Source organism: uncultured Tenacibaculum sp. (assembly GCF_947502995.1).
Lineage (GTDB): Bacteria > Bacteroidota > Bacteroidia > Flavobacteriales > Flavobacteriaceae > Polaribacter.
On record NZ_CANNBW010000004.1, the window covers coordinates 1 to 222739 of the forward strand.

Below are 222739 nucleotides of genomic sequence, written 5' to 3' on the forward strand. Positions count from 1 at the left end.
ATAAAAAACCAGAGAAGCTAGCTTCTCTGGTTTAAATAATACTTTTTAAAACTGTCAACCTATTTTAGGACGACACACTTCTTCGTCATGAATTGGATTTCGAAACACTAAAGTTCCATCAAATTCATCTAGAAGTATAAGACTATCATTAGATATTTTTCCAGCTAAAATTTCTTTCGACAATAAGTTTAACACTTGTTTTTGGATGACTCTTTTTACAGGTCTTGCGCCGAACTCAGGTTGAAATCCTTTTTCGGCTAAATGCGTTATAGCTTGCTCTGTAGCGTCTAAAGTTATGCTCTGAGCAGAAATCATTTTTTTAATATGATTTAACTGTAATCGAACAATTGACTTTATATTGTCTTTCGAAAGTGGTGTAAACATGATAATATCATCAATACGATTTAAGAATTCTGGTCTAACACTTTGTTTTAAAAGCCCTAAAACTTCTTCTTTAGCTAAATCCATAGAAGCTTCAATAGCCCCATTCATAGTTTCATATTTCTCTTGAATGATATGGCTTCCCATATTAGATGTCATGATAATAATGGTATTCTTAAAATCAGCAACACGACCTTTATTATCGGTTAATCTACCTTCGTCTAATACTTGTAAAAGAATATTAAAAGTATCAGGATGTGCTTTTTCTATTTCATCTAATAAAACTACAGAATATGGCTTTCTACGAACAGCTTCAGTTAATTGACCACCTTCATCATAACCTACATAACCAGGAGGCGCTCCAACTAATCTACTTACTGAATGACGTTCTTGATATTCACTCATATCTATTCTTGTCATTGCATTTTCATCATCAAATAAATAGGAAGCTAAAGCTTTTGCTAATTCTGTTTTACCAACACCAGTTGTTCCTAAGAAAAGGAAAGAACCAATTGGTTTGTTCGGATTTTGTAATCCAGCTCTAGAACGTCGTACCGCATCGGAAACTGCTTCAATAGCTTCTTCTTGTCCAACAACACGTTTATGTAATTCATCTTCTAAACGAAGTAACTTTTCGCGTTCAGACTGTAACATTTTCGTAACAGGAATTCCAGTCCATTTGGCAACAACTTCAGCAATATCATCATAAGTAACCTCTTCTTTAATTAAAGCATTGTCACTTTCGTTAATTAAAGTTTCTTGTTGTTTTTCTAGTGCTTCTTGAGCTTCCTTTATTTTACCATATCGCAGTTCAGCAACACGACCATAATCTCCATTACGTTCGGCTTTTTCAGCTTCTAATTTATAATCTTCAATATCAGTTTTTAACTTCTGAATTGTATCTACTACACTTTTTTCAGATTGCCATTTCGCGTTAATGTCATTACGTTCTTCTTTTAAATTAGCAAGATCGGCATTTAATGATTTCAATTTTAAATCGTCATTTTCACGTTTTATAGCTTCAATTTCAATTTCTAATTGCATTATTTTACGATCTAAAACATCTAATTCTTCAGGTTTAGAATTGATTTCCATTCGAAGTTTAGCTGCTGCTTCATCCATTAAATCGATAGCTTTGTCTGGTAAAAATCGACTCGTAATATAACGTTGAGAAAGCTCTACAGCACCAATAATAGCTTCGTCTTTAATTCGAACTTTATGATGTGTTTCGTATTTTTCTTTTATTCCACGTAATATAGAAATTGCACTTTCTGTATCTGGTTCATCAACCATTACTTTTTGAAAACGACGTTCTAAAGCTTTATCTTTTTCGAAATATTTCTGATACTCATCTAAGGTTGTAGCACCAATTGCTCTTAATTCACCACGAGCTAATGCAGGCTTCAAAATATTTGCAGCATCCATTGCACCTTGTCCGCCACCAGCACCAACTAAAGTGTGAATTTCATCAATAAATAATACGATATCACCTTCAGAAGCTGTAACTTCTTTTACAACGGATTTTAATCGCTCTTCAAACTCACCTTTAAATTTAGCACCGGCAATTAAAGCACCCATATCTAAAGAATAAATTTGTTTGTCTTTTAAGTTTTCTGGAACATCTCCTTTAATAATTCGGTGTGCTAATCCTTCAGCAATAGCTGTTTTACCTGTACCCGGTTCACCAACTAAAATAGGATTGTTTTTAGTTCTTCTTGAAAGAATTTGAAGTAAACGTCTAATTTCTTCATCTCTACCAATAACCGGATCTAATTTTCCGTCCTGTGCTAATTGATTTAAATTTTTAGCATATTTACTTAGAGCGTTGTAAGATTCTTCTGCACTTTGAGAAGTAACTCTGTTTCCTTTACGAAGTTCTTCTATGGCAGCTTTTAAATTTTTCTCATTTACACCTTGATCCTTTAAAAACTGAGCGATTTGACTTTTTGAATTAAAAATAGCTAAAACTAAATGTTCTACAGATACATATTCATCATTCATCTTTTTAGCAACAATACTAGCTTCATTTAAGGTTTTATTAGCCTCTCTTGATAGCATAATATCAACTCCATTAACTTTAGAAAAACTTTGTAGTTGTTTTTCTAATACTTGAGAAACTAAATCTATATTTACATTCAGTTTCTTCAATATATAGGGTAACACATTTTTATCAACTTGTAATAAAGCTTTGAAAAAATGTTCATTCTCAATTAAGTTATGACTATACTCTTGCGTGATTTGTTGGGCAAGTTGAACAGTCTCTTGTGATTTTATTGTATAGTTATTAAAATTCATTTTCTCAACTTTTTTATTTCACACAGTAATAGTCAAAATACATTCCATTAAAAAAAAGATGTCAATTTGACTTTTTATTCATAATAATCCTGAAATTATGTCGTTCTTGTGTTGGTTTTTCAATATTAAACATGTTAATCCCCAAATAAATCCCATGAAAACTTCAATTAAACTCCTAATGTTTTTAGTAGCTACTTCCGTTTATGCACGAGATATTTACGTTGCTAAAAACGGAAAAGACACCAATACCGGCGATCAAAATTCTCCATATTTAACTGTTGCTAAAGCTTGTGAAGAAGCAATGCCTGGAGATATTGTATACATTAGAGCTGGTAAATATGAAGAAACGATCAGACCTGTTAGATCTGGAGTAGCAGGTAATCCTATTATTTTTAGATCTTTTCCAGGTGAGAATGTAGTTATATCTGCGATGGAATCTTTAAATGGTTGGACTTCTGATGGTGATGGTATATGGAAGACCACAGTGAGTTGGGATTTAGGACAGCGTAATTTTGTAATGAATGGAACTACAGTTTTAGATTTAGCCAGATGGCCAAATAATACAGATGGAGATCGTTTTACTTTAAATTCTCTTCGTAACGATGGAGGTAGTCAAGATAATGTTTCTATAAATGCTTTTTTAACTGATGCTGATATTCCAAATTGGAACTGGTCTAACGGAGGTTCTATTATGTTTTATGGAGATAGACCGGGTTCTGGTTGGACAACATGGAGAGCTTGGATTAAAAGTCAGTCTTCAGGTCGTGTAAATTTTGACGCAATAAAAAATCAAGACTGGATTATCAGTGCTCATCCTCCTGGAGATTTTGGAGATTATTATTTAGAAGGAATTAAAGAAGCTTTAGATTATCAAAATGAATGGTTTTTTGATGCTTCTATTCGAACACTTTTTGTGCAATTACCAGGAGGAGTTAAACCAAATGATGGAGATGTTCAAATGTCTAGAAGAGAAGTAACAGCTAATTTAGATGGACGCAATTATATTCATATAGAAAATATGGCTTTGTTTGGTGGAAATGTTTCTATAAAGGGAACTGGAAACAAATTAAATGGGGTTACACTTTTATATGGAAGTATGACTAGAGGAATTAATCCAAATTTCAATTCAGGAATTAATGCTGTTGATATTAAACACGGTTCAAATAATACAATAATAGAACATTGTGAAATAGGATATGGAGATGCAACAGGAGTTTGGGATGCAGGAACTGCTTCTATTATAAGAAATAATTACATACACGATTTCGATTTTTTAGGTTCTTATGATGCCCCAATAATGGCAAGAGGAGGAAAGGATACGAAAATTCTAAGGAATCATATTTCAAGAGGTGGAAGAGATGCAATTCAAATTGTAAATAAAAATTCTGAAGTTGCTTGGAATGATGTTTCTCAAAGTAATCTTATTGCTGACGATTGTGCTTTATTGTATACAATTAATAAAGGTTTGAATTTAGAAATTCATCATAATTGGTTTCATGATGCTGAAAGTAGAGGGAAATTAAAAAAGGCTGCTGGAATCTATTTAGATAATGATGCAGAAGATGTTCGAGTGTATAGAAATGTAGTTTGGAATGTAGAGTGGACCAACATTCAAATTAACTGGGATGGAAAAGATATCGATATTTTTAATAATACGTTAGTAAAAGCACAAGGAGGAACAATGGGAGCTTGGCATAAAGCAGGAACAATGTTTACTAATGTTAAGGTTTGGAATAATATTACAGATCGTAATGCTACAGATCAAGGCGGAAATCAGGAAACCGAAGGAACTTGGGAACCACAATCTGATAAACAAAATAACCTGGTAGATAAAACATCTTTTTTCGATCATACTAATAATGATTTTAAACTAAAAGATGGAAGTCTTGCTGTAGATTTTGGAAGGCAAATTACAGGAATAACAGATGGTTTTAAAGGAAGCTCTCCTGATGTTGGTGCTTATGAAGTAGGCGATAATTGGGTTCCTGGACCAGATTGGAAACTTTCTGAAGGAGCTAATGGAAGTTGTTATAATTTACCTGGAGAATCTTGTAGTTGTACTCCTATGGTTTGGTATAAAGATGCGGATGGTGATGGATTAGGAGATATTAATAATTCTATAGAAACCTGTGATAGACCAAATGGTTATGTTATTGATAATACAGATAATTGTGATTACGATGCAGATAATAGATGTGATATTTTACATCAGGTAGGAGTTAAAATTGAAGCTGAGAATTATAATAGTCAACAAGGAGTTCAAATAGAAAATAATAGCGGAACGTTAACAAACTTAGGTTTTATAGAGAACAACGATTTTGCAGTATATAAAGTTAATGTTAATAGAACTGGTACTTACACGTTAACTTTTAGAGTTGCAAGTGCTAGTCAGGGTGGAGAGATTCATATTTCTTCAGATAACAGTGCATCAAATAGTACAAAATTATCAGTAACTAATACAGGTGGTTGGCAAGATTGGAAAGAAATCTCAACAACTATGAAATTATCAAGTGGTATTCAAAATATAAAAACAAGATATGAAGGAACAAGTAGTTTCTTATTTAATATAGATTGGTTTAGAATTGATTCCTCAGTTTTATCTGTTGATGAAAATGAAATAGCAAGAGTTAAAGTATACCCTAATCCATCAAATACTATTATTGTAGTAGACGGACTAAATGAAGCTCATAAATTTAATTTAGTTGATTTGAATGGTAGAGCTATTCAAAAAGTAAAACTAAATGCTGTAAGTAATAGTTTTGACATTTCTCATCTATCAAAAGGAATATATTTCCTGAAATCTTTGAGTGTAGATTTTACTCATAAGATTATAAAGAATTAACTTTGTAAGTAAGTATAGAAAAATTAGACTATGCTTAAAAAGCAATTTATTTTAAAAGTAAGATTATGGGAGTTTTTGGAAATATGTTTAAAAAATCATCAGGACAAAAGAAAGAAGAAGTAAAACAAAATAATATCAATTGGATTCCTTTAAAAACTGTAGATCAAATTAAGGCAGTAACTAAAAGATCGCATAACAAACCTGTAGGTATTTTTAAGCATTCAACACGTTGTGCCATTAGTAAAACTGTTATTAAAAACTTCGATCAAGGTTTTCCTAAAGAGTTAAATGATAAAATTGATATCTTTTATATAGATCTTTTAAATTATAGAGATGTTTCTAATGAAGTAGGGTACGAATATCAAGTATTACATCAATCTCCTCAGTTTCTTTTAATTAATAAAGGAGAGGCTGTTTTACATGCTTCGCATTACGATATTACACAAATAGATTTAGAAAAAATCTTAAAATAATATGTAGGTTTTACAAATAGGTTGTATTTTTGAGCTTTCAAAAAAATTAACCTTTTGAGCGCCACAGATTCAAAAAATAAAGTAGGAAAGAGCCTATATAACTATCAAAAAGAAGCATTATTCAACATCTTTAAAAGTTTTGAAAATGCTCCTGAAAATTATCATTTGTTATACCAGCTTCCAACAGGAGGTGGTAAAACTGTGATTTTCTCTGAGATTACTCGTCAGTATTTAAAACATTATCAAAAGAAAGTTTTAATAATGACACACCGAATCGAATTATGTAAGCAAACAGCAAGAATGCTTGGTGAATTCGGTGTAGAAAATAAAATTATTGATAGTAAGGCAGAGTTAGATGATCAAGGTGATTACGATTGTTTCGTAGCAATGGTAGAAACCTTAAATAACCGTTTGAATGATGATATTTTAGATATCTCAGATGTAGGTTTAGTTATTATAGATGAGGCTCACTACAATTCGTTTACAAAATTATTTAAGTTCTTTAACAAATCTTTCATTTTAGGTGTTACAGCAACTCCTTTGAGTTCGAATATAAAAATGCCGATGAAAGATAATTATGATCACTTAATTGTAGGAGAAAGTATTGCTGCACTGATTGAAAATGAATATCTAGCAAAAGCAAATGTTTATTCATATAATGTAGGTTTAACTTCTTTAGAAGTAGGAGCAAACGGAGATTATACAGTTAAATCTTCTGAAGATTTATATACAAATACAAACATGTTATCTAAGCTTTTACAAGCTTATGAAGAAAGAGCAAAAGGAACAAAAACACTAATCTTTAATAATGGTATTAACACATCTTTGTATGTGTATGATACATTTAAAAGAGCAGGATATCCTATAGCACATTTAGATAACACAAATACTAAAAAGGAGAGAGATGCTATTTTAAAATGGTTTAATCAAACTCCTAATGCCATTATCACTTCTGTAAGTATTTTAACTACAGGTTTTGATGAACCTTCTGTTCAATCTATCATTTTAAATAGAGCTACAAAATCATTAACGTTATATTATCAGATGATTGGTCGTGGTTCACGTATCATTCCTGGGAAATCACATTTTAATGTAATTGATTTAGGAAATAACTTCCATAGGTTCGGACCATGGGGTGCTGATCTAGATTGGCAAAAAATGTTTAGAGCTCCAAATTTCTATCTTGACAATTTATTAACTGATGAGGATATAGAAAGTACATTTAAGTACGAACTACCTGAAGATGTTAAGAAAGAGTTTGCAAATACTAAGGAAGAAGATTTATATTTTGATGTAAAACGGGTTTACATTGATACAATACAATCTGGACAAAGTTCAAAGAAAGTATTAGAAAAATCAATTATACATCATACAAGAATGTGTGTTGAGAATAGTGAAGATGTTTTTGATGCTTTAATTTTAGCTAAGAAATTAGGAGGTGATATTGATGATAGAATTCACAGATACTCGAAATGTATTTGTAAATCAACACATAATTTCATCGATTGGTTACAAGATGACTATAGAAAAAAATTAAACTCACATATTAGAGCTAATTTTGATGATGTATATGAAGAAATTCATGGTCATCCACCACCAGAAGAATAAAGAATATTACGCATAATAAAAAAACCATTTCTAAACAGAAATGGTTTTTTCTTTTTAAAAGAAAATAGAACTTATTTTTTGAAAGGTTTTGCTGGTAATATTTTACCAGTACATTCACCAAAACCAATTCTTATTTCGTCGTTTTTAGCATATCCTCTCATAATTACTGTATCATGATCGTTAATGAACTTACGCTCGCTACCGTCATTCATTTTGATAGGATTTTGTCCTCTCCATGTTAACTCTAACATCGAACCAAAACTATCTTGTGTTGGTCCAGATATAGTTCCACTTCCCATCATGTCACCAGCTTCAACAGGACAACCATTTACTGTATGGTGTGCTAATTGCTGAGCCATTGTCCAGTACATATACTTAAAGTTAGAGTTACAAACTACAGTTTCTTTCTCATTTTCTGGCTGAATTGCCATTTGTAAGTTAATATCAAAACTGTGTTTTCCTTCGTGCTGTAAATAAGGTAAAGGCTGTGGTTCTTGTTTAGGGTTGTCAACTCTAAAAGGTTCTAAAGCATCTAAAGTAACAATCCATGGAGAAATAGTAGAGGCAAAGTTTTTCCCTAAGAACGGTCCTAAAGGTTGGTATTCCCAAGCTTGAATATCTCTTGCAGACCAGTCATTAAATAAAACTAATCCAAAAATATAATCTTCAGCTTCTTCTACAGAAATACGATCTCCTAAATCATTAGACACAGTAGTAATAAAAGCCATTTCTAATTCAAAATCTAATAATTTTGAAGGTCCAAAACCAGGTGCTCCACCTTCTTCAGTTGGTCTAGATTGTCCAATAGGTCTGTGAATTGGTGTTCCAGAAGGAATAATAGAAGAACTTCTACCGTGATATCCAATAGGAATGTGAAGCCAGTTTGGTAATAAAGCATTTTTAGGATCTCTAAATAAACTACCTACATTAGTAGCATGCTCTTTACTAGCGTAAAAGTCAGTATAATCACCAACTTGAACAGGTAAAAGCATTTCAATTTCATCCATTCTAAAAATGATCTTGTCTTTGTGATCTGCGTTATCACGAAGTTTCCCATTCTTAACATCAAATATATCAGCAATTCTGTTTCTAACTAATCGCCAAGTTTTTCTACCATCGGCAATAAAGTCATTTAAAGTATCTTGTAAAAATATATCGTCAGTCAATGGAATACCTTCGAAATACCCTAATTGGTGCAATGCACCTAAATCAATGGCAAAATCACCAATCCTTGTTCCAATAGTGATAATATCGTCACGAGTTAAGAAAACACCAAAAGGTATATTTTGAATTGGGAAATCTGAAGTTTCTTCAACTTTCAACCACGATTTCCTGTTCGGGTTATTAGCTGTTATTTCCATTTCGTTTTTTAGTTAATTGTTTCATCAAACGTACATATTTTTTCAATTCACAACAAACTTTAATCACGAAAAAAAGCAGATATTTTTCCTGTAAATAAGTTAAAAATAAATATGTTCTTCATTATTAGCGCAATTCAATGTGAAACACTACTTTTGCGGCAAATTAATGTAGCACTATGCAATCCATAAGAAATATAGCAATTATAGCCCACGTAGATCATGGAAAAACTACCTTAGTAGATAAGATCATAGATCAGGCTAAAATATTAGATGAGCGTAAAGAACGTACAGATTTATTATTAGATAATAATGATTTAGAGAGAGAACGCGGGATTACAATTTTATCTAAAAACGTTTCTGTAAACTATAAAGGAGTTAAAATTAATGTAATTGATACTCCTGGTCACGCCGATTTCGGAGGAGAAGTAGAGCGTGTATTAAAAATGGCAGATGGTGTTTTATTATTAGTTGACGCTTTTGAAGGACCAATGCCACAAACTCGTTTTGTATTAGGGAAAGCATTAGAATTAGGATTAACCCCAATCGTGGTAGTAAATAAGGTAGACAAAGAAAATTGTACACCAGATTTAGTTCACGAAAAAGTATTCGATTTAATGTTTGCTTTAGAAGCTACGGAAGAACAATTAGATTTTACTACAATTTATGGTTCTGCTAAAAATGGTTGGATGAGTACCGATTGGCAGAATGAAACAGATAATATTATTCCTTTATTAGATGCTGTTTTAGAAACTATTCCAGAAGCACCATACAGAGAAGGAACTCCACAAATGCAAATCACATCATTAGATTATTCTTCATTTAAAGGAAGAATTGCTATTGGTAGAGTATATAGAGGAGATTTAGAAAAGAACAAAGATTACATGTTATGTAAAGCTGATGGAACAAACAAAAAAGTTCGTATCAAAGAATTACATGTTTTCGAAGGAATGGGGAAAGCTGAAACTGATAAAGTTCGTAGTGGTGATATTTGTGCAGTTACAGGAATTGATGATTTTGAAATCGGAGATACAATTGCAGATTTAGAAAACCCAGAAGCTTTAGATCGTATTGAAGTAGATAAGCCTACAATGAGTATGTTATTTACAATTAATAATTCTCCTTTCTATGGTAAAGAAGGTAAATATGTAACATCTCGTCACTTACGTGATCGTTTATATAAAGAAACAGAGAAAAATTTAGCTTTACGTATTGAAGATACAGATACAGAAGATAAGTTTAATGTATTCGGACGTGGTATTCTTCACTTATCTGTTTTAATTGAAACAATGCGTAGAGAAGGATACGAATTACAAGTTGGTCGTCCACAAGTAATTTTAAAAGATATTGATGGTACGAAATGTGAACCATATGAAACATTAGTAATTGATGTTCCTGAAGAGTTAGCAAGTAAAGCAATTAACTTGGTAACAATGCGTAAAGGAGATTTATTAGTAATGGAACCAAAAGGAGATTTACAACACTTAGAGTTTGATATTCCTTCAAGAGGTTTAATTGGTTTACGTAATAAATTACTTACAGCAACACAAGGTGAGGCAATTATAAACCACCGTTTAAGAGGTTATGATGCTTACAAAGGAGAGTTCTCTGATTTAGTAAATGGAGCAATCGTTTCTTCTGAAAGTGGAAAAGCTACAGCTTATGCTATTGATAGATTACAAGATAGAGGGAAATTCTTTATCGATCCTAACCAAGAAATTTATAAAGGTCAGGTCGTAGGTGAAAATGCTAAACAAGATGATTTAGCCGTAAACTTAATCAAAGGGAAGAAGTTAACCAACGTTCGTGCTTCTGGATCTGATGATGGAGTTAAAATTGCACCTAAAATCGATATGTCTTTAGAAGAATGTATGGAGTATATTAAAGATGATGAATATTTAGAAGTTACTCCAGAAAGTTTAAGAATCAGAAAGATAAACTTTAGATAGAAATCTTAATATATTGTTAAAAACACCCAGTTTTGGGTGTTTTTTTATGTTTTTTAGCTGTTTGTTTATGTTTAAACAATAAAACTTAAACAAAATTGTTATATTTGAGTATCACTTAGAAATAAACAGGTGATTTTTTTTGGCCAAAAAACTTTTTGTTTATTAAAATTAAGTAAAAGTTAAACAATTAAATTAACCCTAAAAAACAAACTGATAATGTTATTAAAAACAATTAAAAAGGCAGCAGTCTTAAGCTTATTATTAAGTTTCGGACTATTTATTTCTTGTGATGATGACGATGATAAGAACGTGGGAGGAAATGATAACGATATTGTACAAATCGCTTCATCTAATACTAATTTATCTATTTTAGTACAAGCTTTACAAAAAGCTGATTTAGTTTCTGCTTTACAAACAGACGGACCTTTTACCGTATTTGCACCAAATAACGATGCTTTTCAAGCACTTTTAGATTCTAAAGCTTCTTGGAATTCATTAGACGATGTTCCTGTTGATGTTCTTAAAAGCGTTTTACAGTACCATGTTGTACAAACAAAAGCTTTATCGACAGATTTAATGAACGGACAAACATTAACAACTCTAAGTCAAGGTACTTTAACTGTAGATACTACTTCTGGAGTAAAAATAAATACAGGAGCAGATCAATCTGTTTCAGTAATTACACCAAATGTAGAAGCTTCTAACGGAGTTGTACATATTGTAGACCAAGTATTTTTACCAAGTAAAATTCAAGATATAGTTGACTTAGCAGTTAATACTTCTGATTTAAGTTCTTTAGTTTCAGCCTTACAAAAAGCTGATTTGGTTTCTGCGTTACAAGCAGACGGACCATTCACAGTGTTTGCACCAACAAATGCTGCTTTCCAGGCTTTATTAGATTCTAATATGAGCTGGAATACATTAGATGATATTCCTGTAGATGTTTTAAAGAATGTGTTATTATTCCACGTTATCAGCGGAAAAGTTGAATCTGGAGATTTATCAGATACCTATGTAAATACATTAGCTGTTGGTCCTAATGACGAAGCACTTTCTTTACAAGTTGAAGTTACTGGAGGAATTGAATTCAATGGAGATTCAAAACCAGTAATGAACTTAATTAATATTCCAGCTACAAACGGAGTTGTACATGTAATTGATAAAGTAATGTTACCACCAAATGTTGTAACATTAGCTTTAAATAATGCAGGATTTACGTCTTTAGTTGCAGCTTTAACAGATTCTAGACATACAACTGATTTCGTTTCTGTACTTTCAGGAGATGGACCATTCACAATTTTTGCACCAACTAATGCTGCTTTCCAAGCGTTATTAGATTCAGATCCAACTTGGACTACTTTAGCAGATATTCCAATTGCAACTTTAGATGCAGTTTTAAAGTATCACGTTGTTAGCGGATCAAATGTTCAAGCAGATCAATTAATGAACGGAGATGTAACTACTTTAGGAGGAACAATTACTATTGATTTAACTTCAGGAGCACAAATTAAAACATCTAGTATGCAAACCGTTGATATTCTTGTAGGAGCGGCTACAAATGATGTACAAGGTACTAACGGAGTTATTCACGGGGTTAATAAGGTGTTGTTACCTTAACCTGATATATATATTTACACTTGTTAATAGTAAGAGCTACTTTTTAAGTAGCTCTTCTTTTTTGTTAAATTATAGTAAAGATATTTTTCGTCGTATTTTTCAGACACTAGTGGTATGTTTTTTGATAAACTTGGGCAAAACCAATGATCTGAAAAATTATGAAAAAAAACAACTACTTATTACTGTGTCTATTATTATGTGTATTATTACAAAGCTGCTACGGTTATGTAACTTCTGTGGACTATACTGCTATCAAAAATGAGAACTGCAATGAAAAACCTAAATTGATGTATTTATTTTTTGAAGGAGAAGAACTTCCTTTTAATTATGAAAAGCTAGGTGTTTTAGAAGTAGAAGGTGAACGGTATGCTTCTAATTCTGAAGTTTTAGAAGAGTTAAAGCGTGAAGCCTGGGGTAAATGTGCAAATGGCTTAATAAAAATAAATAGTGGATATAAAGAAAGAGAACAAGGTGTAGTATTTGTTTCTGAAACTGAAGAAACTTATAGGGCTAAATTTTATACAGCTATTGCAGTAAAAATCTCGTTAAATGAAGATTTTATAGCGAAATATGGAGAAGGTTTACCTGTAACATTTAAAGAAAAATAACTTTTTAAAAACAGGGTTTTAATATCTTTGCCGAATGAATGAATTCGGACAACTTTTTCAGGCTTTAAAAGAAGCAATTTCAAACGATAATTTTGTAAAGTTAACATTGAGTAAACCTATAAGCAAAAGCTTTAATTTACCTAATGTTTATGTGCGATTAGTGAATATCAAAAATCAAAAACAATTACAGTTTACGTATCGATATAACACCAATGATCAAACAAAAAATTATAGTGTAGAAGAAGCTTGTGAAGAGTTAGAAACATTGTTATTAGAAAAATTCAAAGCAGCTACTTTATTTACTTTGGAATCTGACTTGTTAGTTATGATTTCTAAAAAGAAAAAAGTAAGTTACAGAACCACTGCACCAAGTTTTAAAAATAAACTTCCCGAAATTCACGATAAACCTAAAGAAAAGAGAATAAATCTTTCAAGTAGCTATTTACAATTTCTAGGAATTACAGATAAGAACAATAAAGTAATTCCTAAAATGGCTGATAAATACCGCCAGATTAATAAATATTTAGAAGTAATTGAAAGTTTAATTGCTTCTTTAGATATGAACAAAAAGCTACAAATTGTAGATATGGGTTCTGGTAAAGGCTATTTAACTTTTGCTTTATACGATTACCTAGTCAATTTAAAAGGGTATAATGTTTCAATAACTGGAATAGAACTAAGAGAATATCTGGTAGATTATTGTAACGATATTGCTAAAAAAAGTGGTTTCGATCAGTTAAATTTTATTGCGCAGCGTATACAAGAATACGACAACGATAAAATTGACATCTTAATTGCTTTACATGCGTGTGATACTGCTACAGATGACGCTATTTACAAAGGTTTAATGGCAAAATCTGAATTAATTATTTGTGCGCCGTGTTGCCATAAACAAGTGCGTCAACAAGTAAAAGGAAGAGAGCAGGAGAGTCCATTGTTAAAATACGGAATCTTTAAAGAGCGTCAATTCGAAATGATTACCGATACCATTCGTGCATTAATTTTAGAAAAGTTCAACTATAATACTAAAGTTTTTGAATTTATTAGCAGTGAACATACACATAAAAATGTAATGTTGATTGGTAGTAAGTCTAGCAAAAAGAAAGACATTGAAAGTATCGATAAAAAGATAGAAAGCTTAAAAGAGTTATATCATATCGACCATCATTATTTAGAAACGTTGTTGTAAGCTATTTGTGATCCATTTTCAGATCGAGCCCTCAAATAAAAATTTTAAGAAACTCTTGTTATTAAAAAATGACCTATTGATAAGAATTTGCAAAAAACAAGGTAGCAGCGTTGGCAGAGAAGATGAAAAGCTGTTTGAGCTTTAGCGAGTTCTTTTCATCTGTGGCTGGAGATACCGTAGTATTTTAAATTCTTAACATTCCAGTCTTGATTTTTGCTCCTTTGCATCAAGGCAAAGGAGAAGAAATATAGTATATTTAGAATTTTAGTATAAATAATTTTATAATATCACTATTGCTCAGCAGAACTATCGAGAAGTTCTAGTTACACAAACTGTTCTCGATATATTTTTACTACATTAATGCCTTATAAAAAAACTCGGACTGACATATATTTGTAAATTAATATTGTATTATAGAGATTTATGGAAAAGAAAACTTTAACAAAAGAGCAGTTATCCAAACGTTTTTTTAGACGATTAAAAGACTATAGAAATAGTCGAAAATTGATCTTTTTTAATGAAGTTGATTTTAAACAGGCAAATCTTCAGATCCAAATCAATGAAGATGACGTTCCTATTGTATTACTGAAACTTAAGAATTCAGAACAAATCCTAATCACTATTCGAGCTTTATATCACATTAAAAAATCTGTAGTAACTAAAATAGATGCTAAAGACCTAGAAGAATGTAAATATCTACCTCATGAAAATGCTTTTGAACTTCGACAAAAATCGCTATACCATAAATTAAAAAACAAGTTTGAACTTACTTTTTTAATTGGAAAAGTTCAAATACAAACCAAAAACAATACTTATATTGATTTGTATATGACCAGAGCCAAATATTTATTTGTTTTAACAGATATGATTAAAACGCTTAGAATGTATATTAGTTAGGATTGGTTTAATAGTTCTGTACATTAAAAGTAAGTGACTTCTATGCTTTAAACATTTGATTAATAATAAATTTGACAGGAGTTATAAGCCTTAAGTGTGTGCTAATATTTAGCCTGTTTTTATATACATTACTATGTATAGCTTCTTTTTTTAGTTAAGAGATTTTATTACTTTATTTTTACCAAGTTTGATTAGGTGATATGAATCCATTTCTAAATCTTTAATTATTTCATCTAAATCTATCTTTTCTTTCTTATCATTATTTAATGGTTTATCAATTGAAGTAAAAATAATTGTTTGCTTATTTTTTTCTTTAGAAACTTTATCAAAAAGTGCTTTTAAGCTACTTAATTTTGTTCTATGCTGACCTGGTTCATCAAACATAATTAATCCGGGATGGTTTTTACCATTATTACGTAAAGCTAATGTATAAGCCCAAATGTTTCGTACAAAATCTGATGCAGAAGAATTTATCCTTATAGATTGAGGATTCGTATCTTTTCTACCTCTTTTATATACGGGGAAATATTTAAATGGCTCTTTTCTATTAATAGAAATTTGGTACATTTCATTACTATCATATTCAAACGAACTAAGTAAATCTTTATAATTAGACTCAAAAGCAATTAATTTTTCTTCGTCATCAGATTGTTCAAGACCTTTTAATTTTATAATTATATTGTGATGTTTATTAGCTAAACTAATAAGTTCTTCTTTGAGTTCATCTAATAGTAACTTAAATTGATTTAGATTTTCTACTTCTTGTTGTAATTGAATTTTTTGCACAACCTCAGACTCAGATAAAACTCTATCATCAGCAATTAAATCTTTTGAAAGTGATTTTAATAGGATCTCTTTATTTCTTAAACTATTTTTAAAATATAATAACAAACTATTTTTCTCTTCAATTGTATTGGTTAGACTCTTAAGGGTTGAATCTATTATTAATTTTTGACTTTGTAAAAAACTTTTGTTTTCCTCTAGGGATAATTGAGGAATAGTAATTTCATTATTTGAAATAATATCCTCTGTAATAACTTGTGTACAAGTCGGGCACTTACTTTCTTTTTTATTATTAAATAAATTATTATTAAATACTTTAATTAGATTTGTGTGTTCCTTAATTTCTTTTTTAATATCAATTAGTTGATGGTTAATATTTTTAATTTGTAATTTTTCAATATTTAAATTGTTTTCAAATTCTTCAATATATTTATTTAATTCTATGTACTGAGTTTTAGTTTCTTCGTATTTATTAAGCACTTCTTCTTTTTTACTTTCGATTGTAGCAAATGGTTTTTTTTCTAAAAAAGAAATTGATTTTTTTATTTTTTCCAAATACTCATCATATCCAACAACTTCATCTTCACTTATCTGAAAATTAGATGATATTAAATCTATTTCTCTTTTTTCAGTAGTAATAGTTTCAGGAAGTGAAATTATAGTTGAATTATTTTGTTTCTCTAAATAAGAAAACTCTTTAATGGTTTTATTCCAACCATCTACAATGTTATTTTTTTCTTTATTGTAAGTATCTCTTTTAGTAGAAATATTAATTTCATCTAAATTTAAAAGAAATTCAACAATCTTTTCTTTAGGTTTTGTAACTCCAAAATAGGGCATTGTTGCGAAAAAATCTGACCAGCCTTTAGTTTGTTCAATAAATATTGATGAAAATATCATTTGTAAGTATAACGGACTATAGTCAGACTTTGCATTATTATTACTTACATCTGGAACAGTTAATTCTATAAAATCTTTAAACCACTCGTAAAAACCATTGGGGTCATCATTATTTCCTCTTCCATTAACAAAAAATATTCCTTTTAGACTGTCTTCATCAATTTCATCAAGTTTAGATTTATAAATTGTTATATTCGATTGCTTTTCATTTTTATCAGAAGCCAACATAATACGTTCTAAGCATACAATTTGATTTTTATCATTTTCTATTTCTAAAAAAACTTTAGATCTAATAACAATATAGTTTTTACCTGTTTCTTCCACACCTTCTTCAATACCTTCCGTTTTTATAACAAAAGTATCTTTTAAGGCCTTGTCAAGTGCTTTGTTATTATGTCCGCCCAATAACTCCTCCATACCCAGAGCATAAAATATACAAGAATTTATAGTTGTTTTACCTCTTGAATTCTCACCAGCAATTATGTTTAGACCATTCTTAAAAGGAAATTCAAAACCATATAAATCATCTATGGTTTCACTTTTATCAGTTAAGATTTCAACTCTTAATTTATTTATTTTAAACATATTGATTTATATTAATTTCCAATTCTTATTTGCTCTATTTAATTTAGTCTTAGGTATGCTACCTATTTTTTTTATTTTATCTATTTCCTCTTGAAATAATTCATATTCAGTAATCGAACTTAGTACATCAATACCTTTTTCTGTGATTTCAATCTCTAAAGTATTACTCACTATTTTCTTTTGAATGTATTCCTCGATATAACCTAAAGCTAAAACTTTTTCAATTCCAAATTCAAATGACCAAGGAATTAATGAATTTCTAATTCCTTTTTTTAAATCATATAAAACTTGGTAGTTCTTATCATTACGTAAACTCCAAAAGACTAAATGAATTAATTGTAAACTAGCCTTGTTACTTTTGCCACAATCGTTGATAATTGAAAGTAACATTACAAGCTTGTAATAAGCATTATACTTTATAGATACAGATGTTTTTTTTTCGTCTAATATTATGTTAATCATTTTTTGTAAAGTTTAAAGTACACATACCTAACCATTCTATTATTTGAAAATCAGCAAAATCTATATCCATTTTTTGGGGTAAAAAATCTAATTCATCTTTAAGTCTATTTTGTAAAGTTTGTTTTAAATCTAAAGCTTCATTATTATTATTTACCGACCTTGTATAGTCTTCTTCTACTAAATTCACATATTTAGTAACAATACCTTTAAACTTAATATATAAATTTGGAGCTTCATTTTCTAATAATCTAATGTTTTGAAGCATTGATAAATATCTTTTTATTTGTCTAGTGGTATTAGAATTTGCTTTTTCAATGTCTGAATATATAACTTTGTTTTTTCTACTTAGTTTTTCAAAAAAATCACTTTTACTTTTTTCAAAAGCTACTATTTCTTGTTCTATATATGTTTTCTCTAAATTTTTTGTCCAACTTCTTAATTCACTCAAATCAGATAAATCTATGTAAGAACTGAAGTAATTTTGAATGTGACTTACAGAACAGCAGCTAATATCATCATTCCAAGCTTTATCTGTAACAACGGAATTTAATATACCTATCAAAAATGGAGTGTTATATCTTATAGTAAAAACACCACTGCCAGATAATCCTCTTGCTAATAAATGACCATCTTCTCCTCCTTGTTGAAAAGTTTCACCTTCGGTTAATTTAATTTTAAAACATTGATTTGAGTCGCTTATTGTTATTATTTTACTTGGAAATGGTCTGTATTCATTATTGTTTACTCCTTGGTAACCACAAAATCTTACATCTGTTTGTGTAATAAATTTATGAGCTAAATTGTATTGATATAACAATTTATCGTCTCCTTTAAAATCTATTTCAATTAGAGCAAAATCTTTGTCATAATCAAACTCTCTAACTGTAACTACTTTAATGTTTTCAAATTCGGATTTATAATCGTTTTGTTTTTCAATTAAAATATTTTCAACTCTTGGTTCTATTTCTCCTAAACAATGAGCTGCTGTAAATACATAAAAGGTAGTTTCTCCAGCTATTAAAACACCGCTTCCAATATTACCATTACATTTAACACGTACACAATATTTTTCAGGTTCGTTATTTGTCATTTTTTGTAAAAGTGTTTTTATATTCAATATTCCAATTACCTTCCTCTAAATCAGTTTCATTGACAAATTCGCCAATTCTGTTTTTTATGTCTGTAATTTTATAATTTGTGTAAACATTTAATAATTCATCATCTCTGTTTGCTTTATATACAATCCTTGCTATAGTTTCTCTTGATGGGTGTTTATGCTTTGATGTTCCCCCATTAGTTGATATTAAATAATTACTTGATTTTATTAAGGATAATAACTCTTGTGATGTATTGTTTAAACTTCCGTGATGTGAGATTTTTACAAAATCTACTTCCAATAAATTTTCTATATCATATCCTAATTCTTTTAAGCGTTGAGTAATTATTTCAGCTCTAGTATCTGCTAGTAATAGAAATTTAACATCTGGACATTTTAATACAAAAGCAATAGATGAAGAGTTATAAATATCCGAATCAATTGATGAATGAGGTTTAAAGTCTATTTTACTTAACTCTTTTAATGATTGTGAATAATTTGCTGTACTTGAAGATATATTCGTTTTTAAGTTTTCTTCCTTTAATAATGACTTTTCTTTTTTCCAGACCTTATAAAACTTATCTTTTATTTCAACAGTTGGAGAGAGTATAGTGAATTCAAGTCCCTTTATATTTATTACATTATCAGCAATAGTAATTTCACGAATATTAGAATGTGGCTTTTTTTTCTTAATCAAGACCTTAAAATTTTCAGCTTGACGAACACTTATTTGAGCTTCTATATTTGATGTTTGATTAAATTCAGTTTCAGGTTGATTTATCCAAACTTCATCAATTTCAATTTCATCGATTAAACTGTTTTTGAAAAATTTAATTAAACCTCCAATGTGATCAGAATCTATATGAGTTAAAACTAGCAGGTTGATTTTACTAATTTCATTTAGATTTTTTTTGAGAGAATAATCAAATGTTGATGGAGTTCCGCCATCAATCAGAATTATAAATTCTTGTTTATTCTTATCAAATGTTTTTATAAGAATAGAATCACCATTATACGCAGGAAGAATAGTAAGTTCAGTTTGAGTTCTTGACATTTTTTTTATTACAAACAATCATTTAAGGAGTATATACTTACTTTTTATTAAAAACTAAATCAGAAAAATAAAGGAATAGGAGGGTTTGTCTATTACTTTTTCATTTTCTAATTGCCAAATAAAAAGAAAGTCTAGAACAAAAACAAAAGGATATCCGTAAAGAAATGAGAAAGGGGAAAAACACCCTTTTTTGTTTTTGTAGAAAAATAAACTAGAAGATTACTTCACTTCACCCATTCGAAATTACTCTGGGTTCGTTCGTAATGACGTTAGGTTAGAAATACTTTTCTTCATCGTCATTGCGAGTGAAATTTATTGTAGAGAAGCAATCTGTATATAGATTTCAAAGAAATCTTATTTATTGTCAATTTGTTCAATCATTTCTAAAGCTTCTTTCCTTGGAGGATATAGTTTTGAAACAAGAAGACCTACAAGCATAGACACTAAGAAAGATGGAAATAACACATCAACAGCAACAAAATATGCACCTATAGTTTCAATTTCTTTGAATACAAAATTAAATAACATTACGGCTACAAATCCAGAAATCATTGAAGCAATGGCTCCTTTTTCCGAATATCCTTTCCAAAAAAGAGTAAGAATAATTACAGGACAAAAAGTGGCTGCGATTCCAGACCAACCAAATATGATAACCCAGAATATTTGTCGATCAGGAGAAACGTAGTTCATAATTAATGCAATAACTAAAGCCGAAAAAGCCATAATTATTGTTGATGCCCTAGAGAATTTAGTGAGGTTTTCATCTTTAATATCAGGTCTAAATATTTTTTGATAAAAATCGCGAGTAATGGCACTTGAAGCTAATATTAATAAAGAATCAATGGTAGACATAATCGCTGATAAAACAATAGCAATAAAAAGAGCAACTAAAATTGTTGGTAAAAACGATTCTGTAATCATACTTAAAACATCTTCTCCATTATTTCCTAAAACAGCCTCTGGATCTTGTCCATTCGTTGTAAAATAAATACGCGCCAAAATTCCTATAGTTACAGCAGCGGTATCTGTTAACAAAGTAAAAATACAAGCAACCCATTTTCCTTTATCAATTTCTTTTTTGTTTTTAATCGACATGAATCGTACATAAACTTGAGGTGAACCTAAGAAACCAAGACCAATCATAGAAAATCCAAGAATAGTAAAAAGGTTCATCCAACCGTCAGAACTTCTACCCATAATATTGGTCAAGGTAGGATCTATAGCATTCAGTCCAGCGGTAATTCCAGCACCATGATCCATAGAAAACCAAACAACGATAGGAAGTAATACTAAACCAAAGAACATCAACAATCCTTGAAAAAAGTCTGACCAAACTGCAGCTACAAATCCGCCAAAAAAGATATAAGCAAGCACAATGAAAAAACCAATTAAAGCTCCTAGTTTATAATTAATGCCAAGCATAGATTCAAAAGCTACACCTGTTACATCTATTTGAGAAGCTACATAAATAACAATAAAGACAACCAAAACAGAAGCTGCAATTATTCTCAAGGTATGTGTAGATGTTTTAAAATGACTTTGCAAATAATCTGGAATTGTAATGGCACCAAAAGCATCTGATCTTTTTTTGAAACGTTTTGCCATAAATTGCCAAGAAATAAAAACTCCCAACAATTCTCCTAGTACAACCCAATAAGCAGAATATCCAGCTATAGCTCCCATTCCTGTTAATCCAATTAATAACCAACCAGATTCACCTGTGGCTCTAGCCGAAAAAGCAACCGCCCAAAATCCCATTTTTTTTCCACCAACATAGTAATCACTCATTCCTTTTATTTTGCGAGAAGCTAAAATTCCAATTAGAAACAGAATCCCAACATAAACAGCCAACACAGCTATTTTAATTACTAAATTTTGGTCTACCATAATGAATTTGTTTTTTTGATTTTAGGTTGATGAGTTTCTAAAAAAGAAGAAAATACGATTTTTTAACGATCTTCAAAATAGATAAAATTTAATGAATTTTTAAGTGTTTTTAATGTTTTAACTAAAAAAAGACTTTAAAAATGCTCAATTTTATTATTTTTATGCGAATCTTGATTTGCGACACTTATCAATATAAATAGGGCAAGGAAACGTTCTTGGATTTGCAAGTCAACCCTAAAAAAACAAAAGATTTGAATCAAAATCAAAAACCTTCTCAGAAGGAACTTCAAACTTTAGATGATTTAGTAACAGCTCTTTCAGAGGAAGAGAGGACGACTATAAATCACATAATACGCTCAATTAATATTAACCCCAAGGACATAGAAAAATATACTTCATGGTCTGAGGATTGCTACACGAGAAATTGCATAATAAACAATGAAAAGTTTGAATTAATCTTAATTTGCTGGTGTAAAGGTCATAAAACGCCTATTCACGATCATGGTGGTCAAGAATGTTGGGTGAAAGTTATAGAGGGTGAATTGGAAGAAGTAATTTATAAAAAGAATGAGAATGATGAGTTGATAGCAATAAGGTCATCAAAATCAAAAGCGAATCAAGTTACTTATATGAAAGACTTTATGGGATTTCATAGTTTAGAAAATATATCCCCAAACAGAAGCATAACCCTTCATTTATATGCAAAACCTATACGAAAATGCAATATTTTTAATGAAGATTTAAAGAAGTTTGTAAGTAAGGAGATGAATTACGACACAGTTGCAAATTATATAAAAAAATAAAATAGTATATGTCTACAATAAAAAATGATTTAAAGTTATTCAATGAACTTGCAGAAGTTTTATTGAATGAAGAACAGCAGAATCCTGTTGCGGAAAGAATAGAAGCAAATCAATTATATGAGACTATTGATTTATCTTTACGTGATACTGCAATGGTTGATGATGATTTTAAATCGTTATTACAAGATGTTTTAGTTTCCACACCAAAAACTGCAACTAGTTTATTTTTCAATCAACTTTTTGGAGGAAGACAACCCAAAGCTGTTTTGGGAGATTTATTGGCTGTTTTATTAAATAACAGCATGTATACATATAAAGTTGCAGGTCCTCAGGTAGGTATAGAACAAGAAATTATTAGAAAATCTTGTAATTTAATTGGTTATGGTTCGAATAGTAACGGAACTTTCCCAACAGGAGGATCTATGAGTAATTATATGGCCTTAGTTATGGGGCGTGATGCAAAAGATCCTTCATGTCGTTTTGATGGAATGAGAAAACCGTTAATTATTTACACATCTATTGAATCTCATTACTCTAATGCTAAAAATGCAAGTTTTGCAGGAATTGGTAGAAATAATATTCGATATATAGAAGTTGATAGCGAAGGAAAAATGATTCCTGAAAAGCTAGAAGAACAAATTAAAGAAGATATTAAAAATGGCGGTATTCCAACATACGTAAATGCAACTGCAGGTACTACAGTTTTAGGTGCTTTTGATCCTATTGATAAAATTGCAGATATTACTGAGAAATACGATATCTGGTTACATGTAGATGGAGCTTATTGTGGAAGTGTTATGTTTAGTGAAAAATATAAGCACCTAATTAAAGGAGCAGAAAGATCTAATTCTTTTAGTTATAATGCTCATAAAATGTTAGGAACACCTTTAACTTGTTCTATTCTTTTAGTAAATGATAAAAAGCATTTACATAATTCTTTTAGTAATGATGCGAGTTATTTGTATCAAACAGATGGTGATGATTTTAACTTAGGGAAAACTTCTTTTCAATGTGGAAGAAGAAATGATGCTTTAAAGTTTTGGACACTTTGGAAATCTATTGGAACAAATGGATTAGAACAAATTGTAAATAAACAATTAGAATTGGCTAAAGTAGCAATTGATTATATTAAAAATAATCCTGATTACACGTTGTATAGTTATGATGATTCTATTTCTGTTTGTTTTAATTACAAGGATGTAGATCCCGTTGCTTTATGTACTGCCTTATATGAAAATCAAGAAACTGTTGTTGGTTTTGGCTCGTTTAATGAAGATACTTTTGTAAGATTTGTAACGATTAATGCAACTAATAGTAAAAATGATATTTTAAATTTTTTCAAAGTTCTAGAAAACTTCGTAGCTAATACATCAGTATTAAAAACTACATCAGCACTAAATACATAAAACAGGCTTCAACCAGTTAAAGACTCTTTTTTTGAAATAAAGGAACATCTGTAAAGATGTATTTATATTGTCTGATGGTAGTTTAGCTTATAAAAATAACAGAAAAGAGATTGATTTTTATAAATCAATCTCTTTTAATGCTTTAATATTATTACGCTCTAAGAAAGCGTCTATAGTTTCAAAATGCTCAATTACACGTTGATCTTTAAATTCAAAAACTTTTTGAGATAAACCTTGTAGGAAATCACGATCGTGAGAAACCAAAATTAAAGTCCCATCGTAATCTAATAAAGCTTCTTTAATCACATCTTTCGACTTTAAATCTAAGTGATTTGTAGGCTCATCTAAAATTAATAAGTTCACTGGCTCCAATAATAATTTAACCATTGCCAAACGCGTTCTTTCACCACCAGAAAGTACTTTTACTTTCTTTTCTAAATCGTCTCCGCTAAACATAAAACGACCTAAAATATTTTTAATCTGCGTACGAATATCACCTTCAGCAACTTCATCAACTGTTTGGAAAATCGTTAATTCAGGATCTAATAACGAAGCTTGATTCTGAGCAAAATATCCCACTTTGGCATTATGACCTAATCCACCTTCACCTTCAAAATCAATCTCGCCCATAATAGCTTTAATCATGGTCGATTTTCCTTCACCATTTCTACCCACAAACGATACTTTTTCACCACGAGCAATGGCAAAACTAGCTTCTTTGAATACCACATGATCTCCATAAGCTTTTGTCAACTCACTAACTTTAACCGGATAATCACCAGATCTTGGAGAAGGAGGAAAGCGTAATTTTAAAGCAGAAGTATCTACTTCATCAATCTCTACAGGAACTAATTTTTCTAACATTCGCTCACGAGAAGCCACTTGATTGGTTTTAGAATAGGTTCCTTTAAATCGCTCAATAAACGCTTTGGTTTCTGCAATAAACTTTTGTTGTTCTTCGTAAGCTTTTAATTGATGTGCTCTACGTTCTTTTCTTAACTCTAAATAATGTGAATAATTCGCTTTATAATCGTGAATTGTTCCCATCGTAACTTCTATGGTACGATTGGTAATATTGTCGATAAACGCTTTGTCGTGAGAAATTACAACAACAGCTTTTGCTTTGTTTAATAAGAAGTTTTCTAACCAAATTACAGATTCAATATCAACGTGGTTTGTAGGCTCATCTAATAGAATTAAATCTGGTTTTTGTAATAAGATTTTAGCCAATTCAATACGCATACGCCAACCACCACTAAATTCAGAAGTTGCTCTATCGAAATCTTCAGCTTTAAAACCTAAACCTTTTAAAGCTTTTTCAACTTCAGCTTCATAATTAATATCTTCTAAAGCATAGTATTTCTCACCTAAATCGGAAACACGTTCTATGATTTTCATATACGCTTCAGATTCGTAATCGGTACGCGTTTCTAATTGCTTGTTTAAATCATCCATTTCAGCTTTCATATCAAAAACTGATTTAAATGCTTTTGAAGCTTCTTCTTTTACAGTACAATTATCTTCAATCAGTAAATGCTGAGGAAGGTAAGCAATCACTGTATCTTTAGAACAACGAACTCCACCTTTTGTAGGAGAAGTTAATCCTGCAATAATTTTCATCATTGTAGATTTTCCTGCTCCATTTTTTCCCATTAAAGCGATTTTATCATTTTCATTAATCACAAAAGAAACATCGCTAAATAAGGCACTTCCGTTAAACTCAACCGTTAATTGATCTACTGATATCATACTGTTATTTTATAATGTCGCGAAAATAATTATTTTAGAATAATTTAAGGGTACTAAATATTTAGCTTATTGAGTAGATTGTAAAGAATAAACATTATAATTGTTTTTCAATTTCTACAGAATAAAAATACTATGAACAATAATAAAATTTAACAATGGACTTTTTTAGAGAAAATTTTATTCAAGTTTTTCTCTTCTTATTTTCTGCTTTTTATCTTAGGAATTAATAACAATACTTTTCCTTTATATTCAGATTATATTGAACCTTTTTTCCATAAAATATTAGGTAAAGTAATTCCCTACATTGGAAAAAATATCTTTGGCTTACCAGATTTTTATTTAGGTTTCGATAGCGAATACACTTACATTTTTTTACTAGTAATTTCTTTGCTTTTCGTTTTAATAACAGTTTTTTGGACTCTTTTTGAACATGAAAGTACAGATTATAGAAAGTTTTACTATTGGTTTTCTGCAATAATTCGTTTCTATGTAGCCTTAACTTTAATTGATTATGGTTTAATGAAAATGTTTAATCTTCAGTTTTCTACACCTTTTTATTTAACCAAGATGATGCAAAATTTAGGTGATTATTATCCTATGGAATTGGCATGGACTTTTTTAGGATTATCAGACGGATATAACTTGTTCATTGGTTTAGCAGAAATCTGTGGTGTTTTTTTATTTTTTAGACGAACTTTAACCTTAGGAGTACTAATTTTGTTAGTAGTAGTAAGCAATGTAGTAGCGATAAATTTCTTTTATTATGTACCTGTAAAAGTACTATCGTCTCATCTTTTATTAATGTTATTGTTTTTAATTACACCAAATTTGAAAGATTTGTGGTGTTTCTTTGTTAAAAATAAAGCAGTAAAGTTAAGACAAGTTTATAAACCTAAGCTGAATAAAAATATAATTAAAAGTTTAATTTTAATAAAGTTACTATTAATTATTAATGAGTTAGGTTATGGAACTTACGAAACCATAAAAAGAAAAGAAGAATGGGTTGGTAGTAAAAATTATAGTAATTTAAGAGGGTTGTATGAAGTAGAAAGTTTTATCATTTCTAAAAAAGATAGTAGTAAATTAGTCAACATTCCAAATTGGAAATATCTTATGATAGATACCAAAACACGTGCTACAATAAAAACAACAGACTTTAAAGATACAAGATATGATATAGAAGTAGATTCTATAAAGAAAACTATAATTTTAAAACAACAATTTGATACTTTAAAATATTTTAATCTTAAGTATCAAAAAATAGATGGTTTATTATTCTTATTTAAAGGAAAAACATATTTAAATGATAGTGTTTATATTAAAACAAGTAGAATAAAATACTATAAAGAAAAGTTTGAATTAACAAACAAAGGTTTTGATTGGGTAAATAAAGGTCCTTCAAACAGATATTAATTAAAACAATTTTAAGGAAATTGTTTAATAAAAAACATTATGAACTTTTTTTTGGTTGATTTAAAAAATATCTCATACATTTGCATCCGTAAAATTATTACAATGACATTTATTCAATTACATCATCATCATCATCATATTTGCACTCAGGCGAATTGATAATGATATGTATGTAATTAACAATCATAAAATTTAAAATCCGTTTGAGTAAGTCAAGCGGATTTTTTAGTTTTATAAACTATTTAAAATCTAAAGATTTACTCAAACAACAACACAAACTTAAAAAATGAGTAAATTAAGATTAGCAGTTCAAAAATCAGGTAGATTAAACGAAGAATCCCTTAAACTTTTAAAAGCAATTGGTATTTCTATTGATAATGGAAAAGATCAATTAAAAGCTTCAGCTAGAAATTTTCCTTTAGAGGTTTTCTTTTTACGTAATGGTGATATTCCACAGTACTTAAGAGATGGCGTTGTAGATATTGCTATTATTGGAGAAAACTTAATCGTTGAAAAAGGAGAAAGTATCGAAGTAGTAGAAAAACTAGGTTTTTCAAAATGTAAAGTTTCTATCGCTGTTCCAAAAACATCAAGCATTTCAAGTTTAAAAGAATTAGCAGGAAAACGTATTGCTACTTCATATCCAAAAACTGTAGAGAAGTTCCTAGAAAAAGAAGGAATTACAGCTAATTTACACATTATTAACGGATCTGTTGAAATTGCACCAAATATTGGTTTAGCAGATGCAATTTGTGATATTGTATCGAGTGGAAGTACATTATTCAAAAACAATTTAAAAGAGATTGAAGTTTTATTAAAATCGGAAGCTGTTTTAGTAAAGTCGCCAAAACTTTCTGAAGAAAATGAAGCAATTTTAAAGAAAATTCAGTTCAGATTACAATCAGTTTTAAAAGGTAGAGAGAATAAGTACGTATTATTAAATGCACCGAACGATAAGTTAGAAACTATTACTAAGATTTTACCAGGAATGCGCAGTCCTACTATTTTACCATTAGCACAAGAAGGATGGAGTTCTGTACACTCAGTAATTAATAAGAACGATTTCTGGGATGTAATTGATGAATTACGTGAAGCAGGAGCTGAAGGAATTCTAGTTTGTCCGATCGAAAATATGGTACAATAAAAATATTAATAACAAAAAAAGTAGATGTCAGTTCGAGTGTTTTTTATGAAGAGTTATCGTAATAAAAAATGTATCGAGAACAACTCGGTTAACAAAAACTTCTCGATAAAAAATTATTTTCCATTTGATTACAAATAATTTCACTCGAAGTGACATTTAGAGTAGATATATAATTATAATTTAACAAATTGTAATATCATGAAAGAATACAACAATCCAGATCAGAAAGAATGGTTAGACTTGTGTAAAAGAGCACAGTTTGATAAATCTACATTAGATGAAGCCGTTACTAATATTCTGGAAGATGTAAAAGAAAATAAAGACACAGCTTTATTCAAATATGCTGAACGTTTTGATGGAGTAAAGTTAACTTCTTTAACTGTAACTCAAGAAGAAATTGAAGCTGCAGCAAATGAAGTATCTGAAGATTTAAAACAAGCAATTGTTTTAGCGAAAAACAATATTGAAAAGTTTCACGAATCTCAGAAAGAAGCTCCACAAAAAATTGAAACTACTAAAGGCGTAGAATGTTGGAGAAAATCTGTAGGAATTGAAAAAGTTGGTTTATATATTCCTGGAGGAACAGCACCTTTATTCTCAACAATTTTAATGCTAGCAATTCCTGCTAAGGTTGCGGGTTGTAAAGAAATTGTGTTATGTACACCACCGAACAAAGAAGGAAAGGTAAATCCAGCTATTTTATACACAGCAAATCTAGTTGGTGTAACTCAAATTTTTAAAGTTGGAGGAGCGCAAGCAGTTGGAGCAATGACTTACGGAACAGAAACTATTCCGCAAGTATATAAAATTTTCGGACCAGGAAATCAATATGTAACTAAAGCGAAAGAATTAGCACAACAATCTGGAGTTGCTATTGATATGCCAGCCGGACCGAGTGAAGTGTTAGTAATAGCAGACGAAACTTGTAATCCTAGTTTTGTTGCAGCAGATTTATTATCGCAAGCAGAACATGGAGTAGATAGTCAAGTGATTTTATTATCAGACAGTGAGACTGTAATTTCAAAAGTGAACAAAGAAGTAGAAAAGCAATTAGCAGCATTACCAAGAAATGAGATTGCTCAAAAAGCTTTAGAAAATAGTAGGTCATTGTATTTTTCTGATATGAATACTTGTATCGAGTTTAGCAATGAATATGCACCAGAGCACTTAATTATTGCTTCAGAAAAAGCAGATGATTTTATTGATAAAATAACTAACGCTGGTTCTGTGTTCTTAGGGAACTATAGTTGTGAAAGTGCTGGAGATTATGCTTCAGGAACAAATCACACATTACCAACTTACGGTTATGCAAAGAATTACAGTGGAGTTTCTTTAGACAGTTTTGTAAAGAAAATTACGTTTCAAAAGTTATCTAAAGAAGGAATAAATAATATTGGTAATGCGATTGAATTAATGGCTGAGGCAGAAGGTTTACAAGCGCACAAAAATGCAGTAACGTTACGATTAAAAGCTATTAATAATTAAGTTAAGAAGATAATTATACGTCATTCCGAATTTATTTCGGAATCTCATCTGACTGTAAAATGATAATTATGATGAGAACCTGAAACAAGTTCAGGTTGACAAACCAAATTAAAGATATAAAGCCGAACTTGTTCAGCATCTCGTAAATAGAAATGAAAACAATCAATTTAAAAAATATAGTTAGAGAAAACATTTTAAATCTAACACCATATTCATCAGCAAGAGACGAATTTAAAGGAGCTGCAGATGTATTTTTAGATGCGAATGAAAATCCTTACGGAACATTAAATCGTTATCCAGATCCACACCAAAGAGAAATCAAGCAAAAGTTAGCGAAAATCAAAAACGTTGAACCGAGTCAAGTTTTCATAGGAAACGGAAGCGATGAAATTATCGATTTAGCTTACAGAATCTTTTGTAAACCTGGAGTTGATAAAGCATTAACATTCTCACCAACTTACGGAATGTACGATGTTTCTGCAGGAATCAATAATGTAGAATTAATTAAACAACCGTTGATTAATGATTATCAGATCAATTTAAATCAATTACAACCGTATTTAGATGATCCGAAAGTAAAAATCATTTTTGTGTGTTCACCGAACAATCCTACAGGAAATTCTTTCAATATAGGAGATGTAGAATACATCCTAGATAATTTTGATGGTATTGTTATTATAGATGAAGCGTATATCGATTTTAGTGAACAAACATCTTTTGTTAGTAAAATTAACGATTATGAGAATTTAATTGTTAGTCAGACATTCAGTAAAGCTTGGGGATTAGCAGGAGTACGTGTTGGAGCGGCTTATATGAATGAAAAACTAATGGATTTATACAAGCGTGTAAAACCACCATATAACGTAAGTGTTTTAAATCAAGAAGCTGTTTTAGAATCGTTAAACGCATATGAGTTAGTTCAAGCAAATATTAAAGCAATTTTACAAGAACGAGATAATTTGAGAGAGAAATTAGCGGGATTAAAAATTGTAAATAAGATTTATCCTACAGATGCTAACTTTTTATTAGTGAATGTAGATAATGCAGATAAAACGTATGATTATTTAATAGAAGAAAAGGTAATCATTAGAAACCGTAATAAAGTAGTTAATAACTGTATTAGAATCACGGTAGGAACACCTGAGGAGAATAAGAAGTTGATAGAGGCTTTAAAACAATTGTAGAACTTTATATGAGAATGTCATTTTGATAGCGATCCAAAAATTACTCCGTAAAAAACGTTAAAAATGAAAAGCTGTTTGAGCAAAGCGAGTTCTTTTCATTTAGTTTTGAGGAATATAATTTTTGTGAGATGAAATCATAAGACTAGATTTTTTTGATTCTTTTTTCATCAATGGAAAAAAGAATAATATAAAATAATTAAAACAAAAAATTATCCTGAATCAAGTTCAGGATTGATTAACAAGTTAATCATGAAAAAAGTATTATTTATAGATAGAGACGGAACTTTAGTAATAGAACCACCAATCGATTATCAATTAGATAGTTTAGAAAAATTAGAGTTTTATCCAAAAGTATTTCGTTACATGGCTAAAATAGCTGAAGAGTTAGATTACGAATTGGTAATGGTAACCAATCAAGATGGATTAGGAACAGATTCTTTTCCTGAAGATACATTCTGGCCTGCACAAAATAAAGTGATTACAGCTTTTGAAAGAGAAGGAGTTGTATTTTCTGAAGTAGTAATTGATAAAACTTTTGCTCATGAAAATGCACCCACTCGTAAGCCAAGAACCGGATTATTAACACATTACTTTTCTGAAGGATATGATTTAGAAAATTCTTTCGTGTTAGGTGATCGTATTACAGATATGGAATTAGCGAAAAATTTAGGAGCAAAGGGAATTTACTTATCTGAGAATCCAGAATTAGGAGCAGATGAAATCGAGGCGTCTAAACAAGAAATTGTTGATTGTATTGCTTTAACAAGTACAGATTGGAAAGAGATTTATGAATTTTTAAAGTTAGAAGATCGTGTTGCAGAGATTACAAGAAACACGAACGAAACTAAAATTTATATTAAATTGAATTTAGATGGTTCTGGTAAAAATGATATTGATACAGGATTAAAGTTTTTCGATCATATGTTAGATCAAATTGGTCGTCATGGAGCAATGGATTTAACCATAAAAGTAGACGGAGATTTAGAAGTAGATGAACATCATACTATCGAAGATACCATGATTGCTTTCGGAGAATTATTCAATAAAGCTTTAGGAAATAAATTAGGTATAGAGCGTTACGGTTTCTGCTTACCAATGGATGATTGTTTAGCGCAAGTTGCTGTTGACTTTGGAGGAAGAAACTGGTTAGAATGGGATGCTGAGTTTAAACGTGAGAAAATTGGTGATATGCCAACAGAAATGTTTTTCCACTTGTTTAAGTCATTTACAGACGGAGCGAAATGTAATTTAAATATTAAAGCTGAAGGTATAAACGAACATCACAAAATAGAAGGGATTTTTAAAGCTTTTGCTAAGGCAATGAAAATGGCTGTTAAGCGAGATGCGAATAAAATGTTTTTACCAAGTACTAAAGGGCTACTTTAGTGGCTAGTATTAAGTTTTGAGTACAAAGTTTGCTATTTTGAAAACTTAATACTTAATACTAACTACTCAATACTAAAAAAGAATGAAATTAGTAATAATAGATTACGGAGCAGGAAATATAAAAAGTATTCAATTTGCTTTTAAACGTTTGGGTGTCGATGCTGTGTTAACCAATAATGTAGCAGAAATTAAGAATGCAGACAAAGTGATTTTCCCAGGTGTAGGAGAAGCAAGTTCTGCAATGCAAAAACTAAGAGAAAGCGGATTAGATAAAGTGATTCCAACTTTAAAACAACCTGTTTTAGGAATTTGTTTAGGAATGCAGTTAATGTGTAATTCTTCAGAAGAAGGAAATACAAAAGGTCTAGGTATTTTCGATGTCGATATAAAACGTTTTTCTAACGAAGTTAAAGTTCCACAAATGGGATGGAACACGGTAACAGATTTAAAATCTGAATTATTCAAAGGCATAAAAGAAGACGAATATATGTATTTGGTACATAGTTTCTACGCTGAAGATTGTGAATACGCTATTGCGTCTACAGAATACGGAGTGAAATATGCCACAGCTTTGCTTAAAGATAATTTCTACGGAACTCAATTTCACCCAGAGAAAAGTGGAGTAGAAGGAGAAAAGATTTTAAAGAACTTTTTAGCGTTATAATTTAAAATAAAATGGAAAGTAGAACGAATTATAAAAAGTGGGCTTTTAGATTATTAATTTATTTATTAATAGTTGAGGCTGTTTCCTTTTATACAGTAGTAAATTTCTTTAATGATATTGAAAATTCTGACACATTTCATTTAAGAGTGAATATTTTATGGAACTTATCGAGAGTGCTTTTCCTTTTAGGATCAGTTTTAACAATTTTAATGTTAACTAAAAAAGAAAATAAAAATTATCAATATTATATTTCATTGATTGGATATCCTCTTTTTCTTATTTTTTCAGTTGTATTACCATTCTTATAATAATTTCGTATGACACAAGAAGAAAAGAAAATCATATTAGAAACATATAAATGGATTAAAGTGAAAAAGTATGAAGATGACGAATCTTTATCTTGGGAAGAACGCTATAAAAGATTAGAAAAACATCATTTAGAAGAGACCTATTTTTTAATTGATAAAATTAGAGAAGTGATAAAGGAGTTGTAATAACTGATTTACTTCGTTTATCTTTTAATATTATTCAGAGAACACACGTAATTATAAAAATAAAAGCTTGTAGCTAATTGCAAAAAGCAAAAATCTAAAAACCAAAGAACAACTAACAAAATGAGAATCATACCAGCCATAGATATTATAGACGGAAAATGTGTCCGTTTAACAAAAGGCGATTACGATACAAAAAAAATATATAATGAAAGTCCTGTTGAAGTTGCTAAGGAATTTCAAGATGCAGGAATCGAATATTTACACGTAGTAGATTTAGATGGAGCTAAAGCTAGTAGAATAATCAACTACAAAGTTTTAGAGCAGATTGCGACTAAAACTTCTTTAAAAATTGATTTTGGAGGCGGATTAAAATCTGATGAGGATTTAAATATTGCTTTCGAATCAGGAGCAAATCAAATTACAGGAGGAAGTATTGCCGTAAAGAAACCAGAAGTTTTTGAAAGTTGGATTCAAAAATACGGATCAGATAAAATCATTTTGGGGGCCGATTTTTATCCAGATGATACAGGTGGAAAAATTGCAATAAGTGGTTGGCAAGAAGAAAGTAATTTAGCTTTATTACCTTTCATTCAAGGATATCAAGAAAAAGGAATTAGTTATGTGATTTGTACAGATATTTCTAAAGATGGAATGTTACAAGGTCCAAGTTTTGGAACTTATAAAGAGATTTTGTCAGATCGAGCGGAGTCGAGAGCTAAACTAAATCTTATTGCTTCTGGAGGAATTTCTAATTTCGATGAATTACCAAAATTAGCTGAGTTAGGTTGTGAAGGTGTTATCATTGGTAAAGCCATTTACGAGAATAGAATTAGTTTAGCAGCACTAGAAAAATTTATAGTTTCAAATAATTAATGTTATGAATGAAGAATTACTTAATGAATTCAAAGAGCAAATCATTTTTAGACTTGACGAAAGTTCAAGAATGAATATGAAATCTCTGGCTTTAATTTCCGAAGAAGATGTGTGGAAACGTTTTAACCAATCATCAAATAGTATTGGTAATTTGATTTTACACCTTTGCGGAAATATAACTCAGTATGCTATTGCTTCTCTGGGGAATAAAGAAGATCAAAGAAATAGAGATTTAGAGTTTTCTACAGAAGAAGGATATACAAAAGCAGAATTATTAAATAAACTTTCAGGAACAGTACAAGAAGCAAAACGTATCATTTTAGAAACTTCTCAAGAAGAATATTTAAGAAAAAGAGAAGTGCAAGGTTTTAATTTTTCAGGAATAGGAATAGCAATACATGTAACAGAACATTATTCTTATCATACTGGTCAAATTGCATTTTGGGTTAAGCAATTAAAAAATAAAGATCTTGGATTTTACGATGGTATGGATTTAACAGTAAAAAATAAATAGTAACATGTTAACAAAGAGAATTATTCCTTGTTTAGATATAAAAAACGGAAGAACTGTAAAAGGTGTCAATTTTGTTAATTTAGTAGACGCTGGTGATCCAGTTGTATTAGCTAAACAGTATGCAGAAATAGGAGCAGACGAATTGGTGTTTTTAGATATTGCAGCTACACTAGAAAATAGAGGAACTACTTTAGATATGGTAGAAAAAGTTGCTGCACAAGTAAATATTCCATTTACAGTTGGTGGAGGAATTTCTTCTGTAGAACATGTAGATGCATTATTAAAATGCGGCGCAGATAAAGTTTCTATTAATTCATCAGCAGTAAAAAGACCAGAATTGGTAAATGAATTATCTCAAAAATTCGGAAGTCAATGTGTAGTTGTAGCCATAGATGCTAAACAGATTGATGGAGAATGGAAAGTACATTTAGCAGGAGGAACGATTCCTACAGAATTAAATCTTTTCGATTGGGCTAAAGAAGTAGAAGAAAAAGGTGCGGGAGAAATCCTATTTACTTCTATGGATAACGACGGAACTAAAGCAGGTTTTGCTAATAAAGCCTTAGCGAAATTATCAGAAGAGTTAAATATTCCAATTATCGCTTCTGGAGGTGCAGGTTCAGTTCAACACTTTGTAGATACGTTTATAGAAGGAAAATCAGATGCAGCATTAGCAGCTAGTGTTTTTCACTTCGGAGAAATTCCAATTCCAGAGTTAAAACAAGAATTACAAAATCAGAATATTCCAGTTCGAATTTAAAATTAAAAGAAGGTTAAATCAGATTTTTTTAATTGATGATAGATTTTGATTCAAATATTATAATAAAAGATGTTGCTACTTGGATGGATGGTGGTTCTGTTACTTTAACATGCAAAAATGATAAAGAACAAAATTTTACACTCCACTTTGTTCAAAATATGATTTTTGAAATACCAGAGGATTTTGAAGAATTACCAGGTAGATTATACTTCAATAATGAATTAATAGAACAACGATCAGATTTAGAAAAAGATATTATCAATTCTTTAGAAAAGAAAATAGTTTCTGGTTTAGGAAAGTTAGAAAAAGCTTTATTGAAAGAAAAGTTAGATTATATTAAGTCCGAAGAATACTTAAAAGCCAAAGAAAAATTGAAAGTATACAAGAGGAACACAAAATGAAAAAGAAAAAATTATTTCTAGATGATATTAGAACCATAGCCATGGTTTACGATGTGTCAGAAGAAAGAGACTATGATATTGTAAGAACTTACGAAGCCTTTGTTACTTACATAAAAGAAAACGGATTACCTGATTTTATCAGTTTTGATAATGATCTTGGATTAGATAAAAATGGTGAGGTTGCTCTAGATGGATACGCAGCTGCAAAGTGGTTAGTATATGAATCTGGATTAGATTTATCAGAATTAAAATATAAAGTACATTCTGCAAATCCAGTAGCAGCAGAACAAATAAGAGGATTATTAAATAATTATATCGAGTTTTTAAATAAAAAATAAATGTCAACTCGAGCGCAGTCGAGAGGTATTTAAATAAATATATCAGTAGGTCTCGACTGCGCTCGACCTGACAACAAAAACATAAAAATGAAAATAGATTTTACTAAAAGCAATGATGGGTTAGTACCTGTTGTGGTTCAAAACAATAATACTTTACAAGTTTTAATGTTAGGATACATGAACCAAGAAGCATTTGAAAAAACTGAAAAAGAACAAGTAGTTACCTTTTTTAGTAGAAGTAAAAACAGATTATGGACCAAAGGTGAATCGAGTGGAAATTTTTTACACGTAAAAGATATTCAAATCGATTGTGATAATGATACAGTATTAATCAAAGCAGATCCCAAAGGACCAACTTGTCATAAAGGCGATACTTCTTGTTTTGCTGAAGAAACTCCTAAAGGTTTCTTATATGAGTTAGAACAAATCATTCACGATAGAATTGATAACAATGTTGAATCTTCTTATACAAACAAGTTATATAAAAGAGGAATTAATAAAGTGGCTCAAAAAGTAGGTGAAGAAGCAGTAGAATTGGTTATTGAAGCTAAAGACGATAACGATGAGTTATTTACGAATGAAGCTGCAGATTTAATGTATCACTACATTATTTTATTAAAAGCAAAAGGATTTACTTTAAAAGACATCGAAGCTGTTTTAAAAAGTAGACATTAAACTTCTTGACTTGATTTCTATATTAAGTCAAAGAAAAAACTAAGATAATTTCTAAAGGCAAATGCAATTACAAGGAAGATAAAAATAACTATGTATTTGTGTATGCCTTTATTTGTTTTCACATTAAATATCTTACTGTAAATAGTTCGAATTAGAATAAATACTATTGTGATGGATATACTTGTTAAAAATAAAAGCGTAAGAGTTAACATAAAACAATTTTTAATACTTAACAAAGATATCTCTTAAATGGATTTTTAACATTCTAATTTTAGAAATAAAAAATAATTATTTCTTTATATTTCATATTCTTCTCAAGTTTCTAAAAAGCAAAAAACATCAATTATCTTTAGATTAATAAAATGTAATCACCTTAATGTTAAGATAAACATTACTTATTTTAAGAGAAATTGTAGTAATGTTTTACTAATATAATCATGGTTTCATCTATTTAGTTTAGCGGACATATTAACCTAAAATCTAAATAAAATGAAACAAAAATTATGCGTATTACTACTACTTGTATTAACACAGATTACAGTTCAAAGTCAAGATTTCTTAATCAGCGCGCATAGAGGAAATTCAAGTGAAGCTCCAGAAAATACATTAATAGCAAATGAACGAGCAATAGATGCAAAAGCTGATTTCATCGAATGTGATGTAAGAAGAACAAGAGATGGAGTTTTGGTTTTAATGCACGATAGTACATTAGACAGAACTACAAATACCAGAGGAAGATTAAGAAACTTCAATTATAGTCAATTGGCAAATGTAAGTGCAGGGTACTCAAGAAGATTTGGGAATCAATTCTCAAATGAAAGAATACCAACATTAAGAGAAGCTTTAGTCCAAGCCAAAGGAAGAGTTAAAGTTGAGATAGAGATTAAAGAAAGCGGATTAGCAGATGCAGTTGTGGCTCTAGTAAAAGAACTGAAGATGGAAAATGATGTAATTATTATTTCATTCACTTTTTCAGAATTACAAAGAGTAAAACAGATTTCTAATATTCCAATTAAATATTTAGTAAGTATTTTCTGGGGAAGTAGCACGTTAAGAAGAGTTCAGAGTATTGGTGGAGAATATTTCGGACCAAGAGGTGTTGTATCTACTTCTAGAATAAGAGAAGCAAGAGCTATGGGAATTGAAATCATTTCTTACACGATAGATTCTGAAAGAGACATTAGAAGAGCAATTCAAAATGGACAAAGAGGTATTGCTACAAATTATCCAAGAAGAGCTTATAGAATTAGACAAGAGTTACAAGGCAAGTCAGTAACCACAACTGAAGATATTTTACCTGTAATTGATGAATTAGATTCAGATGAGGTAATAGTGTATCCAAATCCAACTATAAATTCTTTTCAAATAAAGACGAATAGTATTTCAGGAAATGTAAAAATTGTAAATACTTTAGGTCAAATTGTAGCTAATTTTGGAAATATTGAAAATGTATCGAATTACAACTTTACTATTCCTAGTTTACAAAGTGGTAGATATACTCTGTTTATTGAAACAGAAACATCAATAGAAAAATTACCGTTGCTAATTAAATAGAAGCATAGTTATATTAATTCTTAAACTCCATCTTTTATAAAAACAAGATGGAGTTTTTGTTTACTTTTATCTCAAAAATAATTTGTGTGAATTAAGAGTATGAAAGTAAAACTTTGGACGATTCAAAATGAAAAAGGTTGGAATGAACTTCAAACAAAAGGAGTTTTAATTCCAGAAGAAAAATATATTATTCCAGAATGGAAAGAAGGTTATTCTTGGTTAAAATCTCAAATGATTCAAAGAATTGGTACACCCAAACAAAAAGATCAATTTCCAATTTGGGCTTGGTTTCAACATTACGATGAAAACAAAAGAAAGCCAGATTTACGAAAATCAGGACATTTAACTTCAGGAGAAATAGGGTATCGTATAGAAATAGAAAAAGAAGAAAGTGAAATTTTATTATCAGATTTTGTGTTGTGGCATTGGCCTTTATGCTATAAAGATTATATAGCGAATTCAGAAGAAGAAGCAATTAAAGTTGATAATGAAGAAATAGTTTATAAAGAAGAAGAGATTCAGAAAAGTTGGGAGAAAATTTTCGATATGAATTTTGATGTAGAATATTATACATTACCATTTGCAGAAAAAAAAATCCAAGCAACTTTCTGGGATTTAAAAATTGAAGATGTTATTAAAGTAGATAAATTTATAGCAAGATAAATATCTAACCTTAATAACATCTTTATATATTATTTTCTAGTCAGTTTAAACTTAAAAATTAAGAAAAGATAATTAAAGAATACAGACCAAGCACTTAGTTTTAAATTTGGTTTTTTACCTAATCCTAAACGTTTTATTTGCGCTTCGTACCAAATAATATTCATCATTCCATCAATACCTTTCACACCAGTTTTATTGATGTTTACTCCAAAGTTAGGTCTACTTTCTTCTAAAATCTCATTTCCGATATTAGGAAACAAAGTAAAAGGACGCGCTAATCCAACTACGTCTAGTTCTTCAGATGCTATCGCTTCTTGCATTACAGAAACAGTTCTAAAACCTCCTGTTAACATTAATGGAGTTTTAGTTATAGCTCTTGCTTTTTCAATATAATCAATAAAATAAGCTTCTCTTTCTTTAGTACTTTGCTTACGATTTCCCATCATCATTGCAGGAGCTTCATAGGTTCCACCAGAAATTTCAATTAAATCAATTCCTGCTTCAGAAAGTAGTTCAATTACTTTCATAGAATCTTCTTCACTAAATCCACCTTTTTGAAAATCAGCAGAGTTTAACTTAATTCCAATTGGAAAATCTGCACCTACTTGTTTTCTAATTTCTTTATAAACATCCAATACAAATCGTGCTCTTTTTTCTAAACTTCCTCCCCAATCATCTTCACGAACATTAGTGTAAGGTGATAAAAACTGACTTACCAAATATCCATGAGCTCCATGAATTTGAACTCCTCCAAAACCAGCTTCTTTTAAAATCAAAGCTGTAGTTCCGAAACGTTTAATAATATCTTCAATTTCTTCATGCGTTAAAGCTTCAGGAATTTTAGTTGTCGCTTTTTTTCTTCCTTTAGATTTTAAAGGAATTGCAGACGGAGCTTTTAAAACACTATTAATTTGATCCATCGCTTGTCGCCCAGGATGATTAATTTGTACCCAAAGTTGTGTATTCGTTCCTTGCACAGAATTTGCCCATTCTTGTAATTTTTCGAAGTGACGTTTGTCTTCTACAACTACATTCATAGGTTCACCAAGAGCTTTGCTATCAATCATTACATTACCCGTAATTAATAATCCAGAACCGCTTTTTGCCCATTTTTTATAAGCATTTATTAAAACTGGTGTTGGTTCGTGAGTTTTATTAGATAAGTTTTCACTCATTGCAGATTTAGCGATTCTATTAGCTAATACGGTTCCATTAGGAAGTGTAAGTTGATCTTGTAGTGTAGTCATTGGGTCGATTAAAATAGTATGTAATTTACTTAGTTCTTAAAAATACTTAATACATCTAAATTACTTAGATATAAAATGAAAAAGTTTTGAGAATAGTTTTTATGAATACCTATTTTTGCAGTTCATTTTTTAGTGAATGATTTATGAAGTTTAGTGAACACATTGTATCTAACTATAAACCAAAAAATCTTGCTGTAAAACTTTCTAGCAAAGGAGAGCAGCATGTGATAAAAAAGCATCCTTGGGTATTTTCAAACAGTATTGAAAAGATTAGCAATGAACCTAAAACTGGAGATTTAGCTATTATTTTTAGTAAGAAAAGAAATAAGGTTGTTGGCATTGGTTTGTATGATGCAAATTCGCCAATTCGAATAAAAGTTATTCATAATGAAAATGAAAAAGCTACTATAAATGCTGAGTTTTTTCAGACTAAAATTGAAACAGCTTACAACAAACGCCAAAAATTATTAGAAACGAATACCAATAGTTATCGACTCATTTTTGGTGAAAATGATGGTTTTCCATCTTTAATTGCTGATGTATATGCTAGTGTTTTGGTAGTGAAATTGTATTCTGAAATTTGGTTACCTTTTTTACAAGATATATTACAAAGTTTACAGCAAGTTTCTAAAGCGGAAACTGTGGTGATTCGTTTAAGTAGAAATGTAGAGAAATCTACCAATCATAATTTGAAAGATGGAGAAGTAGTTTACGGAGTTTTAGAAGATGAGGTGGTACAATTTGTAGAACATGATGTGAATTTTTCTGCAAATGTGATTAAAGGACACAAAACGGGATATTTTTTAGATCACAGAGCAAATAGAAAACGAGTAGGAGAGTTGAGTAAAGGAAAACGTGTTTTAGATGTGTTTTCTTATGCTGGCGGATTTTCGGTTCACGCATTATGCAATCAAGCAAAAGAAGTAACGAGTTTAGATATTAGTAAACAAGCTTTACAAATTGCCGTTGAAAACGGAAAATTGAATAATTATTCAGGAGTACATAAAACTATTGCTGGTGATGCTTTTGAAGAATTACGAAAGTTGATTCAACAGAAAGTAAAGTTTGATGTTGTTGTTATTGATCCACCAAGTTTTGCGAAACAAGCTTCAGAAATTGATCTTGCAGAGAAAAAGTATAAGCAACTAGCGAAATTAGGTGTACAACTTACAGCTAAAAACGGATTACTAGTTTTGGCTTCTTGTTCATCTAGAGTTGTTGCTGAGACTTTTTTTAGTATTAATGAAGAAACATTAAAAGTATCAAAAAGAAGATTTAAAATAGATGCTAAAACTTATCACGATATTGATCATCCAATAGGTTTTCCAGAAGGTGCATATTTAAAATGTGGCTATTATCAATTTTTAGATTAATTTATTCAATTTGATATTAGAATAAGCATTACCTTAGACCAATGAACAGACAACAACTACTTATTCTATTATCTTTTTTTTCAATTTATTTTATCTGGGGTTCCACCTATTTATTAAATAAAATTGCAGTAGCAGAATTACCACCTTTATTTTTAGCGTCTATTCGTTTTGGAGTAGCAGGAATATTGATTTTAATTATAGCTAAACTTTTAAAAAAGTCATTAAAAGTTACTAAGAGACAATTATTAAACTTAACAATAGCCGGATTTTTATTTCTAGTATACGGAAACGGTGTTTTTGTTTGGGCGTTAAAGTATGTAGATAGTGGTTTTGCGGCATTATTAGCTTCTACACAACCATTATTTGTTTTATTCTTACTTCGTTTAATTGATGGACAAAAAATGCAGCGAAAATCTATTATTGGTGTTTGTTTAGGTATTGTAGGAATGTATCTTTTAGTTAGTCAGAAAACAATTGCTACTTCAGAAGGTATGATTTTAGGGATTTTTATGATTCTTTCTTGTGTATTAAGTTGGAGTTACGGGAGTGTATTTGTTTCTAAAGCAGATCTTCCTAAGAACTTTTTTGTTAGTACTGGTTATCAAATGACAATAGGAAGTATTTTATTAATTTTTTGGAGTCAGATTTTTGGAGAAGATATCAATACAATTTATTCAATAAGTAATAAAGTGCAATGGTCGATAGTAATGTTAATCGTTTTTGGAAGTATCATAGCGTTTACTTCATTTAATTATTTATTGAAAGTTGTATCACCAGAGAAAGTATCTACTTCAGCATATGTTAATCCAGTCATTGCTTTGTTATTAGGTTGGTATTTTTTAGGAGAAAAACTTACGAATCAGTCAATAATAGCTTCTTGTGTTTTATTAACAGGAGTATATTTTATTACTTCAAGAAAAAGAATTACCAAACAAAAAGTGCGTCCATCTCAAAAAACATAACAAAAAACTTTTCGATTTAAGTTAAAATATTTCGTGTGAGGTAGGGATTTTTAAAAGTGAGTTGTAGTATATATATAATCCACTAAATTTTTTTATTGATATGAACACGAAAAAAGTTTTGAATTATGCAATGTATACTGCAATTACGGTTACAGTATTATGGGGAACATTTTTTTTAATGGTGAAACACTTTAAAGATTTACCAATTATATAAAAGTATATATTCCAATTGCTTTGTAGGTGGGGTTACCACCAGACTATGAAAACTTTGTATAGCTCGCCATTATTTTTTTTCAACCAGGATAATGGAGAGCTTTTTTTATTTAAAAATAGTGCTAATTTTTCTTTAAAATCTTTAAAAGATAACCAATCTACATTGTAGTGTGGTTTTACTAACCAATTGTGTTTTGTTGGGATAAAAAACTTACAATCATCAAATAAATTTAATTCTTTTTCATAAATATAAAATCCTTCAATACATTCGTTATTAATAACAGGAAAATCTTTTTCTAAATCATTTATATGAGGAAATAATTGAGCTTTAAAAAGTACTTTCTGATGAATGTCTTTTACATTTAAATTATATTTCTTTAAGGCTTCAATAGTTTTTTCATGATACAATAATGGAAGTTGTTTATGAATTAATTTTTCATATTTCTGATAAAAGCTATCATTTCTGTTGGGGCCAATCCAATGTTCAATTTCAGAATTTCCCACAGAAGAATCATATAAATAAAACTTGTAAATGATTTCTAAATGATGAGGTATATTGTTTTGTAAAAGTATACAATCAAGTTCTCCTACAGTTATTTTATCATTTTGTATTTGTAGATTTTCAGTAATAATACTAACAGTTTCATTTTCATTAAGTTCATTAAAAACAAATTGTTCAACTAATTTTCCTAGCCTAGGATTATTATCAATCTTAAGTTTAAATAAACTAGTGTAATTATACTGATAGTCATTAAATTGAGTTATTTTATTTAAAGTATTAATCCATAGAGTGTTAGTTTGTAAATAACCTTGATATTGTAATTGTATTTCTTTGTTTTTAAAGTGCATTAATGTTAAAATAATTCTAAATAATAATACTTATGATTTTCAAACTTGGTGTAAAAATACAAATAGCCGTATTTTTATAGTATGATTAATCAGTTTAAAAAAGGACTGCGTTTTGAAAAATTTCAAGAAAAGCAGATTCCGCCATTCGACAAACTTTTTGATATTTTCAAAGAATTGATCACATACACTTCTGGTGATTTCGATGAAGCTTTCGAATGGTTGAAACAATTAGACAAAGAATATAAATTAACCACGCCTGAATATACTTTAGATGATTTCCTTGAAGACTTAAAGAATAAAGGTTATATCCGAGAAGAGTTTGATGATCCAAAAGATGGAACAGGAAATGGTGATGGGAAATTAAAAATCACTTCTAAAACAGAACAAGCTATTCGTCAGAATGCGTTAGATCAAATTTTTGGTAAACTAAAAAAAAGTCGTCTAGGAAACCATAAAACGAAAACCACTGGACAAGGTGATGAGCACACAGGAGAACTCAGAAACTTTCATTTTGGTGATGCTTTAGATCGAATTTCTATGACAGAGAGCATTAAAAATGCTCAAATTAATAACGGAATAGGTAATTTTTCACTAACTGAACAAGATTTAGTTGTAGAAGAAACCAATTTTAAAGCTCAAATGAGTACGGTTTTAATGATAGATATCAGTCATAGTATGATCTTATACGGTGAAGATAGAATAACACCGGCTAAAAAGGTAGCAATGGCTTTAACAGAGTTAATAAAAACACGTTATCCGAAAGATACTATCGATATTTTAGTCTTTGGAAACGATGCTTGGCCAATCTCTGTAAAAGAACTTCCGTATTTAAAAGTAGGTCCATATCACACAAACACTGTAGCAGGTTTACAATTGGCTATGGATATTTTACGAAGAAAGCGTAATACCAATAAACAAATTTTTATGATTACCGATGGTAAACCTAGTTGTTTACGTTTACCAGACGGAACATATTATAAAAATAGTAATGGTTTAGATAAATACATTGTAGAGAAATGTTATAACATGGCTTCACAGGCAAGAAAGTTACACATTCCAATTACCACATTTATGATTGCTCAAGATCCATATTTGATGCAATTTATCCGTCATTTTACACAAGCAAATCAAGGAAAAGCATTTTACACAGGACTTAAAGGTTTAGGAGAAATGATTTTTGAAGATTATGAACAAAACAGAAAAAAAAGAATACGAGGAATATAAATTATGAAGTATACCGAAATAAAAACATTAGGCGCTTTAAAAGAAGCAGGTTATAAATCGATTTCTATTAAAGATGAGTTAAGAAATAATTTAATTAAAAAACTAAAAAATCAAGAAACTGTTTTTGAAGGTGTTTGGGGTTACGAAAACTCAGTAATTCCAGAGCTAGAAACAGCTATTTTGTCTAAACATAATATCAATCTCTTAGGATTAAGAGGGCAAGCTAAAACCAGATTAGCTCGTTTAATGGTTACTTTATTGGACGAATACGTTCCTGTTGTTGGAGGTTCAGAAATTAATGACGATCCTTTCAATCCTTTATCTCGTTTTGCAAAAGAGTTAATTGCAGAGCGTGGAGATGATACACCTATTACATGGTTACATAGAGATGAACGTTTCTTTGAAAAATTAGCAACTCCAGATGTAACTGTAGCAGATTTAATTGGAGATATTGATCCGATCAAAGCCATGAACTTAAAATTGAATTATGCCGATGACCGTGTAATTCACTTCGGAATGATTCCAAGAGCAAATCGTTGTATTTTTGTAATTAACGAAATTCCCGATTTACAGGCTCGAATTCAAGTTTCTCTATTCAATATACTTCAAGAGGGAGATATTCAAATACGAGGCTTTAAATTGCGTTTACCGCTAGATATTCAGTTTGTTTTTACTGCAAACCCAGAAGACTATACAAATAGAGGTAGTATTGTTACACCTTTAAAAGATAGAATTGGATCACAGATTTTAACACATTATCCGAAATCAGTAGATATTGCAGAGAAAATTACAGAACAAGAAGCTAAAATTTTACAAGGACAAAAAGACACTGTTTACGTACCTAAATTAGCTAAAAGATTAGTTGAACAAATTAGTTTTGAAGCCAGAGAAAGTGAATATGTTGATGTAAAAAGTGGCGTAAGTGCTCGTATGAGTATTTCGATATTTGAAAATTTATTGAGTACAGCTGAACGCAGAAGTTTGTTAACTGAAGATGATAAAACATCAATTCGATTATTAGATTTCTTTGGTACAATTCCTGCAATTACAGGAAAAATAGAATTGGTATACGAAGGTGAACAAGAAGGAGCAGATGTTGTAGCGCAATCTTTAATTAGCAATGCTGTAAAAACAATTTTTGTTGAACTTTTCCCAGAAATCAAAAAGCTAAAGAGAGAAGATGAGGAAACTCCTTATGATGGAATTTCTCAATGGTTCTATTCAAAAGATGCAATTGAATTGTTAGACGATATGGACGATGCTTATTTCAAAGAACAGTTAGATAGTATAACGCCTCTAGATGTTTTAATAAGTAAATATCAACCAGAATTTCCTAAAGAAGATTTATATTTCTTAAAAGAATTTATTCTTTGGGCTTTGTCTGAATATAAAATTTTAAATAAAGAGCGTTTTACAACTGGTTTTCAGTTTAATGATCCTTTAGCAAATTATATCAGAGGAATATAAACTCAAACACATAAAATTTTAAATAGCTCGGTATTGTATCGAGCTATTTTCTTTTAAATTTGACTATGAAATTATTTAAACTTCTTTTGATTTTATTACTTATTGTTTCGTGTAAAGAGACAAAAAAACAGAATATAGAAGCGAATGTGCTTAAAAATGAGTTTCAAAAAGATAGTTTAGTGGTATCTATTCAGAAAATATTAGATAGAGAAAAGTTGAAAGGTTCAATTCTTGTTTATGATACTCAGAAGAAAACTTATTATTCCAATGATTTTGATTGGGCTAAAACAGGGAAATTACCTGCATCAACTTATAAAATTCCAAATTCAATAATTGCTTTAGAATTAGGAATTGTAAACAATGATAGTACGCTTTTAAAGTGGAACGGTGACTCGAGAAGATTAAAATTATGGGAACAAGATTTAACCTTTAAAAAAGCATTTCACTATTCATGCGTACCATGTTATCAAGAGATTGCTAGGAAAATAGGAGTACAACGAATGCAAGATTATGTGGCTAAGCTAGGTTATGGTAGCATAGAATTAGATTCAACTACAGTCGATAATTTTTGGCTTCAAGGAAACTCAAAAATTACACAATTTCAACAAATTGATTTCTTACGTCGTTTCTACAATGTTCAATTACCAATAAATAAGAGAACTAATATTATTATGAAAAGAATGATGATTATAAATGATAATGAAGTTTATAAATTAAGTGGTAAAACAGGTTGGTCTATCGTAGGTGAAAAGAGTAATGGATGGTTTGTAGGTTTTGTAGAACAGAATGATAATGTGATTTATTTTGCTACAAATGTTGAACCTTTAGCAGAATTTGATATGAGTTTATTTCCAAAAGCAAGAAAACAAATAACTATAGAAGCTTTGAAGAGTTTACACTATTTAAAATAAAATAAAATAAAAACTCACCAAAATCATAGCGCTTTGGTGAGTTTTATACAATCCCTAAACAAACTTAAAATTACATCTTCCTTTTCTAGCAATTTTTTTGATTTCTAATTCATTTTTTTTAATCAACTAATTATTTTCTTTCTCGATTCAAATGTAGTTTACAGGTATAGTTTTTACAATCTATATTGAGTGAAAAGAGCTTTTTATTGAGTAAATGATATTGAATAATTAGTGTAAAATAACTCTATTGGTATAAAAGGAACTATGAGTATTATTGAATTACAACGCTTAGTGATTTTTGTTCTTTTGTATTTTTCCTTAGTTCTTTTAAAATTTTCCTGTATTCATTAGGAAGTCATTTCTCAAACTTTATGATCCAAGTAGTTTTGAAGTGTAATTAATAAAAACTAAACACAATGAGAAATACAAATAAAGAACTAATCTTTTTAAGAACATTTGCAATTACAATAGCTTTAGGAATTATAACATTTGCTTCGTTAGCTTTTAAACAGTTCGGTATCAATAAAAAATTTGGTACTATAGATGTTGAACGAATTAATATTGTAGAAAATGATGGAACAGTAAAAATGGTTATTACCAACGCAAATCATTTTCCGAGTAAAGGAGATGAAGTGAATGGAATAGTTTATCATAAACGTACAAAAAGAGCAGGAATGTTATTTTATACAGAAGATGGTAAAGAATGTGGTGGATTCATTTATGATGGAAATAAAACAAAAAAAGGCCATAGTTCTGGACTTTCTTTAACTTACGATCAGTATGATGGAGATCAAGTAATGCAGTTAATGACTACAGATAATAAAGTAGGAGATAAGCGTTTTAAATCTGGATCATTAGTTTTTAATGATCGGGGAGATTATGAAACTCATGCAAATACCAACAAAATCAATGAGGAGTTAGAGGCAATTAAAGACCCAAAAGAACGTAGGAAAAAATTTAAAGAATATTGGAAAAAAGGAATGATAGGCTCAGTTAAAAGAGTAGCTTTAGGACAAACTCCAGGGAGACAAAATGGATTATTTTTATATGACGATAAAGGAAGACCAAAAGCAAAGTTTGCAATAGATGAAACAAATAATGTTAAGTTAGAAGTTTATAACGACAAAGGTGAAGTAGTAAACTCTTGGCCAAAATAAATCAGTTTAATATTTGGGGGTTTTGCAAACAGGGAAATAAATTCTTGTTTGCAAATTCCTATATTTACCAAGCATGAAAACATTGTATTTTTTTAAAGAAAATAAAGGATTTCTTCTTTTTTTATTTTTTTTCTGTTGGGTGTTTGTTCTAAAAAATAGTATTGGTAACGCAAATTCATGGGAGGATTTTGTTTTTCATTTAGATGCACCTATTTGGATATTTATTCAAGGAGTACTTATTTTTTTATTGACAAACTTTATTAAGCGAAAATTTTACGATTATAAACTAAATAAAGCTTCTTCTGTAAAGAAATATTTTCAATTCTTTTTAATAAGTTTTGTTCTTTATATGATTGCAAAAAACTTATTTGGTCTCTTAATTTCGTTTGCTTTCGATACGTTTTCAAGAAATTTCGGAAATTCTTTTATGATAACATATAAGCTTTTTAATCAGGCTATAGATTTTATCATTTTTGGAGGTATTTCTTTGGCGTATTTATATTCTAAAGAAAATAATGAGTACAGGAAACGATTAAATGCATATGAAATAGCCAATTCTAAAAGTAAAATTCAACAACTTAAATCACAACTTAATCCACATTTTCTTTTTAATAACCTTAATGTTTTAGACCAATTAATAGAAGAAGATCAAGACAAAGCTTCCGATTTCTTAAGGAGTTTTTCTGAACTTTATCGTTATGCGTTAAATAGTGCTGAAAATGAATTAATTTCTATTGATGATGAATTAAGGTTTACTCAAAATTACTTTGAGTTAATGAATCAAAAATATGAAGGATATTATAAGCTGAATATAACTGATAAAATCAAAAAATCGAATATTGTTGTTCCTCCTTTTTGTTTACAAGTATTAATTGAAAATGCAATTCTACATAATTTAGGAACTGCAAGTAACCCTGTTAATATTCATGTTGATTTAGTAGAAGATGGAGTTGAAGTAAGCAACAATAAAATTGAATTGAAACATAAGAGAAAGGGAAATGGAGTTGCTTTAAAAAACTTAAATAAACAATTTGAACTTTTAACAAATACAACTATTAGTATTATTGAAAGAGAAAGTGATTTTACAGTTATTTTACCACTTATTAAAATAAATAGCCATGATTAAAGTAGTAATTATTGAAGATGAAGCTCCAGCTAGAAAAAAGTTGAAAAGATATTTAGAAAAGTTAGATGAAGTTGTAGATGTTGTTAAAGAGATTGAAACTGTTTATGAAACAGAAATATTTTTAAAAACTTCACCAGATATTGATGTAATTTTTTCTGACATTGAGTTAAGAGATGGAAATGTTTTTGATGTTTACAATCAAATTAATGTAGATTTTCCTATCATTTTTGCTACTGCTTACGATCAGTTTTGGATGAATGCTTTTGAAACTAGTGGAATAGAATATCTATTAAAACCTTATTCATATTCGCGTTTTGAAAAAGCATGGAAAAAATATCTTGCTCTCATCAATAAAAAAGAAGTTGATCATAATGATATATTTAAGAGGTTAGACGCTTACTATCAGGCTAAAGTAAATATAAAACCAGCATATAAAGACTATATATCGGTTAAATCTAATAATAACGAAATATACTTTTTAAAGGTAGCTGATATCATGTTTTTACAATCAGATTATGGTGTTGTATTTGCTGTCGATGAAAGAAATAAAAAACATTTATTAAATCAGGGAACTTTAAAGGAACTAGAAGAACTGTTAAATCCTACTGAATTTTTTAAGATTAATAGAAGTGAAATAATTAATAGAGTTTTTGTTGAAAAAATAAGTAGATACACTAAAAATACTATAGCTATTCATATAAAATCACATGTGTTAAAAACTAGTCAAAGTAATACTTCTGCTTTTAATTCTTGGATGGGACTGTAGTGTAATTTTAAAAATAAAATAAACCCCATCAAATCATAGCTTTTTGATGGGGTTTATAAGTTTTAAAGAAACAGAAATTACATTTTCATTTTTCTAATTTTTTGTTTTTAGATTCATTTTTCTTTAGCAAATTTCTTCCTTTTCTAGCAATTTTTTTTGTTTTCAATTCATTTCAATTTTACTTTTCTTTTTCAAAAGATTAAGTTGTTTTTCTTTCTCAATTCAAATGTATAACGATTGTTTCTTTACTACAACCGGTATTGAGTGAAATGGATTTTATATTGAGTGAAATCGACAATATAATAAGTGAGTGAAAGTAGAAAACTATTTTTCTAAGTAAATATCTAAGTCTGTAGCCTTAGTATTAATTTTATATGTAGGTGATTTTTGCCAAATAGTCCAACCAGTTTCTTTCCAAACTTTCGGAATAATAGGAGATTTAATACTAATGTAATCAGCGACCCATAACGGATATTTAGCAAATGTTTTATCTGTCAAGTGTCTGTTGGCAAAAAAATAGCTACAATAGATCATTGGTGTTCGACCAGATAAATTTTCAATAGTATTCAAAAAAATAAGTAATTCAGATTCTATATTCTTTAAGTTTGCATTTATGTTAGAAGTTTCAATATCTACAATAGGTGGGAAGTCTTCGCGATTAACATCTTGTATTTGTTTCCAAAAGTGAATGGCTTGTTTTTTAGGATTATCTTCAATTACATAATAATGATAAGCTCCTCTTTTAAATTTTTTATTTTTAGATTCTATCCAATTTATATGAAACTTCGGATCAATATAAGTTAAACCTTCTGTTGCTTTAGAAATCACAAAATGAATGCTATCAGGAAGTTTGTTTTCTAAGATATTACCATTCCATTTAGAAATATCTATTCCAAATTTCCTTTTTACACGATGAGTTTTAGTTTTTTTATTGGTATTTAAAACTGGGGTTTGATTTATTTTTCGGTGAATCTTTTGAATAGAATTTTGGATTTCTTTATTTGATTTATTTACATCTGTATGTAACCATAAAAATGCTATAAATACCACTAGAAGGGTACAAATAACTTCAAAGATTCTTTTTTTATAAAAAGGCTTTTTCTCTTTTTCAGGATTAATATCGTTGATAATATTTAAAATCTTATCTGAAATAACAACATTACCCATTACATTTTTTATGACAAAGTGACTATCGTTAAATTGAATTCCTTTATAAATAATTTCATCTTTAACATTTTTTATTTCTTCAGGTTTATCTGTGTAATCACCATTGTCGTTTAAGATGATTTTTTTGCTTTCTATTTTAATGTCATTAAAATCATTATTTAAAACAAATATTGGGTTTTTAACAAAATGCTGTTTTCTAAATATTGAAATAATTCCATTAGAATTAAGGTACTCTAACAAAGCTAATAACTGACTAAATTCAACTATTGCTTTTTTTTGATTAATGGGGTTGTTATAAATTTTATTAGTAAGAAAATAAATAGCATATTGTTCTCTTAATTGAACAATTAAAGTTTTCCCTTTTTCTTTAGAAAAGAATATTTTCTCAAGTAATTCTTTCAAATTAACAATACCATCTCTACGAAAAGAACTGATTTCGTGTAATAGTTGTACTTCAAAGTCATTAAAACTTTTCATAGAAGAGTAGTTGTAATTTGTTTGGTTATATTTTCTTGATTTTAAAACAGTATTCAAGAAATTGAATCTTGAATACTGTTTATGGTATTAATAGTGTAGTGTTTAATTAAGAATCTGATTTTCCATCATTACCAGAAGTATTATCTGTAGCAGCATTATTTTTAGTAGATGCTTTTTTAGAAGAACCAGTATCATCTGCGCTTCCTGCTTCATTATATCTATTAGGATAATATTTAGCTAACCAAGCTCTTGCAATTTCCGATTGTGTGATTTGCTTTAAATAATAATTAATTGGAACTCCTAAATTTTCACCTCCAGCAATACATTTATCTACATAATCTTCCATTGCAGTCATCATGGAGTTTGTATCAATCACTTTATTTTGTCCATCATCAATTTCTGCTACACCACTTAAAGTAGCTTTAATTGTCGCATTTTTTAAAGTGATCATTTGCTGTCCAGTTCTGGCAGCAGCAGCACCTTCGGCGATTGTATTATTAGCACTTGCTGTAGCTCCTTGTAATGTAGCTAACTCTTCCATTGTTTTAGCAGGATCAAAATCAGAGAAACTTTGTACTGCCATTTTTACTTGATTTGACTTTATAGATGGAATAATTCCCATAGTAATTAAAGTCGCATGTGAAGTTACATTTTGTGTGCTTAATAAGTTTTTTGCACTATCAGAGAATGTAGAACTAACACCAAAAGAACCTGTACCAGAAGCAAACCAACCTCCAATATCAAATGTTTCTTGCATAGAAGCAGCAATTGATTCCATTCTTTGACTTGATTCTGATTGTGTAGTATTTAAAATATGAACCATTCCTACAAATGAAGAACCATAAGTTGCCCCTGAAAGTATTGAAAAAGAAGGGTTATTTTTCATATCTGATTTTGCTTCTATTGCAGCAATTGAAGCGGCATTATTTGTATTTATCTTATTACTTGGATACATAGCATTCCAAGATCTAACAGCTTTATCTACATCTAAAACATAAGGCGCAAAAACTTGAGCGTTTTTGTGAGTACATGTAATTGTAATAACTAATGTACCAGCAATACTATGTCTTGAAAATTGACTATTTACTTGTTCTTGAGCAGTTGCGCTAGCTTGTGATGACTGCCCTTCACCGAAAATACTTAGTGATTCTTCTACGAAAGAAGCAACTGTTGCGGCATGACTCGCTGAAGTTTGAGAATTTTGATCGTAAGAAAAATATTGACTATTCATCTGTAAAGAATCACTAGAAATTGGCATTTGTTTTAATTGACTTTTGTTGTAGTCAATAGGGCTTTCTACAGATTCGTTAACAGCATTCATTTTAGCTTTTAAAGGTTGAATTGCCTTTTCTGATTTAATTTTTGCTAAACCATAAGCTATTGCAGCTTGTTGAACTTGTTTACCTATTTGTTCAGATTCTTTAATTAATTCATCTGTGTTAATTCCCATACCCATTGTTTCTTGTATGGTCATATCAACACTTCTTTTTAAAGAAATAAATGAATTTAATTCACTTTCAGCAGCATCTGCTGGTGCTTGAAGTTTTGAAATTTGAACTATATTTTCTAGTTTTTCTTTTGAAACGATGTTTCCTAAAACAAGAGACGGATCGTAAGGAATGGTTGATGGCATAACTTGTAATTTTAAGTTTAGATATACTATAAAATTACTTCTCAATTCATAAAAATATAGGTTGAAATAACTTAAAGGACTTTATTTAAGGAACGAGTGTCGTATTTAAAATCATCAGCGTAGTTAAGTGAATTAAACCATATTTTCATTGATGATATTAATGATTTTTTGCTGATCATCTTTAAAATCAAACCAAATAGTTTCTGTATCTCTTTTAAACCAAGTTAATTGTCTTTTTGCAAATCGTCTTGTATTCTTTTTAATTTCAGAAATTGCAAAATCTAAATCCCAGTTTCCATCAAAATATTCAAAAAGTTCACGATATCCAACAGTTTGTAAAGCATTTAAATCTTTATGAGGATATAAAGCTTTAGCTTCTTCTAATAAACCGTTTTCTATCATAATATCTACTCTTTGATTTATTCGATCGTAAATAATTTCACGATCAGCAATTAATCCAACTTTAATAGATTTAAAATTTCTAGGTTCTTTTTCTTTATTGATGAAATAGGAGTAAGGTTTGTCGGTACCAATACATATTTCTAAGGCACGAATAAGTCTATGCGGATTATCAATTGCTATTTTTTCGTAAGATTTAGAATCCAATTCTTTTAACTTTTCTTGTAAAGTTTCAATGCCATTTTCTTCAAGCTCTTTAGATAAATTTTTTCTGATTTTTGAATCTACATCAGGAAAATAGTCTAAACCTTTTAAAACAGCATCAACATATAAACCACTTCCTCCAACCATAATTTGAGTTGGATTTTCAGTGAATAATTGATTAAGTTTTTTAATGGCATCTTTTTCAAAACTACCAACATTATAATCTTCAAAAACACTTCTATTTTGAATAAAATGATGTTGAGCAGCTTCTAATTCAAAAGGTTCAGGAACAGCAGTTCCTATAGCCATTTCTTTATAAAACTGTCTAGAATCACATGATAAAATATCACAATTAAAGTGTTTTGCTAATTTTATACTTAGTGCAGTTTTACCAATTGCTGTTGGTCCTACGATAGTGACTAATGTATTCATTATTCGTGTAGCTTATTTCCACAATGATAACAGTAAATAGCATCATCATCATGGCCTTCTGTGGCGCAATGAGGGCAAGATTGTGTATTTAAATCTAATTCAGTTTTCTTTACGATTTCTGAAGAGACAATTCCTGTAGGAATAGCAATTATAGCATAACCCAAAATCATAATTGCACTAGCTATAAATTGTCCTAAAGGAGTTCCAGGAGCAATATCACCATAACCAACAGTTGTAAGTGTTACTATGGCCCAATATACACTTCTAGGTATACTTGTAAAACCATTTTCAGCTCCTTCAATTAAATACATTAATGAACCTAAAATGATACAGATAATTAATACAAAAAATAAAAAAACTGAAATTCTAGCTAAACTAGCTTTTATTGCTTTTGCTAAATGATTAGATTCTCCTATAAATCGTGCTAATTTTAAAATTCTAAATACACGTAATAGTCGCAATGCTCTTAAAGCAACTAAAGTATTCGTACCTACAAAAATTACGGAAAGATATTTAGGAATGGTAGATAAAAGATCGATGATACCATAAAAACTAAAAATATATTTTGAAGGTTTTTTAATAGAAATAATTCTCAAGATGTATTCTATAGTAAAGAGTATTGTTATTACCCATTCTGATATATTTAGAACATAACTGTATTTATTATTAATGGTACTTACACTTTCTAACATAACAATAGTTATACTAAAAAGGATAGCTATTAAAAGAATTACATCAAAAAGTTTTCCTTCAGGTGTATCTGCTTCATAAATAATTTCATGAAGTTTTTGTTTCCAGTTTCTTTTTGTTTTTTGAGTACTCAAAGCAGTTATTATTTGAGCAATATTACAAATTATTTTCTAGTTCGTATCGTACAATTTTATCAGCATTATTAGTGGTTAAATAATTTTTGATAATTGTTTTAGCTAACATTTTATTTTTAACTGGAGTTAGAATATTTTTAAGTATTTCAATTTTATTTGTTTGATAAGACAAATTGGTGTAAGCATGACCAATAACTTCATTATTTTCAATTAAAATTACAGCATTTTCTTCAGGAATTCGTCCTTTGGAAATGATAATAAAATGATCATGACCAAAATTTTTCTCAGTCATTTTTCTTTTACGAATAATGTTATATTTAGGTTTTAAAGTATCTAGTTGTAAATAATACTTTAAACGTGTAAACAATTCATTTCCTGTGTTTTCATAGGTGATAGAATCTACTTTGTCTTTTATTTTTAAGGCACGTTTTGATTGCTTTAAGAATAACTTATTGGCTTCAAAACGAATATTTTTTCCTCTACCAATAAAAATTACATTTCCTTCTTCATTATGTACATAATAAATACCTTCTTCTTCTGGTAAATCATCTAAGATGCTTTTTATCTTTAATTTATGATTTCTATTATCTACATATTTTATAGTGTGTTGTAGTATTTTTTTCTCTTTATCTTTTTCTAAAAGAAGCTGAAATAATTTTACAGTAGCTAAAGCATCACCATTTGCTCTATGCCTATCTGTAACAGGAATTCCTAAATTTCTACATAATTTTCCTAAACTGTATGACGGTTGTTCTGGAATTAATTTTTTACTTAATGAAACTGTGCATAATGTATTTCTGAAGTAATCATATCCTAAACGGTTAAATTCAGTTTTTAACATTCTGTAATCGAAGGCAGCATTATGAGCAACTATGATACAGTTTTCTGTTATTTCTACAATACGTTTGGCTATTTCATGGAATTTGGGTGCGTTACGAAGCATCTTATTGTTGATTCCTGTTAAACTAACAACAAACTCTTGTATTTCCTTTTCAGGATTTACTAAAGTTATAAATTGATCAACTATTGAATGACCATCGAACTTATATACCGCTATTTCGGTAATTCCTTCTTCGTTAAATTTTCCACCAGTGGTTTCAATATCTAAAATTACATACATGCAAACATCTCTCCCGTTAAAAGTTTAGTAATATTAAGGAATTATTAAAGGCAAATATAAGAAAACCAGTTTAGTATTTTAAATAGAGGTTAAATGTTGTAATTTCTAGCTCCAAAAATAGAGCTACCAATACGAACCATTGTACTACCGCATTCTATGGCTAACTTATAGTCGCCGCTCATTCCCATCGATAAAATAGAAAAATTAGGATTTTTTTCTTTTAATTCACTATACAATTCGTGTAATGACGAAAATTCTTCTGTTAATTGATCTTGATTATCGGTAAAAGTAGCCATTCCCATCAGACCAACAACTTTTACGCTGTTTAAGTTACTAAATTCTTTTGAATTAAGAATATTTTTGATTTCATCGAACGGTAATCCGAACTTAGTTTCCTCTTTTGCTATACGAGCTTGTAGCAAACAATTAATAACTCTATTGTGCTTTTTAGCTTGTTTATCTATCTCTAAAAGTGTCTTAAAACTATCTACTCCATGAATCAAATCTACAAAATGAGCCATATATTTCACTTTGTTTCTTTGCAAATGACCAATCATGTGCCATTGAATATCTTTTGGTAGTTCATCGTATTTTGCTACCATTTCTTGAATCTTATTTTCACCAAAAATTCGCTGACCAGCTTCATAAGCTTCTACAATATCTGAAGATGGTTTGGTTTTAGATACTGCAACTAATGTAACTTCTTTTGGAAGTTTACTTTTTATTTGATTAAGGTTATCTTTTATCATTACAAGATTTCATAAATTGTTAAAGCACTTCTTAGTTTTGGTTCTATATAAGTCGTTTTAGGCGGCATTACTAAACCTTTGTCTACTATGGTTTTTATTTCTCCAATAGAAGTTGGCATCATCCCAAAAGAAACTACAAATTGTCCGTTATCTACTTTTGTTTTAAGTTCTAAACTATCTGATTTATCTTGAGAATAAATAATTTTAGAATCGTCTCTAATATCTTCAATTCCAAGAATAGGTTTTAAAACTGTTCGAAACAAAATCTCAGCATCTAATTCACTTAACTCATCAGTAAATTCATGAGCCGATTTACGTAAGTACAGCGCATAAAATTCACCTTTTAAATACATACTGAAGTGATGCTTTTCTTTTGGTTTGTATAGTTCCTGACCTCTTTTTTCTATTCTGAAATAGGTGTCTAACTCAATTAGAAATTCATCTGGTGTTAAACCGTTTAAATCTTTAATGAATCTATTGAATTCATATATACTGAGTTGACTTTCAGGTAGTAAATAACTCATGAAAAAGTTGTAATCTTCTTCACCTGTGTGATTAGGATTTTCTTTTGCTAAGTTCTTAGCTAAAATACAAGATGATGTTGTGCGATGATGTCCGTCAGCAATATAAAGAGTTTCTATGTTTTTAAAAGCTTCAGTTAAACTTTCAATATCTGATGGAGAATTTATTAGCCACAATAAGTGAAGATCTTTATCAGACGTCGTAAATTCGTATTCTGCTCTTTCCTTTTGATATTTTTTTATAATTGCTTCTATTTGATCATTGTCAGGATAGGTGAGGAGCACTGGCTCTGCATTAAATCCTGTGTTTTTTAAATAATTTTCAAATAGTAATTCTCTTTTTCTTAACGTTCGTTCATGAATTTTGATCACATTATTGTGATAATCTTCAGTAGATGTGGCAGCGATTATTCCACTAAATGATTTTCCTGAAGATATTTTTTGATATACGTATAAAGATGGCGTTTCGTCTTGAGTAAAAACGTGAGCTTCTTTAAATTCTAAATATCTATTATGAACTAATTTAAAGCGTTTTTCACCAGTAACATCTTGTATATGATATTTATATCCAGGATTTACAACATGTAAAAAAGTAAATGGATTGAATGCTAGTTTTGCATTCAATTCACTTTCCGGATAAGTTTCATAAGATTTAGATGAAACCAATGCAACTTTATCTCGAGTTGGTCTTACCGCTTTAAATGGTTTTATTTTAGCCATATATTATGATAGTAAATTAGCAATTTGATTTGCCAATTCGATACTAATTTTTTCTTGTGCTTCGTTTGTAGCTTTAGCAATATTAGGTGATAATGATAAATTTGGATTCATTAACAATTGAATCTCAGGATTTGGCTGATTTTCAAAAACATCTAAAGCTGCATAGCGAACAGGACCTTTATCAATTGATTCAATTAAAGCTATTTCATCAACTAATCCACCTTTCACACAATTAATAATAATTGCACCTTCTTTTACTTTTTTAAATTCAGCTTCTCCAAGTTTAAAGTTGTCAGAATTTAAGTGTACAGTGATAAAATCAGATTCTTCTATTAACTCATCAAAAGGAATACTATTGAATTCAAAATTAATAGTTTGTCCATCAAAAAACTCTAATTCAAGGCTAGTTTCCACAATTTCAGGATCAGAGAAAACAACTTTCATTCCATAACCTAAAGCTATTTTAGCAGTAGCTAAACTAGAATTGTTAATTCCAATTAAACCTAAAGTTTTACCGTTTAATTCAACTCCTTGATATAGTTTATGTAATCCTTTAAAGTTCATATCACCTTCTAAAGGCATTTCTCTATTTGCTTGATGTAAGTTTCTTGCTAAACCAGATAAATGAGCAAAAATTAATTCGGCTGTAGCATTAGCACTTCCTTCTTTACTATCAACTACTTGTAATCCTTGATCGATAGCATATTGTACATCGATGTTATCCATTGAACCACCTGAAGCGATTAACTTTAAACTCGGACAACCATCAATTATTTCTTGTTGAATTTGTGTGTTGTTTTTAACTAAAATTGCATCAATAGCATTATCATTGATATAATTTTCTAGTTGTTCTTGAGCAACTTTAGTAATAATTACTTCAAATCCTTTGCTTTCTAAAATATCAACTCCTCCTTGAGTAATTCCTTCGTTTACTAATATTTTCATTTTATAATTTAATTCGTTTTCTACGTCAAATTGAAATTATTTCAGTTTCTCTAAATCATAAGATTCTGAAACTAGTTCAATATGATATATTTTTATGCTTTTCTTTCTAGTTCTTTCATCACATCTACTAATGCTTGTACACTATATAAAGGCAAGGCATTATACATGCTAGCTCTATATCCGCCTACAGAACGATGACCATTTATACCATTTATTCTAGCTTCTTTCCACATAGCATCAAAGCGAGATTGTAAATCTTCATTAGCTATAGTAAATGTAGCGTTCATAACACTACGATCTTCTTTAGCTACGATTCCATTAAACAGAGGATTCCTGTCTATTTCATCATATAAAAGTTTCGCTTTTTTATTGTTTACTTCTTCAATAAAATTAATACCACCCAAATCTTTTAACCATTCTAATGTTAATATAGAAACATAAACTGGAAAAACAGATGGTGTATTAAACATACTATCTTTTTCTACGTGAGTTTTATAGTTTAACATAGATGGTACTTCTCTACAAATACGATTTAATAGCTCTTCTTTAATTACAACTAAAGTTGTACCAGCTGGCCCCATGTTTTTTTGAGCTCCAGCATAAATTAAGTCAAATTTTGAAAAATCTAGTTGGCGAGAAAAAATATCTGAACTCATGTCACAAATTAAAGGAACATCAGTTTCAGGAAATACATTCATTTGTGTACCATAAATAGTATTATTACTTGTGCAGTGAAAATAATCTACATCGTTAGGTATACTATATTCCTTAGGAATGTAGGTGAAGTTTTTATCTTGTGAAGAAGCTACTTCAACTAAATCTCCGAAAAGTTTTGCTTCTTTAATCGCTTTGCTGCTCCAAGTTCCTGTGTTTAAATACGCTGCTTTTGTATTTAAAAAATTATAAGCTGTCATTAAAAATTGAGTACTAGCACCACCTTGTAAAAATAAAGCTTGATAACCTTTGTCAAGTAAATTAAGATGCTCTAAAGCTAGTTTTCTTCCTTTTTCTATAACCTCAACAAAAGGTGCGCTTCTATGGGAAATTTCTATTAATGATAAATCATCATTATTAAAATTTACAACAGCTTCAGAAGCTTTTTTTAATACTTCTTCTGGTAAAATGCATGGTCCAGCGCTAAAATTGTGCTTTTTCATTTAAATTAAATTTAGAGGTTTGATAGAAAGTTTAATGTATTTACACCATCGGCATAATCCCATAAATTAGGATGTTGTGTTTGTCCGAAAGAAATTTCATTTTCAATAAAATCTTTAGCAACAACACATTGTATTTTTTCTCGATCTTCGTACAGTTTGATTTTTAAATCATCTGAGTTTTCATAATATTCATAAAAAACAGAAGCAATAGGAGAAGCGTAACTTTCATCTTCTTTAATCATTAAGAATCCATTTTCAAGAATATCAAATTCACTCATTAAATATACTGCTTTATTGTAATCGTAGTTGTTAGCATACTTAGCATTATTGATAATATCTTGTTTATTGTACATTCCTTTAAAGAATTGGTCGAAATCATATCCTTTAGGAATAAATAATTTAGAAACAGAACGACAACCCAATCCGAAATAACGAAAAACATCTTCACTTAAATTTGTATAATCTTCTTCATTTTCATGACCAGATATTACAGCTACAGAGTTTCTATTTTTACGAATAATATTAGGCTTGTCTTTAAAATAGTATTCAAAATATCTAGCAGTATTATTACTTCCAGTAGCAATAACAGCATCAAAATTTTCTAGTTTTTCACTAGTAAATGTAATTTTGCCTTTGAATTCATCATTACAAAACTCAAGATATTTAGCTATGAAGGGTAATAAATGTTTATCGTTAGTTGAAAGTTTAGCTAAAACAGCATGACCAGAAATTAACACAGAAAGGAAATCATGAAAACCAACCAATGGAATATTACCCGCCATAATTATAGCAACAGTCTTACTAGAATCATTATGTAACGATTCGTTTTTTATCCATTGCTCGATATTCTTTTCAGTTAAAGCGTTTGTCCAACTTTCACAGGTAAATAATAGGTTTTCTTTAGTAAACCAGTTGTTATTTTCTTCTGCCAATTTTAATTGATGTTTAAATCCATCAAAGAAAATATCATTGAATTCAACTGTATCATTTTTTTGAATTTCATTTCTAGAAAATTGACTTAAGAAGTTTCCTAATTTTATAAAGGCTTCAACACGATTTCTGATTTTGTCCATTTAAATTGTTTCTAAATTAAATTGGCTTTATTTTTGCGTCAGCAAAGTTACAAAACTGAAATAGATTAGCTATGGCGATTATTATAACAGATGAATGTATAAATTGTGGTGCTTGTGAACCTGAGTGCCCAAATACAGCAATATACGAAGGAGCAGAGGAGTGGAAGTATGCAGACGGTACAGATTTAGAAGGAAATATAGTTTTACCTAATGGAAATAATGCAAATGCAGATGAAGATCAGGAGCCAATTTCTGATGAAATTTACTATATAGTTGCAGATAAATGTACAGAATGTAAAGGTTTTCACGAAGAACCTCAATGTGCTGCTGTTTGTCCTGTTGATTGTTGTGTTCCAGATGAAGACAATGTAGAAACAGAGGAAGAGTTGTTAGGTAAACAACGATTTATGCACAACGACTAAATTCTAAATTTTAAGAATTTTAAAACCCAAGCACTTAGTTTGGGTTTTTTATTGTTTTTGCGCAACTATTACATACGTATCAAATGCGTAACTTTTTCTATCTATTATTTCTAAAATTTCAAAATTATTCAATTCTAAAAATAATTGCCATTCATTTATTGTAAATGCACGGACTTCAGATTGATCATCGGTAAGTAAAATGTGACTTTGATCCTTTATTTCATAATATTTAGCATCCCATTGAAACATAAAATTCTCTTTGGTGATCTTTGGTTTCATAAAACTAGTTCTGGAGTACTTTTTATTTTTGGTTTCAGCATTATGAGTAATTGTTTTACCGTCTTTTATTAGTTTAAAAAAACGATTTGCATCTATAAAATCGAAGCAAAATATTCCTTTTTTATCTAGATGGTTATAAATGTTTTTAATAGCTTTTTGTACTGAAACATTATTCAATAAATAGCTAGTAGTTCTAGCTGTAATTAGTATACTTTTAAAAGTTTTATTTAAATAGAAATTGGTCATATCACCTTTAAGAAATGTACCTGTTGGATTTCTTTTTTGCGAAAGTAGAACCATATCATTACTCAAATCCATCCCGTTATAACCAATTGAAGAATGGATAAAATGCTTAGCTAAATGACCAGAACCACAACCAATTTCTAAGACATTTTCTTTATGATATTTTTTTATGATTTCTGAGTAGAATTGAAATTCTTCTTCATAATTGATAAAGGTTTGATACATTTCGTCATAAATGTTTTCAAAACCGTTTGAATATAAACTTTGCATAATCAGTTTTAAAAAATAAAAAAATGCTACTTCATAAAAGTAGCATTTTTAAGTTAGAGGGATTATTACTAGAACCTATAATTAACTGATAAATTAAATAAAGTTCCTAATTGACTAAAATGGTAACCATCATAAGTCATTTGTGAATAACGCTGATTAAACGTGATTAAGTTAGATTCGTTTTGAATTTGAGTTAAACCTGTTGAAGTAATTGCTGTACTATTAATAATATCTTGACCTGCTTGGTTTTCTGCAACAAATTCCCATTCTGGTAATACATTAAAAATGTTGTTGATGTTAGCAGCGATTGTAATATTCTTAGTTGCATTATAGCTAATTCCTAAATCTGTTACGATTTTAGGAATAAATTCAGTTCTTAAATTAGAATCTAAACCAGCTTGATGAAATGTAGTTTTACCGAAGTACGTATTTCCTAAGTTAAAATCGAATTTTTTAATTGTGTAGTTAGCGCCTAAAATCCATTTTGTTTGCGGACGAGAAGTAAATAACAAAGATTCTTGAGTTTGATCTACTAAAAGACTTCCATTATTATCAGTTCTTTCATTATCAATTGTATAGTTTCCTGATAAGTTTAAACCAAGTTTTCCTCCGCCTAATTCAATACCTTTATACCCCACAACTACATCTATTCCAGATGTTCTTGTATCTATTGCATTAGAGAAGAAACTTAATGTTCCTAAACCTAATCCTAAACCACTATAATCGATCTCGTTACCTAACACAATTCTATCATCGATTTGAATATTATAATAATCAATAGTGAAGCTTAGGTTTTTGATTGGTTTAGCACCAAAACCAACAGTAAAGTTTGTAGATTCTTCTGCCTTTAATTTAGGAACTCCTAATTGACGAGCTTGAGGAGAAACGTTGTTTACTAAACCAACAACTTGAATTCCTTGTCCAGCTACAAAAGAGAATTGAGATTTTTGCGTATAAATTTGATGTAAAGTTGGAGCTCTAAATCCAGTAGAAACAGAAGCTCTTAATGTATATTTATCATCTAAGAATTTATAACGTGAACTTGCTTTCCAAACGAATGTTGTACCAAAGTCACTATAATTTTCAGCTCTTACAGTTCCTTCAAACAATAAATCTTTAGTTGCATCAAAAGAAGCACTCACATATCCACCAATATTATAACGACTAAATTCTCCTGAATTTTCTGGTCTGTTACCAGCAAAAGAATCAGCACCAATTCCTTCATAAGAAGCTAATTGTCCTTCAAGAATATCAAAAAACTCTCCTCTTACCTCTGTACCAATTGCAAAAGATAATTTATCGTTAATGATTTTTGAAATATCAATATTTCCTACAATATGATTAAAAGCTGTTCCACCAGGTTGAAAACTAATAGGACTATTTTGTCTGTATACATAAGCTCCGTTATCATCTAAGATTTCAGCTCTGTTGTGTGAGTTGTTTACTAAATACGTTTGTCTGTTTCCACCAACAGTAATACTTGCATCAGTATTCCATCCGTTTATTTTTCCTTTTAAACCTAAAGTAGCGTTATAATCACTTAAATCACCTTCAAAAGTAGGTAAGTAACCATCATAACCATTTCCATTAAAAGATGTTCCTAAAGCATCTGTGTAACTACCAGTAGTAGCAGGATTACTTCCAGGGAAGAATAAACCTAAGTAAGGAAAATCTTGAATATCTCTCCAGTAAGGTGTTCTGTAATTCGCAAAACTGTTTACTTTTTTATAGATATAAGCAGCATTAAAATATAAGTCTTTGTCTTTAGAAGTTTTAAAACTACCATTAATTAAGAATTTTGCAGCACTTGTTTCAGGAGAACCATTTATATTTCCAGCATCAGGTCTTCTAGATAAGAATTCACGAACATCAGTTAAAGTCTCACCTGGTCTAGTACCACCAAAATCTGCAAATTCACCTTCAGCACTTACAGTTCCAGGTCTATTAGCTAAGGCAGTTTTAGAAACATCTATAGTATAATTAATAAAACCTTTATCATCACCTATTTCATCACCGCCGTTAATACTAACACCTATCATTTCTCCATCACCTTCACCAGTAATACCAGCTCTAAAAGTTGCAGAAGAAGCAGCGTAATCATCTTTTAAAATAACGTTCATTACACCAGCAATTGCATCAGAACCATATTGAGCAGATGCTCCATCTCTTAAAACTTGAATTGTTTTAATAGCATCGATTGGAATTCCTGAAATATCCGCACCTGTTTCACCACGACCTGGAGAAGTTTGAGTATACAATAAAGAACTTAAGTTTTTACGTTTTCCGTTAATCAGAATTAAAGTTCTACTAGGTCCCATGTTTCTAATTTCATAAGGATCTAATAAAGATGTTGCATCATTAACTGGAGTTTGAACAGTGTTAAATGATGGTATTTTATATTGTAATGTTTTGTCAAAAGTTGTTTGCCCTGTAGATTGTAATTCTTTAATTCCTACGATATCAATAGGAAGTGGACTAGCAATATTACTTCTAACTGGAGTTCTAGATCCTGTAATTACAACTTCATCTAATTGTACACCATCTTTTAAAACAATTGTAAGATTTGTTTTTCCGTTTACAGCTACTTCAGTAGTTTTAAAACCAGTAAAGCTAACAACTAGTGTAGCATTATCAGCAACTGTAAGTTCGAATAGTCCGTCAAAATTTGTAGAAGTACCATTGCTGGTTCCTTTTTCTACTACGCTTGCTCCAGGTAAAGGTCCATTGGTTGAATCTACAACTTTACCGGAAATTTTTGTTTGTGCATACATTACTCCACAAATAAGAGTAAGTAAAAAACATAATTTTGTTTTCAGCATAATTAAATGAATTAGTTTATTTTAAGTTTTTATTTGTTAATTATTTGGTTAATTAACAGTTCTGTTATACTATGCTTAAGTAATTCTATGTTTTTTTATACTCTAAATTTTAAGAAAAATTTAAAACTTAGCTAAAATTTTACTGTAATAAAAGGCTCCGTTCGTTCCCATTTGAACAGCGTCCCATAAACCTCCACTATCAGTATTTTCGCCTTGTACAGTAGGATAGGTGTTGAATAAGTTATTCGCCCCAATTTGGAAAGAAAAATTTTTATTGAAATTGTAAGATAAATGTGAATCTAAGGTAAGTTTTGCGTCATAATTATCTATGGCAGCTTTAAATCGCTCTTCTGAAGAGTTATTATATTCACTAATAGGATTATTAATTTGCCAATCGATGAGTTGTAAGCTACTAAATTGAGTTAATGTATTACTAATTGAAAACTTCCCTGTTGTAAAAATTGAATTTAAAATGATTTTGTAATCAGGAGCAGAAGCTTTTAAAAAAAACTGTTCTCTAATACCGAAGAATGTTTCAGGATTTAAGTTCTCATAATTAATTCGGGTAATTTTCATATCATTCACATTACCACTTAAGTTGAAGCTTAACCTTGAATTCCCCCACTTTTTTAACCAATTTAATTTAAAGTCGATTCCAAAAGTATTTGTACTAACTCCATTCGCAAAAAATTGAACGTTTTCTGCATCTGTGTTTAATAAAGAAGCATCAAAATTTCCACTTAAAATAATTCGATCTTTAATAAAAATATGATATGCATCTACTGAAAAACTCAAATTATTTGAAAACCTATGATGATATCCTAAACTATAATTTTGAGCTTTTTCTTCTTTTAATTTTTGTATTCCAAATTGTCGAGTGATGGGATTATTATTGGCTATTAAAAATGATTCTGTAGGAACATTATCAATATAATTAGTGAATTTTAAATTGTAATAAATTTGAGCTAAAGATGGAGCTCTAAATCCTGTACTGAAGGAAAATCTAAGATTTGATTTAGGAGTTATTTTGAGGTTAGAAGCAATTTTAGTATTAAAAGAATTACCGAAATCACTATAATTTTCATAACGAATTGCTGTAGCTAATATCCATTTTTTGGTAATATCAATTTCGCCATCTACATAAAAACTAAAACTAGTTCTAGTTCTATCAACTTCGTTAATTGGAGCATAACCTGGAAATCCTTGAGAACCACCAGGTCGTATAATTCCATTAAATGTAGGAATTAAGTTTGTTGGTGTATTGTTAGTGATTATATTTCCATTGAGATCATAAGATTCATATGAAAAAGGTTCACCAGCAAAAATTTTATAGTTTTCAATTTTATTCTCCAAACCTAAGGCGATATGTAAACCTTCTAAAACACCAGAAAACTGCCTAGTTAAATCGATATTTGTTGTATTTTGATTTAAACTATGTCCACCAGCATCAAATTCATTCGGAGAGCTTTCTAATAACGTTGCATTTAGCGTTTCTTTGATAAAATAATGAAAATAATTGTTTCCATAGCTATTGCTAAAATCTACATTCCATCCATTTATTTTTCCCTTAAATCCAAGAGTAAAAGATTTATCAGAAATATTAGTAGTAATTAAAGGATTAAATCCATCTGGAAAAATAGCTTGAACATTCCTTTCGCTATCAAAAGGTCTAGTAAAAGCATATGCGTCTGTGTTTTTAAAATTGTAACCACCATTTGTATACGCCTTTATTGAATTGGATACAGGAATTTCAGCATTAAAAAAAATACTACTACTTGTTACTGCTGCATCACCATAATTTTCTCTAATAACAGTTCCTTGTCTAAATGTATGTCCTTTGGTTAAAAATTCTGCAGATAAGTTTACAAAACCATTCTTTTTAATTGGCGCTCCATAATTTACTTCAGTTTTAAAAGTTAAACCATCAACACCTTTTTTAGTTGTATTTTTATTATTATTTGCATTATAAAAACCGAAAGTGGAGTTAATATTGGTTTCATTAGGATTATCATTTAATACAATATTAATAACTCCTGCAATTGCATCTGAACCGTACTGAGCAGAAGCTCCATCTTTTAAAACTTCTATTCTTTTAATAGCAGAAGTAGGAATTGTATTTAAATCAGTTCCAGAATTTCCTCGACCTCGTGTTCCATATAAATTAATTAATGAAGTTTGATGTCTTCTTTTTCCGTTGATAAGAACTAGAGTTTGATCTGGACCTAATCCTCTGTATGTAGCTGGAATTATGTGATCTGCTCCGTCTGAACCTGATTGTTTGGTTGCATTAAAAGAGGGAATTTCAGTTTGAATAAGCTGATTCACTTCTAAAAGTTCACTTTTCTTAATTATAGATTTTACATCTATAACTTCTGTAGAAACAGGAGAATCTATTTTTTGTCGTTTCGAATTTCTTGATCCAACAATAAAAACTTCATCCAATTGCACACCAGATTTTAAAACAACTTGAATATAATTTTGATTCGGAAAAATCATTTCATTAACAAAACCTATATGGGAAATATTTAAAGGATTATTTTTTAAGAGTTTTAATTCAAAACTCCCATCACGTCTTGTGATAGTTCCGTTTTTAGTGTTGCTTTCGATTACATTAGCTTTGTGTATGGGATTGTAATATTCATCTAAAACAATTCCTCTAACAATTGTTCTTTTTTTTAAACTGATTCGTTTTATGCTATCGATATTTTTCTCTGAATCATCTTTAAATCTAGTTGTAGAATCTTTATAAGCATAATTTTTATCTGGTTTAAAAATCACGTAATATTTATTTCCTAAATACTCAATTTTATATGAAGTAACTTTTTTTAATAAAGCAATAGATTGTTTTAAGGAAAGATTTTGAAAAGGAGTAACATCAACTTTATCCGTTTTAATAATCAAAGGATTGTAAGTGAAATATACGTCATGCTTGTCACTAATATTTTCTAAAGCATCTGCTAAAGGAATATAGTTAGGTTCTTGACTAAAGAGGTGTAATATATTAATGAAAAGAAACACCAATACATGAGAAAATTGGCGATAAGTGTTTCTGTATAGCATTAAAAATAGTTTGATTAATTTTTATAAACTACTAGTATACTATTTTCTTTTTGAATTTTAATGTTTGTAGACTTTTTTATCGCATTCAAGCAAATTTCAAGATCTGTTGTAGGCACTTTACCGGTGATTAAAATATCTTTTGTTTCGGTTTTATTGTATTTAAATTCAATGCCATAGTTTTCAGATACTTTAGCCAAAGCTTCTTCTAGAGTTGCATTATCGAAAATAAGATTTCCATTCTTCCATGAAATATGGTCATCTATTGTATTATTGTTTTCATTAACAACAATTTTCTGGGCTAAGGAAGAATACTCGATATAATTTCCAGGAATCATTTTTTGAGCTTTTCCATTATTCAAGTTTAGTAAAACGCTTCCTTCTTCTAAAAACACATTAGTTTTATCTTCTGAAGTTTTTACATTGAATTGTGTACCATAAACTTCAACAATTAAGTCTTTTGTAGTAACTTTAAACTTAGCTTGTTTAGCTAGGTCTTTTTCAACTTTAAAATAAGCTTCCCCAGATAGCTTTATATTTCTTGGATCATTCTTTTTGTAACTTATAGATGAATTTGAGTTTAATGTAACTATAGATCCATCTTTTAAAGAAACATCTAACATTTCTCCGTAAGCTGTTTTATGTGTAACAGTAGAAAAATTAGTATATACAAATACGCTTAAAGAAATAAATAATAGAAGTGAAGCAGCAGCAGAAAAATAATTCAACTTAAAAGTTCTCTTATTTTTTGTTGAATTTTTCTTATTCTGAAGTTTAGCTTCTAATTTTTCCCATTCAGTATCTATTTTTTCTTTAGAAACTGTTTCCTGTTTAAAATTAATTCCTACAATGATATCTTTAGCTTCTGCAGCCAAACTCATATGTGTAGAATTTTCTTTTACCCATACATCCCAAAAAGAGTCTTTAGTATCAGTAGTGTCTAAAGCCCAACTATTAAAGGATTTGTCCTCTAATAAATCTTGAATTGTATGGTATTTCTTATCTCTCATTAAATTAATAGTGTAAAGTACACTGCGTATTTTACTATTAAAAGCATATAAATTATTAAATATACTCTTTTAAGTATGCAAATTTATGAATTTAATAATTTAACAATGCTTTCTTCTTCTCTAAGATTTTTTATGGCCTTGTGTAAAGTATTAATAACACTTTGATAATTTATTCCCATAGTCTCAGCAATTTCAGTAGGTTTAAAGTTACAGTTGAACTTTAAATAAATAACTTCTTTTTGCCTTTTAGGGAGTTGATTAATCAATTTTGCTAAATTTTTATTCCTAAATGTTAGGGATTCTTGTTTGGTTATAAATTCTTCGGGAGTGAAACTTATGTCTACAATATTAGTATCGATGTTTCTAATAATTGTATACTTTTTTGTTTTGCTAATTTTCTTAATAATAAATCTTCTGAAGGAGGAAAATAAGTATGGAGCGATAGATTGAAGATCACTTAAGTTTTCTTTGTGCTCATATATGTACACAAAAAAGTCCTGTAAGGCATCTTCTGTTAAAGCTTCATCTCTAGAAATTTTTAAACCATAACTATGTAATGAAGGGTAGAACTTTTTAAAAAGTACAGAGAACGATTTAAGATCTCCTTCTTTTAAAGATTTCCACAAAATTTCATCAGATAATTCGTTCATTAAATAACAGGTTAAGCGTCTAAATTAAAAAAATGCTTTAATTTAAAAAAGAAACCATCTAGGTTTTTAAGTATAAAGGTCTTAAAAAGTAAAGTATTGTGCTATATTTGCAAACGCAAAAAAATATCAATTTATACTAAATGAAAGCTGGAATTGTAGGATTACCTAATGTTGGAAAATCAACTTTATTTAATTGTTTATCAAACGCTAAAGCGCAAAGTGCAAACTTTCCATTCTGTACAATAGAACCAAATTTAGGAGTTGTAAATGTACCTGATTATAGATTAGAAAAGTTAGAAGAATTAGTAAATCCTGAAAAAGTTATTCCTGCTACTGTAGAAATCGTTGATATTGCTGGATTAGTAAGAGGAGCAAGTAAAGGAGAAGGTTTAGGAAATCAGTTCTTAGCAAATATTAGAGAAACGGACGCGATCTTACACGTATTAAGATGTTTTGATAACGATAATATTGTACACGTAGATGGTTCTGTAGATCCAATCCGTGATAAAGAAACTATCGATATCGAATTACAACTTAAAGATTTAGAAGCAGTTGAAAAGAGATTAGAAAAAGTTAAAAGAGCTGCGAAAACAGGAAATAAAGAAGCACAAACAGAACTAGCTTTATTAGAAAAAATTCAAGAAGTTTTATTAGCTGGAAAATCTGTTCGTACAATAGAGTTCACAGAAAAAGAAGAAGAGTTAGTAAAAACTATGCAGTTTATTACTGCAAAACCTGTTTTATATGTATGTAATGTAGATGAATCTTCTGCTAAAGATGGAAATGCATATGTAGATAAGGTGAGAGAAGAAGTAAAAGATGAAGAAGCAGAAATTATTGTTTTAGCAGTTGCTACCGAAGCAGATATTGCTGAATTAGAAGATTATGAAGAGCGTCAAATGTTTTTAACGGATATCGGATTAGAAGAGCCAGGTGTTTCTCGTTTAATTCGTTCTGCATACAAATTATTAGACTTACAAACATATTTCACAGCTGGAGAAAAAGAAGTTAGAGCTTGGACAATTCCTGTAGGTGCTACTGCACCACAAGCAGCTGGTGTAATTCACACAGATTTTGAAAAAGGATTTATCCGTGCAGAAACTATTAGCTATAGCGATTATGAAGAATATGGAAGTGAAGCTAAAGTGAAAGAAGCTGGTAAAGTTAGAGTAGAAGGTAAGGAGTATGTTGTTGCTGATGGTGATGTAATGCACTTCAGATTTAACGTGTAAAAAATCTTTCTAAATAATATAAAAAATGCTGTGTAGAAACACAGCATTTTTATTTTAAAGATGATAAAAGTTTTATTTAATATACGTCTAAATCGCTAAAACCATTATCACTACATTGATAACCATGACAAGTATAACGACTTAAGTGTGGGTAAACACGAAGCCATTCAGCTTTACTACCAGTACAACAATAGTTATGTTCTGTTGGAGCTGGTAAATTATTTCCTCCAGTAATTGATTTTAGGTGAATTATATTTAATTTTTTTCCTAAGTTTAAGATTGATTTTTTCATAATATTGAATTTTAATATTTGAGTTTAATTTTCTATCATTTAAAGACTTTCATAATCTTTTATTCCCTTATTTCAAATAACTAAGCTCACTATTAATCATTATCCCAATGACCATTAACAGATCCGGGACCAGAACTAAAAGTCGCTACATTAGAAATATCTTCTCTCCAATGACTATTAGAAGTATTTGATTTTCCTCCAGTGATACCTAAAGTTTTTTCTTTTTCTATTTTAAAAGTTTTAAACTGTGTGAAATTAGATTTCATTTTAAATATTTTTAAATGTTTACTTATTAAAATTAAAGATATTAAAGGATGAGATATAATAAAAAACTTGATTTTTTTGATCTAAAAATTATGAAGACTTTATTTTAAAAAATCGCCTAAAAAAGGAGCCTTTAGGCGATTTCTTTTATTTAGCTACAGTTTTGATTTAATACTTTTCTAGCCCATTTTCTATCTCCTTGAAAACCGCCACCGAAGATAAGGTCTTCTAATGTTTTACAATATTCTTCTCTAGGTACTCCGCCTAGTACTTTTCTTTGTTCACTTATACTCATTACACTACCTAAGTTTAAAATTGAATTTTTCATAATAATATTGATTTAAAAATAAATGTATTCCTTGATCATTTATCGACATTCAAGGTGTATGTCCGTTTCGCGAAAGTGTTTTTAAATATCGTTCGGCAAGTATATTTTTCTTAAACCTCCTTGTTGACCAAATTCAGAAACATAAAGAATTCTATTCTTTACGTCTACAGTTATTCCATTAGGTCCATTAAATGAAGCTTCTGTAAAGTTTCCATCTTTAGTTACAGCATTACCTGTTCCTATTAATTCAGTTATAGCACCAGTTTTAAGAGAAACTGAGAAAATTTTATTTACAGCAACTCCAGTCGCAAAAACTGTATCATTTAAAACGGTAATATAACCTATGCCAAATCCGCTAATAACAATGTTTGGAATTGTAGTAATTGAAGAAACAATTCCTTCTTCTGTAATAGATAAGATTTCTGCGGTAGCAAAATTGGCAACAATTAAATTTCCTTTACTATCAAAATCAATTCCTACGCATCCTGTTAATCTAGGATCTGAAGCAAAAATTGAAACATTTCCTTTAGGAGTAATTTTATGAATATTAGGCTCGATAAAGTTTGTTGTGTAGATGTTATCGCCTTTATCTAAAGTTAAACCAGATGGCCAACCAGAAATTGTAGCTAATATGTTGTGATTACCATTTGGAGATATTTTTAAAAGTTGTCCGTTAGCAGTATTATTAGCATCGTTTATGTAAATATTTCCTTTGGAATCAATTCCATTGCCAAGAGGACCAGATAAATTTGTAATACTATCAGTAACTATTCCAGTATTTGTAATTTTAAATAATTTAGTTCCTGTTCCACCAGTATTCAAAAACCTACCATATTCAGAAACAATAATATTTCCGTTATTATCAATAGCTATAGCATCATTTCCTGAGAAGTTTGGGATAATGGTTTCAACTAAAGGCTCTCTCTCTTCAGTATCTTTTATACATTGAGAAAAAGCAAAAGTTATAATAATTATTGGTATAATTTTAATTGAAAAATTGAAGTAATTCTTTTGGAATTTTATCATCATGTTTAGATTTATGTTTGAATCAAAACTAGATGGATAAAGCTTCTTAATCGACTGAAATTATACAGTCGCACTTAAAAACTAAGTTTATACGTACGAGTTTATACAGAAATACTTAAATTTTTTATGTATTCTGTTGGTGTTTGTTGCATTATAGTTTTAAATGCTTTATTGAATGTAGATTTAGAGTTAAAACCAGAGTCTAATGATAAAGCTAATAGAGTATGATTTAAATGTTCTCCTTTCCTAATTTTTTGAATAAAATCTTCAATGCGATAGGTGTTTATATAATCGTAAAAGTTAGATTTATGTACATTATTCAATAACCAAGATAAATTATTAGTAGAAGTTTTAAGTTCTTTAGCCAATTGTGATAATGTGAGTTTATGATTTAGGTAAATTTTATTATTAATCATCAGATTATCCAATTCATTTGTTAATCTTTCTATTTCTTGATCATTTACTCGCTCTTTTTTAACTGTATATTTTTTATTCTGAAGTTGAACTCTAAAAATTTCTGGTTGCTTTAAACTATAAAACCCTACGATATAAATAAAAACAGTTAGGCTTATCCAAATTGAACTATAGCTTATATAATTTAAAATTTCAAATTTTAAAAAGTAGTTAGAAAAACTAATAATCCAGAAAAGAATAGATGCACTAATTCCAAAAATTATAAATGATAAATACTGATATACATTTTGTGTATATGAAAGCTCATTCTTTTCTTTCATTTTATATTTTTTAATCATCAGATATGTTAATGAAAAATAAAATATATTAGAAAGTAGCGCTAAAAATTCAGTAGTAAAATAAATAAAGTCAAATCGACCTGCTCTAATCATTGCTATTAAGTCTGTGTAATTAATAAAAAGTAATCCTAAACTATAAATCAAATGTATAATAGCTGGAACGTAATGATAAAAAGCAAGATTTTTTTTATGATTTGTAAGTAATTTGTTAGTGTAAGCATATAGTAATGGACCGAAAATAAAAATTACGGTTTCAAATATCATAGCCAACCGATATAATAAAGGTGTATAATATTTGAACAGGAAAATTCGACCTATTAGCATTAAAGTAGCCGAAAATAATAATAGAGAAAGTATTTTATTCGCTTTTCTATTGTTTTTGCAAACAAATAAGATTGTAAAACCTAAGAAAATCCCTTGACTTACTCCCAATAATAATATTAAATCGATAAAGTTAAATTTCATATCATTTTTTTAGCAAATCTAATTTACTTTGAGACGAAAATAGACCGTTTGTATACAAAACTACGCTTTTTTAAAAGCTTAATTCAATACTTTTAATCATTATGACTTTTAAAAAAGATATTAAATAAACTTTTCTATACATTTTTACAGGCAATAAAATTTATATTCTTAGTTTTAAATAATTAATTGAAATTACTATCACATGAATAATAATTTAGCAGTACTTATAGATGGAGACAATATATCTTCAAGCTATGTTGAAGAAATGATGGAAGAAATAGCTAAATATGGTAATCCTACAATTAAAAGAATTTATGGAGATTGGACAAAGCCTGGGCTAACGAAATGGAAAAATTTACTTTTAGAAAATGCGATAATACCAATTCAGCAATATGGATATACTCGAGGTAAGAATGCTACAGATTCTGCAATGATTATCGATGCTATGGATATTTTGTATAGTGGTAAAGTAGATGGTTTTTGTTTGGTTTCTAGTGATAGTGATTTTACACGATTAGCTACAAGATTACGTGAAGCTGGAATGACAGTGATTGGAATAGGAGAGAAGAAGACACCAAATCCTTTTATAGTTGCTTGTGATAGGTTTATTTACATAGAAATACTAAAAAAACAAACAGAAGAGAAAGTAGAATCTAAAGCACCAACGGTTGATAAAATCACAAAAAAAGAAATAGGTTTAATATCTTCAACTATCAATGATTTATCTGATGATGATGGCTGGGCTTTTCTTGGTGATGTTGGTAGTTTAATTCAAAAAAAGAGACCTAATTTTGATTCTAGAAATTATGGATTTGAAAAATTAACACCTCTAATTAAATCAATAGGTAAATACGATATTGAACGTAGAGAGAATCAGAAAAATAAACATCAATTAATATTTGTTAGGATTAAATCTAAAACTACAACTCGAACAAAGAAAAATTAACACACATAAATTTTAAAGTTGAATAATCCTTTTTTTATCTCTAACAAAGGGCTACCTTTGAGAAATATATTTAAATTGTAAATTAAATTACAAACGGATTCTTTAGTTTAACTTTCTTTCACTAAGACAATCAGACAACTTATCCCTATTGCGCTTTAATTCTTTTCTATTTATATGAAACTCAATTATACTACCTGAATAAGGTTTTTTTAGTTGAAAATGAAAAACTTGTATTAATATTTAAGTTTTTTATTACGCTAATTCAAATTTGATGAGTTTACTAAACTAATGACATTTAATTTAAGAAGTTAAGCGTATGAGACAACTCAAAATTATTAAACAAGTTACCAACAGAGAATCAAAGTCTCTTGATAAATATTTACATGATATTGGTAAGATAAGTTTGATAACAGCTAATGAGGAAGTCGAATTAAGTAAAAAAATACGTGAAGGAGATCAAAAAGCATTAGAAATTTTAGTAGGTGCAAATTTACGTTTTGTAGTTTCTGTAGCAAAACAATACCAAAATCATGGGTTAAAGTTGATAGATTTAATAAATGAAGGAAATATAGGTTTAGTAAAAGCGGCTCAACGTTTTGATGAAACAAGGGGATTTAAATTTATATCATATGCAGTTTGGTGGATTAGACAGTCTATATTACAAGCTTTAGCAGAACAATCTAGAATTGTAAGATTACCTCTAAATAGAATAGGAGACATTAATAAAATTAATAAAGCTGTTGTACGTTTAGAACAAGACAATGAAAGAGCTCCTTCAGTCAATGAAATAGCTAAGTTTCTAGATATGTCTGTTACTAATGTTAAGGAATCCATGAAGAATTCTAGTAGACATTTATCTATGGATGCTCCTTTGATAGATGGTGAAAATTCTAATCTATACGATGTATATAGTTCAGGAGAATTGTCTAATGCAGAAAAAGAGTTAAATACTCAATCTTTGCGTATTGAGATTGAAAGAGTCTTAAAAACATTATCTCCAAGAGAATCAGATGTGATAAGATTATTTTATGGCTTGGGAGAAGAAAACTCAATGACATTAGAAGAAATAGGAGAAATTTATGATTTAACAAGAGAAAGAGTTCGACAGATAAAAGAAAAGGCTTTAAGACGATTAAGACATGTATCTAAATCAAAATCTTTAATAGCCTATTTAGGATAAAAATAATTAATAAATAATAATAACAAATATGTTAATAATAAAAGTAAAGGACGGTGAGAATATCGATAGAGCATTAAAACGATATAGAAAAAAATTTAAAGACACAAAGCTTTTACGTGAACTTAGAGGTAGAAGAGAATACGTAAAGGAATCTGTTAGAAGAAGAGAAGAAGTGAAAAAAGCAGAATATAAACAACAAGTATTATTAAAAGATAATTAATATTATTTTGTTTTATTAAAAAATAAAGAACTACATTTGCAGTGTTCAAAATAGAACGCCTTTTCAAATTAGGGTAGTACAATAAGTTTTTTTGAGTTTTCTCTTTCCTTCTTTATTCCAATTACTTTATTTTTTCAAGTGTTTTTTTTAGACTTAAATGTAAGTTAATACTATTCATTTACGTGTTCTAATTTGAATAAAAAAGAATATTAAAATATAAATTAAGTAAAATGCAAGAAGGTACAGTAAAGTTTTTTAACACTACAAAAGGATTTGGATTCATAACAGATAATTCAGGACAAGATATTTTTGTTCATAATTCTGGTTTGATAGATGAAATTAGAGATGGTGATAAAGTACAATTCGAAACTGAACGAGGAAAAAAAGGAATGAACGCAGTTAATGTAGAAGTTCTTGACTAAAATGTATTAAAATATCTCCAAAGACGTTTGGAGATTCTTTTTCATAGCAATTTTCCCACTCAATCTTTGAGTGGGTTTTTTTATGATAAAACTGATAATTATTTTTTGGAGTTTACCTTTTGATAATCATTCTGTTATGTGTTTTTTATTGTTTTGACAGTTGTAATTGTAGTTTTTGTTAAAGAATAAAGACTAAAACAAGCTGTATTTTTACTTCATGAAAATTAGAAATAAGCAATTATTAGGTTTTATTATCGGAATTTTAGGGATCGTTTTGTTTTCTTCAAAAGCAGTTTTGGTAAAGTTATTATACAAACACGATGTTCCGATGATCACTGCTTTATTTTTAAGAATGATTTTCTCTTTTCCATTTTATGTTTTTATTTTAATATCTTCTTCAAAAAAGAATACAAATAGTAAAATTTCTACAAAGAACTTTATTTGGATTTTATTTTTTGGTTTTGTAGGATATTACTTGGCAAGTCTTTTCGATTTTATTGGTTTAACTTACATTAAAGCAAGTTTAGAAAGGGTTATTTTATTTGTATATCCCACAATTGTTCTCTTATTTAATTTCCTGTTTTTAAAAGAAAAAATTAGCAAACAACAACTTGTAGCGACATTAGTTACTTACATAGGAATAGCAATCGCTTTTGGTGCCGAAGTTTCTGTTTCAGGATCTAATGTAGTTTTAGGAGGTTTCTTTGTATCATTATCGGCAATTACTTACGCATCATATTTGGTTGGAACAGGTTGGTTAATTCCTAAAATAGGAGTGGTTCGATTTACATCTTACGTTATGTTGGTATCTTGTATTTGTGTATTTATTCATTACGCTATCATTTCAGAAACATCTATTTTTAGTTATTCCTCAGAAGTATATGTATTAGGTTTTTTAATTGCCATTTTTGCAACAGTAATACCTTCCTTTTTAGTTTCTTGGTCTATTAAATTAATATCTTCTTCAAATTTTGCCATTTTAGCATCATTAGGACCAGTTTCTACTATAATTTTAGCAGTAATTTTTTTAGATGAATATCTTTCATTATTACAATTATTAGGAACATTAGTCGTAATCATTGGAGTGTTGTTAATTTCCAGAAATAAGAAGTAAAGTAGCTTGCTAAAATGTAGTATCTTTATTCTAAAATAAATCTTAATGAAACTTAGCACAGATACTTTTCAATTTTTAAATAAACTTGCTGAAAATAACACGAGAGAATGGTTTGCTGATAATAAACCTGAATTCGATACCATTCAAAAAGATGTAAAACAATTTTACAAAGCGATTCAAGAAAAACTTGAGGTTCATGATGAAATTGAAAAGCATAAGTTTTTTAGAATTTATAGAGATGTGCGTTTTTCAAAAGATAAAACACCTTATAAAACACATTTTGCAGGATCTTTCTCAAGAAATGGTGCACATTTAAGAGGTGGATATTATTTGCGATTAAAACCCGGAGAAAGCTTTTTAGCAGGAGGCTTTTGGGAACCTAATAAAGAAGATTTATTTAGAATTCGAAAAGAAATAGAAATAGATGCTTCAGAATTTAGAGATATTTTAGCTGATACTGAATTTCAAAAGTATTTTGGAGATAAATTTGAAGGAGATGAATTAAAAACTGCTCCTAAAGGATTTGACAAAACGCATCCAGATATTGATTTAATTCGTAAAAAAGGATACATAGCAATTCGAAATTTTACTGACAAAGAAGTACTTTCTTCTAACTTTATAAATGAAATTGATGTCTCATACAAAGCATTACGTCCATTTTTTGATTTAATGAGTTCTGTGTTAACCACAAACTTAAACGGAGAATCAATACTTTAAGTAAAAAGAATTTGATTTTTTCGAAAAGACATATTCAAAGTCTGACTTTTCTGCATTGCAATCAATCTACGGAGTCATGGATAAAACCGAAAAAGCAAAAACAGGTTGATCTTTCTTTTTAGTAACCACGATCTTGATTGGAATAATCTGTCTCACATAAAAACATATTGCTACAAAACAACTTAAAATTAAGAAAAGGATGAAAAAGGATGAAAGTATAATTGAATTAATAACTGAAATAAATAAAGAAATTGGTGAAAGTAAATATTTTTTGAAAGATTTTTGGGAAGGAGATTTATGTGCAATTGGGTTTTCAGATTTAAATGAAGAAATATTAATTTATGTATCGACTTTCGAAAGAGAAAAAGGTAATTATTATATTGAAATAGAGAAATCAAATAAAGAATTTCCCGATAAATATGATATGTTAGATAGAAAAGAAAAAGTAAACTTTAAAGAATTGAAATCGATATTACAGAATTATCTTTAATCGCAGAGTGATATTCAAGGGTATGATTTCTAGGTGCTTGTATCGAAAGTTGTTAAATTTTCGATTAGATACCTCTTATACTTGCATCGGTGTAGCTTATTTAAAAAAATCAATACTTTAAATGTAGTAAACACTTAAAGTATTGATTAAAAACATATAATTAAATTTGGCTTAAACCACCATCAACTTCTAATTCAACTCCGTTAATAAAAGAAGCATCATCAGAAGCTAAAAATAAAGCTGTGCTAGCAATTTCTTCAGATTTTCCAAATCTACCTAGTGGTACAGTTTGAGCAAAGCTTTTCCCCATTTCTTCAACTACTTCTCCAGGTAAATTCATTTTGCCATAAATAGGAGTTTCAATTGGTCCAGGAGCAATTGAATTTACACGAATTCCTCTATCTTTTAATTCAGAAGTTAATACTCTAGAATAAGCTCTTAAAGCTCCTTTACTTGCAGAATAAACACCGAAACCATCAAATCCTTTTTGGTGTACAATTGAGTTTGTAAATAAGATAGATCCACCATCGTTAATATGTGGAATTGCTTCTTTTGTAGCTAAAATTGGTCCCTTTACATTAATATCGAAAACTTCGGTGTAATGCTCATCTGTTATCTCATTTGTTGGAGCAACTGGCGCAACACCAGCATTTAAAAATAACACATCAATTTTTCCGTAGGCATTTACAGTTTCTTCAATTAATTTTTTGTTATCAGATTCTTTGGAAACATCTGCAACTACGGTAATAAATTCACCATTTAAATCCTTTATAGCTTCTACCAAAGCAGTTTCTCTTCTTCCAGATAAAACAACTTTTGCTCCTTCTTCTAAAAATAATTTTGCTGTTGCTAATCCTATTCCACTATTAGCGCCTGTTATTACGGCTACTTTGTCTTTTAATTTACTCATGATAATTAATTTTTATTTGAAACAATCGTTTCAAATAAGGTTAAAAAAAAAATTTTATTCTAATACAGAAAGAATTGTTTTTACAATACTTTGAGTATCTTTTTTGTTGTCCATTAAAATAGTTGAAAGATTAAATCCTTTTAAAGCAGTTAATAGATAAATAGCATATTCATATGCATTTTTCTTGTTGTTAATTGATCCTGTCTTTTGACCTTTTTCTACAATATCTTTAAAAAGATCTATCATGCCATTATCGTTATTCTTTAGAAAAGTATTAATACTATCTTTCTGATTGGCCATTTCAGAAACGCAGTTAGTAATTAAACATCCGTTTTTACATTCTGCATTTGAATAGAAAATACGTTCTAAAGTATTAATATGACAGTCATTTGATGAAATGATTTCGTGAATATGATTTCTTGATTTAGATTGGTAATCTTTTAAACACATCATATATAAATCTAGTTTACTACCAAAAGAGTTGTAAATACTAGATCTGTTCAAACCCGTTGCATCAACAAGATCTTGCATAGAAGTTAAAGTATAACTTTTTGAATGAAATACTTCTGTAACCTGCTGAATGACTAAATCTTTATCAAATGTTTCTGTCTTTGGCATATATTTGAAATGAACGTTTCAAAATTAATCGTTTTTTAGAAACTAAAAATAAATTAAATGTTAATTTTTTAATAAAGCGATTTCTTTACGTACAAAAAAGTAGGTAACAATAGTAGCTAGCAAGTCTGAAATAGGGAAGGAGAACCATATTCCGTCTAATCCATAAAAAATAGGAAGAATCAAAATAAACGGAATCAAAAAGATAGATTGACGCAATAATGTTAATATTAAAGCAGGTTTTGCTTTTCCCACTGCTTGAAAATATGATGCTCCTACTAATTGAAATGCTATAAATGGAGTAGCTAATAAAGTAGTTAAAATAGCATTTGGTGTTTGTTTTAATAATTGCTCATCGTTAGTAAACACAGTTGTCATTTCATAATTAAAGAAATATACAGCAGCAAAAATAAAAATGCACAGAATTGTACCGTACTTGTTTGCTGTGTTTAAAACTTCTTTTACACGATCGTATAAATTGGCTCCATAATTATAACCTGCAATAGGTAAAAAACCTTGTACTATTCCAAAAACTGGGAAAAATATGAACATCATTAAGCGATTAATGATCCCAAAAACAGCTAATGAAGATTCATTTCCATATTTGTATAAAGAATAGTTCAATATAATTGTTAAAACACTAATTGTACCTTGTCTAACAAGTGTTATACTTCCCAAAGAACTAATTTCTGAAACTATAGCTTTATTTAATTTTAACTGATTGAAACGTATTTGTAAACTACTTTTTTTAGAAAGTAAAAAACCAAGAATAAATAATCCGCAAACGGCATAAGCAATAGAGGTTGCTAAACCAGCACCAAACATTCCCCAACCAAATACTTTTATGAATACGATATCTAAAATAATATTTGCTATAGCTGGCAAAATTAAAGCGATCATTGCATAAGTTGGTTTTCCTAAAGCTCTAATAATTGGATTTCCCATCATTGCGTAAGCTAAAAATGGTACACCAATGATTATAATTCTAAAATAAGGAATTGCAGGTTCTAAAATATTTCCATTAGCTCCAAATAGTTTTAAAACAGCTTCTTCAAAAATTAAACATATAGCTACTAAAACAACTGAAGTTAGTGTTGTTAAACTGATTTGATTTCCAAATACTTTTTTAGCTTTTTCAACATTATCTGCTCCTAAAGCCAAAGAAATAACTGAACTTCCTCCAATACCAATAGCCATTCCAATAGAAGAAATTAAAAAACCGATTGGTAATACAACAGTAATAGCAGCAATAGCTAAAACACCAATCCATTGTCCAACAAAAATGGTGTCTACAATCATGTTAATAGACATGACTAAAATACCAATTGCAGCAGGTACAGATTGTTTTAATAATAACTTACTTACTTTTTCTGTGGAAAGTTCACTGGCAACTTGATTCATGATAGTAGAAATTAGGCTACAAATTAACGAAATAATAAGCTTTCTTATGTAAGTTTGTAGTTATGAATTTAAGTAAAGTTTTCACAACAACTAGAGTAGTAGTTTCTGAAGAAATTGACAATCTAAATCATGTTAATAATGTAGTTTATGTACAATGGGTACAAGACATTGCAACACTACATTGGCAACATCTAGTGAAGGATATAAATGCGGATCATTTAATTTGGGTTCTTGTGAAACATGAAATTGATTATATAGGACAAGCAATTTTAAATGATGAAATCACATTAAAAACTTGGGTTGGTGAAACTAAAGGTGTAAAATCTGTTCGTCATGTTGAAATTTTTAAAGAAAACAAACTATTAGCAAAATCGAAAACAACTTGGTGTTTGTTGGATAGTAAAACATTACGACCAACCAGAATTACAGAAGAAATATTTAATTTATTATCTCCATCCGAATAAGACTATCTTTGCGGTCTAAAATATATATATGTCAACTTTTTCAGATTTAGGTGTTCGAAAAGATTTTATTAAAGGATTAAACGAGTTGGGAATTAAAAAACCAACTGAAATTCAAGAAAAAACAATTCCTTTTTTATTAGAAGAAAGAACTGATTTTATTGGTTTAGCACAAACAGGAACAGGAAAAACTGCAGCTTTTGGATTACCAATTTTACATCAGATAAAACCTAATTCAGATACAATTCAAGCCTTAATTTTATCTCCAACAAGAGAATTAGTACAACAAATTAAAAAACAACTTTTTAAGTTTACGAAGTACGTAGATCATAAAATATTTGTAGAAGCTGTATATGGTGGTGAGAAAATAGATAGGCAAATCAAAAATTTACAAAGAACTACGCATATTGTTGTGGCTACTCCTGGTAGACTTATTGATTTAATTGAAAGAGGTGAGATAGACTTAAAAAACATAAAGACTTTAGTTTTAGATGAAGCAGATGAAATGCTGAGCATGGGATTTAAGTTAGAAATCAACAGGATTTTAAAATATACTTCTGGAGAAAGAAATACGTGGTTATTCTCTGCTACAATGCCTGATGAAATAAAAAGGATTGTAAAAAATTACATGAATATCAACGCAAAACGAGTTGAAATTAATCCTGCTTCTGTAGTGAATGAAAATATTACGCATTATTATACTCTAGTAACTTCTGCAAATAAAACAGATGCAGTGATTTCGTTTTTGGAAGGTAGACAAGATGAACGCGGAATTATCTTTGCTAGAACAAAAGCTGGCGCAAGAAAGCTAACAGGAGAATTATTAGAAGAAGGTTTTACTGTTGGTGTTTTAGAAGGAGATATGAAGCAAATAGAAAGAGATAAAGTAATGCGTGCTTTTAAAAATCAATCATTACAATATTTAATTGCTACAGATGTTGCTGCAAGAGGTATTGATGTGCAGAATTTAAATTTTGTAATTCATCATAAACTTCCAGAAAAACTAGAATATTATACGCATAGAAGTGGAAGAACTGCAAGAGCTGGAAATAGAGGAATTTCGCAAGCTTTTATTTCTTCTAGTGAAATAGAAACAATACATCAAATACAAAAAAGATTAAATATTAAGTTCATTAAAAAGTAATATTCAGTTTGTATTATGGATATAATTTACATCATAGACATCTTAGGAACTTTCGCTTTTGCTTTGAGTGGAGCTTTAGTTGCTTCAAAAAAAGAATTCGATCTTTTTGGTGTAATCATCTTAGCTTTTGTAACTGCTGTAGGAGGAGGAATGCTTAGAGATATTCTTATAAATGCACATCCAATTAACTGGATAGGTGATTTAAATTACATTAAAACTATAGCAATAGCAGTGGTTTGTACATTTTTATTTAAAAGTAAAATAGAACCGCTCAGAAAAACTTTCTTTTTATTTGATACCATAGGGATTAGTGTTTTTACTTTATTAGGATTACAAAAAGGTTTAAGTTATAATCTACCTTCTGTAGTTGCTATAATTATGGGAATGGTCTCTGCTGTTTTTGGTGGAGTAATACGCGATGTTTTAACTAGAGAAGTTCCTTTAATATTTAAAAAAGAGATTTATGCTTCTGCCTGTTTAGCTGGAGGTTTAGTATACTTAGTTTTAAAGAATTTTGAAGTGAATGAAAACTTTAGTTTTATATTTTCAGCTTCGGTTATCATTTTAATTAGAACTCTTTCAGTAATTTATAAGTTAGAATTACCAAAAATTAAAGATGATTTATTTAAGAATTAAAGAATAGTTTTTAAATTGCTGTAAATTAATTTTTACATGAATAAAATAGTTGTTTTAGTTTCACTTTTTTTATCAATAGTATCATTTTCGCAAGAAAAAGAATTACCTGAAGGTTGGGATAAAATTTTGTTAGAAGGTAAAATTGCTTACATGAATTTAATTACTGGTGATGTATCTACCAAATTTCCGCAAAAAAAAGCTGTGAAACTTAAAAAAGTAGTAGAATACGATCCAACGATTACTCATACTGTACAAAAAGGAGAAACATTAAGTACAATAGCTAGAAAATATAAAATGCCACTAGCACAATTATATAGATTGAATAGTTTGGTTGATTTTGATACCATTGAAATTGGTGATAAAATTGTTATTGGGTATGAAGAAGATCAAACTAAAAAGAATAAATCAAAAACTATAAATAAGGAACCAATTGCAGATCACTCTGATGAATCTAATTATCATACAGTGACACCAGGTGAAACTTTGTATAGTATTTCTAAACTCTACAATATTACTGTATCATTCCTAAAAAAGAAAAATAAACTTTCTTCAAATACTATTTACAAAGGTCAGAAATTAGTAATTAAATAATTTTTTTATTAAAAAATTGTAAATAAATTACTTTTAAGTGGTTTTTGTTTTGTGATTCCTAAAACTATTCATCGGTACTTTTTAGTCTTTCATCGAAACTTATGTGTTAAAATAGTATGTTAACATGTTGATATAGTATAAGTTTTCTAAATTAGTTGCATGTAAATTTTCAATCCCTCGTATTATGAATAGTAAGTTTTTATACGCAGTAGCTTTTTTTGCTTTCTCGCAAGCATTTTCACAATCTAATAAAACATGTGATACTCCAAATGATGAGCCAGCTCTTGATTTGAACAGTATTACTAAATGTTCTATTAAAGACTCAGATGATAAGAAAACTAAAAAGGTATCTGTTCAAGTTTCTTCGAGAAGAAGAGTAGTAAGAAAAAGAGATGCAGCTTCAGGTGTAATGACAAATGATTATACACACAAGTTAGCTAACATGAAGAAAAAGACAGATATTATAAATAATATAAGCTTCAATAATGCTGGAGGATTAAAAATTATTCCTTTTAATTATGTGGATGAAATTCCTCTTTTTAAAGAGTGTGAAAGCTCTCCAATATACAAGCAAGAAAAATGTTTCAAACAAGCTATTTCTAAGCACATTCAAAAAAATATCAAATACCCAGAGAATTCTTATGATAGAGGAATACAAGGTAGAGTATTAGTTCAATTTACGATTCAAAAAGATGGTAGCATAGGACAAATGAATATAGTTTCACCATATAAAGGAGAAGAATTAGGTAAAGAAGCAGAAAGAATTATAAAAAAATTACCAAAGTTTACACCTGGTAAGCATGCGGGTAAAGAAGTTATAGTAAAATATGGGTTGCCAATTACTTTTAGAATTCCTGGAGTAAAGCCAACAAACTTAAGAAAAGCACCTAAAAAGGCTGTAGTTAAAGATCAAATTTATCAGTTTGCAGATGTAGAAAAGATTCCACAGTTCAAATCTTGTGATGATGCAAATTTAGACTGTTTCAATAAAAGATTAGTACAACATATTCAAGATCATTTTGCTTATCCAGAACAAGCTATTGATAATAATATCCAAGGAAAAGTTAATATCAGTTTTGTAATTAATAAAGATGGAGAAGTTGTAAATGTTTCAGCTAAAGGTCCAGCTAATGGAAAGATTTTAGAATCTTCAGCAAAGAAATTAGTAGAAAAATTACCTGAATTTAAAGCAGCTGTTAAAAACGGAAAAAAGGTAAATACAAAATATACGTTCCCAATTGAATATAAATTGGATGAATAAGATTTAAGAAATAAAGTATCATAATACAGAAAAACCATCCTATTGGATGGTTTTTTTATTATCTACTTCTTGATTATTTAGCATTTGAAATAATGACGCTTTAGATTTTAAAAATTTATTTTTAGTATCTATAAGCTTTAATCTAGTTTCTATAAGTTTTACTTCTCTATAATTAATTCTGAATAAAGAACCTTCACCTAAAATAAACATGCGTTCTTCTGCTTTTACTAATTTTTGATAATCTTTAACTAAGTTTACTAACAAGTCACTTTGTTTATTGGTAGAAAATATTTCATTTTCGATAGCTTTCATTTTATTGTTTAGTTCCACTTTACTAGCAGAAATAACAAAATCCATGTCTTGTAACTTTAGTTTTGCAAGTTTAAATTCTGCCCTTTCTTTTCTTAAAAATAAAGGCACATAAACATTTAAACCTCCTTTGTAATTATTAGTGTCAAAATCAGTTAATCCGTTAATTTTCGGGCTCAAAAAGTTATATTCTAAATCTACTCTTGGTAATAAATTATTCAATTTTAATCTTTTATTTACCAGAAGACCTTGTCTCTTATAATCTAAAGATTTAATCTTTAAATGATTGTTCACATCAATGTCTTGTAACATATTCTGATTAATATCTAGAGCAGTGTCAATTATCGTTGTAGTTTCAGTATCAGGTATAATACGATCTTCTAATTCCAAAGGTAAATTTCCTTCTAGCCAAAGGAAATTAGAAAGCTTTAATTTCGATTTGATGTATTTTAAATTTGATTTTTCAAGATCAAGTTTTCTGTTTTTAAGATTAATATTGGCCTCTAAGGTATCTATTGCAGGTTTATCTCCGGCATTAAAACTTTTCTTTACAATATTGAACCTATTTTCTGCATTATTTAAAAAATCATTGTATATATTTTGTGTTTCATAATTTTTTAACCACTCGAAATAAGTAACAATAGCATCATATAAAATCGAATTCACTAACAAAGTTTGTTTAGCTCTAGCTTGCTGAGTGTATAATTTAGCTTGTTTTAATGTTGCCATTCTCTTATTCATCAGTAAACCTCTTGCTAGAGAAACTGAAACTCCAGCTCCGTATAAACCTTCATTAGGAACATTAGATTCAGGATTTAAAAATATCCCAGAGTTTTGTTCATAATTAGCCTTAAACTCAATTCCATACCAAGTTGGTATTTTGAAAGTGGTATTTAGTTTATCAAAATATTCTGATTTTTTAAACTTTTTACGATCATAATCAACAGAAATTTTAGGATCAAAAGCACCTCGAGCTTTAAGAAGTTTAATTTCTCCTTCAGAACTAACAAGTTGAGCTTGTTTAACAATGGGGTGAAATTCTTTTACGTATCCAATGTATTCAGATAATGATAAAACTTCATTATTTTGACTAAACCCACCAAGTGAAGCTATAACAGAAAAAAAGATTAATAGTTTTTTCATTACTACTATTTTAATTTTTTTAATTTACTCTTCTCAACTTTTTTTGAATCCTGTGGTTGGTAAAAGTTAGGAGGGAAGCTATTAAGTTGTCTCCATAATTCAAACCATATAGGAACATTATCTAAAAGTGCAATAGTTTTTGCTCCAGAACCAACACGAATTGCTGTTGGCCAAGGTTCAGCATCTTTATTTGGAGCTAATAAAACACGATACATACCGTTATCACTAATAAAGTTTTCTATGGCTACAACTTTTGCTCCATAAGTACCATAAGAAACATTAGGCCATCCGCTAAAAACAATTGCCGGCCAGCCATCAAACTGTACACGAACATCTTCGCCAATATGAACCAAAGGTAAATCTATAGGTCTTACATACATTTCTACAGCTAGTTCGTAGTTTGCAGGCATTATTCCAACCAATTGTTCACCTTCTTTAAAAGTTTCTCCAATACCAGATTTTATAGCTTTATTTATAAAACCATCTTGCGGGGCTGTAATGTAAAGTAAACTGCTTCTTTTAGTGTAATTTGCAACGCTTGTTTCTAATTTAGAAACTTGAACTTCAGTGTCTAAAGTTGCAGATTTAGCTGTGAATAAACTACTTCTGGCTTTAGCTAATTTATCTTGATATGTAGCATTAAGGGTTGAAATAGCTAGTTTAGCATTAATAACATTATTTTGAGAAGTTAAATACTTGTTTTCTTGTGAAATTAATTTTGCATTTGCTTCTTGAAACTTAGCACGTTTTTCTTCAACATCTTTAACAGCTTTTAAACCTTCTTTTTGTAAGTTAACTACACGTTCTAATTGAATTTCTGCAATACTTTGTTTAGTTTTTATAGCTTCTAAATCAATACTATCACTTTTAACTTTTAAATGAGCTTGAGTTAATTTATTTTTAGCTTGTTCCAATTTTAAAACTCTTTCATTTTGTAAAGCTTTAATCTGATTTTCAAGAGCTATAACTTTGTTTCTATATGCATCAATAGATTGTGTCTTTATGTTTAACTGATCTTGAGTTCTACGTGCAAGTTGATTATCAAAGTATTCACTTTTAACTTCAGAAATTCTAAGTATCGTATCTCCTTCTTTTACAAAATCTCCTTCTTGAACGTACCATTGTTCTATTCTACCAGGAATTTGGGATTGTAAGGTTTGTGGTCTTTGATTCGGACGTAATGTGGTTACATTTCCTTTACTAGAAATATTTTGTGTCCACGGCAAAAACAAAATGATTAGAATAATTACTGAAAATACCAATAGAAATTGTTTAAATCGTTTATGATACTCTTTAGTAAAAATTTCTTTTCCTGATTTAAAAGTCGTTAAATCGACATTTGTTATTTTATTGTTAGAAATGTTTAGCATCTTTTTTATTTTTTAATTTGCCCTTTTTCTAAGACAATATGTTTATTACATTTATCTTTCCAACAAGCATTACTACTTACTACTATTAAACTCCAAGGTCTTTCAGGAGAAGCCAAGAAGTTGATAATTCCTTTAGTTTCTTCTATTTGACATTGGTCTAACGGATCTTCTAAGATTAAAAGCTTAGGTTTAATTGTAATGGCTCTTGCTAGAATAATCTTTTTAGCAATGGTGAAAGCAACTTGTTTTCCTTCAGGTTTTATAACTGTATTTAGTCCTTTAGGTAATTGCTTAACAAATTCCGTTAACCCAACAACTTCCAAAACTTTATATATTTCTTCATCTGTAATACTAGTATTACCAAATGTTATATTTTCTCGAATTGTACCTTCAAAAGGAGTTTCTTCGGATAATGATAGTCCTAAAAGTGATCTATAATTATTAATGTGTAATCCTTGGATAGAAAGGTTATTTACATGTAAAAATCCTGATGTCGGTTCTATAACACCTGCTATTAATTGTAGTAAACTTGATTTACCAGAGCCACTTTCACCTTGTACTAATACACGGTCATTTTTGTTAATGGTGAATGATATATCACTTAAGATAGGTGTAGTTTTATTGGCTACTTTATATGAAGCATTTTGTAATTCAATAGTAAGATCACCTTCAACAATTTCACCATTTTGACTTTCGATTGGCTTATCTACTACCTGACCTAGTTTTTCTATTGAAGTTAAAACATCATAAAAAGACTCTAATCCAAGTATTAATTTTTCTACAGAGCTAATTACTAGTAAGACAATGATTTCTGCTGCAACGAACTGACCGATATTCATTTTTTGATTCAATACTAAAAATCCACCGATTAATAATAAACCAGCTGTTACCAGTACTTTAAAATTGATCATTAATATAAATTGGATTATTAGAATTTTGAAATGACTTTCTCTAGAATTTAAATACTTATTTACCAAAGCGTCATTTTTTTCTAAAGCCAAACTTGTTTTTCCAGAAAGCTTAAAGCTAACTACAGATCTTGCAACTTCTTGAAGCCAGTGTACAACCTTATATTTATTCTTAGATTCATCTAAACTTGTTTCGATACCTCTTTGAGCTGTTAGTTTAAATAATATATAAATAAGGATTAATAATAACAGTCCGAATATGATAAAGAACGGATGATAAAATGATAATAATAACAACGCAAACATAATTTGCAGAAAAGCAGATGGTACGTCAATTAATATTTTAGATAATCCTTTTTGTATCGTAAGAGTATCAAAAAACCTATTAGCTAATTCTGGTAAGTAATAGTTTCGTAATTCCTTCATTTTAATTTTTGGGAAGCGATAACTTAATTCAAAAGAAGCTCTGGTAAAAATTCGTTGTTGAATAGTTTCAATAATACGCAGTTGCATAAGTTTTAAAACTCCAGAAAAAATCACTCCCATGGTAACTAAGACTACAAGAACAATCCACGAAGCAGAAACTTGTGCTCCTTGAATTAAGTTAATAATAGCTTGAATCCCTAATGGAAGAGATAAGGATACTAGTCCTTCAAATATGGCGTAATAAGAAATTTGGAAAATATCTTTGCGCTCTAGTTTTACTAAACCAAGGAAACGTCTCCAAGGTGTTAAAGATTTAGTTGTCATTTGTTAAGGTTTTTATTACTAAGTGTGAATAAAAATGTGTGGGTGTAACAGATTCGTTACAATTAGTAATAGATGTGAAATGTTGAGTCATAAACTGTTGATGTAATGCTCCTTCTGTAACAGAGCTAGCTAAACTTAAAGGAAATTCATAGCTACTATTGTACTCAGAGATCATATCAGCTAATCTTCTTACTACTCTTTTGTAAGGTAAAAAGTATCCTTGTTTATTTTCTGAATCAACACTTTTGGTTAAATAAGATTTAGAATTTTCGTTGATAATAATTTTGTTAAGTAAAACTTCATTAATATGAGAGAAGTTTTGATCTTCTTTAGTTGTTCGTGTAACAATCTCTACAGCTTTTATCAGTTTTTCTTTGATGTCTTTAATGCTAAATGTCTCAATTACTAATTGATATTCTAACCATCTCCAGTACCAACAACTTAAATAAATTAATAGTTTGTGTTTACTTTCAAAATACCTGTATATAGAGCTTTCATTAGAGCCGATTAACGATCCTAATTTTTTGAAATTAAAACTTTCAAAACCAATTTCATCGATCAAGATGATACTGTTTTGAACTATTTTTTTACCTAATTCAGAGGATTCTGGATTCTTCAAATAAATCCCTTCAGGCACCTCAACTTTAATGTTTGAAAGTAATTTATCCATTTTTAATTGTTTTGAATGCAAATATAATAGTATTACTATTAAAATAAAGTTAAAAATATATTATTGTTTAATTATTTTATTTTTAAGTTAAACAAAATATAAGTATCTTTGAATAGGTAAAATTCAATCGTACAATTTCATGGCTAAAAAGAAAAATATAACTCAGTTAGATATTATTTCAATGTATATGGATTATGTGTTAGAGCATAATGAAGAACCTAAATCTGTATATAAATTCGCAAAAGAGAATAATTTTGAAGAACAATTGTTTTATAACAGTTTTGCTTCGTTTGAAGCAATTAAAAAATCAATATTCACAGTTTTCTTTGAAAATACACTAGCACTATTACACAAAAGTGAAGAGTTTGAAACTTTTGATGCGAGAAATCAATTATTAAGTTTTTACTTCACTTTTTTCGAAAATTTAACTGCTAATAGAAGCTATGTGGTTTATGCTTTATCAGGACAAAGTAACAAGTTAAAAACTTTAAGTATACTTAACGGATTAAGAACTCATTTTAAAAAGTTTATCGATACACTCAATATTGAAAAACTAGAGTTAAAACAAGAACGTTTAGAAAAGTTTCAAGATAAAGCGATAAGTGAAAGTGCATGGATTCAGTTAATAATGACAATGCAGTTTTGGTTAAATGATACATCGTCTTCTTTCGAGAAAACAGATGTGTTTATAGAGAAATCAGTTAATGCCAGTTTCGATGTGTTAAATATCGCTCCGGTAAAAAGTGTAATTGATTTCGGTAAATTTTTATTTAAAGAAAAGATGATGAAGTAATTTATGAAGACAATAGATAATATCCCCACTTCCAAAATTCAAAGAGCTTCTAAATTAGTGCAAACTGGTGCTAAAGTAGGAGTAAACTATTTAAAGTATTACGGAAGTAAATTGGTTAACGGAGAAGAAGAAGCTAAACAACAGTTAAATAAAGATAATGCTGAAGATATTTACAATGGATTAAAGCAGTTAAAAGGAAGTGCTTTAAAAGTTGCACAAATGTTAAGTATGGAAAAAGGAATTTTACCACAAGCTTATGTTGAGCAATTTTCTTTATCACAATTTTCAGTTCCGCCATTATCAGCACCTTTGGTTAAAAAGACATTTAAAAATTATTTTGGAAAGTATCCAAGCGAACTTTTCGATAAATTTAATTTAAATGCTGTAAGTGGAGCAAGTATTGGTCAGGTTCATCTGGCTGAAAAAGATGGAAATAAATACGCAGTTAAAATTCAATATCCAGGAGTTGCAGAGAGTATTTCTACTGATTTAGCTTTAGTGAAGCCTATTGCAATTAAAATGTTCAATATCCGTGGAAAGGATAGCGATAAATATTTTAAAGAGGTTGAAAATAAGTTAGTCGAAGAAACGAATTACATTTTAGAAGTAGAGCAAAGTCAGGCTATCGTAGATGCTTGTAAGCATATCAAAAATTTAAAATTTCCAAATTATTATAAAGAGTTTTCTTCAGATCGAATTATTACGATGGATTGGATGGATGGTGTTCATCTTTCTGAATTTACAAGTACTAATACAGATCAAGAGAAAGCGAATGAATTAGGTCAGGCTTTATGGGATTTTTATATGTATCAAATGCATATCATTAAAAAGGTTCATGCCGATCCACATCCTGGAAACTTCTTAGTTTCAAAAGATAATAATTTAATTGTGCTTGATTTTGGTTGTATGAAACAAGTTCCAGAGGAGTTTTACAAACCATATTTTGAGTTAGCAAAAAAGGAAAGTATTTCAGATCCTGTATTTTTTGAGAAAAAGCTTTATGAATTAGAGATTCTTAGAGAAGATGATAGTCCAGAAGAGTTAGCTTTCTTTAAAGAAATGTTCCATGAAATGTTGAGTTTATTCACACAGCCATTCAATACAAAAGAATTTGATTTCTCTGATGAAACTTTCTTCGGAAAAATCACTGATCTAGGAACAAAGTATGCTAAGAATACTGAGCTTAGAAATATGAATGGAAATAGAGGTTCTAAGCATTTTATTTACATCAACAGAACATTCTTCGGACTTTATAATCTAATGCACGATTTAAAAGCTAAGAATATTAAGATTAACAATTTCGAACAGTATAAAGATGTTTTTTAAAAAAGAGGATATAAGTGGATTTGATCATATTTATAAGATCAACTTAATGAATAGTTTATCAGGCTATAAATCTGCAAACTTAATAGGAAGTATTTCTCCTAATGGTGAAGAAAATGTAGCTGTATTCAGTTCGATAGTTCACTTAGGGTCTAATCCACCGTTATTAGGATTTATTTTACGTCCTACAACTGTTCCGAGAAATACGTATGAAAATATTAAAGAAACTGGTTTTTATACGGTAAATCATATTACAAAAAGAATCACAGAAGATGCGCATCATACATCTGCTAAATATGATAAAGGTGTTTCGGAATTTGAGATGACAAACTTAACACCAGAATATAAGAACAATTTTATAGCTCCTTTTGTACAAGAATCACCAGTACAAATAGGAATGAAATATGTTGAGGAGTATTACATCAAAGCAAATGATACAATTATGTTAGTTGGTGAAATTCAATTTTTTGATGTTGAAGATCATATGTTGCAAGAAGATGGATTTTTGAATTTATCTAAAGGGAATGTGGCAACAATAAACGGACTTGATGGATATGCAATTCCGAATTTATTTACAAGATACGAATATCAGCGTCCAAAAAAGATAGTAGAAAAATTATAGAATGAAGATTTTAATCACAGGTACAACAGGTTACATCGCAAAAAGATTAGTATTAAGGCTATTAGAAGATGGTCATCAACTAGTTTGTTGTGTCCGTGATTTAAATCGAATTCCAGACGAAATTGAATATAAAGACGGAATAGAATTTATAAAAGTAGATTTCTTAGAAGATAATTTAGAAGCTTTTCCTGAAGATATCAACGCTGCTTATTATTTAATTCATTCCATGTCTACGACAGCTACGAATTTTGAGGATTTAGAAAAAAAATGTGCTCAGAGTTTCAAATCGTTGATAGAAAAAACGAATTGTAAGCAGGTAGTTTATTTAAGCGGAATTGTAAATGATGATTCTTTATCTAAACATTTAAAATCTAGATTAGAAGTTGAAAAATCTTTGAAATCTAATCAATATGCTTTAACAACATTTCGAGCTGGAATTATAGTAGGAAGTGGAAGTGCTTCTTTTGAAATTATAAGAGACATTGTAGAGAAATTACCTTTAATGGTAACACCAAAATGGTTGAATACTCGAACACAACCTATAGCAATTAGAGATGTGTTAAGTTTTCTTGTGAATGGTTTAGATAATAAAGAAGTCTACAACAAGTCATTTGATATTTGTGGACCAGAAATTCTTACTTATAAAGAAATGCTATTGCAATTTGCTAAAGTAAGAGGTTTAAAAAGATACATTTTTACTCTACCAGTTTTATCACCTAGAATGTCTTCGTATTGGCTGTATTTCGTGACTTCTACGTCATTTAATTTGGCAAAAGCATTAGTTGATAGTATGAAAGTTGAAGTGGTTGCAAAACCTAATAATATCAATGAAATATTAAAAGTGCAACCAATCCAATATAGACAAGCGGTTAGTTTAGCTTTTCAAAAAATTAAGCAAAATGCAGTGGTGTCAAGTTGGAAAGATGCCATTAGTAGCGGCGTATTTAATGATCAATTAAACGATCATATTAATATTCCGCATTTTGGTTGTTTCAGAGATATAAGATCAAGAAAAATTGTAGATGAAAACTTTACAATAGATAAAATTTGGTCTATTGGAGGAGAAAACGGTTGGTACAGTTACAATTGGCTATGGCGTATTCGAGGTTATGTAGATAAGATTTTTGGAGGAGTAGGTTTACGAAGAGGAAGAACGCATAACACATACTTAGAACCAGGAGATCCGTTAGATTTTTGGAGAGTTTTATTAGCTGATAAAGAACAGAAACGTTTACTATTATTCGCTGAAATGAAACTTCCAGGTGAAGCTTGGTTAGAGTTTAAAATTGTAAAAAATCAACTATTTCAAAGAGCAGTATTTCGACCAAAAGGATTATTAGGAAGATTGTATTGGTATTCCGTTTTACCATTTCATGCTTTTGTTTTTAAAGGAATGATCAATGCCTTGGTATATCAGAAATGAGAGGAGTAAAAAAACAACATTTACCCACTAAAATTTGTCCGGTTTGTGAACGACCATTTACATGGAGAAAAAAATGGGAAAAGAACTGGGAAAATGTAAAATATTGTAGTAAAAAATGCAGCAAGATAAAACAGCAATAGTTTGGTTTACAAATACGCTAAGAACGCGTGATAATAAAGCTTTATATGAAGCAATTTCTAAATATAACAAAGTTATTGCTGTGTACTGTTTCGACAAATCTATGTTTCAAACTAAGCAATTTGGTTTTAAAAAAACAGAGAAATACAGAGCAAAATTTTTGATAGAATCAGTTACCGATTTATCAAACCAATTAAAAGAATTAAACGTACCTATTTATATACATCATGAGCATCCGCATGTAATTTTACCATTGTTTTGTCTGACTCACAACGCGGGTGCTCTCCTTTATCAAAAAGAATTTACTCAAGAAGAAACATCAGAAATTAATCGTGTGGTAAAAAAACTTGGTGATACGATTCATGTTGAAAGTTTTTACGATCAATTTTTATATCATCCAGAAGATATTCCATTAGAAATAAAATCTATTCCAGAGGTTTTTACTTTTTTCAGAAAAAAAGTAGAGAAATATGCTACAATTCGAGAAGAACTGATTCCAGTAGCAATGCCAAAAGAGAATTATCAGACAAACGACACAAAAGTTCCAACTTTACAAGATTTAGGTTATAGCGATTTTGAAGTTCCAGTTAAAACTGCTTTTCCTTTTAAAGGAGGAGAAACTGCTGCTTTTGAGCGTTTAAATTCATATTTCTTTTCATCGAAAAAGTTATCGTATTACAAGAAAACTAGAAATGGTTTAATTGGAGTTGATTACAGTTCAAAATTCTCTTCTTGGTTGGCTCATGGTTGTATTTCAGCAAAGTCAATTTATTGGGAAGTAAAAAAATATGAAAAACAGTTCGGAAGTAATCAATCTACTTATTGGTTGATTTTTGAATTGATTTGGCGAGATTATTTTAAATATTTATCGCTGAAGCATGAAAATAATTTATTCAAGTTAGAAGGAATAAAGGAACTATCATATTCATGGAAAAATAATGAAAGATTAATTCAAAATTGGATTAATGGCGAAACCAATGAACCTTTCGTAAATGCCAATATGATAGAGTTAAAAGAAACAGGTTGGATGAGCAATAGAGGCCGACAAAATGTGGCTTCATATTTTGCAAAAGAACTGTTGTTAGATTGGAGAATTGGTGCGGCATATTTCGAAAGTATGCTAATAGATTACGATGTTCATAGCAATTATGGAAATTGGCAGTATGTATCTGGCGTTGGAAATGATCCAAGAGATAGAAAGTTTAATGTACAACTACAAGCAGAACGATATGATGCGAACGGCAAATATCAGCAAATGTGGTTACAACCAACCTTGTTCTAATGAAAGCAGTAAGTATTATTTTTCCGCATCAGTTATTTAAAAGTACAACGCATATTCCAAAAGAAAATGACGTGTATTTAATTGAAGAATATTTATTCTTCAAACAATATAAATTTCATAAGCAAAAACTAGCTTTTCATAGAGCTACAATGCAATTTTATAAAGACTTTTTAAACGAAAAAGGATATCAAGTTTCATATGTAGAAAGTACAACTGAAATTTCAGATATTAGGAAGTTATTACCACAATTAATTGTAAATGGATACAAACAACTTCATTTTATAAATCCTACTGATAATTGGCTAGAAAAGAGAATAAATGAATTTGAAAATGAGATAGAATTAATTGAAATAGACAATTCATTATTTATTAATACCAAAGATGAATTAGCTTCTTTTTTTAAAGCTTCTAAAAAGAAATTTTTTCAAACTTCTTTCTATAAAAAGGAACGTTTAGGCAGAAATATTTTAATCACAAATGAACAACCAGTAGGAGGAAAGTGGACCTTTGATACGGATAATAGAAAGAAATATCCAAAAGGTAAAACTCCGCCACAAATTACATTTACTGAAGCTAACACATATTATCTAGAAGCTAGGAAATATATTGAAGAAAATTTTTCAGACGCTTTAGGAGAAATTGATGAGCAACAATTGTATCCATCTACTTTTGAAGATTCAGAAAATTGGTTAGAACAATTTTTTGAAGTTCGTTTTCATGAATTCGGAATTTATGAAGATGCTATTGTGAAAGACAAACATTTCTTGAATCATAGTGTTTTATCACCATTAATTAATGTAGGATTGTTATCTCCTCTGGAAGTAATTAAAAAGGCAATTGATTATGCTGCTAAACATGAAATTCCGATTAATTCCTTAGAAGGATTTGTACGTCAAATACTAGGCTGGCGCGAATTTATCCGTGGAATTTATGAAGTAAAAGGAACCGAAGAACGAACAAAGAATTTCTGGAATCATTCTAGAAAAATACCAGTATCTTTTTATGATGGAACTACAGGAATTTTACCAATTGATACCACAATAAAAAAGATCTTAAAAACAGGATATGCACATCATATTGAACGCTTAATGATTTTAGGAAATTTTATGTTGTTATGTGAGTTCGATCCAGATGAAGTGTATCGTTGGTTTATGGAATTGTTTATCGATGCTTACGACTGGGTAATGGTACCGAATGTTTACGGAATGAGCTTATTTGCTGATGGAGGATTAATGTCCACTAAGCCATATATAAGTAGTAGTAATTACATTAAAAAAATGAGTGATTATCCGAATGGTAAATGGCAAAAGATTTGGGACGGATTGTTTTGGAGGTTTATGCATACAAACCGAGAATTTTTATCAAAAAATCCACGTTTAAATATGCTAATTCGAAATTTAGATAAAATGGGAATTGAGAAAAGAGAAGAGCATTTTTCTAATGCTGAACATTTTCTTGATAACCTAGATAATAAAAAAGAATTTCAACTGAACTTATTATAGTAAGTAAATATGATAATAATGGTTTTTAATAAAATTAATAACGTCAATCTGAACTTGTTTCAGATTCGCATTATGAGATTCCGAAATAAATTAGGAATGACGTTAGCTTTGTGTGAGCCATTATATTCAAATATTCAGAAAACGAAAATTTGAAATTATGAAGAAAAGAGAAGATATAGCAGTAGTTTGGTTAAAGAGAGATTTGAGATTGCATGACAATGAAGCGATAACAAATGCGCTAAACTCAGGAAAAAGAATATTGCTATTATTTGTTTTTGAAAACCTATTGATAAACGACGATCATTATAGTCAACGTCATTGGGATTTTATAAAACAATCATTAGTTGATATCAATACAGAATTGAAAGAATATAAGACTAAAGTTTTAGCTGTTAATGGTGAAATTTTTGCAGTTTTTAATCAGTTATTGAATCATTATAATATTACAGATGTTTTTTCACATCAAGAAACAGGGTTATTAGTTACTTTCAATAGGGATAAAGAATTTTCGCGTTATTGTAGAAACAATTCCATTGAATGGAAAGAGAATATAAATAACGGAGTTTTAAGAGGTTTATTAAATCGAGAAGATTGGTTTGATAAATGGGAAAGTTATATGTATCAAGATATTTTACCTTTTGATGTAGATAAAGAAGATTTTATAAGTACTTCGGAAATTAATAGAATCTCAGATTACTTTCATACTACTGATTTAGTTACTGGAGACACATCTAATTTTCAGCAAGGCGGAAGAAGTATAGCATGGAAATATGCAAATACGTTTTTTGAAAAGCGTCATGAAAATTACATGTATCACATTTCAAAACCAGAAGCGTCACGAAGTAGTTGTAGTAGACTTTCTCCATATATAGCTTGGGGAAATGTATCGATTCGAGAAGTTTTCCAAAAAGCAAAAGCTGTTAAAGACGAATCTGAACATAAGCGTCATTTAGGAGCGTTTATTTCTCGTTTACGTTGGCAAGCACATTTCATTCAAAAGTTTGAAATGGAATGTACGATGGAAAATGCCAGTATTAATAAAGGTTTTCACAAGCTAAAAAAATCAATTTCTGAATCGTATAAAACGGCTTGGGAAGAAGGAAATACAGGTTTTCCTTTAGTAGATGCCTCTATGCGTTGTTTAAATGAAACAGGATTTATTAATTTCAGAATGCGAGCTATGTTGGTTTCTTTCTTTACACATATTTTATGGCAGCCTTGGCAAGAAGCAACACATCATTTATCTCGTCAGTTTTTAGATTTTGAACCTGGAATTCATTTTCCTCAATTGCAAATGCAAGCAGGTGAAACAGGAATTAATAATTTGAGAATTTATAACCCCGTGAAAAATAGTCACGATCACGATCCAGATGCTGTTTTTATTAAGAAATGGGTTCCAGAATTAGCACATTTACCAACTCCATTTATTCATGAACCATATTTAATGACACATTTAGATCAACAATTTAATAACTGTGTTTTAGGTAAAGATTATCCAAATCCAATAGTTGATATCAAAGAAAATAGAAAGAAAGCTAGCGATATTTTATGGAACATGTTAAAAGATAGTGAAGTAAAAAGAGAAAGCTTACGAATTTTGCGTAAGCATACGATTACAAATAGAAGTAGAATGTTAAGAGATGAATAATGATATTTAATACCACATATACGAATCAAGATTTCTTAGTGCATAGTAAAGAATTACTAGGAAAACCATTCTCTTTATTAAATAAGATAAGACTGAATGGAATAGGTTCTGGTCGTTTTATGATTGCAGAAGTAAGTCAGAAATTAAAATCAGATAAAGTTCAGTTTTCAGAATTGAATTACGGAAATATAGAAATGCGTCCGAAAGGAATTTTAGTTCATTTTACGAACAGATTAGAACGTTTTTCTTGGTGCATTCCTTATTACAAATTAGTAATATATAATTCTTCATTTTTCAGTATTCATGCCGAAGGAAGTTTTATAAAGTTTTTAAAAAACAAGAACTATTCAGAAAATAAGAAATTCATTTCAAAAATGATTGATTATAAAAATGAATATCTAAATCTAGATTATTATGACGGTTAGACAAATCGATAGAATTATAGAAATGGCTTGGGAAGATCGTACAACTTTCGATGCTATTCAATTTCAATTCGGATTAAAAGAACAAGAAGTTATCGAGTTGATGCGTAAGGAAATGAAACCATCAAGTTTCAGAATGTGGAGAAAAAGAGTACAAGGAAGAGCTACAAAACACCAAGCAAAAAGATCTTTTGATAAAGGAAGGTTTAAATGTACAAGACAAAGAAATATATCAAATAATAAAGTATCAAAAAGATAATAATGAACTCAGTTCATTGCATAAAAAATAATAGAAATGAAAACAGTTTTAGTTGTAGGTGGAAGTAAAGGAATTGGTAATGCAATTGTAACTTCTTTACAAGAAACGCATAAAGTAATTAATTTTAGTAGGAGCGAAGTAGCAAGTCATACAAACGTAACACACTACTCAATCGATGTTTTAGAAGATGAATTACCAGAGCTTTCTGAGAACATAAATGGTTTGGTTTTCTGTCCTGGAAGTATTAACTTAAAACCGATAGGAAGACTAAAATTAGATGATTTTAGAAGTGATTTTGAAATTAATGTAATTGGAGCAGTTAAAGTGATTCAAAAGTATATTAATTCACTTAAAAATAATAACGGAAGTGTAGTTTTATTCAGTACAGTAGCTACTAAATTAGGAATGCCTTTTCATGCAAGTGTTGCAGCTAGTAAATCTGCTGTTGAAGGTTTAACGAAATCTTTAGCGGGTGAATTTGCCACTAAAGTTAGGTTTAATTGTATTGCTCCAACTGTAACAGATACATCTTTAGCAGAAAAGTTATTACGTAACGATAAGCAACGCGAAAACATGGAAATGAGACATCCGCTAAAGAAATATTTAAAAGTAGAAGAAGTAGCAAGCTTAGCAAATTATTTGTTGTCAGATCACGCTTCTGCGATTTCTGGTCAAGTTTTTCCTATTGATGCAGGAATAGTCAGTTTAAAATTATAATATGAAATATTTAGCCTTTATCATTATGTTGTTTGCTTTTCAAGATACTATAACCGTTGTTGACTTTTCTCAATCTTCTGATATTAGCAGTTGGAAAACAACTAATGATGATGTTATGGGAGGAATTTCAACTTCTTCCATAGCGTTAAATGAAAATGGTAAAGGCGTATTTTCTGGTCATGTTTCTACAGAAAATAATGGAGGTTTTGCTATGGTTAAAAGTTCGGTAGCTGTAGCATTACAGGAAAATTCAAAAAAAATTGTTCTTCGTTTAAAAGGAGATGGAAAAGCATATCAATTCAGAGTAAAATCAAATCCAACAGATCGACATTGGTATACTCAAAACTTTACAACTTCTGGTGATTGGGAAACTATAGAAATTGATCTAAATAATTTATATCCAATCTTTAGAGGAAATAGATTACGTAGACAAAATTTTAATCATACAGAAATTAAAGAAATTGCTTTTTTAATAGGAAATAAACAAGATGAAAACTTCAAATTAATAATCGATTCGATTAAAATCAACTAAATCAATGCAAAAATCTTATATCAGGTTCATTATTTTTTTAATAGCTAACTTTTTAGCACTTTATGTAGGTGTTTTATTAATGAACGATGGTCCACGAACAGATTGGTATCAAAACTTAAATAAAGCTCCATGGACTCCTGCGAATTGGGTTTTCGGAGCAGCTTGGACAACCATAATGTTGTTATTCGCTTTTTACATGACCAAACTAAGTTATCAATACAAACAATCAGTTAAAAAACTGATAACATTGTATAGCGCACAATGGTTTTTAAACGTAATATGGAATTTACTTTTTTTCAATAAACATTACACTGTATTAGGTTTAATAAGTATCACTTTGCTGTGGCTTTTGATTGGTTACATTACTTTTAAGCATATAAAACAATTAAAATATTATACGATTTTAATTGTACCGTATTTAGTTTGGATGACCATTGCTACAAGTTTAAATGCTTACGTGGTTTTTAATAATTAATGATCTGAATTAATGGATTTGTAATTATTGTAAGCGCGTCCTAATTGTTTACTGATTTTGTCTCTTAATTTTTCTGGTTTTAGTACTTTGATAGAATCTCCATATCCAAGAATAACACGTTCTAATTCAAAGTTAATTTGAACTAAAATATTAAATATGAAACCATCTTCAGTTTCTTTGATTAACCGTTGAGTATGGTGAAAAGGTTTGGTAATTACGTAAGGAGCCAAGCGTTTTTCAATCCAAAATTCAATGCGTTTTGGTCTAGAATTAGAAACAGTAACTCCAATTACGTTTTTAAAGTATTCATCACCATTAACAGCTTTATCTATGTATTCAAGTTCATCTTTCTCTTCAATTTTTATAATACGATCAAGAGCTAAATTCATAAAATCAGTTTTATGATACACTATTAAAAACCATCGGTTATTAAACTCTTTTAAAAGCTGCGGATGTACAGTTAGTATATTTTCTTGTCTAGCTTTAAATGACTTATATGTAATTTCTAAAACTTTCTTCTTTTGAATTGCACTGTATAATGGATCTATAAGTTGCAAACCTTTTAATTGTTCATTTTTATCTAAATGAATAATAGCACGATTATTTTCTTGTGAAGAGTATACAGAATCTTCTAAACGTTGTAAAACTCCATCCATTTCTTTAAATAGCGAAAAGTCTTTAAACTGACGTAAAACCTGAATCGCATTATTCATTACTTTTACATCATTTTCAGTGACAGGAATATTCATAATAGAATAACCTTCTTCTGCATATCGATAATATTTTCGTTGATAAACTTCTATTGGCGCATTGTAACCCAACTTATCACTACGCATCATTTGAATATCGAGCTGAACAGTTCGTTTGCTTACATATACATCTTTTCCTTCATACTCATATAAAGCATCAGAACAAGCATCAATCAGATCATTTAAAGTCCATTTACGCATGGTATTTCGTAAACATTGATCTATGGTTTTATATCGAATAAGAGCATTTTTATTTGATGCCATATTATAATGTGTTTAATTCTGTTTTTAAATTGAATTTCGCCTGTTTTTCATAACAATCAATAAAAGTATTGGTCTTGTAAATGAATGGCTTATCTATAAAATGACGTAATACTTTTTTTCTTCCATTTTTATATAAAATATCTGGAACGAGTTTATATTCTTTTCGAATAAGTTTAGCATATTCATGGTATATTTCTGAAGATTGACCTAAAATAGCTAAATCAAAATCGATTAAAAAGCGAGTATCATTATCTGAACCTTCATGAGTTTTAGTGGCTATAATTTGATTAAAAATGATGTTTAAATCATCTTTCGAAAGTAGTTTTCGAAGTCGATCTACAGCAAAATCAGCACTTTTTTCTTCATTATCTTTTTTCCAAATATTATAAATTACATCATGATAAAAGATAGAAAAAGAAACCAAATTCGAATCTTTTAATTCATCTTTATAATGATCAAAATAAGAGAAGATTTCCTCTAAATGATTTAAATTATGATAGGTACGATGCTTTTCTTTGTAGTGTTTTTCAAGCTCATTCCATAATGAAGAAATGAGTTCATTATCTTGAGAATAAAGTGATAACAATTGGGTAAAACGTTCTTTTAAAGTCAATTTTTTCAATTAAATAGTTTGTATTACAAAAATATAAACTAATTTTACATTGACTTTAAACGGTTAAAGTTATTCGTTCTTTACTTTTCGTTCAGCAATAGTCTTTGAATTAATGTTTAATTTAAATACAAATAATTATGAATTGGAAAATTCAAAAGCTATTGAATGGAGAAACAATTATCTCTAAAGAACCAGGAAACTCGATGTTGCCAATTTTAAAATCAAGACAACCTGTTGTTTTAAAGCCAGTACAATGGCAAGATTGTGAAGAAGGCGATATAGTTTTCTGTAAAGTACGAGGAAATTGTTTTACGCATTTAGTAAAAGGTAAAAATGAAAAACGAGGATTACTCATAGGTAATAATCGTGGACATCTTAACGGATGGACGAAAAATGTGTATGGTATAGTAACAGAAATCTTACCATCTAAGTAGTGCTAATAAGCACTTTTTTTGTTTATAGACTTTTCGAATTCAATATAAATTTCAATTTTTTTATAATTATTTTTTATTACGCAAAAAGATTGCGTAACATAAACTGATCTTTGTACCGTAATTAAAATGAAATGGAAACAAATATTTTAAATATTGAAAAATTAAAGGAAGCTATTCATAACGGATATATTCATAAGAATAAACATCCAGAAGCTGATTTATGGATTTATAATTATACGCAATCTGCACAATATGAAAGCTATTGGACAAAAGAAACTTTACGATGTAGAGGATTGATTTTAGATGCTAATTATAATATCATTGCGAATCCTATTTCTAAATTTTTTAATGTAGAAGAGATCGGATATGAAAAATTACCGAATCTTCCTTTTAAGATATTTGATAAAATGGATGGATCACTTGGAGTTTTATATTGGCTAAACAACCAGCCATATATTGCAACTAGAGGCTCATTTAATAGCAAACAATCAATTAAAGCAAACGAATTACTAAATAGTAAGTATAAACATTGTATTCAGAATTTAGATTTGAATAAGACGTATGTATTTGAAATCATTTATCCTGAAAATAGAGTTATTGTAGATTATGGTCAAGATGAAAAGTTAATATTATTAGCCATTATAGATACAAAAACAGGTATTGAAGAAGAACTAGTAGATATTGGTTTTCCGTTACCAAAACAATATCACTATAATAGTATTGAAGAGCTTAAAAGTTTAAATTGGAATAATAAAGAAGGATTTGTAATTAAATATGAAAATGGTTTTAGAGTTAAAATAAAATTTGAACAATATATAGAATTACACAAAATCGTAACTCAAATTTCTTCTTTAACTATTTGGGAAACTTTAAAAGAGGAGGGAAGTTTAACAAAATGGATTGAAGATGTACCAGATGAATTTTTTAAATGGGTAAAACAAACAGAGTCAGATTTAAAATTAAAATTTAAAAATATAGAAGAAATAGCAAAGTTAGAATATAAAGAGTTTGCTACAGACAGAGAAACAGCAGCTTATTTTCAAAGTTGCACATATCCAGCTGTATTATTTTCAATGAAAAATAAGAAAAACTACGATCAAATTATTTGGAAGATGATTCGTCCAGTATTTGAAAAGGCATATTCTAACGAACATAATTAAAATAAAGATTTAAATATTATAACATTCTTAACGATTGCTATTTTACGTCATTCCGAATTTATTTCGGAATCTCAAGATACTCACATTTTAAGTTCTTAATGAGAACCTGAAACAAGTTCAGGTTGACGTAATTAATTTCAAAATAGATTAAGAATTACAATTAAAAATTAAGAAAATGAAAAGAATAATCATATTAAAAGGAATACCAGCATCAGGAAAATCAACATACGCTAAAAAGTTAGTTTCAGAAAACCCAGGAATGTATAAGCGTATTAATAGAGATAGTTTACGTGAAATGTTAGATGCAAATCACTTTAGTAAAGGAAACGAAAAGTTTATTGTGAAAACAAGAGATTTTTTAATCAAAGAAGCGCTTTTAGCAGGTAAACATGTTATTGTTGATGATACAAATCTTTACGACAAAAATCAGGAAAGAATTGCAGAAATAGCTAGTGAATACACCAATGAAACAGGTCACGCTGTAAAAGTTGAAGTGAAGTTAATGGAAATAGATGTAGAAGAAGCAATTCGTAGAGATGCTGCTAGAGAAAAATCTGTTGGAAGGGAGGTTATTCTAAGAATGGATAAACAACTGAAAACAAAAGAAAAGCTAAAAAACGAATATGTAAAGCAAAATGAAAATTTACCAAAAGCTATTATTTGTGATTTAGACGGAACCTTATCTTTAATTACAAACAGAAGTCCGTTTGATGGTAGCAAATGTGAACAAGATTTGCCGAATGTACCAATCGTCAATCTGGTAAAGAATTATCAGAAGCTAGGATACAAAATCTTATTACTTTCTGGTAGAGATGGTCAATACAAACCAGAAACAGAATCTTGGCTTCAAAAACATGAAGTAAATTACGATGCACTTTGGATGCGTAATCCTAAAGACAAAAGAAAAGATTCTATTATAAAAGAAGAATTATATAGAAACGAAATTGAAAATAAGTTTTATGTAGAATTTATTCTAGATGATAGAAATCAGGTTGTTGATTTGTGGAGGAAGAAATTACAATTACCTTGTTTACAGGTGTTTTATGGTGATTTTTAAAGTAAAAACAAAAACTTGTCATTAATAATAATTTTAATTTATACGTCATTCCGAACTTGTTTCGGAATCTCATTATAGCTTAAATAAGATATATAATGAGAACCTGAAACAAGTTCAGGTTGACGTACATAGATTATCATAAATAAAATGATGGAAAATCCATATCAAATTTTCGGTTCTAAAAGTTCTGTTGACTTAGATGTATGTTTTTTTGTTGATGAGTTAAATTCGATACAAGAAAATCATGAAACTATAAAAACATACATCGAAAAGTCAAATATCGATACAAATAAAGTCATAAATGCTAATCTAGCAATTATTGAAAAAGGTATTGTCATAGCTTGTTTTAAAGGAGAAGAAGATGAATTAAATAATGCCTTGTATGAAACTTATAAAATTCATAAACAGCAATTTGAAAAAAGAATAATAAGGAAAGTAAACAGAAATGTTGAAGCTAGAATTGAACGATGTTTACGGTCTTTAGTTTCATATTTTACAAGAACTGAATTTAGAGTAAAAGTCAAAGAAGCTCTAAGAGGAAGTATAAAAGACAAAGTTGTTTTTTTAGAGGGTATACAACTTGATCAGATTAAAGATTTTGGAAAAAATGGTTCTCAAATAGAAGTGTATAAAACCATAGCTTTTCAATTAGGAATTACGTTAGCCTTATTAGAATCAGTTGAATTGTATACTAAAGAAGGTATCATTGAATACTATCCAAATCTTGAAAATTATTTACTAAGAAAAGAAAGTAATGTAAATGCATTACAAGAGTATTTAGATGAGTTTATAAAAAAAATGAATGAAAGTTGATAGAAACCTCACGGGTTTTAAAACCCTTAAGGTTTAGGAAGTTATGAAAGATGAAAACGTATAGAATAAAGCATAAAATTTATCAAGTACTAAATGATAAGTTATCAGAGAAAGATTTTGAAAAAGATATATACTTCATGGTTGAAGTGAATAGTCTTAAATTGAATTCTTTTTTATTTGATTTAGTTGAAGTCAATTATAATTTAAATACTTTTAAAAACCAGTTATTGAATGTTTTTAATAAGCATTCTACAGCTGATGAGTATCTAGCAATTTCAATTTTTGAATTAAGTAAATTAATATTAGATTATAACAATATTAATGAAGTTTTCGAAGTAATTAAAGTTATAAGAGATAAATGTCTAGAAGAGGATTTTGGCTATCAAATATTAACCGATTATTATATATGCTACGAAAATTATAGTTATCAAGAAGTAATAGATCATGGCTTATCTACTTTTGAATTAATGAACGAAGCTAAAGATATTGCTAGAAAAGTTTTTGATAGATATACTAAAGTAAAAGAGTTTGAAGATTGGTTATTCATACTAAAAGGCACAGTAAGTTATACCTCAAATAATGAAGAAGAACTGTCTTATCAAGTTAAAAATTATATAATAGAACAAAGTTTAGATTTTAGATCAGAAAAAGATATAAGAAATGATTTTAAAAGTTTAGGATTTAGTGATTATGAAATCAATGAAAGTTTCTTAAAATCGGAAGAAGAATTAATAAAAAGAGCAAAAGAAAAAGCATTACCGTTATTGGTTCTAGGTATAGTTTGCACTTTTGTTAGTGTCGCATATATCTATCAAAAGGATAAGGTTTTTTATTGGCCTATTTTAATTCATGTATTATTAGGACCAGGATTAATTTATTCTGCAATTTTATTGCATGTAAAATCATTAAAGAAGAAGTCAAAATTTGAAAAAGAGAAATTATGAAACCAGCTTTAAAAAAGATAGATAATTTTCCATTTCGATATTATCAATATGGATCAACAAGTTCTACTGATTTAGATGTGATTATTGAAATCAAAAAGGAAGAAATGCCATTAACTCAAGAAGAACGTAAAATCAAGTTAAAACAATTGATGTTAGATTTCAATTTGAATTGGAATGCTATTTTTGTAGTAATTGAAGATGGAGTTTTGATTGATACTATATATACTAAATCTTGGATTGATTCTTTGAATAATGCATTCTATTATACCTATAAAAATCATAAACAATTTTTTGATTTACCAGTTAAACGACTGTTAAAAAGAAATAAAACATTAGCTATTTACAAAGCAGTAAGAACGGTATTAACAATGTTAACTAGAACAGATTTAAGAGTAAAAATTAAACCTATTCTTAAAGGAATTCATCCTTTTTCAAAGAAAATAGATGTTTTAAAAACACTTGATTTTACAAGTTTTAATTCTTTTAATCAAAAGAATACAATAGCTGAAGATATTTGGAAAATTTTAGCTTTTTACATAGCTCAGAATATTTTATTACTTTCAAAAAATCAAGAAGTATATTCAAAAGAAGAAATATTGAGTTATTATCCTCAACTTTTTAATTTTATAAATAGAAAAGTAATTTCAGTATCCGATAAACAAGTACTAAATATTCTTAAAGATATTTGGATCAAAGAAATTTCTAATTATGGGAATTTTACTTCAGATCATAATATTCTAAAGTGTAATGAAGAAGTAATTGATATGGTAAAAGAAATTAGTATTTAGTAAATAATAACAATATGCAAATAAAAAAAGGAGCACTGTATTAGGTTTTAATTAAAAACGTAATACAAATGAAAAAGTTTAGTCGATTCAAAAACGCTTTCGGTTTAAACAAATATGGATTAATAGATTTTCCAAGAAAAATTTCTGGAATTCAAATTTCTAGAATAAAAGTAGGCAAGGAGCAAGGTTGTGAATGGTGTTTTCCACACGGATATGAAACTATAAATGTAACTATACCTGAAAGAAATTGGAAAAGTCAAAGAAAAACACAATGGAAAAAAGAATTTTAGAACATTTAGTAGCATTAGAAAAAGAAAAGAATATTGAAATTCTATTTGCAGTAGAATCGGGAAGTAGAGCTTGGGGTTTTGCTTCTCCAGATTCTGATTATGATATTCGATTTGTATACAAGCATTCCAAAGATTGGTATTTAAATCTTTGGGAAACAAAAGATACGATCGAATTTATGACAGAAGATGATTTAGACGGATCTGGTTGGGATATCAGAAAAGCACTTCGTTTATTGGCAAAGTCAAATGCTTCGTTTACAGGTTGGTTATTTTCACCAGTAATTTATAGAGCAAATACCGCTTTTTTAGAAGAATTAAAAAAATTGGCAAACGAAAACTTTAATCCAATTGCTGGATTTCACCATTTTCATGCTATGAATAAAGGTTTTGAGGAAACCTTAGGAACTGATAAAATGACATTAAAGAGTTTCTTTTATACTATCAGAACTGCTTTATGTGCCAATTGGATTGCCAAAAAGCATACGATTCCACCAGTATATTTTAGAGAATTGTATGAATTAATTGATACATCTTTCCATGCTAAAATTGATGCTGTAATTCAGCTAAAAAGTGAACGAATAGAAAAAAGTAACGATCCTGTTTCAGATGAACTAATTCGTTTAGTTAGAGACATTATTAATGAAAATAACGAGTTAAAAAATAGTTTACCAAGCGGAAAAGCAAATCAAGAAGCGTTTAATACGTTCTTTTTGAAACATATTTAATGTTTTGGCTAGTTCTAAAAGGTATTATGATTTGTCAGTTCGAGCGGTGTCGAGAACGAAATAACACGAGAGATTTCGACTGCTCAACCTGACATTTATTTAAAAATATAAAGCAATGACACTAGAAGAACTAAAAAAATCAAACTCGATCATTTTTGAAAGTATTAGTGGAAGTAGGGCGTACGGATTACAAACACCTACTTCAGATACTGATATTCGCGGTGTTTTTATTTTACCAAAAGATAAATTCTATTCGTTGGATTATATCGGACAAATCAATAATGAAACGAATGATATTGTGTATTATGAATTAAGAAAGTTTATAGAATTATGCTTAAAGAATAATCCGAATATTTTAGAATTATTAAATATGCCAGCTGAGTGTATTCAAATTAAACACCCTATTTATGATAAAATTACATCGGAATTATTTTTATCAAAATTATGCAAGAATACATTTGCTAATTATGCTTTTACTCAGATTAAAAAGGCGAGAGGTTTAAATAAGAAAATTGTAAATCCGGTTGAAAAAGAACGAAAAGAAATCATTGATTTTTGTACAGTTCTTCAAGGAAAAAAGTCATTACAATTAAAAGAATATTTAACAGAAAATGATTTAGGTATTAATAATTGTGGATTGGCTAAAATTCCAAATATGAAGAATTGTTTCAATTTGTTTTATAGTGATTCATTAGGGTATCAAGGAATTGCAAGAGAAAACGCGAATGAGGTTTGTACAAGCTCAATTCCGAAAGAAGAAAAGCCAATTGCTGTTCTATACAGTAATTTAGAAGGTTATTCATCGTATTGTAAAAAGTACAAAGAATATTGGGATTGGGTTGATAAAAGAAACGATGAACGTTATAAAAGTAATATCTCTCACGATAAAAATTATGATGCGAAGAACATGATGCACACATTTCGTTTATTGCATATGGCTGAAGAAATTGCTAAAAACAAAGTAGTAAATGTTAGAGTTAGTGAATCTGAAAGAAAATATTTATTTAGAATCAAAAATGCTGAATTTGAATACGATGATTTAGTTAATGAAGCAGAAACTATTAAAAAAGAATTAGAACAGCTTTATGAAACTTCTGATTTACCAGAAAAACCAGATAAAGTTTTGGCCAATGAGTTATTGAATAGTATAAGAACTGAATTTTATAATCAGAACGAATATTAGTAGTGTATGATCATAAACTTACGTCAACCTGAACTTGTTTCAGGTTCTCATTAAAAATTGTTGTTTACAAAAGTTTTGAGATTCCGAAATAAATTCGGAATGACGTCAAAACAGTATTTACAACTAAAAATTATTCAATAAACCAAAAACAAAGAATTACTATAAATATTCTTAACTCTAAAAAACTTATAATGCCAAAAAATAGAGGAAAAGAAGGTTCAGATGATCGATTATTTGGACAAGAATTTATGCTACGTAAGATAAAAGAAGCAGTTTACGATATGTCGTTTCTATTAGAACGTGGCTATGGAGAAGCTTCTTCTTGTGAATTAGCTGGAAATCGTTACAAGTTAAATAAGCGTCAGCAACAAGCTATAAAAGGAATGTCTGCAGCAGCATCAGCTGTAAAAAACAGAAAGGAAAAGCAAATTTGGAAAGAGAACTTGATCGGTAAAGAAATCATAATTGATGGTTTTAATCAAATTATATTATTAGAAAGTATTCTTTCCAATGCGTATGTTTTTGAAGGAAAAGATGGAGCTTATCGTGATTTGTCTTCTTTACATTGAACTTATAAAAGTGTAAATCAAACTGAAGAAGCAATACGTTTAATTGGTGATTTCTTTCAAAAATATAAGGTAAAAAAAGTAGTTTGGATTTTCGATCAACCAGTTTCTAATAGTGGTAGAATGAAAACTAAATTATTAACTATTGCAGAAAAATATCATTATAATTGGGAGGTAATCTTAGAAAACAATCCAGATAAAGTAATTGCAAATAGTGAATCTGTAGCTATAACTTCAGACGCTTGGATACTAGATCGCGCATCTATTTGGTTTAATTTAATAGCTGAATTACTTCCAAAAAATTATAAAACATTAGTTTCTTGTTAAATTACAATTCTTAAATTCTAAAAAATATTGCATATTTGCATCAGAAATGAAACAAGAATCACTACATAACACAATTCAAATATCGAGAAAAGATGCTGGTGTTTATCTAAATTGGATGAACGCAGGAAGGACGTTATGTAATTATTTCAGAAGAAAATAGAGATTAAAAACAAATAATAATTCATAGTAAAAGCGTCCAATTTTTAAGTTGGACGCTTTTTTTGTAAAAAATGATAAAAAATCTTAGAAAGTTAAAAAGCAAACACATAGTCGATGCTAAATCAACAAATAACTAGTAATCAAAATAGTAACAAGTTTGTTGTGTATCCGTAAAACTACGGACAGGAAATCTATTGAATCAATTTACTTTAAATGCTTGATTTTAAATTATTTATTATTTGTGTGTTTGAAATATTTGACACATATTTGCACCACGAAAAAATTAATTCATAGGAAATGCTAAAAATGAATAACATACAAGATTGGAATACTAATAAAAGTGCACAAATAAATAGTGCTAGTATTGTTATGGAGTTATTTCAAATGAAAATTAGGAGGTATAGAGAGTAAAAAGTTTAGTATATAAATTTTAGAAAGCACCTCCGAAACGAGGTGCTTTTTTATTGTCAGTATTAAAGAAAAAGTATTTTAAAGAGTTAATGAAAAATGTAGAAGTATAAAGGAATGTTTAATAGCAATGAGTTCGAATCTCATCTTCTACACAAGCGCGCGAAAAGAGAATTAGTAATTATTAAAAAATTAAGATCATGTTTAAGAAATATAACAGTATTGAAAACACATATCGTGAAAAACAAATTGAGCAAGTTTATCTTCATGGATATGATAAAGAAAAATATGTAGTTCAGGAAAAAGTACACGGATCTAACTTTTCTTTCATTACAGGTGGAGAAGTAATTCAAGTCGCAAAACGTAGTGGGTTAATTGCTGAAGACGAAAAATTTAACAACTACAAATACGTACTAGAAAAGTATAGAACAGCTATTGAAAAACTATACGTACTTGTAAAAGAAAAATATCCAACCATAACTGAAGTTACGGTCTATGGTGAAATCTTTGGAGGTAGTTACGAACATCCAGAAGTATCAAAATCAAAAGGAATGTCAAGAATTCAAAAAGGAGTTTTTTACGCACCTGATAACGATTTTTATGCTTTTGATATTCGTATCGATCACGATGTGTATCTAAATGTAGATGAGGCAAATGAACTTTTTGAAACCGTTGGACTATTTTATGCAAAATCACTTTTTGAAGGTTCATTTAAAGATTGTCTAGCATATTCAAACGAGTTTGATTCAAAAATTCCAGGTTGGCTTGGTCTTCCAGAGATTAAAGATAACACTTGTGAAGGTGTTGTAATTAAACCCGTAGCAAGTAAAATTTTTAAAAATGGAACACGAGTAATCTTTAAAAACAAAAACGAAAAATGGTCTGAACGTTCACATGCAACAACACGAATTAGAAAAACTACTGTGGTATCATTTTCAGATAAAGAAAAGAAAACACTAGAAAAACTAATGAGTTATATTAACGAAAACAGACTAATGAACGTACAAAGTAAACTTGGTGATTTTGAACCAAAACAAACTGGTAAAACTATTGGTTTACTATCACAAGATGCTTTTGTAGATTTTAAGAAAGATTACGAAGATGAGTGGAATACTATTGAAAAAGAACGTCAAAAACTATTTACTAAAGCACTTAACAAAGAAGCTGTTAGTTTAGTTAAAGAAGTACTTTTATTCAAGTAAAGTAACGTCAACTTGAACTTGTTTCAGGTTCTCATTAAGTAGATTTAATAATTTAAAAATAATTTCGAATTAAATTCGGAAACTATTAAAATTAGAAATGTAGTTTAAAAGACAAAACATTGGAAAATACCCAAAGATGCAAGTAAAAATCTTTCCATTTCTAATTTTTTAAATTGCTACGCAAAATGAATACGTAGTAATAAATTAAGTTTGCTGTGTTATTCAATAAAAGATGAAAAAAGAAGAATTACATATTACACTATTTGCTTTACAAAAAGAGCTAAATGAAAAAGAAGAAAAACATTATTTAACGTATTGTAAAGAAGAGCATTTGAGGTCTTTCATATCTAATTTACATAGTTATTATTCAGATGCTAATTTTTTAAAGACGTTTACTTTACCATATTTCGAAGAAGAAATTCAAAGAGATAGAAAAGCTGCCTATGAACAGTTTCTATTTTTGTTTGAGATAAATGAAGTTGATGAATTAATTCAAAGATTTCAACATACAGATATCACTGATTTTCTTTTGGTTTTAGGGCAACGTTTAACATCAGCAACAGATAACACGATAAACGCACTTCCGCCTTTAAATGATGATGTTTTTAAAGCAAGTTTTGAGCAATATAATTTACACGTTACTAAAGCAGTTAGAGCTTTTGAAAAACATTCAGAGCGAACAATAAATAACTTTTGGGGTAGTGTAGAAGGAAATCCGAAACAGAAAGAGGAAAAGGTAAAAGAACTGATACAATATTTACTACATCAAAAAACATGGTGGAATGTATTTTATCATTTTAAACACGAGTTGATTTACGAAGTTCGTATTGCTTCTGGTCACGGAGCCAGATGGAAAAAAAGTAATTTAGAATTTATTGGTTTTGTAGAGCCTTTCTTGAATTCAGAAAATGAAAAATAATAGTATTTTAGCCTAAAAGAAAAAGTATTTTGTTATATATCATTAGTACTCTTATTATCCTTTTTTTAGTATATAAATTAATCACTAAAGAAAAAATTGAACCTAAAATTAATACTGTTGAAATTCAGGAACATTGGTATACAATATTAGAAGAAAATGTACTGTTTTATAAACAATTAAATACAGAAGATCGTTTACATTTTAAGAAACGAATTCAGACTTTTTTAAATCATGTAGAAATTGTTGCGGTTGATTTTGAACTTCAAGATTTAGATATTTTATTAGTGGCAGCAAGTGCTATTATACCTGTTTTTGGTTTCAACAATTTTATGTATCCGAATTTAAAAACTGTGATTATTTATCCCGATTATTTTAATGAAGATTTAGAATTCGCAGCAAAGTCAAAAAACAAAATTATTGGTGGATTAGTTGGAAACGGACGCTTTGAAAATAAAATGATTCTATCGAGAAGAGCTTTACACCATGGTTTTACCAACAAAACTGACAAAGGAAATACCGGAATCCATGAATTTATTCATTTATTAGATAAACTAGACGGAAATATTGATGGTATTCCTAAAGCATTATTAGACAATAAGAATTTGTTAGTTTGGCTAGATTTAGTTCATGATAAAATGGAAGATATTAATAACGATGATTCTGATATTAGGAATTACGGAGGAACATCAAAAGAAGAATTTTTTGCAGTTGCTTGCGAATATTTTTTCGAAAGACCAATGTTATTAAAAAGGAAACACCCGAAGTTATATCAAATGTTAGATGATTGCTTTACTGTAGATTAAAAAAATTAATGGGATAGTAGTTTAAATGGAGAAAAACTAGGTGTCCGGCTAGACCCAGATGCGAGTTCGAGTCTCGTCTATTCCACAAAGAAAATCATATGGAAACATATCAATTTACTCAAGAAGAATGGGATAATTGCATTAAAGTACTACAAACTTTAAAAGATAATCCTTTTCATAATCCAGATAATCAATTGTTTTCTGGTTTAATTACTAAGATTCATAAAAAAGCGAAAAAGCAAAAGAGTTATGAGTCAACTCAAGAAAGATTAAAACAAGATTTAAATGTTTTAAAAGAATCTACTATTTTCAAAAATGCAATTCGTAATGAAACGTTATATGCTGAAGGTGAATTGAACACTACTAAAGAATTTAAATTGATAAATAAACCTAAGAATTGTTATGTCTGTAATGTACAGTTCAATAAGGTTCATTTTTTTTACAATAGAATGTGTCCGAATTGCGCTGAAGAAAATTATGAAAACAGATTTAAAAATATTGATTTAGAAGGAAGAAACGTAATTATTACTGGAGGAAGAGTAAAAATTGGTTATGCAACAGCTTTAAAAATATTAAGAGCAAATGCAAATGTTGTAGTTACAAGTAGATTTCCAGCTTCAGCTTTAGATCAGTTTAAAAAAGAAGAAGATTATAATGATTGGAAAGATAATTTAATAGTTTACGGTTTAGATTTAAGAAACTTAACAGCAGTAAAAGAGTTTATTGAATTCTATAAGTCTACTTACAATACTTTAGATATTTTAATAAATAACGCAGCACAAACTATTAAATATAACGATACTTATTACACACCATTAGTTCAACAAGAGCAGAAGTTACTTTTAAATTCTGATGAAAATTTTTGTATTGCTAATACAACATCAGTTTTGCAAGAAATTAATTTATTAGTAAATTCTGAAGAATATCAGGATTTTGAAATGAATAGATTTGGACAGCCTATCGATACTAGAGAGAAAACAAGTTGGAACTCAACTCTAGAAGAAGTGTCTATGTATGAGTTGCTAGAAGTTAATTTGATTAATCAGATATCTCCTTATTTTTTGATTAAAGAATTAATTCCTTTATTCTCTCAATCTAAGTTTGATAAACGATTCATTATTAATGTAACTTCTTCTGAAGGACAATTTAGTTACAATAATAAAACGATTTTTCATCCACATACAAATATGACAAAAGCAGCATTAAATATGATGACACGAACTTCTGGTAAACAGTTTGAAAAAGATCATAATATTTTGATGTATGCCGTTGATGTAGGTTGGATTTCTACAGGAGCAAAAGAAGTTTTACGAGAAAAACAGTTTAAAAGAGGATATATTCCTCCTTTAGATTCTGTAGACGGGGCAGCTAGAATTTTACATCCAATTTTAGAAGGAATCCAAGAAAAACCTATATTAGCTGGAACATTGCTGAAAAATTACAAAATAGAAAATTGGTAATATGAAGATAGTAGTTCAATGGAAGAATATATGCCAATCTCGCATAAGGTTGCTGGTTCGACTCCAGCCTATCTTCACTTTTTAAAATATAAGAAAGAGGTAAGCTAATTGGAAAGCAGCGGAATGCCAATCCGATGATGTTGGTTCGATTCCAACCCTCTTTCTTTTTAAAAACTTAAGACTATGAAACATTTCTTAGAAAAAACAACAAATACACATGTTTTAGAAGCTAGTAAAATTAAGGTTGTAAAAACTTTAAATAGCACAGAAGTTATCCAAATCGAAGGAGATGGCTTTGTAACTCATGGTGAGCATGGATGCATAAAAATAGAAAGTGAATATGTAATAAAGTATGTTCAACAAGAATATAATCCTATTACACGTATTGTAGAAAATGCTTATGATTAATGATGGATTTACCAATTATAAAAATCGTTAAAGAAGAAGATTTAGAATTTCTACAATTATATGAAGAATTTCATTTAGAAATATATTTACATGCTTGTACAATACAACTAGATCATCTTAAAGGGAATTTAATTGTAAGAGCTACACATTGTTTATTTCCAAACTTAAAAATAGTAGATGGGTTATTGTCTGTTGATGGTAAAGAAAATGTATTTCCAGAATTACATTTAATTAAAGGAAATTTAAATATTCATGAAATAAATACAAGGTTACCTAAATTAGAAAAGGTTCTAGGAAAATTTAAAAAGTACGAAGAAGTATTACTTCCTAAACTAAAAGTTATAAGTGGTGTAGAAAAAGAAAATGAATGGATAGAGATTAGTAACAATTCACAATTACAGAAAGTTAAAGACAATCAGTACTGTAATCTTAGAATTTATGATGCAAGTTATCCATTGGTTTTTCCTATGGAAGAACATTTTGGCTCTATAGAAATTATAAATAGTTCTTGTAGTTTTTCTAACCTTAAAAAGATTTGGGGAGATTTACTTATCAAGAACAATGATAAAAGAGAAGTACATACACCTAAATTGAAAGTAATTTTAGGAAGATGTGAAATCAACTCTTCAAATCAAAGAATTCGAGTTGATGAAATAGGTAAAAAATTAATCATTCAAAAAGGAATGAATAATACATTTCCATCTTTATATAAAGTAGGTAGTATTACTTTAACCAAAGAAGGGACAGAACTTATTGCTCCACAGTTAAGAATAATTCAAAAACAATCACTTTTAGATGGTCGTTTTAAAGCTCATTTATTAGAAATAATAAATATAGATTACAGTTATGATTTTGAGCATTATTTACCAAATTTAAGAGTAATTAATGGTAGTGTAATAACTCCAGAATCAACTAAAAGCATACATTATTTAAATAACTTAACAATAGTAAAAGGGAATTATTTTGCTAATGATTACTTAGAAACACCAGAGCTCACTAAAGTTTTTGGTACTTTAAAATTAGTAGATAATACAACCAAAAAGTTTAAGAATTTAAAAACAATTTCTGTCTTAGAAGGTAGTAAAGAAGCCAAAGAAAACTTTGTAAAAATTAATACTACTATTACTAACATTAATAAATCAGAATATTTTGAAACTGATAAACCAGAAATAGTTAAAGAGTTTTATCATCAGATAAGAGAAAATCAGCTATTGTCTAAAAATTATTTTTATTTAGGTTCCCGTTGGAGAAATCAAAAGTTACCAATTTCCTTCAACATGTATGTGCAAATATTGAAAATGAAACACAGTTCTTATCAAAACTTTTATACACGTGAAGTTTTAAGAGAATGGACATGTGAAATGAATCCACACTTAATTACTGTTTTAAAAAAGATAGAACGAGTATGGCAAGAAGTTGAAGCTTTAAGTTTTCAGAAATTATTTAAAATTGAGAACTTAAATATTAGAAGATTCTCATTTAATTACGTTGGTGTTGCAGAAGTAATGAAAGCTTTAAACGCAAGTAGAATTAAATCTGAAGGAATTTTAGTAAAGCATTATGAATATGATTTAGAAGGAAATAAAACAATTGTAGAAAAGCATAATATCTTTGAAACCTATGAAGTTAATTTTAATCAAATTAGTGATTTAAGAGTTTGGAATCGAAATTTACAAAAAGGTTATGCCGTAAAATGTTGGTGTACATCAACAAATAACGAACATTGGTTATGGATAGAAAATAAATATAAAGACAATCCATTAGAAGCAATTGCATCTACTTTTAGAATTCATGAAAATATAATTCCTCATATCAAATATTTAAAAAGACAAGGTGATATATTACTTTGTGAAATGAAAAGAAAAATAATACCTGAAGGTGAAATTAGACCTTTAACCAAGGAAGAGTATTTTAAATTATTAATCGCAGAATCATAAAAAGCAAATGCAGTAAGCATTTATATGAAAAACTCTAACGAATAAAGGTTCAAGTTTTCAGAAAAGAGAAATAAAACCTAGTTTTACAGAGAGATAACTTATTAAAAAATTAAATTGTTATGGAAGATAAGTTGACAAAACAAGAAATACTTATTCAACAAGCCACAGAATATTACAATCAAGGAGATTATTCCTTAGGTTATCGAATGTTACTTGATGCAACTTTAAATACAGATAAAATTGAAGCGTTTAAAGCTGCATTAACATTTGTTGAAACTTATGAAAAAGAAGAAGATAAATCCAATGTTTTAAATGATTTTATAAAGTGTAAGGAAATTATAAATGGTTTTAAAATTGAAGATCAAAATGCAATTGGCCAACCAATACTTAAGGGGAATTCTATAGAAAAAGTATATAGAAGAGGAAAATTTAAACTGGGTCCAATCAATATTGAGTTAAATAAAGGAGATATTTTCGGATTAGTAGGTGAGAATGGTAACGGTAAAACAACTTTGCTTACAATTTTGGCTTCTTTAATTGAAAAAACCTCAGGTAATTTGTCATATTCATTTCTTAATAAAACAGATGATATTTATGATTTAAAATCAAAGTTGGTGTATATTCCTCAAAGAACTTCAAAATGGTATGGAAGCGTAATTGATAACTTAAAGTTTGCATTGGTTCATCATGGAGTTACAGGTGAGAAAAATCATTTGTTAGTACATATGATGATTGCAAGATTTGGATTATGGAAATACAAAGATTTAAAATGGAGTGAATTATCTTCTGGATATAAAATGCGTTTTGAGTTAGCGAGAACAATGCTTAGAAAACCTGAAATTGTTCTGTTAGACGAGCCTTTGGCTAATTTAGATATTCTTGCGCAACAAGTAATTTTAGAGGATTTAAAAATGCTGGCCAAATCTCATGTAAATCCTATTGCTATGATTTTTTCATCTCAACAATTATATGAAGTTGAAAAGGTTTCAGATGAAGTAATTTATTTAAGAAATGGTAAACCTACAGATCTTTTAGGTTTAAAAACTGAAGAAGAAAATTCTTTAATTATAGAATTAGATACTACTAATTCAAGAGAAGATATAGAAAAAGTGTTTGAAGAATATGAATTAGAACAAATCGAGTATAATGGAGGAGTGTATATCATATATTTTAAAGATAACACGATTACTTTTAATACTGTTTTGTCAATTATAGCGTCAAACAATTTTACAATTCAATACATCAGAGATATTTCTAAATCAACCAGAAGATTTTTTGTGTACTAATACTTGCTTATGAAAACGATTAAAAAAATAAATAAATACTTAGTAGAACATTATCCATTAATTTGGAATACGAAACTAGTTTGGATGTTAGCTTTTGCTATCATTGTACATTTTACATTTTTTATAGCTGGTTTTTTATCTGTAAATACTCAAAGAGATGTTTCTAGTCATTATAATTTAGAGGGATTTTATTACGATTCTCCAGCATTTTTAATAGGAGTTTTAACTTCTATTATATCATTATTAATCTGGATTATTTTCTACTTGAAAAATAACGCTTTCAAGAATTTTTACCCATTAAAAAAAGGAACTTTATTCATACAGTTTTGTATTCTGTTTTTAATATTTTTTACCAATATCACTCATTATTATTCATATAAGAAAGGAGTTACTAGCAAAATAAAAACCTTATATAATTGGAATGAAATAGATACAGATATTAAAAAGTTTAATAATGCTGCGATCTTTTTTTTAAAAAATCGAACTAATTATGAAATTGAAGAAAAAGATTATCCTGATCCTTTTCCTTTAGAAGTTGTGTCTGCCAAAAGAGAAGATTATTTAGGAATCACAATAGATACAACACGAGCATTTATAAAACATAACGACGAGTATTATCAATTTTTCAAAATCAATCATGAATTGATAGCTGAAGATGTTAAAAATAATGTTTTTGCTGATGAAGGAATTTATGATGAGGATTCATATGTTGAAAATAGTCAACCTTTTAAATATAGAATTGTTTATGATATTTCTTCTTACAAGGAACTAATTACTCCAAATTTATATAACTTTTCTAGAGAGTTTATTAGTTATGGGCAAGATTCTACTGATCGAAAGGATAGATTAATTTATTATCAAAAACTATTAGATAAGAAAGACGAAAATGTTCTTCGTAACAAATTAGACGAGTTTTATAATTTAGCAAAACAGTACAATGTAAAGCATAACATTAAGAAGGAAGATTGGTTGTATCTTTTAAATTTTAAAAATGATTATCAGTATATTATTAACATAAAAGATCGAAAAGCTTTAAATTATGATCTAGATAAGCTTAAACTAAATTACTACAGAACTAAAAAGAGAATAGATACTGTTTTAATTCCAAATACTTCACATAAAAAAGATCAAATTTATTACAGTCAGTTTCCTAAAACTTCTGATGGTAAAAGTGTTTTAATAGAAAAAGAATATCATGAATATTTTGGTTATGTACCTTATTGTGATTTTAGTGGTTTAAATACTTTCTTTAAAAATGTTTATTATACATTTCATCCAACTTTCGATTCTGTTAGTTTATATGTATTTATCGTTTTATCTATTGTATTCTCATTATTAATTTTCTTATTTAAAACTACAGATATAAGAAATATATTATTAAGTGTTGTAGCTGCTGGTGTAGTATTGATTTTTGGAATATTATTGATTTTTATAGCAGATAGATATTTAGGATTTAATAGTAAAATAGGAATCTTAATTGCTCTAATTTTAAATATTCTAATCGTAATTCTTTCTGTTTTAGCTTTATTAAATAAATGGCGTAAAGGCTTAGTATCGATTTTATTTTCTTTAGCACAATTTGCTATTCCGTTAATCATATTACTCGCAGTTATATACTATAAAGAATTGTTAGGTTATCCACATAGAAATAATGATCCATTTTTAATGTGGTATGATTTATATGGATTTTGGTTTACTATTATTATTTGGATTATTAGTATTTACTTTTATTGTAAAGCTATCCGAAAATGGAGAGCTTGGACTGAATAAGTTTAATAAAGTTGAATTCTAATGAATAAAAGAATTTCTAAAATACCTAATAATGTTCAAGATAGAACATCAATTGCTTGGAGAAAGTTATGCGAGTATATAGATCAACTTGCAGAAAGCAACGCAGAAGAGTTTTCACCGAGGGATTTTCTTGGTAACGAGTTGTTTTCTCAAATTTATACTTTGCCAGAATCTATAGCTAAGCTTAAAAACGTAAAAAAAAATCACTTATATGGTAGTAATTTAAAGCGAATTCCACCAGAAATAGGAGAGATGGAATCACTTGAATTCTTTGATCCTTATGCATCTTATGATTTACATTGGTTTCCATTTGAAATATTAAATGTAAAAACCTAAAAGACAGTCGTATTAGTACAAGAGTGCTTTATGGGAATTACAAAAACCGTATGGGATTTCCTCGATTAAATCATAATCCTATTCGATATCATGGTGATACTTTAAAATGTAGTATTTGTAGTAAACAAATGAGCTATGAAGAAACAAATCAGATGTGGATAACTACCAGAGTAGGAACAGATATCATTCCAATGTTAGCTAACTTATGTTCAAAAGAATGTGAAGAACAACTTCCAAAACCAACAAAATATTATGTGCAATTTCCACACAAAGGAGGAGCAGATTTAGTACAACCAGATATGAGCGAATTTGAATATATTGAAGCTGTATATGAAACGGTTACTATGGAAAAAGTCCAAATAAAGAATGAGGAGTCAAAAGACAATAGATCTAAATTTTTAAAATTTTTAAGTAAACTATTTTCGTGAGAGTATTAGTCCGTTTGTTATACGATTTTAAAGATGAAACTATTGATGTTTCATGTAAAGAAGATATTATTTCTAGTATTGAAAAAGTAAAACACGTAAGAGTATTTCATGTTTTTGTATATATTTTAAGTTATGTAGATCAACGTAAATCTATTGTTTTAAAAAAGAAAAATGATAAAGTTCTTGTAGAGTATTTAGATAATAATAAAGTTACTTTTTCTGAATTCGAAATTTCAAGTATAGAATCTTTTTATGGTTATTTAGATAATTTTCTGGAGAAAAATTTAAATGATACAGATGAGTTTTTTGAAAATAATAAAGCAAAAAAAGAAACTTTAAGTAAAGAAAATTATCAAAAATGGAAATTAAAGTATAATCTAGAACAAAAAAATGAACGAAAGAAAAAGTGGAAAAATGCCTTAATAGTAATTGCTCTATCACCTTTATTTATTTACATAATAAACCTTATTTATACTGGAGAGTATAAGTTTATTGGGCAAAAAACTCAAATTGTAAAAGCACATATTTACAAAATAAATTGGGCCCATGCCGGACCTGGGAGATATTATCAACGACTATATTATAAATATAGTTGCAATAACAAGTCTTATAATGATATAACAACTATTAATAAGTTTGTAGGTGAACGAAAAGTAGGAGATTCGATAGTGCTAAAAATTTCAGAATCTAATCCAATGCGTTATGTAATCAAGGATTATATTACTACTAAATAAGTGTAAAATTTTAATTTAAAATCAATCTAAGCCTGTAAATCAAATAAAATTGTCATATTTGCTGACATAATTATTAACGCAAAAACAAAAATATAACCTATGCTAATGCAATTTAATCACATATCGGACGCTCAAAAGCGGTTTTTATGGAGTTACAAATAGGTTATTGTAGTATAAAATCACTCAAAAGCGTCCAAGTTGTAAAATTTGGACGCTTTTTTTATGAAAAAAATGTAGCCCTTTGAAAAAAGAGTCAATAGTACTACATAACTCAATTACAATAGATTAATTATCTGAAGAAATTCGGACAGGATTTTTATTTTCTTTAATTGATTTAAGTATTTGATTTACAGTAAAATAAATTCATTTTTTTCTTGCGTAATAAAAAAAAGCCTCACATCTTTGCATCGCAATTAAAGCAAAAACAAAATATCGTTTTAATAACTTTATTATAATAGTTAGGGGAGTCTAACTAATATAAAATAAAAAAAGGAGTTAAAACTTAACACATAAAAAACGAAGTAAAATGTTCAATTTAAGAAAAGACATCGGTGTAACAAGAGAACTAGGTTCTTATGCACAACAGCTTCGTGACTTCATTCATAAATAGTATACAATATGTTTAAAGTCCGAAGCCCAAAACAAAGTTTCGGATTTTTAATACTACACAATTCCGTTTAGTTTATTACCATTTCCGAAACAAACAAAGCAACGTTTAATAGGAAAATAATTGAAACCAGAACATAAAAAGTCGAAAAGACTTAAAGAGGTTCGTGGTATCTGGAAAAGACAACGTCAAATTTGGAAACAAAAACAAAGTTTAGGTTATATAAAACTTGAAAAACCAATTCGACATGGTTGGTTTAAAGAGATCGTTATAACTCAAAATGTAGATCGATATAAAAACAAGAAAGAGATTCTTGAATTATACGATGTAATAGAGAAGAAATTTTGGGGTAGAACCAAAGAAGAAGCAGATCAACAATGGTTTGATCAAATTTCAAAATATCTGATCTATAAAAATTTTCCAACCATCAGTAAACGTCAATTCAACAGATTAAGTTATAAAGCACAAAAGATGTGCACTGTGTATTCGTACAGAACAGAAGATAAAAAGCTTAGAAAAAGATTTTATGTACGAATTCCTAAAAGCGCCTATCGTATAAAATACACGAGAGCTTATATAACGCATTCTAAAAAAATTGATCCAGAGTTAGAAAGTGAAGATACTTTACTTGATAACAAGTTGTTAAGAAACGGATACTACAAAGCAAACGCAAAATTTTGTGGTTGGAATCGAAAAGATTATTGGACAACCCAAGATTTTACAAAGGATAAACTTAAAGCTAAAAAACAATTAAAAGCTTTACAAAACTATCCAATAGCAGCAATTTTAAATGGGAAAGTAACATGGGAAAGAGATTAAAAGGAAAAGACCTAATCAATTTAGGATTTCCACAAAATAATAGTATAAACATCGCCTTAGGGCAAATTAACCGATACAGAAAAAAGGAAAAGAAAGAGCGCATTTTAGAAGAAGCAAAAGACGTATTGCTTCATCCAGAAAAATATCAGGGAAATGCGATTTGGGGGAAAGTTGCAGAAGGTTTAACAAAACCAGTAGAAGTTAGAATGCATCAATTACGAAATACAAGAGCTCCATTTTCAATTTATGGAGAAAACGAAATTGATGATCAAGCAAAGTATCAATTATACGATGCTTTAAAATTACCAATAGCAGTGCAAGGAGCATTAATGCCAGATGCACATTCGGGGTACGGTTTGCCCATTGGCGGAGTTTTAGCTACAGAGAATGCAGTAATTCCATATGGTGTGGGATTAGACATCGGTTGTAGAATGGCTTTAAGTATTTATCCAATGAAAGCTTCTTACATCAAAGGAAAGCAACATCAAATGGAGAATATTTTAAAAGAGCATACAAAGTTTGGAATGTATGAAACTCATGATAAAAAAAAAGATCATGAAATATTTGAACGTAGTGAGTTTCGAGATATTCCATTAGTAAGGCGCTTAAAAACAAAGGCATTTAGACAATTAGGAACTTCAGGAAGTGGAAATCACTTTGTAGAGTTCGGAATTGTAACGATAACTGATGAAAAGAACGAGTTTAATTTACCAGTTGGTGAATATGTGGGATTATTATCTCACAGTGGATCAAGAGCTTTAGGGGCTAATATAGCAAAACATTATACCTATTTAGCGAGTAAGCAATGTCCGTTACCAAAGAATGTACAGCATTTAGCTTGGTTAGATTTAAATACACATGACGGACAAGAATATTGGTTAGCTATGAATTTAGCAGGTGATTATGCAAAAGCTTGTCATGATAATATTCACAAACGTGTAGCAAAACTGTTAGGAGTAAAGCCACTAGCAATGGTTGAAAATCATCACAATTTTGCTTGGAAAGAACAAGTAAACGGAGTAGAACGAATTGTACATAGAAAAGGAGCAACTCCAGCGAGCAAAGGAGAATTAGGAGTAATTCCAGGATCTATGACAACACCAGGATACATTGTTCGAGGTTTGGGTAATGAAGAAAGTTTACAGTCTGCATCACATGGAGCAGGAAGAAAGCATTCTAGAAGAAAATGTAAAGAGAAGTTTACCAAAAGTGACATTAAGCATCAACTGAATATGAATCAAGTGAGTTTAATTGGAGGTGGAATTGATGAAGCGCCAATGGCATATAAAAACATAAAAAAAGTCATGGCAAATCAACAAGAACTGGTAGAAGTCGTCGGAACTTTTACCCCGAAAATTGTAAGAATGGATAAGTAGTTCAGTGAAAAATGATCATTTTTTAATGATGAATTACGAATTGTCACTTCGAGTGAAATTATTTGAAATGGTATGGAGAATAATTTTATATCGAGAAGTAATCGAATTGTTCTCGATACAATTTTACTTCATTTTCATTCATAAAATAACTCGAACTGACATTAGTATAACTAAGAATGTTTAATAAAATATTTCAAAAAAACAAACAGCTAAAAACAAAGAGCCAATGGCGAATAGCTAATAGTATAAAAAATAAAACTATGGGAGCACAACATAACACAAAAAGATACGGAGAATTATGGCCTGATTACCGTATAGAATTAGGCTTAAAAATATTAGAAAAATTAAAACAATGGATTGTTATTTCTGGAGGTTGGGCCTGGCATTTTATGTCAGAAATGAATCATAAGGAATACAAACATGCACATGATCATAAGGATATAGACATTTTTGTGAATCCTAAAAATGTAGGAATTGTAATGCAAATTTTATTGGATGAAGGATTTGAAAAAGTTTGGACTCGTTACGATCATATGCCTAGCCAAGAGAATTTTAGAAGATACGAAAAAATAGAATGGTTACCAACAGGAAGAGAAGTTAGAATTACAATCGATTTCTTCGAATCTAAAACCATAGCAACAACAGAAGTTAATGGTTGGCATGTAGTTCAGCCAGAAACGTTATTAAGTTTTTATTCAAACATTCATTCAAGTGATAAATGTTGGGCAGTAAAAACCGCAGTAAAATTAGTATCAGAAGGAAAAAATCCAATTGGCAATCCATTGTTATCAAAAATGCCTTAAAGGCACTTTATCACTTCGAGTGAAAGTATTCAAAATGAAATAAAGAATGCTTTTGTATCGAGAAGAGTTTGGTAGGTTCTCGATAAAATTTGAACCTCATTTCATTCGATTAAAATCACTCGAACTGACAATAATAAAATAACATGGAAACAAAAACAATTCAATTTACCGCAGGTCGTGGACCTGCAGAATGTACTTTGGTAGTTGCTAAAATATTAAAAACGTTCCTGAAAAAATTAGAAGAAAATAAGTATGATTATACGATTCTTCAAAAAGAAAATGGGAATGAAAATGGAACTGTTCAATCGGTTACAATCCAAATTGTAGGTAAAAGCTTGACTTCATTTTTAAAAGAATGGTTAGGCACTATTCAATGGGTTGGTACATCAACATTCAGAAAACATCACAAACGTAAAAACTGGTTTATCGGTTGTTTTGAATTAAAAATTAATAACAAAATTACTGTAGATGAAAAGCAAATAGCATTTCAAGCCATAAGAAGTTCTGGTCCTGGAGGACAACATGTAAATAAAGTAAGTTCTGCGATTAGAGCAAAACATATTCCAACAGGAATTCAAGTATTGGTATCAGAAAGTAGATCACAGCATCAAAATAAAAAGATAGCAATACAACGATTAAAAGAACGAGTGGTAGCAAGTAATATTGAACAATTACAGCAATCGGTACAACAAGAATGGGAAAATCATTTGAATATAGAAAGAGGAAATCCTGTACAGATTTTTAATGGAACAGATTTTAAAATTCAAAAACAGAAAAAGAAAAACTATAAATTAAAACGTAATCAATTAAAAAATGATTTGCGTAGAGAATTGAATTAAACATAATGAATGTTCTCGAAATAATATTGAAACAAAATGAAAACACTAACGAATAATTACATATTTAAAGCATTAGATGCATATCCATATGATTTAGAAGAAGCTATGGAAGCTTTAACTTATGCTTTAGCCTATGATGAAAAAAACACTATGGTGTTAGGCTTGCTTGGACGCATTTATGCTGAGAGTTTATATGATTATGAAAAGGCGAAAAGTTATTTTGCTGAAGCTTTAGCTGAGGATATTAATGCATTTCATATTTACCCGCATTATGTTAATGTTCTATTATGGAATGAAGATTTAGATGAAGCTGAAAAATTAATAGATTTTGCTTTAAAAATTAAAGGTTCAGACAAAGCGGTTTTATATGTAAGTAAAGCAAGACTTTATGAACAAAAAAGATCTTATCAAAAGGCATTAGGTTTCTTAAAAGAGGCAAAAATTCATACGTATAATGATAGTTTTATGTATACAATTGATCAGCATAAAGATAGGATTAAAGACAAAGTTCCACGGAAAAAGAAAAAGACTAAAAAGAAAGAAAAGAAAAAAGAAGCTAAAGCAAAGAAAAACAAGAAAAAGAAATAATTGAGTTTAATCATTAAAAATAAAAAAATGAGAAGAGAAGTTTTAAAAAGGTTTTTACAAGGCACAGATAATTCAGGAAGATTTATTGTTCAGTCTAAAGTAACAGGAATCACATATTATGTAGAGCCTATAGATCAAGGAAAACCTGATAAATTATGGGGAGATATAGATCCGGCTACTAAAAAACTCACTGGCGATTATGGAAATGTTAGGAGAGGAGCTGTAAAACCTTCTGAATCCTTAATTACTGAGGCGAATGGCTTTGTAAATATTGATACATTTAAAGGAAGTCCGCTTGCTGAAATCGATCGTAGAGATAAAATTTATGAAAATAAATAACATTATTTTTTATTACGCAAAAACAATGCGCAATACACTTCAATATTTGCAGTGTAATTATGAAAAAGAAATAGAAAATCTATGAAATTGAAAAGAAGAGGGGGAAGATTGAAAAAGAAAAAAGCCTCATCATAACGAGGAGTATGATGAGGCAAAATTAAAAGTTCATTAACATCATAATATAGTTCGGTAGCTCAGCGGTAGAGCAACAGAAAAATACTATTCGCTATGAAAAAGCAACAATAGTTCCTATGAAAAGATCCAAAATGTGTGTCGCAGGTTCGATTCCTGCCCGAACTACAAATACTGACTAAGAAAGTTCCTATTTAACATTAGCTGTCACCTAAATATTACTTTCCGTTAGTATTACCAGACTCAGTAGCTCAATTGGATAGAGCACTAGATTTGTTATACTGTTCGCTATTAAAAAAGCATAAATAGTTCCTAGAAACTTTGGTTCTAGAGGTTACAGGTTCGAGTCCTGTCTGAGTCACAAATCGACAAAAGAAGTTCCTATAAATTATCCTTAAAAGAAAAATACTTCTCGTTGATTATTAAAGACAAAAAGAGTTCCTATTCATGGTTCGATTCCATACACGATTGGTTTTTTACTCTTCGTCTTTTTTAAAATAAAATAGGTAAAAGGTGTTCCTATATATTCCATTAAATACACCTCACTTATAAATGATATGAAAAATGAAAACATTAAAATTGTTTAATGCTGTAATAGCAAAAGAATTAGAAACTAATAAAACTCCTTACATATCTAATAAAGGATTTATTATTGAAAAAAATGCACTTTGGGCAAAAAATAAAATTGAAGGATTTTATGCTCGTGAACGATTAAATGGTAATGATTTAAATAAAACATTCCACAAATCTTGGGATAAAATTAAGTCGAGTACACGATTTGAATTATTTGTTGAGCAAATACAACATTATATTTCTACCTATGGAAGTAATTTTTCTAGTGAGATTTATATTCCTTCAGAAGTTTTAGATGTTCCAGATTTAAAATTAATTTATAAAGTAATTAAGGCATATACAGTTGAAGAAATGACAGAAAAATGTTTGTCGTTATTACAATCGGGTATTGCTTTAAAAGAAGAAACTATAGATGATATTTTATCAATTTTAGCTGAAGAATTAAATTATAATTTTACAGGTAAAGATCAAATTAAAAATAAAGAAGCAATTGTAAAAATTGCAGACTTATATCAAGTTTACCCAGATAATGTTGTCGAGTTTTTTAGATATATTATTTATAGAACTACTAATACAACTTTACTAATTAAAAATGATGAATTAATCGAAGCTATTAAAAACAGTACTTACGATCCTACAATGGCGTTTAATAGATTTGGATTGGAAAGATTAGCTGAAATTTTCAATAGATTTAAACCTTTGTTTTTAGCTTTTAAAAATAGAGCACCAAAAACAATTAATAAGATTAGTAAATTATCTAAACAATATCACAAACCATTAGTATCAAATCCATTAAACGAAGTAACACATTCTTTGTTAGCAGATAAAGATATTCACTGGTTAAACAGTGCAACTCCATTTGCTTTATTTAAAGCTTTAAATGCTTGTTATATCAGAAAAAATGGACAAAACACTTTTTTGTATCGTGTTAGAAATGGAAAATCTTGGGTAAAATCTGGTGCTCCAACTCATGTTATGGAAAATGACTACGGAGCTTTATTAACTTCTCTAAAATATAAGTTTGGTTTTACGAAAAAACAAAAGGAAATTACTTCAATTTCTGAAGTTTATTCAGGAGATACAACTTATATAAGTAGTAAAAATTATGATTTCTTATTAAATTACTTAAAGAGTAGATTTAATTTATCTGATCAAAAAGTTTATGTCCCAAATGAGGTTTCTTATGCTTTACCAACTTCAGAAAAAATGTATGTAGGTAATATTCCAACAGGAACAAAATTTTATGGAGAAAAGTTAGCTATTGGTGTGTATTGGGAAAATCAATGGGGAGCTCATGATTTAGATTTATCTGGTATTAACATTTGAGGTAAAGTAGGGTGGAATGCTAGTTATAAACAAGGTGAAGGAAGTTTAATGTATTCAGGAGATATAACGGATGCACCAAATGGTGCAGTTGAATATTTGTATGCTAATAAAGGATTAAATGCACCAACTTTAGTGAACAATAATGTATACTCTGGTCGACAAGATTGTATTTATAAAATAGTTATAGGTAAAGGAGATGACGTAAAGTATGATTATATGATGAATCCAAATAAAGTTTTTGCTGATATAAAATGTAGTTCTGTGCAAAAACAAACTATTTTAGGTATGATTTTACCTGAAGAAAATAGACAATCTTTTGTTTTATTAAACTTTGGAGCTGGTCATGCAAGAGTTTCTGGTAATTCTGAGATTTCTGATTTGGCTACTAAAGCTTTATACCAACAATGGAACAATCCACTAACTTTTGAAACTATTGTTGATTTATTAGGTGGAGCAGTAGTTACAGATAAGGAAGAAGCAACTTACGATTTTTCTTTAGATGTACTAGAAAAAGATAGTTTTATCAAAATATTTAATGAAAATGAAATTAAAAAGAAATAAAATAATAGTAATAGATATAGAAGCTACTTGTTGGAATGGTAAAATACCACCAGGGAAAACAAGTGAAATTATTGAATTCGGTATTTGTGAATTAGATACTGAAACAGGTGAAATATCTAGAAATAAAGGAATTTTAGTAAAGCCAGAACGATCTGAAGTTAGTCCGTTTTGCACGGAATTAACTACAATTACTCAAGGTTTATTGGATAAAGAAGGTATTTCATTTGAAGAAGCTTGCCAAGAAATTAGAGAGAAATATAATTCTAAAGAATATGTTTGGGCAAGTTATGGAGCATATGATTTAAAAATGATTCAAAGTCAGTGTGAAAAACGAGGTGTTGAATATCCTTTATCACAAGAACATATTAACGTAAAAGTACTTTTTTCAGAAGTGAAAGATTTAAGACGAAAAGTTGGTATGAAAGGAGCTTTACATATTTTGGATATTCCTTTGGAAGGAACGCATCATAGAGGTGTAGATGATGCAAAGAACATTGCAAAAATTTTGCATTGGTGTTTAAGAAACAAATAGTTTCAATTAGTTTAAAATCTTTAAGTATTTATTTACTTAAAGATTTTTTTTGTTTAAAAAGTATACCTAAATCCAAACGTTGGAGTATCATCTAACATACCAGATGTTATTTGTATTTGTGCATTTTTATCATACGGTTTAGTAAATAAATAACTAAAACCATAACCAATTGCAGCTCCAGCCAAAACATCCCAGCCATCATGTTTTTTAGCTTCAATTCTAGAAAAGCCTACATAACTAGCAAAAATATATGCAGGAATACCATATTTCCAACCATATCTTTTTTGAATAAAAGTAGCACTAGCAAATGATATAGATGTATGCCCTGAAGGAAAACTATTTAAGCTTTCTCCGTTAGGACGTTCTTTATCTATGATTAGTTTTAATAATGAAGTAACTGCTACAGTACTTACGAATGATTTTGTAAACTGTAAAGTTCCTTTTTGTTCATCTTGCCAAATAAATGTAGAAGTTAAAGCAATTGCAGGTAATAACCCAACCAGAACGTCTCCACTAGTTTTATGAAATTGTTGAGAAGAATTTAATGGAGCTTGTGATTGAATAGTACTATTTCCAGATAGAAATACTAAAATTAGACTCAATTTAAAGAATACTTTTCTAGTCATACAGGGTTTTCGGGGTTTTATTAAGTAAAAATAAGCACCTTAAAATACAATTTTAAATATTAAAAGATATGTTTATTTGATTAATAACTTAAAAAACAGCTTTGTATTATATCTTTTTAAAGTAAAATATGAGGTGAAATCAATAAAAAAATGATGAAATCTTTAGTCATTTTCAAAAAATGAACTAATATTGCACTACAAATGAAAACAATAAGTATACATATCATGAATCAATTATTAGGACTTTGTTCTTATGATTTTCGTCCAGAAGCAGGCGAAAAAGGATGCTATGTATATAAATTTCAAGAGTCAATTTGAATGAAATAGATTAAAATAAATACAAATACTAGCGTCCAATGAAAATTGGGCGCTTTTTTTATGAAAAAAATTAAAAGAAAATGTTTAAATAAATAAGATTAAAATAAAAGTATAAAAAACTGAAAACAATTGAGAGACAGACTTTTGTAAACAAGTAAAGTATCCGTTGAAAAACGGACAGGATTTTTATTGTCTAGGGTTAGGGTTAAGTAATTGATAATCAATAAAATAAATTCAATTTTTTCTTGTGTGGTTAAAAAAAGTGTTCCATATTTGCAGTGTCAAAAACAACAAGACAAAACAAAATATAAAAAGAATAAATAATAAAAATGTATCAAACTGAACAACATATAATTTCAATAAAGAACAACTATACATTAGTTCAGTATAATACAATTAATAGAAATAACATGAAACAATATCCACAACATAACACAGCCAATCATTTAGGATTCCGTTTACCGGAATGTAGCTCACTGTTTAGTGGATCGGATTTAGATTTTAGTTATAAAAAGGAGATAGATTATGAAAGTATATTGTGATATACATTCATTTAAAAAGATTAAAAGCATCTCCTTATCAAAGTGAGATGCTTTTTTTATGCTATGAAAATTTGGAAGAGCAAGCCAATTTGGTGGTGGCCACGGTCTTGAAAACCGTTCGGAGTTAACGACTCGTGTGGGTTCGAATCCCACCTCTTCCGCAAAAAAACTCTGTTCGTATAACGGCAAGTACGCCTGACTTTCTATCAGGAAATAAGGGTTCGATTCCCTTACAGAGTACAAAAGGAGAATAGGTAAATATTGGTTTGTTACGCTTAACTGCTAATTAAGTCCATGATAATGGTGAAGGTTCGATTCCTTTGTTCTCCGCAAAAAGTGTTGTGGCGCAATGGCTAGCGCATCCGACTGTCTCTCGGAAAGTTGCGGGTTCGAATCCCGTCAGCACTGCTAAAACTAGAGATATAACAATTGGCAGTTTACCCGCTTTGGATGCGGGAGGTTGTAGGTTCGAGTCCTGCTCTCTAGACTAAATATGACAAGGTGGCTGAATGGTTTAAGGCGACAGACTGCAACTCTGTTTTTTGTGAGTTCGAATCTCATCCTTGTCTCGATGATTGAAATAACTTCAAACTGGTTTGAAAGTTATGAAGATCCAAAGCAAGACTAAATGAGATAGCAAAGCAATCTCATCCTTGTCTCGATTGAAGATCATTGAAATATTGAAAAGGAAGTATTGAGCAATTGGTTGGCTCGCCAGACTGTAAATCTGGTCTCTTCGGAGCTTGTAGGTTCGAGTCCTACTACTTCCACAAATCAGTGAACAATAGTCAATAAGCATTTAATAATAAAAAATGATAATTGATAACTGTCTACTGATAATTGAAAATGCATCTGTAGTGTAATTGGTAACATAGTAGACTTCCAATCTTCAGTTTTGAGTTCGAGTCTCGACAGATGCTCAAAAATACGTTTATAGTGTAATGGTAGCATCTGAGTCTCCAAAACTCAGGGTTAAGGTTCGAATCCTTATGAACGTGCGAACAAGCATCTATGGTGTAAAGGATAGCACAAGAGATTACGAATCTCTAAGTCTAAGTTCGAGTCTTAGTAGATGTACAATTTGTTCCACTGGCCAAAATGGTAAAGATTAATGAGCAAAACGTGTTTTGAGAAATTAAGAACGTAGTTCACGTTTAAGCCGTGTGAATTCTTGGTTCGAATCCAAGGTGGAGTACAATGTTCAGTGAACAGCGAACAATGATTAATAAAGAAATTGATCATTGTTAATTGATAATTAATCACTGAAAAAAAGGTTCATTGTGGTTAATGGCTAACCTTCCCGACTGTCTCTCGGGAGATACGAGTTCGATTCTCGTATGAACCGCTAAAACTAGAGGTATAACAATTGGTAGTTTACCTGCTTTGGATGCAGGAGGTTGTAGGTTCGAATCCTGCTCTCTAGACTAAACCTAGAAAGAAGGTGTGTGTATGGTGACTTAGCGTTAAAGAAATTAATTGGCTGTTAAAGATTAACATTAAAGTCACCAAAATTGAGGTATAACTCAGCTGGTAGAGTATCGTGCTGTTAACACGGAAGTCTTGGGTTCGAATCCCAATGCCTCAGCAAAACAATAATAAGTAAACAGTAATCAATAAGAAAAAAAATGATAATTGTTTACAGATAACTAATCATTGAAAAAGCAGGAATGGCGGAACTGGTATACGCGTCAGATTTAGAATCTGAATTTTGAGAGTTCGAATCTCTTTTCCTGTACAAATTAAACCTGTGATGTAATGGTTAGCATACAAGACTTTGACTCTTGTTGTATAGGTTCAAATCCTGTCAGGTTTACAAATGGTGGTTTTAGTTTATGTGGTAAAATATCTCACTGTGAATGAGAAGAACAGGGTTCGAAATGTTCAACATTCACGAATACATATATAAAAATAAAAAAGATAATGAGCTAATCCCGAGATCACCCCAAAATTCAATGAACAATTAATAGTTATCAGTGATCAATAAGTAAAATGATAATTGCTACTGATAACAGATAATTGAAAAAGGAACAATAGCAAAGTTGGTCAATGCGTCGGACTGAAAATCCGAAGATACAGGTTCGAATCCTGTTTGTTCCACTAAATAAAATGCAAAATGAATGAAAAATGAAAACTGTAAAACAAAAATGGAGAAATTTCAGTGGTAAAGAGTTTGATGAGTCTATCACTACAATTATTGAAAAAGCTATTGTAAGAGAACAAAAAGAAGGTTACAATTTAAAAATTTGTGTAGGATCAGATTCACAAGCATACAAGTCACATATTGAATATGCTACTGCTATTGTAGTGTTAAGAGAAGGAAAAGGTGGATTTATGTTTATGAGAAACCTAAAAGGAACTAAACAGATTAGTATTAAAGAAAGAATGCTTAAAGAAGTTACGATGTCTGTTGAAACAGCCTATGCAATTTGTAATATTTTAGATAAATACAATGTTGCTTTAGAGGTTCATGCGGATATTAATACGGATCCTAAATTTCAATCTAATGTTGCATTAAAAGATGCTATGGGATATATTTTAGGTATGGGGTTTGAATTTAAAGCAAAACCTTACGCATTTGCAAGTTCATCTTGTGCAGATAAAGTTGTGTAAAATATAGTTCATTTCATATTTAAAAATTTTTATGAATTATAAGTTGCTGAAATAAATTAGGCAGATTAGAGTTGAAAAAGTCAAAAAAAAAGACAATTAATTTAATTGCGCAAAAACAATGCGCAATATGCTGTAATATTTGCAGTGTAATTATGAAAAAGAAACCGGTAAGAGGGGGGAAATATTGAAAAGGAAAAGTAAAGCCTCACTATAACAAGGAGTATGGTGAGGCCTAATTGAAAAGAAAGTTCATTGAAAATAAATATTAATAATTGTAGTTTCCTTTGAGAGCTTCAGGGAACAAATTATAATAATATAAAAATATCAAGCGAGTCTTGTTGGGTGTTTCAGTATAGCACTATTGTATACATTCTTGCAGTTTTGTATGAGTAATGTATGTGCAACTTGACTTGAAGGTTTTGATTATTAGCCAAAAAATAATCTCATTCTATAGGTCGCGGGTTCGATTCCCGCCATAAACTTAGGGTTTATGTAGTTTAGTTAGGTTAGAACGATAGAGTTAATTAGTGTGGGTTCGAATCCCACTATTTCCACAAAAGGGAATATGGCGAAATAGGTAGACGCGCTAGACTGAAAATCTAGTTAAAATGGAAAGCCAGGAGGCAAGTCGGTTCGAGTCCGACATCAAACTCGAGATTACGACTCTCGCTGTTTTTTTGCACAGGTTCGAATCCTGTTAGAACTCACGCAGTTCTATAGCTCAGTTGGCTAGAGCACTACACTGTTAATGTAGGTTAAAGCTCATCATCTTTTAAAACTGATGAAAAACTGAAGTATTGGTAATGAGTTGTTCAGTCAACACTCATGAGATATACTTGTTATCTGTTTTGAATTTAAACGGAAGTATAAACTTTTTTAAAGTCAGTTGATTATTAATGAGATAATTGATCCACTTTAAAAAACGATATACAGATATTTAAATAGATTCAAATAGCCGTGTATTAAAGAGCATTAGCAATACTTCTTTTATAAAAGTTAAGCATAATCATTCCGAAGGAAAATGATAAAAGAAATCTTTAAATAGCATAATAGATTATTTCATTTTGTTCGTAATGACTCATAATTAAATAAAAAAAGGAAAATGAAAAGAGTAAGAATTCACTTAGGAAAAGTTGGCTTAGTTTTCAAAAATGGAAACTACCAAAAAGTAATTACCGAAGGAATACACTGGTTAGGATTTAATCAAAATGTAATGATTTACGATTTATCGCATCAATTTCGTACTACTGTAGCTACAGAAATCTTACTGAAAGATGAAGCTTTAGTAGATTTACTAGATGTAGTTGAAGTTAAAGATAATGAGTTAGTATTAGTGTATGAAAATGAAAACTTTAAATCTGTACTTTCTGCAGGTAGATATTTATATTGGAAAGGTTTTATTAACAGAAAATTTCAGAAAGTAGACACAAGTAAAATTTATATTACAGAACACATAGACAAATCATTATTTTCAAATTATGAACTAGCAAAGTATATAAGAGCTTTTGAAGTTTTTTCTTATGAAAAAGCTGTTTTACTTGTAGATGATGTGTACACAAAAACACTAACAGGTGGAACTTATAGATTCTGGAGAAATAATACTTCAGTAAAGATAAGCAAAGTAGATATGCGTCAGTTACAACTTGAAATTGCTGGTCAGGAATTATTAACTAAAGATAAAGCAAATATTAGAATCAACTTTTACACGAATTATAGAGTTACTGATATTGAAAAAGCTTTATTGGAAAATAAAGACTATGAAAAGCAATTGTATGTTGCAATGCAATTAACATTAAGAAAATATGTTGGACAATATTCTTTAGATGAATTATTAGAAAACAAAGAAGACGTTTCTAAAGTTGTTTTAGAAGCTTCTGTTGAAGTAGCTAAAAAGCTTGGTGTGAAAATCTTAGACTGTGGAATTAGAGATATTATTTTACCTGGTGATATGAAAGAAATTATGAATCAGGTTTTAGTTGCACAAAAGAAAGCACAAGCTAATATCATTACTCGTAGAGAAGAAACAGCTTCTACAAGAAGTTTACTGAATACAGCTAAATTAATGGAAGAAAATGAAATGCTGTATAAATTGAAAGAAATGGAATATGTAGAAAAAATTGCTGATAAAATTGGTGAGATTTCTGTTTCTGGAAATGGAAATATGGTGAAACAGTTAAAAGAAATATTTGCTGTAAATAAATAAGAGAAACCGTTCTGAAAAGAACGGTTTTTTTATGTTTTTAATTTTAAGTGTTAAAAGAATATTATTATAGTTTTTTCTTATTTAAAATTCTATTTTTGTTATAGTTGCTTGGGCTTATATTTAAAAATTGCAAAATTCATATACCTTAAAACTTCTTTATTAGTGCTAAGTACTAATTTTAGATTAAAAATTACTTAAATAAAAAGAAATGAGAAATATCTTAATAATATTAGTTGTTGCCTTGATAACTTCATGTAGTAATCAAACAAAAAATAAAAACTATTTAATAGAAGGCGATTTAGTTCATCTTGAAGCTGGTTGTAAAATCAGTATGAATCCAAATACTAAAAGTGATCAAAAAATAACTGTAATTTCTTCTAAAGAGAAATTTGTTTTTGAACTAAATAATAGTATTGATAAAGGAGAATATACTTTAGAAATATTTAACCCTAAGGATTCAACAAAACAAAATTTATATTTCTGGTACAATAAACAAGATTTACTTTTTAAAGGAGATTTTAATCAGTTTAAGCAAATAAAAGTCAAGAATGACGAAACTAATAATATTGCTCATAAATATTATCAAGTTATTGATAATTATGATCGTAAAATGTCAAAATTATTAGCGACTGTTAAAGATCCTGATAAATTAAATGTTTTGGTTACTAAATACTTTGATTCCATTCAAAACGATCAAAAAGCACTTATTTTCAAACAAAGTAATAATCCATTTTCATTACATAAAATTGTATTTCTAAAGAATAAATTTTCTTCTGATAGTTTATCAATAGTATATAATAAGTTAAGTGATAATCTTAAGAAATCTACAAATGGAAAATTGCTTCGTAATTATCTTTCTTCTAAAAGAGTAGAAATAGGTAAAAACTTCATTGATTTTAAAGCAGAAACGATTAAAGGAAACAATGTTAAATTATCAGATTATAACGGCAAAATAATTCTACTTGATTTTTGGGCAAACTGGTGTACTTGGTGTCATGTTCAAAACAAAAAAGAATTTACGCCTTTACAAACTAAATATAAAGATGACTTAGTTATTATAAGTTACTCATTAGATGAAACAAAAGAAGACTGGCAAGAAGCTATTAGAAAAGACAGCTATAAATGGGAGAATTTATCGAATTTGAAAGGTCTGAATGATCCTGTCAGTTATATGTATAAAGTAAATTTACTACCTCATAGTTTTTTAATTGATAAGCAAGGAAAAGTTGTTAAAGAGTTTATTGGATATGAAGGGGAAAATAAAATTGAAGCAGAAATTCAAAAATTATTAAACTAATTAAGAAATAAAAAAACCGTTCAGAAAAGAACGGTTTTAAAATGTTTAATGGAACTTTTATTTGACTAGCAATTTATAAGAAAACAAATTATTGTTGTTTTTCCCTTTAATAAAATACAATCCTTGTGATAATTGTTGTAAAGAGAAAGTATGATTCTTATTGTATTTTCCTTTAAAGTATAAGACTTGTTTTCCAGAAATATCATAAATTTTTACATCTGAAACTTCTTTGTTAATAGAAATAAAGTCTCTTGATGGATTTGGAAATACACGTAAAACGTCTTCATTATTTTCAATATCTTCATTAGATAATGTTACAGCAGAACTACCAAAAATTCTAAATTCTCCTGGTTGTAAAGCCAAAGTTGCAGTAGTATTAGTTATGTTTAAAGTTTTAGTTTCATCTAATAAATCGTACCAAGTTCCTGCTTGTTGAAATGAAGGATTAATTGCCTGAGCTGTGATCCCAAAGTTTCCAATAATTGTAACGTATCTCAAATCGTCAGAAGTATTATCATTCGTTAATTGAATTTTCTTTAAACCATTAGAGTTATTTACATCTAAAGTAAAATCAGAAGTTCTAAAAATATCTTCTTGCTTTTTTAAAGCAATTAGTTTTGCCCAAACATCGTAAATAGCTTTTCTATTCGCTTCGTCTGCATATTCCCAACGAATTGGTTTATTTCCTGTTCTACCATTAAAATCGATATCTACATCGTAACCTAATTCACCAAATTGCCAAATCATTTTTGGTCCCGGAACAGTAAAATAAAATGCTCCTGCACTTGTAATTCTATTTAAAGCAGTTGCTAAATCCTTTACATTGTAAGTGCTATTAGAATTTCCAAATTGTAAATTTTTATACATTAATCGTTGCTCATCATGGCTTTCCATATAGGCAATATTAGCAGGCACAGACCAACCTCTATTTCTATAATCAATCCATGAAAAGTCAGATTTTCCACTTGTATGAAATCCTAAAGTTGTTTCGTTATAATTAGAATTTAAATTGCTCCACATCATAATTCCTTTTCCTTCAGATAAACGATAATTTACCCATTCTGATTCTTCTTGGTTGGTTCCTAAATGTTCAAAAATTACATAAAAATCAGGATCGATGTCCCATTGATAATCTGCATATTCTTTTAAAACAGCAACTCTGTCTGCTTGCATTGCATTTGTACAAGCATCATCAGATCCAGAACAATTCTGTGTAAAACCTTTGGTTAAATCCCACCTGAAACCATCAATATTATATTCTTCAATCCAAAATTGAGCAGTACGTTTTACATAATCTTTAGTAGCTTGCTTACTGTGATTAAAATCATTAAAAACATTAAATGAATGTTTAGCTGTAGCATTAAAGAAAGGACTATCAGCAGAAGCTTGCCCACCATAATTTCCATTATCAGTATTCCACATTCTGTAGAAAGGATTCTGACCCGTTGCATGATTATATACAACATCTAAAATTACAGCAATACCTCTTTTATGGCATTCGTCAACTAATTGTTTAAAAGCATTTTGAGTTCCATAATATTTATCTAAGGCCATATGAAATGAAGGATTGTATCCCCAAGATTCATTTCCATCGAATTCACTAATAGGCATTAATTCAATAGCATTTACACCTAAACCTTCAATATAATCTAATCTAGCTTTTAAAGCATCGAAACTATGTAATTGATCAAAATCACGTAATAAAACCTCATATATTACCAAATCAGTTTTAGCAGGACGATTAAAATTGGTTACTTCCCAAGCATATGGTGTATCTCCAGTTCTTAATAAAGTAACAGCATGATTCGTTTTTCCTGTTGGATAAGCAGGTAAATCAGGATAAGTAGTAGTATTTATAAACTGATCGTTACTTTCAGTTAAAACAACAGTAGAGTAAGGATCTGCTACACGTAAAGCCCCATCAATTAAAAACTGATACATATGATTGGTTTGTGGAGTTAAACCTGTTAATTCAATCCAAAAACGATCATTAGCTGTATCTTTTTTTAATAAATAAGAATCATTTAATGTCCAATTATTAAAATCTCCAATAACATGAACAAACTCTTTTCCAGGAGCATATAAAACTAAAGTAGCTTTTGTATTATCTGTTGGGTTTAAAGTTAATCCATCTTTTATTCCAGTAGGAAGACTTTCTTCAACGACTGTAGGTTTTACAATGATTTGAAAGTTAGCTGTTTTTGTATCACCACCGTTTACAGCTTCTAACTCAAAATTTGTTGTAGCTGTTACAGTTGTAGTAAAGCTGTAATTAGTACTATTATTTTGAGTATTTATAGAGGTACCATTAGCTTTTAAATTAAAGTTTGCATTTAAACTAGTTGTAGCTGATATTGTTACGTTATCTCCAGAATTAACAATAGTAGGAGAAGAGCTAGGAGAAGTTAATGTTAACTGAAACTTTCCAACTTCAAATACTTGATCTTGAGATTTTTTATCTCCACTACCATCTTTAGCTTTTACAAGCATTCCAATTCTTCCAATTCCTGTTCTATTGTAAAAAGAAGTAGGAGTGAAGCTTATAGAATAACTTCCATCACCGTTATTGGTTAATTTTTGAGCTTCATTAGAATTCGTCCAAGTTCCGTTTGTTGGAGAATCCATGATATTTTCATCATTAGTGTCGAAAGACCAAGCCCATAAATAAATATCTGTTACTCCCCACGTAGCAGGATTTACATTAGTAACAGTAATTGTAATCTCTTCATCTTCATTAAAAGTAGTGGGGGAAACAGAAAATGAAACATTCTGCTGTTGTGCAAATAATGAAACATGAATACAAAGGATTAAAAAAAGTACTATTTTCTTCATAAGGTATAATTAAAAAGCAAAAACCATCCATCAACTATAAAAGTTTATGGATAGTTTTTGTATTACATATGTCTTAAATTATTAAGGTTGAATCGTATATGTTGGATTTGCAGCATCAGAAAAATCTAATGTAATAGTATAAGTTCCTGCTGTAGCAGTTAAGTTATCACCATTTACTTCTAATGTACCATCTCCTCCAGTATCACCATAATTAATGTCCCAAGCATTATTAGCTCTGAATTTAAATTCTCCATCTAATAACTCTACGTCTCTTAAGATCCAAACATCATCGAATGGTCTAGACCAATCTCTTGTGAACTGAGCATCTGGAGTAGCTCCCCAATTATTGAAGGCCGAACCTACAAGTCCCCATACATTTGTTATTTGTTCTAAAGAATAACTATTATCGTTTAAATCTACAGTAACGATATAAATACCTGCAGTTACAGTGATATTATCACCATTTAATTCAATAGAACCATCTGCACCAGTATCTCCATAATTTACAGCCCAATCATTATTCATTCTTAACTTCATGTCACCATCTAATAAAGTAACTATTCCTCTAAAAACATCAGAATATTGGTCGTATTCTAGCATAAAATCTGGAGTAGCTCCCCAATCATTGTATGCAGAGCCTACAATTCCTAAAGAGAAAGCTTCGATAGCATATGTGTTGTCATTAAAGTTTAAAGTAATTTTATAAGAACCTGCAGTAACATCTATATTATCACCGTTTAATTCAATAGAACCATCTGCACCAGTATCTCCATAATTTACAGCCCAATCATTATTCTCTCTAAATTTGATTTGACCATCAATTAATGTAACGTAAGCTGCTAAGACACCGTCTACATCAGTTTTAAAGAAAGGTAAATCTGGAGTTGCTCCCCAATTGTTAGCTGCTGAACCAACAATTCCCCAAGTAGTAGATAAATCTAATACCGTTAAATAAGTACTTACAGTAACTGTTATTGGAGTACCAATTCTTTCTAATGTATCACCTGTACCGTTAGTAATTACAGAACGTAAACGAATTTCTATATCACCAGTTGTATCAGGAGCTATTCCTAAAGCTTGAGCAACAGCATTTAATTTAGCATGAGTTACATTAATGTTAGCACTATCTGTACTAGTTCCTAATTCTTCAACAGTTGCAAAATCTGTACCTACCACAGCAGCTTCTAAAAAGTAATCAACAGTAACTCCTAAGTTAGCATCTAAAATAGGATCATTAATTACTAGTGCAAATGCATTTTGATCATTCATATCTAATGATAAAGTGAATGAATCTCCATCAGCAAGTCCACTTTCTAAAGTTGGAGCATTTACCGGGTAAGTTGTCACTAAAAATAGTACACTATTACTTACTTGTTCTCCTGCTTTAACTCTCATAAATACAGGAATATCATTAAATTCAGTTATCCCTGCATTATTAATAGCCTGATTTAATTCAGTTACAGTCATTGAAAATGATTTCTCTGAAGTAGTACCTAATGCCACAGGAGTAGCAAAAGTATCTTCAGTTGCCATTTCAATATTGTATGAAGTAGCTGAAGTTACTCCATCATTCCAAGTAATTGTAAATGCTGGATTATCAGGTAAAGAATAATTTAAAAACACATTTGAGATCCCAGGTATATCTAATTCAAAAGTAGGATCAGGTGTTGTAATATTTATATTGTCTTCTGATTCACATGAAGTTAACAAAAGCATAGCTGATGCAACTACTGTGAAGAATATTTTATTTATTATTGATTTCATTGTAATACTTCTATTAATTATAAATTCAATGGAACAAGAATATACTCACCAGTTAAATCGTTAAACCAGATATCGTAATCATCTTCTACTATTACAGGAATGTTAGCACCTCCATTAGTTGCAATTCCTGAAAAAGAAGTATCGCTTCCCCAAGCATCAGTACCATTTGCTAAAAATTGTAAATCTCCTGGCTTTAATCTTACTGCAGATGCATTCCAAATATGACCATCAAAAGTTAATGGAGTTAATGCAACAGGAGCATCTAAAGAAGATCCCTGAACAGCTAATGAACCAGGACTATCAATTCCACTAGCATCAAAAGCTTCAAAAGTGTATTTTAAAGTTGTAAAATTAATAGTAAACGTATAAAAGCCAGGAGTAATATTTGCAGCTCCAGAAGTTGGAAATCTCTCAGGTTCATCATCTCCATCATTTACTCTTATTGCTCCAGCTGCAATACCTGTAGCAGCATCTAATGTTCCAACATCAGTTCCCCATTGTGGTCGCCAAGCACCTTTACTTTCTAATATCTTAAATTGACCATCACCAAAGCGACCAGTATAAGTGAATAAATTTTCATCATTAGGATTTCTAAATAATGCAGGGTTATTATTATTGTTATCCCAACCAGGCGCTGTTCCATCTCCAACTAGATAATAATCATCAAAAATATAATTGAAAAACGGAAAAACTCTTAAAGATAAAGAATTTGAGTTTGCTTTATTAGCACGCTGTTTACCTAAAGAAGATACTACTCTTACATATACATTAGCCCACTCAAAAGGATTTAATCCTGCATTACCTGCGGCTGTATTTAATTCTCCCATAGAAAATGTAACGGTATTCTCACCTGTAACAGATGCACCTATCACTGGATTTGTAAAATCTTGATCTGTAGAAAATTCGACATCATAAACAACAGCAGTTTGTTGACCATAATCAGCACTAGACCAATTAAAAGTGACTGCTGGATTGTTCACATTAACTTGATCAATTTCTATTTCACTTATTGCTACAGCAGCTAAATCTGGTGCTTTTGCATCAGAAACTGTAAAAGTTTCTGCATTATCTTCACAACCTATACCAATAAAAATTAATAAGACTAATGAAGATAGTTTATATATAAATTTATTTTTCATCTTGATATTGTAATTGTTTAATAACCTGAGTTTTGTGTTAGATTCGGATTGGAAGCTAAACTACTTGCTGGTATCGGAAATAAATCTAAATGATTTGCTATTGAAATTCCATTAGTAGCATTTCCTTTCCATGCCCAATTATAATTTCCTCCAGTAAAACGTCCGAAACGAATTAAATCTTGTCTTCTATGAGCTTCCCAATGTAATTCTCTAGATCTTTCATCTAAAATGAAGCCTAAAGTAAGATCAGTAACTGTAATTGCTTGTGGATTATTAGCTCTAGTTCTTAATTGATTAACTAATGTAACTGCCTCACCTATAGAACCACCTGTTCCACCTCTTAACACGGCTTCAGCATACATTAAATTCACATCAGCTAATCTAAATAAAGGAAAATCTGTATCTACAAAAGTTTGATTTCCTCCTGCAACTCCTCCAGAACTAACATTAGAGTATTTAGCTATAATATAACCAGTATCACGGTCTGCAATATCAGTAATTGTAACTGGTCTTCCAGCTGTAATTAAAGTATTTCTGGTATCTGTAATAAATGCTCCACCATTAAATAAATCTGCAAATTGTTTTCTAACACGTAAAGCACCACCCCAACCTTCAGTTGTTACACCAAGATCAACACCATTTTTTTCGATACTTCCAACAGCACCATTAATCATAACTGTAGTAGGACCAAAGTTTTGAACAAATGATCCGTCAGAAACAAAAGCAAAAATAATTTCGTTTCTAGCAGCGCCTTGGTCGTTGTCAGCTTTAAATAAATCTAAATAGTTAGGAGCTAAAACATAACCACTATTTAAAATTTTATTACAGTATTCGATACAATCAGAATAGCGATCGTTACCAATGTAAACTTCAGCATTTAAATAAATTTTAGCTAAAACCATCCAAGCTACAGCTTTATCTGCTCTTCCATACTCATTTTGTCTAGGATCTTTTAAATCTGCTTCAATAGCTTTTAATTCACTTTCAATAAATGTAAATAATTCACTTCTTGAAGCTTCTAGAGGGGCAGTATTCACTACTGAATTTTCATCAGTAAAAGGAGCTTTTCCATATAAATCCATTAAATGATAATATGCTAGTGCTCTTACTAATCTAGCTTCAGCTCTGAAAGTAGTTATTTCCTGACGTGTATCATCAGAAACATTTCTAGAATCTAATTTTTCAGGAGTAGTTTCGTTTAAAAAATTATTAACAAAACCAACTGAAGCTCTTGCTCTTTCAAACATTCCTAAGACAATAGGGTTTTGAGCATTCCAAGTATTACGTTGAATTTCAGCAACTCCTTGATCTGTTTCATAAGACCAAATCATTTGATCTGCTGTTAAGGTTTGTAGATATAATAAAGTACGTCCATATTGACTTGTACCTGGATCGATACCATCTAAATTAGATGTAGTGGCTCCGTCAGTACCTGTTAAAGAAAAGTTTGCATAAATACCTGCTAAAACCTCTTTATAAGCACTTTCATTTTCAAACAACTCTTCACTTAAAGTTGTTTGATCATCATTTGGTATAATATTTAAATCTTCTGTACATGATGACATAAATAATGTAATCACTGCAAAAAATAATACCGTTTTAATATTGTTTTTGATATTCATTTTTTCTTTTTAGAATTTAATATTGGCTCCGAATAAGATATTTCTTGATCTTGGATAAATAATATTATCTATTCCATCAAACACTTCAGGATCTAAACCTGAATAATTTGTCCATGTAAATACATTTTGCATACCAGTCCATATTCTAATACTATTTTTAGAAAACTTCTTAATAGGTCTGTTAAAAGTATAACCTATAGTAATATTATCCATTCTTAAGAAAGACGCGTTTTCAACAAAATAGTCAGATAAAAGTACATCTGCAGTATTTACAAAATTAGTATTTAATACGGAAGTAGGAATATTACCTAAAACAGCATTATCTCTTAATAAATTTAATTGAGCTCTAGAAGAATTTACGTTGTTGTAAGCATAGTTACCTATGTTTGCTCTTAAATTAAAAGAAAGATCGAAATTTTTGTAGTTTAAGTTACTTTGGAAACCTAAAATTACATCTGGATCTGGACTTTCTCTTAAATATCTATCACTACTATTAATAATTCCATCTCCATTAATATCTAAATAAGCATCTTCAATTGGATTACCATTACTGTCAGTTAATTGTTTTAAAACATAAAAAGCTCTTGGAGCTTCACCAACTCTGTTGATTTGAATATCTGATCCAGTACCTCCTGAAATTCCTCCAGTTTGAAATTCGAAACCAGAAACTAAGTCTTTAATTTCTCTATCGAATAATGTACCGTTGAAATTGAAATCTAAACTAAAGTCTGTATTATCTATAACGTTTGAGTTTATAGAAAATTCTAAACCTCTAATTTGTAATTCACCAACGTTTTGAATAATTCTGTTTGTAAAGTTAAATGGAGTAGGGGCATCAAAAAGTAAATCTGTTGAATTCTTTTGGAATGCACTAATAGATCCAGTTACTCTATCATTAAATAAACCATAGTCGATACCAAATTCGATAGTAGCAGTTTCTTCCCACTTAATATCTTCGTTGATTGCTGAAGGAATATTTGTAGAAATTGGAACTCCTCCAAATAAATATTGAGAATTTTCGTTACCAGATCTGTATCGGTTTAAGAAAATATCTTTTTCACTAATTTCTTGCTGACCAGTAACACCGTAACTAGCTCTTAATTTTAAACTAGAAACAAATTTAGAATCTTTTAAAAAGTCTTCTTCACTAATTTTCCAAGCTAAAGCAGCTCCAGGAAAGTTACCCCATCTGTTTTTAGAAGCAAAACGAGAAGTACCATCACGTCTATAGTTTAAAGTTAATAAGTATTTATCTAAGAAGTTAAAGTTTGCTCTACCAAAGAAACCAATTAAAACTACATCTGGATCCGCAAACGTTTGAGGGTTAGAGTCAGGATCTCTTCTGTTACCAGTATCACTACCTCTAAATTCAAATTTTTGATAAGAATAACCTGCTGTAAAATCCCCAGATATTTGATCACTAAATTTAGTGTTGTAATTTAAGTAACCATCTAATAATTTATTGATTCTTAATTGTTCAGATTCAAAATCGTTACCAATAACTGTAGCATTAGAAGCTCTTGGTACACTTAAAGATGTAAAATCTTTTCTACTTGCTTTAATTCTATCGTAACCTAAGTTAACAACAGCTCTTAATTCTGGTAAAAAATGTAGTTTATAATCGAACTGTAAATTACCGTATTCTCTGAAAGATTTACCAACATTTGTTCTTTGTAATAAAGAAGCAACTGGATTTGTTGTTCCATTAGCAACACCTGATCCAGCTAAGTGTTGGTAAAAACCACCAAAAGGAGAGTTTCTATCAAAAACTGGTTGTGTAGGATCATAACGTAAAGCAGCACCTATTTGTCCCGAATCCGCAAACCTACTGTTTTCAAAAGCTCTACTATAGTTTAAATTAATTTTGAAATGATCATTAAATAAAGAAGGGCTTAAAGCCGTAGAAACATTTCTTCTTGTAAAATCTGAAGTTAATAATGCTCCTTCTTGATCATTAAATCCAACAGATAAACGAATTGGAATTAAATCATAGATCGTTCCTCTAGCTGTTAAGTTATGAATTGTAGAAACGGTGTTTCTAAAAATTTCATTTTGCCAATCTGTATTTGCTGTTCCTAATAAACTAGTATCTAAAGTAGTTCCAGGAATTGGTTGAGAATTTACTAAGTTTCTAAATTCATTTGCAGAAAATACATTGATTCTATCATTAATTTTACCAGTAGTAACTTGAGTATCAAAATCTAAAGACCAAGTTGATTTACCTTTCTTAGTAGTAATTATAATTACACCGTTTGAAGCTCGTGAACCATAAATTGCAGTTGCAGAAGCATCTTTTAATACAGAGAAAGACTCAATGTCATTAGGGTTAATATTAGCTAAAACACCACGAGATCCATCAACACCATCATTAGAAATTGGTAATCCATCAATAATAATTAAAGGATCATTGGAAGCGTTAATAGAAGACCCCCCACGAATTCTAATTTGAGAACCAGAACCAGGTGCTCCACTAGTATTAATACTTACCCCAGAAACTCGACCGTTAAGTAAATTTTCAGGAGTTACAATGTTACCTTTAGTAAATTGTTTTTCTGTGATGGCTTCAACAGAACCTGTTGCGTCTTTTACAGTAGTAGTACCATATCCCACAACAATAATCTCGTCTAAAACTTGACCATCTTCTTCTAATTGTACATTAATAGAAGTTTGATTACCTACTTTAATTTCGGTAGTTTTCATACCAATAAATGAGAAAACTAAGATATCTGAAGCTTTAACACCTTTGATCTCATAGTTACCATTAAAATCTGTTTCAGTACCTCTTACTTCTCCTTTTACTAAGATAGAAACACCAGGTAAAGGTTCACCAGTTCCTTGTTCGGTAACTGTACCTTTTACTGTTTGCTGTGCATAACTTAATAAGGAAAAACATAACAGAAATAAACTGAAAAATAGTTTCATTTTTTTCATGTAAAAAATCTTAAGTAAATACGTAAATTTGAATTAGTTTGTTATCAATAATCTTTGTTCCGCGTTGTGAATATAGGTATTAAAACAACGCTCTGTTAATGATTATTCCTACGAAACCGTTTTCGTGTTGATAACTTTTTAACTTTAACTTAACACATTAATAATATAACTCAATTTTTTTATGAGTTTTGTAAAAAATTACAAATAAAATTGTAATTAAAACAACTAAAAATCATTTTAATAATAAACCCCTATACGTATCATTATATATTCAAAATATGAAGCCAAAAATTACCATTAAGATAATTGCTAAAGAATTAGGTGTTTCAACTTCTACTGTTTCAAAAGCTTTAAGAGATAGTCATGAGATTAGTCAAGAAACAAAAGATAGAATTAAAGCATATGCGAACTATTATAATTACCGACCAAATAATTTAGCCCTACAATTACGAAATCAAAAGACCAAAGTAATTGGTATTGTTTTACCTAAAATTGTTCACCATTTTTTCTCTACTGTTATTAGCGGAATTGAAAAGGTAGCTAACGAGAGAGGGTATAATATTATGGTTTGTTTCTCTAATGAAAATCAAGAAAAAGAGATCGAAACTATAAATGTATTAACCAACGGAAGTGTAGATGGATTAATTGTTTCCATAGCTAAAGAAACATTAAGAAATAAAGCTTTAGATCATTTTTATCGTTTAATAGAAAATGAAATGCCAATTGTTTTATTTGATAGAGTTCACGATTCTATTGAGTGTGATAAAGTGATTGTTGATGATGTTGGAGCAGGTTATAAAGCAACAAAATATTTAACTGATATTGGTTGTAGAAAAATTGGAATTGTAACAACTCCTGAACACGTTACAGTTGGTTTAGATCGTTATCAAGGTTACGAAAGAGCTTTAAAAGAACAAGGGATATCAGTGAATAAAGATTTAATTATAAATGTAGATGAAGAGCAAGATATATATGAGCAGATTAAAGTACTTTTTAATCAAGAGTTAGATGCTGTTTTTGCTGTAAATGAAATTTATGCTGCTACTGCAATTAAAATTGCAAAAGAAAAGAAATTATATATACCAAATGACTTGTCGGTCATTGGTTTTACAGACGGTTTAATATCTAAATATTCATCTCCTTCGATAACTACAGTTGTACAGCACGGATATACTATGGGAGAGCAAGCGGCTGAATTATTAATAGATAGAATAGAAAATAAAGATAATGCTAGATTTCCTCAAACGAAGGTGATATCTAGTAACTTAAAGTTAAGAGAATCGAGTAAAACTTGATTTATTTCTTTTCTGTGTAAATAAAATTTATATATTTACCGCATATTAAGACTTATCAATAATCTTACTTCCGCAAAAAAAGAATGATAAGTCTAGCGCTTATCGTAGTATATAACTAACAATACTTTACGATAATGAAAAAGCGTAAATTAAGTTTTCTAGAAATCTGGAACATGAGTTTCGGTTTTCTTGGAATTCAAATGGGTTTTGCCCTTCAAAATGCAAATGCAAGTAGAATTTTACAGATTTTTGGAGCTGATGTCCACGAACTTTCTTGGTTTTGGCTGATAGCGCCATTTATGGGATTACTTGTTCAACCAATAATTGGACATTATAGTGACAATACTTGGACTAGATTTGGTCGAAGAAAACCTTTCTTTTTATTAGGTGCTATTTTGGCTTCTGTAGGAATGATTCTTATTCCACAAGCTAATTTCATGATTGCAATACTTCCGGCACTTTGGGTCGGAGCAGGTATGCTAATGATCATGGATGCATCTTTCAATATAGCAATGGAACCATTTAGAGCTTTAGTTGCTGATAATCTTTCTGATGAACAAGCTACACAAGGATTTAGTATTCAGACTGCACTTATTGGTATTGGAGCTGTAGTTGGATCATGGCTGCCTTGGGTTTTAACCGAATGGTTTGGTGTACCAAAAACTGCTGAAGAAGGTGCTGTACCAGGAAATTTATTATGGTCATTTATTATTGGAGCAGTAGTTTTAATAGGATCTATTTTGGTTACTCTATTTACTACAAAAGAATATTCTCCAGAAGAATTAGCTCAATTTGAATCTAGTGAACCATCTTCATCAGATGAAGTTCATCAAGCTAAATTGACTGATATTTTCGAAGATTTCAGAAAAATGCCTGAAACTATGCGTCAATTAAGCTGGGTTCAGTTCTTTTCTTGGTTTGGTTTATTTGGAATGTGGGTTTTCTCTGTTCCAGCAATCGCACAACATATATATGGGTTACCTTATGATGATTCAAGTAGTGAAACTTATCAAGAAGCAGGAAATTGGATTGGAATTTTATTCGGAATTTACAATGGAGTTTCTGCAATTTTTGCCTTTTTATTACCAACAATTGCAAAAAAAATAAGTAGAAAGAAAACTCATGCCTATTCTCTTTTTATTGGAGGTATTGGACTCATATTAATTTATTTCATGCCAAGTCCTAATTCTCTAATATTACCTATGGTATTAATAGGTATAGCTTGGGCAAGTATTTTATCTATGCCTTATGCAATGTTGTCTGGTTCTATTTCACCAAAGAAAATGGGAGTTTATATGGGGATTTTTAATTTCTTCATCGTAATTCCTCAAATTATTAATGGAATAATAGGAGGTCCATTAGTAAAATATGCTTACGGAAACCAAGCTGTATTTGCTTTAGTTGTAAGCGGTATAGCATTCATTATAGCAGGATTTCTATCATTTAAAATTAACGATAAAACAGATGTTTCTCATCTATAATTATGAATAAAAAAGGATTCATATTTGATTTAGACGGTGTTATTGTAGACACCGCTAAATATCATTTTTTAGCTTGGAAAAAATTAGCTAACGATTTAGGTATCGATTTTACAGAAGATCAAAACGAGCAATTAAAAGGAGTAAGTAGAGTAAAATCACTTGAAAAGATTTTACATTGGGGAGGAGTTTCTATATCTGAAGAAGAGTTTCTTCAATTAATGGACAAGAAAAATACTGATTATTTGTCTTATATAGAAACAATGACTGAAGATGAAATTTTAGTCGATGTTCCAAAAGTTTTAAATCTTTTAAAAGTAGAAAATCAAGGATTAGCTTTAGGTTCTGCTAGTAAAAATGCAAGAACGATTTTAAAGAAAGTTGAACTATTTGACAAATTTGACTCTATAGTAGATGGAACAAATGTTTCTAAAGCAAAACCAGACCCCGAAGTTTTTATTATAGCCGCAGAAAATTTAGAAATAGCTCCAGAAAAATGTATCGTTTTTGAAGATTCTATTGCTGGTATTCAAGCTGCAAATGCTGCTAATATGATATCTATAGGTATCGGTGAAAAAGACGTATTGTCTGAGGCAGATTATGTATTCAAAGATTTTTCTGAGATATCAGAAGAATTTATATCTCAACTTATAAACAAACACTAACCCCCGTACAATAATTAAAAACTAGAAATGAATCAAGATTATATCATACCGAACGAATGGTCTATTATTGAAGAAGGATTTAATGAAGATAGAGTAAAATCATCTGAAAGTTTATTCAGTATCGGTAATGGAGCCATGGGGCAACGCGCTAATTTTGAAGAAAAATATACAGGTGAAACTTTTCAAGGTAGTTATATCGCCGGAGTTTATTATCCTGATAAAACTAGAGTAGGATGGTGGAAAAATGGATATCCAGAGTATTTTGCTAAAGTTTTAAATGCACCAAATTGGATAGGAATTAATGTATGTATCAATGGAGAAGAACTTGATATAAATACATGTAAGAAAATATCTAATTTTAGAAGAGAATTAAATATGAAAGAAGGTTGGTTGTCACGTAGTTTCAATGCTACATTAATCAACGGACTTGAAGTAAAAGTAGAAACAAAACGTTTCTTGAGTATTGATTTAGATGAAGTAGGGGCAATTTCATATAATGTAACACCTATTTCTGCTGATGCTACAGTTATTTTTGAGCCTTATTTAGATAGTGGTATTCAAAATGAAGATAGTAACTGGGATGATCAATTTTGGAATACAATTAATGTTTCAACAGAAAATGATCAAGCATTTATAGAAGCACATACAATGAAAACTAATTTTCATACTTGTACTTTTATGCAATCTGAAGTTTTTGTAAATACTAAAAAGCAAGAGCTAAATCCAGAAGTTGAAAAATCAGCAACTAAAGTTTCTTTCAAATATATAACTCAAGTAAAAACAAATGAAACTGCTAGTATTCATAAGTTTGGAGGTTATGTAGTAGATCGAAACCACGATAAAAATCAATTGATTACAGCTGCTAAAAACACCTTAAAATTAGCAACAGATTTAGGATTTTCAACATTATTATCTCAGCAAAAAGAAGCTTGGGCTAATATTTGGGAAATGGCAGATATTACTATCGAAGGAGATGTAAAAGCTCAACAAGGTATTCGATTTAATATCATGCAATTAAATCACACATATTTAGGTAAAGATGCTCGATTAAATATTGGTCCGAAAGGATTTACAGGTGAAAAATATGGAGGTAGTACATATTGGGATACTGAAGCATATTGTTTACCATTTTATATGGCTACTAAAAATCAAGAAGTTGCCAAGAGTTTACTAACGTATCGATATCATCAGTTAGATAAAGCTATTGAAAATGCTGAGAAAAACTTAGGTTTTAAAAACGGAGCAGCTTTATATCCTATGGTAACTATGAATGGTGAAGAATGCCATAATGAATGGGAAATTACTTTCGAAGAAATTCATAGAAATGGAGCAATATCTTTTGCTATTTTCAATTATCATAGGTACACAAATGATTACAGTTATATTCCAGAAATGGGACTAGAAGTTCTTATTGGAATTGCACGTTTTTGGCACCAAAGAGTTAACTTTTCAGAGGATAAACAAAAATATGTAATGTTAGGTGTAACTGGTCCTAACGAGTATGAGAACAATATCAACAATAATTGGTACACAAACTACATTGCAAAATGGTGTATTGATTATGCTTTGGAAAATATAGAGATTGTTAAATCTGATTTTTCTGCTGATTATGATAGAATTGCAGCTAAAACAAACATTACAACTGAAGAGTTAGCCGATTGGAAGAAAGTTGCAGACAATATGTATTTCCCATATTCTGAAAAGCATCAAGTTTACTTACAACAAGATGGATTTTTAGACAAAGAGTTAATTACCGTTGCAGATCTAGATCAATCACAACGCCCAATTAATCAAAAGTGGAGTTGGGATCGTATTTTACGTTCACCTTACATCAAGCAAGCAGATACGTTACAAGGATTTTATTTCTTTGAAGATCATTTTACAACAGAAGAATTAGAAAGACATTTCGATTTTTATGAACCTTTTACAGTTCATGAAAGTTCTCTTTCTCCTTGTGTTCATAGTATTCAGGCTGCTAAACTAGGAAGAATGGATCAAGCCTACACATTTTATTTAAGAACTTCTCGTTTAGATTTAGATGATTATAATAAAGAAGTAGAAGAAGGCTTACATATCACTTCTATGGCAGGTACATGGATGAGTATTGTTGAAGGTTTTGGTGGAATGCGTATTAAAGACGGATTATTAAGTTTTACGCCACAAATTCCTAAACAATGGGATGCATTTTCTTTTAAGATAAATTTCAGAAATCAAATATTAAAAGTAAATGTTTCTAAGAAAGGAACAGAATTCGAACTAGAAGGAAATAAAGAATTAGAACTTCTGGTAAATAATAATAAAATACTGGTAAAACCTAACAGTTTAGTAACAGTATAATAATTAAGTTCGTTAAATTTAAGTATGAAAAATGTTCTACACCTTATAGTTTTGTTTATAGTGTTGAGTTGTAATACTCAAGTTAAAAGTAATGCTCAAAAGAATGAGAATTTTGTAATTAACAAACAAACAATTATTACTTTATTTGAAGGGACTTTAGAACGTTTAGAACATTTTTCTTCTAAATTTATTAAAGAAAGACCCGTCGATGTTTGGTTACCAAAAGATTATTCTAATAAAAAGAAGTATAATGTTTTGTACATGCACGATGGTCAAATGCTTTTTGATAGTACTCAAACTTGGAATAAACAAGAATGGAAAGTTGATGAATGGTCATCAAAATTAGCTAAAGAAGAAAAAATTAAAGACTTTATTGTTGTAGGAATACATAATATTCCAAAGATTCGATGGCAAGATTTATTTCCTCAAAAAGCTTATAATTTTATAGATGAAGAATCTAAAAAACTATTAAAAAGTATCTCCGGATCAAGTGATTTTACTTTAAATGGTGATAATTATTTAAATTTCATAGTAAAAGAATTAAAACCTTTTATTGATAGTAATTATTCTGTTTATACAGATAAAGATCATACGTTTGTTATGGGTTCAAGTATGGGGGGATTAATGTCTATGTATGCAGTCAGTGAATATCCAAAAGTATTTGGAGGAGCAGCTTGTTTGTCTACACATTGGGTAGGCGCAATGCCAATGGATGAAAATCCTTTTCCAGATGCAATATTTAAATATATGACTCAGAATTTACCAGGTTCTGGAACACATAAAATTTACTTCGATTACGGAAATAAAACTTTAGATCAGCATTATCCTCAATATGCTCCTAAAGTAGACGAAATTTTAAAGCAGAAAGGATATACAGTTAATGCTAAGAATTTATTTTTTGAAGGAACAGATCATTCAGAAATATCTTGGGCTAAACGATTAGATACTCCTCTTTTATTTTTATTAAAGAAATAATGAAAAAACTTTTCTTCATTTTATTTTGTATACAAACGTTTGTATACGCGCAAAATAGTAGCAGAATTTTTAAAGAAGCTTCTGTACAGAATGGTGATATTTTAACTGTTAAAGTTAATGATGGTACCTACAAAATTCGTTTTTATTCTAATCAAATAATAGAAACTAATTTTATTCCAAAAGAAGAGACTTTTTCTACAACATCTCATGCTGTAATCAAACAACCTGATAATGTGGATATCTATTTAAATGATTCTGGTGAAAAAGTTATTTTTAAAACGAAAACAACTACTGTAGAAATTATTAAATCTCCTTTTCAGATAAAATATTACTACAACGGAAACTTAATAACTTCAGAAAAAAAAGGTTTTCATAAAAAAGAAAATAACGATGCTATAGAACTGAATTTAACTTCAGAAGAAGTTTTATACGGAACAGGTGCTAGAGCATTAGGAATGAACAGAAGAGGAAATAAATTGCAATTATACAACAGGGCTCATTATGGTTACGAAACTCGATCAGAGCTAATGAATTTTACCATGCCAGTGATAGTTTCTTCAAAGAAATATATGATTCACTTCGATAATGCTCCAATTGGATATTTAGATTTAGATAGTGAAAAGAATAATTCGTTGACCTATGAAACGATTTCTGGTAGAAAAACATATCAGATTATCGTTGGTGATACTTGGTATGATTTATTAGACACTTATACAGATTTAACGGGGAAGCAACCAATGATTCCACGTTGGAGTTTAGGGAATTTTTCTAGTAGATTTGGGTATCATTCAGAAAAAGAAACTAGAAATACAATACAAGCTTTTAAAAATGAGAAGATTCCAGTAGATGCTGTTATTCTAGATTTATATTGGTTCGGAAAAGATATAAAAGGTACTATGGGAAATTTAGAAATCTTTAAAGATTCTTTTCCTAATATGAAGAAAATGGTCAGTGATTTCAAGAAAGAAGGTGTAAAAACTGTTTTAATTACTGAACCGTTTATTTTAACTACATCTAAAAAATGGGATGAAGCTAAATCTAAAGGAATTTTAGGTAAAGATGAAGCTGGAAATCCTTTTACCTACGATTTCTATTTTGGAAATACAGGCTTAATTGATATTTATAATCCTGAAGGCAACAAATGGTTTTGGAATATTTATAAAGGCTTAAAAGATATGGGAGTTGAAGGTTTCTGGGGAGATTTAGGAGAACCAGAAGTTCATCCTTCTAAATTACTACACACAACAGGAACTGCTGATGAAGTTCATAATATTTACGGTCACGATTGGGCTAAATTAATTTATGACGGTTACAAAGCAAACTATCCTAACGAACGTCCGTTTATTTTAATGCGAGCAGGATATTCTGGCTCACAACGATTTGGATTAATTCCTTGGTCTGGTGATGTTAACAGAACTTGGGGTGGTTTACAAAGTCAACCAGAAATTGCTTTACAAATGGGAATGCAAGGATTAGGTTATATGCATTCTGATTTAGGCGGATTTGCAGGTGCTAATTTAGATGACGAATTATATGTACGTTGGTTACAATATGGTGTCTTTCAACCTATTTTCAGACCTCATGCACAAGAAGAAGTTTCTAGTGAACCTGTTTTTAGAGCAGATAAAGCTAAAGCACTGGCTAAAAAAGCAATTGAATTACGTTATCAATTATTAACCTATAATTATAACTTAGTTTTTGAAAACAATCAGAAAGGAAAACCGTTAATGCGTCCTTTGTTTTTTGAAGATAATACTACATCACTTTTTACAAATTCAACTTCATATTTATGGGGTAACGATTTTTTAATTAGTCCGATTTTAAAAGCTAAACAAACCGAGCAAAGAGTTTACTTTCCTAAAAATCATTATTGGTTTAATTTTTATTCTGATGAACTTGAAGAAGGAGGAAAGTCAAAGAGTGTTAAAACTACAGAAGAAAACATTCCTACCTATGTAAAAGCAGGAAGTTTCATTCCTTTAACAAGTATAGTGCAAACAACTAAAGAGTATTCTTTACATGCATTTGATTTACATTATTATCATCATGCTACAGTGACAAAATCAAGTAGAGAATTGTACAATGATGATGGAATTACTGCGAATGCTTTTGAAAAAAAGCAGTATGAAATTTTAAAGTTTTCATCAAAAGCTAAAGAGAAATCAATTTCAATCCAATTAAAAGCACAAATTGGAGAAAATTTCAAGAAAAGTAAAAAACAAATCAATTTAATAGTTCATAATATTAAATCAAAACCTAAAAAGGTAAAAACAAACAACAATAAGGTCGAGTTTACTTGGGATTCTACTAAAAACCAATTAGTAATTCCTGTACAATGGGACACTTCAAAATCAAATAAAATCACTATAAAATTATAGTAATGAAGAAACTATATTTAATAATGCTTTTTGCTTTAATCATTGTTAGTTGTAAAGAGCAAAATAAAGCAGAAGAAAAACCAATAGCTGAAAAAAAAGAAACTCCTTTTGTTTGGAACGGAGCGAATTTATATTTTTTACTCACAGATCGTTTTAATAACGGTGACACTTCAAACGATATCAACTTCGATCGTTCTAAGAAAACGGCAAAACTTCGTGGATTTAAAGGCGGAGATTTAAAAGGAATTACTCAAAAAATCTCTGAAGGTTATTTCGATAAATTAGGAATAAATGCGATTTGGATGACTCCTGTTGTAGAACAAATTCATGGAGGAACTGATGAAGGAACAGGAATTACCTATGGTTTTCATGGGTATTGGACTAAAGATTGGACTAAAATTGATCCTAATTATGGAACTGATAATGATTTAAAAGAATTAGTTGAAACAGCACATAAACATGGTATGAGAATTTTATTAGATGCAGTAATTAATCATACTGGTCCAGTAACAGATAAAGATCCTGTTTGGCCAGAAGAATGGGTTCGTACAGATCCACAGTGTAAATATGATAATTATGAAAATACAATCACTTGTACTTTAGTAAAAAACTTACCAGATATTAAAACAGAAAGTAACGAAGAAGTTGCCTTACCACCCCAATTAGTTGAAAAGTGGAAGAAAGAAGGACGTTACGAACAAGAAGTAAAAGAATTAGATGAATTCTTTACAAGAACAGGATATCCAAGAGCACCTCGTTTTTATATCATGAAATGGCTAACTGATTATATTACAGAGTATGGAATTGACGGCTATAGAGTTGATACTGTTAAACATACAGAAGAGAATGTTTGGCAAGAATTTAGAAAAGAGTGTGATTATACATTTGCAGAATGGAAAAAGAATAATCCATCTAAAGTGTTAGATGACAATGGATTTTATTTAGTAGGAGAAGTGTATAATTACAGTATTTCAAACGGAAAACAATTCAATTTTGGAGACAAAGAAGTGAATTATTTCGATAAAGCATTTAATAGTTTAATCAATTTTGAATTTAAATGGAATGCTAAACAACTATCGTTTAAAGATTTTAATGAAAAATATAGTCAAGCTTTAAGTAATGATTTAAAAGGATATGGAGTATTAAATTACATGAGTTCTCATGATGATGGAATGCCTTATGATCCTACTCGAGAAAAAACTTTTGAAACAGCAAATCGTTTATTGTTAGGTTTAGGAACATCTCAAGTGTATTATGGAGATGAATCTGCTAGATCTTTAATTATTGATGGAACTGAAGGTGACGCTACTTTACGTTCTTTTATGAATTGGGATGCCATTCAAAATGATAAAAAAACACAAGAAGTTTTAGCACATTGGCAAAAATTAGGTCAGTTCAGAAAAAATCATCCAGCTGTTGGAGCAGGAACTCATTCTGTAATAACCGAGTCACCGTATGTTTTTTCTAGAAATTATAGTAAAGATACATTTACAGACAAAGTTGTAATTGGAGTTGATTTAAACCAAGGTGATAAAGTAATTGATGTAACATCAGTTTTCGAAAATGGAGACGAGTTAAAAGACGCTTATTCTGGTCAGAAAGTAACAGTTAGCGAAGGAAAAGTAACACTAAACTCACCATTAAAAACAATTTTATTAGAAAAGATTTAACCATGAAAAAAATACTAAGTATACTATCTATAGGGCTATTACTTCTTTCTTGTAAACAAGAAGTTAAAAAAGAAGAAAAGTTAGCAAATAATGAAGAAAAAATAATTACTGAAAAGTTAAAACCAATTTCTAAAGAAGTTTTAGAAACTGCTGTAATTTATGAAGCTAATATTCGTCAATATTCACCAGAAGGTAGTTTCGATGCTTTTACAAAAGATATTCCTGAGTTAAAGAAATTAGGAGTAAAAATTATTTGGTTAATGCCAGTATTTCCAATTTCTGAAACGAAACGTAAAGCTACAGGAGGAAAGGATAGTAAATTTGCTTCTGAATTTCCTGAAGCTGAAAGAAAAAAATACTTAGGAAGTTATTATGCTGTGTCTGATTTCAAAAAAATTAACCCTGAATTCGGAACTATTGAAGATTTTAGAAAGTTAGTGAAAACTGCTCATGATAACGGTATTTATGTGATTTTAGATTGGGTTCCTAATCACACAGGTTGGGATCATACTTGGTTAACAACTAATCCAGATTTTTATACAAAAAATGACAAAGGAGAAGTTGTTCATCCTGAAGGAACTGACTGGACTGATGTTGCTGATTTAAACTATGAAAATCCAGATTTACGTAAACAAATGATCGCAGATATGAGCCACTGGATTGTTAACGAAAATGTTGATGGTTTCCGTTGTGATGTAGCTGGACAAGTTCCTACAGCTTTTTGGCAAGAAGCTATTCCACAATTAAGAGCTAAAAAAGACATTTTTATGCTAGCAGAAGCTTGGGAACCAGAATTATTAAAAGATGGTTTATTTGATATGGGGTACGGTTGGGATCGTCATCATGCAATGAACCACGTCGCTAAAGGTGAGAAAAAAGTAAACGATTGGTATGCTACTTTTGATAAAGATGTTAAGCGTTACGCAGCTGATGACATCATTATGAATTTTGTTACAAATCACGATGAAAACTCTTGGAATGGAACTATTAAAGAAAGAATGGGAGAAGGTGCTAATGCTTTTACTGTACTAAATTATGTAACACCAGGAATGCCTTTAATTTATTCAGGACAAGAATATGGTTTAAGTCATAGATTAAAGTTTTTTGAAAAAGATTCTATTCCAAAAACTAAAGGTACAGAATGGACTTTATTAGAACAATTAGCTAACTTAAAGAAAGCTAATAAAGCGATGCATGGAGGAAAAGAAAAAGCAAATTATACTAAAATAGATCTTAAAAATGATCACGTATTAGCTTTTTCAAGAGCAAAAGAAGGAGACGAATTAACATTTGTTGCTAACTTATCTAAAGAAAGTCAAAAAGTTACTTTAACTTCAAAAGCCACTCAAAAAGATTACTTTACGAACAAAGAATTTAAGGGAACAACTGAGGTCGAATTACAACCTTGGCAATATTTAGTTTTAGAAAAGACGAAATAAACTAAAAATCAACTATACTTTAAAAAGGGTCATGAAAATCTCATGATCCTTTTTTTTGGTATAATATCAAGTTTTCAATTTTTAAATTTCTAGTATAACAACTGAGTTATTTCCTTTTTTTCCTGAGCTAAAAAAGGGAAAATCCCTTATAAGATATTTTCTTACTGATTATAGTTTTGCTTCGTGATCAAACAATAGCTATTCGATAACGATCTAACTAAAAAGAACAAAACACAAAATTTAAAGAATGAAAGTATTTTATAACTACATAGTAATTGCATTAAGTATTTTAATTATCGGATGTCAAAATGATGAAGAAATTATAGAAACAGATACTGTATTAAAAGCACAAGAAGGAATTGTTCAAAAAGAATTTCCAAGTGAAATTATAAACATCAATCACAAATATGATTATTACGGTAAAAAATTTCAAGTAACCTATGTATTCAATAATGAAACACAAGAGTTAATCGATGCTTATGGAGATGATGCTATCGCTAAAGAAATATTTGGTAAAGACAAAAAAGGTCCTCAAGGAACTTTAGTTTTAGCTGTGAAACAAGAAGGAAATTATAAAGAAATTTCAATGAAAATCTTCGATACTGTGAATGAAATAGATCAATATACAAAGGAAGAACAAGTTGCAGAACCAATTAAAGAACAGATTAAAGGGAAATTAGCTTCGAGAAATAATTGTTTTGATATTGATTTACCTGGAAATGATGAAATCCGCTTTTTTGAAGACATTAATTACGTAACTGAATTAACAGATATTAGAGGTTTAAATAAAAGAACTTATGGGAAACAATATTTGGCTCATAACAACGACAGAATTAGTTCTTTTTATATGAGATCTAATGAATTTCAACAGATTAGTTTTTACGAACACAGTTGTTATACTGGTAAAAGATTAACATTTAATAAATACCATACTTCTCAGTTTTATGGTGAAAGTAATTTAAGGCATCATACTTTATCTGGAACATGGTTTTGGAGAGTATCTTGGAATGATAAAATTTCTTCATTCTGGATGCCATAAATAGAGATTAGTTAAGATTGATTAAAGAGAGACAAAAAAGTCTCTCTTTTTTGTTTTTAACTCTATTGATTGATTTTTAACGTATTATTGTCAGGTATTTATAAACTTTTTTTTGTAATTTTATAAAAAAGCATTTATTATGAAAAGAGTATTATATTTTTTGTTGGTTATAGTTTTAATAACTAGTTGTGCTTCTACCAAAGAAAACTACACTGCTGTTCAGTTGAAAAAGTTTAATGAAATAGTAGAAGGAAAACCATTTAGTATCAATTCCAGAAGAGCTTATCCAAGAGTTACAGCAGCCTTAAATTCTTTACCAGCTAACGTGCTATTGCCGAACGGAAACACTATAAATATGATAGATATTACTGGGCATGGAAGTGTTTTTAATTTTAATAAAGATTCTTTAACTAAAGGTAATTTACCTTACTATGGCGAACGTCAGTTTGCTGGAAATTATAGCAGTACAAATATTGGAATTGAATTTGACGCTAAAATAACAAACTACAAAACCTCTAAGACTAAAAGAGATAATCATCAAATTAAATTTACAGTTAGAGATAAAAACTCAAATACAGAAAGTTATGATGTAACTCTAGTGATTTATAAGAATTTAAAAACCAGAATGGATATTAATTCAACTCACAGGTTTCCAATTCAATATTCTGGTGTAATTACAGAATAGTTGTAACTTATAAATCTTTGGTAAAAGACCAAACTAAAATTCTTGTCATTTTATTTCCATGTTGCATTGGAATAATTTTGTACTGTGCTTTTAATTTTAAAAGTTGTTTTTCTAGTTTGGGTAAATTTTCTTTTTTAGCTATTAAACTTGTAAAAAAACCTACTTGATTTTTAAATAAAACACTTTGTTTAATCATTCTTTTTAAGAACAAAGCTTCACCACCGTTACACCACAATTCGTTGGCCTGGCCACCAAAATTAAGTTCAAATTCTTTTTTATTTAAATTATTTAGTTTACGTAATGTTCCTTTTTTTGCTTCATTTTCTGAACTATGAAAAGGAGGATTACAAACTGAGAAATCGAAATAATCGTCAGTTTTTATAATGCCATCAAAGATGTTTGCATTATTACTTTGATGAATTAAACTTACATTTTTCTTTAATTGGGGTGTAAAATCAATATTTTCTTGAGCAATTTTAATACTTTCAGCGTTAATATCAGATCCTACCATTTTCCAATTATAAACTTGGCTTCCTAAAATGCAGTAAATTGCATTTGCGCCAACACCAATATCTAAGCCTCTAACTTCTTTTTTTTCAGGAAGAATATCAGCTATATGATGAATATAATCAACTCTACTTGGAATTGGCGGACATAAATATCCTGCGGGTAATTCCCAATTCAATATGTTATAATTCGCAATTAAAATTGCTTTATTTAAAGCTACCACAGCTTTTGGATTTCCAAAATCTATGGTAGTAGTATGATATTCATTTTTAAAAGTAAAAGCTTTTAAATCAGGATTTGCATCAGATAATTTTTCAAAATCGTAAGCAGAATCTTTATGTAAGTTTCTTGAATGCATAAGATTGTAAAATTATCAAAAAAACGTTAGAGAACAATTATCAATTAACAATGAATAATATATTATTAACTGATAACTGATAACTGATAACTGATAACTGATAACTGATAACTGATAACTGATCATTGACCACTAACAACCATCTCTACGAACCCTTAATTCACCATGCTCATGAACTATAATAAAAGGAATTTCTTCTAAAGTACAACGAGGTTCAATAACAAATTTTATTACTCCTGTTACAGTAAAATTTTCTTTAGGTGTTTTTATTTTATAATTTTTACGATAAGTAGTGTTTTCTTTTACCCAATTAACATAACCATTTACATATGGATGTGAGTCGAAAACTTCTTTAGATAATGGATTTTCAGTAATACCTTTTTCTATAGCGATATGTTTATTATCTCTAATTTCTACTCTAAATTTTCCTTTAAAATCTCCTTTAGATTTTGGAGATACAAAAAATGCTCCTTGATTCAATTTTATGTCTATTTCAAAACTATGTTTATTCTTATCAATTTGAAAAGTTTTCATAGTTAATTCATACGGATTGATATTTTTTGAAACATCGTAAACAAAACTATTATTGTAATAGGGACTTGTGCAATTATCTGTTTTTACGTTTTTAGCTACTGATTTTTCTCCTTTCATTTCTGCATTATTTTCTTTTTTACATGAAATTGTAAAAAGTAAAGTAAAACCTAAGATTATATATTTAATCATTTTTTTATTGATTTAATAATTAGTAATTTATGAAAAAATATCGCGAAATTTTATTTCATTTTTGATATCTCAAAGTTAGAATATGCTTTTCCAAAAAGTGTCAAAAGAGTGTAAAAGAAGTGTCAAAAGCTATAAATTATGGTAAAATTATATGTTATTTGTTGCAATGATTTGTAAAAAACTTTTTTCAAGATTAATACAGACAATTGTCTTACTATTTTTAATTTCTTGTAATTCTTCTTCAGAATCTTATTTTTCAGAAATAGTAAAAGTTTCATTAAGACAAGTTGGTCACGAAATACTTACTGCAAATAAGGATTTAACATCTCCTGTTTTACCAGTGAAAAAAATTGATGACAAAACTTATGAATTATCATTTCCCAATACTATAGAAATCGAACCTGGAAAATTGGTAAATCTTATTGAAACGAATTTTAAAAAGGCAAAATTACCAGAAGCTTATATTGTACAAGTATTTCAGTGTATTGATAATGAAGTTGCTTATAGTTATTTAATGCAACAAGAAATACAAGAAGGTATTATTCCTTGTGCTAATAGAATTTTAGCTAAAAGTTGTTATACAATTAGAATAAACTTCACAGGAGACTTAATAACAAGTTCAACTAATTATAAGAATAATTATTTCATAGTAGTTTTATTAATTGTAGTAATTATTATTTTCTTATTACTATTTAAAAAGAAACAGCAAAGAAATAAAAATACAGTAGTTGAACAAGAAGTGAAACTAATTATAGGTAATTATTCTTTTTTGCCAGATAGGAATATTCTTATTAGAAATTCTAATGAAATGAACTTATCTAAAAAAGAATGTGATTTATTATTGATTCTTGTAGAAAATTTAAATCAAACTGTAAAACGTGAGGAACTTACAAAGAAAGTTTGGGAAGATAATGGAGTAGTGGTTAGTAGAAGTTTAGATACTTACATTTCTAAATTGCGTAAGAAATTAGCTGAAGATGAAACTATAAAAATTACCAATGTTCATGGAGTTGGATATAAACTAATTGTAAAATAAAAAAGACTCAATATTGTAATCGAGTCTCTTTTAAATGATTTTGAAATTAGATTAAATCCCTAAAACCTAACTGAAATAGTTCCTGTTAAGAAAAAAGGAGTTCCAGGTGTAAAATGGATTTCTTCAACAGAATTTACTTCATTTTGCAAACGAGATTCTGTTGCAAATTGAGTTTCATTCCATTCTGTATCAAAAAGGTTTTTCACTTGTACACCAAATGTGATGTTTTTATACTCATAACCAACATTTAAATCTGTTACGGTGTAACCTTCTGCAACAATAGAATTATCTTCATTTGCTGGTCTGTCTTTAATATGTCTTAGTTGCGCGCTTCCAAAAAATCCTGATTTACTTTTATAACTTAGTCCACTTGTCAATGTAAAATCTGGAGCTAAAGGAATAAAATCTTGTCCTTCTAATTCTTCAGAAGCTCTTGCGTGTGTATAATTTGCATCAAAATTGAAATAAAGTTGATCAATTGGTTCATATCTTAAACTAAAATCAATTCCCTGACGATTCGTTTTTCCGCTAGGTTCTACAATTCCTGCATCTCCAACATACACAAACTCTTGTTCTAAGAATAAATACCAATATGCTGTGTTAATTAAAACTTTAGGAATAGGTTTCCAGATAATTCCAGCATCAAATCCATAAGAAGCAGGTAAAATCGTATTTCCATTTTGAGCAACAACTACTCGAGTATCGTTTGAATGAAAACCTTTACCTGTTTTTAAATAGAGCTGAGTATTATCATTATGATTATAGAAAATGTTTAATTTCGGACTCACAATACTAGCTGTTTCAGACTGTGTTTCGTAATTCGTTTGTAAATTGTCATTATACTGGAAATTGAAATAATCTAAGCGTAAAGCTGGATTTATAGTAAACTTTCCGAAGTTAAAATTAGCACTAACATAACTTCCAAGGTTTGTTTCATTGATATCACCAAACTGAATTCGATTTAAAGTTTGCCTACGATTTACTGTATTTGCTAATTCATTACCAAAACTTCTGTCATTTCGCAAGCTAATTCCAGCAGAAAAACTTCCATCAAGTGAAGTGAAATTTTGTTTGTAATCACTTGTTGCACCGAAAATTCTTCGAGTTTCTTTTTGTTTGATTTGATCACCGTTAACAGGATCATCTAAGAAAAAAGTGAAATTAGAAAACAATTCGAAATCATAACGATTATAAAAAACTTTGTTTTTAATAGAAGCATTTTCAGAAATTATCTTGTCGTAAGTAAGTAAAGCGTTAGTTCTGCTTGTAGAACCTCCTTCAGTATCGTCAATAGCACCAAAACGAGTTATTAATCCACTACCTACAGCACGTTGAGGAATTTGTCCAGAAGCATCCCATTTACTTGTAAAATGAGAAATAGTTAATCCAACTTTGTCATTGTCAGTTACATTTAAACTGTATTTTCCAAAAATATTTAATCTATTGAAATTTTGAGAACTCTCAAAATATCCATCTGTCAAAATATATTCTGAAGCAATATAAGCACTCTGTTTGTTGTTATTCACAATATTAAACATTCCTAATAAACGTTTTGTGTTAAACTGACCCACATCTAGTTTTAATAAATTACTGCTTAATCTTTCTTTAGTTTTAAAGTTTACATATCCTGCTGTATTAAAGTTTCCCTTATCTGCATAATACGCACCTTTACCGAAATCTATTTTATCAACGGTTTCTGGAATAACAAAGTGTAAGTCTGCATATCCTTGTCCGTGTGCATGAGAAACCATATTTACAGGAAGACCATCTGCTGTTATTGTAATATCAGTTCCATGATCGATGTCAAATCCACGAAGAAAAATTTGTTCTGCTTTTCCTCCACCGGCATGTTGGCCAATGAATAAACCAGGAACTTTTTGTAGAATCTCCTGTGATGAATTTACTGGCGAAACTTGTATGTCTACATCTGCAATTACATTTAAAGCATTTAATTTTTTAGCAATGGTAATTTCTTCAAGTGATACTAAGTTTTCTTCTAAAGTTATTGTAATTAGCTTTAAATCATTTACAACGACTTGTTTCTTTTTGTAGTTGATATGACTTATAATTAATGTATCTCCAACTTTTACATGGTGTAAAATAAAAGCACCTCTATCATTACTATGCGTATGATGTTTATCACTTGAATTGTAAATATGAGCTTCTACTATAGGAATATCATTTTGCGATACTATTTTTCCTTTTAGAGTTTGCGCTGAAAAGTGTTGTATAAAAAGCAAACTACAAATTGTAAATAGATACTTCATTTGGTTAATTTATTGGCTGGTTTTTTCTGTTTTTGTAGGAAACAAAACTAAAGATATAAACCCATCTTTAGAAGATTATAAAGCGAATTAACAGTTTAAATTTTTTACAATAGAATTGTTAATTTTCGCTAAAATTTGAGATGATTCCTGATAAAAGTTTTAATTTTCATCATGAATATCAATTTGAAAATAAAACAATAAATGAAACACATACTAACAATACTTGTAATGACAATTTTTACACTTTCATGCACGTCTAAAAAAGATTCAAATGTAATCGTGTTAAACGTTTCGGAATTCAAGAAAGAAATACTCAATCAAGATATTCAATTAATAGATGTTAGAACTTCCAAAGAATTTAATCAAGGTCATATTTCAAATGCAAAATCGATAGATTATTTCTCATCATCATTTAAAACTGAACTGAATCAATTAAATAAAGAGAAACCCGTTTACTTATATTGTAGAAGCGGAAAAAGAAGTGGAAAAGCTTCTAAAATATGCAGTGAATTAGGATTTAAAAAAATTTATGATTTAAACGGAGGTTATTTAGCTTGGTCAAAAGAAAATAAATAAACCTTCATATTAATGTCACAAGAATTATTTTTTGTTTAATATTTTATTAAATTTGTTAAACATGAAAATAGTTCGTTTCACCAAAAAAGGCATTTATTGTATCCCTGGAAAGTTTTATATCGATCCTTGGTATCCTGTAGATTATGCAGTAATATCACACGGACATGCTGATCATGCGCGTTGGGGAATGAAGCATTATCTCTGTCATACACACACTAAAAATATTTTAAAACACCGCATTAGTCCAGATATTTCTGTAGAAACACTCAATTATAATGAATCTAAAACGATAAACGGAGTTAAAGTTAGTTTTCATCCAGCAGGACATATTGTCGGATCTTCTCAAGTTAGATTAGAATACAAAGGAAAAGTTGTAGTTTTTTCTGGAGATTATAAGATAAAAGAAGATAATTTAACTATTCCTTTTGAACCGATTACGTGTCACGAATTTATAACAGAAAGTACTTTCGGATTGCCAATTTATAAATGGCAAACAGAAGCTGCGATTCAATCGCAAATCCATAATTGGGTGGCAAAAAACAAAGCCAATAATCGAACAAGTGTGTTTTTTGGGTATTCGCTAGGAAAATCACAACGTATTATGAAACTTTTAGAAGGGTTAGACGAAATCTATGTTCATAATGCGATTCATCACATAAATACAGCAATTACAGCTTCAGGAGTTAAAATTCCAGAAACCATTCGTTTAGATGGAAATTTTAAAAAAGCAGATATTCAGAATAAAATTATCATTATGCCGCCAGCTTTGCTTGGAAGTAAAATGCTAAAAAGAGTACCAAATGCAGCCACAGCAATTTGCTCTGGTTGGATGCAAATTAGAGGAAACAGACGTTGGAGAGGTGTAGATGCGGGTTTTGTAGTAAGTGATCATGCCGATTGGGATGGATTATTAAAAGCTGTAAAAGCAACAAACGCAGAGAAAGTTTATGTAACTCACGGATCTCAGGCTATTTTTTCTCGTTACTTAAATGAAATCGGAATCGAATCTGAAGAAGTTATTACCGAATATGGTAATGATCAAATAGAATCAGAAGAAAAGCAAATTGTAACCCAAGAAACAACTTCATGAAACAGTTTGCTGAACTTATAAACGCTATAGAAATCACGAATAAAACCAATGCAAAAATTGATGCACTAGTCGATTTTTTTGCAACAGCACCAGACAAAGATAAACTTTGGATGATTGCTTTATTTACTGGAAAAAGACCTTCAAGACCAGTAAAATCTTCGTTAATGAAATTATGGTGTGCAGAGATTTCTGAACTTCCAGAATGGTTGTTTTTAGAAAGCTACAGTACAGTAGGTGATTTAGGAGAAACTTTAGCGTTATTATTACCTGAACCAGAAACAACAATTGAAAAGTCGTTACATGAATGGATGTTAGAATTAATTGCTTTAAAACCTAAAAATGAAGAAGAAAAAAAAGAATATGTGATCAATGCTTGGAACGGATTACAAATGCAAGAACGATTGATTTTTAATAAATTAATTGGTGGAAGTTTTCGAATTGGTGTTTCTAAAAAAACATTAGTCAATGCTTTAGCAAAGTTGACGAATATTGATGTAAATAAATTGATGCACAGCATTATTGGTAACTGGGATATCAATACAATTTCCTTTGATGAATTGTTATCAGGAACTCATATAAACTACGATAATTCTAAACCGTATCCGTTTGCATTAGCATATAGTTTAGAGAAAGAACTTGAAGAATTAGGCGATATAAACGATTGGCAAATAGAACATAAATGGGATGGAATTCGTGGGCAAATTGTAAAACGAAATAACGAACTGTTTATTTGGAGTAGAGGAGAAGAACTAGTTACAAACCAGTTTCCTGAACTTGTAGAAGCATTTTCTACCTGGAAAGAAGATTTTGTTTTAGACGGAGAAATTTTGGCTATTAAAGATAGCAGTGTCTTATTATTTAATGATTTACAAAAGCGATTGAACCGTAAGAATGTCACTAAGAAACTATTAGAAGAAATTCCTATCGGATTTTATGCTTACGATTTGTTAGAATATCAAAATGAAGATGTCAGATCAGAAAATCTCGGTGAAAGAAGAAAGAAATTAGAAAGCATATTTCTAAACAATACGACCAATACCATTAAATTATCAAATGCAATTAAAGTAGATTCCTGGGATGAATTAGATGAAATTAGAAACGATTCTCGAAAAATAAATGCTGAAGGATTAATGCTAAAATCTAAAAATGCAGAGTATCATATTGGTCGAAAAAAAGGAACTTGGTGGAAATGGAAAATAGATCCATTGACGATTGATGTAGTTATGATTTATGCGCAAAAGGGTAGTGGTCGTAGAAGTTCAAAATACACAGATTATACATTTGCAGTTAAAAAAGACGATAGTTTAGTCACGATTGCTAAAGCTTACTCCGGACTTACAGATGCTGAAATAACTGAAGTTAGCCGTTGGGTAACTAAAAATGCTACAGAGAAATTCGGACCAGTTCGTACAGTGAAACCAGAATTGGTTTTTGAAATTGCTTTTGAAGGAATTGCTTTAAGTAATCGTCATAAATCTGGTGTTGCACTTCGTTTTCCTCGAATTAAGCGTTGGCGAAAAGATAAAACAGTAGCAGATATCGACACTATAGAATCTGTAAAAGACTTAATTTTTAATCAATGAGTATAGAAACAACTGAAGGATATAAAATCATTGAAGATTGGTTGTCTTCTAAAAACTTTTCACCTTTTGATTTTCAATTGAAAGCTTGGAAAAAATACGCTCAAAATTATAATGGATTAGTCGTTGCACCTACTGGTTTTGGTAAAACCTATTCCTTGTTTTTAGCTGTTTTAATAGATTATTTAAACCATCCTGATCAATATAAAAAAGGCTGTAAATTATTATGGATAAGTCCTCTGAGATCTTTAGCTAAAGATTTGCAAAAAGCAATGCAAATAGTAATCGATGAAATCGGTTTAGATTGGGTTGCAGCTGTTAGAAATGGTGATACTCCACAAAATATTCGTAGACAACAAGAACGAAAAATGCCAGATGTGCTGTTAACCACTCCAGAAACGATGCACTTGTTGTTTACACAAAAGAAAAATTCAAGATGGTTTAAGAATATTCGTTGTGTAGTTATTGATGAATGGCATGAACTTTTAGCTACAAAACGTGGAGTTTTAACAGAGTTAGCTATTGCTAGAATTCGATCATTAACCAAAAACTTACGAGTTTGGGGAATTTCAGCAACTATAGGAAACTTAGAAGAAGCAAAAACAGTTTTGTTACCAAACCCAGAATTTAAAACGACAATCATCACTTCTAAAGAAAAAAAGAAACTTAAAATTGTTTCGTTACTACCAGATGAAGTGGAATTATTGCCTTGGGCTGGTCATTTAGGCGGACAATTGGTGAAAAAAGTATTGCCTATTATTTATGAAAATACAACAACGTTAATTTTTACAAATACTAGAAGTCAATCAGAGCTTTGGTACCAATTGTTATTAGATACTGATCCAGATTTAGCCGGACAAATTGCAATTCATCATGGTTCTATCGATAAAAAACTACGAAATTGGATTGAAGATGCTATTAATGATGGATTATTAAAAGCCGTAGTTTGTACTTCTTCTTTAGATTTAGGTGTCGATTTTAAACCTGTAGATTGTGTAGTGCAAATAGGTTCTGCTAAAGGAGTTGCACGTTTTATGCAACGAGCGGGTAGAAGTGGACATTCACCAAACGAAGTATCAAAAGTATATTGTTTACCAACGCATACTTTACAATTGATTGAAGTTTCTGCCTTAAAAGAAGCGGTAAAGCAAAAAGATGTTGAAGCTAGAATTCCTGTAGTTTTATCATATGATGTTTTAGTTCAATTTTTGGTGTCTTTAGCTGTTGGAGAAGGTTTTCAATGGAAAGAAACTTTTGAATTAATTCAACAAACACATGCTTTTGCTGAACTTACAGAAGAAGATTTTAGTTGGGCAATGCAGTTTATCACTCAAGGTGGAAATACATTAAAGACTTACGAGGAATTTCATAAAGTGGTTTTTGAAGAAGAAACCAATTTATATAAAGTTACCAGTAGAAGAATTAGCATGTTACATCGTATGAACGTTGGCGCTATTGTAAGTGATGCTATGTTGAAAGTTCGTTTTATGAAAGGCGGATTTATTGGTATGATTGAAGAGTTCTTTATTTCTAAATTAAAAAACGGAACTCCGTTTGTATTAGCAGGCCGAGTTTTAGAAATCGTTCATATTAAAGACATGACCGTTTTTGTAAAGAAAAGCAATTCTAAGAAAGCGATTACACCAAGCTGGAAAGGAGGGAGACTACCATTAACTTCATACCTGAGTCATTATTTACGATTAAAACTTAACGATGCTTTACATCCTGGAATTCGAGAGAAAGAATTAAAGTTTTTAAATCCATTGTTAACAACTCAAAATAGTAACTCTCATATACCAAAATCGGATGAGTTTTTGGTAGAAAAAATAAAAACAAAAGAAGGTTATCATTTGTTTTTCTATCCTTTTGAAGGTCGTTTGGTACACGAAATTATGGCATCGCTAATTGCTTATAGAATTAGTAAATTGAAGCCAATTACATTTACAATTGCGATGAATGATTATGGTTTTGATTTGTTGAGTGATCAAGAAATTCCTGTTTTTGAAGAAAATTTAGATCGTATATTGTCCAAAGAAAATCTCATGGAAGATGCCATAGCAAGTGTAAATGCTTCTGAAATGGCTAGTAGAAAGTTTCGTGATATTGCTGTAATCGCTGGTTTGGTTGTACAATCGCAACCCGGAGCAAGAAAAACAAATAAGAGTTTACAATCGTCATCTGGCCTAATTTTTAGAGTTTTAGAAGATCATGAGCCAAATAATTTATTATTAAGACAAGCCTACACAGAAGTGTTTAATGAGCAATTAGAACAAGCACGATTATTTGAAGCTTTTGATCGTATTTCGAAGAGTAAAATCATTTTAAAAGAGGCCAGAGGTTATACTCCTTTGAGTTTCCCTATAAAAGTTGATAGTTTACGAGATACTATGAGTAATGAAAAACTAGCAGATCGTATTTTACGATTACAAAAACAACATTATAAACTGATTCAGTGAATATTTTAACAGAAGATATTGAGTTTTCCAATACTAAATTAACCTTAACAAATCAACGAGTTATCTATTGGAAAGACAAAGAAGCATTAATTTTATCTGACATTCATATAGGGAAAACTGCACATTTTAGACAACATGGAATTGCTGTTGCCGACACTATTTTACATGAAGACTTACAACGTTTATCAACCTTAATTACTCATTTTTCCCCAACAAGAATTATTGTGGTTGGAGATTTATTTCACGCAAATTACAATTCGAATATTGAGATTTTTAAAGATTGGTTGGTTTCAATTTCACATATTGATAAAGTTCTAATCAAAGGAAATCACGATAAAATGTCTGAAAAGAAAATACAAAAACTTGGTTTTGAAATCGTTTCTTTTTTACGAGAAAACGGACTCACTTTTCGTCATGATTTAGATGATGCAATTGAAGGAGAATCTATAATTTGTGGTCATATGCATCCTGGAGTTCGTATTAAATTCAAAGGAAATCAGCACATAAAATTACCGTGTTATTTGGTAAGTAAAAGCCAATTAATTCTTCCTGCATTTAGTCTATTTACAGGTTTGAATACAAAGTTTGATCAAGATAAAAATAAAGCTTATGCCTTTGATGAACAACTAATTTTTAAAGTTTAAAATATATTTTAATGCTCAATTAAAAGGTCATTTCTTTTTAAGGAATTTAGTAGTTGTTTTTTTAATTTATTGATATTCTTTTCCATGTTGTGACTATCTTTTATTTCGAATTGACCTTTCCAAATCAATTCTCTTTCCTTATCTGGACAAATACAATATAAAGACGTTTCGAATACTAAAATGATATAATCTTCTTTCTTTCCCTTTTTTCTCATGTAATTGTACTGATTTCCATAGTAATATTCTTCAAAGGTTTGATTGCTTTTCATGTATTCATAAAGTAAATTTGCTGTATGATATCTTTTCTGTCTTCCTACAATTTTTGTTACTAAAATTGCGTCAAAATCATCTTCCAATAAATCCTTTTCGATTTGTTGAAATTCAGTTTTAGATATTTCTCTTTTTATGAAAGGCTCATCAAAAAAATCAATGCTTTTCTCAACAAATACACTTTCTGACTTTAAAGATTTTTCTATACTGTTTTCAGTAATTTGTCTTGATTCAGTATTGGTATTCAAACTAATTATTAATGTTTTATTAGCATGGAAAAATCCTATATCTGGATTCTTATATTGTTGAACTAATTTGCTACTTACACAACTAATATTAAATAATAAGGCTATTCCTAAAACAATGATTTTTTTCATATCAATTTGTTAATCAATAATTCTTTTTAATCCTAAAGCTATATTTCTTTCCAATACAGAAAAATCGTCATCAGCATTAAAAATATCTCTCATTTCATTAAAAAGTAATTGAATTTGGTGAGCAGAATAATTAAGATCGTGTAAAGTGTTTTTTATTTTATGAATAGATTCATAATCATTATCTAAATTAAACACTTGATACATTTTATTGAAAGTTGATTCAGAAACTTTAGTTTTAATTAAACTCAATTCTTCTTCAGATTCTTTTAAGTCAGCATTCATCACATAAATGTAAAAGTAAGCTTTTAGTTCTTCATTATTCCAGTCTGTTTTTAATTGTAATTTGATGCTCATAATAATCTGTTTTTATAGACCTAAAAGTATTTTACTTTTGATTCATAAAATATGATATTGGTCAGTTAAGATTTTAAATATCAGTATCACATAATAAAAAACCTAACTCATTATGAGTTAGGTCATTTATAAAAGAACGGGTAAAAATGAAAAAGAACAGATAACTATATTAAAAGTTATTTTATAAAAATGTATGCTGAACGACATACATATAAATTGGCATACCTAAGGTTATATTAAAAGGAAAAGTTATTGCTAAAGCCATTGGCAAATACAAACTAGGATTTGCTTTAGGAGCTGCAATTCTCATAGCTGCAGGAACAGCTATATAAGAAGCACTTGAGGCTAAAATGGCAATTAAAAATCGATTTCCAATTTCATCTAGCCAAATTCCTGAGATGTAAGCAACTAAACAGCCATTAATTAGGGGAATAACAATAGCAAACAATAAAGCGAACCAACCTTTTTTTATTAATGCGCCTATTTTTTTACCACTTGTTATTCCCATGTCTAGTAAAAATACTGCCAGAAAGCCTTTAAAAATATCTGTTGTAAAAGGTTTAATTCCTGCTGCTTGAGCATCACTAGCTAAATACCCAATAACTAAACTTCCTATAATTAAAAGAACACTACCATTAGTAACTGAATGTTTAATTAATTCAAATAATTCTTTGGTTGATCGTTTGCCATTAGAAAACAATCTCATTAATAAAACCCCAACAATAATAGAAGGAGCTTCCATTAGTGCCATTACAGCCACCATGTGTCCACCATAATTTATTTTTTCCATATCAAGAAAACTAATTGCAGTAATAAAGGTTACAGCACTTACAGAACCATATGCAGCTGCAATAGCTCCTGAGTTTTCTACTGAAAATTTTCTTCTTAAAATAAAGAACGTATAAAAAGGAGTAAGAACTGCTAAAAGAAACCCTATAATCAATCCCCCGTAAATTTCTGATGAAAAGTCGCTATGTGCTAGCTCTTGACCTCCTTTAAATCCTATAGATAAAAGCAAATACAGCGAAATAAATTTTGAAGAATTCTTTGGGATTTCTAAATCACTTTTTATTTGTGAAGCGAAGATTCCTAAAAAGAAAAAAAGTAAAGCTGGATTTGTTAAATTATCTATTAACAAATGAATGTCCATTTAATAATTATTTTTGTTCATCAGTAAGTTCAATACTTACCGTACTTTTTAATTTGATTTGTTTTCCATTTGCTTTAGCAAAAGCAATAATTTCAGATAAATTATTCTTGTCTAATTTTAATTCTTCTATTCTACTACTATCAAAAGTTGTTTTGTGATTATGATCTCCTTCAAGAAGAATTAATCGATGTAGTTTGTGATAATTAATTTTAGTATTAATAAAACTCTTTAGTAAATCATGTGCATGAACAGGAGTAAACGTACCATCTATAAGTTTTAAACTATTTACTAATGTTTGTGTTTCGATATTCATTTTTTTGTTTTTTTGATACCACAAATTTTATATTAATTTTTGATATATTATTATTTATTTTTTTTTACAAAAACATTAATTATTTTTATTTATAAGTTTTAAAGTATTGAAATAATTGACTTTATTGAGTATTGATTTGTCGTATTAAATCAAAATATTAACTTATATTTAAGTATATTTACATAAGCTTTAAGTTATATATAACTTAATTTTGCTTTATAAATTAGATTATTAGACTGTATGAATTATACACTTCACCAATTAAAAGTTTTTTTAGAAATTGTAGATAAAAAAAGTATAACTAAAGCTGCAGAATCTTTATTTCTAACTCAGCCTGCTGTTTCAATTCAACTTAAAAACTTTCAAGAACAATTTCCTATACCATTAACAGAAGTAGTAGGGAAGAAGCTATACATTACTGATTTCGGACAAGAAATTGCAGATACAGCTAAGCAAATTCTTATTGAAGTTGAAACGATAAATCATAAAACTTATGCTTATCAAGGAAAACTTGCCGGACAATTAAAGTTAGCTGTAGTTTCAACTGGTAAATATGTAATGCCATATTATGTGACAGACTTTTTACAACAACATCCTTCAATAGATTTTTCTATGGATGTAACGAATAAACAACGTGTTGTTATGAACCTTGAAAATAATGATGTAGATTTTGCTCTAGTTTCAGTATTACCATCACATTTGAACTTAGAAAAGGTGTCATTACTTCGAAATAGTTTGTATCTCGTTGGAAGTTCATCTAGAGTTGATAAAAAAATAAAGAAAAATAAAATTTTCACTGAAGGTCCGTTGATATATCGTGAAAAGGGATCGGCAACTAGAAATGCTATGGAGAATTTTATGGAAGCGAAGAAGCTGCAATCAGCAAAAAAGATAGAATTAACTTCTAATGAAGCTCTAAAACAGGCAGTTATAGCTGGAATGGGATATTCTATAATGCCGTTAATAGGAATTAAAAATGCATTAATAAACAAGGAAATTTCTATTATTCCTTACAAAGGTTTACCAATAGAAACAGAGTGGAACCTTGTGTGGAGAAAAGAAAAAAAGCTAACTCCAATTGCCAAAGCTTTCGTAGACTATATAACGCTGAATAAGAATTCAATTAAATCAAAATACTTTTCATGGATTGATGAAGCCATATAATTTGGCTTTATAATTTGTTTGACATGATAATTATCATAGATAATCATTTACATTACAAGTAATTTTACTTGAAAATAAAATGTAAAATGATGAATATTTTAATACCTACAGACTTTTCTAAAAACGCGAATGAAGCATTATTTTATGCGTTGAAAGTATTTAAAAATGAACCTTGTAAGTTTTATCTTTTACATACTTTTGAAGTAGAAATTCCTATTTTTCTTGGTAAAAATCATAAAGAAGAAGGTAAATTAAGATATAAAACCAAGCTTGCTGATGTAAACAAACAACTTAACGAAACATTATTAAGTGTTTCTGTAATTTCTGATCAATCTGATCATTCTTTTGAAACATTAATATCAACTAACTCTTTAGTTGAATCGATACAAAAATCTATCAAAAAGTTTAAAATAGATTTAGTAGTTATGGGTACAAAAGGTGCTAGTGGATTGAAAGAAATTTTTATAGGAAGTAATACTGTAAAAGTTATAAAATCGATTCATGAAATTCCGTTATTAATTGTTCCTACCGAGGTTAATGATTTTAATTTAAGTAAAATAGCCTTTGCAACAGCTTTTGACAAGAAGTATTCTATAAGATCAATAAACTATTTAATAACTTACTGTGAATTACATAAAAGTAATTTAGAAATTATTCATGTAGATAATTTAAAAGAATTCACTTATGATGAAAATGAACATCGTAAAATGCTTGAAGAAAATTTAAACGGTATTAATTATTCAATCAATTTAATAACTAAGAATACATCTACAGAAAAAGATATCAGAGATTATTTAAACACAATAAATTACGATTTATTAATTATGATAAATTACAAACATGACGATTTTTACAATTGGATGAATGAATCGGTTGTAAACAAAATGGGATATCACACAAAAATTCCTTTTTTGATATTGCCAGAATGATAGGAGATATCATTCAATATTTTCTATTTAACATAATATAAATTATAGAACATTATTATCAGATAAGAATAAAACAGCGAATAATGTATATTTAAAATATATGTTAATTATTTCTTTTTCGTTTTTTTCTTCATAGAAACTTTAAAATCATCTGTAGTACCATGTAATTTTAAGTTTAAGTATTTTACTTTTTTATTAGGATCAACTTCTATAATTTGATCTTCTTCTGTTTTATTTCCACTATTTTTTTTATTCTTAAACAGTTTATACCAAACAGCTTTTTTAACGGTTTTCCAGGGAATTCTAATATAATATTCAATATTATTATTCAAATCTTGTGTTCCAGATAATTCCATATGTCCTAATGTGGATTCAATCGTCATATTAGGGATAGTTATGCGACCGTTTTTTATATCAATATGATTTTGAATCGTATCAAATTTGATCTTATTCAAGTTTTTATCTCCCATATAATTAGACAATAATTTCATAGGTTCATAATTCAGTAATTTCCCGTTAAGAACTTTTACATCCATATGAACTTCAGATTGATCTAAATCTGGTACTAAATCAGGATATACTCTAATTTTTCCATCTATAGTAGTAGAAACATGTCCTTTTAAATTGTCTGAAACCAAATGATCTTGTCCGAAATTTTCAAACTTAAATAAGAACTTATCCAAATCAATATTAGTAGCTTCTATATTAGGTTTCATATAAATTTTCTTCGGATTGCTACCGTTAAAGTAACCAGACATTTTTAAATTTCCACCAGCCGCATTCATATGTAAAGTATCTACATAAATGTAATGATTTTGGGTTGTACGTAAACTTGCTTTTATATCTTCTAAATGAATGCGTTGATACATAAAATAATCTACATCAACATCAAATTTCATATCTGTAAATGGTAGTTCATACAAATTAAAAGCATCTGCATGTGCAGCAACATCTGCTGTTTTTGACTTTATAGTTATGGTCGCTTTTTCTGATGTTTCATCAGGAGGAAAGAGTTGATCGTAATCAACATAATTTGCCTTGAAACTAAGGTAATTGTCTCTTTTTCTAACTTCCTCATTATCTCCTAAATAATAGTTCAAGCCAATATTAAAAGAAGTTCTCCCAATTTTACCTATAAAATCTTTCACTACAAGATGATCATCTTCATAATGGAAATCACCTGTAAAACGTTCAAATCGTAAAGGATGTACATGCATTTTAGTATTTAGCTTATCCAATTCTAAATCTATAGAATGTAATTTAGATGCTTTATAATGCATACAAGAATTTATATGTAAAGCTAACTTTTCAAATTCTTCATGCCTATATTCTTCAGGAACATAATTTTCACCTTGATAAGAGAAAATGTCTTCCAAACGCAACAAATCAGAAGTTAAAGTAATATCTAAATCCACATCCCCATTCAATTCTTTTTGCAACCAAAAACCATAGTTGTGTGCAAGTCCGTTAAAATGGAAATCAGAATCATCAATAAAACCTGTAAAATCTTTGATTTTAAGATCTTCATCATCAATTAGTACATCTACATGAAAATCGTGTAATTTATGTGGATAATGCTTTAATTGTGCATTTAAACTATCTACAAAAAACTCTCCTTTAGGTAAATATTTACTTTCAGTAAAAGCCTTTGCTGAGGTTTTAAATGAAAATCCAGCAGTTAAGTCTTTAATTTGTTCATCGATACCTTTTTTTATACTATCAGTAGCAGAAAACTGTGTCAATTCAGCAATATCTAACAGCTTCGATTGAATATCTAAATGAGTAACAACTAGTGTATCTGTATGATGAATAATAGCAGGTAGGTCTGATACATAACCAGTTATAGAAATATCTGATTTTCCTAAAAACATATCAAATTGATTGATTGTTGCTTTTTTTCCATTCATGACTACGTGTGCGTTCAACTTTTTTAAAGGTGCAGGAAAATCTTTGGAAGATAAACTTAGGCTATCAATTTTTAGCTCAGTATAATACGCCTGATTCAATTTACTGAGTGCTTGTTCAGGGTTATTAAGATCTACAATATCATGAAAATTCATTTTTAATGAAACCTTTCCTGACGTAATATCTGCTTGATTTAAATTCAAGAAATCCGTTACAAATTCAAGATTAAAGTCTGCATTTAATTGCATATCTATTTCTGGTTCATCAAAATTATTGATCACAACATTTCCTAAAAATTTTCCTTTCCCTAGTTTGGCCGTCATATCTTCTAACGAAAATGTTGTTGTGCGAGAACTTCGTTCCTTACCATTCGTAAAATGTCCTTTAAAACCAATGTTTTTGACTCGCTTACCTTTGTTAGGATTTTCTAAAAAAGCTTCACTTACACCAAAATTCACATCAAAAAAAGGTACTTGCTGATTCAGTGTAGGTCCTTTAACTATTGCATTAAAATAGATTTTTCCTGCATTTTTATATCGTTCTAAAACTGGGATAAGATCCTCTGGAGCAAAAGCAATAAGCATATCAAAATTTGGCTTAGCTCCTTTTATTTTAAGATCAAGATCAAAATCGTTTTTGGTATCTATTTTTCCTTCTAACTCAAAATCACCATGTTCCATAGTAACTCCCGAAGGTTCAATGGTAAGCAATCCTGAATCTTTATCAAGACTAATATCTGTATGAAGATCAAAGTGTTTGTGTTTTACATACGTAGTATCTCCATTACTAATTAAATTCATTTCAAATTTCGTATCAATATGTCCTGAAATAACTTCATTATCAATATTGAAACCACCATCAGCATCGTAAATAAATGTTTCTAAGTCGGTATTTTGACCTTCGTCTTTTTTGTGGATATCTAAATTGTGTAATTTAACTTTTTGAAGTTTAAAATCAATTGGCTCTTCGCTTTCTGTTTCATCAAAAGATTTTAATGCGTTTAAAAGGTTTAAACTTTTATCTTCATGAATTACAATATCAAAAAAACCATCTTCTACAACTAATGATTTAATGGTATAATCTCCTTCTAAAATATCCCACAAATTAAATCCAACGTAGATATCTTTAACATCCAGAATAACAGGTGAATTTTCTTTTTTTGTTTCATTTATTTTTAGATCGTCTACTTTAAAAGAAATATTTGGAAAATTACTAAACAGTGATAAATGAGTTTTTCCTATATCAATGGAACCTTTATGCTTTTTATTAAGCTCAGCGATATGATCTTTAATAATACTGTTATGTTTTGTATTGATATATAATACTGTAGCACTCAGTAATAATACAGGTAAAAGTATTACACAAGCAATAAATCGTAACCAAAATTTTCTTTTTTTAAAGACTTCGAATTTCATAATACTTGTGATTATTACAGCAGTACAAGCTTTTTGTTAAATGTTAAAACTAAAAATAATAACTAAAATTTTATTTAGCTATTTTTTTAACTTTTTCTAAATAATCTTTTTGAATATCTGTTGTAAATCGTATTTAATATTTTAGTGTCATTCCGAATTTATTTCGGAATCTCATAATGTTGATAAATAAGGATTTATGATGAGAACCTGGAACAAGTTCAGGTTGATGTTTGTTTATTATTATATATTATGAATAAGCATTATAATCTTCAAGATATTGAAAATATTAATAGAAAAATTCTTTAAAAAGTTAAAGCTATAAAGTATAATAATTATAAAATATGCATTGTCCTTCCCTCCTACGTTGATCTGGATTATTAAACAACATATATTCTCACTCTCTTCTTTTTTAAACGAGAGTTATTCAATTTTTCAGCTAAATCATTGGCAATAGTTAAAGGAACAGAAATAAATGCACAATCTTGTTTTAATTCTATAACACCTAATTGATCTTTATTTAAATTTCCTTGTTTAAAGAAAAGTCCAGCAATATCACCTTTTGATATTTTATCTTTTCGTCCACCTGAAATAAATAAAGTTGTCCAAAATTGAGGTTTCCAAACAGCTTTTTTAGAAATATCTATACCTTCTGTTTTCTTTATAAATTCTGGTAAAAACTCCTTTTTCGATTGTAAAACATACGCTACGCCTTCAGCATTTACTCTAGCTGTTCTACCATTTCTATGGGTAAATTCTTCGATTGCTCTTGGAAGTTCGTAATGAATAATAAATTTCAGCTCAGGAATATCAATGCCTCTGGCTGCCAAATCAGTAGCAACTAATAATTGAGAAGTTCCGTTTCTGAACTTAATTAAAGAACGTTCACGATCTCTTTGTTCCATTCCTCCAGAAAAGCAAGTATGACTAATCTTATTTTTCTTTAAAATGTCACTAACCTTTGCAATACTATCTTTGAAATTGCAGAAAATAATTCCTGGTTTATTTCCTATATGTAACACCAAATCAACCAAGGTTTGTGTTTTGTCTTCTTTAGGAGAAATAACTGTTTTTATTTCTAATTTTGAAGCTTTCTTATGTTGCAAGTAATTAATGATCTCAGGCTTATTTAAACCTACAAAATCAGGAATTTCAACACCTTGAGTAGCAGAAGTTAGTATTCGTTTATTGAGATTAGGAATTTGATTTATAATTCCTCTCATTTCATACTCAAACCCAACCTCTAAAGATTTATCAAATTCATCTAAAACAATGGTTTTTATACTATCCTTAGGAAAACGATCACTACTAAAATGATCTGCAATTCTTCCTGGTGTTCCTATTAAAATAGCGGGTAAATGTTTTAATTCAGCTTTATCTTTAGCCATTGGTCTTCCTCCATAAACAGCATTTATTTTAAATCCAGATCCCATATTTCTCGCAACTTGCTCGATTTGTATCGCTAATTCTCGAGAAGGAACTAAAACTAAAGCTTGAATCTCAGAATTATTCGGATCTAACGTTTTTAGTAATGGTAATAAAAAAGCTAATGTTTTCCCTGTTCCTGTTGGAGAAAGTAGCATCGTATTTGTTGATTTTTCAATAACAGTTACAGCTTCTTTTTGCATCGGGTTTAACTCATTGATATTCAATTTAGCTAAAATATCCTGCTGATTTTTAATGCTACTAGCCATAACTATTTTTTATTTTTTTGAGAATCTTGTTTCAATTTGTTTGTATTCACTTCAGCTAAATGATGTGCTAAAATCTTTTCAACTAATTCATCTTTAGTTAAATGATGAAAAACCGTTCGTACTTTTTCTTTAAATTCTTCTGAAACTGTTCTATTTGGTTTCGTTTTAAATATTTTCTTGGCCCATAACAACGTATTGTTTTCTTCTATACTTTGCGCATCTGCTTTTTTAAACTGACGAAAAGTTATTCCTAATTCATCTTCAAAATCAGGAATTTCATCAACTTCTTCTTCTTGTATAACACTTAAAGAAAGTCCCTTTGCTCCTGCTCTAGCTGTTCGCCCGCTTCTATGAACATAAGCTTCATAAGTATCTGGTAAATGATAGTTTACAACGTAAGAGACATCTTTTACGTCAATTCCACGAGCTGCCAAATCAGTGGCTACTAAAATATCGATGTGACCTGCTCTAAATTGTTCCATTATTCGATCACGAATTCCTTGAGTTAAACTTCCATGAATTGCACCTGAAGAGAATTTATTAATGGCTAATTTTTTTGCTAATTTATTTACTGCTGCTTTAGTTTTACAAAAGATAATACCTCTTTCTCCTTCTTTTGAAGCTAAAAAATGTAATAATACTTCTAACTTTTCTATTGGTTTTACAACTACATATTGATGTTTTATTCCCTGATGACCAACAGTTTTCATGTCTGCTTCAATTTGAACTACATCTTTAGACATATAATTGTTCACTAACTGTTTTATAGCTCCAGATAATGTTGCCGTAAATAATAATGTTCTTCTTTTTTTAGGAATCTCTTTAATAATACTATCTAAACCATCTTTTAAAGCACTTACCATTTCATCAGCTTCATCTAAAACAAAATAAGAGATGTTTTTGATATTAATTGCTTCACGTTTTACTAAATCTGCTAAACGTCCAGGTGTAGCTACAATAATATGTGTTTCAGTTTTTAAACGTTCAATTTGTGGTTTTATAGGAATTCCTCCACAAATAGCAGCTATAGATATTGAAGAGTCATGAGATGAAAAAGCAGTTAAATTTGCATGAATTTGTTGACCTAATTCTCTTGTTGGAGCCAAAATTACTGCTTGAATATTAGAGTTATTAGTATCTATTAACTGTAATAAAGGTAATCCAAAAGCAGCGGTCTTACCTGTTCCTGTTTTTGCTAATGCAACTACATCTTGATTTTTAGTCAAGATTATAGGAATTGTTTTTTCTTGTATATCTGTTGGTACAGAAATTTTTAAGTTAGTTAAACTCTGTTGAAATTCAGGATGTATTCCTAAGTCGGTAAAACTTTTTGACATGAAAGTATTTTTTGCAAAGGTAAGCAGTGTGATCTTAGTAATAGGAGTTTATAAAGAATAACTTGAAACTGACATATAAATATAATTATAGGCATAAAACATAACACGAATACTATGTTATGTTTTATGCCTACGAAAAATAATATGGCTTGTTTCTGTGGTTGACTTTAGATCAGATTTACATCTGCTATAATTTCTAACACAGCTGTTTTAGGCTGTTTATAGAACTCTTCCATTACAGTTTGTAAATCTTCTTGTTTTTCAACACGTTTTCCCCAAGCACCACATGATACTGCGAATTCAGAAAAGTTAGGATTTGATAATGTAGTTTTCCATACATCAAATTCTCCTGCACGTTGTTCTTTAGATATTTTACCAAGTTCATGGTTATTAATTACAATAACTTTTACGGGCATATTGTATTTAACTAGCGTTGTTATTTCAGCTAGATATTGACATAAACCTCCATCACCCGCTACTGCAACAACAGGCCTAGAATCCCCTACTGCAGCCCATGCTCCTATGGAAGCTGGTAAAGCAAATCCAATTGAACCCAAATAACCAGACATTAAAAAATCTTGATTCTTAGGTTCAAAATAACGACCAAAAGAATACGCATTATTACCAACATCTACACACATCACTGCATTTTCGGGTGTAAGTTGATTCATGGCTTCAAAAATGGCAATAGAACTAATACCATTATTTGAAGTTTCTAATAGTCTTTTTTGTTTTTCAGCTTTCCAAATAGACCAACGCTTTGCTATTTCATTTCGTTGATCATGTATATTTATTTGTCCTTCTAATTCGGTATTAAAAATAGCTAAGGTTCTTGATATTTCTCCCCAAACAGCAACATCTATTTTATGGAATTTACTTAATGCTAAAGGATCAAAATCAATTTGAATAATCGGTTTTTTAGGTGTAATTCCAGTGTGATTAGAAAAAGAAGCACCAAATACTATTAATAAATCTGATTCATTCATAAACCAAGATGCAATTGGAGTTCCACTTCTACCTAAGACACCACATCCGAGCTCATGATTATCAGAAATTAACCCTTTTCCTTTAAAAGTGGTAACCACAGCTGCATTTAAACTTTCAGCAAATTTTACAACTGCTTGTTTATGTTCTCTAGCACCATGCCCCATAATAATTACAGGACGTTTTGTTTTTTTAATTAATGCTACAGCATCATTAATAGCTGCTATTGGAGGAGCAATTTGTAATGATGTAATTCGTTTGTCTGGTGTTTTGGCTTTACTATTCGTTTTTGTAGGTAACTCTTGAACTTCGTCAGGGAATGTTAAATGAGAAACATCTCTTTTTAAAATAGCATGTTTTATAGCTAATGACATGAGTTCTGAATGCTGACTATCACTTTGAACACGTTGATTAAACTCGGCAACAGTATTAAATCCTTGTACTAAATCTACTTCTTGAAAATTACCTGTACCTACAACTTGAGTTTTTACCTGACCTGTTAAAGCTAAAATTGGTGCTCTATCTACTTTTGCGTCCCAAAGACCTGTATACATATTAGTTGCTCCTGGGCCAGCAATAGAAAAACAAGCAGCTGGTTTACCCGTTAGTTTACCATATGCAGAAGCTGCAAAAGCAGCAGCTCCTTCATGTCTTATGCCATAAAAATTTAGATTCCCTTTGTTTTCTTGACGTCTCATGGCATCTGCTAAACCAAGATTGGAATGACCTACCATTCCAAAAACTTTAGTAACACCCCAATTAATCATAGTTTCTACCATAACATCAGAAATAGTAGTTGTATGCGGGGCCTCTTCTTCTAAACCAACAAAAATAGCATTGTCTTCCTCTTTAATAGGAAATGTTTCAATTCCATCATCATGTCCCCCTGGCGAATTCCCTGTACAAGGATCAAAATCCCAACCATGCCAAGGACAACGTAACATTCCATTTTCAATAGAACCTTCTCCTAAAGGACCACCTTGATGTGGACAACGATTATCTAAAGCAGAAAATTTTCCTTTATAATGTGTTAAACAAATTCCTTTATGATTTGCTGTAACAGTTTTTACTCTACCTTCAGGTAATTCATTTTTATTACCTAAAATTTTGTACCAAACGATATTTTTTTCTGCCATTTTAATATGTAGATTTTTTAAATTGTTCTTGTCTTATTTTTACGGCTCTTAATGAATAAGTGATTAGATACCCTAAAGAAATGAATATACTTATTACACCAATAAGCATAATTATGACTCCGAATGTATTTGAAAAACTATAAAAGTTTTGAATACCAGAGATGATTCCTGAGGTTACCATTGCACCAGCGCCAATATATAAGCCTACCAAACCTTTATTTAATAATTTGAGTTGCCTGAGTTTACGATTACTAATTTCATCATCACAAGAATCTAATTTCAAACGATCAGAAATCTCGTTACTTAAGGCTATTAACTGATTTGAAGTAGATAAAATTAATAAGCCTATTCCTGGTAATATTGTAATAGGTAAATACCAATTGTCCATTATTTGTCTAAATTTAGGCCTGCATAATTGATTCCTGTTAGTTTATGCATATCAGTATCATAAGTTGATAAATCGTTATGATTAAATTTAGAAATATCATCATATCCACAAGCTCTGGCAATTACTTTAATAAGGCTATTAGTAGCCTCAAAATAGTTATGTAATTGTTTTGCAGAAGAGTCGATAATTATTCTGCTACGTAATGATTCTTTTTGAGTTGCAATACCAACTGGACAATTATTTGAACCACAAGCACGCATACCAAGACAGCCAATAGCTTGTAGTGCAGAATTTGAAACAGCAATGGCATCTGCTCCAAGCATCATAGCTTTTGCAAAATCTTCAGCAACACGTAAACCTCCTGTAATAATTAATGTAATATGAGATGCTCCAACTTTATCTAAATATTTTCTGGCTCTTGCTAAAGCAGGAATTGTTGGCACATTAATATGATCTCTTAATATTGTAGGAGCTGAACCTGTTCCTCCTCCTCTACCATCTAAAATAATATAATCTACATCACAATCTATAGCAAATTGGATATCAGCTTCTATATGACTAGCAGCAATTTTAAATCCAATGGGTATTCCTCCAGTTCGTTCACGAACTTTATTACTGAAATCTTTATAATCTTGAACAGTATGAAAATTAGGATTTGCTGCTGGAGATATTGCAGTTTCCCCCTCTTTAAGACCACGAACTTTTGCTATTTCTTTAGTTACCTTACTACCAGGAAGATGTCCTCCAGTACCTGTTTTTGCACCTTGCCCGGCTTTAAAATGAAATGCTTGTACATTGTCTAATTTTTCCCTAGAGAAACCAAATTGAGCAGAAGCCAATTCATAAAAATATTTCGAATTGTTTTCTTGTTCTTCAGGAAGTACGCCACCTTCTCCTGAACAAATTCCTGTTCCTGCTAATTCAGCTCCTTTACTTAAAGATATTTTTGCTTCGCGTGACAATGCTCCAAAGCTCATATCACTAACGAATAAAGGAATATCTAATTCTAAAGGTTTTTTGGCATTAGGCCCAATTATCACTTTTGTATTTACATTTTCGTGATCTAATAATGGTCTTGTTGCTAATTGTGCTGGTAGAAACTGAATATCATTCCATTTAGGTAATGTATTTCTATCAACTCCCATAGAGGCTGAGAAACCATGGTGACCAATGTTTCTTAAACCATTTTTAGCTAGTTCTTTGATATAACCTGTGTATGGCTCTGTATCTTCAGGATGTGTGTCTGCATACTCACCTAAATATTCATCACGATTAAAAGGTTGTGGATGATTAACTTCAAAAGCTATAATTTCATTTTCATCAACATAAATACTGTCACCTTCAATATATTCTTGAAATTTATGTAATACTTCTTTATTATTATATTCAGAAACTCCTGTATCTACTCTATAATCCCAACCATGAACCCCACAAATTAAATTATGTCCATCTACATAACCATCAGACATTAAAGCTCCTCTGTGTAAGCACCTACCATACAAAATAGAAATTCCTGTTTTATGCTTTGTAATAACTAAGTCTGTATTTTTTACTAAAGCATGTTCTGGTTTGTTTTCTTTAAGCTTAGATAATTTAGCTACTTCTATTTTTAGCATTGGAATATTGTTTTGATTAATAAGTAATTAAGATAAGAAAAAGACAGTTAAGAATTAACTGCCTTGTTTATTGTTTTAAGCGTGATAGTAACGCTCATTAATAATTTTACCATCTTTCCATTGCGAACGAACCGCTTGCTCAAACCTATGAGAAACACCGTCATTTGTTTTAAATTCCATTACAACTTCATAAAAAGTTGTGTCATCTTTTACAGCAGGACCACTAATAACATTGTAACCACCAAATTCAACAACAGTACTTAATAATTTTTCTTCTTCAGCAATACAGAAATCTTTTCCAACTTTAGGCGGGTTATTTCCTTCAAAAAGTTGAACATCATCTGCTAAATAATCGGTCATTGCTTTAATAAATTCACCTTTAGCTAATAAGGCTAAAACGTCATTCACTTTCCCTAAAATTTCATTTTCTTGATTTGATAAACTCATTTTTCTTAATTTATAATTTATTGTTGTTTCTATTTCTCTTTAATGAGAGTAGCAAAAATAAATGAGTCAACTAAGGCAAAAGATTTACATTTAACCTAATTTAATGTATATTTTTCCTAATAATTAGGATATGAAAACAAGAGATCTTAGTAAAAAGTATTTATTGTTCTTTTTTAAAATTCATAGGGGAAACACCAACATGATTTTTAAAAAATTTTGAAAAATGTGATGCTTCAGAAAACCCTAGGATAAAAGCAATTTCTTTTGAAGATTTTTCAGAGAATTGAAGTAACCTTTTAGCTTCCAATATTAAACGTTCATTAATAATTTGTAAAGGCTTTTTGTCATTATATTTAGCAAATAAGTTCGATAATGTTTTTGGTGTTTTATTTAATAATAATGCATATTCAGAAACTTTATGCTTTTCTTTGAAATGTGCTTCAACTAGTAGATTATATTGCCTAATAACGTCTATTTTAGATTGAGTCATACCAGGTTCAATAATAGTTTTCTTCAATAATCTAACCGATTTTATTAAAAGTCTTTTAAGTAATACTCTTAACATCTCACCTTGAATATGGTCTTTAGTTTCAAACTCTTCTTCGAGAATCATGAACAAAGATTCGAAACTTTTAATTTCTTTTTCAGATAATGAAACAGTCGCTGGAACTGATGATCCTAAAAACAAAAAACCATTACAAGATACTTCATGATCATGATCTCTAATACAATAAAATTCTCTTTCGAAAACTAAAGATATAGCGCCTTGAATATAAGGCTCTAATTGAATTATATTGAATGGAGTACAAAATAAGACATTGTTTTTTTTAAGTAACATTGAGTAGCCATCAATGCCAATTTTAATATCTTGATCTTTAGCCCAAATTATTTTATAAAAACTCCCTAAACCCAAACGGTTTTCAAAAGAAGCACAATTGAAATCGGTTAAAATAAACCTTCCATTCTCTGGATATCCACTGTATGTATAATTCATTTATATCTAAATTTTAGCATATCAATTAAAATTTGATATTACTATTTTATGTAAGAGAAAAAAATTAAAATTTTCTTTTCTTCGAAACAAATTTAAATAGCGCAAAAGGATTTAGTATAAATTAGTGTAGTTAAAAAGTTGTTAATCTAGTAGTATAATCTGAAGTCTAATAATTTACATAATTTATAGCATTTTCGGTGTAGTTTTTCTACAACTTCAAACATATCATCATCTTCATTAAACAAATTAAAGAATACTTTATCTAGATTTGCACTAGATATTCCATTGAATTCGTATCCGTAACCTGAAATGGCTTTAGCTCCAGTTATATCTAAAAAATATTGAGCTTCATCTTCATCTAAATCAAGTACTTTGGCATTAGAGAAATGTAATATTTTATCATTAAGTCTTCCTTCAAAAATCTCAGCAATTTCCTGTAAACTATAATAATAATCGTTCAAACAAATACTATTGGCTTCACCAGTCATAACTAGATAAATGATTTCATAATTCTTGAAATTATGATCATCTAAAACTAATGCGTTTAAACTATTTTCTAGATCTTCTATGGTATCACAAGTTTTATGAATACTAGTAATTCCATAATCCATTGTTAATTCTTCTAACTTTTTTTGAGTGTCAGTAACAATGTCAATTTCTACGTCATTTACACCTTCCAAACAGAATATAAAATAATCTGTTTCTATAAATTGTTTTTGAACTAATTCTCGTTTTTTTTCTAACAAGTTTGAGGATTTAAAATACAATTACAAAAATAAATATCTCATGAAAGAAATGTTTTTAATATGTATCACAAAAAATTATACTTAGGGATTAATTTATAAGAAATACTGATAATACATCAAAGAAACTCTAATCTCTGAGAATTTAGTATACAGTATAAATGATCGTGAATTTTCAAATACGCGATTCTCAGCAATTGTAAATTTTACAAAAAAATTGGCTGTATTTTAATCGCAAGAAAATGAATCTTCTTTGATACTCCAATTATACTTTTCGATTAATTGTTGTATTGCATTTTTTCCTTTACAATATTTTAGATTGTAAGCATTCAAACTAATATTTCTCTTTACGTTTTGTTTTGCCCAACTTATTAATGTAGCGTCATAGTTATTAACATTAATTTTTGCATACTCAAACATATTGTACATTTCCTCTACATTTTCAATATTCCAGTTAGCTAAAGATTGATTAAACGCCACTGCTTCAGTAAACATATATGACATATTGGTAACGTTTGTAACATTCCATTTTCCTATAGGTTGATTAAATGAATGATATTCTAAAGGTATTTCACTAGCAAACATTTCAGACATATCAGTTACATTAGAAACATCCCAATTTCCAATAGGTTGATTAAATGCATAAGCACAAGAAAACATCTTGGACATGTAAGCGACTTTACTAACATCCCAATTTTCAATAGGTTGATTAAATGATGTTGCTTTATAAAACATCATAGACATATCAGTTACATTAGAAACATTCCATTTATCAATTCTACTATTAAAATTATCAGCACCAATAAACATTCCTGACATATCTGTAATATTAGATACATCCCAATTATTAATATTTCCTTTGAAATTATCAGCACCATGGAACATAAAAGAAAAATCTGTAACACCTTTTAGATTAGGTGTATCAATAGCATTACATACTAGGTTTCTACAGTTCATAAAGGCGAAACTAAAACTTTTCCATTCAATGTTTCCCCATTGTTCGATAGAATACAACTTAGAAGCCTCTTTAATTTTCATTCCTAATTTTCGGAAATAAATAGATGGAAAAACTCCATTGATTTCTACTGTATAAGTACCAGGTTTAGCATAAGTATGCTTTGCATTTTCTGTTAAATCTGTGTCTAATGTTCCATCTCCCCAATTTACAGAATATTGATATTTCTCACCATAAAAATCTGTAGGAATGGTAATACTAAGATCTTCTGAACTAACCTTCCAGGTGGTAATAAAACCATTACCTGCCCAACTTAAAAAAGGAATAGAAATTAGACAGAAGAATAAAACTTTTTTTAACATAAGAGACAATTTTTAAAGTTGATAAAAATAATACTTTTAATTCTTAAGACTTCTTATTCTATTCTATTTTAATTTCAGTATCGTTTTTAAAAATTTCATAGAGTTTAGGATAATTTTTTTGAAATGTTTTTTTAATAAAATCTAAAGGAATATCTTCAAAACTCCCATAATCTTCTAGGTAAGTCATAAACTTTTGATCTTTATTATTAAACTGTTGAAATACTGAATCTTCAGTTCCTTTAAAATTTAAAACATCTACTTGAAATATTTCGCATAACTCTTTATTAAATGCAGGAGAACATTTAACCCAATTTCCATTATAAAAAACCTCTGTAAGTCCATGTGGAGCTATTTCATTACTTCCAAGTTTTTCAATCAACTTATCGATGGCTATATGATTAGAAACTTTAGCCAAACGTAATCTGGCAGGAATATTTAAAGCTCTTAAACAAGCAACATATAGGATAGATTTATCAATACAATGTCCATCTTTTTTCTTTGCTATTGTGCTTGCTTTAAAATGATTAGCAGTAAGTCCTATATTATAAGCGTTATAACGCCAATGATCTCTAACAAAAAGATATAATTGTTCTATTTTCTCTTGCTCTGAATTTAAATGGCGAAAATTTTTAACTATATCCTGAATTACAGGATGTTCATAATTTAGATAGTATGATGATTTTAAAAATTGATTTTCCATATTTCTAAAATAAAAAATATGAATTAGTTATGAAGAAAATAGATTATTAAAATAAAAAAAGTCTCTCAATATAGATAAGTATTCGAGAGACTTTCTAATCTTCGTGTGAAGATTCGGGGGAAAGAAAGTATGATATAAATATAAGATAATTAACTGTTTATGAATACAGGTAAAACACCTTTTATAAATAAAAGTAAAAAAGCCTACGATAAAATTTCGTAGGCTTTTTGATCAAGTAACCATATTTCCCCCAACGATCATTGATCTATTTGTATATAATGTTTAATACTTTTTAGTCATATCTTAAACAAAAATAATAAAAAAAATTAATGATTAACATATATTTAATTAATATACAAGGGTTTTCCTGTTTCATATTTCAATTTAATGTCTAATTAATAATCTGTTTAATTTTAAAAAAACCATAATTTTAATATGAGGTTTAACAAAACTTAAAGAATAATTCTTGTTATTTTACATGCTTTTACTAAAACCAACCTAATACTTTTATAATATGAATTTTAGGATTATTGTTCTTTTAATCTCATTTCCTGTGTTGATTTTTGCTCAAGAGACTAATCAATACTTCTCTTCCATGAAATATAGAAACATTGGACCTTTTAGAGGTGGGCGTTCTGTGAGTGCAACAGGAGTTGCAAATAACCCACTCACCTATTATATGGGAACTACAGGAGGAGGACTTTGGAAAACAGAAGACGCAGGACAACATTGGAAGAATATAAGTGATGGATTTTTTAAAACAGGTTCTGTTGGAGCTGTTGCTACATCAGAAAGTAATCCAAATATTATTTATGTTGGAATGGGTGAACATGCTATTCGTGGAGTAATGACTTCCTATGGAGATGGTGTTTATAAATCAACAGATGCTGGTAAGACTTGGAAACATATTGGATTAACCAAAACTGAACAAATTTCAAGAATTTTAATACATCCAACCAATCCTGATATTGTTTATGTAGCCGCACAAGGAAAATACTCTTCCCCTACTTCAGAGAGAGGTGTTTATAAATCTATCGATGGTGGTAAAACTTGGGAAAAAACTTTATTTGTAAATGATTTTTCTGGAGCTTCAGAACTATCAATAGATGTTAATAATCCACAAATTTTATATGCTGCTTTATGGCATCACCAAAGAACACCATGGAAAATGATAAGTGGTGGCGAAGGAAGTGGAATTTATAAATCTGATGACGCAGGTGAAACATGGAAAAAAATACATAAAGGATTACCAAAAGAACTTGGAAAATTAGCTGTTGCTGTTTCTAGAAGTAATAGTAATAAGGTATATGCTTTAGTAGAAAGTTGATACACAAAAAGACAATAGTGGATTATATGTATCTAATAATGCAGGAAAAAGCTGGTCTTTGGCAAGTGGAGATAACAGATTAACACAACGTGCTTGGTATTATACTGAAGTTTTTATAGATCCTAAGGATGAAGAAACTATATATGTGTTAAGTGCTCCTGCATTACGCTCTAAAAATGGAGGAAAAAGTTGGGAAAGAATTACCGGAACTCATGGAGATTATCATGATTTATGGATTAATCCAAACAATTCAAAAAATATGGTGATAGCAAACGATGGTGGTGCTGCAATCTCTTATAACTTCGGAAAAAGTTGGTCTACTCAAAACATTATGCCAACATCTCAGTTTTATAGAATTAATGTAGATAATTTATTTCCATATAACATTTATGCTGGTCAACAAGACAATTCTTCTATCAGAATCGCCAGTATGAATATGACTGGTTATAGTATTTCTGAGCGTAATTGGACAAGATCTGCTGGTGGAGAAAGTGCTTTTTTAGCTTTTGATAAAAACAATCCAAAAATTGTTGTTGGAGGTAGTTATTTAGGAACTATTGAAGTTTTGGATATGGAAAATATGATTAGTACTAATATTATGGCAGCTCCGCTTCAATATTTAGGAAAAGCTGCTAGAGATATGAAATATTTGTACAATTGGAATGCTCCAATTATTTGGTCTCAACATGAACCAAACACAATTTTTCATGGAGCTCAATTAGTTTTAAAATCAACAGATTTAGGTAAAAACTGGACACACTTTTCTCCTGATTTAACTAGAAATATCGATAAAAAACAAGGAAAAGGTGGTGGACCTTATACTAATGAAGCCGTTGGAGCAGAAAATTATGGTACTATTAGTTATTTAATAGAATCACCACATGAAAAAGGAGTTTTTTATTCAGGAAGTGACGATGGTCTGGTTCATATTACTAAAGATAATGGAAAAACATGGCAAAATATTACACCTAAAAATCTTGGAGAAACTTTAGTAAACGCAATTGAAGTATCTCCACATAATCCTGCTGTAGTTTATATAGCAACTACTAAATATAAATTGGGTGATTATACTCCTGCCCTATTTAAGAGTTCAAATTATGGTAAAACATGGAAATCTATCAATACTGGAATTCCTTATGGTGCTCATACAAGAGTTATTAGAGAAGATAAAACTAAAAAAGGTTTATTATATGCAGGTACTGAATTAGGTGTTTATATCTCTTTTAATGATGGAGCAAATTGGGAATCATTCCAAAGAAACCTTCCCGTAACTCCAATTTTAGATTTAAAAGTACATCAGAATGATTTAATTGTAGCTACTTCTGGTAGAGCTTTCTGGATTTTAGATAATTTATCATTACTCTCTCAGTATAAAAAGAACAATAAAACAGTTAAAGTATATACTCCTGAACCTATTTACTATGGAAATTGGGGAAGTAGAATGAGTGGTAATATTTCTAGTTTTAATGGTATGCAAAACTTTGTAGGTGTTAATCCTGCAAATGGAATTGAATTGTATTATGATTTACCTTCAATAGATAAATCTAAACCTGTAACATTAACTGTTCTTGATGATAAAGGTAAAACTATAAATACCTATACTTCAGAAAGTGATAAAAACTATATTCCTCACAATGGAGGTGGTGCACCTAGAGCTCCAAGGTTATCTAAGAAAAAAGGATTGAATCGTTTTGTATGGAATATGCAACATAAAATAGTTCCAGGTGTTCCTAAAGTTTATATTGAAGCTAATTTCAGAGGTCATAGAGTTGCTCCTGGTACTTATACAATGAAATTATCTTATGATGGAAAAACGTACACAACAACTGCTGTTATAAAAGAGAATCCAAATTATAATATTACTAAGGCTGAATTTGAAGAATATGATCAAATTATGAGTCAGATGGAAGCTAGTGTTACAGATATGCATACTAAGGTTAACTTATTAAACAATATATCTAAAGACATTAAGAAGTCTATTCAACAAATGAAAAAAGGAAATAACAATGAATCTTTAGTAGCAGAAGGAAAAAAACTTTTGAAAGAAATAAAAGCTTGGGATGAATTGATGGTTCAACGTAGATCTCAAGCTTATGATGATGTTGAAAATTTTGAAAATAAATTTTCTGCAGAATACTTATTCTTAATGAATCAAACTAGTGGAAGCTTACCAAAAGTTACTCAGGCTTCAATTGACACTAAAACAGAATTAGATAAACAATGGAACACTTTAAAAAAGACAGCGGAAGATTTAATTCATAATACGATTCCTAGATTTAATGAAAAATTATGGAAAGCTGGTATTGGAGCTATTAAAATGAAATAAAAACAACTGATACTGTAAATAAAAAGTCTCTTGATTTTAACTTCAAGAGACTTTTTAGGTTAAAAAACCTTGGGGGACTTAAAATAAGGTAATTACCTTATCGGTTTATTACTAACAATATAATGATTATTAATGTAAAAACAAAATAAATTAATCATTAAATACACTTTTAAGCAAGTCTTGTAAACTATTCCAAGACTTTTTATCAGCTTCTGCATTATACGCCAAAGGTAAATTGAACTTTTTACCATTTTCGTCAGCAGTTTTAGAAGTAAAACTATGTTTAGCACCTGGATAAGAAAAATATTGGTACTTCGCTCCTATTGAGTCTAAAGCTGATTTAAAAGTTGTTACAGATTCAGGACTTACAAAAGGATCATCTGCTCCATTACAAACTAAAACTTGAGCTTTTAAATCTTTGTTTGGCATTACCGGTAATGCAACTCCACTATGAAAAGCTGCAACAGCATCTAAATCAAAACCACTGTTAGCCATAGTTAATGCTACACTTCCTCCAAAACAATATCCGATAGCAGCTATTTTTTCTCCATTTACTGATTCATGATTTTTTAATAATTCTACAGCAGCATTAAAACGCTTTTTTGCTACAGGTAAGTTTTTCATTACATTTCCAGCAAATTTACCTGCATCGCTTGGGTGATTTGCTTGTTTTCCATCTCCATACATATCAACAGCAATGGCAGTATATCCTAATTCTGCCAACATATTTGCACGTTCTCTTACGTAATCGTTATGTCCCCACCATTCGTGAACAATAAGTATACCTGGGCGTTTCCCTTTGTTATTTTCATCAAAAGCAATGTAACCTTTCAAATTTGTTGAATCGGAAGCATAAGTAACTTCTTCTCCTTTAATTTTTATCGTCTTTTCTGCTACCGGAGTTTCAACCTTAGGTTTAGCCTCAGTCTTTTCCTTACAAGAGATTACAAAAGATAAGGTAATTAATACTAGAATAGAGTTTAGTGATTTCATTAGTGATCGTATTTTATTTGGTGTTATAAATATAGTCATTGTTCTTTAAAAGAGAATTTTATCAGAAGATCATATTACTCTAATGCTTTCTTTATCTTTTAAAAACATTATATCAAACAATAACTTTAACTTTGTCTAATTACTAAATCAATAATTACATTAATTTTTATTTCATGATTAAAAAGTTATTTCTTGTTGTACTACTAACAGTTTCTGGCTATGTTGGTTTTGCTCAAGATAAAATTCAATCGGGACCAATGGTAGGATATTCAACGATGCGTGAAGTTTTATTATGGGTCCAAACTACTAAAGCTTCTGAAGTTCATTTTGAATATTTTGATAAACAAAATCCAAAGGAACGTTTTAAAACCGATACTTATACAACCAACAAAAAAGATGGTTTTGTTGCTCAATTAATAGCCGATAAAGTATTGCCAGGAAAAAAATACACATATGAGGTGTATGTAAATGGTAAAAAAGTGAAAAAAAATTACCCAATGGAATTTCAATCGCAAACACTTTGGCAATGGAGAACAGATCCTCCTGAAATTAATTTTGCTATAGGAAGTTGTGCTTATATTAATGAAACTCGTTTTGATAGACCCGGGAAACCTTATGGTAGTAATTATGAGATTTTTACAACCATTCACTCTAAAAGACCAGATTTTATGCTTTGGTTAGGTGACAACACATATTTAAGAGAAGCCGATTGGAGTTCTCGTACTGGTTTTTTACACAGATACACACATACAAGATCTTTAAAAGAATTACAACCTTTATTGGCTTCTACACATAATTATGCAATTTGGGATGATCACGACTTTGGTCCGAATGATTCTGATGGAAGTTTTCCTTTAAAAAACACAGCTGCAGAAATGTTTAAACTTTTCTGGGGAAATCCTAATTACGATGCTTTAGGAACTGGTGGAATTACAGGTTCTTTTCAATGGGGAGATTTAGACTTTTTTATGTTAGATAACCGATATTACAGAACGGCAAATAGAAACTTTACAGGAGAGCGTCAAATGTTAGGAAAAGAACAAATAGATTGGTTAATTAATTCATTATCATCTAGTAGAGCTCCTTTTAAATTTATTGCTATCGGAGGTCAAGTATTAAGTTCTGAAGCGATGCATGAAAACTATGCTATTTTTCCAAAAGAGAGAGCTTATTTAATTCGTAAAATTAGAGAAGCTAAAATTGAAGGTGTTATTTTCTTAGATGGAGATCGTCATCACACAGCATTAAGTGTTATGAAAGAAAGTAGTAGTGTTTACCCTTTATATGATTTGACTTGTTCTCCTTTAACTTCTGGAGCGCATGCAAGTAAAGAAGAGTTCAATAATTATAAATTGCAAGAAACCCTAGTTGGTGAACATAATTTTGGATTAATGAAAGTTAGTGGTCCTCGTACTGATCGAGTTTTAACCATTCAAATTTTAAATAAAGATGGAAAAGAAATGTGGACTAAAAACATTAAAGCTAGAGATTTAAAATACAAATCTAGAAGAAGATAATTATAAAAAAGTGCCTGTAAATTTACAGGTACTTTTTTTATCATGCTCTTGGTTTTAATTTTCCTTTTAGTTTATAGAATTCATAGGTACTTCTATGAGTAAAACTTTACTATTGGTTTTAGATGTCAAATTAAAACTTTCAATATCCCATAATCCGAAACCATCTCTTTTTTCTAAAGATTGACCTTCTATTTCTACTTCTCCATCAAGAACAAAAGCGTAAACACCATTTTCTTTTTTATTAATATTATAAGTTGTTTTTGAATTAGCTTCAAAATCTCCCAAATACATCCAAGCATTTTGATGAATCCAAACTCCTTGATCATCTGGATTTGGAGATAAAACTTGGTAGAATGAATTCTTTGTAGCTAAGTCTTTAATTGAAATTTGATCATATCTTGGAGTTACATTTTGTTGATTGGGTACAATCCAAATTTGCAAGAATTTTACATCTGTCTCTTGGTTCTTATTGAACTCACTATGATAAATACCTTTTCCAGCACTCATGGCTTGAACATCTCCTTGTTTTATAACAGCATTATTTCCCATGCTATCTTTATGTTCTAAATCACCTTCTAGTGGAATTGAAATGATTTCCATATCTCTATGCGGATGAGTGCCAAAACCTTTTCCACCTTGAACAATATCATCATTCAGTACACGAAGTACGCCAAAATTCATTCGTTCTGGGTTGTAATAATTTGCAAAACTGAAAGAATGATGTGAATCTAACCAACCATGATTAGCATGTCCTCTTGTATTTGCTTTATGTAAAACTGTTTTCATTGTTTTAATCTCCTTATTCGGAATATGATTAAATCCGATTTGATTATTATTTTTTTTAGGATTATTAGAGTTTGTACTACTTAACTTTGGTACAAATGCCGTAAACAATCCTGCTAATAATGAGTTTTTTAAAAACTTTTTTCTATCCATAAGATTTGTTATTACCCATTAAACCCTGATTTAATATGCGCACCATCACAATAAGGTTTATTATCTGAATGTCCACATCGACAAAATGCTGTGGTTTTATTTTTTGCTTCTGTATTTCCATCTTTGTCTGTTACTTTCAGTGTTCCATACACTAACAACGGACCATTTTCAAGTACTTCGACTTTGGTTTCTAAGGTTTCTGCTTCTTTATTATCCTTATCATTCATATAATAGCTTAAAGCACCAGATGGGCATTTTTTAATTTGAGCTCTTAGCTCTTCAGTTGTTGCATTTTCAATTTTCAACCAAGGTCTAGCTTTAGGATTATAAACTTTTGGTAATGCTTTTACACATTCTGCAGCATGAATACATGTTTTAGGTTTCCATACAATGGTTAATTCACCATTTGAATATTCTTTGATAATTTCTTTGTCCATGGTTGGTTGTTTTAAATGATTAAATATTAATTCCCTTTGAAAGAAGTTGTTTCCATTCTGGATGGTTTTTAATGTAATGTGCTACGAAAGGACATAGCGGAACAAGCTTTAAATCTTTTTCTTTAATATCGCTCAAAACAGCTTTTACTAACGCCGAACCAATTCCTTTACCTTCAAGAGCTTTTGGAACTTCTGTGTGTGTCAAAAATATTTGAGCTTGAACGTTTATTTTATATTCAATTTTGGCAATATGATTATCAACATGAAATTCATATTGCTCATAGGTTTCATTGTTTTTTAATTCAAAATTCATGATGTAAAGTGATTTCTTAAATTTACTAATTAAATTAGTCTTTTGCTAATTGTACTAATTTGTAATTCAGTTATTTGATGTTGAATTTTAATTTTTGAATTTTTCCTTCTTGATGATATTTTAAGCTTCCTATTTTATGATCAAATAATCCGTTTAAGTTGTTTCCAGAAGGATCTGATAATCTTGAATTGATCTTAAGTATGTAATCTCCTTTTGTCCATTTTTGATTAGGAATAAATTTCCAAGACTTCTCGTTATTATTAAATTTAATTTTACCATCAATTCTATCATTACCGGATGAAAAAACAAACAATCTGTTTTGTAAAGACATCATATCAATACTTTCTTTAAAATCAATATTTAGACTTTCAGTAGTATTTGCTTTAGGAGATTTTAAGGTCCATTTTTCATGATTTGGTGATTGAGTATCTTCTTCCGTCACATAAAAATGTTTAGTGTAAGAATTCTTTAGTCTTTGACCATAAATATCTTCTAAGTTAGAAACAACAATTTTATAGTTTTCACCTGACTCTAAAGCACGACCAAGGTTTTCATTAATCTTCAATCCCGTTTTAACTCTTGATGGATCAAATATTATGGTTAATTGTGTTTGTGCTTCATTCCAAAGTTCATAAACGTTATTAAATATAACTCCTTTTACTTCTATTCCTGTTGAATTATAGAGCTTGATGTTTTTTAAGTTTCCAGTTGTTTTCATTGGATTTGAAAACTGAATATACATACGAAGTATATTCTCTGGAATTTTGTTCTTTGTGGGATAAACTGCAGTTACTACGGGTTTACTTCTTACACTTTTAGGAACTAAAAATTCTTGCTGGTCATCATTCGTTTTAATGATATAAGTTTTGCCTTGTAGAAAGGGAAATCTTGGTATAAAAATGATTGAATTAGTTTGTGTTACAAATGATCCAACTATCTCTGTTTTTGTATGATCTTGATTTGATGAATCTAATAAGTAAACTTTTGTATGTTTCTTTTGAAAATTCCAGTTCTTCAAAATCAGTTTATCTTTTTTAACGATAAGTTTTGAGTTTTGACTGGTTAATGAAATCTTTATTAAGAAACATAAGACAAAAAGAAGAAAGTAAACACGTATCATATGAATAATGGATTGAAAATCACAGGTAATTTATACCTGTGATTTCGGTATTGAAAAATTACTTTTCTTTGACTAATTCAGGAAATCCTTCTATTGGTTTTAACATGTTGTGGAAGCTTTTCCAAGGATCTTTTTCTCCATATTTAAAATCTGGGAATTCATATTCACTATCGAAATTGCTTAATCTGAAATAAGCTCCTTTTAATTCAGATAATAAGTTTACTTGACCAGTATCCATATCTCGTTGTAAAGCGGTAATCATCATTTGATTTTGTTCTGAAACATGCATCGTACCCGACATCGGAACAGGAAATATTTTTACACCTTCTGGTCCCATTGAAAACCCTGAAGTCATTCCTTCACCTTTATTGGCTTCTGCGAAATCTTTCAAAGAAATTAAACTTGCACTTCTCTCTTTGTGTATTATTAATAATTTTTTATCAAAACTTCCGTCCATTTCTTGAGCCGTAAATGTGATCATATCAATTGGTGTATTTCCATAACCAAGTTCTGCTACAGTTTTACCCTTGATGTGATTGCCCTTTTTAATTTCTGAAGTTGGAATACTTACTAAAGGAGTACATGTATAAGCTGCAATTAATGTTGATTCTCCATTAATTTCTTCAAAAGCCATCGTTCTAATTGGAGCTCTTGTTTCCTTTTGTGTATGAACTGCATGATAAATTTCAATTCCAGAAACGGCTTCTTGCGAGTTATTAAAAGGATATGCAATTTTCCTTAAGTTGGAAGCAAATTCTCCATTGGTTAAACCAGCAACATATACAAATCCATCATGATAATCGATATCTGTAATATTTAAACGAACTGAACTTCTACCATATAATTCAAACTCATCTGTTCTCGTATTTTTAATTTTGATGCTCGTTCTATTACTAACATCAACTAATTTCAAACTATCTCCTGTTGGATTAATTGCCACGATTACGGTTTCAGCATCAGGAGAAAATCCTCGTTTTACGGCGATATATGCTTCCTGACTTACCGGATGAATTTGCATGTCATTAAAAATTAAATCAGAAGGAATTACACCAAGTAATTTTGCAATTTTTCTTTCTATTCCTTTTAAATTAAATGCTGTAGGTTCTTTAAGTTCTTTTGCCGTTGTTGGGATTGCATAAAGCATTCCAGATTTACTATCACCTACAAAAAGTACATTTTCTGGCCCAAATGACATCACTGTAGCTCCAGGTAATGAGTTTGGTGAGTTATTAGTTTGAGTAACCAATTCTTCCTTAGGATTTGGTCCTTTTGTTTGTTGTGCATTACAGCTAACTAGTAATGTTAATACAAACAGTTTTGTAATGTTATTTAAGAATCTCATTTATGAAGTATTTAATAGTTATTGTATTTAAAATTTGTAATTCAGTGTTGGGGCAAAATGAAAGATATTTTCACTATTTCCATTATTCTCTTGAAAAGTTCCAGCGATGAAGTAACTCATGTCTAGATCAAAAGATAAATGACGATTGAATTCATAAGAAGCCTTGAATCCAAACTGGTTACCTAAATCTCTTGCTGTAATTCCATTAGAAAGTCTATTTATAAAACGTGGGGGTTGGTATAAACCATCATTTTCGGAAGCTCTCCAAAAGAATGCCCATTCAGCATAAATTTTTAATTTTTCAGTTGGTTTAGCTGAAATTGATGGATGTAATGATATTAAGTTGACAGGAGTAATTGATGCTGCAAGACTATAATATGCAGGATTAACAAATAGTGGATTGAATGTGTTTATTTTTCCATCACCAATATTCTTATCACCACTCGTGTATTCTAGTTTTAATCCAGGATTCCATAACCAATTTGTATTGATAAGTTTATAATGCCAATCACTTTCTAAATTGAATGCACTAACATCATTAGTTCCTAATTTTCCAAATTGATAGATGAGTTCTGTATTGTATTGAAATCGTTTACCAATTTTTCCAAAACGGCGTAAACCAAGAGTATGTCTATTTTCTTCACCTGTAACATCATTAAATGTTGCATTATTATTTTGATAACCTAAATAATAAATTTCGTTCATTCCGTTAAATCCAGGTATTTTAAATTGGCTATACAATCCCCATAATTTGGGATTATTCGTATTATCATTAAACAATGTAAATTCATTGTCGAATGCAGAAAAAGTTGGTCTTACTTCTTTACCGTAGAAGGCTTGTATGTTCGTTTTACTTTTTGAAAAAATGATTCGAGAAGCATCAAAAGCTCTTCTAATATTTGGACCTTCTCTAAACCCTATTAACCTTCCAGCTCCAAATCCAAGTTCTTGTCTCCCTAGAATTACAGATAATTTGCTCTGATTTTTAAATGGAATAATAAATTCAGCGAAGAATTGATGAAAATCTAATTCATCATACTCTACAAATTCTTTTTCATGACTTGTATATCCGTGATATAATTCACTAAAAATTCTAAAATGTTTTCCAAGGACTAAATTGGTGTGAAAAGACAATCTTTGTGAATAAAAATCTTGATCTTCTTCTCCGTTCCAAAGTCTATTAGAATAGTGTTCGAAACGAGGTCGTATTTGACCTCCTAATGATAAATAGATATCTTTATTCTCATTTAAAGGAATGAATTTTATGGGATCGAAAAAGTCCTTTTTAAACTTTTCATGTTCCTTTAAGTACTCATAGTTTTCACTAGCTCTAAAAAGACTGAATTTTGGTTGTTCTTTTAACTCAATATTTTGAGCTACTGAAATTGTGGAAAGTAAGAGTAATACAAAATAGGTTATTCTTTTCATTATAAAGTGACTGATTAGTTTATTAAGTATAATTTGAAGCATTAATCAATTGATTTACAGTTCTTGTTTTACACTTACAAAGTTCAGCCAGATTATTCTGAAAAAAAATAAGTTACATTAACAAAACATATTAAGATAGCTTAACATTTTACATAACAATGATTTCTTCTTAATAATAATTCAACTTGTTAATAAAGTAATTATAGTTGTTTTTTTATTGAACTTAAAAATTCTTTAGTAATTCCTAAGTAAGAAGCAACCATGTATTGTGGTACCTGATTTACAATTTCTGGGTATTCTTCTGTAAATAATACATATCTATCTCTTGCAGACATTGCGTGATTTCGAACGATTCTTTTTGTAGTATTTCCATATGCTTTTTCTAGTATTAATCGAAAATACTTTTCTAACTGTGGAATTTCATTATACAAGAATTCCATTGCTTCATATGAAATTTGAGTGACTTGAGTTTCTTCTAAACAAACTGTATTAAACATAGCTGGAGTTTGTGTAGTAAAGCTACATAAATCACCAACCCACCAATTGTCCAAACCAAAAGCGATCACATGCTCATTCCCATCTTCAGCCATATAGAATGTTTTAACTTTTCCCTTAACAATAAACGTTTGATACTTGTACACATCTTCTTCCTGAATGATATATTGTCCCTTCAAATAACGTTTGCTTCTAAGTTTAGAAATGATTAACTGTTCCTCTGCTTCTGATAAAGAAATTTTATTTTTAAAATGTTGGATTAACGATTCAAATTGTTTTGGGTCCAATGTTTGTAAAGTATTAAGAAGAAATTTAATTCAATTAAAATGTGAGCCAATATAGTAATTTAGAGATATATGAAATAAAAAATACGATTAACTAATTTTGATAATCGTATTCTTAAAACTATTTATATTATAATTTTTATAATTATGTTATTTGATTAGACTTATTTTATTTGAAAGCTTCAGAAGATAATTCCTGAACTAGTTTTTCTATCATTTCAATTCCTTTTGCTAATTGTTCTTTTGCTATAAACTCATTAGCTCTATGTGCTTGTGCTATAGATCCTGGTCCGCAGATTACAGATTGAAAACCTTCATTTGCAAACTGACCAGCTTCCGAAGCATAAGCAACTGTATTTAATTTCGAACGTCCACATATACTTTTAATTAATCTGACAACGTCTGCATCATCTTTTGTATCTAAATGTGGAACAGACGGATGATTTTCAATAGTTTTAATAGAAAAATCTGGAAATACTTTTTTCAATTCTGATTCTCTTTCTCTACAGTATGCTTCAAATTCAGCAACAATTTCATATACATAATCCATAGGAACAGTACGTAAATCCCAGTAAAAATGAGCTTTATCTGCAATAATATTTGGTGCGATTCCACCACTTATTTGACCAATATGAATTGTAGAATGTGGAGGGTGAAAACGATCATCAAATTGTTTATCAGCGATTAACTGATTCATTTTATTCTCTAACCAAAGAATTAAACGCATCGATTCGTGAATAGCGCTAACTTCTTGTTTAATTCTACTGCTGTGACCTTCTGAACCACTAACGTAAGTCTCTAGAATATAAATTCCTTTTTGACCGACAATAGGTTCCATTAAAGAAGGTTCACCAATGATTGCATATTTTGGAGTTTCTTTATAAAAGTTTTTAATTGTATTCGCCAATTCAGTACCAGCTAAACAACCAATTTCTTCATCATAAGAAAAAGCAAAATAGATTGGCTTTTTTAAGTCTGCTTTAATCATTTTAGGTAATACAGCTAAACAACAAGCTACAAAACCTTTCATATCACAAGATCCTCTTCCATAAAGTTTTCCATCTCCTTTATCTATCAATGTAAAAGGATCTGTCTCCCATTTTTGACCCGCAACAGGAACAACATCAGTATGACCAGATAGAATTACTCCGCCGTCGATAGCGGGACCAATTCTACAATGTAAAGAAGCTTTATTTCCTTCTTCATTAGGAACCAAATGTGTTTCTACTCCAAATGATTCGATATATTCTTGAATCCAGTGAATAATATTTAAATTACTTTCACCTCCAAGTACTGGAAATGATACTAGTTTTGCTAGAATTTTTTCTATGGTCATATTTAGCTATAATTTATTGCTACTGCTATAATTAATGTTAAAAAGGCAATTCCAATTAAACTGATTAATACTGGAAATATAAATCGTATCCATCGATCTATAGGAACTCTACACATACTCAACATTGCTATGAGTCCGCCTAAAGTCGGATTAATTAAATTTGATAATCCGTCTCCTATTTGAAATGCCAAAATTGTTACTTGTCGTGTTAAACCTAATGATTCTCCAAGAGGAAGCATAACCGGTAAAGTCGCTAATGCTTGTCCGCTTCCAGAAGGAATAAAAAAGTTAATCACTGATTGTGAAATTGCCATACAAACAGCTGATGCGTGTAATGGCAAGCCTTCTAGAATTGTAGAAAGTTGGTATGATATTGTGTCACCAATATTTCCCATTTCCATTAATACTTTTATAGAAGTTGCAAAACCTACCATAAAAGCACCTGGTGCGGCAATACTTACTGATTTTAAAACCGTTTCACTCATTTTAGTTGCACTCATTTTTGAGACTAAACCACTTAGAAGTGCAATCATTAAAAATACAGCCGAGAGTTCGTTGATATACCAATTCAGGTTAAAAACTCCATATAAAATGATGGATAAGCCGATAAAAAAGATAGAAATAACCAACCAATTATTGGTAGTTAATTTATATTGATCGATTGGTTTGGATAAAGACAATTCATTTGTGTCAAGATCTTTTCCTAGGCTTTTATTCGGATCTGAAGTAATTTTTTTAAAATAACGTACGTTATAATACGCCATTATCGATAATGCTGTAAAACAAAGAATACTTCGTAATAAAGCTCCAGAAAACATTGGTAATTCTGCAATTTTATGTCCAGTTCCAACAGTATAAGCATTTATCGGTGATAAACCAAAACCTACAGTCATTGCACCTACTGAAATGCCTGCTGCTAGAATTAAATCGCCACCTAAAGCTAAGCTTAACACAGCTGCAATAGGCACCATTGCAATATTATTCTCGTAACCTATGGCAATACCAAGTAAGCCATAGATGAATGTCATGATTACAATAATTAGATATTTATTTTTTAAACCTAACTTTTTTACTAAAGTTCCTACAGCATTTTCTACTGCTTTAGTTTTATCCATAAAACCAAACATAATTCCACCTGCTAGTACAATAAAAATAATTTCTACAGCAGCTTTAAATCCTAAAGGAATGGCTTTAAACATATCCAATATTCCAATTGGCGTAGATGCAATCGTTTTATAAGAATTAGGTACAACTGTGCTTTTTCCATTTACTATAATTCTTTCATACATTCCTGCCGGAAGTAGGTAAGTTAAAAGTGTGATGAAAATGATAATACCAAATAGCATTGTTATTGCGTGAGGTATTCGTTTAAAAAAAGACAATTTAGATTCTGACTGATTATTCATTAGTTAATTACGGCAATATTTATATAAAATTTATTGTTATAAATATATTGTAATTTTAATATCCAGCCGCTTGTCCATCTTTACGACTTTCTGAAGCTCCATGATAGACTTTATTTATATCGTCCCATAAAATTGCTTGATAACCACCGTAAATCCCTCTAGCAGTTCCTATACTGTGACCACGATCCATTAATCCACGAATTGTAGTATAAGGAATTCCTGATTCTGTTCTAACCGTTCCTGTATTGGTTGTAATCGCTCCCATTGGACTAGCACCACCAGTATGATCAAATCTTGGAGCATCACCAGCTTCTTGAAGATTCATTCCAAAATCTATTAAATTCATCACAATTTGTGTATGTCCCATAGGTTGAAAATCTCCCCCCATAACTCCAAAACTCACAAAAGGTTTGTTATCTTTAGTAATAAAAGCAGGAATAATTGTATGAAAAGGACGTTTACCTGGTTCGTAAGTATTCGCTTGACCTCTTTTTAAACTAAACAACTCTCCTCTATCTTGTAACATGAACCCTAATTTTGGAGGAACCATTCCTGAACCCATACCACGATAATTACTCTGAATTAATGAAATCATTGTTCCATTTTTATCAGCAACAGTCATATAAATTGTTTCTCCTGCAGAAATTTTACCAGCTGAATATTTACCAGCTCGTTTTCCTATTTCTTTTCTTCTCTTATCTGCATATGCTTCTGATAATAATTCTTCAACTGGAACTTTAAAAAAGTCCATGTCTGCATAATATTTTGCACGATCTTCAAAAGCTATTTTTTTAGCCTCAGTAAATAAATGTAAATGCTCTGTACTACCAAATTCAATATTTGAAAAATCGTAACCTTTTAAAATCTGAAGCATTTGTAAAGCCGCAATTCCTTGTCCGTTTGGAGGTAATTCCCAAACATCGTAACCTCTATAATTCACTGAAACAGGTTGAACCCATTCTGATTTATGAGCTGCTAAATCTTTTTCAGACAGAAAACCACCTTGCTCTTTTATGAATTTACCTATCGTTTTTGCTATATCTCCTTTATAAAAAGCATCTCTTCCTCCTTTTGCTATTTTTTTATATGTATTTGCTAAAAACGGATTTTTATAAATTTCTCCTTCATTTGGTAATTTCCCACCATTTTGATCTATGTAAGTTTCTTTTAAATTCGGAAAGTTTTTTGATTGATAAAAAGGAATACTTCTATTTAGATACCAAGCAATCAGTTCTGTTAATGGAAATCCTTTTTCCGCATAATTAATTGCAGGAGCTAAAATCTCTGTCATTGGCTTAGAACCAAATTTTTTATGCAATTCAAACCAACCATCTACAGCTCCAGGAACACTTACTGGTAAAGCTCCATGAGATGGGATTTTTTTCATGTCTTGTTTTTCGAAATACTCAAGTGTAAGTTCTTTAGGTGAACGTCCGCTAGCATTTAAACCATAAACTTTCTTGGTTTTTCCATCCCAAACAATAGCGAAAAGATCTCCTCCAATTCCGCAACCTGTTGGTTCCATTAATCCAAGTGCTGCATTGGCTGCAATAGCTGCATCAATTGCGTTACCTCCTTTCTTTAAAATATCTAAGCCAATTTGAGTCGCTAAAGGATGACTAGTAGCTACCATTCCATTCTGTCCTAATACTTCAGAACGTGTAGCAAAAACTTCTCCTGTGATACGATCTTGAGCTGTTAAATTATAAGTTGTAAGTATTATGAATAATAAACAATAAATATTGTTTTTCATTACGTTTAGATTTAGTGATTGATATTCCTCCTAAATTACGTAAGATTATGAAGAATTTATAAATCTTATAAAAATATTAACAAACTAATAGATATTGTTTTATGTATAACTAATAAAAATTTGAAATAAAAAAAGTCTCTCTGTGCGTTCGAGAGACTTTCTGATCTAATTTGTAGATCCGGGGGAAAGAAAGTTTCTATAAATTTAGTAATATAAGGCAGTAATTAAACAGGAAAAAGCCCTTATTGCCTTTAAATAAAACGATTATAAATAATTAGAGCCTTCTTAAAAAGAAGGCCCCGTAAGGCTTTGTCTAGCTTTAACGACATTTCCCCCGAAACATCATATAGTGCAAAGCTGATTAAACCTACATAAAATGTTTAATATTTTACTTTTAATTCATTTTACCATTAGCACAGCTAATGTAGGATTTCACTTTTCTAGAAATTGAATTTTTGTCATTTTCTTCAGGATATCCTAAACTAAATAACGTCTCTTTTACTTGTTTAATATCTGAGTCTTTTAAATATTTAAAACTTACAGTAGATTTGTCTACATCTACTTTAACATCAGATATATTTTCAAGTACTGAAACTTTCTTTATTATCGTATTAGAACAGCCTCCACATTTTAAATTTTGTATTGTTACCGTTTTTTCCATCTTATAAAAATACGATTTCTAAATTTAAATAGCTTTAAGTTGGTTTGCTGCTTTTATTAAAGTTTCATCTGTTTTAGCAAAGCAAAACCTTAACATATAATTATTAGTAGCATCTTTATAAAAAACAGATATAGGTATAGCTGCAACATTATGTTTTATGATTAGTTCTTTCGAAAAATCTATATCTTTTTTACTACTAATAGCTTTATAATTTAATAATTGAAAATAAGTTCCTTCTGAAGGAAGAATTTCGAAACGACTATCTTTTAATTCTCTTTGAAATAACTCTTTCTTTTTTTGATACATGTTAGCTATTTCTTGAAAATCAACAATATCTAAATATTCAGAAGTTACATGTTGAGCGATACTATTTACGCTAAAGACTAAAAACTGATGCACTTTCTTTATTTCTCTCATTAAATGCTCTGGCGCTATTAAATAACCTACTTTCCAACCTGTTACATGTAATGATTTTCCGAATGAAGAAGCTATGATAGATTTATCAACTAGCTTTGGTCTAGTATTCACAGAAATATGAGTGTGTTTAAATGAAATATATTCATAAACTTCATCACTCAATATATTAATATTTGGGTATTTATCTAAAATTGTTTCTAAATCTTCAAAATCATTTTCGTTCCAAATTTTTCCTGTAGGATTATGAGGATTATTTATAATTATCAATTTTGTTTTTGAAGTTATAGCAGATGCTATTCTATTGAAATTTGGAGAATAATCATCATTTAGTGAAACTCTTACTGGTTTTCCTCCAGCAACTAAAACTGAAGGTTCATAGCTATCATAACTCGGATCTAAAATAATAACTTCATCACCATGACTTATTAAGGCATTTATGGCTGTATAAATACCTTGAGTTGCTCCTGAAGTTATAAGCATTTCTTTTTCGATATTTACAGTTCTACGATAGTGTTTCTTTGTTAATAATGCTATTTTTTCTAATAAAGTAGGTAAACCTACCATTGGAGTATATTGATGAATATTAGCTGTTAATAATCGTTCTGATATTTGTAATAATCTTTCATCCACTGGGAAATTAGGAAATCCTTGAGACAAATTAATAGCTCGATATTTATTAGACAACTGTGACATCACAGAAAAAATACTAGTTGTTATATTAGGTAACTTAGACATAAAATTCTATCTGTTTGTACGAAAATACTACATTGAATTGAATCCCAAATTCATTTTGTTTAACTTTTATGAACTAAAAAAAGAGCCTTCTTTTAACAGAAGGCTCTCATTTATTTTAAGGCTTATTCTATACTATTGGCTATTTCCCCCAAAACAAACAATAGTAGTATAATTTGGTTAAACCTTTGTAGCATAATAGAATGAAGTTTATGCTACTTATCTCACGATACACGCAAATTTAGTTAAAGATTTAACAACTTTAAGTTAAACAAAACAGGAAAAACACTGTTTTTTAAATTTCTCTAAAACTGATTCACAATATTTTAAAATAAAAAAAGCCTCATTTCTGAGACTTTCTTTACTAGTGTTTACCTATTACATATCCCCCAATAGTAATCAAAACACATTTGTTTTGACAATTAAAACTTTAAAAAGTCACATAAAACAAAATAATTAGGAGACATAAGTTTAAGAATTTCATTATTTATTGTTTAATAGTTTTTTTGCTTGCTTAGCTATTTCTCCATTTTTATCCATAGCAATTACTTTTTCTAAAATTTGTTTCCCTTCTTTATTAGAACCTATTTTTATGTAGTTTTCTCCTAAACCTTTTAACGCTATGATTGAGTTTGGAAATAAATGTGTTACAAAAGAAAAAATTTGAATTGCTGCTTGAGGGTTGTAATTAGAAACTTGATTTCCTGATTTTATTAATTCTGATTTAAAATCAAAAAATGAATATTTCGGATCTTGTATCATTTTAGGAATTTCAGTGGCTAATTTTTCTAATTGATTTGTATCGTATAAACTTCTGATATAATCCATTGGTTTATGAATAAAATTTTCAGCGTTAAAAGTTAATGCTGCTTGTAATACAGGATCTTGATTCGTAATATATTCTTTAAAACTCATTGTAATTGGAATTTGAGGAGCAATCCATTCTGCGTTTTCCCAAGCTGGCTTATCTTGCCACCAAGCAAATGATAAATACACAGGTATTTTACTATTCGGAAGTACTTCTGGACGTGCATCTCCCCAAAAATTCACATTTTCAGCAGTTGGTTCACCTACAAAAATTACGTTTGTATAATTATCTAATTCGTTCACTAAATTCTGACATGCAGAAAATGTTCTTCTACCAATAATTACATATAAATTTCCAACTTTATTAATTGCGTTAGATCTTATAATTTCTTTAATAATTGGTTTGTTTAAATAGTTGTTTCCACCCCCATTTAATCGTAAATCGATAATCAATTTTTCTACTTCATTATGTTCTATAAAATCAAAAACTCCTCTGTAAAAGTTTTCTGTATTTACAGATTTGTCGTCACTAATTTTACTGTGCCTTACGTATATAGCTTTATGTTTTGGTAAGTATTCCTGAAAATAAACTTTATCTAAGTGTTTTAAATATAAAGGTGTTGAATTTTGGTTTCTAGCGGTTAACCAATTTTCATTTTGTTGTATATAACTATATTTTTTAGATACAGATTGTCCTTTTGGAAGTACATTAAACTCCATTTGAAATACTTTACCATCTTTTTCTAAAGTAAGTTCTATAGTTTTTTGAAGTGTACTTGTAATCCTTTTTGCATGTAAAACTTCTGCTATTGTTAAATAGTTAATTCCGTAAGCTTTAAAATATTGACTATTCTCTGAATTTACAACAGATTTGACCTTCTCTAAAGCCTCTGATATATCAATATTGTTGATTTTTAAAACTTTAGAACCCAATGCTTTTTCATACACTTTAGAAACTCCTTCAATAAAAATTCCGTCATTATATTCATACAGGTTGAAAGGAAAAGAATGAAATTTCATGGGATTTAATCCAAAATATATTCCTGTATGTCCGTATTCAAAAGAAGCGATAATCTCAGTCATCCTGACAATAATTTCATGCTCTTGTAGATTCGGAATATCTTGGTGTAATTTTTTAATCTTTGTATCAAAGTCTGTCTTCGTGGTTTTAACAAATAAAGAGGTATAATCTTTATGAATTTTATGTTGCAAAAAATTAAGATCATTTCTCCAATCTTCAGTAGTTAAAGTTTTTTGAGCCGATAGTTGTACTACAATAAATATTGAAATTATATAGAATATTTTTTTCATGGTAATAATTTTTAAAGAGATAATTACATCACAAATATTCTCTAATTTTGAACTGTATGATATTAGTTTCTATTGAATTGTAGTTTTTTATACTTGAAATGTCACAGTTACATAAGATTCTAAAATAGATTCATAACTTTACATTGAAGAAATGTTTTCATTTATCAAACCAATATATCATGAATCTATCTACATTAAACTTAAAACAGCTAATAGCTGCAACTAGTGTAACACTAATTTTATTTTCTTGTAAACAAGAACAAAAAGAAAAAGAAGTTGTAAAAAAAGATACAACTAAAACAGACTTAAAAGCAGCTCTAACTTTTTATAGTTCTTTTGATAATGGCATTGAGGCAGATTTTGCACTTGGAGACAAGAAAATGTATACTGTACCCAACAGAAAAGCTGTAGATTCTGCGAAAGTTGGATTGCATAAACCTGATATAACAAGACAAGACGGTAAAGGGAAATATGGAGCAGGTTTAGTATTTACAGAACGTAGTTCTGGTAATATTTATTATCCTAGTGAAAAGAACATTAATTATAATACTGAAAATTGGAACGGAGCTGTTTCTTTTTGGTTAAGTTTAGATCCTGCTACTGATTTAAAACCAGGTTATTGTGATCCGATTCAAATTACTGATGTTAGTTATAATGATGCTGCTATTTGGGTAGATTTTACCAAGGAAAATCCGCGTGATTTTAGATTAGGAGTTATTGGTGATCGAGATGTTTGGAATCCAAACCCTGAAGGTCCAGATAACGAAAACCCTATTTTTAATAAAAGATTAACTGGAGTAAAAAATCCACCTTTCGGAACTGATAAATGGACTCATATTTTAATCAACTTTTCTGGTTTAAATACAAAAGAAGGAAAAGCATCTCTATACATGAATGGTGAACTTAAAGGAACACGTGAACAAATTGATACTCCTTTTACTTGGGATTTATCTAAATCGAGTATTTACTTAGGATTAAGTTATATAGGTCTTTTTGATGAACTATCTATTTTCAATAGAAATTTAACCGATAAAGAAATCAAAACGTTATATAACTTAGAAAATGGAGTTCAAACCATTTTGAACTAAAAGAATTAAGAATTCATCCAAGATTTAAAATCACTTGTTTTTTGTCTACTCACAATAAATTCTTGATCTCTAGGATTAGACAAAGCTAATTTTACACGGTGATTGAAATAAGGATCTATCTTTTGAATTGAAAATTTTGAGACTATTTGTCCTCTATTTATCTTATAAAATTTAGTTTGATCTAAAGAGTTAAATAGTTGATCGATAGTCTCATCTATAATATATCGCTTAGTATTAGTTACCCCAAACGTTATACTATCTTGTGAATACACATACAAAAGTTCTGATATTCTAATTTGTACGAAACTATTTCCTTCTTTGACTAAAATTCCGGCTCTTTCCTGTGGAGTTTGCAGGCTTCCTAATAATTCTTTCAAAACATCAGAAGATAAATTATTAGAGTTTGTATTAGACTTTTGGAACTTATTTAATGCCGTTTCTAAATCTTCTTGCTGTACTGGTTTTAAAAGATAATCTACGCTATTTACTTTAAATGCCTGAATAGCGTACTGATCGAAAGCTGTTGTAAAAATTATAGGAGCTTCAATTTCTATTTTCTGAAAAATTTCAAAACTCAAGCCATCGGCCAATTGAATATCCATAAAAACTAAATCAGGGTCTGAGTTTTCTTTAAACCAAATTACAGTATCTTCAACAGTATCAATAACATCTAACAATTCGTAATTGAAAGAAGTTTTGTGTAATAAATTCTCCAATTGTCTTGCAGCGCGTGGTTCGTCTTCAATAATTAATATTTTCATAGCCTTATTTTTGATTTTGTATTTTTAATAAAGGAAGAATTACTGTGAAAAACTCACCATCGTTATTAATCTCTATGGCTTTATCAGATACTAAACTGTATCGTCTTGTGATATTCTTTAATCCGATTTTGGTAGAAGGTAATTGCGTAGATTTTTTTTGAATTTTATTACTCACAATTAATTGATTTCCTTCAGTTTTTACAGAGACTATTAAAGGTTTAGCTTTTGAAACTACATTGTGTTTTATTGCATTTTCAATTAAAAGTTGCAAACTCATAGGAATAATCATAGTAGACAATTTATCCTCTGAAATGTCCCAATCTATAACTAAATTGTCTCCAAATCGTTCTTTCTGAATATGAATGTAAGACTTTACAAACTTGAGTTCTTCATGAAGTTGCAATAAATTAGAATTCCCTGACTCTAAAATAAAACGATACACATCAGAAAGTTTATCAACAAACACTTTTGCATCTTCTTTGTCTTCTACATCAATTATATCTCGTAACGTATTCAAACTATTGAACAAAAAATGTGGTTTAGCTTGATTCGTTAAAGTATCTAACTGTGCTTGAATCATTACTTGTTTTGTTTGTTCTTCTTCACGTATCGATTTTTTTAAACGTACGTAATAATATATAGCTTCATAAATAGCCATATCCATAACAACTATAATAGTTATTGCTAACAGTACTTTAAAACTCATGGTGTGTCTTGAAGTAATATCAAAAAGGCTAAAGAAATAAGTCAGAAAATAATTACCAAAGAAATCTGCAGCAAAAATTACTGTTACAATAGCTATAAAAAGTATTGTAATACGTTTAAAATCATCTTTAAAATCTGGGAACTTTCTTCGCAAAAAGATTAAAATAGCTCTAATGACAAACCAATCTATAATTGTAAAAAACAATGATGAACTCCATCGTATAAATAAGATGATGAATGGATTATCCATCGACATATCATTGAAAAGAAAACTAGTTACAAAACTAATTACAATAATACCGATTACACTAAACCAAAAGTCATTAAAACCTAAATACTGTATACGTTTTTCTTTATCGAACAATTTCATAATTTATAATCGTATAAATGGTAATCCTTGTTTTGCTTGATAAAATGTAAAAGCAATCCACAAAGCATATAACAATCCGAAAACAGTAACTACAATAATTTTATTACGATCTGTTGTATTCCATTTTTTAGAAAGCATGAATGCGAATAAAGGAATTATTTGTAAGCCATGCAAACCAAAAAAATGTGCTACTCTTAAATCTCCAGCAATTGTACTCCAATTTACTAAAGGTAAACCTTCTCCTCCATCAGTTACGCCAACATTATGTGCTAATTGACTGATCATTTGTCCACCAACCCAACTTCCAGCAACAATAATAATCCATCCCATTAAAATTGCCCATTGAACTGATTTTTCTACTTTAAGTTTCAATCTAATCGTTTCAAAAATAAAAAGTATCATAATTAAAACGTTGATAGCAACTAAAATTCCCATTGCAGCAAATAGTAAACCATCTAACAAAGAGGATTCATTGTAATGTGATTTAACTCCTCTTATTCCCTGAGCTACAATAATACCTGTTTCAATTAGTAAAGTCCATGAAACAATATTATTAAGTATATTTTTCTTTGTTTTAGAAAATGGATATAAGGTCATGAAATATCCAAGAGTTAGAATGTAAATTGCTCCAGAAATCAAGAATTTTAAAGGTTTTATCCAAACATTTACTCCCATTAAAACTCTGTCATCAACAAAAACTCCAATAATGGCAACAATAGCGAAGATTAAATGTGCTAAAACAATACTATAAAGTATAGGACTTTCTTTTTTTACTGTGCTGAATACATGTGTGATATACTTTTTCATGACTATACTTTTTTTATTGATTTGATAATCATGAATAAAAGAAAACCAACTGGTCCGAACATAAATGTTCCAAACAAACATGGAGCCATTACTACAGGATGAATTTTAAGTTCTTTATTTTGATCTAACATCCACATTCCAACAACAAGATCGAAAGCTAAATAATGAACCCAACCTGCTAATACTGCATTCTCTACAGTAAATAATTGCATTACAGAAGCTAAACTTCCGAAATCCATCATTCCTCCTTGTTGTAAGGAAATGATAATATAAATCGCATAGATTATTGATAACAATAAAGGAATGATTTTAAAATCGATTAAAAATCGAGTTACCTTCCATTTCGGTAAAAAAATCATTAAAATCCACATCGGCATAGCTAGCATACCAGCAATAGAGAAAACTTGAGATGGTGTCATATTGAATTGTTTTTTTAATTATGCTCAAATATGCCATCTTAATATAAGAAACAGAACTTCAATATTTTGAAATGTCGTCTTTTAAAGTTGAATTGTCACCCAAAAGAAAAAATATCAAAAATGTTACATCTGAGTATTTACATATTCAGGATGAGGCTTAGGAATTTCATTTTTATTATCTCCAATCATTTCTCTAATATCAATTTCAATTCCTCTAGAAATAGTAGTTATAGGAACATCATTAGCAATTCCTTCGAAAGGATTTTCAGAAACATCACCAATACGCTCCATCGTGAAAAATATCCAAGAAATAATAATACTGAATGGAATAGTTAACCAAATGAAATTATCTGCCATAAAACTAAATAATAATCCAGTACTTTCTGTTTTTAGTAGCGTCTGCCCTATTTTTTCAAACTCAGTCATTAAACCAAATGGTAATAATGTTACAAAAATCCATGCAAAAAATAAGTTTAATGTAGCAAATTGTCTTGGATAAGGAAAGTTCTTAATTCGTTCAGCTTTACCTTGTAAAGTAAACAACTCACCAATCATATTTTTAAATTCCATATGACGAAAATCATCAATTAAACCTTGGAATTTTAATTCTTTTATATGTTTTGATTGAAGGTTTAATACAGAGGTTTGTTTGTTCGTCATACTCAAAACAATTTGTTTTTCTTCTTCAGATAAGTATCCTTTTAATTCATCATCTAAAGAATATACATATTCTTGAATATGCATCTTTTTCATAACTTCCTTATCTGATCTATTACTTGAAGTCGTTTCCCAAGCTTTTTTTACTCTTAAAGCGTGCCTTAGAGCAGTCATCCAAGCGACATGACGTAAAATCAATTCTTTTTTAATTTTAAAAAACTCTTCATCTGTTTTATCTTTTGTAGTATACTCATTAGTGATAAAATCATTAACCATAGTAGCAAAAAGTCGAGAAGCATTTACAATACCTCCATAAATTTTTCTAGCTTCCCAAAGACGACCATAAGAAGCGTTGTTTTTAAAACCAATAATAAATGCTAAAGCGGTACCAATTAAACCAATTGGTAACCATGGCAAATGCAACCATTTCCAATTTAATACTTCATATAAAATAACAGGAATAGTTGCTAACAAAGCGAAAATATAAATGTAACGCCTAGTCCAACTTAACATTCTTCTTATAGAATAATTCTTTTTGGTATACATAATGTTTTAAATTAAAGTAAGTAGATTTTATATTAGATTTTTCTTTTCAATATAGAAAGATTTACACGTAACTAAATCACTCTGCACTGAAAGTACAGAGGTTTATTATACTGGGGACTAAAAGTCCCCTTTTTCATTCTAATAT

Annotated in this window: 198 protein-coding genes, 19 tRNA genes and 2 pseudogenes; 137 read left to right on the forward strand and 82 right to left on the reverse strand. The window is 29.5% G+C overall.

Annotated features, from left to right (window positions below; genetic code table 11):
- Positions 1-54: 54 nt before the first annotated feature.
- Complete coding sequence (gene clpB, locus Q1A46_RS03875; protein WP_299674170.1) at positions 55-2676, reverse strand: ATP-dependent chaperone ClpB; 2622 nt, start codon at positions 2674-2676, stop codon at positions 55-57.
- A gap of 154 nt (positions 2677-2830) precedes the next feature.
- Here clpB and Q1A46_RS03880 point away from each other — a divergent pair, with 154 nt between their 5' ends.
- The 3 genes from Q1A46_RS03880 to Q1A46_RS03890 all read left to right on the forward strand — a co-directional run bounded on the left by Q1A46_RS03880 (position 2831) and on the right by Q1A46_RS03890 (position 7599).
- The gene (locus Q1A46_RS03880) at positions 2831-5518 is read left to right on the forward strand and encodes a carbohydrate-binding protein (protein ID WP_299674174.1); all 2688 of its coding nucleotides are present in this window, start codon (positions 2831-2833) and stop codon (positions 5516-5518) included.
- 65 nt (positions 5519-5583) lie between these two features.
- The gene (gene ytxJ, locus Q1A46_RS03885; RefSeq protein ID WP_299674177.1) at positions 5584-5991 is read left to right on the forward strand and encodes a bacillithiol system redox-active protein YtxJ; all 408 of its coding nucleotides are present in this window, start codon (positions 5584-5586) and stop codon (positions 5989-5991) included.
- Between the two features lie 54 nt (positions 5992-6045).
- The gene (locus Q1A46_RS03890; protein WP_299674180.1) at positions 6046-7599 is read left to right on the forward strand and encodes a DEAD/DEAH box helicase; all 1554 of its coding nucleotides are present in this window, start codon (positions 6046-6048) and stop codon (positions 7597-7599) included.
- 71 nt (positions 7600-7670) lie between these two features.
- Here Q1A46_RS03890 and fahA read toward each other — a convergent pair whose 3' ends face one another.
- Positions 7671-8960: a fumarylacetoacetase gene (gene fahA, locus Q1A46_RS03895; protein WP_299674183.1), complete on the reverse strand. Its 1290-nt coding sequence runs from the start codon at positions 8958-8960 to the stop codon at positions 7671-7673.
- 176 nt (positions 8961-9136) lie between these two features.
- Here fahA and typA point away from each other — a divergent pair, with 176 nt between their 5' ends.
- From typA to Q1A46_RS03920, 5 genes are all read left to right on the forward strand, one after another.
- Positions 9137-10906 (forward strand): translational GTPase TypA, encoded by a 1770-nt coding sequence (gene typA / locus Q1A46_RS03900; protein ID WP_299674186.1) that lies wholly within the window; start codon positions 9137-9139, stop codon positions 10904-10906.
- A gap of 216 nt (positions 10907-11122) precedes the next feature.
- The gene (locus Q1A46_RS03905) at positions 11123-12523 is read left to right on the forward strand and encodes a fasciclin domain-containing protein (RefSeq protein WP_299674189.1); all 1401 of its coding nucleotides are present in this window, start codon (positions 11123-11125) and stop codon (positions 12521-12523) included.
- A 158-nt stretch (positions 12524-12681) separates the two neighbouring features.
- Complete coding sequence (locus Q1A46_RS03910) at positions 12682-13131, forward strand: hypothetical protein (protein ID WP_299674192.1); 450 nt, start codon at positions 12682-12684, stop codon at positions 13129-13131.
- 34 nt (positions 13132-13165) lie between these two features.
- A complete protein-coding gene (locus Q1A46_RS03915; protein WP_299674195.1) occupies positions 13166-14320 on the forward strand; it encodes an SAM-dependent methyltransferase in 1155 nt (384 codons plus the stop codon).
- A gap of 423 nt (positions 14321-14743) precedes the next feature.
- Entirely contained in the window at positions 14744-15217 is a 474-nt protein-coding gene (locus Q1A46_RS03920; protein WP_299674198.1) for a hypothetical protein, read from the forward strand.
- Positions 15218-15367: 150 nt separating this feature from the next.
- On the opposite strand, the gene Q1A46_RS03925 is transcribed toward Q1A46_RS03920, so the two are convergent.
- From Q1A46_RS03925 to Q1A46_RS03945, 5 genes are all read right to left on the reverse strand, one after another.
- Positions 15368-17485 carry an AAA family ATPase gene (locus tag Q1A46_RS03925; protein WP_299674201.1) on the reverse strand — a complete coding sequence of 706 codons (2118 nt, stop codon included), beginning with the start codon at positions 17483-17485 and terminating at the stop codon, positions 15368-15370.
- Positions 17486-17491: 6 nt separating this feature from the next.
- Entirely contained in the window at positions 17492-17947 is a 456-nt protein-coding gene (locus Q1A46_RS03930) for a hypothetical protein (protein ID WP_299674203.1), read from the reverse strand.
- On the reverse strand, positions 17940-19037 hold the full coding sequence (locus tag Q1A46_RS03935) for a trypsin-like serine protease (RefSeq protein WP_299674206.1): 1098 nt from the start codon (positions 19035-19037) through the stop codon (positions 17940-17942). The genes Q1A46_RS03930 and Q1A46_RS03935 overlap by 8 nt, the downstream gene beginning before the upstream one ends.
- Positions 19027-20097: a ComEC/Rec2 family competence protein gene (locus Q1A46_RS03940; protein WP_299674209.1), complete on the reverse strand. Its 1071-nt coding sequence runs from the start codon at positions 20095-20097 to the stop codon at positions 19027-19029. Before Q1A46_RS03940 ends, Q1A46_RS03935 begins: the two co-directional genes overlap by 11 nt.
- 354 nt (positions 20098-20451) lie before the next feature.
- On the reverse strand, positions 20452-21984 hold the full coding sequence (locus Q1A46_RS03945) for a sodium/proline symporter (protein ID WP_299674213.1): 1533 nt from the start codon (positions 21982-21984) through the stop codon (positions 20452-20454).
- Positions 21985-22199: 215 nt separating this feature from the next.
- On the opposite strand from Q1A46_RS03945, the gene Q1A46_RS03950 reads away from it, so the two are divergent.
- Both Q1A46_RS03950 and Q1A46_RS03955 read left to right on the forward strand, forming a co-directional pair.
- Positions 22200-22787, forward strand: a complete 588-nt coding sequence (locus Q1A46_RS03950) for a cysteine dioxygenase family protein (RefSeq protein ID WP_299674216.1) — start codon at positions 22200-22202, stop codon at positions 22785-22787.
- A gap of 8 nt (positions 22788-22795) precedes the next feature.
- A complete protein-coding gene (locus tag Q1A46_RS03955; protein WP_299674219.1) occupies positions 22796-24193 on the forward strand; it encodes an aminotransferase class V-fold PLP-dependent enzyme in 1398 nt (465 codons plus the stop codon).
- 117 nt (positions 24194-24310) lie between these two features.
- On the opposite strand, the gene Q1A46_RS03960 is transcribed toward Q1A46_RS03955, so the two are convergent.
- The gene (locus Q1A46_RS03960) at positions 24311-25942 is read right to left on the reverse strand and encodes an ABC-F family ATP-binding cassette domain-containing protein (RefSeq protein ID WP_299674222.1); all 1632 of its coding nucleotides are present in this window, start codon (positions 25940-25942) and stop codon (positions 24311-24313) included.
- 387 nt (positions 25943-26329) lie between these two features.
- Here Q1A46_RS03960 and Q1A46_RS03965 point away from each other — a divergent pair, with 387 nt between their 5' ends.
- The 16 genes from Q1A46_RS03965 (at position 26330) to Q1A46_RS04040 (ending at position 39490) form a co-directional block, all read left to right on the forward strand.
- A complete protein-coding gene (locus Q1A46_RS03965) occupies positions 26330-27355 on the forward strand; it encodes a hypothetical protein (protein ID WP_299674225.1) in 1026 nt (341 codons plus the stop codon).
- Positions 27356-27641: 286 nt separating this feature from the next.
- Positions 27642-28499, forward strand: a complete 858-nt coding sequence (gene hisG, locus Q1A46_RS03970; RefSeq protein WP_299674228.1) for an ATP phosphoribosyltransferase — start codon at positions 27642-27644, stop codon at positions 28497-28499.
- Between the two features lie 198 nt (positions 28500-28697).
- Positions 28698-29984, forward strand: coding sequence for a histidinol dehydrogenase (gene hisD / locus Q1A46_RS03975; RefSeq protein WP_299674231.1), 1287 nt, complete (start codon positions 28698-28700; stop codon positions 29982-29984).
- A 152-nt stretch (positions 29985-30136) separates the two neighbouring features.
- Positions 30137-31168 carry a histidinol-phosphate transaminase gene (gene hisC / locus Q1A46_RS03980; protein ID WP_299674234.1) on the forward strand — a complete coding sequence of 344 codons (1032 nt, stop codon included), beginning with the start codon at positions 30137-30139 and terminating at the stop codon, positions 31166-31168.
- Between the two features lie 249 nt (positions 31169-31417).
- Positions 31418-32554 carry a bifunctional histidinol-phosphatase/imidazoleglycerol-phosphate dehydratase HisB gene (hisB, locus tag Q1A46_RS03985; protein WP_299674237.1) on the forward strand — a complete coding sequence of 379 codons (1137 nt, stop codon included), beginning with the start codon at positions 31418-31420 and terminating at the stop codon, positions 32552-32554.
- Between the two features lie 82 nt (positions 32555-32636).
- Positions 32637-33218: an imidazole glycerol phosphate synthase subunit HisH gene (hisH, locus tag Q1A46_RS03990; RefSeq protein ID WP_299674240.1), complete on the forward strand. Its 582-nt coding sequence runs from the start codon at positions 32637-32639 to the stop codon at positions 33216-33218.
- 11 nt (positions 33219-33229) lie between these two features.
- Entirely contained in the window at positions 33230-33526 is a 297-nt protein-coding gene (locus tag Q1A46_RS03995; RefSeq protein WP_299674243.1) for a hypothetical protein, read from the forward strand.
- A gap of 9 nt (positions 33527-33535) precedes the next feature.
- The gene (locus tag Q1A46_RS04000; RefSeq protein WP_299674246.1) at positions 33536-33712 is read left to right on the forward strand and encodes a hypothetical protein; all 177 of its coding nucleotides are present in this window, start codon (positions 33536-33538) and stop codon (positions 33710-33712) included.
- 120 nt (positions 33713-33832) lie between these two features.
- A complete protein-coding gene (hisA, locus tag Q1A46_RS04005) occupies positions 33833-34585 on the forward strand; it encodes a 1-(5-phosphoribosyl)-5-[(5-phosphoribosylamino)methylideneamino]imidazole-4-carboxamide isomerase (protein ID WP_299674249.1) in 753 nt (250 codons plus the stop codon).
- A gap of 4 nt (positions 34586-34589) precedes the next feature.
- On the forward strand, positions 34590-35099 hold the full coding sequence (locus Q1A46_RS04010; protein ID WP_299674252.1) for a DinB family protein: 510 nt from the start codon (positions 34590-34592) through the stop codon (positions 35097-35099).
- 4 nt (positions 35100-35103) lie between these two features.
- A complete protein-coding gene (gene hisF, locus Q1A46_RS04015) occupies positions 35104-35859 on the forward strand; it encodes an imidazole glycerol phosphate synthase subunit HisF (RefSeq protein ID WP_299674255.1) in 756 nt (251 codons plus the stop codon).
- Positions 35860-35894: 35 nt separating this feature from the next.
- A complete protein-coding gene (locus tag Q1A46_RS04020) occupies positions 35895-36260 on the forward strand; it encodes a hypothetical protein (protein ID WP_299674258.1) in 366 nt (121 codons plus the stop codon).
- Positions 36257-36598: a cyclic-phosphate processing receiver domain-containing protein gene (locus Q1A46_RS04025; RefSeq protein WP_299674261.1), complete on the forward strand. Its 342-nt coding sequence runs from the start codon at positions 36257-36259 to the stop codon at positions 36596-36598. Before Q1A46_RS04020 ends, Q1A46_RS04025 begins: the two co-directional genes overlap by 4 nt.
- A gap of 81 nt (positions 36599-36679) precedes the next feature.
- Positions 36680-37273 carry a bifunctional phosphoribosyl-AMP cyclohydrolase/phosphoribosyl-ATP diphosphatase HisIE gene (hisIE, locus tag Q1A46_RS04030; protein ID WP_299674737.1) on the forward strand — a complete coding sequence of 198 codons (594 nt, stop codon included), beginning with the start codon at positions 36680-36682 and terminating at the stop codon, positions 37271-37273.
- A gap of 489 nt (positions 37274-37762) precedes the next feature.
- Entirely contained in the window at positions 37763-38827 is a 1065-nt protein-coding gene (locus Q1A46_RS04035) for a glycerophosphodiester phosphodiesterase family protein (protein WP_299674264.1), read from the forward strand.
- 99 nt (positions 38828-38926) lie between these two features.
- Positions 38927-39490, forward strand: a complete 564-nt coding sequence (locus Q1A46_RS04040; protein ID WP_299674267.1) for a DUF3841 domain-containing protein — start codon at positions 38927-38929, stop codon at positions 39488-39490.
- Positions 39491-39519: 29 nt separating this feature from the next.
- Here Q1A46_RS04040 and Q1A46_RS04045 read toward each other — a convergent pair whose 3' ends face one another.
- On the reverse strand, positions 39520-40737 hold the full coding sequence (locus Q1A46_RS04045; RefSeq protein WP_299674270.1) for an NADH:flavin oxidoreductase/NADH oxidase family protein: 1218 nt from the start codon (positions 40735-40737) through the stop codon (positions 39520-39522).
- Positions 40738-40880: 143 nt separating this feature from the next.
- Between Q1A46_RS04045 and Q1A46_RS04050 the strand changes: the two genes are divergently transcribed.
- Both Q1A46_RS04050 and Q1A46_RS04055 read left to right on the forward strand, forming a co-directional pair.
- Positions 40881-42110, forward strand: a complete 1230-nt coding sequence (locus Q1A46_RS04050) for a class I SAM-dependent rRNA methyltransferase (protein ID WP_299674273.1) — start codon at positions 40881-40883, stop codon at positions 42108-42110.
- A gap of 41 nt (positions 42111-42151) precedes the next feature.
- Positions 42152-43072 (forward strand): EamA family transporter, encoded by a 921-nt coding sequence (locus Q1A46_RS04055; RefSeq protein WP_299674276.1) that lies wholly within the window; start codon positions 42152-42154, stop codon positions 43070-43072.
- Positions 43073-43318: 246 nt separating this feature from the next.
- Here Q1A46_RS04055 and Q1A46_RS04060 read toward each other — a convergent pair whose 3' ends face one another.
- A complete protein-coding gene (locus Q1A46_RS04060; protein ID WP_299674279.1) occupies positions 43319-44134 on the reverse strand; it encodes a DUF1853 family protein in 816 nt (271 codons plus the stop codon).
- 81 nt (positions 44135-44215) lie between these two features.
- Between Q1A46_RS04060 and Q1A46_RS04065 the strand changes: the two genes are divergently transcribed.
- The 6 genes from Q1A46_RS04065 to Q1A46_RS04090 all read left to right on the forward strand — a co-directional run bounded on the left by Q1A46_RS04065 (position 44216) and on the right by Q1A46_RS04090 (position 50785).
- Positions 44216-45358 (forward strand): VWA domain-containing protein, encoded by a 1143-nt coding sequence (locus Q1A46_RS04065; protein WP_299674282.1) that lies wholly within the window; start codon positions 44216-44218, stop codon positions 45356-45358.
- A gap of 3 nt (positions 45359-45361) precedes the next feature.
- A complete protein-coding gene (locus Q1A46_RS04070; RefSeq protein ID WP_299674285.1) occupies positions 45362-46825 on the forward strand; it encodes an AAA family ATPase in 1464 nt (487 codons plus the stop codon).
- Positions 46826-46890: 65 nt separating this feature from the next.
- Positions 46891-47736: a class D beta-lactamase gene (gene blaOXA, locus Q1A46_RS04075; RefSeq protein ID WP_299674287.1), complete on the forward strand. Its 846-nt coding sequence runs from the start codon at positions 46891-46893 to the stop codon at positions 47734-47736.
- Between the two features lie 416 nt (positions 47737-48152).
- Positions 48153-48893, forward strand: coding sequence for a hypothetical protein (locus Q1A46_RS04080; protein WP_299674290.1), 741 nt, complete (start codon positions 48153-48155; stop codon positions 48891-48893).
- 73 nt (positions 48894-48966) lie between these two features.
- Positions 48967-50019, forward strand: a complete 1053-nt coding sequence (locus Q1A46_RS04085) for a sensor histidine kinase (RefSeq protein WP_299674293.1) — start codon at positions 48967-48969, stop codon at positions 50017-50019.
- The gene (locus Q1A46_RS04090; protein ID WP_299674296.1) at positions 50012-50785 is read left to right on the forward strand and encodes a LytTR family DNA-binding domain-containing protein; all 774 of its coding nucleotides are present in this window, start codon (positions 50012-50014) and stop codon (positions 50783-50785) included. The genes Q1A46_RS04085 and Q1A46_RS04090 overlap by 8 nt, the downstream gene beginning before the upstream one ends.
- A gap of 324 nt (positions 50786-51109) precedes the next feature.
- Here Q1A46_RS04090 and Q1A46_RS04095 read toward each other — a convergent pair whose 3' ends face one another.
- The 10 genes from Q1A46_RS04095 to Q1A46_RS04140 all read right to left on the reverse strand — a co-directional run bounded on the left by Q1A46_RS04095 (position 51110) and on the right by Q1A46_RS04140 (position 62206).
- Entirely contained in the window at positions 51110-52429 is a 1320-nt protein-coding gene (locus Q1A46_RS04095) for a glycoside hydrolase family 25 protein (protein ID WP_299674299.1), read from the reverse strand.
- A gap of 106 nt (positions 52430-52535) precedes the next feature.
- On the reverse strand, positions 52536-54062 hold the full coding sequence (locus Q1A46_RS04100) for a hypothetical protein (protein ID WP_299674302.1): 1527 nt from the start codon (positions 54060-54062) through the stop codon (positions 52536-52538).
- A 132-nt stretch (positions 54063-54194) separates the two neighbouring features.
- The gene (gene miaA / locus Q1A46_RS04105) at positions 54195-55097 is read right to left on the reverse strand and encodes a tRNA (adenosine(37)-N6)-dimethylallyltransferase MiaA (RefSeq protein WP_299674305.1); all 903 of its coding nucleotides are present in this window, start codon (positions 55095-55097) and stop codon (positions 54195-54197) included.
- Positions 55097-55921, reverse strand: a complete 825-nt coding sequence (locus tag Q1A46_RS04110) for an ion transporter (protein WP_299674308.1) — start codon at positions 55919-55921, stop codon at positions 55097-55099. The genes miaA and Q1A46_RS04110 overlap by 1 nt, the downstream gene beginning before the upstream one ends.
- Positions 55922-55943: 22 nt before the next feature.
- Positions 55944-57041 (reverse strand): exonuclease domain-containing protein, encoded by a 1098-nt coding sequence (locus tag Q1A46_RS04115; RefSeq protein ID WP_299674311.1) that lies wholly within the window; start codon positions 57039-57041, stop codon positions 55944-55946.
- An 89-nt stretch (positions 57042-57130) separates the two neighbouring features.
- The gene (locus Q1A46_RS04120) at positions 57131-57790 is read right to left on the reverse strand and encodes a YggS family pyridoxal phosphate-dependent enzyme (protein WP_299674314.1); all 660 of its coding nucleotides are present in this window, start codon (positions 57788-57790) and stop codon (positions 57131-57133) included.
- On the reverse strand, positions 57790-59031 hold the full coding sequence (locus tag Q1A46_RS04125; RefSeq protein ID WP_299674317.1) for a DUF1015 domain-containing protein: 1242 nt from the start codon (positions 59029-59031) through the stop codon (positions 57790-57792). The genes Q1A46_RS04120 and Q1A46_RS04125 overlap by 1 nt, the downstream gene beginning before the upstream one ends.
- Before the next feature lie 3 nt (positions 59032-59034).
- Positions 59035-59976: an NAD(P)-dependent oxidoreductase gene (locus Q1A46_RS04130; RefSeq protein ID WP_299674320.1), complete on the reverse strand. Its 942-nt coding sequence runs from the start codon at positions 59974-59976 to the stop codon at positions 59035-59037.
- 92 nt (positions 59977-60068) lie between these two features.
- Positions 60069-61133 (reverse strand): 3-phosphoserine/phosphohydroxythreonine transaminase, encoded by a 1065-nt coding sequence (gene serC / locus Q1A46_RS04135; RefSeq protein ID WP_299674324.1) that lies wholly within the window; start codon positions 61131-61133, stop codon positions 60069-60071.
- Between the two features lie 11 nt (positions 61134-61144).
- Entirely contained in the window at positions 61145-62206 is a 1062-nt protein-coding gene (locus Q1A46_RS04140) for an acyl-CoA reductase (protein WP_299674327.1), read from the reverse strand.
- 71 nt (positions 62207-62277) lie between these two features.
- Here Q1A46_RS04140 and Q1A46_RS04145 point away from each other — a divergent pair, with 71 nt between their 5' ends.
- Complete coding sequence (locus tag Q1A46_RS04145; RefSeq protein WP_299674330.1) at positions 62278-62628, forward strand: 4Fe-4S dicluster domain-containing protein; 351 nt, start codon at positions 62278-62280, stop codon at positions 62626-62628.
- A gap of 48 nt (positions 62629-62676) precedes the next feature.
- Here the strand turns inward: Q1A46_RS04145 and Q1A46_RS04150 are convergent, their stop codons facing one another.
- The 5 genes from Q1A46_RS04150 to Q1A46_RS04170 all read right to left on the reverse strand — a co-directional run bounded on the left by Q1A46_RS04150 (position 62677) and on the right by Q1A46_RS04170 (position 70956).
- Positions 62677-63420, reverse strand: coding sequence for a class I SAM-dependent methyltransferase (locus tag Q1A46_RS04150; RefSeq protein WP_299674333.1), 744 nt, complete (start codon positions 63418-63420; stop codon positions 62677-62679).
- Between the two features lie 68 nt (positions 63421-63488).
- Positions 63489-66239, reverse strand: a complete 2751-nt coding sequence (locus Q1A46_RS04155; RefSeq protein WP_299674336.1) for a TonB-dependent receptor — start codon at positions 66237-66239, stop codon at positions 63489-63491.
- 120 nt (positions 66240-66359) lie between these two features.
- A complete protein-coding gene (locus Q1A46_RS04160) occupies positions 66360-69299 on the reverse strand; it encodes a TonB-dependent receptor domain-containing protein (protein WP_299674339.1) in 2940 nt (979 codons plus the stop codon).
- A gap of 14 nt (positions 69300-69313) precedes the next feature.
- Positions 69314-70306: a FecR family protein gene (locus Q1A46_RS04165; RefSeq protein WP_299674342.1), complete on the reverse strand. Its 993-nt coding sequence runs from the start codon at positions 70304-70306 to the stop codon at positions 69314-69316.
- 83 nt (positions 70307-70389) lie between these two features.
- Complete coding sequence (locus Q1A46_RS04170) at positions 70390-70956, reverse strand: RNA polymerase sigma factor (RefSeq protein ID WP_299674345.1); 567 nt, start codon at positions 70954-70956, stop codon at positions 70390-70392.
- A gap of 140 nt (positions 70957-71096) precedes the next feature.
- Here Q1A46_RS04170 and ychF point away from each other — a divergent pair, with 140 nt between their 5' ends.
- Positions 71097-72188 carry a redox-regulated ATPase YchF gene (gene ychF / locus Q1A46_RS04175; RefSeq protein WP_299674347.1) on the forward strand — a complete coding sequence of 364 codons (1092 nt, stop codon included), beginning with the start codon at positions 71097-71099 and terminating at the stop codon, positions 72186-72188.
- Between the two features lie 76 nt (positions 72189-72264).
- Here ychF and Q1A46_RS04180 read toward each other — a convergent pair whose 3' ends face one another.
- The 5 genes from Q1A46_RS04180 to Q1A46_RS04200 form a co-directional block, all read right to left on the reverse strand.
- Positions 72265-72480: a hypothetical protein gene (locus Q1A46_RS04180; protein WP_299674349.1), complete on the reverse strand. Its 216-nt coding sequence runs from the start codon at positions 72478-72480 to the stop codon at positions 72265-72267.
- A gap of 92 nt (positions 72481-72572) precedes the next feature.
- A complete protein-coding gene (locus tag Q1A46_RS04185) occupies positions 72573-72746 on the reverse strand; it encodes a hypothetical protein (RefSeq protein ID WP_299674351.1) in 174 nt (57 codons plus the stop codon).
- A gap of 149 nt (positions 72747-72895) precedes the next feature.
- On the reverse strand, positions 72896-73072 hold the full coding sequence (locus Q1A46_RS04190) for a hypothetical protein (RefSeq protein ID WP_299674353.1): 177 nt from the start codon (positions 73070-73072) through the stop codon (positions 72896-72898).
- An 81-nt stretch (positions 73073-73153) separates the two neighbouring features.
- On the reverse strand, positions 73154-74098 hold the full coding sequence (locus Q1A46_RS04195; protein WP_299674355.1) for a hypothetical protein: 945 nt from the start codon (positions 74096-74098) through the stop codon (positions 73154-73156).
- 101 nt (positions 74099-74199) lie between these two features.
- Positions 74200-75315, reverse strand: a complete 1116-nt coding sequence (locus Q1A46_RS04200) for an AraC family transcriptional regulator (protein ID WP_299674357.1) — start codon at positions 75313-75315, stop codon at positions 74200-74202.
- Positions 75316-75517: 202 nt separating this feature from the next.
- On the opposite strand from Q1A46_RS04200, the gene Q1A46_RS04205 reads away from it, so the two are divergent.
- The 7 genes from Q1A46_RS04205 to Q1A46_RS04235 all read left to right on the forward strand — a co-directional run bounded on the left by Q1A46_RS04205 (position 75518) and on the right by Q1A46_RS04235 (position 80404).
- A complete protein-coding gene (locus tag Q1A46_RS04205; protein ID WP_299674359.1) occupies positions 75518-76261 on the forward strand; it encodes an NYN domain-containing protein in 744 nt (247 codons plus the stop codon).
- A gap of 316 nt (positions 76262-76577) precedes the next feature.
- On the forward strand, positions 76578-77441 hold the full coding sequence (locus tag Q1A46_RS04210) for an RNA polymerase sigma factor RpoD/SigA (RefSeq protein WP_299674362.1): 864 nt from the start codon (positions 76578-76580) through the stop codon (positions 77439-77441).
- Between the two features lie 28 nt (positions 77442-77469).
- A complete protein-coding gene (gene rpsU, locus Q1A46_RS04215; protein ID WP_299674364.1) occupies positions 77470-77661 on the forward strand; it encodes a 30S ribosomal protein S21 in 192 nt (63 codons plus the stop codon).
- Positions 77662-77891: 230 nt separating this feature from the next.
- Entirely contained in the window at positions 77892-78083 is a 192-nt protein-coding gene (locus tag Q1A46_RS04220) for a cold-shock protein (protein WP_095072037.1), read from the forward strand.
- Positions 78084-78300: 217 nt separating this feature from the next.
- Entirely contained in the window at positions 78301-79197 is an 897-nt protein-coding gene (locus Q1A46_RS04225) for a DMT family transporter (RefSeq protein ID WP_299674370.1), read from the forward strand.
- A gap of 45 nt (positions 79198-79242) precedes the next feature.
- A complete protein-coding gene (locus Q1A46_RS04230; protein ID WP_299674373.1) occupies positions 79243-79914 on the forward strand; it encodes a DUF2461 domain-containing protein in 672 nt (223 codons plus the stop codon).
- A gap of 199 nt (positions 79915-80113) precedes the next feature.
- Positions 80114-80404, forward strand: a complete 291-nt coding sequence (locus Q1A46_RS04235) for a hypothetical protein (protein ID WP_299674376.1) — start codon at positions 80114-80116, stop codon at positions 80402-80404.
- A 160-nt stretch (positions 80405-80564) separates the two neighbouring features.
- On the opposite strand, the gene Q1A46_RS04240 is transcribed toward Q1A46_RS04235, so the two are convergent.
- The 3 genes from Q1A46_RS04240 to Q1A46_RS04250 are packed head-to-tail and all read right to left on the reverse strand — an operon-like array spanning position 80565 to position 83330.
- The gene (locus tag Q1A46_RS04240; protein WP_299674379.1) at positions 80565-81314 is read right to left on the reverse strand and encodes an SDR family NAD(P)-dependent oxidoreductase; all 750 of its coding nucleotides are present in this window, start codon (positions 81312-81314) and stop codon (positions 80565-80567) included.
- 54 nt (positions 81315-81368) lie between these two features.
- Positions 81369-81932, reverse strand: coding sequence for a TetR/AcrR family transcriptional regulator (locus tag Q1A46_RS04245; protein WP_299674382.1), 564 nt, complete (start codon positions 81930-81932; stop codon positions 81369-81371).
- A 60-nt stretch (positions 81933-81992) separates the two neighbouring features.
- A complete protein-coding gene (locus Q1A46_RS04250; protein WP_299674385.1) occupies positions 81993-83330 on the reverse strand; it encodes an MATE family efflux transporter in 1338 nt (445 codons plus the stop codon).
- A 62-nt stretch (positions 83331-83392) separates the two neighbouring features.
- Between Q1A46_RS04250 and Q1A46_RS04255 the strand changes: the two genes are divergently transcribed.
- The 5 genes from Q1A46_RS04255 to Q1A46_RS04275 all read left to right on the forward strand — a co-directional run bounded on the left by Q1A46_RS04255 (position 83393) and on the right by Q1A46_RS04275 (position 87423).
- A complete protein-coding gene (locus Q1A46_RS04255) occupies positions 83393-83794 on the forward strand; it encodes a thioesterase family protein (protein ID WP_299674388.1) in 402 nt (133 codons plus the stop codon).
- Between the two features lie 28 nt (positions 83795-83822).
- The gene (locus Q1A46_RS04260; protein ID WP_299674391.1) at positions 83823-84935 is read left to right on the forward strand and encodes a DEAD/DEAH box helicase; all 1113 of its coding nucleotides are present in this window, start codon (positions 83823-83825) and stop codon (positions 84933-84935) included.
- A 15-nt stretch (positions 84936-84950) separates the two neighbouring features.
- Positions 84951-85571, forward strand: a complete 621-nt coding sequence (locus Q1A46_RS04265) for a trimeric intracellular cation channel family protein (RefSeq protein ID WP_299674394.1) — start codon at positions 84951-84953, stop codon at positions 85569-85571.
- A 36-nt stretch (positions 85572-85607) separates the two neighbouring features.
- Positions 85608-86162, forward strand: a complete 555-nt coding sequence (locus Q1A46_RS04270; protein WP_299674397.1) for a LysM peptidoglycan-binding domain-containing protein — start codon at positions 85608-85610, stop codon at positions 86160-86162.
- A 184-nt stretch (positions 86163-86346) separates the two neighbouring features.
- Positions 86347-87423, forward strand: coding sequence for an energy transducer TonB (locus tag Q1A46_RS04275; protein ID WP_299674401.1), 1077 nt, complete (start codon positions 86347-86349; stop codon positions 87421-87423).
- Positions 87424-87462: 39 nt separating this feature from the next.
- On the opposite strand, the gene Q1A46_RS04280 is transcribed toward Q1A46_RS04275, so the two are convergent.
- The 4 genes from Q1A46_RS04280 to Q1A46_RS04295 are packed head-to-tail and all read right to left on the reverse strand — an operon-like array spanning position 87463 to position 92573.
- Positions 87463-88875: a TolC family protein gene (locus Q1A46_RS04280; RefSeq protein WP_299674405.1), complete on the reverse strand. Its 1413-nt coding sequence runs from the start codon at positions 88873-88875 to the stop codon at positions 87463-87465.
- Positions 88876-88880: 5 nt separating this feature from the next.
- Positions 88881-90245 (reverse strand): HlyD family secretion protein, encoded by a 1365-nt coding sequence (locus tag Q1A46_RS04285; RefSeq protein WP_299674408.1) that lies wholly within the window; start codon positions 90243-90245, stop codon positions 88881-88883.
- Between the two features lie 5 nt (positions 90246-90250).
- Positions 90251-91903 (reverse strand): peptidase domain-containing ABC transporter, encoded by a 1653-nt coding sequence (locus Q1A46_RS04290; protein ID WP_299674411.1) that lies wholly within the window; start codon positions 91901-91903, stop codon positions 90251-90253.
- On the reverse strand, positions 91893-92573 hold the full coding sequence (locus Q1A46_RS04295; protein ID WP_299674414.1) for a TetR/AcrR family transcriptional regulator: 681 nt from the start codon (positions 92571-92573) through the stop codon (positions 91893-91895). Before Q1A46_RS04295 ends, Q1A46_RS04290 begins: the two co-directional genes overlap by 11 nt.
- Positions 92574-92712: 139 nt before the next feature.
- Between Q1A46_RS04295 and Q1A46_RS04300 the strand changes: the two genes are divergently transcribed.
- From Q1A46_RS04300 to Q1A46_RS04360, 13 genes are all read left to right on the forward strand, one after another.
- Positions 92713-93366, forward strand: a complete 654-nt coding sequence (locus Q1A46_RS04300; protein WP_299674417.1) for a TetR family transcriptional regulator C-terminal domain-containing protein — start codon at positions 92713-92715, stop codon at positions 93364-93366.
- Positions 93367-93369: 3 nt separating this feature from the next.
- Entirely contained in the window at positions 93370-94692 is a 1323-nt protein-coding gene (locus Q1A46_RS04305) for an AarF/ABC1/UbiB kinase family protein (protein ID WP_299674420.1), read from the forward strand.
- On the forward strand, positions 94682-95311 hold the full coding sequence (locus tag Q1A46_RS04310; protein ID WP_299674423.1) for a flavin reductase family protein: 630 nt from the start codon (positions 94682-94684) through the stop codon (positions 95309-95311). The genes Q1A46_RS04305 and Q1A46_RS04310 overlap by 11 nt, the downstream gene beginning before the upstream one ends.
- A 1-nt stretch (position 95312) precedes the next feature.
- Complete coding sequence (locus Q1A46_RS04315; RefSeq protein ID WP_299674426.1) at positions 95313-96734, forward strand: SDR family oxidoreductase; 1422 nt, start codon at positions 95313-95315, stop codon at positions 96732-96734.
- Positions 96731-96874, forward strand: coding sequence for a DUF2256 domain-containing protein (locus Q1A46_RS04320; RefSeq protein ID WP_299621317.1), 144 nt, complete (start codon positions 96731-96733; stop codon positions 96872-96874). Before Q1A46_RS04315 ends, Q1A46_RS04320 begins: the two co-directional genes overlap by 4 nt.
- The gene (locus Q1A46_RS04325) at positions 96850-98154 is read left to right on the forward strand and encodes a DASH family cryptochrome (RefSeq protein ID WP_299674429.1); all 1305 of its coding nucleotides are present in this window, start codon (positions 96850-96852) and stop codon (positions 98152-98154) included. Before Q1A46_RS04320 ends, Q1A46_RS04325 begins: the two co-directional genes overlap by 25 nt.
- Positions 98154-99656, forward strand: coding sequence for a cryptochrome/photolyase family protein (locus Q1A46_RS04330; RefSeq protein WP_299674432.1), 1503 nt, complete (start codon positions 98154-98156; stop codon positions 99654-99656). Before Q1A46_RS04325 ends, Q1A46_RS04330 begins: the two co-directional genes overlap by 1 nt.
- A gap of 157 nt (positions 99657-99813) precedes the next feature.
- On the forward strand, positions 99814-101304 hold the full coding sequence (locus tag Q1A46_RS04335) for a cryptochrome/deoxyribodipyrimidine photo-lyase family protein (RefSeq protein ID WP_299674435.1): 1491 nt from the start codon (positions 99814-99816) through the stop codon (positions 101302-101304).
- A complete protein-coding gene (locus tag Q1A46_RS04340) occupies positions 101304-101729 on the forward strand; it encodes a hypothetical protein (RefSeq protein WP_299674438.1) in 426 nt (141 codons plus the stop codon). Before Q1A46_RS04335 ends, Q1A46_RS04340 begins: the two co-directional genes overlap by 1 nt.
- Positions 101719-101985: a TIGR03643 family protein gene (locus Q1A46_RS04345; protein WP_299674441.1), complete on the forward strand. Its 267-nt coding sequence runs from the start codon at positions 101719-101721 to the stop codon at positions 101983-101985. Before Q1A46_RS04340 ends, Q1A46_RS04345 begins: the two co-directional genes overlap by 11 nt.
- Positions 101986-102021: 36 nt before the next feature.
- Positions 102022-102702, forward strand: a complete 681-nt coding sequence (locus Q1A46_RS04350) for an SDR family NAD(P)-dependent oxidoreductase (RefSeq protein ID WP_299674444.1) — start codon at positions 102022-102024, stop codon at positions 102700-102702.
- Between the two features lies 1 nt (position 102703).
- Entirely contained in the window at positions 102704-103234 is a 531-nt protein-coding gene (locus tag Q1A46_RS04355) for a CIA30 family protein (RefSeq protein ID WP_299674447.1), read from the forward strand.
- A gap of 4 nt (positions 103235-103238) precedes the next feature.
- Positions 103239-103709: a TspO/MBR family protein gene (locus tag Q1A46_RS04360; protein WP_299674449.1), complete on the forward strand. Its 471-nt coding sequence runs from the start codon at positions 103239-103241 to the stop codon at positions 103707-103709.
- Here the strand turns inward: Q1A46_RS04360 and Q1A46_RS04365 are convergent.
- Together Q1A46_RS04365 and Q1A46_RS04370 are read right to left on the reverse strand one after the other, a co-directional pair.
- On the reverse strand, positions 103706-104722 hold the full coding sequence (locus Q1A46_RS04365) for a YafY family protein (protein WP_299674452.1): 1017 nt from the start codon (positions 104720-104722) through the stop codon (positions 103706-103708). The two genes, Q1A46_RS04360 and Q1A46_RS04365, sit on opposite strands and share 4 nt — an antisense overlap.
- A 1-nt stretch (position 104723) precedes the next feature.
- Entirely contained in the window at positions 104724-105344 is a 621-nt protein-coding gene (locus Q1A46_RS04370; protein ID WP_299674455.1) for a hypothetical protein, read from the reverse strand.
- Between the two features lie 128 nt (positions 105345-105472).
- On the opposite strand from Q1A46_RS04370, the gene Q1A46_RS04375 reads away from it, so the two are divergent.
- The 35 genes and pseudogenes from Q1A46_RS04375 (at position 105473) to Q1A46_RS04545 (ending at position 133988) form a co-directional block, all read left to right on the forward strand.
- Positions 105473-105769: a hypothetical protein gene (locus Q1A46_RS04375; protein ID WP_299621268.1), complete on the forward strand. Its 297-nt coding sequence runs from the start codon at positions 105473-105475 to the stop codon at positions 105767-105769.
- Positions 105770-105900: 131 nt separating this feature from the next.
- On the forward strand, positions 105901-106929 hold the full coding sequence (locus Q1A46_RS04380) for an RNA ligase (protein WP_299674458.1): 1029 nt from the start codon (positions 105901-105903) through the stop codon (positions 106927-106929).
- Between the two features lie 175 nt (positions 106930-107104).
- On the forward strand, positions 107105-107986 hold the full coding sequence (locus Q1A46_RS04385) for an AAA family ATPase (RefSeq protein WP_299674461.1): 882 nt from the start codon (positions 107105-107107) through the stop codon (positions 107984-107986).
- Positions 107987-108136: 150 nt separating this feature from the next.
- Positions 108137-108799, forward strand: a complete 663-nt coding sequence (locus tag Q1A46_RS04390) for a hypothetical protein (protein ID WP_299674464.1) — start codon at positions 108137-108139, stop codon at positions 108797-108799.
- A gap of 50 nt (positions 108800-108849) precedes the next feature.
- The gene (locus Q1A46_RS04395) at positions 108850-109743 is read left to right on the forward strand and encodes a hypothetical protein (protein ID WP_299674467.1); all 894 of its coding nucleotides are present in this window, start codon (positions 108850-108852) and stop codon (positions 109741-109743) included.
- Positions 109740-110531: a hypothetical protein gene (locus Q1A46_RS04400; RefSeq protein WP_299674470.1), complete on the forward strand. Its 792-nt coding sequence runs from the start codon at positions 109740-109742 to the stop codon at positions 110529-110531. Before Q1A46_RS04395 ends, Q1A46_RS04400 begins: the two co-directional genes overlap by 4 nt.
- Positions 110532-110599: 68 nt before the next feature.
- Positions 110600-110821 carry a phosphate ABC transporter substrate-binding protein gene (locus tag Q1A46_RS04405; RefSeq protein ID WP_299674473.1) on the forward strand — a complete coding sequence of 74 codons (222 nt, stop codon included), beginning with the start codon at positions 110600-110602 and terminating at the stop codon, positions 110819-110821.
- Positions 110803-111546 (forward strand): nucleotidyltransferase domain-containing protein, encoded by a 744-nt coding sequence (locus tag Q1A46_RS04410; protein ID WP_299674476.1) that lies wholly within the window; start codon positions 110803-110805, stop codon positions 111544-111546. Before Q1A46_RS04405 ends, Q1A46_RS04410 begins: the two co-directional genes overlap by 19 nt.
- A 115-nt stretch (positions 111547-111661) precedes the next feature.
- Entirely contained in the window at positions 111662-112729 is a 1068-nt protein-coding gene (locus tag Q1A46_RS04415; RefSeq protein WP_299674479.1) for a DNA polymerase beta superfamily protein, read from the forward strand.
- 248 nt (positions 112730-112977) lie between these two features.
- A pseudogene (locus Q1A46_RS04420) lies at positions 112978-113622 on the forward strand (DUF434 domain-containing protein).
- A gap of 767 nt (positions 113623-114389) precedes the next feature.
- The gene (locus tag Q1A46_RS04425; RefSeq protein WP_299674482.1) at positions 114390-115391 is read left to right on the forward strand and encodes an RNA ligase, Rnl2 family; all 1002 of its coding nucleotides are present in this window, start codon (positions 114390-114392) and stop codon (positions 115389-115391) included.
- 232 nt (positions 115392-115623) lie between these two features.
- A complete protein-coding gene (locus Q1A46_RS04430) occupies positions 115624-116310 on the forward strand; it encodes a hypothetical protein (protein WP_299674485.1) in 687 nt (228 codons plus the stop codon).
- Positions 116311-116339: 29 nt separating this feature from the next.
- A complete protein-coding gene (locus Q1A46_RS04435) occupies positions 116340-117113 on the forward strand; it encodes a zinc-dependent peptidase (protein WP_299674488.1) in 774 nt (257 codons plus the stop codon).
- A 10-nt stretch (positions 117114-117123) separates the two neighbouring features.
- A tRNA-OTHER gene (locus Q1A46_RS04440) sits at positions 117124-117198 on the forward strand.
- Positions 117199-117211: 13 nt separating this feature from the next.
- Entirely contained in the window at positions 117212-118573 is a 1362-nt protein-coding gene (locus tag Q1A46_RS04445) for an SDR family oxidoreductase (RefSeq protein WP_299674491.1), read from the forward strand.
- A 3-nt stretch (positions 118574-118576) separates the two neighbouring features.
- Positions 118577-118650 (forward strand) — tRNA-Asp (locus Q1A46_RS04450).
- Between the two features lie 16 nt (positions 118651-118666).
- Positions 118667-118737 (forward strand) — tRNA-Gly (locus tag Q1A46_RS04455).
- 19 nt (positions 118738-118756) lie between these two features.
- The gene (locus Q1A46_RS04460) at positions 118757-118981 is read left to right on the forward strand and encodes a hypothetical protein (RefSeq protein WP_299674494.1); all 225 of its coding nucleotides are present in this window, start codon (positions 118757-118759) and stop codon (positions 118979-118981) included.
- Complete coding sequence (locus Q1A46_RS04465; protein ID WP_299674497.1) at positions 118981-120918, forward strand: hypothetical protein; 1938 nt, start codon at positions 118981-118983, stop codon at positions 120916-120918. The genes Q1A46_RS04460 and Q1A46_RS04465 overlap by 1 nt, the downstream gene beginning before the upstream one ends.
- A 119-nt stretch (positions 120919-121037) precedes the next feature.
- Positions 121038-122204 (forward strand): ATP-binding cassette domain-containing protein, encoded by a 1167-nt coding sequence (locus tag Q1A46_RS04470; RefSeq protein ID WP_299674500.1) that lies wholly within the window; start codon positions 121038-121040, stop codon positions 122202-122204.
- A 9-nt stretch (positions 122205-122213) separates the two neighbouring features.
- Positions 122214-123974, forward strand: coding sequence for a hypothetical protein (locus Q1A46_RS04475; RefSeq protein ID WP_299674503.1), 1761 nt, complete (start codon positions 122214-122216; stop codon positions 123972-123974).
- Positions 123975-123995: 21 nt separating this feature from the next.
- Positions 123996-124331: a hypothetical protein gene (locus tag Q1A46_RS04480; protein ID WP_299674506.1), complete on the forward strand. Its 336-nt coding sequence runs from the start codon at positions 123996-123998 to the stop codon at positions 124329-124331.
- Between the two features lie 50 nt (positions 124332-124381).
- Positions 124382-124759: a hypothetical protein gene (locus Q1A46_RS04485; protein ID WP_299674509.1), complete on the forward strand. Its 378-nt coding sequence runs from the start codon at positions 124382-124384 to the stop codon at positions 124757-124759.
- Positions 124756-125493 carry a hypothetical protein gene (locus Q1A46_RS04490; protein WP_299674512.1) on the forward strand — a complete coding sequence of 246 codons (738 nt, stop codon included), beginning with the start codon at positions 124756-124758 and terminating at the stop codon, positions 125491-125493. The genes Q1A46_RS04485 and Q1A46_RS04490 overlap by 4 nt, the downstream gene beginning before the upstream one ends.
- 730 nt (positions 125494-126223) lie before the next feature.
- Positions 126224-126919: a hypothetical protein gene (locus Q1A46_RS04495; protein ID WP_299674516.1), complete on the forward strand. Its 696-nt coding sequence runs from the start codon at positions 126224-126226 to the stop codon at positions 126917-126919.
- On the forward strand, positions 126904-128295 hold the full coding sequence (locus Q1A46_RS04500) for an RtcB family protein (RefSeq protein WP_299674519.1): 1392 nt from the start codon (positions 126904-126906) through the stop codon (positions 128293-128295). Before Q1A46_RS04495 ends, Q1A46_RS04500 begins: the two co-directional genes overlap by 16 nt.
- A gap of 260 nt (positions 128296-128555) precedes the next feature.
- Complete coding sequence (locus tag Q1A46_RS04505) at positions 128556-129098, forward strand: hypothetical protein (RefSeq protein ID WP_299674522.1); 543 nt, start codon at positions 128556-128558, stop codon at positions 129096-129098.
- 143 nt (positions 129099-129241) lie between these two features.
- Positions 129242-129937 carry a peptide chain release factor H gene (prfH, locus tag Q1A46_RS04510; protein ID WP_299674525.1) on the forward strand — a complete coding sequence of 232 codons (696 nt, stop codon included), beginning with the start codon at positions 129242-129244 and terminating at the stop codon, positions 129935-129937.
- Between the two features lie 36 nt (positions 129938-129973).
- Positions 129974-130525 (forward strand): lipopolysaccharide assembly protein LapB, encoded by a 552-nt coding sequence (locus tag Q1A46_RS04515; RefSeq protein WP_299674528.1) that lies wholly within the window; start codon positions 129974-129976, stop codon positions 130523-130525.
- Positions 130526-130552: 27 nt separating this feature from the next.
- A complete protein-coding gene (locus Q1A46_RS04520) occupies positions 130553-130864 on the forward strand; it encodes a hypothetical protein (protein WP_299674531.1) in 312 nt (103 codons plus the stop codon).
- 183 nt (positions 130865-131047) lie between these two features.
- Positions 131048-131164: pseudogene (locus tag Q1A46_RS04525) on the forward strand.
- Positions 131165-131236: 72 nt separating this feature from the next.
- Positions 131237-131357: transfer RNA gene (locus Q1A46_RS04530), tRNA-OTHER, on the forward strand.
- A gap of 203 nt (positions 131358-131560) precedes the next feature.
- Positions 131561-132895, forward strand: a complete 1335-nt coding sequence (locus Q1A46_RS04535) for a hypothetical protein (RefSeq protein ID WP_299674534.1) — start codon at positions 131561-131563, stop codon at positions 132893-132895.
- Positions 132896-132943: 48 nt separating this feature from the next.
- Positions 132944-133456, forward strand: a complete 513-nt coding sequence (locus Q1A46_RS04540) for a hypothetical protein (RefSeq protein WP_299674537.1) — start codon at positions 132944-132946, stop codon at positions 133454-133456.
- Complete coding sequence (locus Q1A46_RS04545) at positions 133437-133988, forward strand: 3'-5' exonuclease (RefSeq protein WP_299674540.1); 552 nt, start codon at positions 133437-133439, stop codon at positions 133986-133988. The genes Q1A46_RS04540 and Q1A46_RS04545 overlap by 20 nt, the downstream gene beginning before the upstream one ends.
- Before the next feature lie 53 nt (positions 133989-134041).
- On the opposite strand, the gene Q1A46_RS04550 is transcribed toward Q1A46_RS04545, so the two are convergent.
- Complete coding sequence (locus tag Q1A46_RS04550; protein ID WP_299674543.1) at positions 134042-134614, reverse strand: phosphatase PAP2 family protein; 573 nt, start codon at positions 134612-134614, stop codon at positions 134042-134044.
- A 647-nt stretch (positions 134615-135261) separates the two neighbouring features.
- Between Q1A46_RS04550 and Q1A46_RS04555 the strand changes: the two genes are divergently transcribed.
- The 19 genes from Q1A46_RS04555 (at position 135262) to Q1A46_RS04645 (ending at position 141584) form a co-directional block, all read left to right on the forward strand.
- Positions 135262-135474 (forward strand): hypothetical protein, encoded by a 213-nt coding sequence (locus Q1A46_RS04555; RefSeq protein ID WP_299674547.1) that lies wholly within the window; start codon positions 135262-135264, stop codon positions 135472-135474.
- Positions 135475-135547: 73 nt separating this feature from the next.
- Positions 135548-135635, forward strand: a tRNA-Ser gene (locus Q1A46_RS04560).
- 7 nt (positions 135636-135642) lie between these two features.
- Positions 135643-135714 (forward strand) — tRNA-Glu (locus tag Q1A46_RS04565).
- A 95-nt stretch (positions 135715-135809) separates the two neighbouring features.
- Positions 135810-135882: transfer RNA gene (locus Q1A46_RS04570), tRNA-Asp, on the forward strand.
- Positions 135883-135888: 6 nt separating this feature from the next.
- A tRNA-Pro gene (locus Q1A46_RS04575) sits at positions 135889-135961 on the forward strand.
- A gap of 8 nt (positions 135962-135969) precedes the next feature.
- Positions 135970-136043, forward strand: a tRNA-Cys gene (locus Q1A46_RS04580).
- A 118-nt stretch (positions 136044-136161) separates the two neighbouring features.
- Positions 136162-136244: transfer RNA gene (locus Q1A46_RS04585), tRNA-Tyr, on the forward strand.
- Between the two features lie 78 nt (positions 136245-136322).
- Positions 136323-136394: transfer RNA gene (locus tag Q1A46_RS04590), tRNA-Gly, on the forward strand.
- Between the two features lie 7 nt (positions 136395-136401).
- Positions 136402-136472, forward strand: a tRNA-Trp gene (locus tag Q1A46_RS04595).
- 7 nt (positions 136473-136479) lie between these two features.
- A tRNA-Arg gene (locus Q1A46_RS04600) sits at positions 136480-136551 on the forward strand.
- A gap of 274 nt (positions 136552-136825) precedes the next feature.
- A tRNA-Pro gene (locus Q1A46_RS04605) sits at positions 136826-136898 on the forward strand.
- 88 nt (positions 136899-136986) lie between these two features.
- A tRNA-Asn gene (locus tag Q1A46_RS04610) sits at positions 136987-137059 on the forward strand.
- A 76-nt stretch (positions 137060-137135) separates the two neighbouring features.
- Positions 137136-137209, forward strand: a tRNA-Leu gene (locus tag Q1A46_RS04615).
- Between the two features lie 6 nt (positions 137210-137215).
- Positions 137216-137287, forward strand: a tRNA-Gln gene (locus tag Q1A46_RS04620).
- Between the two features lie 211 nt (positions 137288-137498).
- Positions 137499-137571, forward strand: a tRNA-Phe gene (locus Q1A46_RS04625).
- 27 nt (positions 137572-137598) lie between these two features.
- Positions 137599-138084, forward strand: a complete 486-nt coding sequence (locus tag Q1A46_RS04630; RefSeq protein WP_299674550.1) for a ribonuclease H-like YkuK family protein — start codon at positions 137599-137601, stop codon at positions 138082-138084.
- Positions 138085-138643: 559 nt separating this feature from the next.
- Positions 138644-138732 (forward strand) — tRNA-Phe (locus Q1A46_RS04635).
- A 454-nt stretch (positions 138733-139186) separates the two neighbouring features.
- Positions 139187-140287, forward strand: a complete 1101-nt coding sequence (locus tag Q1A46_RS04640) for a slipin family protein (RefSeq protein WP_299674553.1) — start codon at positions 139187-139189, stop codon at positions 140285-140287.
- 208 nt (positions 140288-140495) lie between these two features.
- On the forward strand, positions 140496-141584 hold the full coding sequence (locus Q1A46_RS04645) for a TlpA disulfide reductase family protein (protein ID WP_299674556.1): 1089 nt from the start codon (positions 140496-140498) through the stop codon (positions 141582-141584).
- A 57-nt stretch (positions 141585-141641) separates the two neighbouring features.
- Here the strand turns inward: Q1A46_RS04645 and Q1A46_RS04650 are convergent, their stop codons facing one another.
- The 5 genes from Q1A46_RS04650 to Q1A46_RS04670 form a co-directional block, all read right to left on the reverse strand.
- The gene (locus Q1A46_RS04650; protein WP_299674559.1) at positions 141642-144416 is read right to left on the reverse strand and encodes an alpha-amylase family glycosyl hydrolase; all 2775 of its coding nucleotides are present in this window, start codon (positions 144414-144416) and stop codon (positions 141642-141644) included.
- Positions 144417-144497: 81 nt separating this feature from the next.
- Positions 144498-146180, reverse strand: coding sequence for a SusE domain-containing protein (locus Q1A46_RS04655; RefSeq protein ID WP_299674562.1), 1683 nt, complete (start codon positions 146178-146180; stop codon positions 144498-144500).
- 17 nt (positions 146181-146197) lie between these two features.
- Positions 146198-147319, reverse strand: coding sequence for a SusE domain-containing protein (locus Q1A46_RS04660; RefSeq protein ID WP_299674565.1), 1122 nt, complete (start codon positions 147317-147319; stop codon positions 146198-146200).
- A gap of 17 nt (positions 147320-147336) precedes the next feature.
- Positions 147337-148941: a RagB/SusD family nutrient uptake outer membrane protein gene (locus Q1A46_RS04665; protein ID WP_299674568.1), complete on the reverse strand. Its 1605-nt coding sequence runs from the start codon at positions 148939-148941 to the stop codon at positions 147337-147339.
- A gap of 9 nt (positions 148942-148950) precedes the next feature.
- Positions 148951-151872: a SusC/RagA family TonB-linked outer membrane protein gene (locus Q1A46_RS04670; protein ID WP_299674571.1), complete on the reverse strand. Its 2922-nt coding sequence runs from the start codon at positions 151870-151872 to the stop codon at positions 148951-148953.
- A 278-nt stretch (positions 151873-152150) separates the two neighbouring features.
- Between Q1A46_RS04670 and Q1A46_RS04675 the strand changes: the two genes are divergently transcribed.
- From Q1A46_RS04675 to Q1A46_RS04720, 10 genes are all read left to right on the forward strand, one after another.
- Positions 152151-153167 (forward strand): LacI family DNA-binding transcriptional regulator, encoded by a 1017-nt coding sequence (locus Q1A46_RS04675; RefSeq protein WP_299674574.1) that lies wholly within the window; start codon positions 152151-152153, stop codon positions 153165-153167.
- 134 nt (positions 153168-153301) lie between these two features.
- Positions 153302-154648, forward strand: a complete 1347-nt coding sequence (locus Q1A46_RS04680; protein ID WP_299674577.1) for an MFS transporter — start codon at positions 153302-153304, stop codon at positions 154646-154648.
- A gap of 2 nt (positions 154649-154650) precedes the next feature.
- Positions 154651-155310 carry a beta-phosphoglucomutase gene (pgmB, locus tag Q1A46_RS04685; RefSeq protein WP_299674580.1) on the forward strand — a complete coding sequence of 220 codons (660 nt, stop codon included), beginning with the start codon at positions 154651-154653 and terminating at the stop codon, positions 155308-155310.
- A gap of 27 nt (positions 155311-155337) precedes the next feature.
- Positions 155338-157647 carry a glycoside hydrolase family 65 protein gene (locus tag Q1A46_RS04690; protein ID WP_299674583.1) on the forward strand — a complete coding sequence of 770 codons (2310 nt, stop codon included), beginning with the start codon at positions 155338-155340 and terminating at the stop codon, positions 157645-157647.
- Positions 157648-157671: 24 nt separating this feature from the next.
- Positions 157672-158622 carry an alpha/beta hydrolase gene (locus tag Q1A46_RS04695; protein WP_299674586.1) on the forward strand — a complete coding sequence of 317 codons (951 nt, stop codon included), beginning with the start codon at positions 157672-157674 and terminating at the stop codon, positions 158620-158622.
- A complete protein-coding gene (locus tag Q1A46_RS04700) occupies positions 158622-161000 on the forward strand; it encodes a TIM-barrel domain-containing protein (protein ID WP_299674589.1) in 2379 nt (792 codons plus the stop codon). The genes Q1A46_RS04695 and Q1A46_RS04700 overlap by 1 nt, the downstream gene beginning before the upstream one ends.
- A 2-nt stretch (positions 161001-161002) precedes the next feature.
- Positions 161003-162670, forward strand: coding sequence for an alpha-amylase family glycosyl hydrolase (locus Q1A46_RS04705; protein WP_299674592.1), 1668 nt, complete (start codon positions 161003-161005; stop codon positions 162668-162670).
- Positions 162671-162672: 2 nt separating this feature from the next.
- Positions 162673-164109, forward strand: coding sequence for an alpha-amylase family glycosyl hydrolase (locus Q1A46_RS04710; RefSeq protein WP_299674595.1), 1437 nt, complete (start codon positions 162673-162675; stop codon positions 164107-164109).
- Positions 164110-164356: 247 nt separating this feature from the next.
- A complete protein-coding gene (locus Q1A46_RS04715) occupies positions 164357-165148 on the forward strand; it encodes a hypothetical protein (RefSeq protein WP_299674598.1) in 792 nt (263 codons plus the stop codon).
- 139 nt (positions 165149-165287) lie between these two features.
- Positions 165288-165833, forward strand: coding sequence for a DUF4251 domain-containing protein (locus Q1A46_RS04720; RefSeq protein WP_299674601.1), 546 nt, complete (start codon positions 165288-165290; stop codon positions 165831-165833).
- A gap of 7 nt (positions 165834-165840) precedes the next feature.
- Here the strand turns inward: Q1A46_RS04720 and rlmF are convergent, their stop codons facing one another.
- Both rlmF and Q1A46_RS04730 read right to left on the reverse strand, forming a co-directional pair.
- On the reverse strand, positions 165841-166698 hold the full coding sequence (gene rlmF, locus Q1A46_RS04725; RefSeq protein WP_299674604.1) for a 23S rRNA (adenine(1618)-N(6))-methyltransferase RlmF: 858 nt from the start codon (positions 166696-166698) through the stop codon (positions 165841-165843).
- Between the two features lie 132 nt (positions 166699-166830).
- Positions 166831-167421, reverse strand: coding sequence for a hypothetical protein (locus tag Q1A46_RS04730; RefSeq protein ID WP_299674607.1), 591 nt, complete (start codon positions 167419-167421; stop codon positions 166831-166833).
- Positions 167422-167572: 151 nt separating this feature from the next.
- On the opposite strand from Q1A46_RS04730, the gene Q1A46_RS04735 reads away from it, so the two are divergent.
- Positions 167573-168457 (forward strand): winged helix-turn-helix domain-containing protein, encoded by an 885-nt coding sequence (locus Q1A46_RS04735; RefSeq protein WP_299674610.1) that lies wholly within the window; start codon positions 167573-167575, stop codon positions 168455-168457.
- Positions 168458-168516: 59 nt separating this feature from the next.
- Here Q1A46_RS04735 and Q1A46_RS04740 read toward each other — a convergent pair whose 3' ends face one another.
- Positions 168517-170724 (reverse strand): TonB-dependent receptor domain-containing protein, encoded by a 2208-nt coding sequence (locus tag Q1A46_RS04740; protein WP_299674613.1) that lies wholly within the window; start codon positions 170722-170724, stop codon positions 168517-168519.
- Between the two features lie 201 nt (positions 170725-170925).
- On the opposite strand from Q1A46_RS04740, the gene Q1A46_RS04745 reads away from it, so the two are divergent.
- From Q1A46_RS04745 to pdeM, 5 genes are all read left to right on the forward strand, one after another.
- Positions 170926-171300, forward strand: coding sequence for a rhodanese-like domain-containing protein (locus Q1A46_RS04745; RefSeq protein ID WP_299674616.1), 375 nt, complete (start codon positions 170926-170928; stop codon positions 171298-171300).
- Positions 171301-171361: 61 nt separating this feature from the next.
- Positions 171362-172390 carry a ligase-associated DNA damage response exonuclease gene (locus Q1A46_RS04750; protein ID WP_299674619.1) on the forward strand — a complete coding sequence of 343 codons (1029 nt, stop codon included), beginning with the start codon at positions 171362-171364 and terminating at the stop codon, positions 172388-172390.
- Positions 172387-173973, forward strand: coding sequence for an ATP-dependent DNA ligase (locus tag Q1A46_RS04755; RefSeq protein WP_299674622.1), 1587 nt, complete (start codon positions 172387-172389; stop codon positions 173971-173973). Before Q1A46_RS04750 ends, Q1A46_RS04755 begins: the two co-directional genes overlap by 4 nt.
- A complete protein-coding gene (locus tag Q1A46_RS04760; RefSeq protein ID WP_299674625.1) occupies positions 173970-176426 on the forward strand; it encodes a ligase-associated DNA damage response DEXH box helicase in 2457 nt (818 codons plus the stop codon). The genes Q1A46_RS04755 and Q1A46_RS04760 overlap by 4 nt, the downstream gene beginning before the upstream one ends.
- Positions 176423-177070, forward strand: coding sequence for a ligase-associated DNA damage response endonuclease PdeM (pdeM, locus tag Q1A46_RS04765; protein ID WP_299674628.1), 648 nt, complete (start codon positions 176423-176425; stop codon positions 177068-177070). The genes Q1A46_RS04760 and pdeM overlap by 4 nt, the downstream gene beginning before the upstream one ends.
- An 8-nt stretch (positions 177071-177078) precedes the next feature.
- Here the strand turns inward: pdeM and Q1A46_RS04770 are convergent, their stop codons facing one another.
- The 4 genes from Q1A46_RS04770 to Q1A46_RS04785 all read right to left on the reverse strand — a co-directional run bounded on the left by Q1A46_RS04770 (position 177079) and on the right by Q1A46_RS04785 (position 179534).
- Positions 177079-177717 carry a hypothetical protein gene (locus Q1A46_RS04770; protein WP_299674631.1) on the reverse strand — a complete coding sequence of 213 codons (639 nt, stop codon included), beginning with the start codon at positions 177715-177717 and terminating at the stop codon, positions 177079-177081.
- Between the two features lie 9 nt (positions 177718-177726).
- Entirely contained in the window at positions 177727-178071 is a 345-nt protein-coding gene (locus Q1A46_RS04775; RefSeq protein WP_299674634.1) for a hypothetical protein, read from the reverse strand.
- A 181-nt stretch (positions 178072-178252) separates the two neighbouring features.
- Positions 178253-179221, reverse strand: a complete 969-nt coding sequence (locus tag Q1A46_RS04780; protein WP_299674637.1) for a sodium-dependent bicarbonate transport family permease — start codon at positions 179219-179221, stop codon at positions 178253-178255.
- A gap of 7 nt (positions 179222-179228) precedes the next feature.
- Positions 179229-179534 (reverse strand): hypothetical protein, encoded by a 306-nt coding sequence (locus Q1A46_RS04785; protein WP_299674640.1) that lies wholly within the window; start codon positions 179532-179534, stop codon positions 179229-179231.
- A 240-nt stretch (positions 179535-179774) separates the two neighbouring features.
- On the opposite strand from Q1A46_RS04785, the gene Q1A46_RS04790 reads away from it, so the two are divergent.
- Both Q1A46_RS04790 and Q1A46_RS04795 read left to right on the forward strand, forming a co-directional pair.
- On the forward strand, positions 179775-180698 hold the full coding sequence (locus Q1A46_RS04790) for a LysR family transcriptional regulator (RefSeq protein WP_299674643.1): 924 nt from the start codon (positions 179775-179777) through the stop codon (positions 180696-180698).
- 89 nt (positions 180699-180787) lie between these two features.
- The gene (locus Q1A46_RS04795; RefSeq protein WP_299674646.1) at positions 180788-181627 is read left to right on the forward strand and encodes a universal stress protein; all 840 of its coding nucleotides are present in this window, start codon (positions 180788-180790) and stop codon (positions 181625-181627) included.
- A 107-nt stretch (positions 181628-181734) separates the two neighbouring features.
- On the opposite strand, the gene Q1A46_RS04800 is transcribed toward Q1A46_RS04795, so the two are convergent.
- From Q1A46_RS04800 to Q1A46_RS04850, 11 genes are all read right to left on the reverse strand, one after another.
- Positions 181735-184947 carry an AsmA-like C-terminal region-containing protein gene (locus Q1A46_RS04800; protein ID WP_299674649.1) on the reverse strand — a complete coding sequence of 1071 codons (3213 nt, stop codon included), beginning with the start codon at positions 184945-184947 and terminating at the stop codon, positions 181735-181737.
- A 377-nt stretch (positions 184948-185324) separates the two neighbouring features.
- On the reverse strand, positions 185325-186638 hold the full coding sequence (locus Q1A46_RS04805; protein ID WP_299674652.1) for a DEAD/DEAH box helicase: 1314 nt from the start codon (positions 186636-186638) through the stop codon (positions 185325-185327).
- 2 nt (positions 186639-186640) lie between these two features.
- Positions 186641-187975, reverse strand: a complete 1335-nt coding sequence (locus Q1A46_RS04810; protein WP_299674655.1) for a DEAD/DEAH box helicase — start codon at positions 187973-187975, stop codon at positions 186641-186643.
- A gap of 167 nt (positions 187976-188142) precedes the next feature.
- Positions 188143-190095 (reverse strand): thiamine pyrophosphate-binding protein, encoded by a 1953-nt coding sequence (locus tag Q1A46_RS04815; protein WP_299674658.1) that lies wholly within the window; start codon positions 190093-190095, stop codon positions 188143-188145.
- 1 nt (position 190096) lies between these two features.
- The gene (locus tag Q1A46_RS04820; RefSeq protein WP_299621023.1) at positions 190097-190483 is read right to left on the reverse strand and encodes a hypothetical protein; all 387 of its coding nucleotides are present in this window, start codon (positions 190481-190483) and stop codon (positions 190097-190099) included.
- Positions 190483-192099, reverse strand: coding sequence for a glutamate synthase-related protein (locus tag Q1A46_RS04825; protein ID WP_299674661.1), 1617 nt, complete (start codon positions 192097-192099; stop codon positions 190483-190485). The genes Q1A46_RS04820 and Q1A46_RS04825 overlap by 1 nt, the downstream gene beginning before the upstream one ends.
- A gap of 75 nt (positions 192100-192174) precedes the next feature.
- Positions 192175-192546, reverse strand: coding sequence for a hypothetical protein (locus Q1A46_RS04830; protein WP_299674664.1), 372 nt, complete (start codon positions 192544-192546; stop codon positions 192175-192177).
- A 160-nt stretch (positions 192547-192706) separates the two neighbouring features.
- Complete coding sequence (locus Q1A46_RS04835; RefSeq protein ID WP_299674667.1) at positions 192707-193540, reverse strand: AraC family transcriptional regulator; 834 nt, start codon at positions 193538-193540, stop codon at positions 192707-192709.
- 146 nt (positions 193541-193686) lie between these two features.
- A complete protein-coding gene (locus Q1A46_RS04840; protein WP_373456495.1) occupies positions 193687-194247 on the reverse strand; it encodes a DUF6642 family protein in 561 nt (186 codons plus the stop codon).
- A 264-nt stretch (positions 194248-194511) separates the two neighbouring features.
- Complete coding sequence (locus Q1A46_RS04845) at positions 194512-195600, reverse strand: BspA family leucine-rich repeat surface protein (protein WP_299674673.1); 1089 nt, start codon at positions 195598-195600, stop codon at positions 194512-194514.
- Between the two features lie 58 nt (positions 195601-195658).
- Complete coding sequence (locus tag Q1A46_RS04850; protein WP_299674677.1) at positions 195659-196300, reverse strand: transglutaminase family protein; 642 nt, start codon at positions 196298-196300, stop codon at positions 195659-195661.
- 514 nt (positions 196301-196814) lie between these two features.
- On the opposite strand from Q1A46_RS04850, the gene Q1A46_RS20920 reads away from it, so the two are divergent.
- Both Q1A46_RS20920 and Q1A46_RS04855 read left to right on the forward strand, forming a co-directional pair.
- Positions 196815-197627 (forward strand): hypothetical protein, encoded by an 813-nt coding sequence (locus Q1A46_RS20920; protein WP_306420505.1) that lies wholly within the window; start codon positions 196815-196817, stop codon positions 197625-197627.
- A 58-nt stretch (positions 197628-197685) separates the two neighbouring features.
- On the forward strand, positions 197686-199953 hold the full coding sequence (locus Q1A46_RS04855) for a sialidase family protein (protein WP_306420506.1): 2268 nt from the start codon (positions 197686-197688) through the stop codon (positions 199951-199953).
- 150 nt (positions 199954-200103) lie between these two features.
- Here the strand turns inward: Q1A46_RS04855 and Q1A46_RS04860 are convergent, their stop codons facing one another.
- Complete coding sequence (locus Q1A46_RS04860; RefSeq protein ID WP_299674679.1) at positions 200104-200946, reverse strand: dienelactone hydrolase family protein; 843 nt, start codon at positions 200944-200946, stop codon at positions 200104-200106.
- Between the two features lie 173 nt (positions 200947-201119).
- Here Q1A46_RS04860 and Q1A46_RS04865 point away from each other — a divergent pair, with 173 nt between their 5' ends.
- Entirely contained in the window at positions 201120-202463 is a 1344-nt protein-coding gene (locus Q1A46_RS04865; RefSeq protein WP_299674682.1) for an alkaline phosphatase, read from the forward strand.
- A 66-nt stretch (positions 202464-202529) separates the two neighbouring features.
- Here the strand turns inward: Q1A46_RS04865 and Q1A46_RS04870 are convergent, their stop codons facing one another.
- The 13 genes from Q1A46_RS04870 to Q1A46_RS04930 all read right to left on the reverse strand — a co-directional run bounded on the left by Q1A46_RS04870 (position 202530) and on the right by Q1A46_RS04930 (position 217241).
- Positions 202530-203249: a pirin family protein gene (locus Q1A46_RS04870; RefSeq protein WP_299674740.1), complete on the reverse strand. Its 720-nt coding sequence runs from the start codon at positions 203247-203249 to the stop codon at positions 202530-202532.
- 161 nt (positions 203250-203410) lie between these two features.
- Positions 203411-203836: a (4Fe-4S)-binding protein gene (locus Q1A46_RS04875; protein ID WP_299674685.1), complete on the reverse strand. Its 426-nt coding sequence runs from the start codon at positions 203834-203836 to the stop codon at positions 203411-203413.
- A gap of 19 nt (positions 203837-203855) precedes the next feature.
- Positions 203856-204149 carry a GNAT family N-acetyltransferase gene (locus tag Q1A46_RS04880; protein ID WP_299674688.1) on the reverse strand — a complete coding sequence of 98 codons (294 nt, stop codon included), beginning with the start codon at positions 204147-204149 and terminating at the stop codon, positions 203856-203858.
- Positions 204150-204219: 70 nt separating this feature from the next.
- Positions 204220-205167 (reverse strand): hypothetical protein, encoded by a 948-nt coding sequence (locus tag Q1A46_RS04885; RefSeq protein ID WP_299674691.1) that lies wholly within the window; start codon positions 205165-205167, stop codon positions 204220-204222.
- Between the two features lie 160 nt (positions 205168-205327).
- Positions 205328-206611, reverse strand: coding sequence for a hypothetical protein (locus Q1A46_RS04890; protein ID WP_299674694.1), 1284 nt, complete (start codon positions 206609-206611; stop codon positions 205328-205330).
- Between the two features lie 27 nt (positions 206612-206638).
- Positions 206639-208039, reverse strand: coding sequence for an alginate export family protein (locus tag Q1A46_RS04895; protein WP_299674697.1), 1401 nt, complete (start codon positions 208037-208039; stop codon positions 206639-206641).
- A 200-nt stretch (positions 208040-208239) separates the two neighbouring features.
- Positions 208240-208821, reverse strand: a complete 582-nt coding sequence (locus Q1A46_RS04900) for a Crp/Fnr family transcriptional regulator (protein ID WP_299674700.1) — start codon at positions 208819-208821, stop codon at positions 208240-208242.
- A gap of 166 nt (positions 208822-208987) precedes the next feature.
- Positions 208988-210154 (reverse strand): acetylornithine deacetylase, encoded by a 1167-nt coding sequence (argE, locus tag Q1A46_RS04905; protein ID WP_299674703.1) that lies wholly within the window; start codon positions 210152-210154, stop codon positions 208988-208990.
- Positions 210155-210156: 2 nt separating this feature from the next.
- A complete protein-coding gene (locus Q1A46_RS04910; RefSeq protein WP_299674705.1) occupies positions 210157-211560 on the reverse strand; it encodes a YfcC family protein in 1404 nt (467 codons plus the stop codon).
- A gap of 55 nt (positions 211561-211615) precedes the next feature.
- Positions 211616-213313 (reverse strand): gamma-glutamyltransferase, encoded by a 1698-nt coding sequence (ggt, locus tag Q1A46_RS04915; RefSeq protein WP_299674708.1) that lies wholly within the window; start codon positions 213311-213313, stop codon positions 211616-211618.
- 394 nt (positions 213314-213707) lie between these two features.
- Positions 213708-213974, reverse strand: coding sequence for a heavy-metal-associated domain-containing protein (locus Q1A46_RS04920; protein ID WP_299674711.1), 267 nt, complete (start codon positions 213972-213974; stop codon positions 213708-213710).
- 24 nt (positions 213975-213998) lie between these two features.
- Positions 213999-215126, reverse strand: a complete 1128-nt coding sequence (locus tag Q1A46_RS04925) for a methionine aminotransferase (RefSeq protein WP_299674714.1) — start codon at positions 215124-215126, stop codon at positions 213999-214001.
- A 480-nt stretch (positions 215127-215606) separates the two neighbouring features.
- Positions 215607-217241 carry a hypothetical protein gene (locus Q1A46_RS04930; RefSeq protein ID WP_299674717.1) on the reverse strand — a complete coding sequence of 545 codons (1635 nt, stop codon included), beginning with the start codon at positions 217239-217241 and terminating at the stop codon, positions 215607-215609.
- Positions 217242-217420: 179 nt separating this feature from the next.
- Here Q1A46_RS04930 and Q1A46_RS04935 point away from each other — a divergent pair, with 179 nt between their 5' ends.
- On the forward strand, positions 217421-218329 hold the full coding sequence (locus Q1A46_RS04935) for a LamG-like jellyroll fold domain-containing protein (protein WP_299674720.1): 909 nt from the start codon (positions 217421-217423) through the stop codon (positions 218327-218329).
- 5 nt (positions 218330-218334) lie between these two features.
- Here Q1A46_RS04935 and Q1A46_RS04940 read toward each other — a convergent pair whose 3' ends face one another.
- The 5 genes from Q1A46_RS04940 to Q1A46_RS04960 all read right to left on the reverse strand — a co-directional run bounded on the left by Q1A46_RS04940 (position 218335) and on the right by Q1A46_RS04960 (position 222594).
- Positions 218335-219090: a LytTR family DNA-binding domain-containing protein gene (locus tag Q1A46_RS04940; protein ID WP_299674722.1), complete on the reverse strand. Its 756-nt coding sequence runs from the start codon at positions 219088-219090 to the stop codon at positions 218335-218337.
- A gap of 4 nt (positions 219091-219094) precedes the next feature.
- A complete protein-coding gene (locus Q1A46_RS04945; protein ID WP_299674725.1) occupies positions 219095-220165 on the reverse strand; it encodes a sensor histidine kinase in 1071 nt (356 codons plus the stop codon).
- A gap of 3 nt (positions 220166-220168) precedes the next feature.
- Positions 220169-220972: a hypothetical protein gene (locus tag Q1A46_RS04950; protein WP_299674728.1), complete on the reverse strand. Its 804-nt coding sequence runs from the start codon at positions 220970-220972 to the stop codon at positions 220169-220171.
- 2 nt (positions 220973-220974) lie between these two features.
- Positions 220975-221391, reverse strand: coding sequence for an ABA4-like family protein (locus Q1A46_RS04955; RefSeq protein ID WP_299674731.1), 417 nt, complete (start codon positions 221389-221391; stop codon positions 220975-220977).
- Between the two features lie 123 nt (positions 221392-221514).
- Positions 221515-222594, reverse strand: a complete 1080-nt coding sequence (locus Q1A46_RS04960; protein WP_299674734.1) for a bestrophin family protein — start codon at positions 222592-222594, stop codon at positions 221515-221517.
- Between the last annotated feature and the right edge of the window lie 145 nt (positions 222595-222739).

Bases quoted from the DNA above. Each gene is read 5' to 3' on its own strand.
- clpB (WP_299674170.1), bottom strand. From the start codon at position 2,676: ATGAATTTTAATAACTATACAATAAAATCACAAGAGACTGTTCAACTT.
- Q1A46_RS03880 (WP_299674174.1), top strand. From the start codon at position 2,831: ATGAAAACTTCAATTAAACTCCTAATGTTTTTAGTAGCTACTTCCGTT.
- ytxJ (WP_299674177.1), top strand. From the start codon at position 5,584: ATGGGAGTTTTTGGAAATATGTTTAAAAAATCATCAGGACAAAAGAAA.
- fahA (WP_299674183.1), bottom strand. From the start codon at position 8,960: ATGGAAATAACAGCTAATAACCCGAACAGGAAATCGTGGTTGAAAGTT.
- typA (WP_299674186.1), top strand. From the start codon at position 9,137: ATGCAATCCATAAGAAATATAGCAATTATAGCCCACGTAGATCATGGA.
- Q1A46_RS03905 (WP_299674189.1), top strand. From the start codon at position 11,123: ATGTTATTAAAAACAATTAAAAAGGCAGCAGTCTTAAGCTTATTATTA.
- Q1A46_RS03910 (WP_299674192.1), top strand. From the start codon at position 12,682: ATGAAAAAAAACAACTACTTATTACTGTGTCTATTATTATGTGTATTA.
- Q1A46_RS03915 (WP_299674195.1), top strand. From the start codon at position 13,166: ATGAATGAATTCGGACAACTTTTTCAGGCTTTAAAAGAAGCAATTTCA.
- Q1A46_RS03920 (WP_299674198.1), top strand. From the start codon at position 14,744: ATGGAAAAGAAAACTTTAACAAAAGAGCAGTTATCCAAACGTTTTTTT.
- Q1A46_RS03925 (WP_299674201.1), bottom strand. From the start codon at position 17,485: ATGTTTAAAATAAATAAATTAAGAGTTGAAATCTTAACTGATAAAAGT.
- Q1A46_RS03930 (WP_299674203.1), bottom strand. From the start codon at position 17,947: ATGATTAACATAATATTAGACGAAAAAAAAACATCTGTATCTATAAAG.
- Q1A46_RS03935 (WP_299674206.1), bottom strand. From the start codon at position 19,037: ATGACAAATAACGAACCTGAAAAATATTGTGTACGTGTTAAATGTAAT.
- Q1A46_RS03940 (WP_299674209.1), bottom strand. From the start codon at position 20,097: ATGTCAAGAACTCAAACTGAACTTACTATTCTTCCTGCGTATAATGGT.
- Q1A46_RS03945 (WP_299674213.1), bottom strand. From the start codon at position 21,984: ATGGTAGACCAAAATTTAGTAATTAAAATAGCTGTGTTGGCTGTTTAT.
- Q1A46_RS03955 (WP_299674219.1), top strand. From the start codon at position 22,796: ATGTCTACAATAAAAAATGATTTAAAGTTATTCAATGAACTTGCAGAA.
- Q1A46_RS03960 (WP_299674222.1), bottom strand. From the start codon at position 25,942: ATGATATCAGTAGATCAATTAACGGTTGAGTTTAACGGAAGTGCCTTA.
- hisG (WP_299674228.1), top strand. From the start codon at position 27,642: ATGAGTAAATTAAGATTAGCAGTTCAAAAATCAGGTAGATTAAACGAA.
- hisD (WP_299674231.1), top strand. From the start codon at position 28,698: ATGAAAGAATACAACAATCCAGATCAGAAAGAATGGTTAGACTTGTGT.
- hisC (WP_299674234.1), top strand. From the start codon at position 30,137: ATGAAAACAATCAATTTAAAAAATATAGTTAGAGAAAACATTTTAAAT.
- hisB (WP_299674237.1), top strand. From the start codon at position 31,418: ATGAAAAAAGTATTATTTATAGATAGAGACGGAACTTTAGTAATAGAA.
- hisH (WP_299674240.1), top strand. From the start codon at position 32,637: ATGAAATTAGTAATAATAGATTACGGAGCAGGAAATATAAAAAGTATT.
- Q1A46_RS03995 (WP_299674243.1), top strand. From the start codon at position 33,230: ATGGAAAGTAGAACGAATTATAAAAAGTGGGCTTTTAGATTATTAATT.
- Q1A46_RS04000 (WP_299674246.1), top strand. From the start codon at position 33,536: ATGACACAAGAAGAAAAGAAAATCATATTAGAAACATATAAATGGATT.
- hisA (WP_299674249.1), top strand. From the start codon at position 33,833: ATGAGAATCATACCAGCCATAGATATTATAGACGGAAAATGTGTCCGT.
- Q1A46_RS04010 (WP_299674252.1), top strand. From the start codon at position 34,590: ATGAATGAAGAATTACTTAATGAATTCAAAGAGCAAATCATTTTTAGA.
- hisF (WP_299674255.1), top strand. From the start codon at position 35,104: ATGTTAACAAAGAGAATTATTCCTTGTTTAGATATAAAAAACGGAAGA.
- Q1A46_RS04020 (WP_299674258.1), top strand. From the start codon at position 35,895: ATGATAGATTTTGATTCAAATATTATAATAAAAGATGTTGCTACTTGG.
- Q1A46_RS04025 (WP_299674261.1), top strand. From the start codon at position 36,257: ATGAAAAAGAAAAAATTATTTCTAGATGATATTAGAACCATAGCCATG.
- Q1A46_RS04035 (WP_299674264.1), top strand. From the start codon at position 37,763: ATGAAACAAAAATTATGCGTATTACTACTACTTGTATTAACACAGATT.
- Q1A46_RS04040 (WP_299674267.1), top strand. From the start codon at position 38,927: ATGAAAGTAAAACTTTGGACGATTCAAAATGAAAAAGGTTGGAATGAA.
- Q1A46_RS04045 (WP_299674270.1), bottom strand. From the start codon at position 40,737: ATGACTACACTACAAGATCAACTTACACTTCCTAATGGAACCGTATTA.
- Q1A46_RS04050 (WP_299674273.1), top strand. From the start codon at position 40,881: ATGAAGTTTAGTGAACACATTGTATCTAACTATAAACCAAAAAATCTT.
- Q1A46_RS04055 (WP_299674276.1), top strand. From the start codon at position 42,152: ATGAACAGACAACAACTACTTATTCTATTATCTTTTTTTTCAATTTAT.
- Q1A46_RS04060 (WP_299674279.1), bottom strand. From the start codon at position 44,134: ATGCACTTTAAAAACAAAGAAATACAATTACAATATCAAGGTTATTTA.
- Q1A46_RS04065 (WP_299674282.1), top strand. From the start codon at position 44,216: ATGATTAATCAGTTTAAAAAAGGACTGCGTTTTGAAAAATTTCAAGAA.
- Q1A46_RS04070 (WP_299674285.1), top strand. From the start codon at position 45,362: ATGAAGTATACCGAAATAAAAACATTAGGCGCTTTAAAAGAAGCAGGT.
- blaOXA (WP_299674287.1), top strand. From the start codon at position 46,891: ATGAAATTATTTAAACTTCTTTTGATTTTATTACTTATTGTTTCGTGT.
- Q1A46_RS04080 (WP_299674290.1), top strand. From the start codon at position 48,153: ATGAGAAATACAAATAAAGAACTAATCTTTTTAAGAACATTTGCAATT.
- Q1A46_RS04085 (WP_299674293.1), top strand. From the start codon at position 48,967: ATGAAAACATTGTATTTTTTTAAAGAAAATAAAGGATTTCTTCTTTTT.
- Q1A46_RS04090 (WP_299674296.1), top strand. From the start codon at position 50,012: ATGATTAAAGTAGTAATTATTGAAGATGAAGCTCCAGCTAGAAAAAAG.
- Q1A46_RS04095 (WP_299674299.1), bottom strand. From the start codon at position 52,429: ATGAAAAGTTTTAATGACTTTGAAGTACAACTATTACACGAAATCAGT.
- Q1A46_RS04100 (WP_299674302.1), bottom strand. From the start codon at position 54,062: ATGCCATCAACCATTCCTTACGATCCGTCTCTTGTTTTAGGAAACATC.
- miaA (WP_299674305.1), bottom strand. From the start codon at position 55,097: ATGAATACATTAGTCACTATCGTAGGACCAACAGCAATTGGTAAAACT.
- Q1A46_RS04115 (WP_299674311.1), bottom strand. From the start codon at position 57,041: ATGTATGTAATTTTAGATATTGAAACCACTGGTGGAAAATTTAACGAA.
- Q1A46_RS04120 (WP_299674314.1), bottom strand. From the start codon at position 57,790: ATGATAAAAGATAACCTTAATCAAATAAAAAGTAAACTTCCAAAAGAA.
- Q1A46_RS04125 (WP_299674317.1), bottom strand. From the start codon at position 59,031: ATGGCTAAAATAAAACCATTTAAAGCGGTAAGACCAACTCGAGATAAA.
- Q1A46_RS04130 (WP_299674320.1), bottom strand. From the start codon at position 59,976: ATGAAAATATTAGTAAACGAAGGAATTACTCAAGGAGGAGTTGATATT.
- serC (WP_299674324.1), bottom strand. From the start codon at position 61,133: ATGAAAAAGCACAATTTTAGCGCTGGACCATGCATTTTACCAGAAGAA.
- Q1A46_RS04140 (WP_299674327.1), bottom strand. From the start codon at position 62,206: ATGGACAAAATCAGAAATCGTGTTGAAGCCTTTATAAAATTAGGAAAC.
- Q1A46_RS04145 (WP_299674330.1), top strand. From the start codon at position 62,278: ATGGCGATTATTATAACAGATGAATGTATAAATTGTGGTGCTTGTGAA.
- Q1A46_RS04150 (WP_299674333.1), bottom strand. From the start codon at position 63,420: ATGCAAAGTTTATATTCAAACGGTTTTGAAAACATTTATGACGAAATG.
- Q1A46_RS04155 (WP_299674336.1), bottom strand. From the start codon at position 66,239: ATGCTGAAAACAAAATTATGTTTTTTACTTACTCTTATTTGTGGAGTA.
- Q1A46_RS04160 (WP_299674339.1), bottom strand. From the start codon at position 69,299: ATGCTATACAGAAACACTTATCGCCAATTTTCTCATGTATTGGTGTTT.
- Q1A46_RS04165 (WP_299674342.1), bottom strand. From the start codon at position 70,306: ATGAGAGATAAGAAATACCATACAATTCAAGATTTATTAGAGGACAAA.
- Q1A46_RS04170 (WP_299674345.1), bottom strand. From the start codon at position 70,956: ATGAACGAATTATCTGATGAAATTTTGTGGAAATCTTTAAAAGAAGGA.
- ychF (WP_299674347.1), top strand. From the start codon at position 71,097: ATGAAAGCTGGAATTGTAGGATTACCTAATGTTGGAAAATCAACTTTA.
- Q1A46_RS04180 (WP_299674349.1), bottom strand. From the start codon at position 72,480: ATGAAAAAATCAATCTTAAACTTAGGAAAAAAATTAAATATAATTCAC.
- Q1A46_RS04185 (WP_299674351.1), bottom strand. From the start codon at position 72,746: ATGAAATCTAATTTCACACAGTTTAAAACTTTTAAAATAGAAAAAGAA.
- Q1A46_RS04190 (WP_299674353.1), bottom strand. From the start codon at position 73,072: ATGAAAAATTCAATTTTAAACTTAGGTAGTGTAATGAGTATAAGTGAA.
- Q1A46_RS04195 (WP_299674355.1), bottom strand. From the start codon at position 74,098: ATGATAAAATTCCAAAAGAATTACTTCAATTTTTCAATTAAAATTATA.
- Q1A46_RS04200 (WP_299674357.1), bottom strand. From the start codon at position 75,315: ATGAAATTTAACTTTATCGATTTAATATTATTATTGGGAGTAAGTCAA.
- Q1A46_RS04205 (WP_299674359.1), top strand. From the start codon at position 75,518: ATGAATAATAATTTAGCAGTACTTATAGATGGAGACAATATATCTTCA.
- Q1A46_RS04210 (WP_299674362.1), top strand. From the start codon at position 76,578: ATGAGACAACTCAAAATTATTAAACAAGTTACCAACAGAGAATCAAAG.
- rpsU (WP_299674364.1), top strand. From the start codon at position 77,470: ATGTTAATAATAAAAGTAAAGGACGGTGAGAATATCGATAGAGCATTA.
- Q1A46_RS04220 (WP_095072037.1), top strand. From the start codon at position 77,892: ATGCAAGAAGGTACAGTAAAGTTTTTTAACACTACAAAAGGATTTGGA.
- Q1A46_RS04225 (WP_299674370.1), top strand. From the start codon at position 78,301: ATGAAAATTAGAAATAAGCAATTATTAGGTTTTATTATCGGAATTTTA.
- Q1A46_RS04230 (WP_299674373.1), top strand. From the start codon at position 79,243: ATGAAACTTAGCACAGATACTTTTCAATTTTTAAATAAACTTGCTGAA.
- Q1A46_RS04235 (WP_299674376.1), top strand. From the start codon at position 80,114: ATGAAAAAGGATGAAAGTATAATTGAATTAATAACTGAAATAAATAAA.
- Q1A46_RS04240 (WP_299674379.1), bottom strand. From the start codon at position 81,314: ATGAGTAAATTAAAAGACAAAGTAGCCGTAATAACAGGCGCTAATAGT.
- Q1A46_RS04245 (WP_299674382.1), bottom strand. From the start codon at position 81,932: ATGCCAAAGACAGAAACATTTGATAAAGATTTAGTCATTCAGCAGGTT.
- Q1A46_RS04250 (WP_299674385.1), bottom strand. From the start codon at position 83,330: ATGAATCAAGTTGCCAGTGAACTTTCCACAGAAAAAGTAAGTAAGTTA.
- Q1A46_RS04255 (WP_299674388.1), top strand. From the start codon at position 83,393: ATGAATTTAAGTAAAGTTTTCACAACAACTAGAGTAGTAGTTTCTGAA.
- Q1A46_RS04260 (WP_299674391.1), top strand. From the start codon at position 83,823: ATGTCAACTTTTTCAGATTTAGGTGTTCGAAAAGATTTTATTAAAGGA.
- Q1A46_RS04265 (WP_299674394.1), top strand. From the start codon at position 84,951: ATGGATATAATTTACATCATAGACATCTTAGGAACTTTCGCTTTTGCT.
- Q1A46_RS04270 (WP_299674397.1), top strand. From the start codon at position 85,608: ATGAATAAAATAGTTGTTTTAGTTTCACTTTTTTTATCAATAGTATCA.
- Q1A46_RS04275 (WP_299674401.1), top strand. From the start codon at position 86,347: ATGAATAGTAAGTTTTTATACGCAGTAGCTTTTTTTGCTTTCTCGCAA.
- Q1A46_RS04280 (WP_299674405.1), bottom strand. From the start codon at position 88,875: ATGAAAAAACTATTAATCTTTTTTTCTGTTATAGCTTCACTTGGTGGG.
- Q1A46_RS04285 (WP_299674408.1), bottom strand. From the start codon at position 90,245: ATGCTAAACATTTCTAACAATAAAATAACAAATGTCGATTTAACGACT.
- Q1A46_RS04290 (WP_299674411.1), bottom strand. From the start codon at position 91,903: ATGACAACTAAATCTTTAACACCTTGGAGACGTTTCCTTGGTTTAGTA.
- Q1A46_RS04295 (WP_299674414.1), bottom strand. From the start codon at position 92,573: ATGGATAAATTACTTTCAAACATTAAAGTTGAGGTGCCTGAAGGGATT.
- Q1A46_RS04300 (WP_299674417.1), top strand. From the start codon at position 92,713: ATGGCTAAAAAGAAAAATATAACTCAGTTAGATATTATTTCAATGTAT.
- Q1A46_RS04305 (WP_299674420.1), top strand. From the start codon at position 93,370: ATGAAGACAATAGATAATATCCCCACTTCCAAAATTCAAAGAGCTTCT.
- Q1A46_RS04310 (WP_299674423.1), top strand. From the start codon at position 94,682: ATGTTTTTTAAAAAAGAGGATATAAGTGGATTTGATCATATTTATAAG.
- Q1A46_RS04315 (WP_299674426.1), top strand. From the start codon at position 95,313: ATGAAGATTTTAATCACAGGTACAACAGGTTACATCGCAAAAAGATTA.
- Q1A46_RS04320 (WP_299621317.1), top strand. From the start codon at position 96,731: ATGAGAGGAGTAAAAAAACAACATTTACCCACTAAAATTTGTCCGGTT.
- Q1A46_RS04325 (WP_299674429.1), top strand. From the start codon at position 96,850: ATGCAGCAAGATAAAACAGCAATAGTTTGGTTTACAAATACGCTAAGA.
- Q1A46_RS04330 (WP_299674432.1), top strand. From the start codon at position 98,154: ATGAAAGCAGTAAGTATTATTTTTCCGCATCAGTTATTTAAAAGTACA.
- Q1A46_RS04335 (WP_299674435.1), top strand. From the start codon at position 99,814: ATGAAGAAAAGAGAAGATATAGCAGTAGTTTGGTTAAAGAGAGATTTG.
- Q1A46_RS04340 (WP_299674438.1), top strand. From the start codon at position 101,304: ATGATATTTAATACCACATATACGAATCAAGATTTCTTAGTGCATAGT.
- Q1A46_RS04345 (WP_299674441.1), top strand. From the start codon at position 101,719: ATGACGGTTAGACAAATCGATAGAATTATAGAAATGGCTTGGGAAGAT.
- Q1A46_RS04350 (WP_299674444.1), top strand. From the start codon at position 102,022: ATGAAAACAGTTTTAGTTGTAGGTGGAAGTAAAGGAATTGGTAATGCA.
- Q1A46_RS04355 (WP_299674447.1), top strand. From the start codon at position 102,704: ATGAAATATTTAGCCTTTATCATTATGTTGTTTGCTTTTCAAGATACT.
- Q1A46_RS04360 (WP_299674449.1), top strand. From the start codon at position 103,239: ATGCAAAAATCTTATATCAGGTTCATTATTTTTTTAATAGCTAACTTT.
- Q1A46_RS04365 (WP_299674452.1), bottom strand. From the start codon at position 104,722: ATGGCATCAAATAAAAATGCTCTTATTCGATATAAAACCATAGATCAA.
- Q1A46_RS04375 (WP_299621268.1), top strand. From the start codon at position 105,473: ATGAATTGGAAAATTCAAAAGCTATTGAATGGAGAAACAATTATCTCT.
- Q1A46_RS04380 (WP_299674458.1), top strand. From the start codon at position 105,901: ATGGAAACAAATATTTTAAATATTGAAAAATTAAAGGAAGCTATTCAT.
- Q1A46_RS04385 (WP_299674461.1), top strand. From the start codon at position 107,105: ATGAAAAGAATAATCATATTAAAAGGAATACCAGCATCAGGAAAATCA.
- Q1A46_RS04390 (WP_299674464.1), top strand. From the start codon at position 108,137: ATGGAAAATCCATATCAAATTTTCGGTTCTAAAAGTTCTGTTGACTTA.
- Q1A46_RS04395 (WP_299674467.1), top strand. From the start codon at position 108,850: ATGAAAACGTATAGAATAAAGCATAAAATTTATCAAGTACTAAATGAT.
- Q1A46_RS04400 (WP_299674470.1), top strand. From the start codon at position 109,740: ATGAAACCAGCTTTAAAAAAGATAGATAATTTTCCATTTCGATATTAT.
- Q1A46_RS04405 (WP_299674473.1), top strand. From the start codon at position 110,600: ATGAAAAAGTTTAGTCGATTCAAAAACGCTTTCGGTTTAAACAAATAT.
- Q1A46_RS04410 (WP_299674476.1), top strand. From the start codon at position 110,803: ATGGAAAAAAGAATTTTAGAACATTTAGTAGCATTAGAAAAAGAAAAG.
- Q1A46_RS04415 (WP_299674479.1), top strand. From the start codon at position 111,662: ATGACACTAGAAGAACTAAAAAAATCAAACTCGATCATTTTTGAAAGT.
- Q1A46_RS04425 (WP_299674482.1), top strand. From the start codon at position 114,390: ATGTTTAAGAAATATAACAGTATTGAAAACACATATCGTGAAAAACAA.
- Q1A46_RS04430 (WP_299674485.1), top strand. From the start codon at position 115,624: ATGAAAAAAGAAGAATTACATATTACACTATTTGCTTTACAAAAAGAG.
- Q1A46_RS04445 (WP_299674491.1), top strand. From the start codon at position 117,212: ATGGAAACATATCAATTTACTCAAGAAGAATGGGATAATTGCATTAAA.
- Q1A46_RS04460 (WP_299674494.1), top strand. From the start codon at position 118,757: ATGAAACATTTCTTAGAAAAAACAACAAATACACATGTTTTAGAAGCT.
- Q1A46_RS04465 (WP_299674497.1), top strand. From the start codon at position 118,981: ATGATGGATTTACCAATTATAAAAATCGTTAAAGAAGAAGATTTAGAA.
- Q1A46_RS04470 (WP_299674500.1), top strand. From the start codon at position 121,038: ATGGAAGATAAGTTGACAAAACAAGAAATACTTATTCAACAAGCCACA.
- Q1A46_RS04475 (WP_299674503.1), top strand. From the start codon at position 122,214: ATGAAAACGATTAAAAAAATAAATAAATACTTAGTAGAACATTATCCA.
- Q1A46_RS04480 (WP_299674506.1), top strand. From the start codon at position 123,996: ATGAATAAAAGAATTTCTAAAATACCTAATAATGTTCAAGATAGAACA.
- Q1A46_RS04485 (WP_299674509.1), top strand. From the start codon at position 124,382: ATGGGATTTCCTCGATTAAATCATAATCCTATTCGATATCATGGTGAT.
- Q1A46_RS04500 (WP_299674519.1), top strand. From the start codon at position 126,904: ATGGGAAAGAGATTAAAAGGAAAAGACCTAATCAATTTAGGATTTCCA.
- Q1A46_RS04505 (WP_299674522.1), top strand. From the start codon at position 128,556: ATGGGAGCACAACATAACACAAAAAGATACGGAGAATTATGGCCTGAT.
- prfH (WP_299674525.1), top strand. From the start codon at position 129,242: ATGGAAACAAAAACAATTCAATTTACCGCAGGTCGTGGACCTGCAGAA.
- Q1A46_RS04515 (WP_299674528.1), top strand. From the start codon at position 129,974: ATGAAAACACTAACGAATAATTACATATTTAAAGCATTAGATGCATAT.
- Q1A46_RS04520 (WP_299674531.1), top strand. From the start codon at position 130,553: ATGAGAAGAGAAGTTTTAAAAAGGTTTTTACAAGGCACAGATAATTCA.
- Q1A46_RS04535 (WP_299674534.1), top strand. From the start codon at position 131,561: ATGAAAACATTAAAATTGTTTAATGCTGTAATAGCAAAAGAATTAGAA.
- Q1A46_RS04540 (WP_299674537.1), top strand. From the start codon at position 132,944: ATGTATTCAGGAGATATAACGGATGCACCAAATGGTGCAGTTGAATAT.
- Q1A46_RS04545 (WP_299674540.1), top strand. From the start codon at position 133,437: ATGAAATTAAAAAGAAATAAAATAATAGTAATAGATATAGAAGCTACT.
- Q1A46_RS04550 (WP_299674543.1), bottom strand. From the start codon at position 134,614: ATGACTAGAAAAGTATTCTTTAAATTGAGTCTAATTTTAGTATTTCTA.
- Q1A46_RS04555 (WP_299674547.1), top strand. From the start codon at position 135,262: ATGTATCAAACTGAACAACATATAATTTCAATAAAGAACAACTATACA.
- Q1A46_RS04630 (WP_299674550.1), top strand. From the start codon at position 137,599: ATGAAAACTGTAAAACAAAAATGGAGAAATTTCAGTGGTAAAGAGTTT.
- Q1A46_RS04640 (WP_299674553.1), top strand. From the start codon at position 139,187: ATGAAAAGAGTAAGAATTCACTTAGGAAAAGTTGGCTTAGTTTTCAAA.
- Q1A46_RS04645 (WP_299674556.1), top strand. From the start codon at position 140,496: ATGAGAAATATCTTAATAATATTAGTTGTTGCCTTGATAACTTCATGT.
- Q1A46_RS04650 (WP_299674559.1), bottom strand. From the start codon at position 144,416: ATGAAGAAAATAGTACTTTTTTTAATCCTTTGTATTCATGTTTCATTA.
- Q1A46_RS04655 (WP_299674562.1), bottom strand. From the start codon at position 146,180: ATGAAATCAATAATAAATAAAATATTCTTCACAGTAGTTGCATCAGCT.
- Q1A46_RS04660 (WP_299674565.1), bottom strand. From the start codon at position 147,319: ATGAAAAATAAATTTATATATAAACTATCTTCATTAGTCTTATTAATT.
- Q1A46_RS04665 (WP_299674568.1), bottom strand. From the start codon at position 148,941: ATGAATATCAAAAACAATATTAAAACGGTATTATTTTTTGCAGTGATT.
- Q1A46_RS04670 (WP_299674571.1), bottom strand. From the start codon at position 151,872: ATGAAAAAAATGAAACTATTTTTCAGTTTATTTCTGTTATGTTTTTCC.
- Q1A46_RS04675 (WP_299674574.1), top strand. From the start codon at position 152,151: ATGAAGCCAAAAATTACCATTAAGATAATTGCTAAAGAATTAGGTGTT.
- Q1A46_RS04680 (WP_299674577.1), top strand. From the start codon at position 153,302: ATGAAAAAGCGTAAATTAAGTTTTCTAGAAATCTGGAACATGAGTTTC.
- pgmB (WP_299674580.1), top strand. From the start codon at position 154,651: ATGAATAAAAAAGGATTCATATTTGATTTAGACGGTGTTATTGTAGAC.
- Q1A46_RS04690 (WP_299674583.1), top strand. From the start codon at position 155,338: ATGAATCAAGATTATATCATACCGAACGAATGGTCTATTATTGAAGAA.
- Q1A46_RS04695 (WP_299674586.1), top strand. From the start codon at position 157,672: ATGAAAAATGTTCTACACCTTATAGTTTTGTTTATAGTGTTGAGTTGT.
- Q1A46_RS04700 (WP_299674589.1), top strand. From the start codon at position 158,622: ATGAAAAAACTTTTCTTCATTTTATTTTGTATACAAACGTTTGTATAC.
- Q1A46_RS04705 (WP_299674592.1), top strand. From the start codon at position 161,003: ATGAAGAAACTATATTTAATAATGCTTTTTGCTTTAATCATTGTTAGT.
- Q1A46_RS04710 (WP_299674595.1), top strand. From the start codon at position 162,673: ATGAAAAAAATACTAAGTATACTATCTATAGGGCTATTACTTCTTTCT.
- Q1A46_RS04715 (WP_299674598.1), top strand. From the start codon at position 164,357: ATGAAAGTATTTTATAACTACATAGTAATTGCATTAAGTATTTTAATT.
- Q1A46_RS04720 (WP_299674601.1), top strand. From the start codon at position 165,288: ATGAAAAGAGTATTATATTTTTTGTTGGTTATAGTTTTAATAACTAGT.
- rlmF (WP_299674604.1), bottom strand. From the start codon at position 166,698: ATGCATTCAAGAAACTTACATAAAGATTCTGCTTACGATTTTGAAAAA.
- Q1A46_RS04730 (WP_299674607.1), bottom strand. From the start codon at position 167,421: ATGATTAAATATATAATCTTAGGTTTTACTTTACTTTTTACAATTTCA.
- Q1A46_RS04735 (WP_299674610.1), top strand. From the start codon at position 167,573: ATGTTATTTGTTGCAATGATTTGTAAAAAACTTTTTTCAAGATTAATA.
- Q1A46_RS04740 (WP_299674613.1), bottom strand. From the start codon at position 170,724: ATGAAGTATCTATTTACAATTTGTAGTTTGCTTTTTATACAACACTTT.
- Q1A46_RS04745 (WP_299674616.1), top strand. From the start codon at position 170,926: ATGAAACACATACTAACAATACTTGTAATGACAATTTTTACACTTTCA.
- Q1A46_RS04750 (WP_299674619.1), top strand. From the start codon at position 171,362: ATGAAAATAGTTCGTTTCACCAAAAAAGGCATTTATTGTATCCCTGGA.
- Q1A46_RS04755 (WP_299674622.1), top strand. From the start codon at position 172,387: ATGAAACAGTTTGCTGAACTTATAAACGCTATAGAAATCACGAATAAA.
- Q1A46_RS04760 (WP_299674625.1), top strand. From the start codon at position 173,970: ATGAGTATAGAAACAACTGAAGGATATAAAATCATTGAAGATTGGTTG.
- Q1A46_RS04770 (WP_299674631.1), bottom strand. From the start codon at position 177,717: ATGAAAAAAATCATTGTTTTAGGAATAGCCTTATTATTTAATATTAGT.
- Q1A46_RS04775 (WP_299674634.1), bottom strand. From the start codon at position 178,071: ATGAGCATCAAATTACAATTAAAAACAGACTGGAATAATGAAGAACTA.
- Q1A46_RS04780 (WP_299674637.1), bottom strand. From the start codon at position 179,221: ATGGACATTCATTTGTTAATAGATAATTTAACAAATCCAGCTTTACTT.
- Q1A46_RS04785 (WP_299674640.1), bottom strand. From the start codon at position 179,534: ATGAATATCGAAACACAAACATTAGTAAATAGTTTAAAACTTATAGAT.
- Q1A46_RS04790 (WP_299674643.1), top strand. From the start codon at position 179,775: ATGAATTATACACTTCACCAATTAAAAGTTTTTTTAGAAATTGTAGAT.
- Q1A46_RS04795 (WP_299674646.1), top strand. From the start codon at position 180,788: ATGAATATTTTAATACCTACAGACTTTTCTAAAAACGCGAATGAAGCA.
- Q1A46_RS04800 (WP_299674649.1), bottom strand. From the start codon at position 184,947: ATGAAATTCGAAGTCTTTAAAAAAAGAAAATTTTGGTTACGATTTATT.
- Q1A46_RS04805 (WP_299674652.1), bottom strand. From the start codon at position 186,638: ATGGCTAGTAGCATTAAAAATCAGCAGGATATTTTAGCTAAATTGAAT.
- Q1A46_RS04810 (WP_299674655.1), bottom strand. From the start codon at position 187,975: ATGTCAAAAAGTTTTACCGACTTAGGAATACATCCTGAATTTCAACAG.
- Q1A46_RS04815 (WP_299674658.1), bottom strand. From the start codon at position 190,095: ATGGCAGAAAAAAATATCGTTTGGTACAAAATTTTAGGTAATAAAAAT.
- Q1A46_RS04820 (WP_299621023.1), bottom strand. From the start codon at position 190,483: ATGGACAATTGGTATTTACCTATTACAATATTACCAGGAATAGGCTTA.
- Q1A46_RS04825 (WP_299674661.1), bottom strand. From the start codon at position 192,099: ATGCTAAAAATAGAAGTAGCTAAATTATCTAAGCTTAAAGAAAACAAA.
- Q1A46_RS04830 (WP_299674664.1), bottom strand. From the start codon at position 192,546: ATGAGTTTATCAAATCAAGAAAATGAAATTTTAGGGAAAGTGAATGAC.
- Q1A46_RS04835 (WP_299674667.1), bottom strand. From the start codon at position 193,540: ATGAATTATACATACAGTGGATATCCAGAGAATGGAAGGTTTATTTTA.
- Q1A46_RS04845 (WP_299674673.1), bottom strand. From the start codon at position 195,600: ATGTTAAAAAAAGTTTTATTCTTCTGTCTAATTTCTATTCCTTTTTTA.
- Q1A46_RS04850 (WP_299674677.1), bottom strand. From the start codon at position 196,300: ATGGAAAATCAATTTTTAAAATCATCATACTATCTAAATTATGAACAT.
- Q1A46_RS20920 (WP_306420505.1), top strand. From the start codon at position 196,815: ATGAATTTTAGGATTATTGTTCTTTTAATCTCATTTCCTGTGTTGATT.
- Q1A46_RS04860 (WP_299674679.1), bottom strand. From the start codon at position 200,946: ATGAAATCACTAAACTCTATTCTAGTATTAATTACCTTATCTTTTGTA.
- Q1A46_RS04865 (WP_299674682.1), top strand. From the start codon at position 201,120: ATGATTAAAAAGTTATTTCTTGTTGTACTACTAACAGTTTCTGGCTAT.
- Q1A46_RS04870 (WP_299674740.1), bottom strand. From the start codon at position 203,249: ATGAAAACAGTTTTACATAAAGCAAATACAAGAGGACATGCTAATCAT.
- Q1A46_RS04875 (WP_299674685.1), bottom strand. From the start codon at position 203,836: ATGGACAAAGAAATTATCAAAGAATATTCAAATGGTGAATTAACCATT.
- Q1A46_RS04880 (WP_299674688.1), bottom strand. From the start codon at position 204,149: ATGAATTTTGAATTAAAAAACAATGAAACCTATGAGCAATATGAATTT.
- Q1A46_RS04890 (WP_299674694.1), bottom strand. From the start codon at position 206,611: ATGAGATTCTTAAATAACATTACAAAACTGTTTGTATTAACATTACTA.
- Q1A46_RS04895 (WP_299674697.1), bottom strand. From the start codon at position 208,039: ATGAAAAGAATAACCTATTTTGTATTACTCTTACTTTCCACAATTTCA.
- argE (WP_299674703.1), bottom strand. From the start codon at position 210,154: ATGACCATAGAAAAAATTCTAGCAAAACTAGTATCATTTCCAGTACTT.
- Q1A46_RS04910 (WP_299674705.1), bottom strand. From the start codon at position 211,560: ATGAATAATCAGTCAGAATCTAAATTGTCTTTTTTTAAACGAATACCT.
- ggt (WP_299674708.1), bottom strand. From the start codon at position 213,313: ATGAAAAACAATATTTATTGTTTATTATTCATAATACTTACAACTTAT.
- Q1A46_RS04920 (WP_299674711.1), bottom strand. From the start codon at position 213,974: ATGGAAAAAACGGTAACAATACAAAATTTAAAATGTGGAGGCTGTTCT.
- Q1A46_RS04925 (WP_299674714.1), bottom strand. From the start codon at position 215,126: ATGTCTAAGTTACCTAATATAACAACTAGTATTTTTTCTGTGATGTCA.
- Q1A46_RS04930 (WP_299674717.1), bottom strand. From the start codon at position 217,241: ATGAAAAAAATATTCTATATAATTTCAATATTTATTGTAGTACAACTA.
- Q1A46_RS04935 (WP_299674720.1), top strand. From the start codon at position 217,421: ATGAATCTATCTACATTAAACTTAAAACAGCTAATAGCTGCAACTAGT.
- Q1A46_RS04940 (WP_299674722.1), bottom strand. From the start codon at position 219,090: ATGAAAATATTAATTATTGAAGACGAACCACGCGCTGCAAGACAATTG.
- Q1A46_RS04945 (WP_299674725.1), bottom strand. From the start codon at position 220,165: ATGAAATTGTTCGATAAAGAAAAACGTATACAGTATTTAGGTTTTAAT.
- Q1A46_RS04950 (WP_299674728.1), bottom strand. From the start codon at position 220,972: ATGAAAAAGTATATCACACATGTATTCAGCACAGTAAAAAAAGAAAGT.
- Q1A46_RS04955 (WP_299674731.1), bottom strand. From the start codon at position 221,391: ATGACACCATCTCAAGTTTTCTCTATTGCTGGTATGCTAGCTATGCCG.
- Q1A46_RS04960 (WP_299674734.1), bottom strand. From the start codon at position 222,594: ATGTATACCAAAAAGAATTATTCTATAAGAAGAATGTTAAGTTGGACT.